This window comes from Enterobacter cloacae complex sp. IR5459, from assembly GCF_049238005.1.
In the GTDB taxonomy this organism is placed as follows: Bacteria; Pseudomonadota; Gammaproteobacteria; order Enterobacterales; family Enterobacteriaceae; genus Enterobacter; species Enterobacter hormaechei_C.
Map to the genome: position 1 here is coordinate 288358 of NZ_JBMKIG010000003.1, position 226967 is coordinate 515324.

The 226967-nt window shown below is 55.6% G+C and carries 224 protein-coding genes, 8 tRNA genes and 1 pseudogene (2 of these 233 only partly in view); 87 read left to right on the top strand and 146 right to left on the bottom strand.

Going from position 1 to position 226967, the window contains the following annotated elements:
- Window positions 1-688 carry the 3' portion of an anaerobic glycerol-3-phosphate dehydrogenase subunit GlpC gene (glpC, locus tag ACOTX4_RS07780; protein WP_032671780.1) on the top strand. 503 nt of this gene lie to the left of the window's left edge, so the window shows 688 of its 1191 coding nt (coding positions 504-1191); the start codon falls outside the window, past its left edge; its stop codon occupies window positions 686-688.
- 31 nt (window positions 689-719) lie between these two features.
- On the opposite strand, the gene ACOTX4_RS07785 is transcribed toward glpC, so the two are convergent.
- From ACOTX4_RS07785 to tctD, 4 genes are all read right to left on the bottom strand, one after another.
- Entirely contained in the window at window positions 720-1919 is a 1200-nt protein-coding gene (locus tag ACOTX4_RS07785; RefSeq protein ID WP_063937743.1) for a nicotinamide mononucleotide deamidase-related protein YfaY, read from the bottom strand.
- A 94-nt stretch (window positions 1920-2013) separates the two neighbouring features.
- Entirely contained in the window at window positions 2014-2556 is a 543-nt protein-coding gene (locus ACOTX4_RS07790) for a YfaZ family outer membrane protein (RefSeq protein ID WP_045331086.1), read from the bottom strand.
- 129 nt (window positions 2557-2685) lie between these two features.
- A complete protein-coding gene (locus tag ACOTX4_RS07795) occupies window positions 2686-4095 on the bottom strand; it encodes a sensor histidine kinase (RefSeq protein ID WP_003859438.1) in 1410 nt (469 codons plus the stop codon).
- On the bottom strand, window positions 4082-4756 hold the full coding sequence (tctD, locus tag ACOTX4_RS07800; protein ID WP_017693014.1) for a transcriptional regulator TctD: 675 nt from the start codon (window positions 4754-4756) through the stop codon (window positions 4082-4084). Before tctD ends, ACOTX4_RS07795 begins: the two co-directional genes overlap by 14 nt.
- A gap of 152 nt (window positions 4757-4908) precedes the next feature.
- Here tctD and ACOTX4_RS07805 point away from each other — a divergent pair, with 152 nt between their 5' ends.
- Genes ACOTX4_RS07805 through ACOTX4_RS07815 form a run of 3 tightly spaced genes read left to right on the top strand, consistent with a single transcriptional unit; the run spans window position 4909 to window position 7858 of the window.
- Window positions 4909-5889, top strand: coding sequence for a Bug family tripartite tricarboxylate transporter substrate binding protein (locus tag ACOTX4_RS07805; protein ID WP_023324993.1), 981 nt, complete (start codon window positions 4909-4911; stop codon window positions 5887-5889).
- Between the two features lie 11 nt (window positions 5890-5900).
- Window positions 5901-6332 (top strand): tripartite tricarboxylate transporter TctB family protein, encoded by a 432-nt coding sequence (locus tag ACOTX4_RS07810; RefSeq protein ID WP_003859443.1) that lies wholly within the window; start codon window positions 5901-5903, stop codon window positions 6330-6332.
- A gap of 11 nt (window positions 6333-6343) precedes the next feature.
- A complete protein-coding gene (locus tag ACOTX4_RS07815; RefSeq protein WP_003859445.1) occupies window positions 6344-7858 on the top strand; it encodes a tripartite tricarboxylate transporter permease in 1515 nt (504 codons plus the stop codon).
- Here the strand turns inward: ACOTX4_RS07815 and menE are convergent, their stop codons facing one another.
- The 8 genes from menE to ACOTX4_RS07855 all read right to left on the bottom strand — a co-directional run bounded on the left by menE (window position 7859) and on the right by ACOTX4_RS07855 (window position 15770).
- Window positions 7859-9220 carry an o-succinylbenzoate--CoA ligase gene (gene menE, locus ACOTX4_RS07820; RefSeq protein WP_045331083.1) on the bottom strand — a complete coding sequence of 454 codons (1362 nt, stop codon included), beginning with the start codon at window positions 9218-9220 and terminating at the stop codon, window positions 7859-7861. It abuts the gene before it with no gap.
- Window positions 9217-10182, bottom strand: coding sequence for an o-succinylbenzoate synthase (gene menC, locus ACOTX4_RS07825; RefSeq protein WP_045331081.1), 966 nt, complete (start codon window positions 10180-10182; stop codon window positions 9217-9219). The genes menE and menC overlap by 4 nt, the downstream gene beginning before the upstream one ends.
- On the bottom strand, window positions 10182-11039 hold the full coding sequence (gene menB / locus ACOTX4_RS07830) for a 1,4-dihydroxy-2-naphthoyl-CoA synthase (RefSeq protein WP_023314580.1): 858 nt from the start codon (window positions 11037-11039) through the stop codon (window positions 10182-10184). The genes menC and menB overlap by 1 nt, the downstream gene beginning before the upstream one ends.
- Window positions 11036-11812 (bottom strand): 2-succinyl-6-hydroxy-2,4-cyclohexadiene-1-carboxylate synthase, encoded by a 777-nt coding sequence (menH, locus tag ACOTX4_RS07835; protein ID WP_421635368.1) that lies wholly within the window; start codon window positions 11810-11812, stop codon window positions 11036-11038. Before menH ends, menB begins: the two co-directional genes overlap by 4 nt.
- Window positions 11809-13479, bottom strand: coding sequence for a 2-succinyl-5-enolpyruvyl-6-hydroxy-3-cyclohexene-1-carboxylic-acid synthase (gene menD / locus ACOTX4_RS07840; protein ID WP_045331077.1), 1671 nt, complete (start codon window positions 13477-13479; stop codon window positions 11809-11811). Before menD ends, menH begins: the two co-directional genes overlap by 4 nt.
- Before the next feature lie 88 nt (window positions 13480-13567).
- Complete coding sequence (menF, locus tag ACOTX4_RS07845; protein ID WP_003859458.1) at window positions 13568-14863, bottom strand: isochorismate synthase MenF; 1296 nt, start codon at window positions 14861-14863, stop codon at window positions 13568-13570.
- 86 nt (window positions 14864-14949) lie between these two features.
- Window positions 14950-15255, bottom strand: a complete 306-nt coding sequence (gene elaB / locus ACOTX4_RS07850) for a stress response protein ElaB (RefSeq protein ID WP_017693006.1) — start codon at window positions 15253-15255, stop codon at window positions 14950-14952.
- A gap of 50 nt (window positions 15256-15305) precedes the next feature.
- Complete coding sequence (locus ACOTX4_RS07855) at window positions 15306-15770, bottom strand: GNAT family N-acetyltransferase (RefSeq protein ID WP_003859462.1); 465 nt, start codon at window positions 15768-15770, stop codon at window positions 15306-15308.
- Window positions 15771-15841: 71 nt separating this feature from the next.
- Between ACOTX4_RS07855 and rnz the strand changes: the two genes are divergently transcribed.
- Together rnz and ACOTX4_RS07865 are read left to right on the top strand one after the other, a co-directional pair.
- Window positions 15842-16759 carry a ribonuclease Z gene (rnz, locus tag ACOTX4_RS07860; protein WP_063937747.1) on the top strand — a complete coding sequence of 306 codons (918 nt, stop codon included), beginning with the start codon at window positions 15842-15844 and terminating at the stop codon, window positions 16757-16759.
- A gap of 64 nt (window positions 16760-16823) precedes the next feature.
- The gene (locus ACOTX4_RS07865; RefSeq protein ID WP_003859465.1) at window positions 16824-17828 is read left to right on the top strand and encodes a chemotaxis protein; all 1005 of its coding nucleotides are present in this window, start codon (window positions 16824-16826) and stop codon (window positions 17826-17828) included.
- Between the two features lie 163 nt (window positions 17829-17991).
- Here the strand turns inward: ACOTX4_RS07865 and nuoN are convergent, their stop codons facing one another.
- From nuoN to lrhA, 14 genes are all read right to left on the bottom strand, one after another.
- On the bottom strand, window positions 17992-19449 hold the full coding sequence (gene nuoN / locus ACOTX4_RS07870) for an NADH-quinone oxidoreductase subunit NuoN (RefSeq protein ID WP_003861500.1): 1458 nt from the start codon (window positions 19447-19449) through the stop codon (window positions 17992-17994).
- 6 nt (window positions 19450-19455) lie between these two features.
- Window positions 19456-20985 carry an NADH-quinone oxidoreductase subunit M gene (gene nuoM / locus ACOTX4_RS07875; protein WP_003861498.1) on the bottom strand — a complete coding sequence of 510 codons (1530 nt, stop codon included), beginning with the start codon at window positions 20983-20985 and terminating at the stop codon, window positions 19456-19458.
- A 76-nt stretch (window positions 20986-21061) separates the two neighbouring features.
- Window positions 21062-22903 carry an NADH-quinone oxidoreductase subunit L gene (nuoL, locus tag ACOTX4_RS07880; protein ID WP_003861497.1) on the bottom strand — a complete coding sequence of 614 codons (1842 nt, stop codon included), beginning with the start codon at window positions 22901-22903 and terminating at the stop codon, window positions 21062-21064.
- Window positions 22900-23202, bottom strand: coding sequence for an NADH-quinone oxidoreductase subunit NuoK (gene nuoK, locus ACOTX4_RS07885; protein ID WP_003861496.1), 303 nt, complete (start codon window positions 23200-23202; stop codon window positions 22900-22902). Before nuoK ends, nuoL begins: the two co-directional genes overlap by 4 nt.
- On the bottom strand, window positions 23199-23753 hold the full coding sequence (gene nuoJ, locus ACOTX4_RS07890) for an NADH-quinone oxidoreductase subunit J (protein ID WP_003861493.1): 555 nt from the start codon (window positions 23751-23753) through the stop codon (window positions 23199-23201). The genes nuoK and nuoJ overlap by 4 nt, the downstream gene beginning before the upstream one ends.
- A gap of 10 nt (window positions 23754-23763) precedes the next feature.
- Window positions 23764-24306 carry an NADH-quinone oxidoreductase subunit NuoI gene (nuoI, locus tag ACOTX4_RS07895; RefSeq protein ID WP_003861491.1) on the bottom strand — a complete coding sequence of 181 codons (543 nt, stop codon included), beginning with the start codon at window positions 24304-24306 and terminating at the stop codon, window positions 23764-23766.
- A 14-nt stretch (window positions 24307-24320) separates the two neighbouring features.
- The gene (gene nuoH / locus ACOTX4_RS07900; RefSeq protein WP_003861490.1) at window positions 24321-25298 is read right to left on the bottom strand and encodes an NADH-quinone oxidoreductase subunit NuoH; all 978 of its coding nucleotides are present in this window, start codon (window positions 25296-25298) and stop codon (window positions 24321-24323) included.
- A complete protein-coding gene (gene nuoG / locus ACOTX4_RS07905) occupies window positions 25295-28018 on the bottom strand; it encodes an NADH-quinone oxidoreductase subunit NuoG (RefSeq protein WP_003861488.1) in 2724 nt (907 codons plus the stop codon). Before nuoG ends, nuoH begins: the two co-directional genes overlap by 4 nt.
- A gap of 54 nt (window positions 28019-28072) precedes the next feature.
- A complete protein-coding gene (gene nuoF / locus ACOTX4_RS07910; RefSeq protein ID WP_003861487.1) occupies window positions 28073-29410 on the bottom strand; it encodes an NADH-quinone oxidoreductase subunit NuoF in 1338 nt (445 codons plus the stop codon).
- Window positions 29407-29907 carry an NADH-quinone oxidoreductase subunit NuoE gene (gene nuoE / locus ACOTX4_RS07915; RefSeq protein ID WP_003861486.1) on the bottom strand — a complete coding sequence of 167 codons (501 nt, stop codon included), beginning with the start codon at window positions 29905-29907 and terminating at the stop codon, window positions 29407-29409. Before nuoE ends, nuoF begins: the two co-directional genes overlap by 4 nt.
- Before the next feature lie 2 nt (window positions 29908-29909).
- Window positions 29910-31712 (bottom strand): NADH-quinone oxidoreductase subunit C/D, encoded by a 1803-nt coding sequence (gene nuoC / locus ACOTX4_RS07920; RefSeq protein ID WP_003861484.1) that lies wholly within the window; start codon window positions 31710-31712, stop codon window positions 29910-29912.
- 89 nt (window positions 31713-31801) lie between these two features.
- Entirely contained in the window at window positions 31802-32476 is a 675-nt protein-coding gene (gene nuoB / locus ACOTX4_RS07925; RefSeq protein WP_003861482.1) for an NADH-quinone oxidoreductase subunit NuoB, read from the bottom strand.
- Window positions 32477-32491: 15 nt separating this feature from the next.
- Window positions 32492-32932: an NADH-quinone oxidoreductase subunit NuoA gene (gene nuoA, locus ACOTX4_RS07930; protein WP_003861475.1), complete on the bottom strand. Its 441-nt coding sequence runs from the start codon at window positions 32930-32932 to the stop codon at window positions 32492-32494.
- Window positions 32933-33563: 631 nt separating this feature from the next.
- Window positions 33564-34502, bottom strand: a complete 939-nt coding sequence (gene lrhA, locus ACOTX4_RS07935; protein ID WP_003861473.1) for a transcriptional regulator LrhA — start codon at window positions 34500-34502, stop codon at window positions 33564-33566.
- A 937-nt stretch (window positions 34503-35439) separates the two neighbouring features.
- On the opposite strand from lrhA, the gene alaA reads away from it, so the two are divergent.
- Both alaA and yfbR read left to right on the top strand, forming a co-directional pair.
- Window positions 35440-36654 (top strand): alanine transaminase AlaA, encoded by a 1215-nt coding sequence (gene alaA, locus ACOTX4_RS07940; RefSeq protein WP_003861471.1) that lies wholly within the window; start codon window positions 35440-35442, stop codon window positions 36652-36654.
- Window positions 36655-36771: 117 nt separating this feature from the next.
- Entirely contained in the window at window positions 36772-37371 is a 600-nt protein-coding gene (yfbR, locus tag ACOTX4_RS07945) for a 5'-deoxynucleotidase (protein WP_003861468.1), read from the top strand.
- Window positions 37372-37424: 53 nt separating this feature from the next.
- Here yfbR and ACOTX4_RS07950 read toward each other — a convergent pair whose 3' ends face one another.
- From ACOTX4_RS07950 to yfbV, 4 genes are all read right to left on the bottom strand, one after another.
- Complete coding sequence (locus ACOTX4_RS07950; protein WP_045331069.1) at window positions 37425-39257, bottom strand: SLC13 family permease; 1833 nt, start codon at window positions 39255-39257, stop codon at window positions 37425-37427.
- A gap of 75 nt (window positions 39258-39332) precedes the next feature.
- Window positions 39333-39992, bottom strand: a complete 660-nt coding sequence (locus ACOTX4_RS07955) for a sugar phosphatase (RefSeq protein ID WP_003861463.1) — start codon at window positions 39990-39992, stop codon at window positions 39333-39335.
- 11 nt (window positions 39993-40003) lie between these two features.
- A complete protein-coding gene (locus tag ACOTX4_RS07960) occupies window positions 40004-40498 on the bottom strand; it encodes a YfbU family protein (RefSeq protein ID WP_003861461.1) in 495 nt (164 codons plus the stop codon).
- A 92-nt stretch (window positions 40499-40590) separates the two neighbouring features.
- Window positions 40591-41046: a terminus macrodomain insulation protein YfbV gene (gene yfbV / locus ACOTX4_RS07965; RefSeq protein ID WP_003861459.1), complete on the bottom strand. Its 456-nt coding sequence runs from the start codon at window positions 41044-41046 to the stop codon at window positions 40591-40593.
- Window positions 41047-41383: 337 nt separating this feature from the next.
- On the opposite strand from yfbV, the gene ackA reads away from it, so the two are divergent.
- Together ackA and pta are read left to right on the top strand one after the other, a co-directional pair.
- Window positions 41384-42586: an acetate kinase gene (gene ackA, locus ACOTX4_RS07970; RefSeq protein ID WP_015572267.1), complete on the top strand. Its 1203-nt coding sequence runs from the start codon at window positions 41384-41386 to the stop codon at window positions 42584-42586.
- Window positions 42587-42661: 75 nt separating this feature from the next.
- Window positions 42662-44803, top strand: a complete 2142-nt coding sequence (gene pta / locus ACOTX4_RS07975; RefSeq protein WP_022651538.1) for a phosphate acetyltransferase — start codon at window positions 42662-42664, stop codon at window positions 44801-44803.
- A 107-nt stretch (window positions 44804-44910) separates the two neighbouring features.
- Here pta and ACOTX4_RS07980 read toward each other — a convergent pair whose 3' ends face one another.
- From ACOTX4_RS07980 to ACOTX4_RS08000, 5 genes are all read right to left on the bottom strand, one after another.
- On the bottom strand, window positions 44911-45864 hold the full coding sequence (locus ACOTX4_RS07980; RefSeq protein WP_003861452.1) for a transketolase family protein: 954 nt from the start codon (window positions 45862-45864) through the stop codon (window positions 44911-44913).
- Window positions 45857-46687, bottom strand: coding sequence for a transketolase (locus ACOTX4_RS07985; protein ID WP_045331066.1), 831 nt, complete (start codon window positions 46685-46687; stop codon window positions 45857-45859). The genes ACOTX4_RS07980 and ACOTX4_RS07985 overlap by 8 nt, the downstream gene beginning before the upstream one ends.
- Window positions 46684-48075 carry a PTS ascorbate transporter subunit IIC gene (locus tag ACOTX4_RS07990; protein WP_017383437.1) on the bottom strand — a complete coding sequence of 464 codons (1392 nt, stop codon included), beginning with the start codon at window positions 48073-48075 and terminating at the stop codon, window positions 46684-46686. Before ACOTX4_RS07990 ends, ACOTX4_RS07985 begins: the two co-directional genes overlap by 4 nt.
- Before the next feature lie 21 nt (window positions 48076-48096).
- A complete protein-coding gene (locus tag ACOTX4_RS07995; RefSeq protein ID WP_003861447.1) occupies window positions 48097-48369 on the bottom strand; it encodes a PTS sugar transporter subunit IIB in 273 nt (90 codons plus the stop codon).
- A gap of 79 nt (window positions 48370-48448) precedes the next feature.
- The gene (locus tag ACOTX4_RS08000) at window positions 48449-48892 is read right to left on the bottom strand and encodes a PTS sugar transporter subunit IIA (protein WP_045331061.1); all 444 of its coding nucleotides are present in this window, start codon (window positions 48890-48892) and stop codon (window positions 48449-48451) included.
- Window positions 48893-49128: 236 nt separating this feature from the next.
- Here ACOTX4_RS08000 and ACOTX4_RS08005 point away from each other — a divergent pair, with 236 nt between their 5' ends.
- The gene (locus ACOTX4_RS08005) at window positions 49129-50148 is read left to right on the top strand and encodes a LacI family DNA-binding transcriptional regulator (protein WP_003861441.1); all 1020 of its coding nucleotides are present in this window, start codon (window positions 49129-49131) and stop codon (window positions 50146-50148) included.
- A 3-nt stretch (window positions 50149-50151) separates the two neighbouring features.
- Here ACOTX4_RS08005 and yfcD read toward each other — a convergent pair whose 3' ends face one another.
- The 3 genes from yfcD to yfcF are packed head-to-tail and all read right to left on the bottom strand — an operon-like array spanning window position 50152 to window position 52026.
- Window positions 50152-50718: an NUDIX hydrolase YfcD gene (gene yfcD, locus ACOTX4_RS08010; RefSeq protein WP_006811396.1), complete on the bottom strand. Its 567-nt coding sequence runs from the start codon at window positions 50716-50718 to the stop codon at window positions 50152-50154.
- Between the two features lie 55 nt (window positions 50719-50773).
- Entirely contained in the window at window positions 50774-51325 is a 552-nt protein-coding gene (yfcE, locus tag ACOTX4_RS08015) for a phosphodiesterase (protein WP_017692997.1), read from the bottom strand.
- A 56-nt stretch (window positions 51326-51381) separates the two neighbouring features.
- Window positions 51382-52026, bottom strand: a complete 645-nt coding sequence (yfcF, locus tag ACOTX4_RS08020; protein ID WP_003861435.1) for a glutathione transferase — start codon at window positions 52024-52026, stop codon at window positions 51382-51384.
- A 140-nt stretch (window positions 52027-52166) separates the two neighbouring features.
- Between yfcF and yfcG the strand changes: the two genes are divergently transcribed.
- The 4 genes from yfcG to ACOTX4_RS08040 all read left to right on the top strand — a co-directional run bounded on the left by yfcG (window position 52167) and on the right by ACOTX4_RS08040 (window position 54692).
- On the top strand, window positions 52167-52796 hold the full coding sequence (yfcG, locus tag ACOTX4_RS08025; RefSeq protein ID WP_003861434.1) for a GSH-dependent disulfide bond oxidoreductase: 630 nt from the start codon (window positions 52167-52169) through the stop codon (window positions 52794-52796).
- Window positions 52797-52871: 75 nt separating this feature from the next.
- The gene (gene folX, locus ACOTX4_RS08030) at window positions 52872-53240 is read left to right on the top strand and encodes a dihydroneopterin triphosphate 2'-epimerase (RefSeq protein WP_003861432.1); all 369 of its coding nucleotides are present in this window, start codon (window positions 52872-52874) and stop codon (window positions 53238-53240) included.
- A gap of 13 nt (window positions 53241-53253) precedes the next feature.
- Entirely contained in the window at window positions 53254-54147 is an 894-nt protein-coding gene (locus ACOTX4_RS08035) for a TIGR01777 family oxidoreductase (RefSeq protein ID WP_003861430.1), read from the top strand.
- A gap of 44 nt (window positions 54148-54191) precedes the next feature.
- Complete coding sequence (locus ACOTX4_RS08040; protein WP_022651543.1) at window positions 54192-54692, top strand: GNAT family N-acetyltransferase; 501 nt, start codon at window positions 54192-54194, stop codon at window positions 54690-54692.
- A gap of 140 nt (window positions 54693-54832) precedes the next feature.
- On the opposite strand, the gene hisP is transcribed toward ACOTX4_RS08040, so the two are convergent.
- The 15 genes from hisP to pdxB all read right to left on the bottom strand — a co-directional run bounded on the left by hisP (window position 54833) and on the right by pdxB (window position 68926).
- Window positions 54833-55606, bottom strand: a complete 774-nt coding sequence (gene hisP / locus ACOTX4_RS08045) for a histidine ABC transporter ATP-binding protein HisP (protein ID WP_003861426.1) — start codon at window positions 55604-55606, stop codon at window positions 54833-54835.
- Between the two features lie 9 nt (window positions 55607-55615).
- The gene (locus ACOTX4_RS08050) at window positions 55616-56329 is read right to left on the bottom strand and encodes an ABC transporter permease (protein WP_003861424.1); all 714 of its coding nucleotides are present in this window, start codon (window positions 56327-56329) and stop codon (window positions 55616-55618) included.
- Window positions 56326-57012: a histidine ABC transporter permease HisQ gene (locus ACOTX4_RS08055; protein ID WP_003861422.1), complete on the bottom strand. Its 687-nt coding sequence runs from the start codon at window positions 57010-57012 to the stop codon at window positions 56326-56328. Before ACOTX4_RS08055 ends, ACOTX4_RS08050 begins: the two co-directional genes overlap by 4 nt.
- Window positions 57013-57100: 88 nt before the next feature.
- Complete coding sequence (gene hisJ / locus ACOTX4_RS08060) at window positions 57101-57883, bottom strand: histidine ABC transporter substrate-binding protein HisJ (RefSeq protein WP_045331058.1); 783 nt, start codon at window positions 57881-57883, stop codon at window positions 57101-57103.
- Window positions 57884-58109: 226 nt separating this feature from the next.
- Window positions 58110-58892, bottom strand: a complete 783-nt coding sequence (argT, locus tag ACOTX4_RS08065; protein WP_003861418.1) for a lysine/arginine/ornithine ABC transporter substrate-binding protein ArgT — start codon at window positions 58890-58892, stop codon at window positions 58110-58112.
- A gap of 290 nt (window positions 58893-59182) precedes the next feature.
- Window positions 59183-59752: a UbiX family flavin prenyltransferase gene (locus ACOTX4_RS08070; RefSeq protein WP_023314587.1), complete on the bottom strand. Its 570-nt coding sequence runs from the start codon at window positions 59750-59752 to the stop codon at window positions 59183-59185.
- Window positions 59753-59841: 89 nt separating this feature from the next.
- Window positions 59842-61359, bottom strand: coding sequence for an amidophosphoribosyltransferase (gene purF / locus ACOTX4_RS08075; protein WP_008502595.1), 1518 nt, complete (start codon window positions 61357-61359; stop codon window positions 59842-59844).
- Window positions 61360-61392: 33 nt separating this feature from the next.
- A complete protein-coding gene (gene cvpA / locus ACOTX4_RS08080) occupies window positions 61393-61881 on the bottom strand; it encodes a colicin V production protein (RefSeq protein WP_000262116.1) in 489 nt (162 codons plus the stop codon).
- 253 nt (window positions 61882-62134) lie between these two features.
- On the bottom strand, window positions 62135-62821 hold the full coding sequence (gene dedD, locus ACOTX4_RS08085) for a cell division protein DedD (RefSeq protein ID WP_003861412.1): 687 nt from the start codon (window positions 62819-62821) through the stop codon (window positions 62135-62137).
- A complete protein-coding gene (gene folC, locus ACOTX4_RS08090; RefSeq protein ID WP_017692992.1) occupies window positions 62811-64079 on the bottom strand; it encodes a bifunctional tetrahydrofolate synthase/dihydrofolate synthase in 1269 nt (422 codons plus the stop codon). Before folC ends, dedD begins: the two co-directional genes overlap by 11 nt.
- Window positions 64080-64149: 70 nt before the next feature.
- A complete protein-coding gene (accD, locus tag ACOTX4_RS08095; protein WP_003861408.1) occupies window positions 64150-65055 on the bottom strand; it encodes an acetyl-CoA carboxylase, carboxyltransferase subunit beta in 906 nt (301 codons plus the stop codon).
- 154 nt (window positions 65056-65209) lie between these two features.
- A complete protein-coding gene (locus tag ACOTX4_RS08100) occupies window positions 65210-65869 on the bottom strand; it encodes a DedA family protein (protein ID WP_003861406.1) in 660 nt (219 codons plus the stop codon).
- A 28-nt stretch (window positions 65870-65897) separates the two neighbouring features.
- Complete coding sequence (truA, locus tag ACOTX4_RS08105; protein ID WP_001286071.1) at window positions 65898-66710, bottom strand: tRNA pseudouridine(38-40) synthase TruA; 813 nt, start codon at window positions 66708-66710, stop codon at window positions 65898-65900.
- Window positions 66710-67723 (bottom strand): aspartate-semialdehyde dehydrogenase, encoded by a 1014-nt coding sequence (locus tag ACOTX4_RS08110; RefSeq protein ID WP_003861403.1) that lies wholly within the window; start codon window positions 67721-67723, stop codon window positions 66710-66712. Before ACOTX4_RS08110 ends, truA begins: the two co-directional genes overlap by 1 nt.
- Before the next feature lie 66 nt (window positions 67724-67789).
- Window positions 67790-68926: a 4-phosphoerythronate dehydrogenase PdxB gene (gene pdxB / locus ACOTX4_RS08115; RefSeq protein WP_023314591.1), complete on the bottom strand. Its 1137-nt coding sequence runs from the start codon at window positions 68924-68926 to the stop codon at window positions 67790-67792.
- A gap of 111 nt (window positions 68927-69037) precedes the next feature.
- Between pdxB and flk the strand changes: the two genes are divergently transcribed.
- Window positions 69038-70042 carry a flagella biosynthesis regulator Flk gene (gene flk / locus ACOTX4_RS08120; RefSeq protein WP_045331054.1) on the top strand — a complete coding sequence of 335 codons (1005 nt, stop codon included), beginning with the start codon at window positions 69038-69040 and terminating at the stop codon, window positions 70040-70042.
- 87 nt (window positions 70043-70129) lie between these two features.
- Here the strand turns inward: flk and ACOTX4_RS08125 are convergent, their stop codons facing one another.
- Together ACOTX4_RS08125 and fabB are read right to left on the bottom strand one after the other, a co-directional pair.
- Window positions 70130-71308 (bottom strand): MFS transporter, encoded by a 1179-nt coding sequence (locus ACOTX4_RS08125; protein WP_045331050.1) that lies wholly within the window; start codon window positions 71306-71308, stop codon window positions 70130-70132.
- A gap of 68 nt (window positions 71309-71376) precedes the next feature.
- A complete protein-coding gene (fabB, locus tag ACOTX4_RS08130; protein ID WP_003861395.1) occupies window positions 71377-72594 on the bottom strand; it encodes a beta-ketoacyl-ACP synthase I in 1218 nt (405 codons plus the stop codon).
- Between the two features lie 158 nt (window positions 72595-72752).
- Here fabB and mnmC point away from each other — a divergent pair, with 158 nt between their 5' ends.
- Window positions 72753-74750 (top strand): bifunctional tRNA (5-methylaminomethyl-2-thiouridine)(34)-methyltransferase MnmD/FAD-dependent 5-carboxymethylaminomethyl-2-thiouridine(34) oxidoreductase MnmC, encoded by a 1998-nt coding sequence (gene mnmC / locus ACOTX4_RS08135; protein WP_045331047.1) that lies wholly within the window; start codon window positions 72753-72755, stop codon window positions 74748-74750.
- Window positions 74751-74808: 58 nt separating this feature from the next.
- On the opposite strand, the gene ACOTX4_RS08140 is transcribed toward mnmC, so the two are convergent.
- Genes ACOTX4_RS08140 through prmB form a run of 6 tightly spaced genes read right to left on the bottom strand, consistent with a single transcriptional unit; the run spans window position 74809 to window position 79360 of the window.
- Window positions 74809-75087 carry a YfcL family protein gene (locus ACOTX4_RS08140; protein ID WP_003861391.1) on the bottom strand — a complete coding sequence of 93 codons (279 nt, stop codon included), beginning with the start codon at window positions 75085-75087 and terminating at the stop codon, window positions 74809-74811.
- A gap of 13 nt (window positions 75088-75100) precedes the next feature.
- Window positions 75101-75646, bottom strand: coding sequence for an elongation factor P hydroxylase (locus tag ACOTX4_RS08145; protein WP_023314593.1), 546 nt, complete (start codon window positions 75644-75646; stop codon window positions 75101-75103).
- Entirely contained in the window at window positions 75646-76455 is an 810-nt protein-coding gene (locus ACOTX4_RS08150) for a sulfite exporter TauE/SafE family protein (RefSeq protein ID WP_003861386.1), read from the bottom strand. The genes ACOTX4_RS08145 and ACOTX4_RS08150 overlap by 1 nt, the downstream gene beginning before the upstream one ends.
- The gene (gene mepA / locus ACOTX4_RS08155) at window positions 76455-77279 is read right to left on the bottom strand and encodes a penicillin-insensitive murein endopeptidase (RefSeq protein WP_023325006.1); all 825 of its coding nucleotides are present in this window, start codon (window positions 77277-77279) and stop codon (window positions 76455-76457) included. The genes ACOTX4_RS08150 and mepA overlap by 1 nt, the downstream gene beginning before the upstream one ends.
- A 2-nt stretch (window positions 77280-77281) precedes the next feature.
- Entirely contained in the window at window positions 77282-78367 is a 1086-nt protein-coding gene (aroC, locus tag ACOTX4_RS08160; RefSeq protein ID WP_023314595.1) for a chorismate synthase, read from the bottom strand.
- A 60-nt stretch (window positions 78368-78427) separates the two neighbouring features.
- Window positions 78428-79360: a 50S ribosomal protein L3 N(5)-glutamine methyltransferase gene (gene prmB / locus ACOTX4_RS08165; protein WP_045331045.1), complete on the bottom strand. Its 933-nt coding sequence runs from the start codon at window positions 79358-79360 to the stop codon at window positions 78428-78430.
- 145 nt (window positions 79361-79505) lie between these two features.
- Here prmB and smrB point away from each other — a divergent pair, with 145 nt between their 5' ends.
- Window positions 79506-80057, top strand: a complete 552-nt coding sequence (smrB, locus tag ACOTX4_RS08170) for an endonuclease SmrB (RefSeq protein WP_022651546.1) — start codon at window positions 79506-79508, stop codon at window positions 80055-80057.
- A 46-nt stretch (window positions 80058-80103) separates the two neighbouring features.
- Here the strand turns inward: smrB and sixA are convergent, their stop codons facing one another.
- The 4 genes from sixA to ACOTX4_RS08190 form a co-directional block, all read right to left on the bottom strand.
- A complete protein-coding gene (gene sixA, locus ACOTX4_RS08175) occupies window positions 80104-80589 on the bottom strand; it encodes a phosphohistidine phosphatase SixA (RefSeq protein ID WP_003861375.1) in 486 nt (161 codons plus the stop codon).
- A gap of 209 nt (window positions 80590-80798) precedes the next feature.
- Window positions 80799-82946, bottom strand: coding sequence for a fatty acid oxidation complex subunit alpha FadJ (gene fadJ, locus ACOTX4_RS08180; protein WP_032609762.1), 2148 nt, complete (start codon window positions 82944-82946; stop codon window positions 80799-80801).
- On the bottom strand, window positions 82946-84256 hold the full coding sequence (fadI, locus tag ACOTX4_RS08185; RefSeq protein ID WP_045331042.1) for an acetyl-CoA C-acyltransferase FadI: 1311 nt from the start codon (window positions 84254-84256) through the stop codon (window positions 82946-82948). The genes fadJ and fadI overlap by 1 nt, the downstream gene beginning before the upstream one ends.
- A 228-nt stretch (window positions 84257-84484) precedes the next feature.
- Complete coding sequence (locus tag ACOTX4_RS08190) at window positions 84485-84769, bottom strand: YfcZ/YiiS family protein (RefSeq protein ID WP_003861368.1); 285 nt, start codon at window positions 84767-84769, stop codon at window positions 84485-84487.
- Window positions 84770-85141: 372 nt separating this feature from the next.
- Here ACOTX4_RS08190 and fadL point away from each other — a divergent pair, with 372 nt between their 5' ends.
- Window positions 85142-86425, top strand: coding sequence for a long-chain fatty acid transporter FadL (fadL, locus tag ACOTX4_RS08195; protein WP_003861367.1), 1284 nt, complete (start codon window positions 85142-85144; stop codon window positions 86423-86425).
- Window positions 86426-86469: 44 nt separating this feature from the next.
- Here the strand turns inward: fadL and mlaA are convergent, their stop codons facing one another.
- Window positions 86470-87222, bottom strand: coding sequence for a phospholipid-binding lipoprotein MlaA (gene mlaA, locus ACOTX4_RS08200; protein ID WP_003861365.1), 753 nt, complete (start codon window positions 87220-87222; stop codon window positions 86470-86472).
- Window positions 87223-87536: 314 nt separating this feature from the next.
- Here mlaA and ACOTX4_RS08205 point away from each other — a divergent pair, with 314 nt between their 5' ends.
- Both ACOTX4_RS08205 and ACOTX4_RS08210 read left to right on the top strand, forming a co-directional pair.
- A complete protein-coding gene (locus tag ACOTX4_RS08205; protein WP_003861364.1) occupies window positions 87537-88466 on the top strand; it encodes a formate/nitrite transporter family protein in 930 nt (309 codons plus the stop codon).
- A gap of 75 nt (window positions 88467-88541) precedes the next feature.
- Window positions 88542-88613, top strand: a tRNA-Arg gene (locus ACOTX4_RS08210).
- A gap of 13 nt (window positions 88614-88626) precedes the next feature.
- On the opposite strand, the gene ACOTX4_RS08215 is transcribed toward ACOTX4_RS08210, so the two are convergent.
- Window positions 88627-90006, bottom strand: coding sequence for a diguanylate cyclase (locus ACOTX4_RS08215; RefSeq protein ID WP_003861362.1), 1380 nt, complete (start codon window positions 90004-90006; stop codon window positions 88627-88629).
- A 268-nt stretch (window positions 90007-90274) separates the two neighbouring features.
- On the opposite strand from ACOTX4_RS08215, the gene lpxP reads away from it, so the two are divergent.
- The gene (gene lpxP, locus ACOTX4_RS08220) at window positions 90275-91195 is read left to right on the top strand and encodes a kdo(2)-lipid IV(A) palmitoleoyltransferase (RefSeq protein ID WP_096888913.1); all 921 of its coding nucleotides are present in this window, start codon (window positions 90275-90277) and stop codon (window positions 91193-91195) included.
- A gap of 359 nt (window positions 91196-91554) precedes the next feature.
- Entirely contained in the window at window positions 91555-91626 is a 72-nt protein-coding gene (gene ypdK, locus ACOTX4_RS08225) for a membrane protein YpdK (RefSeq protein ID WP_099458937.1), read from the top strand.
- Between the two features lie 58 nt (window positions 91627-91684).
- On the opposite strand, the gene alaC is transcribed toward ypdK, so the two are convergent.
- Window positions 91685-92920: an alanine transaminase gene (gene alaC / locus ACOTX4_RS08230; RefSeq protein ID WP_017383460.1), complete on the bottom strand. Its 1236-nt coding sequence runs from the start codon at window positions 92918-92920 to the stop codon at window positions 91685-91687.
- Window positions 92921-93306: 386 nt separating this feature from the next.
- On the opposite strand from alaC, the gene ACOTX4_RS08235 reads away from it, so the two are divergent.
- Window positions 93307-95004: a sensor histidine kinase gene (locus ACOTX4_RS08235; protein WP_003861356.1), complete on the top strand. Its 1698-nt coding sequence runs from the start codon at window positions 93307-93309 to the stop codon at window positions 95002-95004.
- Between the two features lie 13 nt (window positions 95005-95017).
- Window positions 95018-95749 carry a LytR/AlgR family response regulator transcription factor gene (locus ACOTX4_RS08240; protein WP_003861354.1) on the top strand — a complete coding sequence of 244 codons (732 nt, stop codon included), beginning with the start codon at window positions 95018-95020 and terminating at the stop codon, window positions 95747-95749.
- Between the two features lie 35 nt (window positions 95750-95784).
- On the opposite strand, the gene glk is transcribed toward ACOTX4_RS08240, so the two are convergent.
- Complete coding sequence (glk, locus tag ACOTX4_RS08245) at window positions 95785-96750, bottom strand: glucokinase (protein WP_003861352.1); 966 nt, start codon at window positions 96748-96750, stop codon at window positions 95785-95787.
- Window positions 96751-96955: 205 nt separating this feature from the next.
- Here glk and ACOTX4_RS08250 point away from each other — a divergent pair, with 205 nt between their 5' ends.
- On the top strand, window positions 96956-98191 hold the full coding sequence (locus tag ACOTX4_RS08250) for an ion channel protein (RefSeq protein ID WP_003861350.1): 1236 nt from the start codon (window positions 96956-96958) through the stop codon (window positions 98189-98191).
- On the opposite strand, the gene ipdC is transcribed toward ACOTX4_RS08250, so the two are convergent.
- On the bottom strand, window positions 98192-99850 hold the full coding sequence (gene ipdC / locus ACOTX4_RS08255; RefSeq protein ID WP_022651551.1) for an indolepyruvate decarboxylase: 1659 nt from the start codon (window positions 99848-99850) through the stop codon (window positions 98192-98194).
- 186 nt (window positions 99851-100036) lie between these two features.
- Here ipdC and mgrA point away from each other — a divergent pair, with 186 nt between their 5' ends.
- Window positions 100037-101035 (top strand): L-glyceraldehyde 3-phosphate reductase, encoded by a 999-nt coding sequence (gene mgrA / locus ACOTX4_RS08260; RefSeq protein WP_022651552.1) that lies wholly within the window; start codon window positions 100037-100039, stop codon window positions 101033-101035.
- A 126-nt stretch (window positions 101036-101161) separates the two neighbouring features.
- A complete protein-coding gene (gene ypeC, locus ACOTX4_RS08265; RefSeq protein ID WP_003861345.1) occupies window positions 101162-101509 on the top strand; it encodes a DUF2502 domain-containing protein YpeC in 348 nt (115 codons plus the stop codon).
- A gap of 33 nt (window positions 101510-101542) precedes the next feature.
- On the opposite strand, the gene ACOTX4_RS08270 is transcribed toward ypeC, so the two are convergent.
- Window positions 101543-102781 carry an Nramp family divalent metal transporter gene (locus ACOTX4_RS08270; protein WP_003861343.1) on the bottom strand — a complete coding sequence of 413 codons (1239 nt, stop codon included), beginning with the start codon at window positions 102779-102781 and terminating at the stop codon, window positions 101543-101545.
- A gap of 345 nt (window positions 102782-103126) precedes the next feature.
- On the opposite strand from ACOTX4_RS08270, the gene nupC reads away from it, so the two are divergent.
- Window positions 103127-104314, top strand: coding sequence for a nucleoside permease NupC (nupC, locus tag ACOTX4_RS08275; RefSeq protein WP_003861341.1), 1188 nt, complete (start codon window positions 103127-103129; stop codon window positions 104312-104314).
- Window positions 104315-104359: 45 nt separating this feature from the next.
- Here the strand turns inward: nupC and ACOTX4_RS08280 are convergent, their stop codons facing one another.
- The 3 genes from ACOTX4_RS08280 to ACOTX4_RS08290 all read right to left on the bottom strand — a co-directional run bounded on the left by ACOTX4_RS08280 (window position 104360) and on the right by ACOTX4_RS08290 (window position 106953).
- A complete protein-coding gene (locus ACOTX4_RS08280) occupies window positions 104360-106549 on the bottom strand; it encodes an EAL domain-containing protein (RefSeq protein ID WP_032659683.1) in 2190 nt (729 codons plus the stop codon).
- Window positions 106550-106760: 211 nt separating this feature from the next.
- Window positions 106761-106836: transfer RNA gene (locus ACOTX4_RS08285), tRNA-Ala, on the bottom strand.
- A 41-nt stretch (window positions 106837-106877) separates the two neighbouring features.
- Window positions 106878-106953: transfer RNA gene (locus ACOTX4_RS08290), tRNA-Ala, on the bottom strand.
- Window positions 106954-107170: 217 nt separating this feature from the next.
- Between ACOTX4_RS08290 and ACOTX4_RS08295 the strand changes: the two genes are divergently transcribed.
- Together ACOTX4_RS08295 and ACOTX4_RS08300 are read left to right on the top strand one after the other, a co-directional pair.
- Entirely contained in the window at window positions 107171-107530 is a 360-nt protein-coding gene (locus tag ACOTX4_RS08295; protein WP_003861339.1) for a YfeC-like transcriptional regulator, read from the top strand.
- Between the two features lies 1 nt (window position 107531).
- Window positions 107532-107918 (top strand): YfeC-like transcriptional regulator, encoded by a 387-nt coding sequence (locus ACOTX4_RS08300; RefSeq protein WP_017383469.1) that lies wholly within the window; start codon window positions 107532-107534, stop codon window positions 107916-107918.
- 52 nt (window positions 107919-107970) lie between these two features.
- On the opposite strand, the gene gltX is transcribed toward ACOTX4_RS08300, so the two are convergent.
- Window positions 107971-109386 (bottom strand): glutamate--tRNA ligase, encoded by a 1416-nt coding sequence (gltX, locus tag ACOTX4_RS08305; protein ID WP_003861336.1) that lies wholly within the window; start codon window positions 109384-109386, stop codon window positions 107971-107973.
- A 258-nt stretch (window positions 109387-109644) separates the two neighbouring features.
- Between gltX and ACOTX4_RS08310 the strand changes: the two genes are divergently transcribed.
- From ACOTX4_RS08310 to ACOTX4_RS08335, 6 genes are all read left to right on the top strand, one after another.
- A tRNA-Val gene (locus tag ACOTX4_RS08310) sits at window positions 109645-109720 on the top strand.
- A gap of 41 nt (window positions 109721-109761) precedes the next feature.
- Window positions 109762-109837: transfer RNA gene (locus tag ACOTX4_RS08315), tRNA-Val, on the top strand.
- Between the two features lie 41 nt (window positions 109838-109878).
- A tRNA-Val gene (locus ACOTX4_RS08320) sits at window positions 109879-109954 on the top strand.
- Between the two features lie 29 nt (window positions 109955-109983).
- Window positions 109984-110059: transfer RNA gene (locus ACOTX4_RS08325), tRNA-Val, on the top strand.
- Between the two features lie 4 nt (window positions 110060-110063).
- Window positions 110064-110139, top strand: a tRNA-Lys gene (locus tag ACOTX4_RS08330).
- 137 nt (window positions 110140-110276) lie between these two features.
- Window positions 110277-110618 carry a FlxA-like family protein gene (locus ACOTX4_RS08335; RefSeq protein ID WP_003861333.1) on the top strand — a complete coding sequence of 114 codons (342 nt, stop codon included), beginning with the start codon at window positions 110277-110279 and terminating at the stop codon, window positions 110616-110618.
- Here the strand turns inward: ACOTX4_RS08335 and ACOTX4_RS08340 are convergent.
- Window positions 110609-111550: a LysR family transcriptional regulator gene (locus ACOTX4_RS08340; protein WP_003861331.1), complete on the bottom strand. Its 942-nt coding sequence runs from the start codon at window positions 111548-111550 to the stop codon at window positions 110609-110611. The genes ACOTX4_RS08335 and ACOTX4_RS08340 overlap by 10 nt on opposite strands.
- Before the next feature lie 89 nt (window positions 111551-111639).
- Here ACOTX4_RS08340 and ACOTX4_RS08345 point away from each other — a divergent pair, with 89 nt between their 5' ends.
- Window positions 111640-112635, top strand: a complete 996-nt coding sequence (locus ACOTX4_RS08345; protein ID WP_045330436.1) for a bile acid:sodium symporter family protein — start codon at window positions 111640-111642, stop codon at window positions 112633-112635.
- Here ACOTX4_RS08345 and ACOTX4_RS08350 read toward each other — a convergent pair.
- The 3 genes from ACOTX4_RS08350 to zipA all read right to left on the bottom strand — a co-directional run bounded on the left by ACOTX4_RS08350 (window position 112632) and on the right by zipA (window position 115927).
- Window positions 112632-112847 (bottom strand): DUF3820 family protein, encoded by a 216-nt coding sequence (locus ACOTX4_RS08350; protein WP_003861328.1) that lies wholly within the window; start codon window positions 112845-112847, stop codon window positions 112632-112634. The genes ACOTX4_RS08345 and ACOTX4_RS08350 overlap by 4 nt on opposite strands.
- Window position 112848: 1 nt before the next feature.
- A complete protein-coding gene (gene ligA / locus ACOTX4_RS08355) occupies window positions 112849-114864 on the bottom strand; it encodes an NAD-dependent DNA ligase LigA (RefSeq protein ID WP_045330437.1) in 2016 nt (671 codons plus the stop codon).
- A gap of 67 nt (window positions 114865-114931) precedes the next feature.
- Window positions 114932-115927 carry a cell division protein ZipA gene (zipA, locus tag ACOTX4_RS08360; RefSeq protein WP_003861325.1) on the bottom strand — a complete coding sequence of 332 codons (996 nt, stop codon included), beginning with the start codon at window positions 115925-115927 and terminating at the stop codon, window positions 114932-114934.
- Window positions 115928-116156: 229 nt separating this feature from the next.
- On the opposite strand from zipA, the gene cysZ reads away from it, so the two are divergent.
- The 5 genes from cysZ to crr all read left to right on the top strand — a co-directional run bounded on the left by cysZ (window position 116157) and on the right by crr (window position 120951).
- On the top strand, window positions 116157-116918 hold the full coding sequence (cysZ, locus tag ACOTX4_RS08365) for a sulfate transporter CysZ (protein ID WP_003861323.1): 762 nt from the start codon (window positions 116157-116159) through the stop codon (window positions 116916-116918).
- A gap of 163 nt (window positions 116919-117081) precedes the next feature.
- Complete coding sequence (gene cysK / locus ACOTX4_RS08370; RefSeq protein WP_006811453.1) at window positions 117082-118053, top strand: cysteine synthase A; 972 nt, start codon at window positions 117082-117084, stop codon at window positions 118051-118053.
- 317 nt (window positions 118054-118370) lie between these two features.
- Window positions 118371-118628, top strand: coding sequence for a phosphocarrier protein Hpr (gene ptsH / locus ACOTX4_RS08375; protein WP_000487600.1), 258 nt, complete (start codon window positions 118371-118373; stop codon window positions 118626-118628).
- 45 nt (window positions 118629-118673) lie between these two features.
- Window positions 118674-120401 (top strand): phosphoenolpyruvate-protein phosphotransferase PtsI, encoded by a 1728-nt coding sequence (ptsI, locus tag ACOTX4_RS08380; protein ID WP_023314613.1) that lies wholly within the window; start codon window positions 118674-118676, stop codon window positions 120399-120401.
- 40 nt (window positions 120402-120441) lie between these two features.
- On the top strand, window positions 120442-120951 hold the full coding sequence (crr, locus tag ACOTX4_RS08385) for a PTS glucose transporter subunit IIA (protein ID WP_003861316.1): 510 nt from the start codon (window positions 120442-120444) through the stop codon (window positions 120949-120951).
- 44 nt (window positions 120952-120995) lie between these two features.
- Here the strand turns inward: crr and pdxK are convergent, their stop codons facing one another.
- The 10 genes from pdxK to ACOTX4_RS08435 all read right to left on the bottom strand — a co-directional run bounded on the left by pdxK (window position 120996) and on the right by ACOTX4_RS08435 (window position 129290).
- A complete protein-coding gene (gene pdxK / locus ACOTX4_RS08390) occupies window positions 120996-121832 on the bottom strand; it encodes a pyridoxine/pyridoxal/pyridoxamine kinase (protein WP_003861313.1) in 837 nt (278 codons plus the stop codon).
- Between the two features lie 5 nt (window positions 121833-121837).
- On the bottom strand, window positions 121838-122749 hold the full coding sequence (gene cysM, locus ACOTX4_RS08395) for a cysteine synthase CysM (RefSeq protein WP_003861311.1): 912 nt from the start codon (window positions 122747-122749) through the stop codon (window positions 121838-121840).
- Window positions 122750-122816: 67 nt separating this feature from the next.
- Window positions 122817-123911 (bottom strand): sulfate/thiosulfate ABC transporter ATP-binding protein CysA, encoded by a 1095-nt coding sequence (cysA, locus tag ACOTX4_RS08400; protein ID WP_032659702.1) that lies wholly within the window; start codon window positions 123909-123911, stop codon window positions 122817-122819.
- Window positions 123901-124776: a sulfate/thiosulfate ABC transporter permease CysW gene (gene cysW, locus ACOTX4_RS08405; RefSeq protein WP_023325019.1), complete on the bottom strand. Its 876-nt coding sequence runs from the start codon at window positions 124774-124776 to the stop codon at window positions 123901-123903. The genes cysA and cysW overlap by 11 nt, the downstream gene beginning before the upstream one ends.
- The gene (gene cysT / locus ACOTX4_RS08410) at window positions 124776-125609 is read right to left on the bottom strand and encodes a sulfate/thiosulfate ABC transporter permease CysT (protein WP_045330438.1); all 834 of its coding nucleotides are present in this window, start codon (window positions 125607-125609) and stop codon (window positions 124776-124778) included. Before cysT ends, cysW begins: the two co-directional genes overlap by 1 nt.
- On the bottom strand, window positions 125609-126622 hold the full coding sequence (locus ACOTX4_RS08415) for a sulfate ABC transporter substrate-binding protein (protein WP_032609792.1): 1014 nt from the start codon (window positions 126620-126622) through the stop codon (window positions 125609-125611). Before ACOTX4_RS08415 ends, cysT begins: the two co-directional genes overlap by 1 nt.
- A 175-nt stretch (window positions 126623-126797) precedes the next feature.
- Window positions 126798-127697, bottom strand: coding sequence for a Dyp-type peroxidase (locus ACOTX4_RS08420; RefSeq protein WP_003861297.1), 900 nt, complete (start codon window positions 127695-127697; stop codon window positions 126798-126800).
- A gap of 92 nt (window positions 127698-127789) precedes the next feature.
- A complete protein-coding gene (locus ACOTX4_RS08425) occupies window positions 127790-128365 on the bottom strand; it encodes an RpoE-regulated lipoprotein (RefSeq protein WP_045330439.1) in 576 nt (191 codons plus the stop codon).
- A gap of 63 nt (window positions 128366-128428) precedes the next feature.
- Window positions 128429-128878, bottom strand: a complete 450-nt coding sequence (locus ACOTX4_RS08430; RefSeq protein ID WP_003861294.1) for a DUF2919 domain-containing protein — start codon at window positions 128876-128878, stop codon at window positions 128429-128431.
- The gene (locus tag ACOTX4_RS08435) at window positions 128865-129290 is read right to left on the bottom strand and encodes a GNAT family acetyltransferase (protein ID WP_003861292.1); all 426 of its coding nucleotides are present in this window, start codon (window positions 129288-129290) and stop codon (window positions 128865-128867) included. The genes ACOTX4_RS08430 and ACOTX4_RS08435 overlap by 14 nt, the downstream gene beginning before the upstream one ends.
- Window positions 129291-129502: 212 nt before the next feature.
- Here ACOTX4_RS08435 and amiA point away from each other — a divergent pair, with 212 nt between their 5' ends.
- Both amiA and hemF read left to right on the top strand, forming a co-directional pair.
- Window positions 129503-130378 (top strand): N-acetylmuramoyl-L-alanine amidase AmiA, encoded by an 876-nt coding sequence (gene amiA, locus ACOTX4_RS08440; protein WP_023325022.1) that lies wholly within the window; start codon window positions 129503-129505, stop codon window positions 130376-130378.
- Window positions 130378-131277 (top strand): oxygen-dependent coproporphyrinogen oxidase, encoded by a 900-nt coding sequence (gene hemF, locus ACOTX4_RS08445; protein WP_045330440.1) that lies wholly within the window; start codon window positions 130378-130380, stop codon window positions 131275-131277. The genes amiA and hemF overlap by 1 nt, the downstream gene beginning before the upstream one ends.
- Before the next feature lie 110 nt (window positions 131278-131387).
- On the opposite strand, the gene maeB is transcribed toward hemF, so the two are convergent.
- A complete protein-coding gene (gene maeB, locus ACOTX4_RS08450) occupies window positions 131388-133667 on the bottom strand; it encodes an NADP-dependent oxaloacetate-decarboxylating malate dehydrogenase (RefSeq protein ID WP_045330441.1) in 2280 nt (759 codons plus the stop codon).
- 286 nt (window positions 133668-133953) lie between these two features.
- Here maeB and tal point away from each other — a divergent pair, with 286 nt between their 5' ends.
- A complete protein-coding gene (gene tal, locus ACOTX4_RS08455) occupies window positions 133954-134904 on the top strand; it encodes a transaldolase (RefSeq protein WP_045330442.1) in 951 nt (316 codons plus the stop codon).
- 19 nt (window positions 134905-134923) lie between these two features.
- Window positions 134924-136912, top strand: coding sequence for a transketolase (tkt, locus tag ACOTX4_RS08460; RefSeq protein WP_045330443.1), 1989 nt, complete (start codon window positions 134924-134926; stop codon window positions 136910-136912).
- Window positions 136913-136971: 59 nt separating this feature from the next.
- On the opposite strand, the gene ACOTX4_RS08465 is transcribed toward tkt, so the two are convergent.
- The 3 genes from ACOTX4_RS08465 to aegA form a co-directional block, all read right to left on the bottom strand.
- Window positions 136972-138015 (bottom strand): DUF1176 domain-containing protein, encoded by a 1044-nt coding sequence (locus tag ACOTX4_RS08465; RefSeq protein WP_047653871.1) that lies wholly within the window; start codon window positions 138013-138015, stop codon window positions 136972-136974.
- A 106-nt stretch (window positions 138016-138121) separates the two neighbouring features.
- A complete protein-coding gene (gene nudK, locus ACOTX4_RS08470) occupies window positions 138122-138715 on the bottom strand; it encodes a GDP-mannose pyrophosphatase NudK (protein WP_003863554.1) in 594 nt (197 codons plus the stop codon).
- A 67-nt stretch (window positions 138716-138782) separates the two neighbouring features.
- The gene (gene aegA, locus ACOTX4_RS08475) at window positions 138783-140759 is read right to left on the bottom strand and encodes a formate-dependent uric acid utilization protein AegA (protein ID WP_072051093.1); all 1977 of its coding nucleotides are present in this window, start codon (window positions 140757-140759) and stop codon (window positions 138783-138785) included.
- 152 nt (window positions 140760-140911) lie between these two features.
- Here aegA and narQ point away from each other — a divergent pair, with 152 nt between their 5' ends.
- Entirely contained in the window at window positions 140912-142606 is a 1695-nt protein-coding gene (gene narQ, locus ACOTX4_RS08480) for a nitrate/nitrite two-component system sensor histidine kinase NarQ (RefSeq protein WP_063937749.1), read from the top strand.
- Between the two features lie 141 nt (window positions 142607-142747).
- Window positions 142748-145861, top strand: coding sequence for a multidrug efflux RND transporter permease AcrD (gene acrD / locus ACOTX4_RS08485; RefSeq protein WP_063937751.1), 3114 nt, complete (start codon window positions 142748-142750; stop codon window positions 145859-145861).
- A gap of 109 nt (window positions 145862-145970) precedes the next feature.
- Here the strand turns inward: acrD and ypfM are convergent, their stop codons facing one another.
- Window positions 145971-146030 carry a protein YpfM gene (gene ypfM, locus ACOTX4_RS08490; RefSeq protein WP_015572204.1) on the bottom strand — a complete coding sequence of 20 codons (60 nt, stop codon included), beginning with the start codon at window positions 146028-146030 and terminating at the stop codon, window positions 145971-145973.
- 387 nt (window positions 146031-146417) lie between these two features.
- Here ypfM and ACOTX4_RS08495 point away from each other — a divergent pair, with 387 nt between their 5' ends.
- Genes ACOTX4_RS08495 through ACOTX4_RS08505 form a run of 3 tightly spaced genes read left to right on the top strand, consistent with a single transcriptional unit; the run spans window position 146418 to window position 148127 of the window.
- On the top strand, window positions 146418-146774 hold the full coding sequence (locus ACOTX4_RS08495) for an ArsC family reductase (RefSeq protein WP_015572203.1): 357 nt from the start codon (window positions 146418-146420) through the stop codon (window positions 146772-146774).
- 3 nt (window positions 146775-146777) lie between these two features.
- On the top strand, window positions 146778-147905 hold the full coding sequence (gene dapE, locus ACOTX4_RS08500) for a succinyl-diaminopimelate desuccinylase (RefSeq protein ID WP_003863566.1): 1128 nt from the start codon (window positions 146778-146780) through the stop codon (window positions 147903-147905).
- A gap of 24 nt (window positions 147906-147929) precedes the next feature.
- Window positions 147930-148127 (top strand): YpfN family protein, encoded by a 198-nt coding sequence (locus ACOTX4_RS08505; protein WP_000383991.1) that lies wholly within the window; start codon window positions 147930-147932, stop codon window positions 148125-148127.
- Window positions 148128-148165: 38 nt separating this feature from the next.
- Here the strand turns inward: ACOTX4_RS08505 and ypfH are convergent, their stop codons facing one another.
- From ypfH to dapA, 6 genes are all read right to left on the bottom strand, one after another.
- Window positions 148166-148861 (bottom strand): esterase, encoded by a 696-nt coding sequence (gene ypfH / locus ACOTX4_RS08510; RefSeq protein ID WP_045330450.1) that lies wholly within the window; start codon window positions 148859-148861, stop codon window positions 148166-148168.
- 73 nt (window positions 148862-148934) lie between these two features.
- A complete protein-coding gene (locus ACOTX4_RS08515; protein WP_045330452.1) occupies window positions 148935-150881 on the bottom strand; it encodes a tRNA(Met) cytidine acetyltransferase TmcA in 1947 nt (648 codons plus the stop codon).
- The gene (locus ACOTX4_RS08520) at window positions 150881-151750 is read right to left on the bottom strand and encodes a neutral zinc metallopeptidase (RefSeq protein ID WP_001303362.1); all 870 of its coding nucleotides are present in this window, start codon (window positions 151748-151750) and stop codon (window positions 150881-150883) included. Before ACOTX4_RS08520 ends, ACOTX4_RS08515 begins: the two co-directional genes overlap by 1 nt.
- A 120-nt stretch (window positions 151751-151870) precedes the next feature.
- Window positions 151871-152584, bottom strand: coding sequence for a phosphoribosylaminoimidazolesuccinocarboxamide synthase (gene purC / locus ACOTX4_RS08525; RefSeq protein ID WP_003860538.1), 714 nt, complete (start codon window positions 152582-152584; stop codon window positions 151871-151873).
- A 109-nt stretch (window positions 152585-152693) separates the two neighbouring features.
- The gene (gene bamC / locus ACOTX4_RS08530) at window positions 152694-153728 is read right to left on the bottom strand and encodes an outer membrane protein assembly factor BamC (RefSeq protein ID WP_003860539.1); all 1035 of its coding nucleotides are present in this window, start codon (window positions 153726-153728) and stop codon (window positions 152694-152696) included.
- Between the two features lie 16 nt (window positions 153729-153744).
- Window positions 153745-154623 carry a 4-hydroxy-tetrahydrodipicolinate synthase gene (dapA, locus tag ACOTX4_RS08535; protein WP_003860542.1) on the bottom strand — a complete coding sequence of 293 codons (879 nt, stop codon included), beginning with the start codon at window positions 154621-154623 and terminating at the stop codon, window positions 153745-153747.
- Window positions 154624-154768: 145 nt separating this feature from the next.
- Between dapA and ACOTX4_RS08540 the strand changes: the two genes are divergently transcribed.
- Entirely contained in the window at window positions 154769-155338 is a 570-nt protein-coding gene (locus ACOTX4_RS08540) for a glycine cleavage system transcriptional repressor (RefSeq protein WP_000213743.1), read from the top strand.
- On the top strand, window positions 155338-155808 hold the full coding sequence (gene bcp / locus ACOTX4_RS08545; protein ID WP_023314630.1) for a thioredoxin-dependent thiol peroxidase: 471 nt from the start codon (window positions 155338-155340) through the stop codon (window positions 155806-155808). Before ACOTX4_RS08540 ends, bcp begins: the two co-directional genes overlap by 1 nt.
- A 140-nt stretch (window positions 155809-155948) precedes the next feature.
- On the opposite strand, the gene ACOTX4_RS08550 is transcribed toward bcp, so the two are convergent.
- Window positions 155949-157013, bottom strand: a complete 1065-nt coding sequence (locus ACOTX4_RS08550) for an AI-2E family transporter (RefSeq protein ID WP_023314631.1) — start codon at window positions 157011-157013, stop codon at window positions 155949-155951.
- Window positions 157014-157233: 220 nt separating this feature from the next.
- Between ACOTX4_RS08550 and bepA the strand changes: the two genes are divergently transcribed.
- Both bepA and arsC read left to right on the top strand, forming a co-directional pair.
- Entirely contained in the window at window positions 157234-158697 is a 1464-nt protein-coding gene (gene bepA / locus ACOTX4_RS08555) for a beta-barrel assembly-enhancing protease (RefSeq protein WP_003860547.1), read from the top strand.
- Window positions 158698-158710: 13 nt separating this feature from the next.
- Window positions 158711-159067, top strand: a complete 357-nt coding sequence (arsC, locus tag ACOTX4_RS08560) for an arsenate reductase (glutaredoxin) (protein ID WP_003860549.1) — start codon at window positions 158711-158713, stop codon at window positions 159065-159067.
- Here arsC and ACOTX4_RS08565 read toward each other — a convergent pair.
- Window positions 159064-159888: a helix-turn-helix transcriptional regulator gene (locus ACOTX4_RS08565; RefSeq protein WP_045330455.1), complete on the bottom strand. Its 825-nt coding sequence runs from the start codon at window positions 159886-159888 to the stop codon at window positions 159064-159066. The genes arsC and ACOTX4_RS08565 overlap by 4 nt on opposite strands.
- Window positions 159889-160035: 147 nt before the next feature.
- Here ACOTX4_RS08565 and celB point away from each other — a divergent pair, with 147 nt between their 5' ends.
- From celB to ACOTX4_RS08580, 3 genes are read left to right on the top strand one after another with little or no spacing between them, the layout of a single operon-like run.
- Window positions 160036-161355 carry a PTS cellobiose transporter subunit IIC gene (gene celB, locus ACOTX4_RS08570; protein ID WP_023325032.1) on the top strand — a complete coding sequence of 440 codons (1320 nt, stop codon included), beginning with the start codon at window positions 160036-160038 and terminating at the stop codon, window positions 161353-161355.
- A gap of 3 nt (window positions 161356-161358) precedes the next feature.
- A complete protein-coding gene (locus ACOTX4_RS08575; protein ID WP_040117931.1) occupies window positions 161359-162315 on the top strand; it encodes a N(4)-(beta-N-acetylglucosaminyl)-L-asparaginase in 957 nt (318 codons plus the stop codon).
- On the top strand, window positions 162315-163733 hold the full coding sequence (locus ACOTX4_RS08580; RefSeq protein ID WP_421635370.1) for a leucyl aminopeptidase family protein: 1419 nt from the start codon (window positions 162315-162317) through the stop codon (window positions 163731-163733). The genes ACOTX4_RS08575 and ACOTX4_RS08580 overlap by 1 nt, the downstream gene beginning before the upstream one ends.
- 86 nt (window positions 163734-163819) lie before the next feature.
- Here ACOTX4_RS08580 and ACOTX4_RS08585 read toward each other — a convergent pair whose 3' ends face one another.
- The 4 genes from ACOTX4_RS08585 to ACOTX4_RS08600 form a co-directional block, all read right to left on the bottom strand.
- Entirely contained in the window at window positions 163820-164521 is a 702-nt protein-coding gene (locus ACOTX4_RS08585; RefSeq protein ID WP_211482948.1) for a DnaA inactivator Hda, read from the bottom strand.
- 96 nt (window positions 164522-164617) lie between these two features.
- Window positions 164618-165907, bottom strand: a complete 1290-nt coding sequence (gene uraA / locus ACOTX4_RS08590; RefSeq protein WP_003860558.1) for a uracil permease — start codon at window positions 165905-165907, stop codon at window positions 164618-164620.
- Window positions 165908-165989: 82 nt separating this feature from the next.
- On the bottom strand, window positions 165990-166616 hold the full coding sequence (upp, locus tag ACOTX4_RS08595; RefSeq protein ID WP_003860560.1) for a uracil phosphoribosyltransferase: 627 nt from the start codon (window positions 166614-166616) through the stop codon (window positions 165990-165992).
- A 216-nt stretch (window positions 166617-166832) separates the two neighbouring features.
- Window positions 166833-168263, bottom strand: a complete 1431-nt coding sequence (locus ACOTX4_RS08600) for a 6-phospho-beta-glucosidase (RefSeq protein WP_045330463.1) — start codon at window positions 168261-168263, stop codon at window positions 166833-166835.
- A 266-nt stretch (window positions 168264-168529) separates the two neighbouring features.
- Between ACOTX4_RS08600 and purM the strand changes: the two genes are divergently transcribed.
- The 4 genes from purM (at window position 168530) to ppx (ending at window position 174036) form a co-directional block, all read left to right on the top strand.
- Window positions 168530-169567, top strand: coding sequence for a phosphoribosylformylglycinamidine cyclo-ligase (purM, locus tag ACOTX4_RS08605; protein ID WP_023300680.1), 1038 nt, complete (start codon window positions 168530-168532; stop codon window positions 169565-169567).
- Window positions 169564-170205 carry a phosphoribosylglycinamide formyltransferase gene (purN, locus tag ACOTX4_RS08610; protein WP_025758935.1) on the top strand — a complete coding sequence of 214 codons (642 nt, stop codon included), beginning with the start codon at window positions 169564-169566 and terminating at the stop codon, window positions 170203-170205. Before purM ends, purN begins: the two co-directional genes overlap by 4 nt.
- A gap of 228 nt (window positions 170206-170433) precedes the next feature.
- Window positions 170434-172494 carry a polyphosphate kinase 1 gene (gene ppk1 / locus ACOTX4_RS08615; protein ID WP_003860568.1) on the top strand — a complete coding sequence of 687 codons (2061 nt, stop codon included), beginning with the start codon at window positions 170434-170436 and terminating at the stop codon, window positions 172492-172494.
- Between the two features lie 3 nt (window positions 172495-172497).
- The gene (gene ppx, locus ACOTX4_RS08620; RefSeq protein ID WP_045330466.1) at window positions 172498-174036 is read left to right on the top strand and encodes an exopolyphosphatase; all 1539 of its coding nucleotides are present in this window, start codon (window positions 172498-172500) and stop codon (window positions 174034-174036) included.
- A gap of 4 nt (window positions 174037-174040) precedes the next feature.
- Here ppx and ACOTX4_RS08625 read toward each other — a convergent pair whose 3' ends face one another.
- Window positions 174041-176281: an EAL domain-containing protein gene (locus tag ACOTX4_RS08625; protein WP_023314636.1), complete on the bottom strand. Its 2241-nt coding sequence runs from the start codon at window positions 176279-176281 to the stop codon at window positions 174041-174043.
- Between the two features lie 368 nt (window positions 176282-176649).
- Here ACOTX4_RS08625 and ACOTX4_RS08630 point away from each other — a divergent pair, with 368 nt between their 5' ends.
- Entirely contained in the window at window positions 176650-176820 is a 171-nt protein-coding gene (locus tag ACOTX4_RS08630) for a YfgG family protein (RefSeq protein ID WP_017383512.1), read from the top strand.
- Here the strand turns inward: ACOTX4_RS08630 and ACOTX4_RS08635 are convergent.
- Complete coding sequence (locus ACOTX4_RS08635; RefSeq protein ID WP_045330470.1) at window positions 176817-177707, bottom strand: LysR family transcriptional regulator; 891 nt, start codon at window positions 177705-177707, stop codon at window positions 176817-176819. The genes ACOTX4_RS08630 and ACOTX4_RS08635 overlap by 4 nt on opposite strands.
- Window positions 177708-177804: 97 nt before the next feature.
- On the opposite strand from ACOTX4_RS08635, the gene ACOTX4_RS08640 reads away from it, so the two are divergent.
- The 3 genes from ACOTX4_RS08640 to ACOTX4_RS08650 are packed head-to-tail and all read left to right on the top strand — an operon-like array spanning window position 177805 to window position 180310.
- Window positions 177805-179034, top strand: coding sequence for an MFS transporter (locus ACOTX4_RS08640; protein WP_045330471.1), 1230 nt, complete (start codon window positions 177805-177807; stop codon window positions 179032-179034).
- 51 nt (window positions 179035-179085) lie between these two features.
- The gene (locus ACOTX4_RS08645; protein WP_045330473.1) at window positions 179086-179553 is read left to right on the top strand and encodes a DUF6130 family protein; all 468 of its coding nucleotides are present in this window, start codon (window positions 179086-179088) and stop codon (window positions 179551-179553) included.
- Window positions 179554-179563: 10 nt separating this feature from the next.
- Window positions 179564-180310: an alpha/beta fold hydrolase gene (locus tag ACOTX4_RS08650; RefSeq protein WP_023325040.1), complete on the top strand. Its 747-nt coding sequence runs from the start codon at window positions 179564-179566 to the stop codon at window positions 180308-180310.
- A gap of 129 nt (window positions 180311-180439) precedes the next feature.
- On the opposite strand, the gene ACOTX4_RS08655 is transcribed toward ACOTX4_RS08650, so the two are convergent.
- Complete coding sequence (locus tag ACOTX4_RS08655; protein WP_045330475.1) at window positions 180440-181276, bottom strand: MipA/OmpV family protein; 837 nt, start codon at window positions 181274-181276, stop codon at window positions 180440-180442.
- Window positions 181277-181479: 203 nt separating this feature from the next.
- Here ACOTX4_RS08655 and ACOTX4_RS08660 point away from each other — a divergent pair, with 203 nt between their 5' ends.
- From ACOTX4_RS08660 to ACOTX4_RS08670, 3 genes are all read left to right on the top strand, one after another.
- On the top strand, window positions 181480-182157 hold the full coding sequence (locus ACOTX4_RS08660; protein WP_022651566.1) for a response regulator: 678 nt from the start codon (window positions 181480-181482) through the stop codon (window positions 182155-182157).
- On the top strand, window positions 182157-183545 hold the full coding sequence (locus tag ACOTX4_RS08665; RefSeq protein ID WP_032609820.1) for a sensor histidine kinase: 1389 nt from the start codon (window positions 182157-182159) through the stop codon (window positions 183543-183545). The genes ACOTX4_RS08660 and ACOTX4_RS08665 overlap by 1 nt, the downstream gene beginning before the upstream one ends.
- A gap of 167 nt (window positions 183546-183712) precedes the next feature.
- Window positions 183713-184192, top strand: coding sequence for an RrF2 family transcriptional regulator (locus ACOTX4_RS08670; RefSeq protein WP_003860591.1), 480 nt, complete (start codon window positions 183713-183715; stop codon window positions 184190-184192).
- Between the two features lie 66 nt (window positions 184193-184258).
- On the opposite strand, the gene oqxB is transcribed toward ACOTX4_RS08670, so the two are convergent.
- A complete protein-coding gene (gene oqxB / locus ACOTX4_RS08675) occupies window positions 184259-187411 on the bottom strand; it encodes a multidrug efflux RND transporter permease subunit OqxB (protein WP_045330478.1) in 3153 nt (1050 codons plus the stop codon).
- A gap of 23 nt (window positions 187412-187434) precedes the next feature.
- Window positions 187435-188610, bottom strand: coding sequence for an efflux RND transporter periplasmic adaptor subunit (locus ACOTX4_RS08680; protein ID WP_003860596.1), 1176 nt, complete (start codon window positions 188608-188610; stop codon window positions 187435-187437).
- A gap of 338 nt (window positions 188611-188948) precedes the next feature.
- Between ACOTX4_RS08680 and ACOTX4_RS08685 the strand changes: the two genes are divergently transcribed.
- Entirely contained in the window at window positions 188949-189302 is a 354-nt protein-coding gene (locus tag ACOTX4_RS08685) for a helix-turn-helix domain-containing protein (RefSeq protein WP_022651570.1), read from the top strand.
- Between the two features lie 227 nt (window positions 189303-189529).
- Here the strand turns inward: ACOTX4_RS08685 and ACOTX4_RS08690 are convergent, their stop codons facing one another.
- From ACOTX4_RS08690 to ACOTX4_RS08705, 4 genes are read right to left on the bottom strand one after another with little or no spacing between them, the layout of a single operon-like run.
- Window positions 189530-190012: a DUF2514 domain-containing protein gene (locus ACOTX4_RS08690; RefSeq protein ID WP_343459286.1), complete on the bottom strand. Its 483-nt coding sequence runs from the start codon at window positions 190010-190012 to the stop codon at window positions 189530-189532.
- Window positions 190009-190638: a glycoside hydrolase family 19 protein gene (locus ACOTX4_RS08695; RefSeq protein WP_343459287.1), complete on the bottom strand. Its 630-nt coding sequence runs from the start codon at window positions 190636-190638 to the stop codon at window positions 190009-190011. Before ACOTX4_RS08695 ends, ACOTX4_RS08690 begins: the two co-directional genes overlap by 4 nt.
- Window positions 190628-190921 carry a phage holin family protein gene (locus tag ACOTX4_RS08700; RefSeq protein ID WP_024203029.1) on the bottom strand — a complete coding sequence of 98 codons (294 nt, stop codon included), beginning with the start codon at window positions 190919-190921 and terminating at the stop codon, window positions 190628-190630. Before ACOTX4_RS08700 ends, ACOTX4_RS08695 begins: the two co-directional genes overlap by 11 nt.
- Window positions 190908-191312 carry a putative holin gene (locus ACOTX4_RS08705; protein ID WP_032634965.1) on the bottom strand — a complete coding sequence of 135 codons (405 nt, stop codon included), beginning with the start codon at window positions 191310-191312 and terminating at the stop codon, window positions 190908-190910. The genes ACOTX4_RS08700 and ACOTX4_RS08705 overlap by 14 nt, the downstream gene beginning before the upstream one ends.
- Before the next feature lie 153 nt (window positions 191313-191465).
- On the opposite strand from ACOTX4_RS08705, the gene ACOTX4_RS08710 reads away from it, so the two are divergent.
- Genes ACOTX4_RS08710 through ACOTX4_RS08720 form a run of 3 tightly spaced genes read left to right on the top strand, consistent with a single transcriptional unit; the run spans window position 191466 to window position 194196 of the window.
- Complete coding sequence (locus ACOTX4_RS08710) at window positions 191466-191828, top strand: GtrA family protein (RefSeq protein ID WP_047052272.1); 363 nt, start codon at window positions 191466-191468, stop codon at window positions 191826-191828.
- The gene (locus ACOTX4_RS08715) at window positions 191825-192742 is read left to right on the top strand and encodes a glycosyltransferase family 2 protein (protein ID WP_129329156.1); all 918 of its coding nucleotides are present in this window, start codon (window positions 191825-191827) and stop codon (window positions 192740-192742) included. Before ACOTX4_RS08710 ends, ACOTX4_RS08715 begins: the two co-directional genes overlap by 4 nt.
- Window positions 192739-194196, top strand: a complete 1458-nt coding sequence (locus ACOTX4_RS08720; RefSeq protein WP_047052268.1) for a glucosyltransferase domain-containing protein — start codon at window positions 192739-192741, stop codon at window positions 194194-194196. The genes ACOTX4_RS08715 and ACOTX4_RS08720 overlap by 4 nt, the downstream gene beginning before the upstream one ends.
- A gap of 29 nt (window positions 194197-194225) precedes the next feature.
- Here the strand turns inward: ACOTX4_RS08720 and ACOTX4_RS08725 are convergent, their stop codons facing one another.
- On the bottom strand, window positions 194226-196931 hold the full coding sequence (locus ACOTX4_RS08725) for a right-handed parallel beta-helix repeat-containing protein (RefSeq protein WP_219822510.1): 2706 nt from the start codon (window positions 196929-196931) through the stop codon (window positions 194226-194228).
- Window positions 196932-197126: 195 nt separating this feature from the next.
- Here ACOTX4_RS08725 and ACOTX4_RS08730 point away from each other — a divergent pair, with 195 nt between their 5' ends.
- On the top strand, window positions 197127-197387 hold the full coding sequence (locus tag ACOTX4_RS08730; RefSeq protein ID WP_040117940.1) for a hypothetical protein: 261 nt from the start codon (window positions 197127-197129) through the stop codon (window positions 197385-197387).
- A 435-nt stretch (window positions 197388-197822) separates the two neighbouring features.
- On the opposite strand, the gene ACOTX4_RS08735 is transcribed toward ACOTX4_RS08730, so the two are convergent.
- Genes ACOTX4_RS08735 through ACOTX4_RS08810 form a run of 16 tightly spaced genes read right to left on the bottom strand, consistent with a single transcriptional unit; the run spans window position 197823 to window position 214178 of the window.
- Window positions 197823-200297, bottom strand: a complete 2475-nt coding sequence (locus ACOTX4_RS08735) for a phage protein (RefSeq protein WP_040117941.1) — start codon at window positions 200295-200297, stop codon at window positions 197823-197825.
- A 3-nt stretch (window positions 200298-200300) separates the two neighbouring features.
- On the bottom strand, window positions 200301-202103 hold the full coding sequence (locus ACOTX4_RS08740; protein WP_040117942.1) for a hypothetical protein: 1803 nt from the start codon (window positions 202101-202103) through the stop codon (window positions 200301-200303).
- Window positions 202100-204610 carry a hypothetical protein gene (locus ACOTX4_RS08745; protein WP_058663746.1) on the bottom strand — a complete coding sequence of 837 codons (2511 nt, stop codon included), beginning with the start codon at window positions 204608-204610 and terminating at the stop codon, window positions 202100-202102. The genes ACOTX4_RS08740 and ACOTX4_RS08745 overlap by 4 nt, the downstream gene beginning before the upstream one ends.
- 12 nt (window positions 204611-204622) lie before the next feature.
- Window positions 204623-205162, bottom strand: coding sequence for a hypothetical protein (locus ACOTX4_RS08750; protein ID WP_058663747.1), 540 nt, complete (start codon window positions 205160-205162; stop codon window positions 204623-204625).
- Complete coding sequence (locus ACOTX4_RS08755; protein WP_048982080.1) at window positions 205162-205626, bottom strand: hypothetical protein; 465 nt, start codon at window positions 205624-205626, stop codon at window positions 205162-205164. The genes ACOTX4_RS08750 and ACOTX4_RS08755 overlap by 1 nt, the downstream gene beginning before the upstream one ends.
- Window positions 205626-208103 carry a hypothetical protein gene (locus tag ACOTX4_RS08760; protein ID WP_343459290.1) on the bottom strand — a complete coding sequence of 826 codons (2478 nt, stop codon included), beginning with the start codon at window positions 208101-208103 and terminating at the stop codon, window positions 205626-205628. The genes ACOTX4_RS08755 and ACOTX4_RS08760 overlap by 1 nt, the downstream gene beginning before the upstream one ends.
- Window positions 208103-208708 (bottom strand): hypothetical protein, encoded by a 606-nt coding sequence (locus tag ACOTX4_RS08765; protein ID WP_040117947.1) that lies wholly within the window; start codon window positions 208706-208708, stop codon window positions 208103-208105. The genes ACOTX4_RS08760 and ACOTX4_RS08765 overlap by 1 nt, the downstream gene beginning before the upstream one ends.
- Window positions 208708-209031, bottom strand: a complete 324-nt coding sequence (gene gp10, locus ACOTX4_RS08770; protein WP_134385693.1) for a capsid staple protein — start codon at window positions 209029-209031, stop codon at window positions 208708-208710. The genes ACOTX4_RS08765 and gp10 overlap by 1 nt, the downstream gene beginning before the upstream one ends.
- Window positions 209032-209082: 51 nt before the next feature.
- Complete coding sequence (locus tag ACOTX4_RS08775; RefSeq protein ID WP_048982085.1) at window positions 209083-209457, bottom strand: hypothetical protein; 375 nt, start codon at window positions 209455-209457, stop codon at window positions 209083-209085.
- A 4-nt stretch (window positions 209458-209461) separates the two neighbouring features.
- Window positions 209462-209902, bottom strand: coding sequence for a Bbp16 family capsid cement protein (locus ACOTX4_RS08780; RefSeq protein WP_045342888.1), 441 nt, complete (start codon window positions 209900-209902; stop codon window positions 209462-209464).
- A gap of 51 nt (window positions 209903-209953) precedes the next feature.
- On the bottom strand, window positions 209954-210940 hold the full coding sequence (locus ACOTX4_RS08785) for a major capsid protein (protein ID WP_343459292.1): 987 nt from the start codon (window positions 210938-210940) through the stop codon (window positions 209954-209956).
- A 14-nt stretch (window positions 210941-210954) separates the two neighbouring features.
- The gene (locus tag ACOTX4_RS08790) at window positions 210955-211656 is read right to left on the bottom strand and encodes a peptidase (protein WP_343459293.1); all 702 of its coding nucleotides are present in this window, start codon (window positions 211654-211656) and stop codon (window positions 210955-210957) included.
- 11 nt (window positions 211657-211667) lie between these two features.
- A complete protein-coding gene (locus ACOTX4_RS08795; protein ID WP_045342883.1) occupies window positions 211668-211991 on the bottom strand; it encodes a hypothetical protein in 324 nt (107 codons plus the stop codon).
- The gene (locus ACOTX4_RS08800) at window positions 211988-212287 is read right to left on the bottom strand and encodes a hypothetical protein (protein WP_045336853.1); all 300 of its coding nucleotides are present in this window, start codon (window positions 212285-212287) and stop codon (window positions 211988-211990) included. The genes ACOTX4_RS08795 and ACOTX4_RS08800 overlap by 4 nt, the downstream gene beginning before the upstream one ends.
- On the bottom strand, window positions 212284-213957 hold the full coding sequence (locus ACOTX4_RS08805; RefSeq protein ID WP_343459295.1) for a portal protein: 1674 nt from the start codon (window positions 213955-213957) through the stop codon (window positions 212284-212286). The genes ACOTX4_RS08800 and ACOTX4_RS08805 overlap by 4 nt, the downstream gene beginning before the upstream one ends.
- 14 nt (window positions 213958-213971) lie before the next feature.
- The gene (locus ACOTX4_RS08810; protein WP_032636549.1) at window positions 213972-214178 is read right to left on the bottom strand and encodes a hypothetical protein; all 207 of its coding nucleotides are present in this window, start codon (window positions 214176-214178) and stop codon (window positions 213972-213974) included.
- A 450-nt stretch (window positions 214179-214628) separates the two neighbouring features.
- On the opposite strand from ACOTX4_RS08810, the pseudogene ACOTX4_RS08815 reads away from it, so the two are divergent.
- The 3 genes and pseudogenes from ACOTX4_RS08815 (at window position 214629) to ACOTX4_RS08825 (ending at window position 215494) form a co-directional block, all read left to right on the top strand.
- Window positions 214629-214745: pseudogene (locus tag ACOTX4_RS08815) on the top strand.
- 216 nt (window positions 214746-214961) lie between these two features.
- Window positions 214962-215147: a hypothetical protein gene (locus ACOTX4_RS08820; RefSeq protein ID WP_343459296.1), complete on the top strand. Its 186-nt coding sequence runs from the start codon at window positions 214962-214964 to the stop codon at window positions 215145-215147.
- Window positions 215148-215191: 44 nt separating this feature from the next.
- Window positions 215192-215494: a Gp49 family protein gene (locus ACOTX4_RS08825; RefSeq protein WP_349335744.1), complete on the top strand. Its 303-nt coding sequence runs from the start codon at window positions 215192-215194 to the stop codon at window positions 215492-215494.
- A gap of 66 nt (window positions 215495-215560) precedes the next feature.
- Here the strand turns inward: ACOTX4_RS08825 and ACOTX4_RS08830 are convergent, their stop codons facing one another.
- From ACOTX4_RS08830 to ACOTX4_RS08895, 14 genes are all read right to left on the bottom strand, one after another.
- On the bottom strand, window positions 215561-217036 hold the full coding sequence (locus ACOTX4_RS08830; RefSeq protein WP_343459299.1) for a terminase: 1476 nt from the start codon (window positions 217034-217036) through the stop codon (window positions 215561-215563).
- Window positions 217033-217635, bottom strand: coding sequence for a terminase small subunit (locus tag ACOTX4_RS08835; protein ID WP_343459300.1), 603 nt, complete (start codon window positions 217633-217635; stop codon window positions 217033-217035). The genes ACOTX4_RS08830 and ACOTX4_RS08835 overlap by 4 nt, the downstream gene beginning before the upstream one ends.
- A 56-nt stretch (window positions 217636-217691) precedes the next feature.
- Complete coding sequence (locus tag ACOTX4_RS08840; RefSeq protein WP_343459301.1) at window positions 217692-218021, bottom strand: hypothetical protein; 330 nt, start codon at window positions 218019-218021, stop codon at window positions 217692-217694.
- A gap of 77 nt (window positions 218022-218098) precedes the next feature.
- Complete coding sequence (locus ACOTX4_RS08845; RefSeq protein ID WP_129317683.1) at window positions 218099-218437, bottom strand: hypothetical protein; 339 nt, start codon at window positions 218435-218437, stop codon at window positions 218099-218101.
- A complete protein-coding gene (locus ACOTX4_RS08850; protein ID WP_343459302.1) occupies window positions 218430-218702 on the bottom strand; it encodes a hypothetical protein in 273 nt (90 codons plus the stop codon). Before ACOTX4_RS08850 ends, ACOTX4_RS08845 begins: the two co-directional genes overlap by 8 nt.
- A 79-nt stretch (window positions 218703-218781) precedes the next feature.
- Window positions 218782-219417, bottom strand: coding sequence for a Lar family restriction alleviation protein (locus ACOTX4_RS08855; RefSeq protein WP_332971568.1), 636 nt, complete (start codon window positions 219415-219417; stop codon window positions 218782-218784).
- Window positions 219414-219995, bottom strand: coding sequence for an ead/Ea22-like family protein (locus ACOTX4_RS08860; protein ID WP_343459303.1), 582 nt, complete (start codon window positions 219993-219995; stop codon window positions 219414-219416). The genes ACOTX4_RS08855 and ACOTX4_RS08860 overlap by 4 nt, the downstream gene beginning before the upstream one ends.
- Window positions 219992-220504, bottom strand: a complete 513-nt coding sequence (locus ACOTX4_RS08865) for a hypothetical protein (protein ID WP_343459304.1) — start codon at window positions 220502-220504, stop codon at window positions 219992-219994. Before ACOTX4_RS08865 ends, ACOTX4_RS08860 begins: the two co-directional genes overlap by 4 nt.
- A gap of 56 nt (window positions 220505-220560) precedes the next feature.
- Window positions 220561-221025: a crossover junction endodeoxyribonuclease RuvC gene (locus tag ACOTX4_RS08870; RefSeq protein WP_129329174.1), complete on the bottom strand. Its 465-nt coding sequence runs from the start codon at window positions 221023-221025 to the stop codon at window positions 220561-220563.
- Window positions 221026-221145: 120 nt separating this feature from the next.
- Window positions 221146-221535: a DnaT-like ssDNA-binding domain-containing protein gene (locus tag ACOTX4_RS08875; RefSeq protein WP_237765792.1), complete on the bottom strand. Its 390-nt coding sequence runs from the start codon at window positions 221533-221535 to the stop codon at window positions 221146-221148.
- Window positions 221536-221591: 56 nt separating this feature from the next.
- Complete coding sequence (locus tag ACOTX4_RS08880) at window positions 221592-221738, bottom strand: hypothetical protein (RefSeq protein WP_227788524.1); 147 nt, start codon at window positions 221736-221738, stop codon at window positions 221592-221594.
- 304 nt (window positions 221739-222042) lie between these two features.
- Window positions 222043-222231 carry a hypothetical protein gene (locus tag ACOTX4_RS08885; RefSeq protein ID WP_063132197.1) on the bottom strand — a complete coding sequence of 63 codons (189 nt, stop codon included), beginning with the start codon at window positions 222229-222231 and terminating at the stop codon, window positions 222043-222045.
- Entirely contained in the window at window positions 222228-222431 is a 204-nt protein-coding gene (locus ACOTX4_RS08890; protein WP_063132206.1) for a hypothetical protein, read from the bottom strand. The genes ACOTX4_RS08885 and ACOTX4_RS08890 overlap by 4 nt, the downstream gene beginning before the upstream one ends.
- A 147-nt stretch (window positions 222432-222578) precedes the next feature.
- Complete coding sequence (locus ACOTX4_RS08895) at window positions 222579-222809, bottom strand: hypothetical protein (RefSeq protein ID WP_032634928.1); 231 nt, start codon at window positions 222807-222809, stop codon at window positions 222579-222581.
- Window positions 222810-222963: 154 nt separating this feature from the next.
- Here ACOTX4_RS08895 and ACOTX4_RS08900 point away from each other — a divergent pair, with 154 nt between their 5' ends.
- The 9 genes from ACOTX4_RS08900 to ACOTX4_RS08940 all read left to right on the top strand — a co-directional run.
- On the top strand, window positions 222964-223554 hold the full coding sequence (locus ACOTX4_RS08900; RefSeq protein ID WP_063132198.1) for a helix-turn-helix transcriptional regulator: 591 nt from the start codon (window positions 222964-222966) through the stop codon (window positions 223552-223554).
- A gap of 151 nt (window positions 223555-223705) precedes the next feature.
- Complete coding sequence (locus ACOTX4_RS08905; RefSeq protein ID WP_162843058.1) at window positions 223706-223855, top strand: hypothetical protein; 150 nt, start codon at window positions 223706-223708, stop codon at window positions 223853-223855.
- The gene (locus tag ACOTX4_RS08910) at window positions 223852-224151 is read left to right on the top strand and encodes a hypothetical protein (RefSeq protein WP_129329175.1); all 300 of its coding nucleotides are present in this window, start codon (window positions 223852-223854) and stop codon (window positions 224149-224151) included. The genes ACOTX4_RS08905 and ACOTX4_RS08910 overlap by 4 nt, the downstream gene beginning before the upstream one ends.
- Window positions 224148-225047, top strand: a complete 900-nt coding sequence (locus ACOTX4_RS08915) for a YqaJ viral recombinase family protein (RefSeq protein ID WP_129329176.1) — start codon at window positions 224148-224150, stop codon at window positions 225045-225047. Before ACOTX4_RS08910 ends, ACOTX4_RS08915 begins: the two co-directional genes overlap by 4 nt.
- Before the next feature lie 9 nt (window positions 225048-225056).
- Window positions 225057-226079 (top strand): recombination protein RecT, encoded by a 1023-nt coding sequence (gene recT / locus ACOTX4_RS08920; protein ID WP_129329177.1) that lies wholly within the window; start codon window positions 225057-225059, stop codon window positions 226077-226079.
- A gap of 48 nt (window positions 226080-226127) precedes the next feature.
- Window positions 226128-226376 carry a helix-turn-helix transcriptional regulator gene (locus tag ACOTX4_RS08925; protein ID WP_032634922.1) on the top strand — a complete coding sequence of 83 codons (249 nt, stop codon included), beginning with the start codon at window positions 226128-226130 and terminating at the stop codon, window positions 226374-226376.
- A gap of 108 nt (window positions 226377-226484) precedes the next feature.
- Window positions 226485-226784 carry a PerC family transcriptional regulator gene (locus tag ACOTX4_RS08930; protein ID WP_040117969.1) on the top strand — a complete coding sequence of 100 codons (300 nt, stop codon included), beginning with the start codon at window positions 226485-226487 and terminating at the stop codon, window positions 226782-226784.
- Window positions 226777-226935, top strand: a complete 159-nt coding sequence (locus tag ACOTX4_RS08935; protein ID WP_088567100.1) for a DUF1317 family protein — start codon at window positions 226777-226779, stop codon at window positions 226933-226935. Before ACOTX4_RS08930 ends, ACOTX4_RS08935 begins: the two co-directional genes overlap by 8 nt.
- On the top strand, window positions 226932-226967 hold the 5' portion of the coding sequence (locus ACOTX4_RS08940; protein WP_088567101.1) for an MT-A70 family methyltransferase. It continues 612 nt past the right edge of the window; only the first 36 of its 648 coding nucleotides appear in the window; its start codon is at window positions 226932-226934; its stop codon lies beyond the right edge, outside the window. Before ACOTX4_RS08935 ends, ACOTX4_RS08940 begins: the two co-directional genes overlap by 4 nt.

Below are 226967 nucleotides of genomic sequence, written 5' to 3' on the forward strand. Positions count from 1 at the left end.
CTGCTACGTGAACTACAACCATCCGCAGCTGGGAAAAGACCTGCTGAAAGTGCTGAACGCCATGGGGACGGGCGTTCAGCTGCTGAGCAAAGAAAAGTGCTGCGGCGTTCCGCTGATTGCCAACGGTTTCATCGACAAAGCGCGCAAGCAGGCGAGCAGCAACGTCACCTCTTTACGTGAGGCGATCGTCGACAAAGGGATACCGGTACTGGCGACGTCGTCAACCTGTACCTTCACGCTGCGCGATGAATATCCGCATCTGCTGGATGTGGATAACACCGGCCTGCGCGAGCACATTGAGCTGGCGACCCGTTTTCTCTGGCGCAAACTGGACAGCGGGCAGACGTTACCGCTGGGCAAATTGCCGCTGAAGGTGGTATATCACACGCCATGTCATATGGAGAAGATGGGCTGGTCGATCTATACGCTTGAGCTGCTGCGGCTGATCCCGGGGCTGGAGCTGACGGTGCTGGACTCACGCTGCTGCGGCATCGCTGGCACCTACGGATTCAAGCGTGAAAACTACCCAACGTCACAGGCCATTGGCGCGCCGCTGTTCCGGCAGATTGAAGAGAGCGGCGCAGATATCGTGGTGACGGACTGTGAAACCTGCAAGTGGCAGATCGAGATGTCCACCAGCAAACGCTGTGAACATCCCATTACCTTGCTGGCAAAAGCGCTGGCGTAACCGTTGCCGGGGACACTGCCCCGGCACACTCTCACTCTACGAACAGCGATTCCACGACGTTGATCCAGCCGTGCTCACTGGGGACCTCTTTCCCGTTCAGCCAGCGGCGCAGCATGTTCAGCGCCATCATCGCGCACACCTCCTGACGTACGGCCAGGCTGTGGCGGGTAATGCTCATCCTGACGCGCAGGGCGTGCGTTCCTTCCGGCGTTGCCAGGGCAAAGTTGAGGTGCTCCTCATCCAGCCCGCCCACAAACAGCGCCAGTCCGGCGAAATGCTTCACTCTGCGCTCGGATGCCCAGCGCGCCGTCTGCGCCAGCGTCTCCTGCTGGAACGGCACCACTTCACTGGCCAGCAGCGGCGCATCCGCCCGGGTAAGCTGAAGCGCCAGAAGCCCACCGGTAAACTGCTCGCTTAACGTCACGCTCAGCTGGCGGGACTGCAAATGCGCTGCGATCTGCGCCGGCAGCCCTTCCGTGCCTTCGAAAATCAGGCTTTCCCCGGCGACGCGCCGCACTTCCGGCCACAGTGCCAGCATAGCGGCTTTCTCTGACGCCGGTCCGGTCAGCTTCAGTTCAATAATCGGCATGGAGGAGCGATAGCCCATCGACACGCCGGGAGGCAGTTGCAGGTGATCGAGGCTCTGAGCCAGATCGCTTTCCGAGCGACCAAAGGTGGTCAGACGCAGGCACAGCGGCGGTTCAGGCAGCGTAAAGCGCGCGCGCAGGCGCGGCAGGATCTGCTGCTCGACCATCACTTTAAATTCCGACGGCACGCCCGGAGTGAAGAACATCAGGCAGCGGTTCAACTGAACGGCAAACCCGCAGGCGGTGCCGACCGGGTTATCAATCAGTTCCGCGCTGGCGGGAATTTCAGCCTGCTTGCGGTTGCTGGGGGCCATCACGCGGCCACGCCCGGAGAAAAAGCGCTCCATCTGCGCCAGCCACGCCTCGTGCAGGACCAGGCCTTCGCCTTTGGCCGTGGCGGCGGCCAGCGCGCTGAGATCGTCGCTGGTGGGTCCCAGCCCGCCGTTCACAATCAGCACGTCGCAGCGTTCGCTGCGCTCGCGCAGAACGTTGACCAGCGACTCAAGGTTGTCACCTACGGTGTTGCGGCGCGTTAACGGTAATCCTTGCTCAAAGAAGAGATCGGCGAGCCAGGCGGCATTGGTATCAATGATTTGCCCATGAAGCACTTCGTCGCCAGTGGATAACATTTCCACGTTTATCATTGTGTTCTCCCATTTCAATGGTCAAAACACTATAGCGCAATCAAAGACCGGGGGAAGAGAGAAACTGGCGCGACTGAACGCCGCGCCGAGAGGATTAGAAACCGGCGCTAACGCCAACGTACGGGCCGTCTGCCAGGGCGTTGTCGCGGTTGCCGTCTTTACCGGCCAGGTTCAGATAGCGATAACCCGCTTCGATGGTGATTGGACGCACGATGGTCCAGCGCGCGCCGGCGTTAGCTTCCTGATAGCTGTCGATGCCGCTGGAGAGGGAATCAGGAGAGTAGTAGTACTCACCGAACAGGCCAAAGCTGTCGCCAATTTTCCACTGCAAGCCGCCGCCCACTGCCGCCGCGTAGCCTTCGTCGCCGTCGTTCGGGTTGGTGTAAATGCCTTTACCCCCGACGGTCGCCAGGAAGGGACCCAACGGCACGTTGAAGCCGAGGCCCAGGCTTGCCGCATCGCCGTCGTCGTCGTTATGCGTCCAGCCGCCGGTCATTGCCAGGCCTGCGCTGTCCGTGCCAAGACCGAAGCCCAGATGGGTATAATCTTGTCCCGCCGAGCCGTTGAAGGAAATTGCGTTTGCCGCTGCTGAAACAAACATCAGGCCGCTTAAGCCCATTAATGCCACTTTTTTCATTGTCGTGATCCCGCACAATTTATTCAGAGATGTCCAAAAACCGCGAGATTTTAACCTGCCTGCCTGTGTGATCAATGGACTCCACGTGCGGCAGGCAATTAGTTTGTAACGATTTGATAATATCGGCATTTATATCAGCATCAGAAAGCGCATTTTCACGCTCAGCCCACCCAGATTTTCACTGGGCATCAGCTGAAGATGGCTGCGGTGCAGGCGGGCAATATCGTTAGCCAGCGCCAGGCCAATGCCGGACCCGGCGGCATCACCCACGTTTTCCAGACGATGAAACGGCAGCATGGCCTGGGAGATCTGGTCTTCAGCAATACCCGGTCCGCTGTCCTCCACGCTCAGCTCAACGGCATCGTTAGCCGTGCGCAGGTACACCGTCACGATGCCCTGCTCCGGCGTGTATTTGATCGCGTTCTCCAGCAGGTTGGCGCAGAGTTCACCCAGCAGCACGTCATCACCCTCAATCATTACCGGCTGCTGTACGCCGTCATAACCGAGATCGATACCCTTGCTGCGCGCCTGCGCCAGCCGGGAAAAGCAGCAGTTTTGCACCACCTGCACCAGATCGACAGGGGCAAACTGTCGCTCCCCCTGCTCTTTTCGCTTCACCGCTGAAAGCTGCAACAGCCTTTCTGTCAGCACGATGGTGTTATCCAGCGTGACGTTCATCGCCCGTAAGCTCTCCTGCCACAGGGCCGGATCGTTACGCGTCAGGGCAACCGATACCTGGGTTTTCAGCACCGCCAGCGGCGTTTTGAGCTGGTGTGAGGCGTCAGCATTAAAGCGCGCCTGTCGCGAAAGCACGCCGCGTAACCTGTCGATATAGCGGTTAAATGCCACAATCAGCAGCCGCGTTTCCGACCAGGGCAGCAGCTCCGGCAGCGGAGCCAGCAGCCCGGGCTCACGGCGCACCATCAGCGAAGAGAGCTGCCGCATCGGGCGCAGCACGCGACGCAGCAGCCACGCGGTCAGGACCAGCGTCAGCAGCACCAGCAGCCCCTGCGACACGAGCGAGGAAAACAGCAGCTGAGTGGCCAGATAGCGCCGCGACTGCAACGTTTCGGCGACGTAGATTTCCGCCATGCCGAACACACTGTCCTCGTTAACCGGCTGGAGCAGCTTCGCCACGCGGATCGCCTGCCCGCGATACTCGGTATGATAAAACCACGCCAGCGCCGGATAGTGGGAGGTGCGCGACGTGGAGGGGGGCATATTCGGCAGATCGTCATAGCCGGAGATCGTCCGCCCGTCAGGGTCCACGACCTTGTAGTAGAGGCGATCGTTCATGTTCAGCTCGAAGCTGTCGAGCACGACCCACGGCACGTTCACCTGGAGCTTGCCGTTGTGCACCACCAGCCGCTCTGACACCGTGCGCGCCGAGGATAACAGCGTGCGGTCATAGGCCTGCGTCGCCGCCTGTAGCGCGCTAACGTAGCTGTTAAAGGCTGACAGCCCCCATAACAGCAGCAGCGGCAAACCCAGAAAAAGCAAAAGTTGCAGGTAAAGCGACTGCGGCTTAACCCACTTCATCGCCGCACTCCAGCACGTAGCCCAGCCCCCGGAGGGTGGTGATCCGCACGCCGCTGCCGGTCAGCTTCTTACGCAGGCGGTGAATATAGAGATCGATGCTCTCGGGGCTGACGTCGTCGTTCAGGCTGAACACCTGGTCGAAAAGCTGTTGCCGGGAGACGGGACGGGTCCGACGGTGCATCAGCACCTTCAGCAAAGAGAGTTCGCGCGGCGTGAGGGAAAGGGGTTCATCGCGCAGCAGAAAAAAGCCTTCATCATCGTACTCCAGCTCTCCCAGCCGCTGGCGCTCCTGGGTTCGCCCTTCACTGCGGCGCAGCAGCGCACGCAGGCGGGCATCAAGCTCCTCCAGCTCGAACGGTTTCGGCAGGTAGTCATCCGCCCCGGCATTCAGCCCCTTAACCCTGTCTGCCACGTTGCTGCGGGCGGTAAGAAACAGCACGGGCAACGTCTGCCCGCGCTTTCTCAGCCGATGCACCACCTCCAGCCCGTCGAAACCGGGCATGCCGATATCAAGGATCGCGACGGCATAGTTTTCTCCCTGCAAAAGATGATCGGCCGCCCGTCCATCGTTGACGCAATCCACGGCAAATCCGTTTTGTACCAGCGCTTTTTCCAGCCAGTGAGCCAGCTCACGATTATCTTCCGCCAGTAAGAGACGCATATCACATCCTGTAAAGTTGGTGTCGCAGTGAAAGGGAAATGAAAGGTTATTGTTTTAACAATCACGCAACGGAACCGCTACAAGGTGGTTCACATAATCAGAAAAAAGACACCCGTACCCGTACTCCCGGTTCTCCGGCGTGAGGATAAACGATGAAAAAACAATTACTTTCTACCCTTGCTGCAAGCGTATTGCTGTTGAGTGCCTCTGTCGTCCAGGCGCAGGACGCGCCATCCCGTACCGAATGTATCGCCCCGGCCAAACCCGGCGGCGGCTTCGACCTGACCTGTAAGCTGATTCAGGTCAGCCTGCTGGAGACGAAGGCCATTGAGAAACCGATGCGCGTTACCTACATGCCCGGCGGCGTGGGCGCGGTAGCCTATAACGCCATCGTCGCCCAGCGCCCTGCCGAAGCGGGCACAGTGGTGGCCTTCTCCGGCGGTTCGCTGCTGAATCTGTCACAGGGGAAATTTGGCCGTTATGACGTGGACGACGTGCGCTGGCTCGCCACCGTAGGCACCGATTACGGCATGATCGCCGTGCGCGCGGACTCTCCGTGGAAATCCCTGAAAGATCTGCTGACCGCCATGGAAAAAGATCCGAACAGCGTGGTCATTGGCGCAGGCGCCTCTATCGGCAGCCAGGACTGGATGAAAGCCGCGCTGCTGGCGCAGCAGGCCAAAGTGGATCCGCACAAGATGCGTTACGTGGCCTTTGAAGGCGGCGGCGAGCCGGTGACGGCGCTGATGGGCAATCACGTCCAGGCGGTATCGGGCGATCTCAGCGAAATGGTGCCCTACCTGAGCGGGGATAAGATCCGTGTGCTGGCGGTCTTCTCAGAAAACCGTCTGCCGGGCCAGCTGGCAGACGTCCCAACCGCCAAAGAGCAGGGTTATAACCTGGTCTGGCCGATCATCCGCGGCTTCTTCGTCGGGCCAAAAGTGACCGACGCCGAATACCAGTGGTGGGTGGATACCTTCGCAAAACTTCAGCAAACCGAGGAGTTCAAAAAACAGCGCGATCTGCGCGGGCTGTTTGAGTTCAACCTGAACGGCAAGCAGCTGGACGAGTATGTCAAAAAACAGGTGAATGACTACCGCGTACAGGCGAAAGCCTTTGGCCTGGCGAAATAACCGGAGGCGCTATGAGCGATCGCATTTTTGCCGGGATATGGCTGCTGCTCTGCATTGGCGGCATGTTCGTCGCCTGGCAGATCCACAGCGAATACAGCTATGAACCCGTGGGGCCACGCCCCTTTCCCGTCGGCATTGTCGGCCTGATGCTGCTCTGCTCGGTAGCGCTGCTGCTGCGCCATCCGGATACCGTGGAGTGGCCGCCACGCCGAACGCTGCAACGTCTGCTGGTAATGGTGATTGTCCTGCTGATGTACGCGTGGGGCTTTGAATGGCTCGGCTTCCCGATTGCCACCGCCCTGCTGACGATGGTGATTGGCATACTATTTAACGCCTCGCTGCCTGCGGCGGGGATCTCCGGGGTCGTACTGGGCATTTTACTCTGGTACGCCTTCGACCGCCTGCTGGACGTGACCCTGCCGCTTGGCGCATGGTTTAACTAACGGAGCACGCTATGGATACCTGGATCTATCTCTCTCAGGGGTTCGCGGTAGCAATGACCCCGGAAAACCTGGTGATCGCCCTGATCGGCTGTTTCGTCGGGACCATCGTCGGCCTGCTGCCGGGCCTTGGACCTATCAACGGCGTGGCGATTTTACTGCCGCTGGCCTTTGCGCTGCACCTGCCTGCGGAATCGGCGCTGATCCTGCTGGCGACGGTTTATATCGGCTGCGAATACGGGGGGCGTATTTCCTCGATTCTGCTTAACGTGCCCGGCGATGCCGCCGCCATTATGACCGCGCTGGATGGCTATCCAATGGCGCAGCAGGGACGCGGCGGCGTGGCGCTCTCTATTTCCGCCGTCAGCTCGTTCTTTGGCTCCCTGATCGCCATTGGCGGCATCATCCTCTTCGCCCCGGCGCTGGCCCAGTGGTCGCTGGCGTTTGGTCCGGCCGAGTATTTTGCCCTGATGGTGTTCGCCATCGCCTGTCTCGGCAGCATGATGGCGCAGAATCCGCTGAAGTCGTTTTTGTCTGCGTTGATTGGCCTCAGTCTGGCCACCGTCGGCGTGGATGCCAACACCGGGGTTTATCGTTTTACCTTCGACAGCGTTCATCTCTCCGACGGCGTGCAGTTTATCGTCGTGGTGATTGGTTTGTTCTCTGTCTCAGAAATCTTACTGATGCTGGAACATACCAGCAGCGGGCAGACGCTGGTGCGTAAAACCGGACGTATGCTCTTTAATGCCAAAGAGGGGGCGCAGTGTGTGGGTGCCACCCTGCGTTCGTCGGTGATCGGTTTCTTCGTCGGCATTCTGCCCGGCGCGGGGGCGACTATCGCCAGCGCCATCACCTACATGACCGAGAAAAAGCTGAGCGGTAACAGCGACAGCTTCGGCAAAGGCGATATCCGCGGCGTGGCTGCGCCGGAGGCGGCGAATAACGCCTCGGCCTGCGGCTCGTTTATCCCGATGCTGACCCTCGGCGTGCCGGGCTCCGGCACCACGGCGGTAATGATGGGCGCGCTGACGCTCTATAACATCACCCCGGGTCCGGCGATGTTTACCGAGCAGCCCGATATCGTCTGGGGTTTGATTGCCGCCCTGCTGATCGCCAACGTGATGCTGCTGGTAATGAACATCCCGCTGATCGGCCTGTTCACCCGCATGCTGACCATTCCCCTGTGGTTCCTGGTCCCGGCCATCGCCGCCGTCTCTGCGGTTGGGGTGTACGCGGTGCACAGCACCACCTTCGACCTGGTGTTGATGGTGCTGCTCGGCGTGCTGGGCTACATTCTGCGCAAGATGCACTTCCCGATGTCGCCGCTGATTTTAGGGTTTGTGCTGGGGGAAATGCTGGAGCAGAACCTGCGCCGCGCCCTCTCCATCAGCAACGGCAACATGGGGATCCTGTGGGAGAGCAGCGTAACGAAGATCCTGCTGGCAATGGCGATTATGGTGATTGTCGTGCCGCCGGTGCTGCGCTGGATCCGCCGACGCCAGCACAAACCGCAGCCGGATATCGGCTGATTAGCCCCTCAACAGGGCATTGACCCACTGCTTTAACGCCTGGCGGGAGATTTTAATCCCGCCATTTTTCAGTTCTGACGGCAGCGCCAGCCAGTGTACCGGCTGCTCAAAGCGCGCCAGCCTGCCCTGAACCCACTCCGGCAGCAGCGTGATATCCGTGCCCGGCTCGCATTCCACTACCGCCACCGGACGTTGCCCGTACTCAGCATCATCCAGCGGAACGACAAACGCCTGGCTTACCTGCGGATGCGTGGCGATAACGCGCTCCAGCGCTTCCGGCTGGATCCCTTCTCCGCCGCTGAAAAAGAGATTGTCCATTCGGCCCAGAATGGTCAGGCGTCCGTCATGCCACTCGCCGCGATCGCGGGTGGCGAACCAGCCCTGCGCATTGACCAGCGGCAATAATGCGCCGTCTCGCCAGTAGCCCGCCGCCATGCTTTCCGCCCGGATCCAGACTTCACCGTTTACCACCTGAACGTCTCTGCCCGGCAGCGCGCTGCCCACGTCCGGCGCGCCGTCGGCCTCTTTGGCGCAGACGGTGGAGGCGAACTCGGTCAGACCGTAGCCGCAGAATGTACGGATCCCCTGCTCGCGCGCCTGTTCGGTCAGCGCAATGGGGATTTCCGCCCCGCCGAGCAGCACGGCTTTCAGCGCGACGGGATGGTGTGAATTAAGCAGTCGCCACAGCTGCGTTGGCACCAGCGAGGCGTGGGTACAGCCCTGTAGCGCCTGCTCAAGCGGCTGTTTTTCGCGTACGGTGAGACGGCCTCCGCCCTGTAACCAGCGCCACAAAATCCCCTGACCGGAGACGTGAAACAGCGGCAGAGAGAGCAGCCAGTCGTCGCTTTCGCCGTAAGGCATCAGCGCCAGCACCCCTTTTGCGCTGGCAAGGTGGGCGGCACAGGTGTGCACCGCCGCTTTTGGCAAACCGGTGGAGCCGGAGGTGAGCGTCATTGAGGCCAGTCGTTCTGCCCGCCACGTCACGCCCCCCTGCCCCTCGCCCTCTCTTAATGCCAGCGCGGGCAGACCGTCATACTCACCGTTAAGCACCAGCGCAAAACGCAGGGTCATCTGCGGCAGGAGGACGTCCAGCAGCGGACGGGGAAGCTGAGGGTTCACCGGCAAAATGCGGGCGCCGCACTGAAGCAGCGCCAGCCAGGCCAGCAGGGTCTGCGGGTGGTTGTGGGCGAGCAGCATGACGCCGTCACCGTCAGCAACGCCCTGAGACTGAAAACCGGCTGCCAGACGATCGATACGCTCGCCCATCTGAGTCCAACTGAGCGTTACATCGTCTAAACGCAGCGCGGGTTTATCGGCACGCCGGGTGCGCCAGTGCCGCCACGGCCAGTCGGTAAAACTCATCGCAATGGCTCCAGCGCCCCGACGTCGAGGCACGGCAAGGTGCTGCCAGGCCACTGGCGAATCAGCTGGGCCTGCATCAGGTTTAGCGTATCGAGACCGGGAACGGTGTCCGGCGTTAACCATGCAGCGATGCGCGCCAGCTGCGTCAGGCCGAGGCTGGATTCGATGGATGAACTGATCACCGCCGTCAGCCCTGCGGCATGGGCCGCCGCAACCTGCTCGCGCACCTTGTCGAGGCTGCCGGTCAGCGTTGGCTTAATCACCACGGCCCTGACGCCCGGCTCGGCGGCAAACGCGAAATCGGCTTCGCGCAGGCTCTCATCCCAGGCGATGGCGATGCCGGTTTCCCGGGCGAAGGCGCGAGAGTCGTCGCGCGTTTTGCACGGCTCTTCGAGAAACGCGATGCGGCTGCGGTACGCCGGGTTGACGTACTTCGCAAACTGCTGCGCCCCGAGCGGTGTCCAGGCGCGGTTGGCGTCCAGGCGCAGGTGCAGATCGGGAATGGCTTCCAGTAACAGATTAACCACCATCCCGTCGCGCACCGCTTCGTACAGGCCGACCTTTATTTTCGCCACCTTCTCGCCAGGCATCGCGGAAAGGAGCGCGAAAAGTTCATCCGGATCGCCAGTACAGAGCGGCGCGGCGCGATAGTTCGCCGCCTCCGGCAAACTGCCGTCCAGCTCTGCCAGCGCGCAGCTGATGCCGAACGCGACGGAAGGAACGTCCGGCAGCGCCGGATCTTCTCCCTCGCGCCAGGCGTGCGTCCAGGCCATCAGCGCGGCCTGCGCCTCGTCGAGCGTTTCCAGGCTAAAGCCCGGAAGTGGGGCTATCTCGCCCCACCCTTCCCGCTCGCCCTGCCGGAGATGCATGAAAAAGCCGTCACGGGTTTTTAACCGCCGTTCACGCAGCACCACGCCCGCGTCCATCGGTATCTGCCAGCGGTAAACCTGCGCGCGACGCATTACGGGTTCCGTTTGTATTTGCTGAAGTCCGGCTGGCGTTTTTCGTTGAACGCGTTGCGCCCTTCCTGACCCTCTTCGGTCATATAGAACAGCATGGTGGCGTTACCTGCCAGCTCCTGAAGGCCCGCCTGACCGTCACAGTCGGCGTTGAGGGCCGCTTTCAGGCAGCGCAGCGCCATTGGGCTGTTTTGCAGCATTTCGCGACACCAGCGCACGGTCTCTTTTTCCAGATCGGCGATCGGCACCACGGTGTTAACCAGCCCCATATCCAGCGCTTCCTGGGCGTTGTACTGACGGCACAGGAACCAGATTTCGCGGGCTTTTTTCTGGCCGACAATGCGCGCCATATAGGACGCGCCCCAGCCGCCGTCGAAAGAGCCGACTTTCGGGCCAGTCTGACCGAAAATGGCATTTTCCGCCGCGATCGTCAGGTCACACATCATGTGCAGCACGTGACCGCCGCCGATGGAATACCCTGCCACCATCGCGACCACCGGTTTTGGACAGGTGCGGATCTGGCGCTGGAAATCCAGCACGTTCAGGTGGTGCGTGCCCGCATCATCCTGGTATCCGCCGTAGTCACCGCGGACTTTCTGATCGCCGCCGGAGCAGAAGGCTTTCTCCCCTTCCCCGGTGAGGATGATGACGCCGACAGTGTCGTCATAGCGGGCATCCGCCAGCGCCTGGATCATCTCTTTTACGGTCAACGGACGAAACGCGTTGCGCACCTGTGGACGGTTGATGGTGATTTTGGCGATACCATCGGCGGATTTGTGGTAACGAATGTCGGTGTAGCCTTCGGAGCAGTCCTGCCATTCAACCGGCGCGTAAAGCATGTGTTCATCAGGATAGATCATAGCGTGTCCTTTGTTCGATAACGCAGTATCTGAGCCAGACTCGCGGCAACAGCTTCCGGGTTGTCCCGGTGGGCGTTGTGTCCGGCGTGAGGGATAGCATGACGCGTGGCGTTAAGTTCAGGGGCGATAGCTGCAAACTTCCCGTCACGTTCGCCATAGAGATAGTCAAAAGAAAAATCACGCGCGGTGAGCGCGGGACGTAAATCAGGCTGAACGGCAAGCGAGGTGGCTTCCAGCATCTCTGCCAGCCTCGGGCCGTTGTTCCGGCTGCGCAGCGCGATCAGCGCCCTGCGCTGATCATCCGTAAGTGAGGCAAAGACCGGCTGTTGATACCAGTCGGCAAAGACGGCCTCCAGCGGCTCACTGCGTAAACGTGATGCCCAGCGGCGGTCAGAGGTCAGCCGCGCCTGGCGCGCATCGGGGTCTTGCAGGCCCGGGTGTCCACCTTCCACAATAACCCCGTCTAACCCCGCTGGATGCTGGCAGGCATGGAACATCGCAATGCGGCCGCCGAGGGAGTACCCTATCAGCCAGTACTTTAGTATGTTGTAACTAAAAAGGGTGTGCGTGAGCAAATCGCTCACCTCTGCAAACCCCGTCACGTCCGTATCCGCTGAACCACCGTGCCCGGGCAGGTCAAGGTAGAGCCGGGGGTAGTCATGCAGCGACGCCCCGACAGCCTGCCACTCGCGACAGTCGCCGGAAAAACCGTGCAGGAAAACCAGCCAGGGGTAGCCTGGATTTCCTGGCTGGGTGACGCCTGCGAGGATCACAGGTGACTCACCTGCGCCAACAGATGTTGCAGCTTCTGCGCGCCGTCAGCATCGTTTACCACCAGCTCAATGAGCGTCGCGCCAGGCTGCCGCCAGGCGGTGTTCAGTGCCGTCTCCAGCGCGTCCCAGTTTTCCGGGCAATGGTATTTAAGGCTGAACATGGCGGCGGCGTGTTCGAACTGCACGTTTTGCGGCATCAGATAGAAGCGCTCACGCTCGCTTTGCGGCGTCGGCAGCAACGAGAAAATCTGCCCGCCGTTATTGTTCACAATAATCAGCACGAACGGGGCCGACGCCTGACGCAGGAGCGCCAGCGCGTTGAGATCGTAGAGGGCTGAGAGATCCCCCACAATCGCCAGCGTGGATTTCGCGCTGGCCCTCTGTACGCCAGCGGCGGTGGAGATCAGGCCGTCAATGCCGCTCGCGCCCCGGTTGCTGTACACCGGATAACCCGCCGGCAGCTGCGAAAAGGCGTCAATCAGGCGCACCACCAGGCTGTTACCGACAAAAAGTTGTCCCTGCTCGGGAAGATATTTGCGGATACGGTGCGCCAGCCCGGCTTCACTGAACGCCTCGCACTGCGCTTTGGTGAGTTCCCACGCCTGACGTGACAGCGCCGGGATCTCCACCGCCCAGGGTTTGCGTTTTTCCGCCGGATGCAATTCCAGCCAGCTGTTAATATCGCTCACCAGGCGGCGGCCACGATGGTGCGCCGGGTCAAGGCGTCCTTCGAGCGGGTCCACCAGCCAGTACTCTTCAGGCGTACAGGTGGCCTGCCACTGGAGCAGACGCTTCCCCGTCAGGCTCGATCCCAGCTGGACGACAATCTGCGCCTGCGCCAGCTCGGTGACCGCTTTCGCGTTCCCCAGCCAGAGGTCGGCGCAGGGCAGCGGCTGGCCCGTCTGGGAAAGCACGTCACCAATCAGCGGCCAGCCAAGCGTTTGTGCCCACTCCGCCGCAAGCTTACCTTCCGCCGCACTCATCCGCCCGGCTATCACCACGCCGCGCTTCTGACGCCAGAAGAACCAGTCGCGCTGTTTAGCGCTTTCCAGATGCGTCTGCTCGCGCAGCCAGGGTTTTTCGCTCTCCCACCAGTCTCCCAGCTGCTGTTGCCAGACGAGGCCAGTATCGTTCATTTCACCGTACAGCGGCTCGGCAAACGGGCAGTTAATGTGTAGCCCGCCGCTGCGCAGTGCGTTCATGGCGTGGTCGAGGGTTGAGACCAGCCAGCTGGCGGGAATGTCCTGGGTGGGGCGCGGCAACGAGACCGTCTGTGAAGGATGCGAGGCAAAAATGCCAGGCTGACGAATCGCCTGGTTAGCGCCGCAGTCGATAAGTTCCGGGGGACGGTCGGCGGTGAGTAAAATCAGCTTTTCGCCGGTTAATCCCGCTTCTATCAGCGCCGGATAGAGGTTCGCCACCGCCGTGCCGGAGGTGACGATCACCGCCACGGGCGCTTTACTGACTTTCGCCAGCCCGAGCGCCAGATGGCCCAGACCACGCTCATCAAAATGGGTGTGGTGAATAAAAGCCCGGTTTTCCGCGGCAGCAAGGGTGAGCGGCGTGGAGCGAGAGCCCGGGGCAATACACACATGCCTGACACCATGACGGGTCAGGGCTTCAAGGATCACCGCCGCCCAGCGTCGGTTAAAAGAACTTACTGACATGAGATTGTCCAGTATCAAGAATGCGACACAGTATAAATAATAGAAAAAGTCAGAATTTTGATATGAATCGGGATTGCACGAATCAGTATTAATCCCTTAGGAGAAGGGAACGCAGCCCGGCGGCCTTGTTTTCGATCTCCTGCCACTCCTGCTCAGGATCGGAGCCGCTGACGATGCCCGCCCCCGCATAAAGACGCAGCGCAGCGTTGTGAACGCGGGCGGAGCGTAATGCCACACAGAATTCGCTCTGATCGCGCGATAAATAGCCCGCCGAACCGGCGTACCACTCCCGGTCAAACGGCTCGACTTTCGCAATAAATTCTCGGGCCGCCTGTCGCGGCAGCCCGGCCACCGCCGCCGTCGGTTGCAAAATATGCAGACACTGTTCGTCGTCAGGCTGTTTAAGTTCGGTCCAGATACAGCGGCGTAAATGCTGCACCTTGCGCAGACGCAGCACCTGCGCAGGCAGGATCTCCAGCGTCCGGGTATGGTGCTGAAGACGCTGGCAGATATCTTCCACCACCAGCATATTTTCCCGCTGATTTTTATCGTCGTTCATCAGCCAGTCGCCCAGACGCTGGGCCTGCTTATCGTCAGAATGGCTGGCGACGGTGCCTGCCAGCGCTTCAGTGCGCAGCAGCGTGCCGCGTCGCCGCCACAGGCGCTCGGGCGTCGAGCCGAGGAAGGCATTGCTGGCGTCAAAGACCATACAAAAATGATAGCAGTTGAGGTTTAGGGCGCGGCTGGCAGCCATCAGCGCGATGGCGTTCACGGGCTGCTGGCACTGAACGTCTGTAGCACGTGCGAGCACCACTTTCTCAAAATCGCCGCGAGCAAGGGTATCCGTCGCCTGACGAATCAACGCCAGCCAGTCCGGTTTTTCCGGATGATGGGTTTCCTGCACAATCTGCACGGACAACGGGCGGATCGGCGCGGCGTCGCGCAGGTTATCGACAAAATTCAGCGCCTCACGGGCATCTTCCCGCAGCGACGTTTCGCTCCACAGTTGCAGACGCAGCGTGGCGACCCCGCCAGACCGTCGCCAGAGAAGGCGCGGTAAAAACAGCTTGCCCTGCGCCGGGTTGAAGGCGTTCAGGCCGCAGATACGGGTGTCATTGGCTACGTCATGGGCGTGCAAAAACCGCGAGGCCGAAGCCAGAGAATCAAACTGGGCGAGGCTTCCGAGCGCGGCAAGTTCTTCATCGCCGCTGCGCTGTTGCCAGTAAAACTGAGGATAGCATCGCTGCACACCCAGCCAGGCCAGCGGATCGAAGGCGTCGTTTAACGGGAAAGAGACATCGAAATGGCGTAAACCGGGTATAGCAGGCAATGCTTGCGCAAGCTGAGTGCGCAGGCTTTGCAGCGCGAGGAAAATCGAGTGCACGCGAACCTCTCCCTGTTAAAGCCTTATATTATACGGGGTACTGACGATAAATAGCAGTACCCACGTGTAAGGAGTGGTTTACCGGCTTAACGACGGGCTAACAGCAGACCCAGCACCAGCCCTACGGCCGCACCGACCCCAATGCCCTGCCACGGTTTTTCATGCACATAATCGTCGGCACGATAAACCGCCTGTTTGGCGCGGTAGTAGTAATTGTCGGAGGCGTTACTGACGCGGTTTTTCACGTCATGCAGCGCCTGCTCGGCGCGGGCTTTGAGCTCAATGTACTTCTGATCGGCAGGATCGCCTGAAGAGCGCAGCACTTCTTCCAGCGTTTCGCTTAGCAGCGTCAGGTCGTCGTCGACTCGGGTATCCCAGGATTGAAATGACATTTTTTTCTCCATGTTAGTACACCAGTCCGGTAACTATAGACAACGTCTTGCTATTGCGCCTGTTTCGCTTCGAGCGCCATGCCGATGTGTGGGATGCCATCTTCGTCGTAAATGTCCGTGACCGGGGTAAAACCAAAATGGCCATAGAATGATTGCAAATGCGCCTGCGCGCCCAGGTATAACGCCTTGTCCGGCCACTGTTTCTGGCATGCGTCCAGCGTTTTTTCCATCAGCTGATAGCCCAGCTTTTCACCGCGCGCGCGGCCACTGATAATGACGCGCCCAATGACGACAGGGTCAAATTCCTCTTCGCTTTTCAGAATCCTCGCATACGCCACCAGCTCGTTATCGCGCCAGCCGAGGATGTGCCGGTTCTCGCCGACCAGGTCATCGCCGTCGATATCCTGATACGGGCAGGTTTGTTCAACCACGAAGACTTCACAGCGCAGTTTGAGCAGGGCGTAGAGTGACTGCACGGTCAGTTCGCTGTGGTGTAGATCTTGCCACTGGATCATGTGTTTCTCCTTCCTGGGGTTCATCACGTTATACTAAACCCCTTCCCATTCGGCAAAGGGCTGATTGCGTTATGGAACTGATTTTTCTGGGTACGTCCGCCGGGGTGCCAACCCGCTCACGAAACGTGACGGCGATTCTGCTGGATCTTAAGCATCCTACCCGCGGTGGGCTGTGGCTGTTTGACTGCGGCGAGGGTACGCAGCATCAGCTGCTGCATACCTCATACCACCCGGGGAAAGTGGATAAAATATTTATCACCCATCTACACGGCGACCATCTGTTTGGCCTGCCGGGCCTGCTGTGTAGCCGTTCGATGGCCGGTAACGCTAACCCGCTGACCATTTATGGCCCCGCGGGTATTCAGGAATTCGTTGAAACCACGCTGCGCCTGAGCGGCTCGTGGACCGATTATCCGCTGGAGGTGTTACAGATCGGCGAGGGTCTGGTGTTCGATGACGGAGATTACCTGGTGCGCGCTTACCCGCTTAACCATCCGGTGGAATGCTACGGCTATCGCGTTGAGGAGCATGACAAGCCCGGGGCGCTGAACGCCGCCGCGTTGCAGGCCGATGGAGTGAAACCTGGCCCGCTGTTCCAGCGTCTGAAGCACGGCGAGACCGTCACGCTGGAAGACGGGCGCGTCATCAACGGTCAGGATTACCTCGCGCCGCCTCAGCCAGGCAAAAAACTGGCTATTTTTGGGGATACCGCCCCCTGCCCTTCGGCGCTCAGGCTTGCCGGGGGTGTGGATGTGATGGTGCATGAGGCGACGCTGGAAGCGGCGATGGAAGAAAAAGCCAACAGCCGGGGGCACAGCTCAACGCGTCAGGCGGCGCAGCTGGCGCGTGAGGCTGGCGTCCGAAAACTGATTGTTACTCACGTCAGCTCACGCTATGACGTCCGCGGCGCTGAAAGCCTGCTGGCAGAGTGCCGGGAAGTATTTCCGGCATGCGAGCTGGCGGAAGATTTTGCTCAGGTCAGCGTTTAGTCCTTCATTTTTCCCTCAGCGTGCCGATAACGATTAAAAGGCCAGCATTTCTCTTGAGGGTAGAATGGATAATTTCCAGAAAGATATTGATGACAGGGCGAACCTGACCCTGTCCAACCGTTTTGAACTGTTGCTGTTCCGTCTTGGCACCTCTCTGAACGAAAATAAATCCGAGCTGTTCGGCATCAACGTGTTCAAATTGCGCGAAATTGTGCCGATGCCGACCTTCACCAAACCGGCGGGAATGAAGTCTCCGCTGATGGGGATGGTGAACATTCGCGACCAGGTGATCCCGGTGATCGATCTGGCCGCCGTCGCCGGCTGCAAGCCAGCCACCGGGCTGAACATCCTGCTGATCACCGAATATGCCCGCAGCGTGCAGGCGTTTGCTGTGGAATCGGTGGAAAACATCATGCGTCTGGACTGGAAGCAGGTGCATGCTGCGGAAACTGCCGTCAGCGGTCGCTACATTACCAGCATTGCCTGCCTGGACGAGAAGACGGATACCAACGATCTGGCGATGGTGCTGGACGTGGAGCAGATCCTGTACGACATCACCCCGGCGAACCACGATCTGCACGCCACCCATCTGGAAACCACCAAATTCAACATCAAGCCTGGCTCTGTCGCGATTGTTGCAGAAGATTCGAAAGTGGCGCGCTCAATGCTGGAGAAGGGATTGCAGGCGATGGAGATCCCGGCCCAGCTGCATATCACCGGCAAAGACGCGTGGGAGAAAATCACTCAGTTGGCCGCGCAGGCTCAGGCTGAGGGCGTCCCCGTTACCGATAAGATTGCCCTGGTATTGACCGACCTCGAAATGCCGGAGATGGACGGCTTTACGCTGACGCGCAAAATCAAAACCGACCCGGTACTGAAAGATATTCCGGTGGTGATCCACTCGTCTCTTTCCGGCAACGCGAACGAAGATCATATTCGCAAAGTGAAGGCGGACGGCTATGTGGCGAAGTTTGAGCTAAATGAGCTATCGTCGGTGATTGAAGAGGTGCTGGACCGCTCGATGAAGAAGATTGAAGGGCCGCTTATAAGCAGGAAGCAGTTAGCTTAGTCGGGTGACGCTTCGCTTACCCGACCTACAAGACCCGTATGCCCTGCAAGCGTAGCGCCCTGGGCATGTTTTACTCTGTGCGGGCTGGTGCCCTCACCCCGGCCCTCTCCCACGGGGAGAGGGAGAAAACAATAAAAAACCCGCCGAGGCGGGTTTTTTGTTTTTACATCAGCGGCATCGCTCGCTGCACGATATCAATCAGCGGCTGCGGATAGATACCGAAGATCAGCACCAGCAGCGCGGAGATTAGCACCACGATACCGCCGGCGCTGTACTGCCAGTTGGACGGCGCATCGCGGTTGAGCTGCTGAGGCGCGCTCAGGTACAGGCTCACCGCTACGCGCAGGTAGTAGTAGAGACCAATCGCGGAGCCGATAACGACACCCGCCGTCAGCCACCACAGACCCGCCTGCACACCGACGGCCAGCACGTAGAACTTACCGATAAAGCCCAGCGTCATCGGGATACCCGCCAGAGAGAGCATCATCACGGTCATTACCGCAGACAGAATCGGACGGTGCCAGAACAGTCCACGGTAGGAGAACAGGGAATCTGCATCCGGGCCACGGTACGGGCTGGACATCAGGCTCACCACGCCGAACGCGCCGAGGCTGCTGAACAGGTAACCGGCCAGATACACACCCACGGTTTCCATCGACATCTCACCGCTTTGCAGCGCAATCAGCGCCACCAGCAGGTAACCCAGATGGGAGATAGAGGAGTAGCCCAGCAGACGCTTGATGTTGGTCTGGCTCAGCGCCATCAGGTTACCGAAGATGATAGAAACGAACGCGATAATGCCCAGCACCACGCGAACCGCTTCGCTATCACCCACCGGGGCGTACAGGAACAGACGCATAACCACGCCGAAGATAGCGATTTTACTCGCCGTCGCCAGGAAGGTAGAGACCGGTGCAGGCGCACCCTGGTAGACGTCTGGCGTCCACAGGTGGAACGGAACCAGAGAGAGTTTAAAGCCAAGGCCAACAATCATCATGCCCAGACCCGCCAGCAGCAGCGGCTCATGCATCATGCCGTCGCCGAGGCTCTTACCGATGGCCAGGAAGGAGAGGTTACCCGTCTGTGCATACAGCAGCGCGATACCGAACAGCAGGAACGACGACGCGGCAGCAGACAGAATGGTGTACTTGATAGCCGCTTCCAGAGAGCGCTTCTGACGGAAGGCGTAACCAATCAGGCCGAACAGCGGCAGTGAGATCAACTCAATACCAAGGAACAGCGCGGCCATGTGGTTCGCGTTCGCCAGCAGAATGCCGCCCAGTGCAGCAATCAGTACCAGCAGGTAAAACTCTTCTTTGTTGTCGTTGTACCCTTCGAGCCACGGGTACGCAAAGGTACAGGTTGCCAGGCTCGCCAGCAGCACCAGACCGGTGTAGAGCATGGCGTAGCCGTCAACGCGCATCAGCGGCGTGACGTCCATCGCTCCCGCCTGGCCAACAAACCAGAGGGAGACTAACGCAGCGTTCAGACCCAGAACGGACAGGGTCGCATTCAGGAAGTGATTGCGTCGCCACGCAATGGAGAGCATCACAACCACCACCGTCAATCCGACGATCAGCAGCGGTAGCAGCGCGATCAGTTGTTGTGGAGTTATTGTCATGGCGAATTACGGCCTTGTAGTAGAAGCAGAATTAACAAACCACTGCTGGATGTTACCCATCGCGGAGTGCGAGGTATCCAGAATCGGCTGCGGATAGAAGCCCAACAGCACCAGCAGTACGACCAGCAGCAGGATGATGAACAGCTCTCGCAGCGACATCCCCGGCAATTCTTGTGCAGCAATTTCACTCTTCGCTTTACCGAAGTAAGCGCGGTGCAGCATCGCCAGCGAGTACACGGAGGCAAACACCAGACCAAAGGTGGAGATGACGGTGATCGTCGGTACCACGTTGAAGCTGCCGAACAGGATCATAAACTCGCCGACGAAGTTACCGGTACCCGGCATACCCAGAGTCGCCACCGCAAAGAACATGGAGAGCGCCGGCAGCCATTTCATTTTGCCCCACAGACCGCCCATCATACGCATGTCGCGGGTATGCAGACGTTCGTACAGCTGACCACACAGGATGAAGAGACCGGCAGCGGACAGGCCGTGCGCAATCATCTGGATCACCGCGCCCTGGTACGCCAGCTGGCTGCCGGTGTAGATGGCAATCAGCACGAAGCCCATGTGGGAAACGGAGGTGTAAGCAATCAGACGTTTGATGTCGTACTGCGTGAAGGCCATCCATGCACCGTAGAAGATACCGATCACGCCCAGCCACATGGCAATCGGCGCGAACTCTGCGGAGGCGTTCGGGAACAGCGGCAGGGAGAAACGCAGCAGACCGTAAGCCGCGGTTTTCAGCAAGATGCCCGCCAGGTCAACGGAACCTGCCGTTGGCGCCTGAGAGTGCGCGTCTGGCAGCCAGCCATGCAGCGGAACCACCGGCATTTTCACCGCGAAGGCGATAAAGAAGCCCAGCATCAGCAGGTATTCCACGCCGTGGGACATCGGGGTCTTCAGCAGGTCTTCGTAGTTGAAGGTCCAGACACCGGTCGCGTTGTAATGCACAAACACCAGCGCCAGGATGGCAATCAACATCACCAGACCACTCGCCTGGGTGTAGATGAAGAACTTGGTGGCCGCCGTGATACGCGTTTTACCGTCGGACGCCTTATGGCCCCACAGCGCGATCAGGAAGTACATCGGCACCAGCATCATCTCCCAGAAGAAGAAGAACAGGAACATGTCGATGGCCAGGAACACGCCGATCACGCCGCCCAGGATCCACATCAGGTTCAGGTGGAAGAAGCCCTGGTATTTTTCGATTTCTCGCCAGGAGCAAAGTACCGCCAGAACGCCGAGCAGACCGGTCAGCACCACCATCAGCAGCGACAGACCGTCAATCGCGAGGTGGATCGTGATACCGAAACGTGGGATCCACGGCAGAATGAACTCAGACTGCCACTGCGGAAGGCCCGCAGACTGGGTCAGTGAGTAGCCACCCTGCAACCACAGTTGCAGGCCAAGCGCGAGCGTCAATCCCATGGTGATCAGCGCGATCCAGCGCGGCATCTTCACGCCAAAGCGTTCGGTCTGCCAGCACAGGAAGCCGCCGATGAAGGGAATTAATATTAGCCAGGGTAGTAACATGGCGATTTACATTCCTTTTTAAGGCCCCCAGCAGGGGCCTGATTTTCAACGAATTCGAATAAAATTCACTTTACGATCAACGCAACACCATCAGCAGCGCCAGCACGACAACCGCACCGATGCTCATGGACGCCACATACCAGCGCAGATAACCGTTCTCGCTAAACAGCAGGCCTTTACCTGCAAAGCGAGAGAGGATCGCCGGGATATTCATCAGGCTGTTCAGTGGATCGCGCTTCAGCAGCCACGCAATGCCCAGGAACGGCTTCACGAAGATCATGTCGTACAGCCAGTCGAAGCCCCACGCGTTGTACCACCAGGTGCCCAGCAGACGGCCCGGCGCGCTGTTGGCAACGGCAGTTACCAGCGTGCGTTTGCCCAGCCACAGCCATGCGGCAATCAGGATGCCCGCTATAGCCACTACGCCGGAGGTGATTTCAAGCGTCAGAACGCGACCGTGCTCAAGCTCGGTTGTTGCCGGCAGTACACCCTGCAACGGTGGCACAATCATCGCGCCAACGAAGGTGGACAGGACCAGCAGCACAATCAGCGGCAGGTGGTGGGTAATCCCCTTCCCTGCGTGAGCGTGAATTTGTTCTTTACCGTGGAAGACGATGAAAATCATACGGAAGGTGTACAGGGAGGTCATGAACGCACCGACCAGACCCGCAACCATCAGATTGATATGACCATTCGCCATGGCGCCCGCAAGGATTTCGTCCTTACTGAAGAAGCCCGCGGTAATCAGCGGCAGTGCCGCCAGCGCCGCGCCGCCCACCAGGAAGCAGACATAGACCAGCGGGATGGACTTACGCAGTCCGCCCATTTTGAAGATGTTCTGCTCGTGGTGGCAGGCCAGGATCACCGAACCGGATGAGAGGAACAGCAGCGCTTTAAAGAACGCGTGCGTCATCAGGTGGAAAATGGCCGCATCCCACGCCTGAACGCCCAGCGCCAGGAACATGTAACCAATCTGGCTCATGGTGGAGTACGCGAGAACGCGTTTGATGTCGGTCTGCACCAGCGCGGCAAAGCCTGCCAGCACCAGCGTAACCGCACCGACAATACCCACCAGATGCAGAATTTCCGGGGTCATCAGGAACAGGCCATGGGTACGCGCAATCAGGTAGACACCGGCGGTAACCATGGTCGCGGCGTGGATCAGCGCGGAGACAGGGGTTGGACCCGCCATCGCGTCGGCCAGCCATGTCTGCAACGGCAGCTGCGCGGATTTACCCACGGCGCCACCCAGCAGCATCAGCGTTGCCCACCACAGCATGTTGTTGCCTGCTTCGAAGTGCGCCGGCGCCAGTTCCACCATTTCGCGGAAGTTCAGCGTGCCCAGTTCGTTGTAGAGAATGAACAGCGCGAAAGCGAGGAAGACGTCACCCACGCGGGTCACGACGAACGCTTTCATGGCCGCTGCGCCATTCTTCGGATCGGTGTAGTAGAAACCGATCAGCAGGTAAGAGCACAGACCCACGCCTTCCCAGCCCAGATACATCAGCAGCAGGTTATCGGCCAGCACCAGAACCACCATGCTGGCGATAAACAGGTTGGTGTAGGCGAAGAAGCGGGAGTATCCCTCTTCACCGCGCATGTACCAGGAGGCGAACATGTGGATCAGGAAGCCGACGCCGGTGACCACGGAGAGCATGGTCAGAGACAGACCATCCAGCACCAGGTTGAAACCGATGTTGAAGTTACCGACCGACATCCAGTTCCACAGCGGTACGCTGTAGGCCTGACGTCCATTGTTAAAGAAGTCGATACCCGCATACGCTGTGACCAGCGCAGCCAGGCCGATAGAGCCAATGCCCACGGTGGCAGACAGATTCTCAGACCAGCGGCCGCGAGAAAACGCCAGCAGCACGAAGCCAATCAGCGGAAAAATAATGGTTAAGGCAAGCATGTTCATCCACGCAACTCACTTACTGAATCGATGTTCAGGTTCTGGCGGCGACGATGGAGCTGTAGCAACAGCGCCAGGCCAATACTCGCTTCAGCAGCCGCGAGGCTGATGGCGAGAATGTACATCACCTGACCATCGGTCTGGCCCCAGTAGCTGCCGGCGACCACAAAGGCCAGCGCGGAAGCGTTGATCATGATTTCCAGACCGATCAGCATAAACAGCAGATTGCGGCGGATAACCAGACCGGTTAAGCCCAGAACGAATAAAATCGCAGCGAGGATCAGTCCATGTGTTAAGGGGATCATGCGCGTTCCTCCGTTTTTCTTTTCGCGCGGTCGTCAGTGCGGTTGCTCAGCACCTCGCCGACACGCTCTTCGCGGCCAACGTGGAAGGCCACAACCAGACCCGCCAGCAGCAGCATCGAGGCCAGCTCAACCGCCAGAACGTACGGACCAAACAGGGTGATACCCACGGCTTTCGCGCTGATTGGCGTCCCGTCGATACCCTGGTCGTTGACGCCCAGAATGGCGTAAACAATCACCGCCAGCATGATGGCCGACAGAATCGCCGGGCCAATCCACACCTGCGGTTTTAACCACTGACGTTCCTGCTCAATTTCAGAGCCGCCCAGGTTGAGCATCATCACCACGAACACGAACAGCACCATGATGGCCCCGGCGTAGACGATGATTTCCAGCGCACCGGCGAAGTGCGCGCCCAGCGCAAAGAACACCCCGGAAATAGCCAGCAGCGAGATGATTAAATACAGCAGCGCATGCACCGGATTGGTGTGCGTGATCACTCGCAGCGTAGCCAGGATGGCGATAAGGCCACAGATATAAAAAGCGAATTCCATTGCCCTCTCCTTACGGTAACAGGCTCTTGACGTCGATAGGCTTAGCTTCGTTCTCTGCTTCGCCTTTATCTTTGCCGTCGATTGCCATACCCGCCATCCGGTAGAAGTTATATTCCGGGTATTTGCCCGGACCGGAAATCAGCAGATCCTCTTTCTCGTACACCAGATCCTGACGCTTGTACTCACCCAGCTCAAAGTCTGGAGTCAGCTGAATCGCCGTGGTTGGGCACGCTTCTTCACACAGACCGCAGAAAATGCAGCGTGAGAAGTTGATGCGGAAGAACTCAGGATACCAGCGGCCGTCTACCGTCTCTGCTTTTTGCAGAGAGATACAGCCCACCGGACACGCTACCGCACACAGGTTACAGGCAACGCAACGCTCGGAACCGTCCGGGTCGCGCGTCAGCACGATACGTCCACGGTAGCGCGGCGGCAGATATACCGGCTCTTCCGGGTACATCCGGGTTTCGCGTTTGGCAAACGCATGCAGGCCGATCATCCAGATACTGCGTACCTGGGTGCCGAAACCTACCAATAATTCTTTTAAGGTCATGATCTCAAAGCCCCTTATGGCTGCTGCCAGAGAATGACAGCCGCCGTTACCAACAAGTTGACGAGCGTCAGCGGCAGGCACACTTTCCAGCCGAAGGACATTACCTGGTCATAACGCGGACGCGGTAACGCTGCGCGAATCAAAATGAACATCATCATGAAGAACGCGGTTTTCAGCGCGAACCAGATGAACGGCGGTAAGAACGGGCCATGCCAGCCACCGAAGAACAGCGTTACCATCAACGCCGAAATGGTGACGATACCGATGTACTCGCCCACGAAGAACAGACCGAACTTCATACCGGAATATTCAATGTGGTAACCGTCGGCCAGTTCCTGTTCGGCTTCTGGCTGGTCAAACGGGTGACGGTGACACACCGCCACGCCCGCGATGGCAAAGGTAATAAACCCAAAGAACTGCGGGATAACGTTCCAGATGTCGGCCTGGTTGTTGACGATGTCGGTCATGTTAAATGAACCGGCCTGCGCCACCACGCCCATCAGGGAGAGACCCAGGAACACTTCGTAGCTCAGCGTCTGCGCGGAAGCACGCATCGCACCCAGCAGCGAGTATTTGTTGTTACTGGACCAGCCTGCGAACAGCACTGCGTAGACCGCGAGGCCTGCCATCATCAGGAAGAACAGAATGCCGATGTTCAGGTCAGCGACCACCCAGGTCGGGCTGACCGGAACGATAGCAAACGCCAGCAGCAGCGAGGTGAAGGCGATCATCGGCGCCAGCGTAAAGATCACGCGGTCCGAGAAGCGCGGAACCCAGTCCTCTTTAAAGAACATCTTGATCATGTCCGCCACCAGCTGGAGTGAACCACCCCAGCCCACGCGGTTCGGTCCGTAACGGTTCTGGAACAGACCGAGCAGACGACGTTCACCAAAGCTCATGAACGCGCCGCAGGTGACCACCACCAGCAGAATCACAACCGCTTTCAGAATGCTCAGCAGGATGTCGATAAGATCCGGCGTTAACCAACTCATGCTTTTGCCTCCTGAAGGTTATCAAGATGCGCACCCGCCAGGACCGGCGCGATGCCAGGCATACCCATCGGCAGACCCACCTGCCCTGCTGAGAGGCGTTCAGAAATAATCAGCGGCAGGCTGATTGTCTGGCCGTCGTAGCTAAAGGCAATGTTCGCACCCGCGTTAACGCCAAGCTTCGCGGCATCCGCCGGGTTGAGCTTGATGTACGGCTGCGGCATACGCTGCTGGAATACCGGAGAACGCTGGGACATTTCGTCGCTACCGAACAGATGGTAGTACGGTGCAATGCGCCAGTGACCTTCCTGCGCCTGGAAGCTCGCCGGAACGGTGGTGAAGAAGTCCAGACCGGTTTCGGAGGCTTCAATCAGACGCACGCCTGGATCGCCGTGGCGCAGGTGACCGCCCACTTCAGCCTGGAATTTGTTCCATGCCTGCGGGGAGTTCCAGCCCGGTGCCCATGCAAACGGGATTTGCGAACGCGGCGCAGACGGCTGGTTGTTCCCTTCCATCGAGAAGGCGAACATGGTGTCTTTATCCTGCGGCTGACGCGGTTCGTGCACGCTGATGTTGGCGCGCATCGCGGTACGACCGCTGTAGCGGTGCGGCTCACGCGCCAGTTTCTGGCCGCGAATGCGGAAGCTTGCGTCCGGCGCGGCATCTTTAATACCCGCCAGCTGAGGCAGTTTCTCAACAACCGCGTCGATAACGTGGTCGAGCTGCGTCCAGTCCACTTCACGGCTCTGCACGGTGCTGTGCAGAGAGTGCAGCCAGCGCCAGCTTTCCAGCATCACGGTGTTGCTGTCGTAGTAGGCCGGGTCATAAACCTGGAAGAAACGCTGTGCGCGGCCTTCGTTGTTGATCACCGTCCCGTCACTTTCTGCGAAGCTTGCCGCAGAGAGTACGAGATGCGCTTTGTCCATGATCGCGGTGCGCTGATGGTCGATAACCATCACCAGCGGCGCTCTGGAGAGCGCGGCGTCAACGCGAGCGGCGGAAGCGTGGCGATGCAGGTCATTTTCCAGCACCACAACGGCGTCAGCGGCACCGGATTCCAGTTCGCTTAACGCGTCTTCCAGCGAGCCGCCGCCAATCATACCCAGACCGATGCTGTTCACCGCACGGGCAATCATGGTCACACCAACGTCAGCGCCGCGGCCCTTCAGGGCTTTGGCAACGTTAGCTGCGGCCTGAATGATTTCAGCGCTACCGGCGTTGGTACCGGAAATAATCAGCGGTTTCTTCGCCCCCGCCAGCGCCTGAACAATCACGTCGACCTTGTTTTGCAGGTCGCGATCCAGTTCAACGGCCGGCGAGTTGCTGTCCAGCGCGTGGGCAATGGCAAATCCGAGGCGCGCCTGATCTTCAACCGGCGCGCAGTAGGTCCACGCTGCGATATCGTCCAGACGGGTGTTGTCGACGTTAGTCACAAACAGAGGATGCTTCGCGCGCTGACCGATGTTGAGGATGGCCGCAATCTGCCAGTCAGCCACTTTCTGCGCCGCTGCCATTTCACGTGCTTTGCCTTTCACCGCCTGACGAACCGCCAGGGCCGCGCGTGCGCCAGTCTGCGTCAGATCTTCACCCAGCACCAGAACCGCATCATAAGATTCGATTTCGCGCAGCGCAGGCGTGTGAATGCCGCCTTCACGTAGCACTTTCAGCACCAGCTGGAGACGTTCCTGCTCGCCCTGGGCGATACCGGTGTAGAAGTTTTCCGCCCCAACCAGCTCGCGCAGCGCGAAGTTGCTTTCGATGCTGGCGCGCGGGGAGCCAATGCCGATCACTTTCTTCGACTGACGCAGAATATCTGCCGCGCCCTGCATCGCCTGCTCAGCGTTGAGGGTAATGACGTCATCGCCACGGCGCTGAACCGGCTGACGCGGACGGTCTTTCAGGTTCACATAGCCATAGCCGAAACGACCGCGGTCGCAGAGGAAGTAGTGGTTAACGGTACCGTTGTAACGGTTTTCGATACGACGCAGTTCGCCGTAACGTTCACCCGGGCTGGTGTTACAGCCAAGGGAGCACTGCTGGCAGATGCTTGGCGCAAACTGCATGTCCCATTTACGGTTGTAACGTTCAGAGTGGGTTTTATCCGTGAATACGCCGGTCGGACAGATTTCTACCAGGTTACCGGAGAATTCACTTTCAAGCGTACCGTCTTCCGGACGACCGAAGTAGACGTTGTCATGCGCGCCATACACGCCCAGATCCTGACCGTCTGCATAATCTTTGTAGTAACGCACGCAGCGGTAGCAGGCGATGCAGCGGTTCATTTCGTGAGAGATGAACGGCCCCAGATCCTGGTTACGGTGGGTACGCTTGGTAAAGCGATAGCGACGGAAGCTGTGACCGGTCATGACGGTCATATCCTGAAGGTGGCAGTTACCGCCCTCCTCACACACCGGACAGTCGTGCGGGTGGTTGGTCATCAACCACTCCACCACGCTTTCACGGAACTGTTTGGCTTCTTCGTCATCAATCGAAATAAAGGTGCCTTCGGCGGCTGGCGTCATACAGGACATCACCAGGCGACCACGCGTGTCTTCCGCGTTTTGATATTGCTTCACCGCACACTGGCGGCAAGCACCGACGCTGCCCAGCGCCGGATGCCAGCAAAAGTACGGAATATCGAGGCCAAGAGACAGACAAGCTTCCAGCAGGTTGTCCGCCCCGTTGACTTCGTATTCTTTGCCGTCTACATGAATCGTAGCCATTAGCATGCTTCCAGTTGGCTCGGCCGAAACCGAGCGTTAATCAAAATTCTGTTTTTACCAGCGCGCTTTCAGCAGGTTCGGCTGAATACCATTGATCGAATGGGTATTGCTGAACGGCTGCTTGATGCCTGCTTCGAATTCGTCACGGAAATATTTAATCGCGCTTTGCAGCGGCTCGACGGCGCCCGGTGCGTGGGCACAGAAGGTTTTACCCGGTCCTAAGAATCGACACAGTTGCTCAAGTGTCTCGATATCGCCAGGCTGGCCTTCGCCACGTTCGATAGCACGCAGGATCTTCACGCTCCACGGCAGACCATCACGGCACGGTGTGCACCAGCCGCAGGACTCGCGGGCGAAGAACTCTTCCAGGTTACGCACCAGGGATACCATGCCGATCTCGTGGTCGACGGCCATCGCCAGCGCGGTACCCAGACGGCTACCTGCTTTACCAATGCTTTCGAACTCCATTGGCAGGTCAAGGTGGGCTTCGGTCAGGAAGTCCGTCCCTGCCCCACCCGGCTGCCAGGCTTTGAATTTCAGGCCATCGCGCATGCCGCCGGCGTAGTCTTCAAGAATTTCGCGTGCGGTGGTGCCGAACGGCAGCTCCCAGACGCCAGGGTTCTTCACGCGACCGGAGAAGCCCATCAGCTTGGTACCAGCATCTTTGCTTGAGGAGATGCCCTGATACCACTCCACGCCGTTCGCAAGGATCGCCGGGACGTTACACAGGGTTTCGACGTTGTTGACGCAGGTCGGTTTACCCCACACGCCGGAGCTTGCCGGGAACGGTGGCTTGGAGCGCGGGTTCGCGCGGCGGCCTTCCAGGGAGTTAATCAGCGCGGTTTCTTCACCGCAGATATAACGCCCGGCACCGGTGTGCACGAACAGCTCGAAGTCAAACCCGGTGCCCAGGATGTTTTTACCCAGCAGTCCCGCTTCGGTGGCTTCGGCAATCGCGCGACGCAGGTTTTCCGCCGCTTCGATGTATTCGCCGCGCAGGAAGATGTAGCCACGGTACGCTTTCAGCGCGAACGCGGAGATCAGCATGCCTTCCACCAGCAGGTGCGGCAGCTGTTCCATCAGCAGACGGTCTTTATAGGTACCCGGCTCCATTTCATCGGCGTTACACAGCAGGTAACGGATGTTCATGGATTCATCTTTCGGCATCAGGCTCCACTTCAGACCGGTGGAGAAGCCCGCACCACCGCGGCCTTTCAGGCCAGACTCTTTCACCGCGTTAACGATGTCGTCCGGCGCCATGCCGCCAAGGGCTTTACGCGCACCGGCATAGCCGTTTTTGCTCTGATATTCGTCGAGCCATACCGGCTGTTTGTCATCACGCAGACGCCAGGTCAGCGGATGCGTCTCAGCAGTACGAATTACAGTTTTCATTTGTACTGCTCCAGCAGGTCAGGAATCGCTTCCGGCGTCAGATGGCTGTGAGTGTCCTCATCAATCATCATGGTCGGCCCCTTGTCGCAGTTACCCAGGCAGCAGGTTGGCAGCAGAGTAAAACGTCCGTCGAAGGTGGTCTGGCCCGGCTTAATATTGAGTTTCTTCTCAATCGCAGCCTGAATGCCCTGATAACCGGTGATGTGGCAGACCACGCTGTCACAGTAGCGGATCACATGGCGGCCTACCGGCTGACGGAAGATCTGGCTGTAGAACGTGGCTACGCCTTCTACGTCACTTGCAGGAATGCCCAGCACTTCTGCGATCGCATAGATCGCCCCATCCGGCACCCAACCACGCTGTTTCTGTACGATTTTCAGCGCTTCAATGGACGCCGCACGCGGGTCTTCGTAGTGGTGCATCTCGTGCTCAATGGCGGCACGCTCTGCTTCACTCAGCTCAAAAGCCTCGGTTTGTGGTTGTTGATTCTCGTGCATAATTAGCGGTCCACATCTGACATAACAAAATCGATACTACCCAGATACACAATCAGGTCGGAGACCAGACTGCCGCGAATGGCGGCCGGGATCTGCTGCAAGTGCGCGAAGCTTGGCGTACGCACGCGGGTGCGGTAGCTCATGGTGCTGCCGTCGCTGGTGAGGTAGTAGCTGTTGATACCCTTGGTCGCTTCAATCATCTGGAAGGATTCCTGTGCCGGCATGACCGGGCCCCAGGAAACTTGCAGGAAGTGGGTGATCAGGGTCTCGATATGTTGCAGCGTGCGCTCTTTCGGTGGCGGCGTCGTCAGCGGGTGATCCGCCTTGAACGGGCCTTCCGGCATGTTGTTGAGGCACTGCTCAAGGATGCGCAGGCTCTGGCGCAGCTCTTCCACTTTCAACATCACGCGGGTGTAGCAGTCGGAAACACCGCCGCCAACCGGGACTTCAAAGTCGAAGTTCTCGTAACCAGAGTAAGGACGCGCTTTACGCACGTCGAAATCAATCCCGGTCGCACGCAGGCCAGCACCGGTAGTCCCCCACTCCAGCGCTTCTTTCGCGCCGTAGGCAGCAACGCCCTGGGAACGGCCTTTCAGGATGGAGTTACGCAGCGCGGCTTTCTCGTAAGACGCCAGACGTTTCGGCATCCAGTCGAGGAATTCACGCAGCAGACGGTCCCAACCGCGCGGCAGATCGTGCGCCACACCACCGATACGGAACCAGGCTGGGTGCATACGGAAACCGGTAATCGCTTCCACCAGATCGTAGATTTTCTGACGGTCGGTAAAGGCGAAGAAGACCGGCGTCATCGCGCCGACGTCCTGAATGAACGTGGAGATGTACAGCAGGTGGCTGTTAATACGGAACAGTTCAGACAGCATGACGCGAATCACGTTAACGCGATCCGGGACGGTGATGCCTGCCAGTTTCTCAACGGCCAGCACGTATGGCATTTCGTTCACGCAGCCGCCGAGGTATTCGATACGGTCGGTATACGGAATGTAGCTGTGCCAGGACTGACGTTCGCCCATCTTCTCGGCACCACGATGGTGGTAGCCGATGTCAGGGACGCAGTCGACAATCTCTTCGCCGTCAAGCTGAAGGATGATACGGAACGCACCGTGCGCAGAGGGGTGGTTTGGACCGAGGTTGAGGAACATGAAGTCCTCGTTTTCGGTGCCGCGCTTCATGCCCCAGTCTTCCGGCTTGAAGGTCAGCGCTTCCATCTCCAGATCCTGCTTGGCTTTGGTTAGCTCAAACGGGTCGAATTCGGTGGCGCGTGCCGGGTAGTCTTTACGCAGCGGGTGTCCGGTCCAGGTCTGCGGCATCATGATGCGCGTCAGATGCGGGTGGCCGTCGAAGGTCATGCCGAACATTTCCCAGGTTTCACGCTCGTACCAGTTGGCGTTCGGGAAAAGTTTGGTGATCGTCGGCAGATGCATGTCGTTTTCAGACAATGCCACCTTGAGCATGATATCCGTGTTGCGGTCTATTGAGATCAGGTGGTAGAAAACGGAAAAATCCGCGGCAGGGAGACCCTGGCGGTGCGTTCTCAGACGTTCGTCCATGCCGTGTAAGTCAAACAGCATGACGTAAGGTTTTGGCAATTTCTTGAGGAAATCGACAACTTCCAGTAATTGCTCACGCTTCACCCAAACAACGGGTACCCCGGTGCGGGTGGCCTGAACAGTAAAGGCATCCGGCCCAAAACGGTTGCGCAGTTCGCCAATGACCGGGTCATCGAGATGATCCCGAGTCTGCCAGGCGGCTTCTTGCGCGGTTAAGTCGGTCATATTGTTCACCATTGCAAATGGTCCGTGGTGACTGTTAAGCCTGGCTTCGCGCTATTTGAGTAGTGATATGCGAAGGTGTTCTCCAGGCCCACAGGCGCAAATTAAATTTCGTCAGGCGTACGCAGGTTGGTGACGGCAATACGTTCACCACGTTTACGCTCGCGCTCAGACTGCATGTTCGCGCGATAGACACCCTGATCGCCAACAACCCATGAAAGCGGGCGGCGTTCTTTACCGATGGACTCCTGCAGCAGCATCAGCGCCTGCATATAGGCCTCTGGACGCGGCGGGCAACCCGGGATGTACACATCCACCGGAATGAACTTATCAACGCCCTGCACAACGGAATAAATGTCGTACATACCGCCGGAGTTTGCACATGCGCCCATGGAGATAACCCATTTTGGCTCCAGCATCTGGTCATAAAGACGCTGAATAACCGGTGCCATCTTGGTAAAGCAGGTCCCTGCCACCACCATCAGGTCAGCCTGACGCGGAGAAGCACGCAGTACCTCGGCCCCAAAACGCGCAACGTCATGCACCGCAGTGAATGACGTCACCATTTCAACGTAGCAGCAAGAAAGGCCAAAGTTGTATGGCCAGATGGAGTTCTTACGACCCCAGTTGACCATGTCGTGCATGGCATGTTCGAGCTTGCCCATGTACACGCTTTTGTTGACTTCTTGCTCCAGGGGGTCGGTTACGATCTCCTGTTTTTGCAGGGGGTAACGGTCATTCTCACCGTTAGGATCTATGCGGGTGAGCGTATAATCCATCTTATTGCCTCGCTGTTACTGCTGACGATTAGAGATACTGTTTTCCGGGTTGATGTGTTCACGGCGTGAACGCACAGGTGTCCAGTCCAGCGCGCCAATACGCACCAGATAAACCAGACCGGCCAGTAACACTAAAATGAAAATTGCGGCCTCGACAAAGCCCACCCAACCACTTTCGCGAATGGAGGTAGACCACGCGAAGAGGTAAAGCGCTTCCACGTCAAAAATGACGAAGAACATGGCTACCAGGTAAAACTTGGCAGACAGGCGTAAGCGAGCGGTACCTACTGAATCAATACCTGATTCGAAAGGTGTGTTTTTGTGCCTTGCGCGGGCGCGACCGCCCAGGAACCAGCCGCCGACTAACATCAGGCAGCACAGGCCAATGGCTACAATAAGAAAGATTGCGAATGCCCAGTGATGAGCGATGACTTCTGTGGATGTTGACATACTCATTGCTTACTCATCAAAAGTGATACCGACGACACTGCTCTTGCTGGCAGATGGGCATCACATCGATTCATGGGGAGGAACAAAATAACCTTACACTAACTGTCAGAAATGAGACATAGACAGCAAAATGATGGGGTTTTTTACTCCTTTCTATAACCTTTTGTCAACTTTAACAAAGGTTTCTTCACATTAAATTACAACGTGCGATTCTCATTAACATTTGGTGCCCTTTAACCCTGGTGGGTACATGACTTTCCGTCAAATGCATCTTGTTGAATCGTGTCCGTTTTGGAAGTAAAAAAAATAACCCTCCTATTTTGACAGGATTTGCCAACGATTCCTCCCCCCAAATGGGAGTATTTTCTTGATCTGAGACACGCTTTTGTTAATTCAATCAAAAAAACAGCAACATATTTCCTGTTTTTTTAACATCGGTGGGGTATGAGGTAAGTTAGAACAGGTCTTGTTTACATCTTAATCAAAAGCATTTTCTGCATTGATAAATAAGCGGTATTTGCTTTATCCCTGCTCCGCCCGCGGTTATGAATAGCAAAAAAAACCACTCGCAGGAAAAAATCATGCGAGTGGCTCTTTTTTGCACTTACATTTTGTTACGAGAATTTTGAGGGAATGATCACTCAAAATCCCCTTCCACAATCAGGGAGTCATCCCCTCCTTCGGGAGTAACAGCCGCGTACTGCCATGGATTGTGGTAGTTTTCCATTGCCTCGAATACCACTTTTGCCAGCTCGTTGTTGCTGGCGGCGTTATGGCACAGCAGGTACTCCGTATCCGGCAACGACGGGAGTCCCTCGGATTGACCCAGCACACGCAGATCGGGGCTCATCATTTCCACCGGACGGGCCGTTACGCCAAGCCCAGCCTTCACCGCCGCTCGCACTGCGGGCAAGGTTGACGCCACGTACGCCAGGCGCCATGGAATACTGGCTTCGTTGAGCGCTGCCAGCACCATATCGCGGAACGGACTGGGATCATCCAGCAGGACCAGGGGTATCGGCTCACCTTTCTGCAATACATACTCCGCGGCACAGTACCAGTGCGTTGGAGAAGTACGCAGCGTCAGGCTGTCAAACTGGCCAGGTCGATGCGTGGTGACCACCAGGTCAACCTCGTTTTCTGTCAGCATCTCAACCATGAAGGCATTGCGTTTAACGCTAACGTCCAGGGCAAGCTTCGGATAAACCGAGCTAATTCGGTTGAGAAGGAAGGGTAAAATGGTATCTGCTGATTCATCTGACGCCCCTAATGTTAACACTCCCTGAAGGTTGCTAAACATTAATGACATACAGGCTTCATCATTAAAGCGCAGTATCTTTCTGGCATAACCCAGAAGCTGAATACCATGTTCTGTTAAAAGCTTATTACGCCCATGACGCGCAAAAAGCTCTTTACCAACCAGTTGTTCCAGCCGCTGCATTTGCTGACTCACGGCGGACTGGGTACGGCAAACGGCGGCAGCAGCTGCTGCAAAAGTGTTGAGATCGGCGACCGCAACAAACGTTCTCAGCAGATCGAGGTCGAGATTCATTATCGGACGATTTGCATTTATCATATCTTTTCACTTTCAGGTTGCTCGTGCGGAGCTGCCCGGGTTGAAGCTGTGTGTAACAGTTAAGCAATTCCTTCTGAAGAGTTTCCCTCGCATCCCGGCCCGGCAGACTGCCTGACAGATAGTTATTGTACTGCGGTATATCACCAGTCAGAAATCACGTTTCATGACGTTATTTTTATTCTCTTGCGTCCAGGATATTTCTTTGTTTGCAGGTCGATGTAAATACCATAAAGAGTAAGACATGTTTTCTGCCATCTATATCGCAGCGTTGCCAGCGTAGCAAGATGTGACTTACCCAATCAGCCAGAGATAACTTTAACAATAACAATCGATTAATACAGAAAAGCAGAAGCCGATATACGTAACAGGCCTATCGCTATGCTGCATTCCCGAAACACATCTTAACCCAAATCCACTATATTTATAAGTCTTATTGCAATATTAAGGAGTTACCGCCAATGATAAGCAACTACACTCTTTTTATTAAAATTAACGAAAGTTGCATTTTCGTCGTTAATAATAAATAAAGTTTAATTTAGATTCAGGCCATTCATTAATAACCCTTAACATTAATTTCACATGAGTAACTTTTAGCCTGGCTTTGCTAATATGGCAATCGGTATCTCAGCATTCAGGTTTTACGAATGATCACTCAGGGGGACTAATGCATCAGCCCGAATCGTCTTTTTATTTACACCAGAATAAAATTCATAGTTACATGCAATTTTTAGCATAAAAAACCCATTAATAACCTTTATTACGATAAATTCAGGCACAAAATCACTCCCTCGTTAGAGTAAGCGATCACAGCGACATTCCCCGGTGGAACGAAATCTTCTTCTGTGCGCCCTTCAAAACGAAGCGCGGTGGGAGTACATTGTTCCGTGCACACTTCCACGGCAGGAAGTTGCAATAATAGCGAAAAGGTTAAAGGTTCATGTCCCCTATCGAAAAATCCAGCAAGCTCGACAACGTCTGTTACGACATCCGTGGCCCGGTACTCAAAGAGGCAAAACGCCTTGAAGAGGAAGGCAATAAGGTTCTGAAACTCAACATCGGCAACCCCGCGCCATTTGGTTTTGAAGCGCCGGATGAGATCCTGGTGGATGTGATCCGTAACCTGCCCACTGCACAAGGCTACTGCGATTCAAAAGGGCTTTACTCCGCCCGTAAAGCCATCATGCAGCACTATCAGGCTCGCGGTATGCGCGACGTCACCGTTGAAGATATCTACATTGGCAACGGTGTCTCGGAACTGATCGTTCAGGCGATGCAGGCGCTCCTGAACAGCGGCGATGAAATGCTGGTTCCTGCCCCAGATTATCCGCTGTGGACGGCTGCGGTGTCCCTGTCCAGCGGTAAAGCGGTGCACTACCTGTGCGACGAATCCTCTGACTGGTTCCCGGATCTGGATGATATTCGCGCCAAAATTACCCCGCGCACCCGGGGTATCGTGATCATTAACCCGAATAACCCGACGGGCGCGGTCTATTCAAAAGAGCTGCTGATGGAGATCGTCGAGATCGCCCGCCAGCATAACCTGATCATCTTTGCCGACGAGATTTACGACAAGATCCTGTACGACGCGGCGCAGCACCACTCTATCGCCGCGCTGGCACCCGATCTGCTAACGGTCACCTTTAACGGACTGTCTAAAACTTACCGCGTTGCCGGTTTCCGTCAGGGCTGGATGGTACTGAACGGTCCGAAAAAACATGCGAAAGGCTACATTGAAGGGCTGGAGATGCTGGCATCCATGCGTCTGTGCGCCAACGTACCGGCGCAACATGCGATCCAGACAGCACTCGGCGGCTATCAAAGCATCAGCGAGTTTATCGTTCCAGGCGGCCGCCTGTATGAACAGCGCAACCGTGCATGGGAATTGATTAATGATATTCCGGGCGTCTCCTGCGTGAAGCCTAACGGCGCGCTGTACATGTTCCCGAAAATCGACGCGAAGCGCTTTAATATTCACGACGACCAGAAAATGGTGCTTGACTTCCTGTTGCAGGAAAAAGTGCTGCTGGTTCAGGGTACGGCGTTTAACTGGCCGTGGCCGGATCACGTGCGTATCGTCACCCTGCCGCGCGAAGACGATCTCGAAATGGCCATCAGCCGCTTCGGGCGCTTCCTCTCCGGGTACCATCAGTAGCGCTGACTATCCGCCGGGTAGCGCTGCGCTTACCCGGCCTGCAACATCCGCAAATTTGCATCTTCCCTCCCCTCCCCGCACAATGAAGTCTGTCGCAGTGAAGACATAAGGTAACCTATGAGTCAGAGTCATTTCTTTGCCCACCTCTCCCGCCTGAAACTCATCAACCGCTGGCCGCTGATGCGCAACGTGCGCACTGAAAATGTGTCTGAGCACAGTTTACAGGTTGCCATGGTCGCGCACGCGCTGGCCGCGATTAAAAACCGCAAATTCAACGGGCAGGTGAATGCCGAACGTATCGCCCTGCTGGCGATGTACCACGATGCATCGGAAGTGCTGACCGGCGATCTGCCTACGCCGGTGAAATATTTCAACTCGCAGATTGCCCAGGAATATAAAGCTATTGAGAAGATTGCCCAGCAGAAGCTGATCGACATGGTGCCTGAAGAGCTGCGCGATATCTTCGGGCCGCTCATCGACGAGCATCAGTATACGGAAGAGGAGAAATCCCTGGTTAAGCAGGCCGATGCGCTGTGCGCCTACCTGAAGTGTCTGGAAGAGCTGTCCGCCGGGAATAACGAATTTTTACTGGCAAAAACGCGTCTGGAAAAAACGCTGGAATCTCGTCGCAGCGAAGAGATGGACTACTTTATGCGCGTGTTTGTGCCGAGCTTCCATTTGTCACTGGATGAGATTAGCCAGGATTCGCCGCTGTAGTTTTTTGCCGGGTGGCGGCTCCGCCTTACCCGGCCTACGTTTCTGCACTCACGCTAAAACGGGAATAACACCGGAATTAACACCACGCATACCAGCATTACCAGCACGGTGAACGGCACACCCAGCTTCACGAAATCACTGAACCTATAATTCCCGGGCCCCAGCACCAGCGTATTGACCGGGGAAGAGACCGGCGTCATAAATGCCGCGGACGCCGCCATCGCAACCATCATCGCAAACGGATACGGCGAAATGCCCATCGATTTTGCCATCGCCAGCGCAATGGGCGCCATCAGCACCGCCGTTGCGGTATTGGAGATGAACAAACCAATGGTGGCGCACATGACGAACAGGCAAACCATCATCAGGTACGGACCATATCCCCCGCCCGCGTCCATTAAGCCTTTTACGATCAAATCCACCCCGCCGGTTTTCTGTAGCGCCAGGGCGAAGGGCATCATCCCGACGATGAGAATGATGCTCGGCCAGTGAATCGCTTTGTAAGCGCTTTCGGCGTCGATACAGCGGAATTTGCCCATTAACAGACAGGCGATTATTGCCGCCACCGGGTTAGGGATCTCGTCCGTCAGCATCAGGGCAACCATCAATACCAGGCAAAAAATTGCATGGGGCGCCTGGCTGTGCGCCGGTGATGCATCGCTCTCTTCAATCGGCATATTTAGCACCACAAAATCGCGGCCTTTCTGCCCGAGCTGGCTAATCAGTTTCCAGTTGCCGACCACGAGGAAGATATCCCCCAGCAGGATCGGCTCATCCACCACCGCCCCTTCAAGGGCTACGCCATCGCGCTTCAGGCCTACCACGTTGAGGCCATAGCGGGTACGAAAGCCGATTTCACGCACGGTTTTGCCCAATAACTCCGATTCCGGGATCAGCGACACCTCGGCCATTCCCACATCCAGCGCCTGGTCAGAGAAATACTCGCCGCGCAGGACCATCGGCTCCAGCAGCTGCTCACTACAAAACTCCCGCAGATCCACGTCTGCGGTGGACATATCAATCAGCAGGACGTCACGCGCGCGAAACTCTGACACCCCGTTCACGTTAACGATCACCCGACGAAAACGACGCCAGCGCTCAACCCCGATGACGTTCGCGCCATAGCGTTCGCGTAGCTTAAGGTCATCCAGCCTCTGCCCCACCATAGGCGACCCCGGGCGGATAGCCAGACGTCGGGCACGCCCGGTCAGACGATACTCTTTAATCAGATCGCGGAAAGAGCGCCGCTTCCAGCCCTCTTTGGCTTTATCCTGCTTCTCCCCTTTCAGCGCAAAACGGGTCAATAGCATATAGATAATGCCCATCACCAGTACCACCAGCCCGATCGGCGTAACGCTGAAAAAGCTAAACCCCTCAAGCCCCTCACGGATCAGTTCGCTGTTCACGACGAGGTTCGGCGGCGTCGCGACCAGCGTCATCATGCCGCTGATGAGCCCGGCGAAGCTCAACGGCATCATCAGCCGCGAAGGGGAGATCTGCATCCTCATGCAGACGCTCAGCACGACCGGAATAAAGATGGCCACGACGCCCGTAGAGCTCATAAACGCGCCCAGCCCGGCGACCGTCAGCATCAGGTAAATCAGCATTTTGGTTTCGCTGCTGCCCGCCACTTTCACCAGCCACGACCCCATCATCGTCGCCACGCCGGTGCGTACCAGCCCGTCGCCAATAATAAACAGAGCGGCAATCAAAATAACGTTGGGATCGCTAAACCCGGAAAAGGCTTCCGGCAGGGAAAGGGTACCGCTCAGAACGAACGCGACAATCACAAACAGGGCGACGGCATCCATGCGCACCTTGCCCGTGGCAAAAAGAATGATGGCGATTAACAGCAGGCTCAGGACCCAAATCAGTTCACCGTTCACAACATGTCCTTGTCAGTGGAGGAGAAGCAATTCTGCCATAAAAAAGCCCCGGTAATGCGGGGCTATATCATGGGATTACATTTTTAGCGAGACGGTTACAACTCCGTCTGACGCCTTCGAGACGTCGATGGCGGTCAGGGTGTTAAGCACGAAATCCGCCTCCTCCAGCCGGGGGGAACCCGCCGGGACGTTAACGGCAATGACGTGGCTGCCGGCGTTCAGCCCGGCCAGCACGCCTGCCGCCGCGTCTTCCACCACCACGCACTCTGCTGGCGCAAGGCCGAGCAGTTCAGCGCCGAGCAGGAACGCATCCGGTTCAGGCTTGCCGCGCTTCACGCGCTCAGCGGTAATGAAGACGTCCGGCGTCGGCAAACCTGCCGCCTTATGGCGTGCATGCGCGACGGGAACCGAGCCGGAGGTGACGATAGCCCACGGGATCTGCGCTTCATTCAGGTGCTCAAGCAGTTCGCGCGCACCGGGCAGCGCGGTGATACCCTCGGTATCGGTAGCTTCAATCTGCTCAAGATAGCGGAACTCCGCCTGAATCTCTTCCTCAGAACGTCCCGCAAGGAAGTGCCGCAATGAGGTAATGGCCTGTTTGCCATGGATGAAATTTAGTACGTCCTGATGGTCAATGCCGTGCCGGTCGGCCCAGTGGCACCACGAGCGCTCCACCACCGGCAGCGAATCCACCAGCGTACCGTCCAGATCAAACAGAAAACCTTTACACTGCACACGCACCTCCGTCAGGCATTAATGATTTGTTGAATTTCGTTGCTGCTTAAATGGTACTGGCGCGGACAGGCGTGCCACGCGCTCAGCATACGTTGATACTTATCCCACATCGGGGTCTGGGCGTTGAAGCCGTGCGTACCCGCATCAAAATGGGTGTAGCGCCCTTCGGTATTCACCATAAAGCGTACATAGCTCAGATAGCGCGCTTCCGTCGCAGCATCAAAGCCCAGGAACGTCACGCGGCGCTCGTCAATGGTCTGCTGGTCCTTCAGATTGGTCCAGGACACATGCAGCGCATGGTACATCTCCATGATGTCGATAACGATACGGCAGGTTTCCTCTTTCAGTTCGCCAAATTCGCGATCCAGTTCGCGCATCTGCAAGCCAAAACCACGTTCAACAATGGTTTGCAGGCGGCTGTAGCGCGCAGCGTTATCGGGATCAAGCATAGTCATCATCTTGTACTGGTTAGACAAAATCAGACGTTGAGCATGGGTCATTTCCATCTTTCGACTCCTGTAGCGCATTGCACTGTAAAAAAAAGACACGGTAACTGATTGTTACTGTGCCTTCTTTTGGTCGTCGTTTCGATGATCAATCACAAGTCATCGAGGAATGTTTTATCAAGCTGTTTAAACGCACGCTTGAGGGTATCCGCCAGCGCCTGATAGTCCGGCTTACCTTCAACCGGTGCCAGCGCCTGGCCAGCCTCTTCCAGTTTTCCACGCACTTCATAAAACCAGTGTAAAATAGAAGGCGGAAGTGGCGTGACGGAACGTTTACCTAACCACCATAGCCCCTGCATCGGCAGGCTTAACGCAAAGAGCGCCGTCGCGACGGCAGGGCCAAGCTGTCCACCTAACGCTATCTGCCAGCACAGGGTAAAAACGGCAATCGGGGGCATAAAGCGAATCGCATAGCGCGTGGCGCGAATAGTGCGATTTTCAATAAACATGGGCGCGAGGCGCTTTTCCATCGGCCATGTCTTTGCGTAATGCTGTCCCCGACGAAACAGACTAAAAAAGTTCACGGACGGGATTTCGGGTGTCGACATGGCTGTACCTCAACTTCACATATAAAAATTAAAATTTTCGTGCAAAACCACAACAGGCTATGACAACGTTCAAAATATTTTGTCATCGCTACCCCGTATCGGGTATCCTGTGCCAGCCTGATAGGGCCGTAGACGATAAGCGTTAACTCGTCAAATTATCGCATATTATGCCATTGTCTGAAAAATGTTCAAAATGGCTTAAAATCATAGGTATTTCTTTCATCCTGCCAGAATGTTCGTTTGGCATGATGTTAATCATAAATGTCTGGGTCAGCATGCGTTACGCTTTTAGACTCACTGACGTTTTTTTAGCCACGTATCAATAATAGGTACTTCCATGTCGAGTAAGTTAGTACTGGTTCTGAACTGCGGTAGCTCCTCACTGAAATTCGCCATCATCGATGCGCTCAACGGTGACGAGTACCTCTCTGGTTTGGCCGAATGTTTCCATCTGCCTGAAGCACGTATCAAGTGGAAGATGGACGGCAGCAAACAAGAAGCGGCTTTAGGTGCAGGCGCCGCTCACAGTGAAGCGCTGAACTTTATCGTTAACACTATTCTGGCACAAAAACCAGAACTGTCTGCTCAGCTGACCGCAATTGGTCACCGTATCGTCCACGGCGGCGAAAAATACACCAGTTCCGTGGTAATCGACGACTCCGTGATTCAGGGCATCAAAGACTCTGCGTCTTTCGCACCGCTGCATAACCCGGCTCACCTAATCGGTATCGCTGAAGCACTGAAATCCTTCCCGAGTCTGAAAGACAAAAACGTGGCCGTGTTTGATACTGCGTTCCATCAGACCATGCCGGAAGAGTCTTACCTCTATGCCCTGCCATACAGCCTGTACAAAGAGCACGGCGTCCGTCGTTACGGCGCTCACGGTACCAGCCACTTCTATGTGACTCAGGAAGCCGCAAAAGTGCTGAACAAGCCGGTTGAAGAAGTCAACATTATCACCTGCCACCTGGGCAACGGTGGTTCTGTTTCCGCTATCCGCAACGGTAAGTGTGTTGACACCTCTATGGGTCTGACCCCGCTGGAAGGTCTGGTGATGGGTACCCGTTCCGGTGATATCGACCCGGCGATCATCTTCCACCTGCACGACACCCTGGGCATGAGCGTTGACGACATCAACAAAATGCTGACCAAAGAGTCTGGCCTGCTGGGCCTGACCGAGGTCACCAGCGACTGCCGTTACGTTGAAGACAACTACGCAGAAAAAGCTGACGCTAAACGTGCAATGGACGTTTATTGCCACCGCCTGGCGAAGTACATCGGTTCTTACACCGCGCTGATGGAAGGCCGTCTGGATGCTGTTATCTTCACCGGTGGTATCGGTGAGAACGCGGCAATGGTACGTGAACTGTCCCTGGGCAAACTGGGCGTTCTGGGCTTCGAAGTTGATCATGAGCGTAACCTGGCTGCCCGCTTCGGCAAGTCTGGCTTCATCAACAAAGAAGGCACCCGCCCTGCTATCGTTATTCCAACTAACGAAGAGCTGGTCATCGCGCAAGACGCACACCGCCTGACTGCCTGATTCCACACCGCCAGCAATGCTGGCGGTGCTGTTTTGTAACCCGCCCAACGCGGCGGTAACGAAAGAGGATAAACCGTGTCCCGTACTATTATGCTGATCCCTACCGGAACCAGCGTCGGCCTGACCAGCGTCAGCCTCGGCGTGATCCGCGCTATGGAACGCAAAGGCGTTCGTCTGAGCGTCTTTAAGCCTATCGCCCAGCCACGTGCCGGTGGCGATGCGCCAGACCAGACCACCACCATCGTTCGCAAGAACTCCAATCTGCCAGCGGCTGAACCGCTGAAGATGAGCCACGTTGAATCTCTGCTCTCCAGCAACCAGAAAGACGTGCTGATGGAAGAGATCATTGCCAACTACCACGCAAACGCACAGGACGCGGAAGTGGTGCTGGTTGAAGGCCTGGTCCCGACCCGTAAACACCAGTTTGCCCAGTCTCTGAACTTTGAAATCGCGAAAACCCTGAACGCAGAGATCGTTTTTGTGATGTCTCAGGGCACGGATACCCCAGAGCAGCTGAAAGAGCGTATCGAACTGACGCGCAGCAGCTTCGGCGGTGCGAAAAACACCAGCATCACCGGCGTGATTGTTAACAAGCTGAACGCGCCAGTAGATGAGCAGGGCCGTACGCGTCCTGACCTGTCCGAAATTTTTGACGACTCCTCCAAAGCGAAAGTCATCAAAGTTGACCCGGCTAAGTTGCAGGATTCCAGCCCGCTGCCTGTTCTGGGTGCGGTGCCATGGAGCTTCGATCTGATTGCCACCCGTGCAATCGATATGGCGCGTCACCTGAACGCCACCGTGATCAACGAAGGCGATATCAACACCCGCCGCGTGAAGTCCGTAACCTTCTGCGCACGTAGCATTCCACACATGCTGGAACACTTCCGCGCAGGTTCACTGCTGGTGACCTCCGCTGACCGTCCAGACGTGCTGGTTGCAGCGTGCCTGGCTGCAATGAACGGCGTGGAAATCGGTGCAATTCTGCTGACCGGCGGCTATGAAATGGACGCGCGTATCAGCAAGCTGTGCGAACGTGCGTTCGCCACTGGCCTGCCAGTCTTCATGGTGAACACCAACACCTGGCAGACCTCCCTGAGCCTGCAAAGCTTCAACCTCGAAGTGCCGGTTGATGACCACGAGCGTATCGAGAAAGTTCAGGAATACGTTGCGGGCTACATCAATGCGGACTGGATCGAATCCCTGACGGCGACCTCCGAGCGCAGCCGTCGTCTGTCTCCTCCAGCCTTCCGTTACCAGCTGACCGAGCTGGCGCGTAAAGCGGGCAAACGCGTGGTTCTGCCAGAAGGCGACGAACCACGTACCGTTAAAGCGGCAGCCATCTGTGCAGAACGCGGTATCGCGACCTGTGTGCTGCTGGGTAACCCGGATGAGATCAACCGCGTTGCGGCGTCTCAGGGCGTTGAGCTGGGCGCTGGCATTGAGATCGTTGACCCGGAAGTGGTTCGCGAAAGCTACGTTGCTCGCCTGGTTGAACTGCGTAAGAACAAGGGCATGACCGAAGCCGTTGCGCGCGAGCAGCTGGAAGACAACGTCGTGCTGGGTACGCTGATGCTGGAGCAGGACGAAGTTGACGGTCTGGTTTCCGGTGCGGTTCACACCACCGCGAACACCATCCGTCCACCGTTGCAGTTGATCAAAACCGCACCGGGCAGCTCTCTGGTCTCCTCCGTGTTCTTCATGCTGCTGCCTGAACAGGTTTATGTTTACGGCGACTGCGCGATCAACCCGGATCCAACCGCAGAGCAGCTGGCAGAAATCGCTATCCAGTCTGCGGACTCCGCGATTGCCTTCGGTATCGAACCGCGCGTCGCGATGCTCTCCTACTCCACCGGTACCTCTGGTGCAGGTAGTGACGTAGAGAAAGTCCGTGAAGCGACCCGCATTGCGCAGGAAAAACGTCCGGATCTGATGATCGACGGCCCGCTCCAGTACGATGCCGCGGTAATGGCTGACGTGGCGAAATCCAAAGCGCCGAACTCGCCGGTTGCAGGTCGCGCTACCGTGTTCATCTTCCCGGATCTGAACACCGGTAACACCACCTATAAAGCGGTACAGCGTTCAGCAGACCTGATCTCCATCGGGCCAATGCTGCAAGGCATGCGCAAACCTGTGAACGACCTGTCCCGTGGTGCGCTGGTAGACGATATCGTCTACACCATCGCGCTGACGGCGATCCAGTCTTCGCAGCAGCAGTAATGTTTTGCCGGATGGCGCTTCGCTTATCCGGCCTACAGGACCGTAGGCCCGGTAAGCGCCAGCGCCACCGGGCAACAAAAAGGCGACCACACGGTCGCCTTTTTTTATTACAACAGCTCCCGCGCCGCCGACACAATGTCATGTGCCGTCAGGCCATACTCCTTTTGCAAGAAGTCCTGCGTGCCCACCTGACCATATCGTTCCTTCACCCCCACCCGACGCAGGGGCACCGGACAGGTTTCCACCAGCACTTCCGCCACCGCCGACCCCAGCCCGTTGTGAATGCTGTGGTTTTCGCAGGTCACAATACGCCCGGTTTTCTCGGCATAGTTTTTCACCAGCATCCGATCGATAGGCTTCAGGGTAAACATGTCGATGACCGCTGCGCTTACCCCCTCCTGCTCCAGCTGGCGCGCCGCCTCCAGCGCTTCCGCCACCATAATGCCGTTAGCAATCAAGGTAATATCGGTTCCCTCGCGCAGCACGTTGCCCTTGCCGATGGTGAAGGTTGACCCCGGGGCATACACGCTCGGGGCCTGTTTACGGATGGTCCTCACCCAGTAGAAGCCTTCCAGGTCGATAAGCTGACGCAGCACATCTTCGAACATCACCGCATCGGTCACCTCCAGCACCACTGAATGCGCCAGACCGCGCACGATGCCCATGTCCTCGAACGACATATGCGTCCCGCCGTTGTGGCAGGCCGTCACGCCCGCATCCGAGGCAATCACCTTCACGTTATTGCGCTGGTAGTCCAGGGACATAAACAGCTGGTCGAAGCAGCGACGGCTGGCAAAGGCGGTAAAGGTATGGACGAACGGCTTACGTCCGGTGAGCGACAGCCCGGCGGCCGTCCCAATCACGTTAGCCTCCATAATGCCGCAGTTGATGACGTGCTGTGGATAATCACGCGCTACGCCGTCCATCGCCATCGAACTCATCAGATCCGCTTCGAGCGCAATAATCTCGCTCCCGGCCTCAATCTGTTTTGCCACAAAACCCGCGTAGACCTTACGCATCTCAACGGCATCTTTCTGTCCTGTCGGTGCAACCTTAATCATGTGAAGCCTCCAGTTGGCGAATCGTCTCGTTGAGCGCCGCTTTGCTCTCCTCAGTTAATCGCAGGTGATGCGAGTTGCTGAGCTGTTCCAGGTATGGCACCCCCTGCCCTTTGATGCTGTCGAGGATCACCACCCGCGGACGCGCATCGGCCGCAGCGATCGGCGCGGTCACCTCCAGCAGCGCCGGAATGTCATCCCCTTTCACCGTTACCACGTCAAAACCAAAGGCGCGGAATTTGCCTTCCAGGTCGAAGGCGCTGATGATTTCGTCCAGCTCGCCGTCGAGCTGCTGTTTGTTCCAGTCCACGAATACCGTCAGGTTGTTCAGTCGATGGTGAGCAATAAACTGGAAGGCTTCCCAGCACTGTCCTTCGTTCAGCTCCCCGTCACCGACGATGCAGAACACCCGGTTTGGCCTTCCTGCCAGCTTGTGCGACAGCGCCATGCCGCCAGCGATGGAGATCCCCTGCCCCAGTGATCCGGTGGTGGCATCCACGCCGCGTGTTTTCAGGCGATCCGGGTGACTTGGCAGACGCGTCCCGTTCTGGTTCAGCGTGCTCAGCTCTTCAATCGGGAAGTAGCCCTTAATCGCCAGCGTGCTGTACAGCGCCGGGCCCGCATGGCCTTTCGACAGCACAAAGTAATCGCGCTCTGGCCAGTCCGGATCGGCCGGGTCAATTTTCATCACCGCGCCGTACAGCACCGCCAGCGTTTCAACGACTGACATGCTGCCGCCGTAGTGCCCAAAACCCAGCTGCGTAAGGGATTTCAGCGTCTCAAGGCGGATCTGACGCGCCAGTTCGGTTATTTCATTCTCATTCATGATTTGGCTCCGGGGTTTTCCTGCGCGTTACCGCTGGCAGGTTTGTTTTTAGCGAAGACGTTGTAGGCCACCAGCAGCGCGAACAACACAACAACCAGTCCGGTGATGGCAAGCGGCGACAGGAAGCGCGCCAGGTTGCCCAGCACAATCCCGACCGCACCAAAATCAGCGTCCGAGAAGGTCGTATTCGCAAAGCCAATTGCGCCCAGAACAGGCAGCAGCAGGACCGGGAGGAAGGTGATCAGCAGGCCATTAGCAAAGGCGCCAATCATTGCCCCGCGGCGTCCACCAGTGGCGTTACCAAACACGCCCGCCGTTGCACCGGTGAAGAAATGCGGCACGACGCCCGGCAGGATCAGCACCCAGCTAAACTGACCGCAGATGAACAAGCCCACAATCCCGCCGAGGAAACTAAACAGGAAGCCAATCAGCACCGCGTTTGGCGCATACGGGTAGACTACCGGGCAGTCCAGCGCAGGCCGCGCATTGGGCACCAGTTTTTCCGAGAAGCCAGTAAAGGCCGGGACGATTTCCGCCAGAATCAGGCGCACGCCCTGCAAGATGATGAACACGCCTGCCGCGAAGGTGATGGCCATAATGATGGCGTACACCAGGTAGTTCTGGCCGCCGCTGAAGGTGGCCTCCACGTACTCACGTCCGGCGCTCACCGCCATGATCAGGTAGATAATCATCATGGTCAGGGAGATGGAGATTGAACTGTCACGCAGGAAGCTAAGGTTCTTCGGCAGGTTCATCTCTTCGGTGGAGCGCGAACCTTTACCGACCTTGCTGCCAATCCAGCCGGACAGCACGTAGCCCAGCGTGCCGAAATGACCGAAGGCGATCTCATCGTTGCCGGTAATACGCTTCATATAACGCTGCGCAATCGCCGGGAAGAAGGCCATAATCAGGCCGAGGATCAACGAGCCGGTAAAGACCAGCCCGACCCCCTCGAAGCCTGCAACCGTCAGGATCACGCCAATCATGCATGCCATGTAGAAGGTGTGATGCCCGGTGAGGAAGATGTATTTCAGGCGGGTAAAGCGCGCAACAATAATATTCGCCACCATCCCGAAGGCCATAATGAGCGCGGTGGAAGCGCCATATTTTTCCAGGGCAATCGACACAATAGCTTCATTGTTGGGAATAATGCCCTGAATATTAAAGGCGTGCTCAAACATACCGCCGAGCGGATTTAATGAGCCCACCAGCACGGTTGCGCCGCCGCCCAGTACAATAAAGCCGAGAATGGTTTTAATTGTGCCTTTTACCACATCCGAAAAGGCTTTTTTCTGCGCCACAAGACCAATCAGGGCAATTAAACCGACCAGCACTGAAGGGACTTTTAAAATATCAACAACGAAGTTCAGCGTTTCAAGGATAAACATATCCACCTCGCCTTATCAGGATTATTGTCTTTCGAACCAGGCGCGCAGCTGCGCTTCGAGTTCGTTAATATCGATGATATTGTTGATCACCACCAGCTGGCTTTCCGGCACGCTGGCGCTTGCGGCAATGTCTTTCGCCATTACAAACAGGTCCGCCGCGCCCGGCGTAGCCGAGGAGAGATCGGAGTGTTCAACCTCGGCCTCAATTTCCAGTTTTTTGAGCACCTTTTTAATATTCATTTCGACCATAAAACTGCTGCCCAGGCCGGAGCCGCAAATAGCCATGATTTTCATTGTTATCCCCTTTTTTGAGTAGAGTACGCCCCATCACGCTGATGCGTAATGTTGAGATGAATCGGATTAAATAATTAAATCAGAAGCGATCGATGATGGTTTTTATCTCCTCCAGCGTATTCGCCCGATGTAATTCAGCCATATCTTCGTCGCTGGAAAATAATTCCGCTAAGGCTGAGATCATTTCGATATGGCTATGCTTGTCCGGCGCCGCCAGCATCACAATCACATCGACGGGGTCAAACTCACCGGCACCAAAAGAGACACCCTGTTTCAGTTTTAATAATGACAGGCCAAGTCCTTTCGCCCCTTCTTCCGGTCGCGCATGGGGCATTGCCAGCCCTGGAGCCAGCACATAGTAGGGACCTAACGTGTGATGCTTCTCGATGATAGCCGTGACATATTCCGGCACAATGACCTGCAAATCCAGCAGCGGTTTCGCGCACAGTTCCAGCGCCTGGGGCCAGCTTTCAACGCTATCCTGTAGGATGATGGTTGTATCATATATCCACTTTTTGAGCATTTTTCACTCCCGCTAAAGACAAGACATGGGCAAACTCTATTCAACCCATCAATTAATGACTGCGATCGCGATCACAAAGATAGCGCTACCAACAACTAACATGCAGAACTGTGATAGCGCTATCAAATTACTATCATGGTGCGAAATCACAGCAAAAAAAGGGATTTAAGGCGTATACTGCCTGTCACGTAAAATGAAGGATGAAACTGAATCGCGTCCTGTCAGCAGGAAGATGTATGTCTTTAACCCGAAAACGGCGCAGTACCGGAAAAGTAACGCTCGCGGATGTCGCGCAGCTTGCCGGCGTCGGCACGATGACTGTTTCCCGTGCCCTCCGCACGCCCGAACAGGTTTCCGATAAACTGCGTGAAAAAATTGAAGCCGCGGTGCAGGAGCTGGGATACATGCCCAATCTTGCCGCCAGCGCACTGGCATCGGCATCGTCATGGACGATTGCGATGGTTGTACCCAATCTTTCCGAAGCTGGCTGTTCCGAGATGTTCGCCGGGCTACAGCAGGTGCTCCAGCCAGCCGGATATCAGATCATGCTGGCGGAATCTCAGCATCGTCTTGAACAGGAAGAGAAACTGCTTGAAACGCTGTTGGCCTCGAACATCGCCGCGGCGATACTGCTCAGCGTCGAGCACTCTGATACCGTGCGACACTGGCTAAAAAATGCCTCTATCCCGGTGATGGAAATGGGTGCAATGCGTGCCGATCCGATTGATATGAATATCGGGATTGATAACGTCGCCGCCATGTATGAACTTACCGAGATGGTGATTCAGCGCGGCTACCAGAATATCGGCCTGCTGTGCGCTAACCAGGAACAGTGGATTTTTCAGCAGCATTTGCAGGGCTGGTACAAGGCGATGCTGCGCCACCACCTGGCGCCGAACAGAGTGATTAATGCCGCCATGCCGCCGAACTTCTCCACCGGCGCGGCACAATTGCCAGAGTTCCTGCTGGCGTGGCCGGAGCTGGATGCGCTGGTGTGCGTGTCAGATGAACTGGCCTGCGGCGCGCTGTATGAATGCCAGCGTCGGCGCATCAAGGTGCCGGACGATTTAGCGGTCGTAGGTTTTGGCGACAGCGACGTCAGTCGCGTCTGTCAGCCGCCGCTGACGACGATGGCAGTACCGCATCGCAAGATTGGGATTGAAGCCGGGAAAGCGTTACTGGAACGTCTTAATGACGGAGACTGGCGCGACCATAAACCCATCGCGTCCAGCCTGTGTCTGCGGGAAAGCTGTTAAGGCTTACTCAGCCTCTTCCTCTTTTTCCGCCTTATTTTCCGGTTTAGCGGATTCGTTTTTGGCGTTGCGGGTCATCCACAGCGCCAGTGCTTTAAGGGAATCCGGTGTGAATTCGTCGCAACGCGCGGTGATCTCTTCCGGCGTCATCCAGCATACTTCGCTCACTTCCTCTTCCTGCAAGGCGAAAGGCCCATGGGAAACGCAGCTAAACAGGCCGCCCCAGACGCGACAATGCTCATCTTCGAAATAAAACTGGCCGTGCTCGGCAAACGGCACGCCAGCGATACCTAACTCTTCTTCCGCTTCACGACGCGCGGAATCCAGCAGCACTTCATCGGCCTGCACGACGCCACCCGCTGTGGCATCCAGCATACCAGGAAGAAAATCTTTGGTGTCGGTGCGACGCTGGACCAGAATCTTGCCCATGCCGTCATGAACAACGATGTACGTCGCGCGGTGACGCAGACGCTCCGCACGCATTTGTTCGCGGCTGGCCTGCGCGATCACTTCATTTTCTTCGCTGACAATGTCAACCCATTCAGTACTTGCCAAATGATTCTGCTCCACCATCGGGAAACCTTCTCGTCTAAGCGCTCTTTCGGCGCGTTTGCAGTTGTGGTGTAACTTACGGATTAATCGCTATCTGCGCAATAACTTGCTGATCATTAAGTGCGATAACGCTTAATGTCCCGTCTTCATACATGCCGTAGCTTGCCGGGTTGCCGCCTTTAGGAATGCTGACAGACCCGGGGTTAAAGTGATAAAACGCCCCGCGCTTTTCCGCCACCGGAATATGAGTATGACCATAAACCAGGACATCGCCAGCGGCGAGTGACGGCAGGTTATCCGGGCCGAACAGGTGCCCGTGGGTCAGGAACAAACGGCTGTTTTCCATCAACACCTGTTGCCAGGGCGCGGTAATGGGAAAATGCAGCAGCATCTGGTCAACTTCACTGTCACAGTTGCCGCGAACGGCTATAATGCGCGAGGCAAAATGATTAAGTTTTTCCGCCACCTGCGCGGGAGCATAGCCTTCCGGCAACGCATTGCGTGGGCCGTGGTTTAGCACATCGCCCAGGATCACCAGCCACTGCGCCCCGCTTTGGGCGAACAGAGAAAGCACGCGTTCGGTCGCGGGCAGCGATCCATGAATATCCGACGCAAACATCAGTTTCATCAGTTACTCCTCGGGAATACAGACTGCCCCTATCATACCTCAAGCGTCCCGTCTTATCAGCCCGCGCGCTTAGCAGAGAGTGCCAGATAGCGCTGTACCGACGCGCGTTGCCACTGGAATGTGGCGTAATCCACCAGCAGTTGTGGGACGTCATCCCCGTTGAGGATCAGGCGATTGAGCATCAGCGCCAGATCGGTGTCGGCAATACACCACTCGCCAAACAGGTTGGGGTTACCCTGCGCCAGCAGCGATGACGCAGTTTCAATCAGCTTCCGGGCGCTGGATAAGCCTTCCTCACTGAGGGCGGGCTTTTTGACGCCAGCGAACACCACGTCCGTGGAGCGTTCTGTGCGAATCGGCACCAGGTCGCTACGCAGCCACGCCTGGATCTGGCGGGCGCGGGCGCGCTTTTGCAGATCGTGAGGATAGATGCGTTCCCACTCAGGCGGGGCAAATCGGTCCTCAAGGTACTCGTCAATCGCCGAAGATTCACTCAACTCAAAACCGTCGATCTCCAGCACAGGGACTCGGCGAGTGAGCGCGTAGCCCTGCCACTGAGGCTTCAGGTGTTCGCCGCTGTCCAGGTCAACGGTTTTCAGAGTAAAAGTAAGCCCCTTTTCTGCCAGCGCCACATAAACGCTCATGACATAAGGAGAAAAAAAGTTCGCATCGGACCACAACGTTATTACAGGCTGGCTCATAACATCCTCTTCGGCTGATCGGTCTTCACTCAACATATAATCTCTTTGCCTCGCTGTCACTTGATGAAAACTCACGATTTACAACAAGCACCTATACTGATTTTTCATGGCAACACTATTCGCACTGACAGGAGTTGAGAATGATAGATCTCTATTATGCCCCCACCCCTAATGGCCATAAGATCACACTCTTTCTTGAAGAAGCCGAAGTGGACTACCGGATCATTCGCGTGGATATCAGTAAAGGCGACCAGTTCCGCCCCGTTTTTCTGGCCATCTCGCCCAACAATAAAATTCCGGCCATCATTGATAACCTGCCCTCTGACGGCGGCAAACCGTTAAGCCTGTTTGAGTCCGGAGAGATTTTGCTCTATCTGGCAGAGAAAACCGGCAAGCTCCTGAGCGGTGAGTTGCGCGAGCGTCATCACACGCTGCAATGGTTATTCTGGCAGTCGAGCGGCCTCGGGCCGATGCTGGGGCAGAATCACCACTTTACGGCCTATGCGCCGCAGACGATCCCTTACGCCATTGAGCGATATCAGGTCGAAACCCAGCGCCTGTACGGGGTACTGAACCGTCGGCTGGAAAAATCACCGTGGCTGGGAGGTGAGCATTACAGCATCGCAGATATCGCCTGCTGGCCGTGGATCAATACCCATGAACGCCACCGGATCGACCTGGCCACTTATCCGGCGGTGAACAACTGGTTTGAGCGCATCCGGACCCGCCCGGCCACCGAACGCGCCATGCAAAAAATCCATCAGATTTGATCCTGCGCCCCGTTGGGTGCAGGTGTTCTCCTCATGTATGATGAGGTGAAAATACTGACACGGAGAAGACCTGCAATGTCCCAGCATGACGCTATTATTCGTATAAAAAACTTACGCTTACGCACGTTCATTGGTATCAAAGAGGAGGAGATCGCGAATCGCCAGGATATCGTGGTGAATGTGGTGATCCACTACCCGGCAGACAAGGCGCGCGCCAGCGAAGACATCAATGACGCGTTGAACTATCGCACGATCACCAAAAGCATCATCCAGTACGTAGAGAACAACCGTTTTGCGCTACTGGAAAAATTAACTCAGGATGTGCTCGACATCGCACGCGAACACCACTGGGTCACTTATGCTGAAGTGGAGATCGATAAACTTCACGCACTGCGCTACGCCGACTCCGTCTCCATGACGTTAAGCTGGCAGCGCCAGGCGTAAACCTGGAGGTTGTATGAAGATCCTGCTCACCGGCGGTACGGGCCTGATTGGTCGCCATCTCATTCCACGTTTGCAGGCGTTGCATCACGACATTACCGTGGTCACGCGCAGCCCGGAGAAAGCGCGCCAGGTGCTGGGCACCGGCGTTGAGATCTGGAAAGGCCTTGCGGAAAGGCAGGATCTGAACGGCTTTGACGCCGTCATCAACCTTGCAGGCGAACCAATCGCCGATAAACGCTGGACCGAAGAGCAAAAACAGCGTTTATGCAGCAGTCGCTGGAATATGACCGAAAGGCTGGTTGAGCTGATTCGCAACAGCGAGACGCCGCCCTCGGTGCTGATTTCAGGCTCTGCTACAGGCTACTATGGCGATCTTGGTGAAGTGGTGGTGACCGAAGAAGAGCCGCCGCACAACGAGTTTACCCATAAACTCTGCGCCCAATGGGAGCGTATCGCCTGCGGGGCGCAGAGCGATAACACCCGCGTCTGCCTGCTGCGCACCGGCGTGGTGCTTGCTCCGAAAGGCGGTATTCTCGGTAAAATGTTGCCGCCGTTTAAAATGGGGCTTGGCGGGCCCATCGGAAACGGTCGTCAGTATCTGGCGTGGATCCATATCGACGATATGGTCAACGGTATTCTCTGGCTGCTGGATAACGACCTGCGTGGGCCGTTTAACATGGTCTCTCCGTATCCGGTACGTAATGAGCAATTTGCTCATGCCCTGGGTCATGCCCTGCATCGCCCGGCGGTGCTGCGCGTGCCTGCGACGGCGATTCGTCTGCTGATGGGTGAGTCTTCGGTGCTGGTACTGGGCGGGCAGCGCGCGCTGCCAAAACGGCTGGAAGCGGCCGGGTTTACGTTCCGCTGGTATGACCTGGAAGAGGCGCTGGGGGATGTGGTGCAGTGAATATGTTAGAGTTATACGCCATGTCTGGATGATATGGCGTAACTATGGCAACCATCACCACAACCCGGCTTAACCTCACCCCTTTCGAACCTTCTGACTGGGCATTCTTCCGCTCTCTGCGCGAAGACCCCGCCATCATGCGCTATATGGCCGCTATTACACCGGAAAAAGAGACGCGCCGCGTATTTGCCGCACGCCTGATGGCGGAGCATGTCTTTGTAATCCGTCTGCATAACGACGTTAAGCCGCTCGGGGATATCGGCCTGCAAATCAGTGCGGCGAACCGTGAAGAGGCGGATATTGGCTACACGGTTGTGCCTGCCGCGCAGGGAAAAGGCATTGCCAGCGAAGCGCTGCGCGCGGTGTGTGAGTATGCATTTAACCAGACGGGCGTGAAGGCGATAAACGCGTACGTGCTGGCGGATAACGTCGGGTCGGTGCGGGTCCTTGAGAAAGCGGGTTTTGTGCGCACGCAGGTGCTGGAGAAGGCGTACGAGATTAACGGCGTACGGTATGACGACTGGGTGTATCGGCTCGAGTGTTGAATGCCGGGCGGCACTGCGTTTGCCCGGCCTACGGTTTTTGTAGGCCCGGTAAGCGAAGCGCCACCGGGCAATTGGGCGGCTCTGCGGCCTGATGCCCTCACCCCGGCCCTCTCCCACAGGGAGAGGGAGAAAGGCCAAACCTACTTCAACGAGCCTTTCAGGAACTGCTGCAAACGCGGGCTTTGCGGGTTCGCCAGCACCTCGTCCGGATGACCCTGCTCTTCAATCTTGCCCTGATGCAGGAAGATAACGTGGTTAGAAACGTTACGGGCGAAGCCCATCTCGTGCGTCACCACCACCATTGTTTTGCCCTCTTCCGCCAGCTTCTGCATGATGCGCAGCACTTCGCCAACGAGTTCAGGATCCAGCGCGGAAGTCGGTTCGTCAAACAGCAACACTTCCGGCTCCATCGCCAGCGCACGGGCGATAGAAACACGCTGCTGCTGCCCCCCTGACAGGTGCACCGGATATTTGATCTGCTGCCGCTCGTCGATCCCCACTTTCGCGAGGTATTTGACCGCACGCTCGCGGGCTTCCTGCTTGCTTAAGCCGAGCACCTGAACCGGCGCTTCCATCACGTTCTCCAGCACCGTCATGTGGCTCCAGAGATTGAAGTGCTGGAACACCATTGTCAGACGCGTACGCAGCAGGCGCAGCTGATTTTTATCCGCCACTTTAAGCTGGCCGTCTTTATCACGGACCATGTTGATGTTCTGTCCGCTCACCACAATCGACCCTTCGCTCGGCTTTTCGAGGAAGTTGATGCAGCGCAGGAAGGTACTTTTACCCGAACCTGATGAGCCGATAATACTGATCACGTCGCCCGCGTTAGCCTCCAGCGACACCCCTTTCAGCACTTCATGTTCGCCGTAGCGCTTGTGCAAATCAATTACGTTTAATTTGTTCTCAGCCATCATAAATTCTCAGTGCGTCGACGGTTTTATATGCTGCAACCAGCGTTTTTCAGCCTTACGGAACAGGCTGATCAGGACGTAAGAAATGATCAAATAGAGCACTGCTGCAATGCCAAACGCCGTAAACGGCTGGTAGGTGGCAGAGTTAATATCGCGGGCAATCTTTAACAGATCCGGTACCGTGGCGGTAAACGCCAGTGCCGTCGAATGCAGCATTAAAATCACTTCGTTGCTGTACGCCGGCAGCGCAATACGCAGCGCCGAAGGCAGAATAATACAGCGGTAGAGCTTCACGGACGAGAAGCCGTACGCGCGCGCCGCCTCGATCTCACCGTGCGGCACAGAACGGATGGCCCCGGCAAAGATCTCGGTGGTATAGGCGCAGGTATTGAGGGTCAGCGCCAGCACCGTACAGTTCAGACCGCTGCGGAAGAACGCATTCAGCATTTCAGTGCCTTTTACGATCTCAAGCGTGTACATCCCGGAATAGAACACCAGCAGCTGTACGTACAGCGGCGTACCGCGAAACACGTAGGTGAACAGCCAGATAGGGAACTGAATAAATTTATTGTTCGACACGCGGCCAATGGCAAGAAACACCGCCAGAATGCCGCCCATTACCACCGAGGAGATCAGCAGCCACAGCGTGATCGCCACGCCAGTAAAGCGGTAGCCATCCGTCCAAAGCAGGGATTTCCAGTACTCCTGAATAATCTCAATCACAGGTCAGCCCTCTTCACACCCACGGAGTAGCGACGTTCAAGCAGAAGCAGCACACCATTGGAGACGGTCGTAAAGACCAGATAGATTAGGCCGCAAACCACCGCAAAATAGAACGGTTCCCAGGTGCTTTTACCTGCCAGCTGCGTGGCCTTCACCACATCTTCCAGACCCAGCAGGGAGACCAGCGCCGTTGCCTTGAGAATAACCTGCCAGTTGTTCCCGATGCCCGGCAGCGCGTAGCGCATCATGGCCGGGAACATGATCCGGCGAAACGTTTGTGAGGAGGTAAAACCGTAGGCGGTCGCCGCTTCAATATGCCCTTTCGGCACGGCCATGTAAGCGCCGCGGAAAGTCTCAGTGAAATAGGCACCGTAGATAAAACCAAGGGTAATAATACCGGCCACCATCGGGTCGATATCGATCTGCTCCATGCCGATGGCATCCGTTACGCCGTTAAGTGCGATTTGCAGGCCGTAAAAGATCAGCAGCATCAGCACCAGGTCAGGCACGCCGCGAATCAGCGTGGTATAGCCTTCAAATATCAGCGCCAGCGGTCTGTTGGCGGATAATTTTGCCCCCGCGCCCGCCAGGCCTATCAGCACCGCCAGCACCACGGAGCTGATAGCCAGCTCAAGGGTGACAAGCGCGCCCTGTAAAATAACGCCAGAAAATCCGTACAGCATACCGCGTGCCCTGTCGTCTCGTGAGTGGTGGAACCGTGTCTTTTCCCCTCCCGGAACGGGAGGGGCCGCACGTTATCAGACGGGGCGATTAGCCGCCGTAAACATTAAAATCGAAGTACTTTTTCGCCAGCTTGTCATAGGTGCCGTCCGCGCGCATCTCGGCGAACGCTTTGTTCAGGGCTTGACGCAGTTCGTTGTCTTCTTTACGCAGGCCCATACCGGTGCCAACGCCAAAGAGTTTTTCGTCCTTAATGGACGGACCGCCGAACTTGTAATCTTTACCCACAGGCTGTTTCAGGAAACCTTCGCTTGCCGCCACTTCATCCTGGAATGCTGCATCAATGCGGCCTGCCGTCAGGTCTGCGTAGATGTTTTCCTGACCCTGGTAAGAGACAATTTCAATCCCCTTTGGCGCCCAGTGCTCGTTGCCGTAGGTTTCCTGCGTAGTACCCTGCAACACGCCCACGCGTTTGCCTTTCAGAGATTCAAGGGTTGGCTGAATGTCAGAGGATTTCGCCACCACCAGACGTGAGTCCGCCGCGTAGAGTTTGTCCGTGAAGGCAATCTCCTGCTGACGTTTTTCAGTGATGGACAGGGAGGACATGATCACGTCAATTTTCTTCGCTTTCAGGGACGGGATCAGCGCATCCAGCGGGTTTTCAACGTAGGTACATTGCACTTTAATGCGTTTGCACAGCTCGTTAGCCAGATCGATGTCAAAACCGACCAGTTCTCCCTTCGCATTCTTCGATTCGAAAGGTGCATAGGTTGGGTCAGTTCCAATACGAATTTTCTGCGGAATTGCTGCGAATGCCGCGGTGGCGCTGGAAAAAGCCAGTACCAGAGAAAGTGACAACACCAGTTTTTTCATATCTGTCCTCAACAAACTGTCTTAATACGAGATTTTTACGACGACGGGGTGTTGTTAATGTGCCATTAATCCCCTCATTCAGGCAAAGATTAATGCCTTTGTACGGGAATTTTTGCATTATAAATGCTTAACTATGCACACAGCGATCCAGCATGGTGCATGCGTTGCACCATACTGGAACACAACCCCACAGAGATGCACCACTTCAGTGCATCTCATTCAGGCATTAATCACCGTAGACGTTGAAATCGAAGTATTTCTTCGCCAGTTTGTCGTAGGTACCGTCTTTACGCAGCTCATTAAACGCTTTGTCGAAGGCGGCTTTCAGCTCGGTATCATCCTTACGCAGGCCAATACCGGTACCGTCGCCAAAGTATTTTTTGTCTTTTACCGACGGGCCGGCAAAGGCGTACTCTTTACCCGCAGGCTGTTTCAGGAAGCCTTCGCTCGCGGCGACTTCATCCTGAAACGCGGCATCCAGACGGCCTGCCGCCAGGTCAGAGTAGATCAGATCCTGGTTCTGGTAAGCCACCACATCGACGCCCTTCTCGCGCCAGTTTGCATTGGCGAAACCTTCCTGGGTCGAGCCCTGAAGCACGCCAACATGTTTGCCTTTCAGCGAGTCGATGGTCGGCTGGATTGGCGAGCCTTTCGCGGCAATCAGACGTGAGTCGGCAGCGTAGAGCTTCTCAGAGAAGGCAATCTCCTGCTGACGTTTTTCCGTGATGGAGAGAGAAGAGATAATGGCATCAATTTTCTTGGCTTTCAGCGACGGGATCAGCGCGTCAAAGTCACTGCCCACCCATGTGCATTTCACTTCCATGCGTTTGCACATCTCATTTCCCAGATCGATATCAAACCCCACGAAGTCGCCTTTCGCATCCTTGGAGGAGAATGGCGCGTAGGTTGCGTCTGTACCGATACGAACTGTCTGTGGAAGCGCTGCATAGCTACTTGCTGCCGCACTCAAGCCCACGAGCAAAGACAGAGCCAGAACCGTCTTCTTCATACATTTACCCTCAAGAACCGTGATTTTATTATGGTTTATGTTGTGTGTTGTGTTGCAGGCTGCTCTTGCAGGTCTTATGCCACATTGTCGTCGGGATAAAACTACGACGTTAAATATGTTAATAAAACGTTGCGATACTGCCTTAATGGTGAAAGATAGCAGGTCTGCCGAACGAACCGGAAAGAGAAAAAAGGAAAAAGCGAATTAAATGTCGAGGATATGATCGCGGTTGCAGTTTTGCCCTGAAACAGGGCAAATTGTCTTTTCATGCACCTTGTTTGTGCACAGCTTCACGCCCCCTGCCAGCGGGTAAAGAGATCTTCCGGCAGGTCGATATCGAACTGATCCAGCACGCGGTTAACGGTCTGGTTGATGACATCATCCAGCGTTTGCGGACGATGATAGAACGCGGGGACCGGCGGCATAATCACGGCCCCCAGTTCGGCTGCCTGCGTCATTAAACGCAGATGTCCCAGGTGCAGCGGCGTTTCCCGCACGCAGAGCACCAGAGGACGACGCTCTTTCAGCACCACATCCGCTGCACGCGTCACCAGCGTGTCGGTATAGCTGTTTACAATGCCGGAAAGGGTTTTAATCGAACAGGGCAAAATAACCATGCCGGCCGTTTTAAACGAGCCCGAAGAGATGCTGGCGGCGATATCGCGGGCATCGTGGACAACGTCAGACAGGGCCTGAACGTCGCGCAGAGAGAGATCGGTTTCAAGAGAGAGGGTCTGACGCGCCGCCTGGCTCATCACCAGATGGGTTTCTACGCCTGCAACGTCACGCAGCACCTGTAACAGCCGGACGCCATAAATCGCGCCGCTGGCACCGCTGATCCCTACAATGAGTCGTTTCATGATTTTCGCCCTTGCTGATTTCAGGGCAGACTGTGCAGGATTTTACGGGGAGTTGCAAGTGAGGGCGAGCGCCCTCACCTGCATACGCATCAACCTTCGTTGTGCATCTCTAAGCTTTCGAGATCGTTTTGCAGCTGGACGGCTTTCGCATCGTCGTTACGCAGAGAATCCAGATAGTCGAGATACTGCTGGTCAACGTCTTTCGTCACGTAGATCCCATTGAATACCGAGCATTCGAACTGCTGAATATCCGGGTTCTCAGCGCGCACCGCGTCGATCAGATCGTTCAGATCCTGGAAAATCAGACCGTCGGCACCGATGATCTGCCGGATTTCGTCTACTTCACGACCGTGAGCAATCAGCTCGTTAGCGGTTGGCATATCAATGCCATACACGTTCGGGAAGCGAATTTCCGGCGCTGCGGAGGCAAGATACACTTTCTTCGCCCCGGCCTCACGCGCCATCTCGATGATCTGCTCAGACGTCGTGCCGCGCACAATAGAGTCGTCCACCAGCAGCACGTTCTTGTCGCGGAACTCGGCGCGGTTAGCGTTCAGCTTACGACGTACTGACTTACGACGCAGCTGCTGGCCCGGCATGATAAAGGTGCGGCCCACGTAGCGGTTTTTCACGAAGCCCTGACGGTACGGCTTGTCCAGAATACGGGCAATCTCCAGCGCGATATCACAGGAGGTTTCAGGGATTGGGATGACGACGTCGATGTCGAGATCGTCCCACTCGCGGGCAATCTTCTCGCCCAGCTTCGTCCCCATATTGACGCGCGCGCTGTAAACGGAAATCTTGTCGATGAACGAGTCCGGACGCGCGAAGTAAACGTATTCGAACAGGCACGGGTTGCTCACCGGATTGTCGGCGCACTGACGGGTAAACAGCTGGCCCTTCTCAGTGATGTAGACCGCTTCGCCTGGCGCGACATCACGCAGGAATTCGAAGCCCAGAGTATCCAGCGCCACGCTTTCGGAGGCAACCATGTACTCGGAACGGCCATCGCCGAGATCACGTTTGCCGAGCACCAGCGGGCGAATGCCGTTTGGATCGCGGAAGGCTACCATGCCATGACCGATGATCATCGCCACGCAAGCATACGCGCCACGGATCTGGCGATTAGTCGCGGCAACGGCAGCAAAAATGTTGTCTGCTTCCAGCGGATAATGGCGGAAGTTATCCAGCTCGCTGGCAAAGATATTGAGCAGGATTTCAGAATCAGAGGTGGTGTTAATGTGGCGACGTTTCTCTTCAAACAGCTTTTTACGCAGCTCGTGGGCATTGGTCAGATTGCCATTGTGGGCAAGCGTGATGCCATACGGGGAGTTAACGTAAAAAGGCTGAGCCTCAGAGGCGCTGGAACTGCCAGCAGTAGGATAACGAACGTGACCGATCCCCATATTACCTTGCAGACGCTGCATATGGCGGGCTTCAAATACATCGTTTACCAGGCCGTTCGCCTTGCGTAAACGGAAGCAGTTGTTTGCATCAATGGTGATGATACCCGCAGCATCCTGCCCACGGTGCTGAAGCACCGTTAACGCGTCATAAATCGACTGGTTTACCGGCATGAAACCGGCGATACCGACAATACCGCACATTCGTCTTTTCCTCGTTAAGCCACATCTCAGGGTTTATGCCCTGGGCAAGAAACTCGACGAGCTTTGCAGATAGTCAAAGAACCATCTGATGATGAAGCTGAACTCCGGAATGAGCTGCGATTTTTGCCAGTCTTCACTTTTGGAGAACCCGGTAAAGGTATCCAGGAAGAACAGGATCGCGGCCACAATGAGCACGCCTCGCAACGCGCCGAAACAGATGCCGAGCACCCTGTCCGTTCCTGACAGACCGGTTTTCTCGACCAGCTGACCTATCACGTAATTGACGATAGCGCCGACAATCAGCGTCGCGATAAACAGCACCGCGATGGCGATTCCGTTTCGGACCAGTTCATCTTCAAAGCCCGTGAACCAGACAGACAGGTAAGTGTAGTAATGACTGGCAACAAAGAAAGCACAACCCCAGGTTACCAGCGATAACGCTTCACGAACAAAGCCACGGATCAGGCTAACCAGACAGGAAAAACCAATCACCGCAATGATGGCGTAATCAATCCAGACCATATGTGTCCCACGATTTAACGCCCTGTCATCCAGTTCGGGGCGAATTCTAACAGAAAAAGAAAACGTTTGCGTAGGGATTTCCTTCCCACGCGTAAATAAAAAAGGCGCTGAAAAAATGCTCAACGCCCCGCACCGTTGACGTTTCTGTGAACGTCTGCCTCCCCCTCACCTCGGCCCTCTCCCTCAAGGGAGAGGGAGTAAACCGACCCCTCGCCCCTTTAGGGGGAGGGCCAGGGTGAGGGGATAATTTCTATCAGTTGGCGCTGTAGTTCATCACCACACCGCTCAGGCCGGAGATTTGCTTCAGCTCGCCAAGCGAACCTTTGAGCTTATCTTTCGACGCATCCGGCCCCACGAGGATACGCGTAATTTTACCCTGTACCGGCGTGGTGGGTGAAGTATAAACACGGTATCCCGCGCCGCGCAGTTTACTCACGATCTCATTGACCTTATCTGCATTTTTCAACGCACCGAGCTGAACGACATAGGCTTTGCCGGTAGGGGCCGCGTCCTGTTTTGCCTGCGGTGGCGTTTCTGAAGCGGCTGCCAGTTGCTCGGCCGCTTTATCCCGCTGCGGTTTCGGCTGCGGCTTCTCCACCGGTTTCGGCTTCTCAACAGGCTTAGGCTGTTCTACCGGCACCGGATCAATCTCGATGTTATTGTTCGTCGCCAGGCGCGAGGGATCGAGCGACGGCGCGGCTGCATCACCTGCGCGCACCTCTTCCGCTGCGCCTTCTGGCGGCTGGGCAGGCAGCGCCTGCGTTGCCGCTGGCAACATATCGGGCTCGTCGCGATCGCCCGGTTTGGGTACCAGCGGAATGGCCGCAAATTCATCCTGGTAATGCTTTTTCTGCCCGTCGAGCAATCCCGGGAGAATAATCACCCCGAGCGCGACCAGCACAATGGTTCCTGTTAAACGGTTCTGAAACTTACTCGCCACCGGTTCTCCCCGCGTCCATCACTTCCATGACATGTGCCACCGTGTGGAATGACCCACACACCAGCACGGTATCTTCTGGTTTAGCCTCCGCCATCGCGGCACGCCAGGCCGAAACCACACTGCTGTAGATTTCGCCTTTGCCGAGATGTTCCATCAACTGCTCAGCAGTCGCGCCGCGCGGCCCTTCCAGAGGAGCACAATACCAGCTATCGACCACACTCTCCATGCAGGCCAGCGTGCCGCCGATATCTTTATCATGAAGCATACCGATAACCGCCAGCACGCGCCCGGTTTTTGGTAACGATTTGAGACGTCCTGCGAGGTACGCCGCCGCATGCGGGTTATGTGCAACATCCAGAATCAGACGCGGTGACTCACTCACAATCTGAAAACGTCCCGGTAACAGTGCGTTCTGAATGCCATCGCGGATTGCCTGCTCGCTTACCGCTAATCCGCTGGCGCGCAGTGCCGCCAGCGCGGTCGCCGCGTTAGGCTGTGGCACCTGCGGCAGGGGCAGACTCTCCAGCACGCCCTGCGCATCGCTGAAGCGCCAGCCGTTGTCCTGCACCTCATACTGCCAGTCCACGCCGCGACGCAGCAGACGAGCGCCCTTCTCTTTCGCTACCTCAGCGATGGTATGTGGCATGTCCGGTTCGCCTACCACGGCAGGCTTATTGGCCCGGAAAATACCGGCCTTCTCACGGCCAATGCTCTCGCGGTCCGGGCCCAGCCAGTCGGTGTGATCCAGCGCGATGCTGGTGACGACGGCGACATCCGCATCCACCATATTGGTGGCATCCAGACGCCCGCCCAGCCCCACTTCCAGGATCACCACGTCCAGCTGCGCCTGCTTAAACAGCCACAGCGCCGACAGGGTGCCGTATTCGAAATAGGTTAATGAGGTTTCGCCGCGCGCCGCTTCGATAGCGGCAAACGACGCCGTATGGGCCGATTCCGCCAGCTCGGTGTTTTGCACCCGCACGCGCTCGGTATAGCGCACCAGATGCGGCGAGCTGTAAACGCCAACTTTGTACCCCGCCGCCATCAGGACAGATTCCAGCGTGCGGCAGGTGGTGCCTTTACCGTTAGTGCCGGCGACGGTAAACACGAAAGGCGCGGGTTTCAGCACGTCAAGACGCGCGGCAACCTGGCTTACGCGCTCAAGGCCCATGTCGATAGTTTTACTGTGCAGGTTTTCCAGATAAGAAAGCCACGCGGCCAGGGGCGACGTGGCTTGAGGAATGCTTTTATTTTCCATGATGCCCGGTTGTCATTAACGGTTTAGAAAGCAAAAGGGCAGCGCCATTCGGCCCTGCCCTTTTCAGTTATCAGGCCTCGGGTTCCTGATCCGGTACCACCACGCCTTCGCGCGGCTCGTCCGGGTTCGGCGCCGGCAGATTCATCAGCTTCGCCAGAATGCTGGCCAGTTTCAGGCGCATTTCCGGACGGCGGACGATCATATCGATAGCGCCTTTCTCAATGAGGAACTCACTGCGCTGGAAGCCCGGCGGCAGTTTCTCACGTACGGTCTGCTCGATAACGCGAGGACCGGCAAAGCCGATCAGCGCTTTTGGCTCCGCGATGTTCAGGTCGCCCAGCATGGCGAAGCTTGCAGAAACGCCGCCCATGGTTGGGTCGGTCAGTACCGAAATGTACGGCAGACCGCGCTCCTGCATTTTCGCCAGCGCCGCAGAGGTTTTCGCCATCTGCATCAGGGACATCAGCGCTTCCTGCATACGTGCGCCACCGGAGGCGGAGAAGCAGATCAGCGGGCAGTTGTCTTCCAGCGCCTGCTCAACGGCACGCACGAAACGCGCGCCGACCACGGAGCCCATTGAGCCGCCCATAAAGGAGAACTCAAACGCGGCGGCAACCACCGGCATTTCATGCAGGGTGCCTTTCATGACGATTAGCGCGTCTTTCTCGCCGGTCTCTTTCTGCGCAGAGGCCAGACGATCTTTGTATTTTTTGGAGTCGCGGAACTTGAGCACATCTTTTGGCTCCAGTTCGCTGCCCAGTTCTACCAGAGAACCTTCGTCCAGCAGGCTATGCAGGCGGTTGCGCGCCGACATACGCATATGGTGGTCACACTTCGGACACACCTCAAGATTGCGTTCCAGCTCTGCGCGATACAGAACCTGGCCGCAGCTATCACACTTCGTCCATACCCCTTCAGGAATGCTCGCTTTACGCGTTGGGGTAATGTTGCTTTTAATTCGTTCAATCCAGCTCATTGATAACCTTTCTGCCTGAACCTGGTCGTATGCCAGTTTTGCTGTAAGAGGCGAATAATGCCATTTTTGCCTCCAACAGACCATGAATGTTGCACATTAAAACATAACAGCCCGAAACTTTGGATAAAAAAGTGGTCGAACCGCCAGCGTGCATTTACTTCGCTTGCTTTGCCGCCGCGCGTTTGTGACGGATAATTTCGATGACGCCAGGCAGTACGGAAAGCACAATAATCGCTACAATCAGTAACTTAAGGTTTTCCTGAACCACCGGCAGATCGCCAAACAGGTAGCCTGCATAGGTGAACAGCAGCACCCACAGCAGCGCGCCCACCACGTTGTACATGGCAAAATGACGATAGGACATGTGACCCATTCCCGCCACAAACGGTGCAAATGTACGCACAATAGGCACAAAACGGGCAAGGATAATGGTCTTACCGCCATGGCGCTCATAGAACGCATGGGTCTTATCTAAATAACTGCGGCGGAAAATCTTCGAGTCCGGATTACTGAACAACCGCTCGCCAAACACCCGCCCGATGGTGTAGTTGACCGCATCACCAACAATCGCGGCGATGATCATCAGGACGACCATCAGATGGACATTCAGGTCATTCGTTGGCAGTGCGGATAACGCGCCCGCCACGAACAGCAGTGAATCTCCAGGCAGGAACGGCGTAACCACAAGGCCGGTTTCACAGAACAGAATGAGGAACAGAATGGCGTAAACCCAGACGCCGTACTGCGCGACCAGCTCCGCCAGGTGAACATCAATATGCAGGATGAAATCAATCAGAAAACGTATTACGTCCATATTGTCTAAGCCCTAATTGCACCTTTGTTTAGTCCGCTAAAAACAGCGGGCCCATTGGCGGTTTTGGCAGGTCGAACCGGTCCGGATAATCCACCGAAACCAGATACAGCCCTTCCGCTTTCGCCGTTGCTGCCGCAAGCGTTCTGTCCTTCGCTGCAAGCAGTTCTGCAATCCAGCTCTCCGGCTGGTGTCCGGCGCCCACTTCCATCAGGCTGCCCACAATATTCCGCACCATATGATGTACAAAGGCATTGGCTTTGATATCCACCACCACATACGCGCCATACCGACTGACGTTAATGTGCATGACGTTACGCCACGGCGTACGGGACTGACACTGCACCGCACGAAACGACGTAAAATCATTCTCTCCAATCAGACACTGCGCCGCACGCTGCATACGTTCTGCATCCAGCGGTTCATAAAAATGCGTCACGCCCTGGCTTAACACCGCCGGGCGCAGGCGCTGGTTATAGATGACATAACGGTAGCGCCGCGCCGTCGCGCTGAAACGCGCGTGAAAATCATCCGGCACAGCTTTCACCCAACGCACGGCAATGTCACCAGGCAAATTCGCATTTACACCCAGCGTCCAGGCCGCGTCTTTGCGCACGGCGGTGGTGTCAAAATGCACCACCTGCCCCGTGCCGTGAACGCCGGCATCGGTGCGGCCCGCGCAGAAGACGCTTATCGGTTCATTCGCTACCTGAGAGAGCGCTTTCTCCAGCTTCTCCTGGACGCTGCGCACCTCATTCTGCCGCTGCCAGCCATAGTATTTACTGCCATCGTATTCAATGCCGAGGGCAATTCTGTGGACCGGCTTTTGTTCCACATCTGACATCAGTACAGATACTCCTGCACCAGTTTTTCCGCGATTTTGACCGCCATCAGCGCGCCGCCGAAACGCACGTTGTCGGCAACAGACCAGAACTGCACCTGCTCAGGCATACCGTAATCGTTACGCACACAGCCCACAGAGAGATGCGCGCTGCCGGTGGCGTCGCCCACCTGCGTCGGGAATTCGCTCTCTTCGGACAGGACAATGTCCTCTCCGCGGCCAAACGCGTCGCGGGCTTCTTCAGCCGCCAGCGGACGCAGGGCTTCAAACCCGACCATCTGCGCGTGGCCGTAAAAGACCGGAGACTGCACGACATTCGCGGAGATCATCAGCCCGTCATCCTGCAAAATTTTGCGTGCTTCATCGACGATACGACGCTCTTCCCGCACCGAACCTTCACGATCCGGCAGTAGCGGCAGCATGTTGAACGCCAGCTGGCGGCCAAAGAAATCATCTTCGTCGATCGGGATACCGTTCAGCAGCTTCGCGCTCTGCCCTGCCAGTGCGTCTACGGCTTTTTTGCCGTTAGCGGAGGCTGACAGCAGGCTGGTCACGGAAATACGCGACAGGCCACCGTCGTCGATCAGCGGCTTCAGCGCGGTCAGCAGCTGGCTGGTGAGGCTGTTCGGTACTGCAATGATGTTGCGGTTGCGGTAGTCAGCCAGCACAAACGGGTTGACGTCCGGCACCACCAGCGGCACATCCGGCTCCAGGGAGAACAGGCCGCTCAGGTCGATCACCAGACAGCCTGAATTTGTCGCTTCTTCAATGTAAGACGCCGTGGCTTGCGCACCTGCGGCAAAAAACGCCAGCTGAGCCTGCGTCCAGTCAAACGCGGCGGCGTCCTGCACCATCAAGGATTTCCCGCCGAAACGCAGCTGTTCTCCTGCGCTGTCGGTACGCGCCAGTGCGTAAATCTCACCCACCGGGAACTGACGCTCAGCAAGGGTTTCAAGCAGGGCTTCGCCCACGGCGCCAGTGGCACCCAAAATGGCAATGTTCCAGCCTTCAGACATGGTGGTTTACTCCAGAAATAAAAAGCGTCCCTGCCGGAACATCCGACAGGGAGCATTAAGAAGACATTAACGTGCCGGGTGGTGAACGGCGTTAAATCCCAGTTTATGCAGCAGCCCCGCCGCTGACGCGTCATCGCACATGACATACAGGGAAGACCACTCGCGGCGCTCAAGGTAATTTTTGCGTAGCTTGTCAAACTCACCCGGAATACCCGCCACTTTACGCAGCAGCGCGTCATCGCGGCGCACATCATACACCAAATGCACCAGTCTTTTCAGCGTTGCCTCATCCAGCAGGCCATGAAGGGTAATGCGGCCAAATTCCGGGGCGGGCAGCAGCGTATCCAGCGCCACCTGCTGCGGATGGCCGATAAAGGCGCTGTAAGCCTCAAACACCTGGGTTGTGCCACGCGCTTTGCCTTCAAGGGTATAACCCGCGATATGTGCGGTACCCACGTCTACCTTATCCAGCAATGCGACGTTGAGATCAGGCTCTGGCTCCCAGACGTCCAGCACGACGCTAAGCTCTTGTCCTTCGTCGAGACATGCCAGCAGCGCCGCGTTATCCACCACCGGTCCCCGGCAGGCATTTATCAGAATAGTGCCAGCCTTCAGACGGCGGATCAGCTTTTCGTCGGCCAGGTGCAGGGTCTTATACGGCCCCTCTTTAAAGAGCGGCGTATGGAAGGTGATGACGTCGCACTCGTCGACCAGCTCATCCAGTGTGCGGAAGTCGCCTTCATCACCGTTATCCTTACGCGGCGGATCGCACAGCAGGGTGCGGATTCCCCAGGCTTCCAGACGCTTTTGCAGACGTCCGCCCACGTTGCCCACCCCCACAATCCCGACGGTGCGGTCTTTCAGCGTAAAACCATCGCGCTCGGCCAGCATCAATAGCGAGGAGAAAACATATTCCACGACGGCAATGGCGTTACAGCCTGGCGCCGCGGAAAAACCAATCCCCGCTTGCTTAAGCCACTGGTCATCCACATGATCGGTCCCGGCCGTTGCCGTCCCGACAAATTTAACCCCTTTGCCGGTGAGCAGCGCCTCATTTACTTTAGTCACCGAGCGCACCATCAGGGCGTCTGCATCGTCCAGTTCGCTGACCGGAATCGGGCGACCAGGGACAGCCTTAACCTCACCCAGGCGGCTGAACAGCTCACGGGCGTAAGGCATATTTTCATCAACGAGGATTTTCACGTCTGAGTACCTGTTTGAGAGGAAGTAAACCTACCAAGTGTGCCATAATCTCGCCGCCGGGCATATATCTCCGCCCGGTTACGCAGAGTTTGACTTTAAGGATTTTTGACGATGCAGCCCATTTCAGGTACGCCTCCGCGCCCTCCGGGTGAAGGCCCCGTAACGCCCAACACGCCAGGCGAACAACCGCTCTCCACGCAGCAACGCACCGTACTGGAGCGTCTGATCACGCGTCTTATTGCGTTGACCTCACAGCAAAACGCAGAGGTGTGGGCCGGCGTGAAGCACGATTTGGGCGTCAGAAACGATGCGCAGCTACAGTCGCGCCATTTCCCTGCCGCCGAACAAAACCTGAACCAGCGTCTTACCAGCGCACAGCAGCAACATACCACCCGCCAGATTATCTCGCAGCTGACCGAGCTGTTGGGCCAGGGGAATAATCGTCAGGCGGTGAGTGATTTTATCCGTCAACAGTACGGTCATACCGCCCTGAGCCAGCTTTCGCCGGAACAGCTGAAAACCGTGTTGACCCTGCTGCAAAGCAATCAGCTTTCTATCCCGCAGCCGCAACAGCGCCCGTCTACAGAACGGCCATTGCAGCCTGCGGAGCATAATACGCTCAAGCAGATGGTCACTAAGCTGGCTGCCGCAACCGGCGAACCAACAAAGCTTATCTGGCAATCCATGCTGGAACTTTCCGGTGTGAAAGCGGGCGAGATGATCCCGGCAAAACAGTTTACCCATCTGGTCACCTGGCTCCAGGCGCGTCAGACGCTCAGCACCCAGAGCGCCCCGACCCTGCACAGCGTACAGGCGGCGCTGAAACAACCGCTGGAACCGCACGAGTTCGATACGATCCGGGATTACGCTCAGCAGAGCTGGCAGGCTACGCCGCAAACGGTGCTGACCACCGCCCAGGTGCAGGATGTGCTCAATCAGATCTTCGTTCGCCGCGCCGAGCGGGAAGGCGGCGTGCCGGAGGTAAGAAACATTCAGCCGATCTACAGCCCGCTGTTTGCCCCCGTAGTTGATACGTTCAAAACGCTTTCTGCCCGTCCGGGATTGATGTTGATCGCGTTGGTGATTGCGCTGGCGATTTTCTGGCTGGTTGCGTGAGGATTTGCCCGGTGGCGCTTCGCTTACCGGGTCTTCAACGGCTCGAACAGTAGGCCGGGTAAGGCGAAGCCGCCACCCGGCAACATACTACCGCTTGCGAAACGCCACCAGCGTCACCACGATCCCCACCACCGCTGACACCGCACCGGCGAGAAATACGGAAGGATAGCCAAACGACGTTGCAAGCAGCCCCGCCAGCGGCCCGGTGATGCCGTATGAGATATCCTGAAACGCCGCATAGCCGCCCAGCGCCGTGCCGCGCACCTGTGGAGCCACGCGCTTCACCACTTCAACGCCCAGCGCCGGGAAGATCAGCGAGCAGCCGCAGCCGGTTAACGCCGCACCCAGCAGCGCAACGGATGCGGACGGCGCCTGCCAGAGCAGTACCAGCCCCACGGTCTCAATGACAAGTGACGCCACGGCCACCTTCACGCCGCCAAAGCGATCCGGCATCCAGCCAAACAGCACGCGCATCAATACAAACGCGCCGCCAAAGGCCGTCAGCGTAAAGCCCGCCATCGCCCAGCCGCGGCTCATGAAATAGAGGGAGACAAAGGTACCAATAACCGCGAAGCCCACCCCCTGAAGCGCCAGCCCGAGCCCCGGCTGCCAGATTTGCCCCACCACGCTCCACAGCGAAGGACGCTCGCCTTTATGGGCGGGCACCTTACGCACCGAACCGTTAAACGCCCACGCCAGCAGCGGCAATACTATGGTGGTGCCTGCAAGCGCCGCAAAACCAAACTGGCTGTGGATCAGCAGCCCCAGCGGCGCGCCTGCCGCCAGTGCGCCGTAAATCGCCATCCCGTTCCAGGACATCACTTTTCCGGAACGCGCAGGTCCCACCAGCCCCATTCCCCAGGTCAGGGTGCCGGTCAGCAGCTGGCTTTCGCCAAAGCCGAGGATCAGGCGCCCTACCACCAGCAGCGCGAATTTATACGCTGCATCTATTGGCAACAGCGCCGCCAGCAGCCAGGCTCCCCCCGCCAGCCCGCAGGCAAACATGCCCTGCAACGCCGAGCGTTTTGCGCCGTGCTGATCCGCCAGGCGACCGGCGTAGCCCCGGGTTAATACCGTCGCTAAAAACTGAATGCCCACCGCAATGCCGACCATGGTGTTGCCATAGCCCAGCTCCTGGTGAACGAACAAGGGGATCACCGGCAGCGGCAGGCCAACGGTCATATAGGTCAGAAACACCGCAAAGGCGATGCGGAAAAGGGAGAGGTTCCCGGAAGGAGCGCTCTTCTCAGGGGTAACAGCCTTCATGCATAACTCCGTGTTCAGGCATAAAAAAAGGGAGCCGCGCGGCTCCCTTCTACTATACCTTCAAACGCTTACGCTTTCAGCTTACGCATCACCAGCGTGGCGTTAGTGCCGCCGAAACCGAAGCTGTTGGACATAACGGTCGTCAGCTCACGTTCGGTGGTTTCAGTCACGATGTTCAGGCCAGCCGCCTGCTCGTCCATCTCTTCGATGTTGATGCTTGGCGCGATAAAGCCGTTTTCCAGCATCAGCAGAGAGTAGATCGCTTCCTGCACGCCCGCCGCACCCAGAGAGTGACCGGTCATGGCTTTGGTTGCAGAGATAGCCGGGCTGTTGTCGCCGAACACTTCACGGATCGCACCCAGCTCTTTCACGTCGCCTACCGGCGTTGAGGTGCCGTGGGAGTTCAGGTAGTCGATTGGAGTATCAACACCGTGCATCGCCATCTTCATGCAGCGCACCGCGCCTTCACCGGATGGAGCAACCATGTCAGCGCCGTCAGACGTTGCGCCGTAGCCCACGATCTCAGCATAGATGTGCGCGCCACGCGCCAGCGCGTGTTCCAGCTCTTCAACCACAACCATACCGCCGCCGCCAGCGATAACAAAACCGTCGCGGTGTGCATCATAAGTACGGGACGCTTTGTCTGGCGTTTCGTTGTATTTAGTGGACAGTGCGCCCATCGCGTCGAACTCACAGGCCATTTCCCAGCCCAGCTCTTCGCCACCGCCAGCAAATACGATGTCCTGTTTGCCCAGTTGGATCTGCTCAACCGCATTACCGATACAGTGTGCGGAGGTCGCACATGCGGAGCTGATGGAGTAGTTCACACCGTGGATTTTGAACGGCGTTGCCAGGCACGCGGAAACCGCTGAACCCATGGCTTTGGTCACAACATATGGACCGACCGCTTTCAGGCCGCGCGGGCTGCGCATGGCGTCAGCACCGAACACCTGAGCTTTAGAAGAACCGCCGGAACCTGCAATCAGGCCCACGCGTGGGTTGTTCTGGTAAACGTCTTCGCTCAGACCAGAATCCTTGATCGCTTCCTGCATGGAAAGATAGGCGTAGATAGAGGCATCGTTCATGAAACGAACCACTTTACGGTCAATTAAACCGGTGGTGTCCAGTTTAACGTTACCCCATACGTGGCTACGCATTCCAGAATCTTTAAACTCTTCAGAGAAAGTGATCCCGGAGCGTCCTTCACGCAGAGATGCCAGGACTTCCTGCTGGTTATTACCGATGCTGGAAACGATGCCCAGGCCAGTAATCACTGCACGTTTCATTCAATACCTCTGTAAGTCGCACTATAAAAAGTTTCGAGTCGCACAATAGCGTACACTTGTACGCCGAACAAGTCCGATCAGCCATTTTCTGTGGAAATTTGCACCGATGGGCTCACATCGCTAAGATCGTGCCACTGCCTGTCGGACGAGTAACTTACGTGAAACAAAACGCCATACAACCTGCCAACCTCGAATTCAACGCTGAGGGTACACCTGTTTCCCGAGATTTTGATGACGTCTACTTTTCTAATGATAACGGACTGGAAGAGACGCGCTATGTTTTCCTCGACGGAAATCATCTCGGCACCCGCTTCCCTGAGCATCCGCGCAGTCTGTTCGTCGTGGCGGAGAGCGGTTTCGGCACCGGGCTGAATTTTCTGACCCTCTGGCAGGCATTCGATTGTTTTCGCGCTGCATACCCCGAGGCTACCTTACAAAGATTACATTTCATCAGTTTCGAAAAATTTCCGCTTACCGCGCACGATCTGCGGCTTGCCCATCAGAGCTGGCCGGAGCTTGCCCACTGGGCGGAACAGCTTCAGACCCAGTGGCCACCGGCTATCGGCGGCTGTCATCGTCTGATTCTGGATGACGGACGCGTCACCCTCGACCTGTGGCTGGGCGATATTAACGACCTGACCGATAAGCTTGATGACTCAATGAATCAGAAAGTGGACGCCTGGTTCCTGGACGGTTTTGCGCCCGCTAAAAACCCGGACATGTGGAGCCCGCACCTGTTTAGCGCCATGGCACGTCTGGCGCGCCCGGGCGCGACGCTTGCTACCTTCACCTCCGCGGGCTTTGTCCGTCGTGGGTTGCAGGAGGCGGGGTTTACCATGCGGAAAACCAAAGGCTTTGGCCGCAAACGCGACATGCTGGTCGGGGTGATGGAACAGGATCTGGCGATCCCGGCGCAGGCCCCCTGGTTTGCCCGCCGCGCCAGCACCTCGCGTGAGGTCGCTATTGTGGGCGGGGGTATTGCCAGCGCTCTGCTCTCGCTGGCGCTGCTGCACCGTGGCTGGCAGGTGACGCTCTACTGCGCTGACGAGGGGCCGGCGACGGGCGCATCAGGCAACCGTCAGGGCGCGCTTTATCCCTTATTAAGTGCACACGATCCGGCACTGTTCCAGTTCTTCCCGGCGGCGTTTACGTTTGCTCGCCGCCTTTACGACAGCCTGCCGGTTGCGTTCGACCACGACTGGTGCGGCGTGACGCAGCTCGGCTGGGACGAGAAGAGCCAGCAGAAAATCACCCAAATGCTGTCGCTGGGGCTGCCGGAGGACATCGCCCATGCAGTGACGGCACAGCAGGTTACAGAGACCACTGGCGTCGACACCGGCTGCGGGGGTATTCAGTATCCACTCGGCGGCTGGCTGTGTCCGGCTGAACTGACTTCTGCGGCGATAGCCCTCGGGCAGTCGCGTGGGTTGACAGTGCATTATGCCCATAAGGTTCAATCGCTAAGCCGCACTGCGCACTGGGAACTGCGTTTCGCTGACGGTAAAGAGGCCCAGCATGCCAGCGTTGTGCTGGCCAACGGACATCACATCACTCAGTTTACCCAGACAGCGTCATTGCCGGTTTATCCAGTCGGCGGCCAGGTGAGCCATATCCCGACCGCGCCCCAACTGAGCAAACTGCGTCAGGTGCTGTGTTACGACGGCTACCTGACGCCGCAAAATCCCTCCAACGGCCATCACTGCATCGGCGCCAGCTACCATCGCGGTGAAACAGATATGCAGTACAGCGAAGCGGATCAGCAGCAAAACCGCCAGCGCCTGGTCGACAGTTTTCCGGATGCGTCGTGGGCGAAAGAGGTTGATGTCAGTGAGGGTCAGGCGCGCTGCGGCGTACGCTGCGCGACCCGCGATCACCTGCCGATGGCGGGAAACGTGCCGGACTATGACGCCACGCTTGAAGTCTATCAGGATCTTGCAGACAGCAAAGAAACGGCGGTAAGTGCGCCCGTTCACCCCGAGCTGTTTATGCTGGGTGGCTTAGGCTCGCGGGGATTGTGCTCCGCGCCGCTGCTGGCTGAAGCGTTAGCCGCGCAAATGAGCGACGAGCCGGTTCCGCTGGACAGGGTTACGCTCGCGGGGCTGAATCCAAACCGACTGTGGGTGCGGAAATTGCTGAAGGGGAAAATGGTCAAGTAGGGTGCGGTCTGGTGCCCTCACCCCGGCCCTCTCCCTGTGGGAGAGGGCGGTGATACACTTACTTCGCTTTCGCCTGCTGGAACAAATTATCCCACATGCCCAGCACTAAAGACTGGTCGCGCGGAGAGAGTTCCCCGGCCTGAATAGCGTTTTCCAGGCTGCGAGTGACTTCCGCGTGAACGGCGTCGGCAGAGTGATCGTCCCCGGCTTCCAGCGCGGCTACCGCCAGCGTCAGGTGACCACGCAGATAACCGCTGGCGAACAGCTCATCATCACTGGCGTGTTCCACCATGTCATCAATTAACGCCAGAATGCGTGATTCAAATTCTGCGATCATCTTCTTTCCTCTGTTAAAGATCTTCCGGCCACGGGAAGCGTTCCGCCGTGATCTCCGGCGTGTGGTAATAATTCTGTAAAGCCTCGATCAGGCGTGCCGGACGTGCCGGGATGCCTTTCTCAAGATATTCCATCACCTGCGCATGAACGCGGCGCTGGAAGACGATACGGTCTGGCTCGAAGTCGCCTTCGAGGTTGTCACAGCTCACGTTGAACGGGAAACCCGCCGCCACGCAGAACAGCCATTCCAGCGCCTGGGGTTTCACCTCCACATCTTCAAACTGCCCCTGGGTGGCGGCGTCGCGCCCGTCCGGGCAGTACCAGTAACCAAAGTCCACCAGCTCGCGACGCGCTTTCCCGGCGATACACCAGTGCGAAATTTCGTGCAAACCGCTGGCGTAAAAGCCGTGGGCAAAGATGATGCGGTTATACGGAACCTCGTCATCAGCTGGAAGATAGATCGGTTCGTCGTCGCCTTTAATCAGACGGGTATTAAAATCATCAGCAAAACAGCTATCGAAGATCTCAATCAGCTGTTCGTAGTTATGCGTACTGTTCATTAGTTCATCCCCAACCAGGTGAGGATCTCCTGTCCATGGCTGTCATAAAGAAGTTTGGCGCTCATCACCGCCGAGACGACAACAATCATCGGGCGGATCAGCTTTTGCCCTTTGCTTAATACCAGACGCGAGCCTGCGCGCGCGCCCAAAAACTGCCCTGCCATCATCACAAACCCGGTTGCCCAGATAACCTTGCCGCCAATGATAAACAGCAGCAGACCGCCAACGTTGGAGGTCGCGTTGAGGACTTTGGCGTGGGCGGTGGATTTGGCGAGGTTGAACCCGGCCAGCGTCACGAATGCCAGCGCGTAAAACGAGCCTGCCCCCGGGCCAAAGAAGCCATCGTAAAAACCGACGCAGCCACCGGCGATCAGCGCAAACGGCAGGCCGTGAAGGCGACGCTGTCGATCTTCTTCCCCGAGCTTTGGCATGAGTAAGAAATAGAGGCCGATACAGATAACCAGCAGCGGCAGGATCTGGCGCAGAATGTCGGACTGTACGTGCTGGACCAGCAGCGCGCCCGCCGTTGAGCCAATAAACGTCATCAGGATATTGAGCTTCTGATCGGCGAGATTCACAACTTTACGCCGAATGAAATAGAGCGACGAGGAGAGCGAACCGCCGCATGCCTGGAGTTTGTTGGTGGCAAGCGCCTGGGCAGGGCTCATGCCTGCCGCCAGCAACGCCGGAACGGTGAGCAACCCGCCGCCGCCCGCCAGGGCATCGATAAATCCGGCTAACATTGCAACAAAAAAGAGCACCGCCAGCAGCAGCGGTGACACCATGAACAGGTCGACGAAATTATCCATTAAAGCACATGCTCATCCAGTAGCGCCTGGCAGGAAGGCGGCAACGGAGGCGGTGTCTTCTTCTCAGGCTTAGAGGTTCCAGGCTTGGCTGGTTCAAACCAGCTTTGCAGTTCGTAACCACAACCATCGCCAGGCGGTGGCAGCGGCTGATCTTCACATTCCAGGCTGTTCGCCGGGCAGCGCAGGCGAACATGCATATGGGCACGATGCTGGAACCACGGGCGCACTTTACGCAACCAGTCGCGATCCGTTCCCGCATCCAGGCAAAGCTGCTGCTTGATGGCCGGATTAACAAAGATCCGCGTGACGTCGTTATCCTTTGCCGCCAGCTTAATCATGCTGGAAATTTCCGGCGACCATCGCGAGGCGACGACACGTTTACCGTCGGCCGAGACCAGATCCAGCGCCTGCGGTTTCAGCAGTTGCGCTGAGCTCCAGCGCGTTTTCGGCAATTGCAGGAAGATATCCACATCCAGTCCGGTCTGGTGGCTGGCGTGACCGCCGTTAAAGCGGCCACCGGCAGGCATCCCCATATCGCCAATCAGCATCGTGCCCAGCCCCAGATTATGCACCTGGTTGCCAAGACGCTGAATAAAAAGCACCAGGTCAGGATGGCCGAAATAACGGCGCTGGTCGGTGCGCATCACCTGATAGGTATCCGATTGCAGCGGAAGTTCCTGCGCGCCGACGATACACCCGTTGGAGAAAGCGCCAATGGACTGCGCGCTCCCCGCTACCGGATGGGTGATTTTCTGCCACGGCGTAGCGGCCAGGCTTGCTCCACTGACCAGCAGCGCCAGCAGAGCGATTGCGGTTTTTTTCATAGTTACCAGCGTGGAATGGTGGTCGTCACATCCGCATTCTGCGCGCGCTGGCGCAGGAAGTGATCCATCAGCACGATCGCCAGCATCGCTTCTGCGATCGGTACCGCGCGGATCCCCACGCACGGATCGTGACGCCCTTTGGTGATCATCTCAACTTCATCGCCAGCGCGGTTAATCGTGTGGCCCGGCACGGTAATGCTGGACGTGGGCTTCAGCGCGATATTGGCAATAATTTGCTGCCCGCTGCTGATGCCGCCCAGAATGCCGCCCGCATGGTTGCTCTGGAAACCCGCCTTCGTGATTTCGTCGCGGTTCTGGCTGCCGCGAAGCTTAACCACGTCAAAACCGTCGCCGATTTCAACGCCTTTCACCGCGTTGATGCTCATCAGCGCGTGGGCGATGTCGGCGTCAAGGCGGTCAAATACCGGCTCGCCCCAGCCAGCCGGCACGCCATCGGCCACCACGGTGACTTTCGCACCAATGGAATCGCCCTCTTTTTTCAGGCCACGCATCAGCTCATCCAGCGCGTCCAGCTTGTCGGCATCGGCGCAGAAGAACGGGTTAAGTTCTACCTGCTCCCAGTCTTTGATAGCCAGCGGAATGTCGCCCATCTGGGTCAGACAGCCGCGGATAACGATGCCGAATTTCTGCTGGAGATATTTTTTGGCAATCGCCCCTGCCGCCACGCGCATCGCGGTTTCACGTGCGGAAGAACGTCCGCCGCCGCGATAGTCGCGAAAGCCATATTTTTGTTCGTAGGTGTAATCAGCGTGGCCCGGACGGAAGACGTCTTTAATCGCGCCGTAGTCCTGAGAACGCTGATCGGTGTTTTCAATCAGCAGACCAATGCTGGTCCCGGTGGTACGGCCTTCAAATACGCCGGAGAGAATTTTGACCTGGTCCGGCTCGCGACGCTGCGTGGTGTAGCGAGAGGTACCCGGACGCCGACGGTCAAGGTCATGCTGTAAATCGGCTTCGGTCAGTTCGATGCCTGGCGGGACGCCATCAACGATACAACCCAGTGCCAGACCGTGCGACTCGCCAAAGGTGGTCACACGGAATACCTGTCCAATACTGTTTCCTGCCATCACGGCTCCGATGTTGTTGTTTGTGTTTGAGCGTTGTGAAACGGGCCGAAGCCCGCTGGATTAATCTTTGTAAATGCTGAAGTATTCGCGTGCATCAAGCAGCTGCGCCTTGGTCAGCATGAAGACGCCGTCACCGCCGTTGTCGAACTCAAGCCAGGTGAACGGCACATCCGGGTACTGCTCTATCAGATGTACCATGCTGTTGCCCACTTCACAAATCAGAATGCCGTCGTCGGTCAGATAATCCGGCGCGCACGCCAGGATGCGGCGGGTCAGCTTCAGCCCGTCAGAGCCGGACGCCAGACCCAGCTCCGGCTCGTGACGGTACTCGTTCGGCAGGTCGGACATGTCTTCTGCATCCACGTACGGCGGATTAGTGACGATCAGGTCGTATTGCAGCGTCGGCAGGTCGCGGAACAGGTCAGAGCGGATAGGCGTGACGTGATGAATCAGCCCGTGCTCTTCAATGTTGTGTTCGGTGACGGCCAGCGCGTCGGTGGAGATATCGACGGCGTCCACTTCCGCTTCCGGGAAGGCGTACGCGCAGGCAATGGCGATGCAGCCGCTGCCGGTGCACATATCAAGAATGTGCTGCGGCTGATGGTTAATCAGGCCGTCAAAGTGGTTGTTGATCAGCTCGCCAATCGGCGAGCGCGGCACCAGCACGCGTTCATCAACATAGAACTCATGGCCGCAGAACCAGGCTTTGTTGGTCAGGTAAGCCACCGGAATGCGCTCGTTCACGCGACGGATCACGCGCTCAACGATGCGGTGTTTTTCGCTGGAGGTCAGGCGCGCGGTGCGCATGTCTTCCGGAATATCCAGTGGCAGATAGAGAGACGGCAGCACCAGCTGAACGGCCTCATCCCACGGGTTATCCGTACCGTGGCCGTACCAGATATTGGCGGCGCTGAAGCGGCTAACCGACCAGCGCAACATGTCCTGTATGGTATGCAGCTCGTTTACTGCTTCATCGACAAAAATTTTATCCACTCTTTCCTCCAGGGCATGCTCGCATAATTTTCGGCGGCTAGTTTGCCATGAAGACGGCGATAAATCAGCAATGACGCGTGTCGCTTGAGGTTAAAAAATGCGTTTAGTCGGGTACACTATCGGAAATACGAGATGAGAATGACGAATGAAAAAGAAAACATCGCTCAGCGAGGAGGATCAGGCTCTCTTCCGCCAGCTGATGACCGGGACGCGTCAAATCACGCACGACACCATTGTCCATCGCCCGCAGCGTAAAAAAGTCAGCGAGGTTCCGGTCAAACGTCTGCTCCAGGAGCAGGCCGATAACAGCCACTATTTTTCAGATGAGTTTCAGCCGCTGCTCAATACTCAGGGTGCGGTGAAATACGTGCGCGAAGACGTCAGCCATTTTGAACTGAAAAAATTACGCCGGGGAGATTACTCGCCGGAGCTGTTCCTCGATCTGCATGGGTTGACCCAGATGCAGGCGAAACAGGAGCTGGGGGCGTTGATCGCGGCATGTCGTCGCGAGCATGTTTTTTGCACCTGCGTAATGCACGGCCACGGCAAACATATTCTTAAGCAACAGACACCGCTGTGGCTGGCTCAGCACCCGCACGTGATGGCGTTTCATCAGGCACCCAAAGAGTACGGCGGAGATGCCGCATTGCTGGTATTGATTGAAGTGGAGGAGTGGCAGCCGCCAGAGTTGCCCTGACAGGATGGCGGGAGGCACGCTGCACCCCGCCATATCGCACGTCACGTCAGATGGCTTTTGCCATCTTCAGGTTGCACGGACTCATTTGCCAGTTAAAGACCCCTTTGCCGGTTTCGTCGAGGGTGACGTTGGCAATGGCGGACGTAGTGAACATCGGTGGCGTTTCGCCCGGGCACAGCTCAGATACCAGATAGCCGACCAGCGGCAGGTGGGAAATGACCAGTGCGGAAGCGACACCTTCATTGCACAGCGCCTGAAGGTAAGCACTGACAAGGCCAACATCGCCACACGGCGTGAGTTCAGGGAGCACATCCACACTGGATGGCAGGTTCATACACTCCCCTACCACATCCAGCGTCTGTTCTGCCCGCAGGAACGGACTCACCAGAACGCGTTCAATGTCCACTTTTTGACCTTTAAGCCATGTTGCCATCTGACGGGATTCGTCGCAGCCACAGACGGTTAAAGGACGTACTGAGTCACTGGCGGCATCGAGTGCCGCGTCGCCGTGACGCATGATAAAAACTTGCATATTGCACCGCTTTTGTTAACCAGAATCACCGGCGTTAACTACCCGCGATTAATGCTCTGAGGTAGAAAACCCGATGGCCGGGCATTGTGCCTGATCCATTCGGTGAATGAAACGCTGTTTTTTACCTCAATGGCGTAAGTATAGTCAATCTCTGTTTACAATTTCGCCAGAACAGGTTCCATCACCTCAGGATTTACCCTTCTTTGACTTCAGTTTACGCAATCAGTTTCCCTTACGGGCCAGAATGTCTGACCCCGTTCCGCCATCTGCAATAATTCGTCACAAGGTGTAAACCGTGGACCATATTGCGAGGCCAGACGTTGCAGAATCGCAACCACTTCACCCGCCCCGAGGGTATCCATATACCGGAACGGACCGCCAAGGAATGGCGGAAAACCGATACCAAACACGGCGCCGATGTCGCCGTCGCGTGCGCTCTTGATCACCTGCTCACCAAAGCAGCGCGCCGCTTCATTGAGCATCATCATTACGCAGCGCTCAGCACACTGAACCGCCGACAATTTTGCCTGACCCGTGACAGGAATAAGCGCATAAACCGAAGGGTCGACCTGTTTCTTGCTTTTACGCCCTTTCGCGGCGTAAAGATAGAAACCGCGTTCATTTTTTCTGCCTTTGCGATCGTCCTTCAAAATTGCAGAAACAAAGTTTGCAGGCGGCGCAAAACGATCGCCATAAGCCGCTTCCAGCACAGGGATAATTTTAGTCCCCGTATCAATTCCTACCTCATCCAAAAGTTGGATTGGGCCGACGGGGAAACCAAACTTCACCAGAGCGTCATCGACGTGCTCAATTTTCTCCCCTTCCGTCAGCAACCGCATCGCTTCGTTAATGTACGGCGCCAGAATGCGGTTGACGTAGAAGCCGGCTTTGTCCGCGACCACAATCGGGGTTTTGCCCTGTTTTTTCGCCAGTTTCACCACGGTGGCAATAGTTTGCGGGCTGGTTGTGGCATGCGGGATAACCTCCACCAGCGGCATTTTTTCGACAGGGCTGAAATAGTGCAGCCCTATTACCTTCTCCGGGCGCACGGCTTTCGCCGCGATGTCGCCGATCGGCAAAGACGAGGTGTTTGACGCGAAAATGGTGTGCGGCGCGCAGTGCTGTTCAACGTCCGCCACCATCTGCTGCTTAAGGGCCAGATCTTCGAACACGGCTTCAATCACCAGATCGCGGTGTGCAAACCCACTGTAGTCGGTGGCGCCAGTGATCATCGCGAGGGTTTTATCGCGCTCACTGGCCTTGATATGGCGGCGTTTCACTTTGCGATCAAGGTTCTGCCAGCTGTACTGCAACGCGTGGTTGATACCCTTAGGGTTGATATCTTTGATACGTACGGGCAATTTGCCTTTGCTGGCGGTGACAAATGCGATGCCGCCGCCCATCAGCCCACCACCCAGAACGCCAATGGCGCGCAGCGGAGCCGGTTCAGCTTCACTGCCCGGATCTTTTTTAACCTCCGTGCTGGCAAAGAAAATGCCGCGCAGCGCCTGCGACTGCGGCGTCATCGCCAGCTCGCCAAAGGCTTTCGCTTCCGCAGCATAACCGCTGCTGCTACCCTGCGATAAACCGGTTTCAATCACCTTCAGAATGCGCGTCGCTGCCGGATAGTTCCCTTTGGTTTTTTGCTCGGTTTTTTTACCCACCATATTGAACAGCAGCGTGCGCCCCAGCGGCCCGGCGAGGATACGCTCGCGCACCGGCAGAGGGCGTTTCGCCTGACGACCTTTCAGCGCCCGCTCAACGGCGGCCTCAAGCAAGATGGCGTGCGGAACGACCTCATCAACCAGACCCGCCTTTAACGCCTGACGGGCGCGCAGCTGTTTACCGGTTAAAATCATCTCCAGCGCCGTACTGACGCCCACCAGACGCGGCAGGCGCTGCGTGCCACCTGAACCGGGCAGCAATCCAAGCTGTACCTCCGGCAGTCCGAGTACCGTTTTCGCATCGTCGGTACAAATGCGGCTGTGACAGGCCAGCGCCAGCTCAAGCCCACCGCCCAGGCAGGCCCCGTGGATCGCAGCGACAACGGGTATCGACAGCGCATGGATCTCCGCCATTACCTGCTGCCCCTGACGCGCCAGGTCTTCTGCTTCCTGAGCGCTTTTCGCCCGGGCAATCATGTTGATATCGGCCCCGGCAATAAAGTTATCCGGCTTTGCCGAGATAAATACCAGGCCACGTATCGCTTTGTTTTCGCGGATCTGTCTGAGCATCGCACGCACCTGAACGCCGAACTCGGCCTTCAGGGTGTTCATCTTTTCGTCGGGTACATCAATGGTGATAACAGCCACGTTATCAAGGCGAACAGCCAGGTTAAATGCAGATGTCGTTTCCATTATTCAGCCTCCAGAACCATTGCTGCACCCAGGCCGCCCGCCGCACAGGCGGTAACGAGACCAAAACCGCCGCCGCGGCGACGCAGCTCGTGCAAAGTCTGGGTTATCATTCTCGCGCCGGTCGCCGCAAATGGATGGCCGTAGGCGATGGATCCGCCAAGCACGTTAAACTTACTCTGATCCACTTCGCCGGTCGCGTGGGCGCGGCCCAGTACATCGCGCGCGAAGCGCTCGCTTGCCAGCAGCTGAATGTTTGCCAGGGTTTGTGCGGCAAAGGCTTCGTGCATATCGATCAGGGTTAAGTCAGCCAGCGTCAACCCCGCACGCTCCAGCGCCAGGGGCGTGGACCAGGCCGGACCGAGCAGCATGTCCTGCCAGACATCAATGGCGGTAAAGGCGTAGCTACGCAAATAACCCAGCGGTGTGATGCCAAGCTCTTTCGCCCGGGATTCCGTCATCAGGATCACGGCGGCGGCACCGTCCGTCAGTGGCGTACTGTTGGCCGCCGTAACGGTGCCATGTTTACGATCAAACGCCGGGCGCAGTTTTGCGTAATCCTCCAGCGCCGAGGTGCCACGGATATTGTTATCTTCCACCAGCGGTTCGCGGAAAGGCGGGATGTAAGCCGTCATCACCTCGTCGGCAAGTTTGCCTTCCGACCAGGCCTTCGCAGCGAGCTGATGCGAGCGATGCGCCAGTGCATCCTGCTGTTCGCGGGTAATACCGTAGGTTTTTGCCATCTGCTCGGCAGTGTCGCCCATACGCAGGCCGGTGGAATATTCAGCAACGGCAGGTGGCACGGGCATGAGGTCGCGCAGGCGTAAACGCGAGAAGAGTTTAAGCTTTGCACCGGTAGTGCGAGCTTTGTTAGCATCCACGAGGATGCGGGCCAGCTGTTTGCTGACGCCGATGGGCAGCACGGAGGAGGAATCCGCGCCGCCGGCGATCCCCGCGCGAATGGTCCCCGCCATCAGGCTTTCCGCCACGTTCGCCACCGCCTGGAAACTGGTGGCGCAGGCGCGGCTGACGCTGTAGGCGTCGGTATGAACATTCATGCCGGTACCCAGCACGATTTCACGCGCGATATTGGGTGCTTCCGGCATCTGCACCACCTGGCCGAAAACCAGTTGCTCAATAACCTCTGGCGGGATCTCGCTGCGAGCCAGCATCTCCCCCACCACCATTTTTCCCAGATCGACAGCCGGTATACCGTGAAACGCGGTTGCCTGACGCGCAAACGGCGTACGTAACCCGCTGATAATGGCAATGCGGTCACCGTGTCGGGTGATAAGCGGTAATGCCTGACTCATAACACTCCCCTGTAAAAAAATTTTGCGCGCACATTAAGTGGTCTGACCTGATAATAGTCTTAACTATTTTTTTACATTGAGCCAATCGGGGAAACGAAAAATTGCGAGCTAAGGCACAGAGAAGAAAAAGAAAATGCCCCTGCATAGCAGAGGCATTTGTGAGATTTGTTGCCGGGTTGCGGCGTTGCCTTACCCGGCCTACACGATCATAGGCCCGTGCAAAAAGTATTAACGCAGGCCTAACTGGAAGATCAGCGTTTCTGCTTCGCAGGCGAACACAAAGTCGATATCCAGCTGCACGCCGCCTTCTACTTCCGTGAAGGTGGATTTGATTTCACACGGATCGGATTCGACTTCACGCGCGCGCTGGCTCAGCGCGGCCAGCGTCTCTTCCGCTTCAGCACGGTTAGGGAATACGCGGCTGTAAGAGGCGGTGCAATCGGTGTTGTCCATAATGGTGCCAACATCCATACAGCAGCAAACCGGGGTTTCATCAGCACTGCATTTACTCATAGCTCAATTTCCTCTGTATTCGCGCAGGGCGCGAGATAAACACGATGCGTCTATTTTACGCCCCCGGACGAGCCCCCTCCAGCCGTTAATGGCGCAAAATCGGATAAGTGAGCAATATCACACTAAAAAATGATCTAAAACAAAATTCCCCTTTTCAGAGGAATCGCACTGGTCACAATTTTGCCAACCAGATCTCGTTTCAAGAAACATATCTGAAAATATTAATAAACAAACTTGCAACATCCCAGCTGGTCAGACCTATACTCTCGCCACTGGTCTGATTTGTAAGTCATACCTCAGACCCTACACTTCGCGCTCCTGTTACGGTATGTAACAATTATTGAATAAAAATAACTCAATGAGGTTATGGTCATGAGCCAGAAAACCCTGTTCAAACAAACTGCTTTAGCAGTTGCAGTGGCAATCGTCTCAACGTCCGCCTGGTCAGCGGGCTTCCAGTTAAACGAATTTTCTTCCTCTGGCCTTGGCCGTGCGTATTCCGGGGAAGGTGCGATTGCCGATGACGCAGGCAACGCGAGCCGTAACCCGGCGCTGATCATGATGTTTGATCGCCCTACCTTCTCTGCCGGTGCGGTTTACATCGATCCTGATGTCAATATTTCTGGCAAATCTCAATTCACCGGCGCAGATCTGAAGGCGGATAACATTGCGCCGACCGCGTGGGTGCCTAACCTGCACTTTGTTGCGCCAATCAATGAACAGTTTGGTTGGGGTGCCTCTGTCACCTCTAACTATGGCCTGGCAACGGAGTTCAATAACAACTATCCGGCCGGGGAATACGGCGGTAAAACCGACCTGACGACCCTGAACCTTAACCTGAGCGGCGCATATCGTCTGAACGATAACTGGAGCTTTGGTCTGGGCTTTGATGCTGTCTACGCTGATGCAAAAATCGAGCGTTATTCCGGGGAGCAAACTGCTGCGCTGCCGAAAAACAGCAATAAAATTGCCAGCCTGAAAGGCGATGAATGGGGCTACGGCTGGAACGCCGGTATCCTGTATGAACTGGATAAAAACAACCGCTGGGGTCTGACCTACCGCTCAGAAGTGAAGATTGACTTCGATGGCGATTACAAAAGCGGCATCCTGAGCCCAGTCAACGGTATGGTACCGGGCGCAGGCACCACCATTCCATGGGGTACCTCGAATCAAACCGTACCGGGTTCACTGTCACTGCATCTGCCAGAAATGTGGGAAGTGTCAGGTTATAACCGCGTTGCGCCGCAGTGGGCTATTCACTATAGCCTCGCGTATACCAGCTGGAGCCAGTTCCAGGAGCTGAAAGCCACCGGCAGCAACGGCCAGACGCTGTTCTATAAAGACGAAAGCTTCCACGATGCTTACCGTATCGCACTTGGTACGACCTATTATATGGATGACAACTGGACGTTCCGTACTGGCGTGGCATTTGATGACAGCCCGGTACCGGCAGATAAGCGTTCTATCTCCATTCCGGATCAGGACCGTTTCTGGGTGAGTGCGGGGGCAACCTACGCGTTCAACGAGAATGCCTCTATCGACGCGGGCGTGTCGTACATGCATGGACAGAAAGTGACCTTCCAGGAAGGCCCTTACGAGTTTACCTCTGAAGGTAAAGCCTGGCTGTTTGGTACCAACTTCAACTACGCGTTCTAATCCCAACACGATTAAAAAAGGTGAGCATTGCTCACCTTTTTTATTTATTCCGAATCGATATCTTTTAATTCGTTCTCGATGGCTTTCGCGTTCGGATTATCTTCCGGCTTCAGCTTACCGCCGTTGGCAATAAAGTCATGGTTCTGGAAGTAGGCCTCGCGGACCATGATGTACGGATCGGAAGACTGACGCAGCAGACCGTCAGAGTCCAGCAGTTGCGCACGTGTTTCAATTCCTTCCACGGTCCATTTACCAATCGACAGCGGCCAGGTGAGCCATGACAGCACCGGATACAACGTATCCACCATGTCGCCGCCATCATCACGCACGGTAAAGCTGCCGTAGAATGGCAGGTGCACATACGGCCCATAACCTACGCCATAATGCCCCAGCGTGCTGCCGAAACGGTGCGGCTGTTCACGCTGTAATTTCGGGTTCGCCATGCCCGCGACATCAATTAAGCCGCCCATACCCAGCAGGGAGTTCAGGAAGAAGCGGGTGAAATGCACCATCCCCTGATACGGGTCGCCCTGGAGGAAGTAGTTGACCATAACCGCTGGCTCTTCCAGGTTACTGGTAAAGTTGCTCAGCCCGTTACGCGCCGGCTGCGGAACGTAGTCACGCCATGCCACGGCAACCGGACGAACCAGATACGGATCCAGCACATTATAGTTAAAGCTGTACATTGAACGGTTAAATCCTTCGAGAGGATCGGAGCGTCCCGTTTGCTCGCCAGAGCTGGCGCAGCCCACAAGCATTGTTACGCCCAGCGCAAGCGCCGACAGCCGAAGCTTCATAAATTTCTCCCTGTTCAATATGGCTATCGTTGAATGCCATCTGTGACGGAGCCGGTGATGCTCCGCCTGAAACGTGCAAGTGATTGTAACAGCACGCTTACCGATGTCTACGAGGACAATGACGACCCGCTCGCGTCATCACGCTAATTTCAGCATAGCCTGTCTTTCAGAATTCGTTTCGCTGGCAATTTTATATTGGCTTTGAAAGAGATGTCTCACCTTTATTGCCATTTACAGCAATTTAAGAGCATCCCCACGGGCAAGGCGCTAAAAGCCGCTACGCTTAAATGAGCAATTACCCCGAAGGAGCTGTTATGAAAGACATTAACGAAGAAAAAATTGGCGAGAACAATGAAGAACTTGAGATTGAAAGTGAGGAGAAAGACCGGGGAGAAGAGATAGAAGTCGATGAAGATCGCCTGCCGTCACGCGCCATGGCTATTCATGAGCATATTCGCCAGGACGGGGAAAAAGAGATGGAGCGCGACGCGATGGCCCTGCTGTGGTCAGCCATTGCAGCCGGTCTGTCAATGGGCGCCTCTTTGCTCGCCAAAGGGATATTTCACGTTCAGCTGGAAGGCGTACCGGGCGGGTTTTTGCTGGAAAATTTAGGCTACACGTTCGGCTTTATTATCGTCATTATGGCGAGACAGCAGCTTTTTACGGAGAATACCGTCACTGCCGTACTGCCCGTCATGCAAAATCCGACCCTCGGTAATTTCGGTTTACTGATGCGCCTGTGGAGCGTAGTGCTGCTGGGGAACCTCATCGGTACGGGTATAGCCGCCTGGGCGTTCGAGTATATGCCAATATTTGATGAACCGACCCGCGACGCATTTGTGAAAATTGGCATGGATGTGATGAAAAACACGCCGGTTGAAATGTTCTCTAATGCCATAATTTCCGGCTGGATCATCGCCACTATGGTGTGGATGTTCCCCTCAGCGGGCAGCGCGAAAATCGTGGTGATTATCCTGATGACCTGGCTTATCGCACTCGCCGATACCACGCACATTGTTGTCGGAACCGTTGAAATCCTTTATCTGGTATTTAACGGCACACTCCACTGGAGCGACTTTTTCTGGCCGTTCGCCCTGCCAACCCTCGCAGGCAACATTTGTGGCGGGACCTTTATCTTTGCGCTGTTGAGCCATGCGCAAATCCGTAACGACATGTCCAACAAGCGTAAGGCCGAGCTTAAGGCTCAGGAAAAAAAGGATAAAACTGCCGAAAAATCGGCGTGAACGGTGACTCTTTGACCAGTCAGGCGGCAATGCGCTTAACGAAAAGTGTAAATAACGCTATACTCTTGCCGCTTCGTCCCCTTAGTTAAATGGATATAACGAGCCCCTCCTAAGGGCTAGTTGCAGGTTCGATTCCTGCAGGGGACACTTCTGTATTTCCTTACGCCCCCTTCCAAAGCTCCACGCAGTTTCGGCCACGCCGTTTCGCGCCGTATAAAGCTTCATCCGCCGCCTGAATCAATCGCTCGTAATCGGGATGCCCGTTGAACATCGCCACGCCTATCGAGAGGGAGAGCGGGATAATATCGCCGGTTGGGGAGTTAACCTTGATTTTTTCCACCCGCCTGCGGATACGCTCGGCGATTCGCAGCGCGTCCACCTCTGAGATTTCCGTTAGCACAATCAGAAATTCATCGCCGCCGTAGCGAAAAACGTAATCACAGGTTCGCACGTTGTCGTAGAACGCGCCGGAGACTTTTCGCAGGATCTCGTCCCCGGTATTGTGCCCCCAGGTATCGTTGATTTGTTTAAATTTGTCGACGTCAATCAGCAGCGTCGAGAGCTTTGTTCCCGCCCGGGTGGCGTGCAGGATTTCGCGTTTGAAGATGGTTGGCAGGAAACGGCGATTCAACAGGCGGGTCAGGACATCAACCCCCACCTCGTGTCGCGACACTTCGTCAAACAGTTCGCGCAAAAGCGTGATGATTTGCGAGAGCGTATTACGCATTCGCTGCAAGAATTTATCCCGCTGCGCTTTATCACTCAGACCCTGCCCTGAAAGACGGACCTCGTTAAAAAGGTCATCGAATTCCTGAATCAGACGAGAGATATGACCGGCCTCAGCGATCCCGCTGAAATAGTGCCGACCTTTATGGCTAAACCACAGTCCAAATTCAGACTGCCCCAGCGGCAGACTGTTGCCGATACTGGAATTAAGCGTGATCTTATACAGAAGCACCATTTCCCATGACAGCAGCGCCGCGGTCTGTCTCTCCTTCTCCTCTTCTGCGTTCTCCATTAAGGAAAAGATGCGGTAATTTTCGTCCTCTTTCGCCGCATTGTTCTCGCTAAATACATAGGCCCGCGACATCACTTCCATGGCCAGATCGATACTGTTAATCGCGTAGTGATAAATATGCAGCTTCACCTCAGGCGAATGGGCGCTGGTAGTAATGACAGGTAACAGCAGCTTTTTCAGAACACGGAAGCCCATTTCAACTAAATCAACCGAAATACCAATACGGGCATGAACATCCGCAGCGCGCTGCTGCGCCCGCATCTGCTCTTCAACCTGCTCCACACGGCATGAGAGCACATCAATAAGCCAGCGACGAAGCGCCTCCTGAAGCTGCCTCTCCACCTGTTCGGTGGTCAGGAATTCAGCTGCCGACGGATCTGCCAGCACAACACGATAGAATTCAGCGACCAGGGGCGTTGCGTTGTCTCTGGCAAGCTCAGTCGCAAGCCGATGCACATCGGGATCGGTTTCATTAATTAGCTTCACCCACTCTTCTTTCACCGTTTGCAGGTAGGTTTCCATGGTCTGCACCTTCAGGAGGCATGCGGGAACGCAGATTTAACAATAGCAAAATCAAACCACTCCGCAATTGCCGCTTTTTTAAACAAAAACGAGTGATAGCTCATAATGTATAACGGTGCTACATTATGCCGCCCACCCAAGTCAGCAATGGCCAGGCAACGTCGTAAAGAACGGTAAAGCCTGCAACCATGACCTCGTCCTACGGTCTTAATGGCACGTGGTATCGCGAAGTCTGCGCTACCTTCACAGGCTTTTCATAGGTTCCACTATTTTGTCTCAATCCAAATTTCAGCGGGCGTTTCTGCACCCGCGCTACTGGTTTACGTGGTTTGGCCTTGGCGTACTTTGGCTGCTGGTTCAACTTCCTTATCCCGTGATCCGTTTCCTGGGTTCGAAGCTCGGCAGCGCATCGCGTCACTTCCTTAAGCGTCGTGAGTCCATTGCCCGAAAAAATCTCGAACTTTGCTTTCCGTATTACAATGCGCAGCAGCGCGAAACGCTGATTGCGGAAAACTTTAAATCTATCGGTATGGCGCTGCTTGAAACCGGTATGGCCTGGTTCTGGCCAGACGAGCGTGTCCGTAAATGGTTTGACGTGGAAGGTCTGGATAACCTGAAACGTGCCCAGATGCAAAACCGCGGCGTGATGGTTGTGGGTGTGCATTTTATGTCGCTTGAGCTGGGTGGCCGCGTTATGGGCCTTTGTCAGCCGATGATGGCAACCTATCGCCCGCATAACAGCGCGCTGATGGAATGGGTACAAACGCGGGGCCGCATGCGTTCAAATAAGGCGATGATCAGCCGTAACAATTTGCGCGGTATGGTTGGCGCCCTGAAAAAAGGTGAAGCAGTCTGGTTTGCCCCGGATCAGGACTACGGTCCTAAAGGCAGCAGCTTTGCCCCTTTCTTTGCGGTTAAAGATGTCGCTACGACGAACGGTACCTTTGTGATTTCACGTCTCTCAGGCGCCGCGATGTTGACGGTGACCATGGTCAGAAAAGCGGATAAGTCAGGCTATCGTCTGCATATCTCCCCAGAGATGGCGAACTATCCTGAAGATGAGAGTGAAGCCGCGACCTTTATCAATAAGGTGATTGAGTTTGAGATTATGCGTGCGCCTGAGCAGTATCTGTGGATGCACCGCCGCTTTAAAACCCGTCCCCTTGGCGAAGCCTCACTCTATATCTGACCCCTTTCGAAGGTTAGTTTCGCTAAGAAACTAACCTTTTCAAACACCTGTAATCACAGTGCGTAACGGCTTTTTTCGACCGTCGCTCAACAGGCATTTATTGCGTACCGAAATCAAACTGTCGCCGTTCCACGACACTCGTAAGTGTAGGAAATTATTTAAAAAAATGCCTCTTGTCACTCCTGAAATTTAGGCGTACATTAGCGCCGTCTGGCGACAGGAAAGCACAGAATTCAGAGCTGAAGTTAGCGACGTAACGGGATAATTCCGATTTCCCCTTTCGCATGATTTCAACTCTCTATACTCAGTTGGACTCTGTTTTTTTAATGCGTACCGGAAGATACGCGGAGCGATGAAACGTGAAATATTTCTTTATGGGCATTTCGGTTATTGTTTTAGTTTGGGCCGGAACGTTTGCTCTGATGATCTAGTTAAGAAAATGCAGTCAAAAAAACAGGCGCCGTTGGCGCCTGTTTTTTTTGGTTTCCGTTACGACTCGGGTTGTTCCGCAACGCTCTTCGCTGCAAGCAGGCCATCCGCACGGAACATGCTTTTAATGCCCCGCACTGCCTGACGGATACGGTCGCTGTTTTCAATCAGCGCGAAACGCACATGCGTGTCACCGTAGTCACCAAAGCCAATGCCTGGAGAGACGCAAACCTTCGCATCCTGAAGCAGTTTTTTGGCAAATTCCAGAGAACCCATCGCCGCATACGGCTCGGGGATTTTCGCCCAGACGTACATGGAGGCTTTAGGCATTTCCACCATCCAGCCTGCTTCATGAAGCCCTTTTACCAGCACATCTCGGCGGCGTTTGTACTGAGCGGCAATATCGAGCACGCACTGCTGATCCCCTTCCAGCGCCGCGATGGCCGCAACCTGTAACGGCGTAAAGGTGCCATAGTCATGGTAGCTTTTAATACGCGCCAGGGCACTCACCAGCGTTTTGTTTCCCACCATAAAACCAATTCGCCAGCCCGCCATGTTGTAGCTTTTCGACAGGGTGAAAAACTCAACCGCCACATCACGGGCACCCGGTACCTGCATAATTGACGGCGCTTTCCAGCCATCATAAACGATATCGGCGTAGGCGAGATCGTGTACCACCAGCACGTCGTAACGCTTAGCCAGCGCGACCACTTTCTCGAAGAATTCGAGTTCAACGCATTGTGCCGTTGGGTTTGACGGGAAACCGAGGATCATCATTTTCGGCTTCGGATAGCTTTCACGAATCGCCCGTTCCAGCTCGTTAAAGAAGTCGACGCCTTCCACCAGCGGGACAGAACGCACCTGCGCCCCGGCAATCACCGCCCCATAGATGTGAATCGGGTAGCTCGGATTCGGCACCAGTACGGTATCGCCGTGATCCAGCGTCGCCAGCATCAGGTGGGCCAGCCCCTCTTTGGAGCCAATGGTCACAATCGCTTCACTTTCAGGATCGATATCGACCTGATAACGATCCTGATACCAGCGGGAGATCGCCCGACGTAAGCGTGGAATGCCGCGTGAGGTGGAATACCCATGGGTATCGGGACGCTGGGCAACCGTGCAGAGTTTCTCAACAATGTGCGGCGGCGTTGGGCCGTCAGGGTTACCCATACTGAAATCGATAATGTCTTCGCCGCGCCGACGCGCAGCCATTTTCAGTTCAGCAGTGATATTGAAAACATAAGGGGGGAGACGATCGATACGCGTAAAACGGCGTTCAGGACTGAATTCAGCCATAAATTCCTCAGAGTCACGTTAGCGCCCGGACCGTCCGAGCGACGCTGCCACCCGTGTGGCGTGCTTAGAAAATAACCCGAAGAAAAAGACGCTGTCGAGAGGATAACGGCAAAACAATATTTTGCGCTAAAACGGGAATGCGATTGCAGTGAAAAGCGGAACTCTTATCGCGAACAGGCAGTTTTAAGCGCTACAATTTAACACAATATTTTCAGTATCGTTACCTGACGTTTCTCCCCAAACGGAAAAGCGCCGGCTTTCAGTCAAAAGCCAGCAATCCCCTTTGAGAATTATGGTTTTTCCCCATTTGATAAATCTGATGGATAGCTGGTCATCAGGCCCTATGTTTTCTATCATAGATTTTTCCCGTTTTCCCAGGCCTGACCGTGCACGAAATCTTCAATATGCTCCTCGCGGTGTTCGACCGCGCGGCATTAATGCTGATCTGTCTCTTTTTCCTTATCCGCATCCGCTTGTTCCGCGAACTGTTGCATAAATCTGCCCATTCGCCAAAAGAGCTGCTGGCCGTCACGTTTATCTTTTCGATGTTTGCCCTGTTCAGCACCTGGTCCGGGGTGCCGGTAGAAGGCTCGCTGGTGAACGTGCGCATCATCGCCGTCATGTCGGGCGGGATCCTCTTTGGTCCCTGGGTCGGGATTATCACAGGCATTATCGCTGGCACCCATCGATACCTGATTGATATTGGCGGCGTGACGGCAGTTCCCTGCTTTATCACCAGCATTATTGCCGGGCTGCTCTCGGGCTGGATTAACCGCAAAATCCCGAAAAAGCAGCACTGGCGTGCGGGGATTATCGCGGGGATGGTCTGCGAAACGCTGACCATGATCCTGGTCATCGTCTGGGCGCCAACCGTTGCGCTGGGGCTGGATATCGTCTCGAAGATCGGTATTCCGATGATCCTCGGGAGCGTCTGTATCGGTTTTATCGTGCTGCTGGTGCAAAGCGTGGAAGGTGAAAAAGAGGCCAGCGCCGCGCGTCAGGCCAAGCTGGCGCTGGATATCGCCAACAAGACGCTGCCGCTTTTCCGGCACGTTAACGCCGAATCTTTACGTCAGGTTTGCGATATCATCCGCCGTGATATTCATGCCGATGCGGTCGCTATCACCAATATTGATCACGTGCTGGCTTACGTTGGCGTCGGTGAGCACAATTATCGCGACAGCGACGACACCATCAGCCCAACCACCAGACAGGCGATTAACTACGGAAAAATCATCATTAAAAACAATGACGAAGCCCACCGGACGCCAGAGATCCACTCAATGCTGGTGATCCCGCTGTGGGAAAAAGGCGTGGTCACGGGGACGCTGAAAATTTACTACTGTCATGCGCACCAAATCACCTCCTCGCTCCAGGAGATGGCGATTGGCCTGTCGCAGATCATCTCCACTCAACTAGAGGTTTCGCGTGCAGAGCAGCTGCGCGAGATGGCAAATAAGGCAGAGCTGCGCGCCCTGCAAAGCAAGATCAATCCCCATTTTCTGTTTAACGCGCTGAACGCTATCTCCTCTTCCATCCGTCTGAATCCGGACACCGCGCGGCAGCTGATATTTAATCTGTCGCGCTATCTTCGCTACAACATTGAGCTAAAAGACGACGAGCAGATCGACATCAAAAAAGAGCTGTATCAAATCAAGGATTACATCGCGATCGAGCAGGCTCGCTTTGGCGATAAGCTGACGGTCATTTACGATATTGATGAAGAGGTCAACTGCGTGATCCCAAGCCTGCTGATCCAGCCTCTGGTGGAAAACGCCATTGTTCACGGTATTCAGCCGTGTAAAGGCAAAGGCGTGGTAACAATTAGCGTAACGGAAAGCGGTAACCGCGTGCGTATCGCCGTGCGCGATACCGGGCACGGCATCGATCCGAAAGTTATCGAACGCGTCAAATCAAACGAAATGCCGGGCAACAAGATCGGACTGCTGAATGTGCATCACCGGGTCAAACTGCTGTACGGTGACGGGCTGCATATTCACCGCCTTGAGCCGGGCACCGAAATTGCCTTTTATGTTCCGAATGAGCGAACGCCCGTGAATGCCCCCATATCCTTGTTGCCGTAGGCCGGAGTAACAGATGAAAGTCATCATCGTAGAAGATGAATTTCTGGCTCAACAGGAGTTGAGCTGGCTTATCAAAACCCACAGCCAGATGGAGATTGTTGGCTGTTTTGAGGATGGTCTGGACGTGCTGAAATTTTTACAGCATAACCGGGTCGACGCGATATTCCTCGATATTAATATTCCGTCGCTGGACGGCGTCCTGCTGGCGCAAAATATCAATCAGTTCGCCCACAAGCCGTTTATTGTGTTTGTCACCGCGTGGAAAGAGCATGCCGTGGAGGCCTTCGAGCTTGAGGCGTTTGACTATATTCTAAAGCCGTACCAGGAGTCGCGTATTATCAGCATGCTGCATAAGCTGGAAGCCGCGTGGCAGCAGCAGTCCTTACCCGCCAGTGCCAGCCCGGCAGCGCGGGAAAACGACACGATTAATCTGGTGAAGGACGAACGGATCATCGTCACGCCTGTCGACGATATTTACTATGCCGAAGCGCATGAAAAAATGACATTTGTCTATACGCGGCGTGAATCCTACGTCATGGCGATGAACATCACCGAATTCTGCAATAAACTCCCGGCCGCCCACTTCTTCCGCTGCCACCGCTCGTTCTGCGTCAACCTGAACAAGATCCGCGAAATCGAACCCTGGTTTAACAACACCTATATATTGCGGCTGAAGGATCTGGATTTTCAGGTGCCGGTAAGCCGCAGCAGAGTGAAAGAGTTCCGCCAGCTCATGCACCTGTAGCACGTTCCCTCTCCCGCAGGAGAGGGAAATGAGCGTCAGAGGATCTGACCAAGAACCTGACGCAGATGCGCGCCGGATCCCAGTAAGCCTGGGTTGTCGTGGACAATCAGGTAAACAGGAATGTCCTGGACATAGCTCCTGAAGCGGCCTTTGTCTTCGAAGCCGCCACGGAAGCCGGAGGCGGTAAAGAAATCGAGGAAGCGCGGCACGATCCCGCCCGCAATATAGACCCCGCCAAAGGTGCCAAGGTTCAGCGCCAGGTTGCCGCCAAAACGCCCCATGATGACGCAGAACAGCGACAAAGCACGGCGGCAGTCAATACAGCTGTCGGCCAGCGCGCGTTCGGTCACATCTTTCGGTTGCAGATTTTCCGGCAGACGACCGTCTGATTTGACAATCGCCCGATACAGGTTCACCAGACCCGGACCAGAAAGCACCCGCTCGGCCGACACGTGACCAATCTCGGCGCGTAGCTCCTCAAGAATAATGCCCTCTTCTTCGCTGTTCGGCGCAAAATCCACGTGACCGCCCTCGCCCGGCAGGCTGACCCAGCGTTTGTCGACGTGGACCAGGTGCGCCACCCCCAGACCGGTTCCCGCGCCGTAAACGGCAATCGGTTTGCCTTCAACCGGGGCCGTACCGCCGAACTGAATCAGATGCTCTGGTTTAAGCATTGGGATAGCCATGGAAACCGCAGTGAAGTCGTTGATAATTTCAAGGTGCGAGAAGCCGAGGTTTTTCCGCATTTCGGCAATTGAGAAGGCCCACGTGTGGTTGGTCATCGCCACCCAGTCGCCGGTGATCGGACAGGCGATGGCGATACAACCGTCTTCAACGCTCACTTTATGCTCTTCCAGATAGACGCGAACCACCGCTTCCAGGCTTGGGTAATCCAGCCCTGAATAGGTTTTCGCCTGAGAAATTTCACCGCTGTTCACATCGCACAGGGCAAGGCGCGCGTTGGTGCCGCCTACATCACCTACCAAAGCATACTTTGTCATTCTTCTACTGCTCCGCTAAAGTCAGAATAAATCTTTGGGACACTGTAAATTCAAGGCGTGATAACAACAACGACCAGAAGGTGACTGCCCATGGATTATCGATCTTCGTCACATAATAACTTTACCGTTTCAGCACCTTTTGCACTATTGCCACAATGCTGATTGTGCAAAGTAACGTTAAGCCGTTTTGTACAAGGAAATCATCATGCTCCATCCGCGAGCCAGAACCATGCTGTTATTGGCTGTCCCGGCGCTGATTATTGGCGTGGCGTCGAGCCTGGTGCTCATCGTCGTCATGAAAGTGGCGGCGGTGCTGCAAACGATTTTATGGACCGCGCTTCCGGTAAAACTCGGCATCAGCATTGACTCGCCGGGCTGGATCATGGTGATGCTGACCCTGACCGGGATTGCCGTAGGGCTGGTGATCCGCTATAGCCCGGGCCATGCCGGGCCGGACCCGGCACTGGAACCCTTGATTGGCGCGCCTGTCTCCCCCTCGGCTCTGCCGGGGCTTATCATCGCGCTGATAATCGGTCTTGCGGGCGGCGTAAGCCTCGGGCCTGAACATCCCATTATGGCGGTGAATATCGCGCTGGCGGTCTTTCTGGGGGCGCGTCTTTTCCCGCGCGTTGGCGCGCTGGACTGGACGATCCTGGCCTCCGCTGGCACCATCGGGGCGCTGTTTGGCACTCCGGTCGCGGCTGCGCTCATTTTTTCGCAAACGCTCAGCAGTGATCATGAGGTGCCGCTTTGGGATAAACTCTTCGCGCCGCTAATGGCCGCCGCTGCGGGAGCCCTCACCACCAGCCTGTTTTTCCATCCCCATTTTTCACTCTCCATTCCCCACTACGGCCAGATGCAACTCACCGATATTTTCAGCGGCGCCGTCGTCGTCGCGATCGCCATTGCGTTGGGGATGGTCGCGGTGTGGTGTCTTCCTCGCCTGCATCGCCTGATGCACAGGCTGAAGCATCCGGTGCTGATTCTGGGCATGGGGGGTTTTATTCTGGGCGTTTTAGGCGCTATCGGCGGGACGGTTACGCTGTTTAAGGGTCTGGACGAGATGCAGCAGCTGGCCTTCAGCCAGGTCTTCAGCGTCTCAGATTATCTGCTGTTCGCGCTGGTGAAACTGGCGGCGCTGGTGGTCGCGGCGGCCTGTGGTTTCCGGGGAGGTCGTATCTTCCCGGCGGTATTTGTTGGCGTCGCGCTGGGGCTGATGCTGCATGAGCACGTTGACGCTGTCCCTGCGGCGATTACCGTCTCCTGCTCCATTCTGGGGCTGGTACTGGTGGTCACGCGCGATGCGTGGCTGAGCCTGTTTATGGCGGCCGTTGTCGTGCCGGATACCACGCTTCTGCCGCTGCTCTGTATCGTGATGTTGCCCGCCTGGCTCCTGCTGGCGGGCAAACCGATGCTGATGGCATGGCGAAACGACAGGTAATCAGGCGTTATTGCGCGCCTCCAGCGCTTTGGTCAGCGCGCTCAGCAGCGGCGGAATATCGGCTTTCGGCAGCATGACCTCGATCAGCGAAAGCCGCTCATGGTGTGCCACTTTATCCAGCACCTCCGCCAGCGCTTCCGCTTCGCTGACGCGCCAGCACTCTGCCTGAGGCGCCAGGCTCAGCGCCTGCGGTATCTGCGTCCAGTTCCAGAGGGCAATATCGTTATAGCGCTGCTCCGGCCCGTGGATGGCCCTTTCCACCGTGTATCCTTCGTTGTTAAGCACCAGAATAATCGGGCGCTGCTTGTCGCGCAGCATGGATCCCAGCTCCTGAATGGTCAACTGCGCGGCGCCGTCGCCCGTCAGGACAATCACGCGTCGATTCGGACACGCCGTTTGCGCGCCAAACGCCGCCGCCAGCGTGTAGCCAATCGATCCCCACAGCGGCTGGACGATAAAGTTCACGTCCGCCGGTAAACGCAGATCGATAGCGCCGAAAGCAGACGTCCCCTGGTCAGCCAGAATAATGTCTCCGGGGCGAATAAACGTTTGCAGGGTACGCCAGAAGCTCTCCTGAGTCAGCGCCCCTTCAATAGTCGGGAACGAAAAGCCGCTGTGATCCGATGGCGCTCGCGTATCACGAACATAGGTTTTACACAGCGCTGTCAGCGTTTCAATGGCCTCCCTCATCGGGATACCCGTAAACCAGACGTCGCCGACGCGGGACGCGTGAGGCTGAACCTCTATCGTCTGGTCTGGCGTAAGCTGGTGGGTAAATCCGGCAGTGAGCGTATCGGTAAAGCGCGTGCCAATGCACAGCACCGTATCAGCACCCTCGATGGCCTCTTTGACCGGCGCGGCGCTCGCCGATCCGCTGTAGGTGCCGTAAAAACCGCTCTGTCGTTCGTCAAAAATTCCCTTGCCCATCAGCATGGTGGCGTGTGCCATCGGCACCTCTTTCACCCACGTCTGAAGGGCCGCGCGCAGACCGTGGCGGAGTACCAGGAAGTCCGCTAACAGCGCGGTGCGTTTGCTCGTAGACAAGCGCTTTTCGGCAGCCTCACGGAACGCCTGCAAGCAGGCTGAATCGGCCGGTGCGGGGTTAACAGTGAGAGCGCTTACAGGAGGTGTAGCGGCTTTTTTCGCCACATCGGCGGGCAGCATCAGATAGCCCGGACGGCGCTCCCGCAGCATGGTGGTCAGGACTCTGTCAATTTCATAGCAGGCGTTTTGTTCCGTAAGCACCGCCTGCGCAACGGTGATGGGTTCGCTCATATGATAGAAGTGGCGGAACTCGCCGTCGCCCAACGTATGGTGCAGTAACTCTCCTCGCTGCTGCGCCGCCATACCCGGGGCCCCTACAATATGGAGGACGGGAACATGTTCGGCAAAGCTGCCCGCCACACCGTTCATGGCGCTTAACTCCCCAACGCCGAATGTCGTCAGGAGTGCGGCAAAGCCCTTACAGCGGGCATAGCCGTCTGCGGCGTAAGACGCGTTCAGTTCGTTGGCACAGCCCACCCAGCAGATGTCCGGGCTGTCTATCACGTGATCGAGAAATTGCAGGTTATAGTCGCCCGGCACGCCAAACAGATGATCGGCACCACAATCTGTTAGTCGGTCCAGCAGGTAATCGGCGACGCAATAGGGGGTACGCATATTATAAGTGTCCTTCTGACGTTGACCTCACTCTGAGTATTAAATAAGCGTGAAGCGTGTCCAGAATTGACGACAATCAGGGGCTGGAAAGAATGCTTTACGAAAAAAGCTGCGCTATGCTCATTTTCTTAAGATTAGTGTAAACGTATACACGGATGTTTCTTTCCAGCGCCAGAGGTCTCACAAATGGGTTATCAGCCTGACAAAAATCGTTATCAGACAATGCAATATCGCCGCTGTGGGCAAAGCGGTCTTAAGCTTCCCGCCATCTCGTTGGGGCTGTGGCATAATTTTGGCGACGCGACGTTGCTCGAAAACAGCCGTCAACTTTTACAGCGTGCTTTCAATTTGGGTATTACGCATTTTGACCTTGCCAATAATTACGGCCCGCCTCCTGGTTCGGCCGAACGTAATTTTGGGCGCATTTTGCAGGAGGATTTCCTGCCCTGGCGCGATGAGCTGATCATCTCCACTAAAGCGGGCTACACCATGTGGGACGGGCCTTACGGTGACTGGGGCTCGCGTAAATATCTGATCGCAAGCCTGGACCAGAGCCTCAAGCGTATGGGGCTGGAGTATGTCGATATCTTCTATCACCACCGCCCGGATCCACACACGCCGCTACGTGAAACCATGAAAGCGCTTGACCATGTGGTGCGTCAGGGCAAAGCGCTGTACATCGGTCTGTCCAACTACCCGGCAGAAATGGCACGGCAGGCGATTGAAATAATGGAGGATCTGGGCACGCCATGTTTGATCCACCAGCCGAAGTACTCCATGTTTGAACGTGCGCCTGAAGAGGGGTTGCTGGACGTGTTGCAGCAAAAAGGGGTGGGATGTATCCCCTTCTCTCCCCTGGCGGGCGGACAGTTGACCGATCGCTATCTGAACGGCATCCCAGCGGATTCTCGCGCAGCAAGCGGCAGTAAGTTCCTTAATCCGGAACAGATCACCGACAAAAAGCTGGAAAAGGTACGTAAGCTGAATGCGCTGGCGGAAAAACGGGGGCAAAAGCTGTCGCAAATGGCACTGGCCTGGATCCTGCGCCACGATGCGGTGACATCCGTGCTCATCGGCGCAAGCAAGACCGGACAAATTGATGATGCAGCAGGCGTGCTTGAAAATTGTCGGTTCACGGCAGAAGAGCTCAAGACGATAGATACGATCCTGTCCAGTTCAGATTAAAAACACTTTTAGCAAAAAGTGCTCTCGTTCATGATTTAGGAGTTGAGGCGATGAAACGAATGTTTACCAACTCGTAAAATTGCGTTAACAGGTCGCACAGCGGCCCCGATCGTGAAGGAGAAGAGTATGTTCAGGTCACTGATTCTTGCAGCGGTATTACTGGCTTCGGCCCCGCTGGTCGCCAATGCGGGCGAAATCACCCTGTTGCCATCGATTAAATTACAAATTGGCGATCGTGATGACTACGGCAGATACTGGGACGGTGGCTACTGGCGCGACCGTGACTACTGGCATCGCCATTATGAATGGCGTCAAAACCGCTGGTGGAAACACGATAACGGCTATCACCGTGGCTGGGATAAGCGTAAGGCTTACGAACGCGGCTACCGCGAAGGCTGGAAAGATCGTGACGACCGCCGTGGCGGCTGGGGTCACGGAAAAGGCAGAGGCCACGGTCACGGCCATCACCATTAACAACAAAAAGGAGCCTTCCGGCTCCTTTTTCTTTTACAGGCCTGCGGCTGTGCCTATCAGCAACCACAAGTTTAACGCCACCACCACGACCACAATGGCCCACCCGGCGCGTTTCACCCACGTCGAATTCACCAGATCGCCCATCAGTGATTTGTTGCTGGTGAAGATCAGCAGCGGCACCAGCGCCAGCGCAATCCCGAAACTCAGCAGCACCTGACTCATCACCAGAATGCGGGTCGGATCCAGCCCCATCAGGATCACAACAAAGGAAGGCAGCATCGTGACCGAGCGGCGAACCCACAGCGGAATATGGAAACGTACGAACCCCTGCATCACCACCTGCCCGGCCAGTGTCCCCACAACCGTAGATGAAAGGCCCGCAGCAACCAAGCTTAAACCAAAAATGGTGGCAGCGGCATGACTCAGCAACGGCTCCAGCGTCAGGTAAGCCTGGTCAAGATCGGCAACCCCGGTATGCCCGTTAAAGTGGAACGCGGCGGCGGCGGTGGCCATCATCGCCAGATTCACAAATCCGGCAATGGTCATCGCGATAGCCACATCCCATTTCGAGGCGGAGTAGCGCTCTTTACTCGTCCCGCCATGCAGATTCTGGGTTAATGAAGAGTGTAGATAAATGACGTGCGGCATAATTGTCGCCCCCAGCACCCCGGCAGCCAGAAAAACGGCTTCAGAAGTAGGTAACGACGGGATCACCATCCCTTTCGTCAGCTGCGCCAGATTCGGCTGGGAGAAAATCAGCTCAACAATATAGGCGGCAGCGACGAACAGCAGCAGGCCGCCGATGACTTTCTCCAGCGGTTTTTGCCCCCGCCGCTGGAGCATCAGAATCAGGAAAGTGGCGATCCCGGTCAGCACGGCCCCCTGAAGCAGAGAGACGCCCAGAATAAGCTTAAAGCCGATCGCCGCCCCGATAAACTCGGCGAGATCGGTGGCCATGGCGATAATTTCCGCCTGAACCCAGTAAAACCAAACTGCCGGACGTGGATAATGATCGCGGATTTGCTCCGCCAGGTTTTTTCCGGTAGCAATACCCAGCTTCGCGGAGAGCATCTGAATCAGCATCGCCATCAGATTGGCCCAGACCACAACCCACAGCAGTTTATAGCCGAAACTGGCCCCGGCCTGAATGTTGGTCGCAAAATTACCCGGATCGATGTAGCCAATCGCGGCAATGAATGCCGGTCCCATTAATGCGAGCCGCAGCTTGCGTGCCGCTCTGCCGCTGCTACTCTCTACGCGACTATTCGTCATTTCTGCCTCTGGAAATATAGCCTTTGCTATGTTTTATGCTATCAAAATGAGAATGATTATCAAGTTCATTTGAAATGGTTAACATGATTTCTCTGATAGCCAGGAACGATAGACAGGCAGGTGGAGCAAGGTCACAGAATGTGAAAATGCGCAGACATTTGTGAAGCGTAGCACACAAACTTAACTTTTCACTCATTTACCTAACATAACAAAAATGTATTGTTGATCACTATTTTTGAGACTCGTCACAGGATGTAACTATAGTGTGGGCTTGATCTCGTTTTCTTTGTGCTTGTTACATAGAATGTGCACGGAAATTAAACCTGCCTCATATTTGGAGCAAATATGGACCGCGTCCTTCATTTTGTCCTGGCACTTGTTGTCGTTACTGCACTTGCATTGCTGGTCAGCACAGACCGCAAAAAAATTCGTATTCGCTATGTTGTCCAGCTGCTGGTCATTGAAGTTTTACTTGCGTGGTTCTTCCTGAACTCCAACGTAGGCCTCGGCTTCGTGAAAGGCTTCTCCGAAATGTTCGAAAAACTGCTCGGATTTGCCAACGAAGGGACAAACTTCGTCTTTGGCAGCATGAACGATCAGGGTCTGGCCTTCTTCTTCCTGAAGGTACTCTGCCCTATCGTCTTCATCTCTGCCCTGATCGGTATCCTTCAGCACATCCGCGTTCTGCCGGTGGTTATCCGTGCGATCGGCTTCCTGTTATCGAAAGTTAACGGCATGGGTAAACTGGAATCCTTTAACGCAGTCAGCTCACTGATCCTCGGTCAGTCTGAGAACTTCATTGCGTATAAAGATATCCTCGGCAAGATGTCCCGTAACCGCATGTACACCATGGCGGCGACAGCAATGTCTACCGTTTCCATGTCTATCGTGGGCGCGTATATGACTATGCTGGAACCTAAATACGTGGTTGCGGCCCTGGTTCTGAATATGTTCAGCACCTTTATCGTTCTTTCGCTGATTAACCCGTACCGCGTGGATGCCAGCGAAGAGAACATTCAGATGTCTAACCTGCACGAGGGACAGAGCTTCTTCGAAATGCTGGGTGAATACATTCTGGCGGGTTTCAAGGTTGCAATTATCGTTGCCGCGATGCTGATTGGCTTTATCGCGCTGATCGCTGCGCTGAACGCCCTGTTTGCGGCCGTACTCGGTATCTCCTTCCAGGGCATTCTGGGCTATATCTTCTACCCGGTTGCCTGGGTGATGGGTGTACCGGCTCACGAAGCGTTGCAGGTGGGCAGCATCATGGCAACGAAACTGGTATCCAACGAATTCGTGGCGATGATGGATCTCCAGAAGATTGCCAGCACACTCTCCCCACGTGCGGAAGGGATCCTGTCCGTCTTCCTGGTCTCCTTCGCGAACTTCTCTTCCATCGGTATCATCGCTGGCGCGATTAAAGGCCTGAACGAAGAGCAGGGTAACGTGGTTTCTCGCTTTGGCCTGAAGCTGGTTTACGGTTCAACGCTGGTGAGCGTCCTGTCTGCCTCTATTGCAGCACTGGTTCTGTAATTCATACCGCGTAATAAAAACCGGGAGTCCTCGCTCCCGGTTTTTTTATGCTTCCAGCGCCGCCAGAGGCTGGGGTTTACCAATCAAATAGCCCTGCAAATAATCTACGCCAAATCGCAACAACATCTCGCGTTGTTCAGCCGTTTCCACATATTCAGCCACCACACACAGCGATTTCGTTTTTGCCATGTTGCAAATGGACTGCACGATCATCGCATCCATGCTGTCGGTGCAGATATCTTTCACGAAGCAACCATCGATCTTAATGATATCGGCCTCCAGCCGCTTCAGGCGCTCAAAGTTGGCATAGCCGGTACCAAAGTCGTCTATGGCAATGCGGAAGCCGTAATCACGCAGCTGCTGGATATTTTTGATGCTGCTTCCCGAGTCTGAGAAAGCCTGTTCCTCGGTGATCTCAATGATGATATTTTGCGGCGCGATAGCGTAGCGTTCAAAAAGCGCGATGATCTCAGCCGCAATCTCATTTTGCATCAGCGTCAGCGGCATCAGATTAACGGAGAAGCGCGTTCCTGCACGTCCGGACGGATGGCTGCGCATCCACATCAGCAATTTTTCCAACACGTTCAGGTCAAACCGGTGACTCAGGTTGAACTGAGCAATCAGCGGAATAAAGCGGTCAGGGGTGATGATCTCGCCATCGCTTTCCAGCCTGGAGAGGATTTCAAAGTACCCTTCCCCGCGCGCGTTGTGAATTGGCTGGGCGTAAAGGTGAAGACCGCCGATATCAAGGGCGCGTTTTATGCGGGCCAGCATTAGCACCCTGTCCGTCGTCTGACCAGAGACATCATCCAGACTGTTGGTTAACGCCAGAACGTTATGCCCGCCACAGGATTGCTCGGACAGCCAGCTCAGCTGACCCAGCGTGTGGTGCAGGCTTTCCCCATCCGGTACTTCGCCCCAGGAGGCGCCAAACTCAATGTCGAGCTCAGTCTTGTTCCAGACAATCTTACGGCTGTTCAGATGATCAACCATATATTGCAGACGTTCAGCCGTGCCCGGCCCCAACAAGACCACCACCAGCTCACTGCCTGGCAACTGAAAGAGCTTCTCGTCTTTTTGCAATAACGGTTGCAGCGACGCGGTGATCATCTTTTTACAGTGTACACGCATGAGGATGCCGTAATGACGGCTCAGAAATTCCAGATTATCCAGGCGCAGGCAGCAGATTTTGGCTTCGGGATGGTGCTGTAAAAACACTTCCAGCGCACGAATGTTAGGCAGACCGGTGAGCGGATCGGTAAGCGCCCTCTCCTGCCACCCCTGTTTCAGCCATTCACTTTTCTGATAGATCCGCGACATGTAAAGCAGGCAGATGGCGAAAGAGATCAGTACCGACAAGATAAAGGAGAGCGAGTGGCCCGATTCAACGCCATTAAGAAAATTATAATTGTAGGTCAACAGCATGAGCGCCGAGGCCGCCCAGAGTAAAGAGATGAGCGCATAGCTCAGACGACCAATCCCCAGGGTAAAAAGAATAAAAACGATTGGCATCAAATAACCAGCAATAAACTGTGACTCGAAAGGCGCGCACAAAATAGCGATCATCGAGACCAACAGCATCAGCCACACAACGATAAATAACACTTTTTTGTGACAAAAGAGGGGCTTCACGCTTCGCCGCCAGAATGTTCGGGCATACCGGGGATTAATTATCATTCTTAACGGGTAGTAGAACATCATGGTGAAAATCAGGGCGGCACAAATCAGGCTTTGAATATCGATAACGTTATAAATTGCAGAGCCTTCGCCGAAATAGGAGGAGATTGTCACCGGAAAATCAAATAAATATCCCGCCAGATACATCGATAATTTGATGCCTACAGGAACCACAAATCCGAGCCAGAAAATACGTATACCGATGTACTTATTCGGGATGCTGTGTCGCCAGCGTTTGCCCAGCATCAGACGGATGACGCCACAGGCAGCGAAGACGGCAAACGTCTGACAAATTAATAACACGGAAGATTGTAGTAATGCTAAATCAAAGTAATAAATGTTAGTAACACTAAATCCAATCAGTAAAGGAATGATTGCCCGACGTCCAAATAACAATACGATGGCGAGCATGGCGCTTAAGGGCAACCACGCTAAATAAACATCATTTTCGTTGACGATAGCGCGCGGGGAGATATAACGGGAAAAGGGGATCGTAATCAGGCTTAACGCCAGGACAATCATAAATATTTTTACATTATTGTAAATTTTTCTATTCATTAATCCGTGTGATCTATTTAACCATCGTCTTATTGACCGGATGGATAATAGGTTTATTAATTGCACGAATCAAGTTCAGGTCTATTTATAGACTTGTTTATTGATTTGGATTGAGGTGATGTATAGAAAACGACATTGCTGGCAACAAAAAGAGTCTAAACATTTTACAAGATATAAAAAAACCCCCGTCTTGCGACGAGGGTTTAAATTTTGGTGGAGCTAAGCGGGATCGAACCGCTGACCTCTTGCATGCCATGCAAGCGCTCTCCCAGCTGAGCTATAGCCCCACATGTTACTTTACCTACCGCACTCTGTTGGGTTCAGAGTTTGGTGGAGCTAAGCGGGATCGAACCGCTGACCTCCTGCATGCCATGCAGGCGCTCTCCCAGCTGAGCTATAGCCCCGTCGTAAAGCTGTCATGTTGACGGGCGGCATAATATGAATTCCGCCGCAGAGTGTCAACGGCAAATTCAACCTCCGCCTTTCAACCGCCGAAAAATCATGCAAATGAATCACTTTGCGAGCCTGCTCGCAGCCAGGAGTTAAGCTTGTCACGTTTTCACGTAAAACGGTGCTATAAAATGAACCACTAATTAACCCCACAGATATTCAGGAAATTGTATGATCAAGGAACGAATGACGCCAGAAGAGTTAGCCCTGCTGACTGGCTATAGCCGACAGACCATCAATAAATGGGTACGCAAAGAGGGTTGGATTACATCGCCAAAGCCAGGCGTTCAGGGTGGCAAGGCGCGTCTGGTACACGTCAATGAAAAAGTGCGCGACTTTATTCGCAGCGCGCGCAGGGCAACAGAGACGCCGGAACTGCCAGATACGTACCACGAGGGCTCGCTTCATGCCCTGCTCCTGACGCTGGCGAATGAAATGACGCCGGAAGAGCAAAAGCAGATGACATCGCTGTTACTGCGGGAAGGGATTACCGGCTTGTTACAACGTTTAGGGATTCGCGACCAACGCTGATATGAAAAGATTACGCAGCAAAATGACCACGGAAGAGCTGGCGGACAGTCTGGGCGTAGCCCGACAAACCGTTAATCGCTGGATACGACAGAAGGGATGGAAAACGGAGGGTATCAACGGTGTAAAAGGCGGAAGAGCGAGGGTGATATGTATTGATGCGCACGTTAAGGAGCACATCATTAGCCTTCCTGCCATTCGTAACCGTCGGGCTGTTTACCATGTGGCGGAAAGCCCTTCCCACTACGGCGTGGCAACCTCATCCAGCCTGCTTCCACAAATTATCGACTCGCTGGAAAACATGACGACTGTCGAACAGGAACGTTTGCACAAGTTGCTCGCTCGTGAAGGGTTGCAGGGTTTTCTCACGCGTCTTGGTATTGCTGAATAACAGGCATAAAAAAACGGCAGGTTACCCTGCCGTTTTTTGTATTACACGAGCATTACTGCTGGCTTTCGCGCTCAGCAATAAAGTCCAGCGCTTTGTTGATACGCGCAACGCTACGTGATTTGCCGATGGCATGAACGGTCACGTCCAGCGCCGGAGACTGGCCTGCCCCCGTCACCGCAACGCGCAGCGGCATACCGACTTTACCCATGCCAATTTCCAGCTCATCAGCGGTAGCCTGAATCGCGTGGTGAACATTTTCCGCAGTCCATTCGGTAATGGCTTCGAGTTTGTCACGCACCACTTCCAGCGGCTGACGCGCAACCGGACGCAGGTGTTTCTTGGCCGCGTCGGCGTCGAACGCGTCAAACTCTTCATAGAAGTAACGGCAGCTTTCAGCAATTTCTTTCAGCGTTTTGCAACGCTCGCCAAGCAGCTTCACCAGATCCGCCAGTTCAGGGCCCGTACGGGTATCGATGTTTGCCTGTTCAATGTGCCATTGCAGATAAGTCGCTACATATTCTGGCTGCATGGTATTGATGTAGTGATGGTTCAGCCACAGCAGTTTGTCAGTGTTGAACGCGCTGGCTGATTTGCTCACCGAGTTCAGAGAGAACAGCTCGATCATCTCTTCGCGGCTGAAGATCTCCTGGTCACCATGAGCCCAGCCCAGACGCACCAGGTAGTTCAGCAGCGCTTCCGGCAGATAGCCGTCATCACGGTACTGCATCACACTCACCGCGCCATGACGTTTGGACAGCTTTTTACCGTCGTCACCGTTGATCATTGATACGTGCGCATATACCGGTACAGGCGCGTTCAACGCTTTCAGAATGTTGATCTGACGCGGGGTGTTATTGATATGGTCTTCACCACGGATCACGTGAGTGATTTCCATATCCCAGTCGTCCACAACTACGCAGAAGTTATAGGTTGGCGATCCGTCAGTACGACGAATGATGAGGTCATCCAGCTCCTGGTTGCTGAATTCGATCGGGCCACGGATCTGGTCATCAAAGATAACAGAGCCATCCTGCGGGTTAGCAAAACGCACTACGCAAGGCTCATCAGCAGCATGCTCGCTGTGGTCATGGCGGCAGCGACCGTCATAACGCGGTTTTTCGCCTTTTGCCATTTGCTCTTCGCGCAGCGCATCCAGACGCTCCCTGGAGCAGTAACACTTATAGGCCGTGCCTGCCACCAGCATCTCGTCAATTACGGCGTTATAGCGGTCAAAACGTTTGGTCTGGAAGTATGGGCCTTCGTCCCACGCCAGATTCAGCCAGTTCATCCCATCCATAATGGCTTCAATTGCTTCCGGCGTTGAGCGCTCCAGATCGGTGTCTTCAATACGCAGCACAAACTCACCGTTGTTGTGACGTGCGAAAAGCCAGGAGTAGAGAGCGGTACGTGCACCACCGACATGCAGATAGCCTGTCGGGCTCGGCGCGAAGCGAGTTTTGATTTTCATGAAATGGCCTTACGTTATAAAGATGCCGGTAATCGGCAAATTCCGGGAAGAAAACAATGGGCAATATTCTATCACTGTGGGCCGATTCCTCAATGTCGATCACTTTATCCGGTTCGAGATTGCTGTTTTTGTTTATAAATCATGCGCCACAGTCCGTTTTGCGATCGTTTTGACTAATTTTACGACGAACGAATAAAAACTTTAGAAAATGCGTTGACTCATTTTCAACTCTCCCTATAATGCGACTCCACACAGCGGGGGTGATTAGCTCAGTTGGTAGAGCATCTCCTTTACACGGAGGGGGTCGGCGGTTCGAGCCCGTCATCACCCACCATCTACTTCGGTAGACTCGCAGTGTAGATAAGAATTGAGATTGGGCGATTAGCTCAGTTGGTAGAGCATCTCCTTTACACGGAGGGGGTCGGCGGTTCGAGCCCGTCATCACCCACCATCTACTTCGGTAGACTCGCAGTGTAGATAAGAATTGAGATTGGGCGATTAGCTCAGTTGGTAGAGCATCTCCTTTACACGGAGGGGGTCGGCGGTTCGAGCCCGTCATCGCCCACCATTCTCACCTTATCGCAGCAGTTCCGAAATGGGCGATTAGCTCAGTTGGTAGAGCATCTCCTTTACACGGAGGGGGTCGGCGGTTCGAGCCCGTCATCGCCCACCATTTCGGGTCGTTAGCTCAGTTGGTAGAGCAGTTGACTTTTAATCAATTGGTCGCAGGTTCGAATCCTGCACGACCCACCAATGTAAAAAAGCGCCCTAAAGGCGCTTTTTTGCTATCTGCGACATAGCACATCCCCATTGCAGCCAGACCGCTTGTTTTACTCAAGCTCACGCCTTCTTTGCCGATACCTCTATTTTATGGCGAAAAGGATCTCAATATGACAACTCTTAAGCCCGTTTCTCTGTCGGCGATGGAAATCGGCAGCGTAGATAACAGCTCCGGCGGAAACGACATTGCTTCTCAAATCACCCGTCTGACCAAACAGATAACGAAAGTCACTCAGCAGCTCAAAGAAGTGGCCATGGGTGATGCCACAGCAGAAGAAAAGCAAAAGCAGCAAGAATTACTCGAATCTCAGCTGGCTATGTTGCAGGCACAGCTGGCGCAATTGCAGCGTCAGCAGGCCGAAGAGGCGATGCCAAAGCAGGAAAAAGGTGAGGCAGTCGCGGAAGGCATCAATAAGCCCTCCGCAGAACATCAGATTAATATCTACGTCTGATTATTGGTTTCGTTAAAAAGTGGATCGCGTGTGCGGGCCTCCATCAAACGTTCGGCCTGCATACGCACCACATCCCAGCAGGCATGCGCCGCGCCGGAAAGAGACCTGTTTTTACGGCGTACCAGCATCAGCTGGCGTTCGACACAGGGTACGAAACGCTTCACCGTTAAACGACTCCCCTGCGGCAGTGGCAGCGCCAGCGCCGGCAGAACGCTGATGCCAATCCCCGCTTCGACCATGGGGAACAGCGTGGCAGGATGCCCGATCTCCTGCACAATGGTTGCCTTAACACCCTGCGCGGTCAGTGCGGCATCTATCAGCGGGCGGCTGCCTGATGCATAATCCTGTAACACCAGGTTTGCCCCCTGCAAGGCCTGCCAGGCCACCTGCGGCAGCGATGCCAGAGGATCATCATCGCGGCAGAGCAATAAAAAGGGCTCCGAGAGTACCACTTCACATTCCAGGTCGCTTACCGCTCCGGGATCAATAACGATGCCAAAATCCACATCCCCCTGACGGATACTCTCAAGTACCCACTGCTGCGGCCTGTCATGCAAAACAAAATCAATATCCGGATAGCGGTGATTACTTTCAGCGATGCACTGGGGAATAAGATGCGCTGAAATCGTCTGGCTCGCCGCCACTCTCACGGTGCCGGAAAGCTGTTGGCCGAGCCGGCCGACATCCCTGAGCGTACTGTTCAGTTCATCCAGCAGCCTCTCCAGACGCATTGCCAGCTGCTGTCCCGCTTCGGTGAGCACCACTTCTCGCGTCGTGCGGTCGAGCAGCTTCACGCCCGTTTGTGTTTCAAGCTCCTTAACGCTATGGCTCACCGCCGACTGGCTGAGGCCAATGATCTCCCCTGCCCGGCTAAAGCTGCGGGCCTGCGCGACGGTGACGAAAACGCGAAGCTGACGTAACGAATAATTCATCTTTTTAATTCATGAATGGATGCAATAAATCAATTTTATTTCTCAAAGGGAAGGAAGCACAATAGCGGCATCTGTTTTCAGGAGTGATTATGAAACTTTTTCGTATCCTTGATCCGTTTACACTGACCCTGATTGGTGTCGTCTTGGTGGCCTCGTTCTTCCCGGCGCGGGGCAGTTTCGTTCCGGTTATTGAAGGACTGACCACGGCAGCCATTGCCCTGCTGTTCTTTATGCATGGCGCCAAACTCTCCCGGGAAGCCATTATTGCAGGCGGTAGCCACTGGCGACTGCATCTGTGGGTAATGTGCAGCACTTTTATCCTCTTCCCGGTTCTGGGCGTGCTGTTCGCCTGGTGGGCGCCGGTGAATGTCGATCCGGCGCTGTATACCGGTTTCCTTTATCTGTGCATTTTGCCGGCCACCGTGCAGTCTGCAATTGCCTTTACCTCGCTGGCGGGCGGTAACGTCGCGGCGGCGGTTTGTTCTGCTTCCGCTTCCAGCCTGCTCGGGATCTTTGTTTCACCGCTGCTGGTCGGTCTGCTGATGAACATGCACGGGGCGGAAGGCAATCTGGAGCAGGTGGGTAAAATTTGTCTGCAACTGCTGCTGCCGTTTGTGCTCGGACACTTATCCCGTCCCTGGATTGGGGAGTTTGTGGCGAAACATAAAAAATGGATCGGGAAAACGGACCAAAGCTCAATTTTGCTGGTGGTTTACACGGCCTTCAGCGAAGCCGTGGTGAACGGCATCTGGCACAGGGTGGGCGCTGGATCGCTGCTGTTTATTGTGGTGGTAAGCATCGTTCTGCTGGCCATTGTCATCGCGGTTAACGTCTTTGTGGCCCGCAAATGCGGCTTCAATAAGGCCGATGAAATCACCATTGTATTTTGCGGATCGAAAAAGAGCCTGGCCAACGGGATCCCAATGGCCAATATTCTTTTCCCGACGTCCGTCATTGGGATGATGGTGTTGCCGCTGATGATTTTCCATCAGATCCAGCTGATGGTGTGTGCGGTACTGGCGCGGCGTTACAAGGCGCAGACGGAAAAGCTGGCGCAGGAAGAGACCCACGCCGCGAAAGTTTAAGGACGTTTCAGGGGCTGAACCAGCTGGGTCAGCCCCTCTGTTTTGATCAGTAACGTGATAGCCATCAGCTCGCCCAGACGCCCGGCGGGGAACTCATCCTTACGGGCAAACCACAGCAGATACTCTTCCGGTAAATCAATCAGCCTGCGACCCTTATATTTACCGAACGGCATCTCCGTATTGGCGATCTCAACGAGCTGCTCTTTTTCCACGTCACTCTCCTAACAGGCGCATCATTTCCGCTTCGTCGATTATCTCGATGCCAAGCTCCTGCGCTTTTGCCAGCTTCGAACCGGCCGCTTCCCCGGCAATCACCAGGTCGGTTTTCTTTGACACGCTTCCCGCCACTTTTGCCCCCAGCGCCACCAGGCGCGCTTTCGCATCATCGCGCGAGAGCTGGCTCAGGCTGCCGGTCAGCACCACCGTTTTACCGGCAAACGGACTGTCGATCTCTTCGGCATTAACCACTACCGGTGCGGGCCAGTGAATGCCCTGTTCCAGTAATTTACCGATCACTTCACGGTTGCTCTCTTCAGCGAAGAAGTTGAAAACGTGGGTGGCGACCACAATACCGACATCAGGGACTTTCTGTAGCTCGTCGATGGTGGCTTTCTCCAGCGCGTCCAGCGTGCCGAAATACGCCGCCAGCCCTGCCGCCGTCGCCTCTCCGACTTCACGAATGCCGAGCGCGTAAAGGAAACGGGCAAAGGTGGTGTTTTTGGCCGCCTCGAGCGCGTTAACAATGTTCTGGGCAGATTTCGGTCCCATACGCTCAAGACCGGTCAGCTTACCTGCCGTCAGGGTAAAGAGGTCCGCAGGCGTATGGACGTACTCTTTCTCAACTAACTGGTCGATAATCTTGTCACCCATTCCGTCCACGTCCATCGCCCGGCGGGAGACGAAGTGCTTCAGGGACTCTTTACGCTGCGCGCCGCAGATTAACCCGCCCGTACAGCGCGTTACCGCTTCACCTTCCACGCGCTCAACGTCAGAACCACATACCGGGCAGTGGGCTGGAAACTCGATGGCACGGGTGTCGGCAGGACGTTCAGACTCCACAACGTTAACCACCTGTGGGATCACATCACCCGCGCGGCGAATCACCACTTTGTCACCAATTCGCAGCCCCAGACGCGCAATTTCATCGGCGTTATGCAGCGTGGCGTTACTTACCAGCACGCCAGCCACCTGCACAGGCTCCAGACGCGCCACAGGCGTAATGGCCCCCGTACGTCCGACCTGAAACTCCACGTCGCGAACGAAGGTCATCTGCTCTTGCGCCGGAAACTTAAAGGCCACCGCCCAGCGTGGCGCACGGGCCACAAATCCCAACTGTTCCTGCAACGCCAGCGAATTAACCTTGATCACCACGCCGTCAATATCAAACCCGAGCGTGGGACGATCTTCTTCAACCTTGTGATAGAACGCCAGCACCGCCTCCGGAGAGTCGCAGAGCTGCACGCGGTTGCTTACCGGTAATCCCCACTCTTTGAACTGCATTAAACGACCCAGGTGGGTATCTGGCAGGTCACCGCCTTCCAGGATCCCGACACCGTAGCAGAAGAAAGTAAGCGGTCGCTTCGCGGTGATACGCGGATCGAGCTGACGCAGCGAACCTGCCGCCGCGTTACGCGGGTTAGCAAACACTTTCCCGCCGGTACGACGCGCTTCTTCGTTGATCTTCTCGAAGCCCGCCTGCGGAAGGAACACTTCCCCGCGCACTTCCAGCCGGGCGGGAATGTTATCGCCACGCAGTTTCAGCGGGATCGCACGAATAGTGCGCACATTGGTGGTGATGTCTTCCCCGGTAGTGCCGTCGCCGCGCGTTGCGGCACGCACCATCACGCCGTTCTCATAAAGAATACTGACGGCCAGACCATCCAGCTTTAGCTCGCAGCACCAGCTCAGATTGTCGACGCTCTTCAGGCGATCCTGCACGCGCTTGTTGAAAGCCAGAAAACTCTCTTCATCAAACACGTTATCCAGCGACAGCATCGGCACTTCGTGGCGCACCTGGCTGAAAGCTCCCAGCGGTTCCGCACCGACGCGCTGCGTTGGAGAATCGGGCGTAATCAGTTCGGGGTGCTGCGCTTCCAGCTCGCGCAGTTCACGCATCAGGCGGTCATACTCCGCATCCGGCACTTCCGGTGCGTCCATAACATGATAGAGATATTCATGATGGCGAAGCGTGGTTCGCAGTTCAGTAAGTTGTTGTTCGATTGAGTCCATATCGCACCATCAATGAGAAAAACCCCCGACAGGCGGGGGTTGAGGAGGAGTTAAGTTAACGCGACGATTACGCGTTCGCTTCCTTAACTTCGCGGATGCGGTCCTGATACTCGCGCAGTTTCTGCGGCGTCATCATTCGACGCTGATCGTCGAGCACCACACCGCCCACTTCGTCGGCGATGTGCTGAGCGGACTGTAGCATCAGCTTAAAGTTTTGCAGCTCGTCACCGTAGGACGGCACCTGCATAAAGATCGTAACGCCTGGCGTGACGAAATCACCGGTCATTTCCGGGTCAAACGTGCCTGGATTGACCATATTGGCCAGGCTGAACAGCGCCGGACCGCTGCCGTCAGGACTCAGGTGGCGATGGAAAATATTCATGTCGCCGAACTTGAAGCCTGCCTGTTGGATGCTGTTAAGCAGCACATCACCGTTCAGATGGGTGCCATGATGAGCAGCCACGTTCATAATGATCACCGCTTCTTTACGCTGCGGCTTTTCAACAACCGGTTCTGGCTCTGCAACCGGCTCTGGCTCAGCGCGCGGGGCGGGCTGTGGCGCAGGCGGTTCAGGCTGCGGCTGCGGTTGTTGTACCGGCTGCGGCTGCTGAACAGGCTGTGGCTGATGCACTGGCTGTGCAGGCTGTTGGACAGGTTGCGGCTGTACAGGCTGTGGCGCAACGGGCTGCTGTTGCACAGGCTGGTGCGGCGGATGACGAACAGGTTCTTCCACTGGCGGCGGCGCTGGCTGGCGCGGCTGGGCAGAGGCATACGGTGGTTGATACTGGTGCTGCGGAGCGCGGGGGGCTTCATGCTCTCCATGCGCTGCGCCGGGCGCAGTATTGACCCGATGAACACGAACTTCACCCACGCCGTCGTCGTCAAGACCGTCGATGTCGTCTTCAACGTCATCGTCGTCACGACTGGACTTCATGCGCTTCAGTGGACGATCGCGAAACATAGAGGAACGCTCTTTACGGCTGGTCCAGAAACCATGTACCAGTAAAGCGATTATGGCGATCGCGCCAACAATGATTAATATCAGACGCAAATCCTGCATCATTATATTCTCTGTTGTTCTAACACCTTGCCACCACGGCAAACATTTACTCACTAAGAGTATTTGCCGTTTACGTCAAGTGCAAGTGTGTGCAGAGCATTCACAGCATAAAGATGAACTAAATCGTGCTTTTTGCTGGTTTTTCGAACATTTCCGAACTGGTCATTGGCCCGTAACTGGATAATATAGGCGGGCAATTCCACTGGTTGTGTAAAAAGGAGTACAGCCTGGTATGGTTTCAACATCTTCTTCTGCCCCACGCAGCGGGGTCTGGTACTTTTCTCAGGGCTGGAAACTGGTCTCCCTGCCGGGCATTCGACGCTTCGTTATTTTGCCGTTACTGATCAACATTATTCTGATGGGCGGGGCCTTCTGGTGGCTGTTCACCAGACTGGAAACGTGGATCCCTTCCCTGATGAGCTATGTGCCGGACTGGTTACAGTGGCTAGACTACCTGCTCTGGCCGATTGCGGTTATCTCCGTGCTGCTGGTTTTCGGCTATTTCTTTTCGACGATAGCAAACTGGATAGCCGCGCCGTTCAACGGTCTGCTGGCCGAACAGCTTGAAGCGCGCCTGACCGGTGCGACGCCACCTGACACGGGCGTATTGGGGCTCGTGAAAGATCTCCCCCGCATCATGAAGCGTGAATGGCAGAAGTTCGCCTGGTACCTGCCGCGGGCGATTGTGCTGCTTATCCTTTATTTTGTACCCGGGATTGGCCAGACGGTCGCGCCCGTGCTGTGGTTCCTGTTCAGCGCCTGGATGCTCGCTATCCAGTACTGTGATTATCCGTTCGATAACCACAAAGTGCCGTTTAAAGAGATGCGCACTGCCCTGCGCACTCAGAAGGTTGCCAATATGCAGTTTGGCGCGCTGACCAGCCTGTTCACCATGATCCCTTTCCTGAATTTGTTCATCATGCCCGTTGCCGTATGCGGCGCGACGGCGATGTGGGTGGACTGCTACCGCGCTAAGCACGCGTTATGGAAGTAATGCAAAAATGTGTAAAAGAGGGGTGGCTTATGCCGCCCCTTATTCCATACTGATCCCCATTATTTCCTTGCAGCATATAGATATGCGATTTCCTTACTTCCCCATACCTGTTCAACAGGTATGCTGGGTCGGTATCCCAATTTCATACAGTTAAGGACAGGCCATGAGTAAGATTTATGAAGACAACTCGCTGACTATCGGTCATACGCCCCTGGTTCGACTGAACCGTATCGGTAATGGACGCATTCTGGCGAAGGTCGAATCTCGTAACCCAAGCTTCAGCGTTAAATGCCGTATCGGTGCGAATATGATTTGGGATGCTGAAAAGCGTGGCGTGCTGAAACCTGGCGTTGAGCTGGTTGAACCCACCAGCGGCAATACGGGTATCGCTCTGGCCTATGTTGCGGCGGCGCGTGGCTATAAGCTGACGCTGACTATGCCTGAAACCATGAGCATTGAGCGTCGTAAGCTGCTGAAAGCGCTGGGTGCGAACCTGGTCCTGACCGAAGGCGCGAAAGGCATGAAGGGCGCGATTCAGAAGGCCGAAGAAATCGTCGCCAGCGATCCGGCAAAGTATCTGCTGCTCCAGCAGTTCAGCAACCCGGCCAACCCGGAAATTCATGAGAAAACCACCGGTCCGGAAATCTGGGAAGATACCGACGGTCAGGTTGATGTGTTTATCTCCGGCGTAGGCACCGGCGGTACGCTGACCGGGGTGTCTCGCTATATTAAAGGCACGAAAGGTAAAAAAGATCTGATTACCGTTGCCGTTGAGCCAACCGACTCGCCGGTTATCGCTCAGGCGCTGGCAGGCGAAGAGATCAAACCAGGTCCGCACAAAATCCAGGGTATCGGGGCTGGCTTTATTCCAGGCAACCTCGATCTGAAGCTGATCGATAAAGTGGTCGCCATCACCAATGAAGAAGCCATCTCTACGGCGCGTCGCCTGATGGACGAGGAAGGCATTCTGGCGGGTATCTCTTCCGGTGCGGCGGTTGCGGCAGCGCTCAAACTGCTGGAAGACGAAACCTTTACCAATAAGAACATTGTGGTTATCCTACCGTCTTCGGGTGAGCGTTACTTAAGCACAGCACTGTTTGCCGATCTCTTCACAGAGAAAGAACTGCAACAGTGATGCCAGCATGTTAAAAACGCGTAAAAAAGCACCTTTTCAGGTGCTTTTTTGTGGCCTGCTTCAAAGTTTTACCCCTCCTGGCATTGCTTCACCCCGTTGGGTCTGGTATTTAAAACAGCAATTATTTTGATGCGCGAAATTAATCGGTGAACGAAATAGCGCTGCTGAATCGATTTTATGATTTGGTTCAAGTCTTGCTTTCACTGCATAATGTTTAATGACGATTGAAACGTCAGCGCTAACTATACAGGCTAAAGTTAAGTCGCCAGGCTAGACTTTAGTTCCACAACACTAAACCTATAAGTTGGGGAAATACAATGTTCCAGCAAGAAGTTACCATTACCGCTCCGAACGGTCTGCACACCCGCCCTGCTGCTCAGTTTGTTAAAGAAGCGAAAGGCTTCACTTCTGAAATCACTGTGACTTCCAACGGCAAAAGCGCTAGCGCAAAAAGCCTGTTCAAGCTGCAAACTCTGGGCCTGACTCAGGGTACCGTTGTTACCATCTCCGCTGAAGGTGAAGACGAGCAGAAAGCAGTTGAGCATCTGGTTAAGCTGATGGCTGAACTCGAGTAAGTTTACCGGGTTCTTTTCAATATCAGTCACAAGTAAGGTAGGGTTATGATTTCAGGCATTTTAGCATCCCCGGGTATCGCTTTCGGCAAAGCATTGCTGCTGAAAGAAGACGAAATCGTCATTGACCGGAAAAAAATTTCTGCCGACAAGGTTGATCAGGAAGTTGAACGTTTTCTGAGCGGTCGTGCCAAGGCATCTGCGCAACTGGAAGCGATTAAAACTAAAGCTGGCGAAACTTTCGGTGAAGAAAAAGAAGCCATCTTCGAAGGGCACATTATGCTGCTCGAAGATGAGGAGCTGGAGCAGGAAATCATAGCCCTGATTAAAGATAAAGGCATGACGGCCGACGCGGCTGCGCATGAAGTTATCGAAGGTCAGGCATCTGCCCTGGAAGAGCTGGACGATGAATACCTGAAAGAGCGTGCGGCTGACGTACGTGACATCGGTAAGCGCCTGCTGCGCAATATCCTGGGTCTGGCCATCATCGATCTGAGCGCGATTCAGGACGAAGTTATCCTGGTTGCCGCTGACCTGACCCCGTCTGAAACCGCACAGCTGAACCTGAACAAGGTGCTGGGTTTCATTACTGACGCAGGTGGACGTACCTCCCACACCTCAATCATGGCGCGTTCTCTGGAGCTGCCAGCCATCGTGGGTACCGGTAGCGTTACCTCTCAGGTTAAAAACGACGACTATCTGATTCTGGATGCCGTAAACAACGTGGTTTACGTCAACCCAACTAACGATGTGATCGAGCAACTGCGCGCCGTTCAGGAGCAGGTTGCTACCGAGAAAGCGGAACTCGCTAAACTGAAAGATCTGCCAGCCATCACGCTGGACGGCCATCAGGTTGAAGTGTGCGCTAACATCGGTACCGTACGTGACGTTGACGGCGCTGAGCGCAACGGCGCGGAAGGTGTGGGTCTGTATCGTACTGAATTCCTGTTCATGGATCGCGACGCTCTGCCAACGGAAGAAGAGCAGTTTGCAGCGTACAAAGCGGTTGCGGAAGCGTGCGGCTCGCAGGCGGTTATCGTCCGTACCATGGACATCGGTGGCGACAAAGAGCTGCCGTACATGAACTTCCCGAAAGAAGAGAACCCGTTCCTGGGCTGGCGTGCCGTGCGTATCGCCATGGATCGCAAAGAGATCCTGCGTGACCAGGTTCGCGCTATTCTGCGTGCCTCCGCTTTCGGTAAACTGCGCATCATGTTCCCGATGATCATCTCTGTTGAAGAAGTGCGTGCACTGAAGAAAGAGATCGAAATCTACAAACAGGAACTGCGCGACGAAGGTAAAGCATTTGACGAATCCATTGAGATCGGCGTGATGGTGGAAACACCGGCAGCCGCGACCATTGCGCGTCATTTAGCCAAAGAAGTTGATTTCTTTAGTATCGGTACCAATGATTTAACGCAGTACACCCTGGCAGTTGACCGTGGTAATGATATGATTTCACATCTCTACCAGCCAATGTCACCGTCCGTACTGAATTTGATCAAGCAAGTTATTGATGCTTCTCATGCAGAAGGTAAATGGACTGGCATGTGTGGTGAGCTTGCAGGCGACGAACGTGCTACACTTCTGTTGCTGGGTATGGGTCTGGACGAATTCTCTATGAGCGCCATTTCCATCCCGCGCATTAAGAAGATTATCCGTAACACGAACTTCGAAGATGCGAAGGTGTTAGCAGAGCAGGCTCTTGCTCAACCGACAACGGACGAGTTAATGACGCTGGTTAACAAGTTCATTGAAGAAAAAACAATCTGCTAATCCACGAGATGCGGCCCAATTTACTGCTTAGGAGAAGATCATGGGTTTGTTCGATAAACTGAAATCTCTGGTTTCTGATGACAAGAAAGACTCCGGAACTATTGAGATTGTTGCTCCGCTCTCCGGCGAGATCGTCAACATCGAAGACGTGCCGGATGTAGTGTTTGCTGAGAAAATCGTTGGTGATGGCATTGCTATCAAACCAACTGGCAACAAAATGGTTGCTCCAGTTGACGGCACCATCGGTAAAATTTTTGAAACCAACCATGCGTTCTCTATCGAATCCGATAGCGGTATCGAACTGTTCGTTCACTTCGGTATCGACACCGTTGAACTGAAAGGCGAAGGCTTCAAACGTATCGCGGAAGAAGGCCAGCGTGTTAAAGTTGGCGACCCGGTAATTGAATTCGATCTGCCACTGCTGGAAGAAAAAGCGAAGTCTACCCTGACTCCGGTTGTTATCTCCAACATGGACGAAATCAAAGAACTGATCAAACTGTCTGGCAGCGTTACCGTGGGTGAAACCCCGGTTATCCGCATCAAGAAGTAATTCTTGCCGCACGGTAAAATGGCGCCTTCGGGCGCCATTTTTGTTTATGCAGGCAGGATAAGCTCGTCATAGCCTTTCGACTGCGTATAGATCATCACGTCAGTCACCCTGTCGCCCGCCATGCGAATGGCGTCGGCCACGGTTTTACCCCCGACGATACCGCTCACCAGCTCCGAACAGAACAGATCCCCCGTCCCTTTCAGGTCCGTCTCAACGCGCGGGTGTGCGCTTACGGTAACGCCCTCCTCGCTTACCAGCACGACGTGGATATTTTGCGGATCGTCAGCCACTGGCGCACTAGTGATAGCCACCCATTTCAGCGAGTTGGACAGCAGCCCCTGCGCGGCGGCAATGGCGCTCTCCGGCGTACGGCACGGTTTGCCGCTCAGCACTTCCAGTTCATACACGTTGGGCGTAATGCCCTGGGCCAGCGGGAGCAGATGTTCACGGTAGGCTTCAGGAATATCCGGCTTCACGTACATCCCGCTGTCGATATCCCCGATTACCGGGTCAACCAGCACCAGCAGATCGGGATGTTGCACTTTGATCGCCTTCAGCCACTGCGCCAGCAGCACGATCTGGCTGGCACTGCCCATATACCCGGTTGTCACCGCTTTTAACTCGCGTAAAATCTCACGCTCTTCCAGCGCCTTCAGGTAGCCGCTGAACCACTCGTCCGGGATCACCCCGCCGTAGAAGGTGTCGTAGTGTGGCGTATTGCTGAACAGCACCGTCGGCACGGCGGTAACGTTCAGCCGGTGGGTGCGAATATTCGGCACCGCGATGCTGTTTCCCACGCTGCCGTACACCACCTGCGACTGTACGGCGACAATATCGGTTTGCTGCGCCCGGGTGTTATCCCGGAATAAAATCATCTCCATGACGCTTAAATCCCCGCCCCCTGCGAATAACTCTCTTCACCAAAGACGCCGGTAGACAGGTAACGGTCGCCGCGATCGCAAATAATCGCTACGACCACCGCTCCCGGCGTGGACTCAGCCACCCGAATCGCGCCCGCTACGGCACCGCCAGAGCTGACGCCGCAGAAGATGCCTTCACGTACGGCCAGCTCACGCATGGTATTTTCCGCCTCGCGCTGATGAATATCCAGCACCTGGTCCACAAGCTGCGCATTAAAGATGCCCGGCATATACTCCGCCGGCCAGCGGCGGATGCCCGGAATACTGCTCCCCTCTTCCGGTTGCAGGCCGACAATCGTCACTGGCTTATCCTGTTCACGCAGAAAGCGTGACACACCGGTGATCGTGCCCGTGGTCCCCATGCTGGAGACAAAGTGGGTGATGCGCCCGGCGGTTTGCTGCCAGATTTCCGGGCCGGTGGTGGTGTAGTGCGCGTACGGGTTGTCCGGGTTATTAAACTGGTCGAGCAGCTTGCCTTCCCCGCGCTCCGCCATCGCTAACGCTAAATCTCGCGCCCCTTCCATCCCCTGCTCTTTGCTCACCAGAATCAGCTCGGCTCCATAGGCGCGCATGGCGGCACGGCGCTCCTGGCTCATGTTATCCGGCATCAGCAGCTTCATACGATAGCCTTTCAGGGCGGCTATCATCGCCAGTGCGATACCGGTGTTACCACTGGTGGCTTCGATCAGCACATCGCCGGGCTTTATCTCGCCGCGCTTTTCGGCCTGAACAATCATCGACAGCGCCGCCCGGTCTTTCACCGACCCCGCCGGGTTATTGCCTTCAAGTTTGACCCAGATTTCGCTGCCGTTGTCACACCCCATGCGCTGAAGTTTGACCAGAGGGGTGTTGCCGATGGTGTGTTCGAGTGTATTCACGATTTTTACTCAATAAAAAGCCCGGTAAGCATCACGCCACCGGGCGAAAAACATACTCAATAACCTATCAGGCTGACTCCGCCAGAGCAATATCCTCGCGCGTCTCGATGCGCTCGTTGCCGTGATAAATGCGCGCGTGTTGCAGCCCCACAAACAGGCGTTCCCCCCGGTGCGGCGGCTCGTCGTCACGCATAACCACGGTCAGCGGCTCGGTGTACCAGCCCAGGGGCTGTACCACTAATTGGGTGTAGTGACCTTTAGGGCTAGCTTCCAGCACCTGCACCGGAAGCGGTGAATCCAGGCTGGTACGGCGGCTGACGTCCACTTCCCACGGACGCAGGAATAGATCCACCGGCCCCTGATGCGCGGAGGTATACCCCAGCGGCCAGCGGTGCGCGCCAACGTGGAACTGACCGCCGCGAATGGTGCCCTGAAGGCGGTTTACTTCTCCCATAAACTCCAGCACAAAGCGGGTCGCCGGTTCACGCCAGAGCTGCTCTGGCTCGTCAACCTGCTCAATGTTGCCCTGACTCATTACCACCACGCGGTCGGCCACTTCCATCGCCTCTTCCTGATCGTGGGTCACGAAAACGCTGGTGAACTGGAGTTCCTCATGCAGCTGACGCAGCCAACGGCGCAGCTCTTTACGCACCTGCGCATCCAGCGCGCCAAACGGTTCGTCCAGTAGCAGGATTTGCGGTTCAACGGCTAACGCACGCGCCAGCGCCACGCGCTGCTTCTGCCCGCCGGAAAGCTGAGCCGGGAAGCGGTCCGCCAGATGTGCAAGCTGCACCATCTCCAGCAGTTTGGTCACTTTCGCTTTGATGGCGGCGGCATCTGGACGTTCACGACGCGGCAGCACGGTCAGGCCAAACGCAATGTTGTCGAATACCGTCATGTGGCGGAACAGCGCGTAATGCTGGAATACAAAGCCCACTTTACGGTCGCGGGCATGCAGGCGGCTCACGTCCGTACCGTGGAAGCGGATATGTCCGCTGGTCTGGTGCTCAAGCCCGGCGATAATACGCAGCAGCGTGGTTTTACCGGAGCCAGACGGCCCCAGCAGCGCCACCATTTGTCCGGAAGGGATATCCAGCGAGATATCATTCAGCACCTGGGTGCGACCAAAAGACTTCTTAATATTGGCAATCTCAATGCTCATGATTTCCCTCCTGATGCTGACGTTTTTCCTGATTCTCTAAACGCCACTGCACCACACTCTTCAAAAACAGGGTCAAAATGGCCATCAGCGTCAGCAACGCTGCGGCAGTAAAGGAACCGACAGTGTTGTAGTCCTGTTCCAGTAATTCAATCTGTAACGGCAGCGACAGGGTTTCGCCGCGAATCGAGCCGGATACTACCGACACCGCGCCAAACTCACCGATCGCACGGGCGTTGGTCAGCACCACGCCGTAAAGCAGTGCCCAGCGGATATTCGGCAGCGTGACGCGGCGGAACATCTGCCAGCCGGAAGCGCCGAGCAGCACCGCGGCTTCATCTTCATGGCTGCCCTGGCTGAGCATCACTGGCACCAGCTCGCGCACCACGAACGGACAGGTGACAAAGACGGTCACCAGCACCATCCCCGGCCAGGCGAACATGATTTGCAGGTCGTGTTCATCCAGCCAGCCGCCCAGCGGGCCATTGGAGCCGTAGAAGAGCAGATAAACCAGACCCGCCACCACAGGAGACACCGCAAACGGGATATCCAGCAGGGTCAGCAGCAGCTGACGCCCCGGGAAGTTAAAGCGCGTTACCAGCCAGGCCAGCAATACGCCAAACAAAAGATTCACCGGGACAGTGATCAGGGCAATCATCACCGTCAGCCAGATGGCGTGGAGCATGTCCGGATCGGCCAGATTTTGCAGCGCGGGCATAATCCCTTTGCTGAAGGCCTGTACGAAGATGTACACCATCGGCACGACGAGAATGAATGCGGAGACCAGCACGCCGGTACCAATCAGAAACCATTTGCCCCAGTTGATGCGGGGCGCGTCATAGCGCTTCAATTGCGTAACTTCCGCCATCAGTGACCTACCACACGTCGACCAAAGCGACTTTGCAGAGTGTTAATCGAAAACAGTAGCAGCAGCGACGCGGCAAGGATCACCGAGGCAATCGCGCTCGCGGCCGGATAATCAAACTCCTGCAAACGGACAAAAATCATCAGCGAGGTCACTTCGGTTTTCCACGCGATGTTCCCGGCGATAAAAATGACCGCGCCAAATTCACCGAGGCTGCGGGTAAAGGAGAGCGCCACCCCCGCCAGCAAGGCCGGAGAAAGTTCCGGCAGAACAACCTTACGGAAACTCTGCCAGCGCGTGGCGCCCAGGGTTTCCGCGGCCTCTTCGTATTCGGGTCCTAACTCTTCCAGCACCGGCTGCACGGTACGCACCACAAACGGGATGCTGGTAAAGGCCATCGCCACCGCGATACCGAGCCAGGTATAGGTCACTTTGATATCAAACTTCGCCAGCCACTCACCGTAAAAGCCGTTCACGGAAAACAGCGACGCCAGCGTCAAACCGGCCACTGCCGTCGGCAGGGCAAAGGGCAGATCCATCAACGCGTCGAGCAGCGTGCGGCCCGGGAAGCGATAGCGGGTTAAGATCCACGCCATCAGCAGGCCAAACACGCCGTTAAAAATCGAGGCCACGAACGCAGACAGCAGCGTGACCTTATAGGCCGCCACCACCTGAGGATTGGTGACCACTTCCCAGTACTGGGACCAGCTCATCTCAGAGAGCTGCATCACCAGAGCGCTGAGCGGTAACAATAAAATCAGACAGACGAACAGCAGGCTGGTCCCGAGGCTTAAGGTAAAACCCGGCAGCACACGTCTTGTTGATCCTGCAAACATTACTTACGCCCCGCCGCCAGCAATTTGTCTAACTCACCGCCGCTGGCAAAATGCGTTTTCATCACCTCAGGCCAGGCGCCGAAATGATCTTCCACGCGGAACAGCTCGGTCTGCGGGAATTTGTCTTTCAGCTTGCTCATCACGTCCGGGTTGTTGACACGGTAGTAGTAGTCGGTGATAACGGTCTGCGCCTGCGGGCTGTACAGATAGTTCAGGTAGGCTTTCGCCGCCTTTTCTGTGCCGTTAGCCTTAACGTTTTTATCCACCCACGCCACCGGGAACTCGGCCAGAATGTTGGTTTTCGGGATAACCACTTCGAAGCCCTGCGCTTCGTACTGTTTACGAATATTGTTCACCTCGGATTCAAAGCTGATCAGAACGTCGCCCAGCCCGCGTTCGGCGAAGGTAGTGGTTGCGCCACGACCGCCGGTATCAAACACCTCGACGTTTTTCAGGAACTGGGTCATAAACTGTTCGGTTTTCGCTTTATCGTTACCGTCAGCTTTGTCCGCCGCGCCCCACGCCGCCAGATAGGTATAACGCGCGTTGCCGGAAGTTTTCGGATTCGGGAAAATCAGCTTGACGTCTGAACGCACCAGGTCGTTCCAGTCGTGGATGTTCTTCGGGTTGCCCTTGCGCACCAGGAAGCCCATGGTGGAGTAAAATGGCGAACTGTTGTTCGGCAGGCGGCTTTGCCAGTTCGCCGGGATCAGTTTGCCTTTGTCGTGCAGGATCTGCACGTCCGTGACCTGGTTGTAGGTCACCACGTCCGCTTTCAGCCCCTGCAAAATGGCCAGCGCCTGCTTGGATGAGCCAGCGTGCGACTGTTTGATGGTCAGCTTGTCGCCGTTGTTCTCTTTCGCCCACTGCTGTTCAAATGCGGGATTAAGGGCGGCAAACAGCTCGCGCGAAACATCATAAGAACTGTTCAGCAACTCGGTTGCCTGCGCCTGCGCCACCAGCAGTAAACCTGCCAGTGCCAGCGATCCTTTTTTCAGTACAGTAACGGCCATTGCGCACCCTTATAAATGTGATGACTATCTTATAGTCATAATATTTATAACGGAGTCTAAAGGAGTAACGGTTTTATATACCGTTTAGTGATTTAGAAGCAGAAAAGGGAATAAGAGTGCGAGAGAAATTGCCGGGTGGCGCTAACGCTTACCCGGCCTACGAATGGAGAGCGATTTACAGCGCCAGCAGGCGCTCAACGGACGGCGCAAAGTAGTAGCCGCCAGTCACCGGACGGGTGAAGCGCAGCATGGCGTCACGCTTTCCGTCGGTATCGCCAAACATGCTCAGCAGCTGCTGTTCGATGTTGTAGAGCCGCGCGCAGTAAGCGCAGAAGTACAGGCCGTGCGTACCGCTCGCGGTGCCGTACGGCAGGCTCTGGCGAACAATCTTCAGCCCCTTACCGTCTTCTTTAAGGTCAACGCGGGACAGGTGGGACGTGACCGGACGCGCATCGCCGTCAATCTCTTCATTGGCGTCTTTGGTGCGGCCAATCATCATCTCCTGGTCATGCACGCTCATGCGGTTGAGCTGCCTGAGGTTATGCTCCCAGCGCTGGACGAACACGTAGCTGCCGCCCGCGTCCACGCCATCCTTGATTACAGCCACCTCGCGACGCGTCTCTTCCCCGGCCGGGTTTTCGGTGCCGTCGACGAAGCCGCTCAAATCGCGCTCTTCCACCCAGCGGAAACCGTGGATCTCTTCCTGCACGTCGATGCTGTCACCAAAGGCCTCAATCGCTGCCTGAGCGATGGAGAAGTTCACGTCATGGCGCAGGGAGAGGATATGGATCAGGACGTCATACTGGGTGGCGGGCGCAAGACCTTTGCCATAAGGAATAAAATCTTTCAGCTCTTCTGCGCCTTCGCCGCCGCTCAGCTGACGCCAGACGGTATTGCCAAAGGCAACCACCGCGCCCAGATGGGCTTCGGGGAATTTGGCCTGGAAGGTGGCCAGTTTATCAACGAAAACTTTGCTGGCCGCGCGCAGGGCATCCACATCCCCTTTGACGTTGGCTTCAATCCAAATCGCCGCGCGGCAATGTTCTGGCAAAATGCCACTCTGAACCTGAGACATCGCTCCTCCTGAAAAAAAGATGCCACGACTGCGTGGCATTGATGGCGGCTATTATACCTGGATTTCAGCGAGGCGGCTTGCTCAGGCGCAAATTACTGCTTCCAGATAATTTTGCTCACTTTCCACTTTTTCAGGGTGTCGTCAGACGGCATTAACCCTTCCGGACCGTTCCAGGTGCCGCTGAATACATAGCTAATGTGCTGGCTGCCGTCGGCCTTACACTCGACCGCCACGCTCTCCTCCGACGGCACACTGGCGCAGTGGCCAAACGCTTTCTGGTAGAGCTCGCCAAACGGCGTACCTATCTTCACGCCACCTGAGGTCGGGATCTCTTCATCCATCACCGCAATGCGGTTGACCGTACCTTTATCGCCGTTGATGACCATTGCCACCTTGTCATCTTTCAACGCTTCGAAATAGCGCACGATGTTGCCGTTCTCGGTTTTCATGCCGCTGCGCAGGCGATAATCACTGCCGATGGCATCCTGAATGGCATCCTGATCCAGCGCCGTCGAGGCGGTAATTTTGCCCACGCCCTGCTCGGTCACTTCCGTTGAGGATCCAAACCAGTTCCACGGATAGGCCGCAGACCAGTTGATGGATGAGAGCGTGGAACAGCCGGTTAACGCCAGCGGGAGAGCGCATAAAAGTAAACGCAGCGATTTCATTGAGACGTCCTTACGTAGTAAATCAACGCTTGTTGGAGTGCAGTATCGGCAAAAAGTGCCGTTTTAATCTGACTCTTGCGTAAAACAGGCGCGTAAACGGGGATTCGTGACCAGCCACAGCAGCGCGACAATATCCGCCACCACCAGCGCAATCCCGATACCCGAAAGCGGCTCGCCGTACAGCCAGAGCACGGGCTGCCAGACCAGGAGCACAACCTGCGCCAGAATCAATAGCCAGCGAAGTGCGCGCCAGAAGCGCGGGAGGAACTGCCGCCGTCCGCTGCACAGGAACGCCAGCACCGCCGGTACACCGGGCAGTAACCCCAGCCAGAACGCATCGTGATCGGGATAAAAGAGATTCAGTAGCGTATCGCCCTGCCCGCGCGACGCGCCAGCCATCACGAACAGCACCCAGGTGCGGGCCTGCAACAGCAGAACGCACCAGAACAAAAAAGGCAGACGCAGACGACCGTGAACATCATAGTCGCCAGGGTGGAACTCAGTACTCTTCATCTTCGATCAGGCGCTTACCCAGCGTCAGTACATCCGCATGCTCGTAGCCCAGGCGTTCATACATGCCCAGCACCACGTCGTTATCTTCCCGCACCATGATCTGGATTTTCGGACAGCCGCGGGCGATCAGCTTCTTTTCCAGACGGTTAAGCAGCGCGTTGGCGATGCCGCGCGCGCGGTATTCCGGGTGCACGCCCAGATAGTAGGCCGAGCCGCGGTGGCCGTCGTACCCGCCCATCACCGTCCCGACTACTTCGCCGTTGACCTCAGCGACCAGAAACAGACTGACGTCGTGATTCACCTTCCGTTCGATGTCCATCTCCGGATCGTTCCACGGACGCAGCAGATCGCAGCGCTCCCAAAGGGTGATCACCTCTTCGAAATCTTCCTGGCGAAAAACGCGTATCTCCATGGTATTAACCGCCTTTTCGGGTTTAAAAACAGTGATTATGGCGTGAACAGGGCATTTAGCCAATAACCGGGGAAAAACTCGCCAAAATTTGGCATAATGTCACTTTGTCACGTATTGAAATGAAAAGTAAAACAATTCTCAATAAGGAATGTCGTCACGCAAAACGCGATACGATATAACACCAGGACCCCAATTTTTACAATTCAGGCCGCATGAGCACATTCAAACCATTAAAAGCACTCACATCGCGTCGTCAGGTTCTCAAAGCGGGGCTGGCGGCCTTAACGTTAACGGGCATCGCAAAGCAGGCTCAGGCAAAAGACGAGAGCACGCTTAAAACCAGTAACGGACACAGCAAACCGAAAACCAAAAAAGCCGGCGCAAAGCGTCTGGTCATGCTCGATCCAGGCCACGGCGGGATCGACACCGGCGCCATTGGCCGAAACGGTTCGAAAGAAAAACACGTCGTGCTGGCAATTGCAAAAAATGTGCGCGCAATTTTACGCAGCAACGGTATTGACGCCCGCCTGACGCGCACGGGCGACACGTTTATCCCGCTGTACGATCGCGTGGAGATTGCCCACAAGCATGGCGCAGACCTGTTTATGTCCATTCACGCGGATGGCTTCACAAACCCTTCCGCCGCAGGCGCCTCGGTGTTCGCTCTCTCCAACCGTGGCGCCAGTAGCGCCATGGCGAAATACCTCTCCGATCGTGAAAACCGGGCGGATGAAGTGGCCGGGAAAAAAGCTACCGACAAAGACCATCTGTTACAGCAGGTTCTGTTTGATCTCGTGCAGACCGATACCATCAAAAACAGCCTGACGCTCGGCTCGCATATCCTTAAACGGATTAAGCCCGTGCACCGTCTGCACAGCAAAAGCACCGAGCAGGCCGCGTTTGTGGTGCTGAAGTCCCCGTCCATACCGTCCGTGCTGGTGGAAACCTCGTTCATTACCAACCCGGAAGAAGAGCGTTTACTCGGCACCACGGCGTTTCGTCAGAAGATCGCGAACGCCATTGCCTCCGGGGTCATCAGTTATTTCAACTGGTTCGATAATCAAAAAGCGCACTCCAGGAAACGTTGATGAAACCGAATGCACAGCTGGTCAAAACTTTCCTGATGCAGCTACAGGACGCGATTTGCCAGAAACTGGCCGCCGCAGACGGCGGTGAATTCCAGGAAGACACCTGGCAGCGCGAAGCGGGCGGCGGCGGGCGCAGCCGCGTGCTGCGTAACGGCGGTATTTTTGAACAGGCCGGGGTCAACTTCTCCCACGTCCACGGTGATGCAATGCCAGCGTCCGCCACGGCGCATCGGCCTGAACTGGCGGGCCGCAGCTTCGAGGCGATGGGCGTCTCGCTGGTGGTGCATCCGCATAACCCGTTTGTGCCAACCAGCCACGCCAACGTGCGCTTTTTCATCGCGGAAAAACCGGGGGCCGATCCGGTCTGGTGGTTTGGCGGCGGTTTCGACTTAACGCCTTACTATGGCTTCGAAGAGGATGCCGTGCACTGGCACACCACCGCGCGCGACCTCTGCCTGCCGTTTGGCGAAGACGTTTACCCGAAATACAAAAAGTGGTGCGATGACTATTTCTATCTGAAGCACCGCGACGAGCAGCGCGGCATCGGCGGGCTGTTCTTTGACGATCTCAACACCCCGGATTTTGATACCGCGTTCAGCTTTATGCGCGCGGTGGGTGAAGGCTTTACCAACGCCTATCTGCCGATTGTCGAACGCCGCAAAGACACCGACTACGGCGTGCGCGAGCGTGAGTTCCAGCTTTACCGCCGCGGGCGCTACGTGGAGTTTAACCTGGTATGGGATCGCGGGACGCTGTTTGGCCTGCAAACCGGTGGGCGCACGGAGTCCATTCTGATGTCGATGCCGCCGCTGGTGCGCTGGGAATACAGCTACGCGCCAAAAGAAGGCAGCCCGGAGGCTGCCTTGAGTGAGTTTATTCGGGTTCGGGACTGGGTGTAACCCTTACCCCTCACCCCGGCCCTCTCCCCAAAGGGGCGAGGGTGAAAAGACGGCTCGGAGCTGTCCCCTCTCCCCTCAGGGGAGAGGGTTAGGGTGAGGGGTGGGGTTAATTACAGCGGCTGCGTCTGTGCCTCAACCACCGCCAGCGCCACCATGTTGACGATACGACGCACGGAGGCAATCGGCGTTAACACATGCACCGGTTTTGACACCCCCATCAGCACTGGCCCTACGGTCACCCCTTCAGAACTCGACACACGCAGCAGGTTATAGCTGATACGCGCCGCTTCTACGTTCGGCATAATCAGCACGTTCGCCGAGCCTTTCAGCGGGCTGTCCGGCATACGTTCATTACGGATGCTCTCCACCAGCGCGGCGTCGCCGTGCATCTCGCCGTCGATCATCAGCTCCGGCGCACGCTCGCGCACCAGGTCCAGCGTCTGGCGCATTTTGCACGCCGCCGCGGATTTGGATGACCCGAAGTTAGAGTGCGACAGCAGCGCCACTTTCGGCTCGATACCAAAGCGGCGCACGGTTTCCGCCGCCATCACGGTGATTTCCGCCAGTTCCTCCGGGGAAGGATCGTCGTTGACGTAGGTATCGGCGATAAAGGTGTTACCGCTTGGCAGCAGCAGCGCGTTCATTGCGCCGGCAGTATGGACGCCCTCGCGATAGCCGAAGATCTCCTGCACCACGCTGAAATGCTCATGGTACTCGCCGATGGTGCCGCAGATCAGCGCATCCGCCTCACCGCGATGAACCATGATCGCGCCGATCACCGTGGTATTGCTGATCACCGCCCGCTGCGCCTGCTCCTGGGTGATCCCGCGACGCTTCATGATCGAATAGTATTCGTTCCAGTACTCTTTGAAGCGCGGATCGGATTCGTTATTGACGATCTCAAAGTCGACGCCCGGCTTAATTTGCAGACCCAGCTTCTGAATACGCATCTCGATCACGCTCGGACGACCAATCAGGATCGGTTTCGCCAGCCCTAAGGTGATCAGCTCCTGCGTGGCATGCAGCACGCGCGCCTCTTCCCCTTCCGCCAGCACCACGCGCTTCGCGTCAGCGCGCGCCTGGGAGAAGATCGGCTTCATAAACAGGTTGGTTTTGTAAACGAACTCGGTGAGTTTATCGACGTAGGCATCGAAATCTTCAATCGGCCGCGTCGCCACGCCGGAGTCCATCGCCGCTTTAGCCACCGCTGGCGCGATCTTCACGATCAGACGCGGGTCAAATGGTTTAGGGATAATGTAGTCGGGGCCGAAGCTCAGATCCTGATCGCCGTAGGCGGAGGCCACCACTTCGCTCTGCTCGGCGTGCGCCAGCTCTGCGATAGCATGAACGGCGGCGAGCTTCATCTCTTCGTTGATTGCCGTAGCGCCGACGTCCAGCGCACCGCGGAAGATGAACGGGAAGCAGAGCACGTTGTTCACCTGGTTCGGGTAGTCCGAACGTCCGGTACAGATGATCGCGTCTTCACGCACCGCCTTCGCCAGCGGCGGCAGAATTTCCGGCTCCGGGTTCGCCAGGGCCAGGATCATTGGCGCGCGCGCCATCTTCTGCACCATCTCCTGGGTCAGTACTTTCGGGCCTGAACAGCCGAGGAAAATGTCGGCACCTTCAATGACGTCTTCTAGCGTGCGCTTGCCGTCGTCTTCCACCGCATAGGCCGCCTTGGTTTCCGCCATGTTTGGCTCGCGGTCTTTGTAGATCACGCCCTTGGAGTCGCAGACCACAATATTGTGCTTCTGCATGCCCAGCGCCACCAGCAGGTTCATACAGGCGATGGCCGCGGCGCCTGCGCCGGAGACCACCATGCGCACGTCGGAGAGATTTTTCTCTACCACGCGCAGGCCGTTCAGAATGGCGGCGGTACTGATAATCGCCGTGCCGTGCTGGTCGTCATGGAACACGGGAATGTTCATACGCTCGCGCAGCTTCTGCTCGATATAGAAACATTCCGGCGCTTTGATGTCTTCCAGGTTGATGCCGCCGAAGGTCGGCTCCAGCGCCGCCACCACGTTGATGAATTTATCCGGGTCCAGTTCGTCCACTTCGATATCGAAGACGTCGATACCGGCAAATTTCTTAAACAGAACGCCCTTCCCTTCCATCACCGGCTTACCGGCCAGCGCACCGATGTTCCCTAACCCCAGCACCGCCGTACCGTTAGAGATAACGGCCACCAGGTTGCCGCGCGCGGTGTATTTGTACGCTGCCAGCGGATCTTTTTCGATTTCCAGGCACGGAGCAGCCACGCCCGGCGAGTAGGCCAGCGCCAGATCGCGCTGGGTCGCCAGCGGTTTGGTCGGGGATACCTGGATTTTACCCGGAACAGGATACTCGTGAAAATCGAGAGCGCTTTGTTTTAACTGATCATCCATCTTGTTATTCCTTTCACGTTTCGGTCAAAAAGGGTGATGTCGACGTTCCTATGCACACCCTGGTGTGCCGCATAGTATCGCCGCAGGCAGGCTCCTAAACTTTGAAGGCTGCCAAACTCTCACCATTGCAGAATAAAAATTGTTATCAATTTATAACAGCCATGTTACCCGTCTCAGAAAGCAATGCCTCCCCCGTCTGCTATGCTTTTTTGTTAAGTCCATCATGATTTTCTCAGAAGTGTGAACTAACGCACTCGACTAACTCTTTTATTTCCAAGGAGTAATTATGAACCAGCTAGACGGCATCAAACAATTTACCACCGTGGTTGCAGACAGCGGCGACATCGAGTCGATTCGTCACTACCAGCCGGAAGACGCGACCACCAATCCCTCTCTGCTGCTCAAGGCGGCCGGTCTTGCGCACTTTAGTCATCTGATTGATGACGCCCTTGCCTATGGCAAACAGCGCGGGAAAACGCAGGAGCAGCAGGTCGCCGAGGCCAGCGACAAGCTGGCGGTCAATATCGGTGCGGAAATTCTTAAAAGCATACCGGGACGCGTCTCCACCGAAGTGGACGCCCGCCTCTCGTTTGACCAGGAAAAGAGCATCAACAAGGCTCGCCGCCTGGTGGAACTCTACCAGGAGCAGGGGATCGATAAATCACGCATCCTGATCAAGCTTGCCTCTACCTGGGAAGGCATCCGCGCGGCGGAAGTGCTGGAGAAAGAGGGGATCCACTGCAACCTGACGCTGCTGTTTTCCTTCGCCCAGGCGCGTGCCTGCGCCGAAGCGGGCGTGTACCTGATTTCACCGTTTGTCGGACGTATCTACGACTGGTATCAGGCGAAACAGCCAATGGATCCGTACGTGGTGGAAGAAGATCCTGGCGTAAAATCGGTGCGTAATATCTACGATTATTACAAGCAGCACCGCTACGAAACCATCGTGATGGGGGCCAGCTTCCGCCGCACCGAGCAGATCCTGGCGCTCGCGGGCTGTGACCGTCTGACCATCTCTCCTGACCTGCTGAAAAAGCTTCAGGAGAGTGAAGAGACGGTGATCCGCAAGCTGGTACCGACCTCTACCGTTCTGCCCAAACCGAAACCCATGACCGAAGCGGAATTCCGCTGGGAGCACAATCAGGATCCAATGGCCGTGGAAAAACTAGCGGATGGCATCCGCCAGTTCGCCGTCGACCAGCGCAAACTCGAAGATCTTCTCGCCGCCAAACTTTAACCTTGCCACGGAGTGAACTATGTCCCGTAAAGAGCTCGCCAACGCCATTCGCGCCCTCAGCATGGATGCCGTACAAAAAGCCAATTCCGGCCACCCTGGCGCCCCCATGGGTATGGCTGATATTGCCGAAGTGCTGTGGAACGACTTCCTCAAGCACAACCCGACCGATCCGACCTGGTACGATCGCGACCGTTTTATTCTCTCCAACGGTCACGCATCGATGCTGCTCTACAGCCTGCTGCACCTCTCCGGCTACGATCTGCCGCTTGAGGAGTTAAAAAACTTCCGCCAGCTGCACTCCAAAACGCCGGGCCACCCGGAGATCGGCTATACGCCGGGTGTTGAAACCACTACCGGCCCGCTGGGCCAGGGGCTGGCGAATGCCGTCGGCCTGGCGATTGCAGAGCGTACGCTGGCCGCGCAGTTCAACCAGCCCGACCACGAGATTGTCGATCACTACACCTATGTCTTTATGGGTGATGGCTGCCTGATGGAGGGGATCTCCCACGAGGTCTGCTCGCTGGCGGGCACCCTGGGCCTGGGCAAGCTGATTGGCTTCTACGATCACAACGGTATCTCCATTGACGGGGAAACCGAGGGCTGGTTTACCGACGACACGGCGAAACGCTTTGAAGCCTATCACTGGCACGTGGTGCACGAGATCGACGGTCACGATCCTGAGGCGGTGAAAAAAGCGATTCAGGAAGCGCAGAGCGTGAAGGACAAACCGTCCCTGATCATCTGCCGCACCACCATCGGCTTCGGCTCGCCGAACAAAGCGGGCAAAGAAGAGGCGCACGGCGCGGCGCTGGGTGAAGAGGAAGTGGCGCTGACCCGCCAGAAACTGGGCTGGAAACACCCGGCCTTTGAGATCCCAAAAGAGATCTACAAGGCCTGGGATGCTCGCGAAACAGGTGAAAAAGCGCAGCAGGCCTGGAACGAGAAGTTTGCCGCTTACAAAAAAGCGTATCCGGAGCTGGCGGCTGAGTTTACCCGCCGCATGAGCGGCGGCCTGCCGGAAGACTGGGAAGAGAAAACCCAGGCGATGATTGAAAACCTGCAATCCAACCCGGCGAAAATTGCCACCCGTAAGGCATCACAAAACACCCTGAACGCAATTGGCCCAATCCTGCCCGAACTGCTGGGCGGATCGGCGGATCTGGCGCCAAGTAACCTTACCATCTGGTCCGGCTCTAAATCCCTGAAGGAGGACATTGCCGGGAACTACATCCACTACGGCGTGCGCGAGTTCGGGATGACCGCCATTGCCAACGGCATCGCCCACCATGGCGGCTTCGTGCCGTACACCGCTACCTTCCTGATGTTTGTCGAATATGCCCGTAACGCGGCGCGTATGGCGGCTCTGATGAAGGCGCGGCAAATCATGGTGTACACCCACGACTCCATCGGACTGGGTGAAGATGGGCCGACGCACCAGGCGGTAGAGCAGCTGGCGAGCCTGCGCCTGACGCCAAACTTCAGTACCTGGCGTCCGTGCGATCAGGTTGAAGCGGCAGTGGGCTGGAAGCTGGCCGTAGAGCGTCATAACGGACCCACGGCGCTGATCCTGTCGCGCCAGAACCTGGCGCAGATCGAGCGCACGCCGGAGCAGGTGAAAAATATCGCCCGCGGCGGGTACATCCTGAAAGACAGCGGCGGCAAGCCAGACGTGATCCTGATTGCCACCGGTTCAGAGGTGGAAATCACGGTAAAAGCGGCGGAGAAACTGACCGCCGAGGGTCACGCGGTGCGCGTGGTTTCCCTGCCTTCAACGGATATCTTTGATGCCCAGGATGAGGCGTACCGCGAATCGGTGCTGCCTTCAAACGTCGCGGCGCGCGTGGCGGTTGAAGCTGGCATTGCCGACTACTGGTACAAATATGTGGGTCTGAAAGGGGCGATTGTCGGCATGAAGGGTTACGGTGAATCCGCCCCGGCCGATAAGCTGTTTCCGTACTTCGGCTTTACCGTTGAGAACGTAGTGGAGAAGGCGCTGAGCGTGCTGTAGTGCGATCTGCGTTGCCGGGTGGCGGCTGCGCCTGACCCGGCCTACAAATCGGCAAAACCCTACCTTGTGATCCACAGCGTGGGCCAGGCATCTGGCCCATTCCAGTTATCACAGCTTGGCTCTTCCGCGTAGCGTACCAGACGGAAGCGCTGGCCGTTAAAACGCCAGCGGGTCTGGATCCCACAGTCGCCAATCCCGCGTCCCAGCGCCAGCGTGGTCAGCTCGCGCGTTTTTTCATCGAAGCTGGCATTCATCAGCTCCATGTCGCTACTCTGGCTGGAAGGGGTAAACGGCAGACGCAATCTCACGCTCCTGGCCGCAAACGGTTTTTTACGCGACACCAGCCACGCCAGGTCGACGGTGTTGTACGCCCCCGCCTCACAGCTGATGATCATCAGCGCTTTGTCATCGGTCAGCGCGGTCACGCGCACCTCACGCCGGTTCGGATCGAGAGAGCACTGGCTGTGGTTCATGCGCCAGTTACCGTAATCCAGCAGATCGTTCAATTCGTTATGCGTCAGCGGCGTTGGCGTGGGGTTCACCACCGCCACCTTTTTTAATGCCGGCGCAGGCGGCACGCTCAGCGGTGGACTATCCCCTTTTTTAATCCATGCCGTTTCACTTCCGACGCGTTTTTGCTGGGCATCGATAAACAGCAGCGCCGCTTTCAGCCCGGCCAGAGAGATTGTCTGCTTCCCCCCGCGCAGAGTCAGCGCCTGACCTTCCTGAATGGTTTTCAGAAACGTGGTGATGGTGCCCGTATCGTCTGTTTTAAGATGCCAGGGGGTTAACTGCCAGTGTTGCGACGTGAGTTTAAGCGGCACATTGTCGAGCAGCAGGCGCGGGGCGATGTCAGGCTCTTTCACCGGAGGCGCCGAAAGCCCACCGAGATCAATGCGCAGGCTGGCGTCCGTTTTTGCCCCCGCACTGCGGCTCAGCGACATGACCAGACCGCGATGCTCGCCAGTGTTGCGCGCTACGCAGAAGTTCTGGTTATTGCAGGTCACCTGCCAGTCTGAAAAAGACTGCTGCGCAGGCGCAGCCCACACCCGAGGCGCGGGAAGCACGCAAATGAAGAAGAGAAGAAAAACGCAGTAGCGCATGAACGGCACAGCCCCGCAAACGAATAGGTCAATCTGGGGCGTATCTTCGTGCCCTGGGCGGGCTGGCTCAATCGGATTTATCGGATAGATTTATCTGAAATACAACTTATCGCGCTTCCGCCGCGGCATTCATCAGCCCGCTGGTTTGCAGATATTGCAACAGGATCACCGCTTTACCGTCGCGGATCTCGCCGCGTTTCACCATGTCGACAGCCTTAGCGAAAGGCATTTCCAGCACTTCAATGTCTTCGTCGTCCACGCCACCGCCCCGGTGCGTGCGCTGGGCATCGGTATATTCCGCAATGAAGAAGTGGATCAGCTCGGTGACCCCGCCAGGGGACATAAACAGCTCAAAGACTTTCTGCACCGTCCCCACCTCAAAACCCGTCTCTTCAATGGCTTCTTTGCGGATACACACTTCCGGCTCATCGTCGTCCAGCAGACCTGCACAGGTTTCAATCAGACGTCCGTCCGCGTTGCCATTGACCCATGTCGCGATGCGAAACTGGCGGATCAGCACTACGCTTTGCTTTTCACGGTTATACAGCAGAATGGTTGCACCATTGCCCCGGTCGTAGACTTCGCGTTTATGGCGAATGACGTCCCCGTTCTTACGGGTGAGATCGTAAGTGATGTTACGCAGGACAAAGTAATTTTCAGAAAGGATTTTGTCTTTAATAACGCTAATGTTCAGAGACATACGGGCTCCACGGCAAAATGAGTCTGTTTATACTACGCTGTGAAGCCCGCTTTGTCGCCCGTCTGCGTTAATGCATGTTGCGCGGCGGCACGCCAAGCCAGTCCATGATCCCCAGCGCGGCATGGCGCCCTTCCGCCATCGCGGTGACCACCAGATCTGCACCGCGTACCGCATCACCGCCAGCAAAAATCTGCGGATTCGAGGTCTGGTAGCGATAACGGCTCTCCACGGAGGCCCTGATGCGCCCCCAGTCGTCGGTATCGACGCCCTGCGCCTGAAGCCACGGCATGGCGTGCGGATTAAACCCAAACGCCATGATCACCGCATCCGCTGGCATGACAAACTCACTGCCCGCCACCGGGACAGGACGACGCCGCCCCTGCGCATCCGGCTCGCCCAGACGGGTGCGCAGCATCCGGATACCGTTGACCTTCCCGTCGGTATCCAGCGTGAGCTCAACCGGCTGGACATTAAATTCAAAGGCCGCGCCCTCTTCTTTCGCGTTTTTAACCTCTTTCTTTGAGCCCGGCATGTTGGCCTCGTCCCGCCGATAGGCGCAGGTGACTTTCGCCGCGCCATGTCGCAGCGCGGTGCGTACGCAGTCCATCGCCGTATCGCCCCCGCCCAGCACCACCACGTTTAACCCCTGCGTGTCGATAAACGGCTCGTCTGCGGCAGGGTCAAGGCCCATCACGTTCCGCGTGTTCGCCACTAAAAACGGCAGCGCGTCGTACACGCCCGGCGCGTCTTCGTGAGGGATACCCGCTTTCATGGAACGATAGGTCCCTACGCCGATGAACAGGGCATCGTAGTCGTTTTGCAGTTGGGCCATCGATACGTCTTTTCCCACCTCGCAGTTCAGCTCGAAGCGGATGCCCATCGCGCTGAATATCTCTCTGCGCCGCGCTAACAGGGATTTATCCAGCTTGAAGGCCGGAATACCAAAGGTCAGCAATCCGCCGATTTCCGGATGGCGATCGTAGACCGTCACACCGACGCCGCTGCGCACCAGTACGTCGGCGCAGGCCAGCCCTGCCGGACCGGCACCGATGATGGCGACGCGCTTACCGACCGGTTTAACGTGGCTGACGTCCGGCGTCCAGCCCATCGCCAGCGCCCGATCCGAGATATACCGTTCGATATTCCCGATGGTTACCGCCCCTGACGCATCCCGCAGGGTGCAGGCGCCTTCACATAATCGATCCTGTGGACAGACGCGGCCGGTAATTTCCGGTAAACAGTTAGTCTGGTGAGAAAGCTCAGCCGCACCGATGATATCCCCCGCCCTGATCCGCTCAATCCACTGTGGAATATGGTTATGCAGCGGGCAGGTCCACTCGCAAATGCTGTGGTCGCCACATTTCAGGCACCGGGATGCTTCGCGCTGCGCCTGTTCCGGGCGAAACGGCAGGTAGATCTCGTTAAAATGACCTGCGCGCGCGTCGGGGCTGAGCTTTTCCGGCTCACCGCGCGCCGGGGTGTTTTGCATCTGTTGCCGTTTGGTTTGCGGAGGGACTGACTGAACCGCCTCGCTGTGCCACGGCAGCGCGTCCAGCCTTGCGCTGCGCTGTCGGCGCTGCTTAACCAGCTTATCCAGCACGGCTGGGGTGGCAAGCGTAAGCACCTCTGCCGGGCAGTTTTCAACGCAGGCCGGGCCTTGCGGCCTTTCCAGGCAGAGGTCGCATTTGTGCGCCGAGGCCTTTACGCTGTCGTTTTCCAGCGGGGCGATCAGCATGTCCATCGTGCCAAACGGACAGGCCACCACGCAGGCTTTACAGCCAATGCATTTTTGTTGATTGACCTGTACGCTGTCGCTGTGTTGCGTGATGGCTCCGTTCGGGCAGCTTTGCGCGCAGGGCGCGTTTTCACAGTGGTGGCAGGTCACGGGGCTTTTTCGCAAGCCTGAGGTAAGGACCGTAATGCGGGGATGAAAATGGCGCTCGCTCAGCGCGTGCTGCTCCCCGTTGTGCGCCATCACACAGGCAACTTCGCAGGTGCGACAACCGATACACTGTTGAGCGTTGGCCATAATAAAACGATTCATAACAACACCTGTTTTTGGTTCAATAACCTTATTCTTTCTATTGTTATCGTATTTACCCACAGCGGCATGGCGACGCAATGTTCAAATGCCCTGGAAGGCGAACTATTTCCAGTGAACCTGTGGCAGATCAATTTAATTCAGGAAGCCGATGAGTGACCGTTAAACGCCCCGTATCGGGAAGCCTGGCTCGGGCTTTCTTTTCGATGATTGTCTTGTCCGTTCTGATCAGCGCCATTGCGCTGGTTACGCTCGCCAGCAGCCAGCGCGACGCCGAGGCGATTAACATTGCCGGTTCGCTGCGTATGCAGAGCTACCGCCTGGGCTACGAGTTGCAGCGCGCCAGCCCGTCGCTGGCGGAGCACCGTGCGTTCTGGCAGAAAACGCTGAGCGCGCCTGCGTTGCAGAAGCTAAACCGCTGGTATGTGCCTGAGGACGTCAAACAGCGTTACCAGCAGTTGCACCTTGGCTGGCAGGAGATGGACACGCGTATCGCCAGCGGCGATACCGGGTGGTATCAGAGCCACATTGAGGATTTTGTGGGCCGGATAGATGCCTTTGTGCTGGCGCTACAGCACTACACCGAACATAAAATTCAGCTGGTGATTTTCATGTCGCTGACGGGCGGCCTGGGCATCCTGCTGCTGGCGGTGGTGACCCTGCGGCGCATCCGCCGTCAGGTTGTGCTGCCGCTGAATAATCTGGTGGCGGCGAGCGAACGTATCGAACAGGGGCAGTTCGATACCCCCGCACCGGATATTATGCTTCCCAACGAGCTGGGCCAGCTTTCCCGCGCCTTCAACCATATGTCGGCGGAATTACACACCCTGTACCGTTCCCTGGAGCACTCCGTTGCTGAAAAAACCCGCCACCTGAATGAAGCGCATCAGCAGCTCGAAATGCTGTTCAAATGCTCACAGGCGTTGAATACCGGGCAGATAGACAGCCACTGCTTCCGGCATATTTTGCAGATTGTGCATGACTATACGCAGATGAATTACCTGCAATTGCGCACCAGTGACGACTGGCAGCTTTACGAAGGACAGGAGACCCCAGGCGAGAAAATGCACAATTTACCGGTGTTAATGCAGGACACCCTGTACGGCGAACTGCGCTGGCAAAGCGCGACCGGGGATGTTCCGCTGCCGCTCATGGAAAGCGTGGCGACGATGCTGGGCCGGGGGCTCTATTTCAATCAGGCGCAGAAACATTATCAGCAGTTGCTGCTGATGGAAGAGCGCGCCACCATCGCGCGCGAGTTGCATGATTCGCTGGCGCAGGTGCTCTCCTATTTGCGTATTCAGCTTACGCTGCTGAAGCATGCCGTGCCGGGCGACAATGCCCCGGCGCAGGCCATCATTACGGACTTCTCCCGCGAGCTGAATAACGCCTGGCATCAGCTACGCGAGCTGCTCACCACCTTCCGCCTGACGCTCAATCACGCCAATCTTCCTGCCGCGCTACAGGAGTCTCTTGACGGGTTGCAAAGCCAGACCAGCGCGAAGTTGGTGCTCGACTGCCGTCTCTCATCGCTGGCGCTGGACGCGCAAAAACAGGTGCACCTCTTACAGATTGTGCGTGAGGCAGTGCTGAATGCGATTAAACATGCCGACGCGAGCGAGATTGTGGTCAGCTGCGTCACCACCGCGGACGGCACTCACACAGTCACGATCCGCGACAACGGTATTGGTATCGGCGACGCCAGTGAACCGCCGGGGCATTACGGGCTGAATATCATGCGCGAACGCGCGGGACGGCTCGGCGGGACATTACACTTTTCTCAGCCGCCACAGGGTGGGACACAGGTCAGCGTAACGTTCCGGACGCCTGCGGCGCAGGCTGAAAAATAGCGGGAAAGAAGGCGCGCTGAAAAAAGCGCATGATAATTTACATTATCTCCTTTATTTCTCCACGTTTGACCTGGGCCTTACCGCTAAAGTTAGGCGGGCAATAAACAATAATGACGTGCAGCAAAACGAGGTCACACTTTAATGGCGAATTTTTTCATCGATCGCCCCATTTTTGCCTGGGTGCTTGCAATCCTGTTGTGTCTGACGGGTGTCCTGGCGATTACCTCCCTTCCTGTTGAGCAATACCCCGACCTCGCGCCCCCCAACGTGCGTATCACGGCGAACTATCCTGGCGCCTCGGCACAGACGCTGGAAAATACCGTCACGCAGGTTATCGAGCAGAACATGACGGGTCTTGATAACCTGATGTACATGTCCTCGCAGAGCAGTGCCACGGGCCAGGCGACGGTAACCCTGAGCTTTACGGCGGGCACGGATCCGGATGAAGCGGTGCAGCAGGTGCAAAACCAGCTGCAATCGGCCCTGCGTAAACTGCCTCAGGCGGTGCAGAACCAGGGGGTGACCGTGCGTAAAACCGGTGACACCAATATTTTGACCATCGCGTTTGTTTCAACCGATGGCTCGATGGATAAGCAGGACATCGCGGACTACGTCGCCAGTAATATTCAGGACCCGCTCAGCCGTATCAACGGCGTGGGTGATATCGACGCCTACGGCTCGCAGTACTCCATGCGTATCTGGCTGGATCCCAACAAGCTGAACAGCGTGCAGATGACCGCTAAAGATGTTACCGACGCTATCGAATCGCAGAACGCCCAGATTGCCGTGGGGCAGCTCGGCGGTACGCCGTCCGTGGATAACCAGGCGCTTAACGCCACCATCAACTCCCAGTCGCTGCTCCAGACACCTGACCAGTTCCGCAATATTACTCTGCGCGTGAATCAGGACGGTTCGGAAGTGCGTCTGGGGGATGTCGCCACCGTGGAAATGGGGGCGGAAAAATATGACTACCTGAGTCGCTTTAACGGCAATGCCGCGTCCGGACTGGGGGTAAAACTGGCCTCCGGCGCCAACGAAATGGCGACCGCGCAGCGGGTGTTAGAGCGTCTGGATGAACTGTCGCATTACTTCCCGCACGGACTGGAGTACAAAGTCGCCTACGAAACCACCTCATTCGTAAAAGCCTCCATCGAAGATGTGGTGAAAACCCTGCTCGAAGCTATCGCGCTGGTGTTCCTCGTGATGTACCTGTTCCTGCAAAACTTCCGCGCCACGCTGATCCCCACCATTGCGGTGCCGGTGGTGCTGCTGGGAACCTTTGCGGTGCTGTATGCCTTCGGTTACAGCATCAACACCCTGACCATGTTCGCCATGGTGCTGACCATCGGCCTGCTGGTGGATGATGCCATCGTGGTGGTGGAAAACGTCGAGCGCATTATGAGCGAGGAAGGGCTTTCGCCCCGCGAGGCCACGCGCAAATCGATGGGACAAATTCAGGGCGCGCTGGTCGGTATCGCCATGGTGCTGTCGGCGGTATTTATCCCGATGGCATTTTTTGGCGGCACCACGGGCGCGATTTATCGCCAGTTCTCGATCACCATCGTCTCTGCAATGGTGCTCTCCGTACTCGTGGCAATGATCCTTACCCCTGCCCTGTGCGCGACGCTGCTCAAACCGCTGCATAAGGGCGAACACCACGGTCAAAAAGGCTTCTTCGGCTGGTTTAACCGCATGTTTAACCGCAATGCGGCGCGCTATGAAGCGGGCGTGGGTAAAGTACTGCACCGCAGTGTGCGCTGGATGGTGGTTTATGTCCTGCTGCTCGGCGGCATGGTGTTCCTGTTCCTGCGGCTGCCAACCTCGTTCCTGCCGCTGGAAGATCGCGGCATGTTTATTACCTCCGTACAGTTACCGAGCGGCTCGACCCAGCAGCAGACCCTGAAAGTGGTGCAGAAGGTTGAGAACTACTTCCATACTCAGGAGAAAGATAACGTGGTCTCCGTCTTCTCCACCGTCGGCTCTGGCCCCGGCGGTAACGGGCAGAACGTGGCGCGTATGTTTGTGCGCCTGAAAGACTGGGACCAGCGCGACAGCGATACCGGCTCCTCCTTTGCCATCATTGAGCGTGCAACCAAAGCGTTCAACAAAATCAAGGAAGCGCGCGTTTTCGCCAGCAGCCCGCCCGCCATCAGCGGCCTGGGCAGCTCAGCCGGGTTTGATATGGAGCTTCAGGATCACGCGGGTGCCGGGCATGACGCGTTGATGGCTGCTCGCGATAAACTGCTCGAGCTGGCCGGGAAAGATCCGCAGCTTACCCGCGTTCGTCATAACGGTCTGGATGACAGCCCTCAGCTACAGGTGGATATTGACCAGCGTAAAGCGCAGGCGCTGGGCGTCTCCATCGACGACATTAACGACACCCTGCAAACGGCATGGGGCTCAAGCTACGTAAATGACTTTATGGATCGCGGCCGCGTGAAGAAGGTCTACGTTCAGTCTGCCGCCAAATACCGCATGCTGCCGGACGATATCAACCGCTGGTATGTGCGCAATAACACCGGCGGCATGGTGCCGTTCTCGGCGTTTGCGACGTCACGCTGGGAGACCGGTTCGCCGCGTCTGGAGCGTTACAACGGCTATTCGGCGCTGGAGATTGTCGGTGAAGCCGCGCCGGGCGTCAGTACCGGTACCGCAATGGACATTATGGAAAAACTGGTTCAGCAGTTACCGACTGGCTTTGGCCTGGAGTGGACGGCGATGTCCTACCAGGAACGGCTTTCCGGCGCTCAGGCGCCTGCCCTGTATGCTCTTTCGCTGCTGGTGGTATTCCTTTGCCTGGCGGCGCTGTATGAAAGCTGGTCAGTGCCGTTCTCGGTGATGCTGGTGGTGCCTCTCGGGGTCATCGGCGCGCTGCTGGCAACCTGGATGCGCGGCCTGGAAAATGATGTCTATTTCCAGGTCGGACTCCTCACCGTGATCGGATTGTCGGCAAAAAACGCCATTCTGATCGTCGAATTTGCCAATGAGATGAATGCCAAAGGTCACGAACTGATGGCCGCCACGCTGCACGCCTGTCGTCAGCGCCTGCGTCCGATCCTGATGACCTCTCTGGCGTTTGTATTTGGCGTCCTGCCGATGGCCACCAGCTCCGGCGCAGGCTCCAGCAGCCAGCACGCAGTGGGTACGGGCGTTATGGGGGGAATGATATCCGCGACGATACTGGCTATCTATTTCGTACCGCTGTTCTTTGTGCTGATACGTCGTCGTTTCCCGCTGAAGGATAAGCCGGAATAACCCGTTGAAATAAAAAAGGCGGCTTTACAGGCCGCCTTTTTATTGTGTGATTCTTTCACACTATGGTTATTTTAGTTAATTAAGTGCTCTTGCATTTCTTACCGGAAATTCATTTACGAAGCATGCCTTCGATAAAATCTTTCCAGTTCCCCAGTTCACGTTCAATCATAACAACCTCTCTTATTATTATGCGCATTCTACGAAAACGTATCATCATTGTGAAGCCACTTTAACCGATTGCTGTGATTGAGCCCCGCTGTACTGGTAGGTTTAGGATCACTATGAGCGTTGCCGGGTAAATTTTATGTGACCTACAGCAATATTTTGAAATAGTCGGAAAAATGACAGCATTTTTAATTTCCCCCTGAGTTTATTGGCAATTTAAACAGGGTGGACAACTATGCTTAAAAGATGAAAGACTATTCAGCTTACAGCTGTTCGTTGAATTATGGAGAATTGTAAATCCCGAAAAATTCCGAATGTGTTATATTCCACTTAAGGATATATCTTCGAAAATATTGAACATTAAATCCACAAAAGAACAAAAGGATTCACTATGGTTGTGATGTACGGCATTAAGAATTGCGACACGATTAAAAAAGCCCGCCGCTGGCTGGAAGCACACAACATCGACTATCGCTTCCACGATTACCGTGCCGACGGGCTTGACCCCGCGTTTCTCCATTCCGCCATCAACGAACTGGGATGGGAAGCGCTGCTGAATACCCGCGGGACCACCTGGCGAAAACTGGATGAATCTCTCCGGGCCACGATCAACGACGCCGACAGCGCAGCCAAATTGATGCTTGAAATGCCGGCAATCATCAAACGCCCATTGCTCTGCAAGCCAGGTCAGCCTATGCTGCTGGGTTTCAGTGAAACCCTTTATTCAGATTTATTCGTTGAGGTGTAGTCTATGTCATGCCCGGTCATTGAGCTGACTCAGCAGCTTATTCGCCGTCCTTCCCTTAGCCCGGACGACGCAGGTTGTCAGGCATTAATGATTGAGCGCCTGCGTGCCATCGGTTTTACCGTGGAGCACATGGATTTTGGCGATACGCAGAACTTCTGGGCATGGCGCGGTCAGGGGGAGACGCTGGCGTTTGCCGGACATACTGACGTAGTTCCCGCGGGCGACGCAGACCGCTGGATCAACCCGCCTTTTGAGCCGACCATTCGCGACGGCATGCTTTTCGGACGCGGCGCTGCGGACATGAAAGGTTCCCTGGCTGCGATGGTCGTGGCGGCAGAGCGTTTCGTCGCCCAGCATCCGAACCATAAAAACCGTCTTGCGTTTTTGATTACCTCCGACGAAGAAGCCAGCGCCCACAACGGCACCGTGAAGGTCGTTGAGGCGCTGATGGCGCGCAATGAACGTCTGGACTACTGTCTGGTGGGCGAACCGTCCAGCACCGAAGTGGTGGGCGATGTGGTGAAAAATGGCCGCCGTGGATCCCTGACCTGCAATTTGACTATTCATGGCGTGCAGGGCCACGTTGCCTATCCGCACCTGGCGGATAACCCGGTACACCGCGCCGCGCCGATGCTGAACGAACTGGTGAGCATTGAATGGGATAAAGGCAATGAATTTTTCCCGCCAACCAGCATGCAGATAGCCAACATCAAGGCTGGCACCGGCAGCAACAACGTCATTCCCGGCGATCTCTTCGTCCAGTTTAACTTCCGCTTCAGCACCGAACTGACTGACGAGATGATCAAAGCGCGAGTGATTGCGCTGCTCGAAAAATATCAGCTGCGCTATACCCTCGACTGGTGGCTGTCTGGCCAGCCGTTCCTGACGCAGCGCGGTAAACTGGTGGATGCGGTAGTGAACGCCATTGCGCACTATAATGAAATTAAGCCACAACTGCTGACAACGGGCGGCACGTCTGACGGACGCTTTATCGCCCGCATGGGCGCACAGGTTGTCGAACTGGGTCCGGTTAACGCGACGATTCACAAAATCAATGAATGCGTGAACGCTGCCGATTTACAACTGCTGGCCCGCATGTATCAACGTATTATGGAGCAACTCGTCGCCTGACGGGTGCTTAAAGAGGATTAGCGAATGGACTGGCTTTCAAAGTACTGGTGGATTCTGGTGTTGGTATTTCTGGTAGGCGTGCTGCTTAACGTGATTAAAGATCTCAAGCGCGTTGACCACAAAAAGTTCCTTGCCAACAAACCGGATCTTCCGCCGCACCGTGATTTTAACGACAAGTGGGACGATGAAGACGACTGGCCGAAGAAGGACCAGAAGAAGTAATCGCTCTGTTTCCCCTCTCCCTAAGGAGAGGGGACACCTCACATAAACTCGACGATATCATCGTCATTCGGCTTAGCGCCGCTGAGCGCTTCATCAAAGTAGTGCTTCGGTACGGTATAACGCAGATGATCGAGCGCGAACTGCATGCTGCGATCGTCAATGGCATGCCCCAGATCGTCTACGATATCCAGCGTCACATCTCCGCCCTCGCGCATCAGCGTCTCCTGGGCGGCTACTGCATGCGAAAGCTCAATTACCCGGTCTTCACCCCCATGAATGAGATGGATCGTGGTCTGCGTGGTCGCGCTTTGCGGTAACGTCGCAAAACGCCCGTTAAAGGCAATCACGCGGGACACCAGTCCGGGCTGCGCTTTTACGCTTTCCAGCGACATGATTGAACCCTGAGAGAAGCCAATCAGCGCCGTTGCGTCGGCGCCTACGCCGCTCTGCTGCTGCCAGTAACGCACGGTATCGATAAAGGCTGGCATAACGGCATCAATACGCGCCTGACGATTCTCCTCCGTCACGCCCTCGACGGAAAACCACTGCCGACCGTCCGGACCGCACGGCTCCACGCCGCCGATGCTGACGATCAGCGCGTGTGGGAAAACGGGTGCAAACCAGCTGCCAATCTGTCCCATATTGACGGCATTGTCGCCCACGCCATGAAACAGAAGCAGGAGCTGTTTAGCAGGCGTATCCGGGCTTTGCACAACAAAATGGTCATGTTTCATGGCGATCTCCTTAATTGATAAGCAGGATTTTACGCCTCTGCGGGGTAATGACCATGCCACTTTACTGAAGAAGTCATTGAAAAAATTGCCATTGCAAAATGTCGGCTTTCAGCTGCTGGCTACGGGAGTAATCAAGCCTTTCAAGCGCGCGTGCGGTTTCCTCGCGTAGCTTCGCCAGCAACGCTTTGCGCCCGAAATCGTGCGTATTCCCTTCCATTTTCCCGCGCAGCGCCGGGAGTGGGATGTCCACGGCTAACACCAATCGCGTTAGCGCCGCAACCGAGGTTGAAAACGCCCGGTGAGCAAAGGCAAACCCCGCCAGCTCCAGCCAGTCATCACTATTAAGGGTAGCTTCCCATGCATCCGTCACCGGGATCTTTTCGCCATTCCAGGCCGACAGGACGCGCATATCACGACATAAACGCTGATGCGCCTGTTCGCAGAGCTGATGCCCCGCCTCGCTCAGCGGCAGCAACGCCATCGCCGTATAGCACCCGCTGCTGGCTTCCCGGTGGCTGCCCATCCGCACCAGCACAAACCCGCACTGCCGCCAGAAACGCCACAGCTCGTCGGTATAGCCAAAGCTGACCGAGAGATAATCTTCTCCGCTGGCACTGCGGATCAGCCGCTGGCCGATGCCTTCCCGCTGGCGATGGGGATGAACCGCAATGCGGCTGACGCGTCGGCCTTTCAGCGTCGCCGCGAGCGGCGAACCGCCGTGCGCCGCCAGCGACTGCGCCACCAGATTTCCACGCGGCCGACGAAACCCCGCCCATACTGCGCGGCTAAGTTCAGGGGGTAATCCCCCCTCCTCCACCAGCCAGAGCGCGCCCGCGATCTCCGCGCCCGCCTGAGCAACAGCAAAGTGCTGGCCGGGGGCGTCCATCATCCGGCGTAAATCGAGGGGGGACGTTCGGTAGTGCGCGGCACACAGCAGTTCATACACGCCTGCCCCGCGCGCCGGATCGTTCTCCCATATCCCGGGCTCCAGCGACGTTAAACGTACCTCCCCTGCCGGTTTGCGATCAATAAGCGCATCGTCGAACAGCAGCGCGTTCGCCACTATCCGCTCAAGGGGGCATCCGGCAGCCCAGCGAACTGGCGTGGATAAGGTATAGCGCCGCAGCCCGCTGAACCGGGCGCAGAACTTCAGCAGGAATCCCCTGCCCGTGCCTTCATAACCCTGCACCGTGGTGGTCAGCAACACGCGGGGAAAGCGCGACACCAGCTTCTCCAGCAGCGGGCCGGGGATAGCGGCTGCCTCATCGACAATCAGCCAGTCAGCTTCTGTGGTGGAGGCCAGCAGCGCATCCGGGGCCATAAAGTGAAAATGTTCCCCGGCGAAACGCGCGATGACATCCGTCGCCCCTTTTGCCGGTGCCGTCACTACTGCACTCCCCTGAATGCCGCTCAGCAACATGCCCGCCAGGGCGGACTTTCCGCGTCCGCGCGGCGCCGTCACGGCGGCCACGCCCGCAGGCATGGTCAGAAGAGCGTCGAGGATTTCAGCCTGCTCGCGCTGCGGTTCACCGCTGGCGGGCTGCCAGGCGGGTAAATCTGGCGCAACGGGAAGGCACAGAGGACGATGTTGATGCCAGACGATGGCATCTGAATCGGCGGCAAGCATCCGGCAAAAGTGGTGAACAAAGTGCGGGGTGGCGATCGGCTCTGCGCTGTCGCTCCAGCGCAGAGAATCCCTGTCGGGCCTGTCAGCCCAGACGGAGAACGGCGGCACCAGCAGCACCAGAAGGCTTCCGGCGCGCAGGGTCCCGCTGAGGGCGGCGAAGGCCGAGACGTCAAATCCGCGACGCGCGTCAAAAACGGCATGCAGGTATTCACGTCCCAGCAGGCCGCTGATGGCCTTAGAGGGGTTTTCCTCCAGCCACAGCCAGTCTCCTGGTAACGTATCGCGCAGATGGGTCACCTGGCTCAACGTCCACGCTTCATCGCCGCTGAGCACCACCAGCCGGCGTTGCCCGGTACGCTGAAGCTGGTTAACCAGCTGTTCAAACCCCAACATCACATAGCTTTGCCGAAGGTATTACACTGCGACGGGTTGCCGCTGTCGAAGCCACGCTTAAACCAGCTGTAGCGCTGCTCTGAGGTGCCATGGGTAAAGCTGTCCGGCACAACGCGCCCCTGGCTCTGCTGCTGCAAGCGATCGTCACCAATCGCCTGTGCGGCATTCAGGGCCTCTTCCAGATCGCCTGTTTCCAGCACGCCCTGCTGCTGCATGCTGTGTCCCCAGACGCCAGCGAAGCAGTCGGCCTGAAGCTCCATGCGTACGGACAGACGATTCACCTCCGCCTGAGACGCATTCTGCTGCATCTGACGCACTTTAGGCTCAATGCCGAGGAGCTTCTGCACATGGTGGCCGACTTCATGCGCGATCACGTAGCCCTGGGCAAAATCGCCGTCGGCGCCCAGCTTGCTTTTCATGTCGTCATAGAAGGAGAGATCGATATAGACGGTGCTGTCCGCCGGGCAGTAGAACGGCCCCATAACGGACTGCCCGGTGCCGCAGCCGGTGCGGGTTGCGCCCCGGTACATCACCAGTTTTGGCGGCTGATAAGTCCGCCCCATTTTCTCGAACTGCTGACCCCAGGTATCTTCGGTCGTCGCGAGAATAACGGAAGTAAATTTCGCCGCTTCATCTTCATTCGGGCTGATGGAGCGCTGAGAATACTGCTGCTGTTGCCCGGTTTCACCGGTCATCAAACCGGTCAGGTCGACACCGTAGTAGCCCGCCACCAGCACGACGACCAGCAGAATAATGCCGCCCTTGCCGCTGGGTAACCGGAAACCTGGCCCGCCCATAGACGGACCACCGCCACCACTGCTGCGTCTGTCTTCTACGTTGTCACTTTCACGACGCCCTTGCCAGCGCATAAACACCTCGAACTATTCCATTTATAATAGCTATGATCGTAGGCGGTTAATGAAAGGATTACCATAGTAAACAAGGATAAGACGCCAAAGGATGCCCACATCCTTTGGCAAATGCGCAGTTTAGTCGAGCTTAACGCCTAAACGGTGAGCAACCGCTTCGTACGCTTCGACCACGCCACCCAGACTCTGGCGGAAACGGTCTTTGTCCATTTTATCCAGCGTCTCTTTGTCCCACAGGCGGCTGCCGTCCGGAGAGAATTCGTCGCCCAGCACCACTTCGCCTTTGTACAGACCGAACTCCAGCTTGAAGTCGACCAGGATCAGGCCCGCGTCATCAAACAGCTTTTTCAGCACGTCGTTGGCTTTGTAGGTCAGTTCCTGCATGCGCGCCAGGTTCTCTTTGCTTACCCAGCCGAAGGTTTCACAGTAGGATTCGTTGACCATCGGGTCATGCATGGCGTCGTTTTTCAGGAACAGATCGAACAGCGGTGGATTCAGTTCGATACCTTCTTCAATGCCCAGACGCTTCACCAGGGAGCCTGCGGCACGGTTACGGATCACGCACTCAACCGGCACCATATCCAGTTTTTTTACCAGACATTCCGTATCGGACAACAACGCTTCCATCTGAGTCGGGATACCGGCTTCGGCCAGTTTGGTCATAATGAAGTGGTTGAACTTGTTATTCACCATGCCCTTACGATCGAACTTCTCAATGCGTGCGCCGTCTCCTGCTGACGTATCATTGCGGAATTCGAGCACCAACAGATCCGGGTTTTCCGTGCTGTATACGGTTTTCGCTTTGCCACGATACAACTCAGCTTGCTTCTGCATCTTCATTACTCCTGGTGTGATGATTTGTATTCAAAACTGGCCATATTATGCCACGCACACGTTTGCGTAGCACGAAAATAAAAAGGGCTGGATTAACCAGCCCTCACTATTATTTGCTGAATGCGGCCTGGAAGGCAGCGACCAGCGCATCGTTCTGCGCCTGGGTCAGCGTGTGTCCTTTCGGATCGATAAATTGCAGGCTGCTGCGGTTATCGAGGTCGCCGACCTGGATTTTGTAGTCACCGGAAGGCAGCTGTGGATCGCTTGCCCCCAACTCCTGCCAGGCGCTATCAGACAGCGGCTTATAGGTCGCTGTGATACTGCCCGTTGAACGGGTGCTGTCAGTCACCTTCATGCCCACTTTTTCAAGCGTTGCTGGCAGACGCTGCCAGGTCTGGTTAAACGGCGCACGCACCACCAGCATCGGCAGACCGGTATCGTCTGCACCGCTCTGCACGTCAAAGGTTGAGCCGTTACGGTTCTGCGCGGCGTTTGCGGCATCGGTAGCGTTCTTATCCAGACCCGCTGCAATCACGTTCAGCATTTCAGTGCTGTAGCGCTGCATGGCGGACGGATCGGCAACCGGTTTACCTGCCTGCTCAAGATTCAACAGCTTAACGGTAACCGCCTGCTGATAACCCTGCGGCTTAACGGAGACTTGATAACGACCACGGTACTGCTGGTCTTCATCGAGACGGTTCCACTCAATCCAGTCGGTGGTTAAAGCTTGGCTGGCGTCGTCGCGTTTATCAATCGTATAGTTTTTCGACTGAATGACGCTTACAACCTGCGGCCACAGCGTTGTACCGCGTGCGCTTTCCACCAGCAGAGAAGCTGTATCACCGGTGAACTGCGTGCGCGCGCCGCTCACGAGCGCCAGAGGCTGAGCTGGCGGACGAATATCGAGCGCTTTACCCACCAGGCCGCTGCCGTTGGTAACCGGAATATTATAATCACCGTTCTGGATCGGCAGGATCATGCCGGCAGGCGCGTGAAGTTCAGCAAGCGGCGGCGCATCCAGATAGGATTCATCACCGCTCACCTGGCGCTTGTAGCGCGAGTCTGAACTACAGGCAGCGAGGAGCATAACAAGCGAAACACCCGCAACCTTCGCCAGGCGCGACTTCTGTACTGAATAAGCCATCAAATCTCCCTAAACTTTACAGCAAACCGGCATGCTTCAGCGCGCCAGCGACAATTTCACGACCGTGGTCGGTAATCGGTGTCATTGGCAGACGCAGCGTGTCGGTTGCTACAAGCCCCAACTCCTTACATGCCCATTTCACTGGGATCGGATTGGGTTCGACAAATAATTTATTGTGCAACGGCATCAGACGCTGATTAATCACGCGAGCTTCATCAAAGTGACCGGCTGCGGCCAGTTTGCACATGTCAGCCATATCGCGCGCCGCCACGTTCGCCGTCACGGAAATCACGCCGTTACCACCGAGCTGCATAAAGTCCAGCGCGGTCGCATCATCACCGCTCAACAGGATAAAGTCGTCTGAAACCAGCTCTTTGATCTGATGAACGCGGCTTAAGTTCCCTGTCGCCTCTTTAATCCCGATAATATTTTTTACTTTCGAGAGACGGCCAACGGTTTCCGGCAGCATATCGCAACCGGTACGGGACGGAACATTATACAGAATTTGTGGCAAGTCAGTATGTTCAGCGATGGCTTTGAAATGCTGGAACAAACCTTCCTGAGTAGGACGGTTGTAATAAGGGGTCACCGTCAGACAGCCGACAATGCCGCTGTCGTTAAAACGTTGGGTCAGACTGATAGCTTCTGCGGTTGCGTTTGCGCCCGTCCCCGCGATGACCGGAATACGCCCGTCCGCCAGTTCCAGGGTCAGCATCACAACGTCGCCGTGCTCTTCGTGGCTCAGCGTAGCGGATTCACCGGTAGTCCCTACCGAAACGATCGCCGAGGTTCCATTGGCGACATGGTAATCAATGAGCTTCTTCATGCTTGACCGGCAGACATTACCTTTTTCATCCATCGGTGTAACAAGCGCGACAATACTTCCCGTGAACATGAGCCATCCTCTGTGCGAACAAGAGCCTCAATGTTACGTTTGGAACTGTAATAAAAGCAAGCGACCTGAGGCTCTCAGGCGGTTGTATGCATGTTTTTTTTATGCTTTCCTTAGGAAGACTTAACCACGCAAAGGAAGAACAGGTTTGACAACCTCATCACAACATTACCTGGTTATCACTGCGCTGGGTGCTGACAGGCCGGGTATCGTGAATACCATCACTCGCCACGTGAGCAGCTGCGGCTGCAACATCGAAGACAGCCGGCTGGCTATGCTTGGCGAAGAGTTCACATTCATCATGCTGCTTTCCGGAACATGGAATGCCATTACCCTCATCGAATCTACCCTGCCGCTGAAAGGCGCAGAGCTGGATTTACTGATTGTGATGAAGCGCACCACCGCGCGCCCGCGTCCGGCTCTGCCTGCCACGGTCTGGGTACAGGTTGAAGTGCCTGATTCACCTCATCTGATTGAACGTTTTACGGCGCTGTTTGACAGCCATCAGATGAACATTGCCGAACTGGTTTCCCGCACGCAGCCGGGCGATGAAAACGCAATCCCGACGCTGTTTATTCAAATTACCGCACACAGCCCTGCCTCGCAGGATGCGTCAAATATCGAGCAAGCGTTCAAAGCCCTCTGTACAGAATTACACGCGCAAGGCAGTATAAGCGTCGTCGATTATTCGCAGCACGAACAGGATGGAGTTGAGTAATGAACCCACTGAAAGCCGGTGATATCGCACCGAAATTTAGCTTACCGGATCAAGACGGCGAGCAAGTAAATTTGACCGACTTCCAGGGACAGCGTGTTCTGGTCTATTTCTACCCGAAAGCCATGACCCCGGGCTGTACCGTACAGGCCTGCGGTCTACGCGACAACATGGATGAGTTGAAAAAGGTCGGTGTGGAAGTGCTGGGCATCAGCACCGATAAGCCAGAGAAGCTGTCACGTTTTGCGGAAAAAGAGCTGCTGAACTTCACGCTGCTTTCCGATGAAGACCACCAGGTTTGCGAGCAGTTTGGCGTCTGGGGTGAGAAGTCCTTTATGGGCAAAACGTACGACGGTATTCACCGTATCAGCTTCCTGATTGGCGCTGACGGTAAAGTTGAGCACGTGTTTGATGATTTCAAAACCAGCAACCACCACGACGTGGTGTTGAAGTGGCTGAAAGAGAACGCGTGATAATTTTAGTGCCGGGTGGCGCTGCGCTTACCCGGCCTACAAGGTAAATGCAAAACGGTAGCGCATGCTACCGTTTTTAGTGTTTGCCCCCCTCTCCCCGTGGGAGAGGGTTGGGGTGAGGTCATCAGCCCGCACTAAATCTACTTATCTTCCACCGCCGGCACATCCGGCCACGCGTGGACCACGGCTTTAATCAGCGTCGCCAGCGGAATGGCGAAGAATACCCCCCAGAATCCCCACAGCCCGCCGAAAATCACCACTGACAGGATAATCACCAGCGGATGCAGGTTAACGGCTTCTGAGAACAACACCGGTACCAGCAGATTTCCGTCCAGTCCCTGAATAATCAGGTATACGGCGAAACAGCTCCAGAACTCCGTACCCAGACCAAACTGGAACAGCGCCACCCCCACAACCGGAATGGTCACCACAAACGCGCCGATATACGGGATCAGAACCGAGAATCCGACCAGCACCGCCAGCAGCAACGAGTAGTTCAGCCCGAAGATCACGAAGCCAATCCAGGTCGCCACGCCCACCACAATCATCTCCAGCACTTTGCCGCGAATGTAGTTGGTGATCTGCTGGTTCATCTCCTGCCAGACCTGACCGGCGAGACCGCGATTGCGCGGCAGCACGCGGCGCACCGCGTTCAGCATCTGCTCTTTATCTTTGACCAGGAAAAACACCATTAGCGGCACGAGAACAAGGTAAACCGCCAGCGTCAGCAACCCCACCAGCGAGGCCAGAGAGTATTTCACCACCGAATCACCCATGGTCATGATGCGGGCGCGCATGTTTTCGGCCATCGCATCGATGATCCCGGCGTCCATCAGCGCAGGATAGCGGCGCGGCAGCGTGGCGGCAAAATCAGACAGTTTATTCAGCATGCCGGGCATATCACGGATCAGGTAGATCCCCTGTTGCCAGGCGATGGGCATCACCACGAAGGACATCAGCAGCAGAATGCCGACAAACAGCACCAGGACAATGCTGGTCGCCCAGCGGCGGGAACAGCCGATATGTTCCAGACGCGCGGTGGGCCACTCCAGCAGATACGCCAGTACAATCGCCACCAGTAGCGGTGCCAGCAGGCCACTAAAGAAGAACAGGATACCGAATCCGGCAACCAGAATGACCAGCAAAGCAATGGCTTCCGGGTCGCTAAACCGACGCCGATACCACTGCATTAACATTTCGAGCATACAACCCTTCCCTGAATCGAATGGCGGGAGTGAGACCGTGAATTGTATCTAACTGTCACAAAAAAGACTTTCCTTTTTGTTTCACTGTCAGGTTTCGCAAAACCCTGATGAATGGGATTTTCTTCATCTCTTAACACGGCTACACTCGCAGAGCAGCGGAGATGAACGTTATGCGGGTTCATCGGTCAAATTAGCACATCCAAAATACAGGACAGTGGTTATGTTCAGGCAGTTGAGAAAAACACTGGTTGCGACACTGATTGCCGCCGTGACGGTGGGTCAGGTGTTGCCCGCTTTCGCTGACTCGTCCGATTCATTGCCGGACATGGGCACCACGGCAGGAAGCACGCTCTCCATCGGGCAGGAGATGCAGATGGGTGATTATTACGTACGCCAGCTGCGCGGCAGTGCTCCGCTGATTAACGACCCTTTGCTGGTGCAGTACATCAACGGTCTGGGGATGCGGCTGGTGGCGCACGCCGACTCGGTAAAAACGCCCTTCCATTTCTATTTAATCAATAACGACGAAATCAACGCCTTCGCCTTCTTTGGCGGGAACGTGGTGCTGCATTCGGCGCTGTTCCGTTATTCCGATAACGAAAGCCAGCTGGCGTCCGTCATGGCGCACGAAATTTCGCACGTTACCCAGCGCCATCTGGCGCGTGCGATGGAAGATCAGAAGCGTAACGCCCCCCTGACCTGGGTGGGCGCGCTGGGTTCCATTTTGCTGGCGATGGCCAGCCCGCAGGCCGGGATGGCGGCGCTTACCGGGACGCTGGCGGGGACGCGTCAGGGGATGATCAGCTTTACCCAGCAGAACGAGCAGGAAGCAGACCGCATCGGCATTCAGGTTTTACAGCGTTCCGGCTTTGACCCGCAGGCCATGCCGAGCTTCCTGGAAAAACTGCTCGACCAGGCACGCTACTCGTCGCGCCCGCCTGAAATTCTGTTGACCCACCCGCTGCCGGAAAGCCGACTCTCGGATGCCCGTAACCGTGCCAACCAGATGCGTCCGGTCGTGGTGCAGTCTTCGCAGGATTTCTACATGGCCAAAGTGAGAACGCTTGGCATGTACAACTCCGGACGTAATCAGCTCACCAGCGATCTGCTGGACGCGCTGGCGAAAGGCAACGTGCGCGAGAAGAACGCGGCGCAGTATGGTCAGGCGCTCCAGGCGATGGAGGCCAGCAAGTACGATGAAGCGCGTAAAGCGCTACAGCCGCTGCTGGCGTCGGCGCCTGACAATCCGTGGTATCTTGACCTCGCCACCGATATCGATCTGGGGCAGAAAAAAGCGACCGATGCGATTAATCGTCTGAAAGGGGCGAAAGACATTCGCAACAATCCGGTATTGCAGCTTAACCTGGCGAACGCCTACTTACAGGGCGGCCAGCCCGGCGAGGCGGTGACCATTCTGAACCGCTACACCTTTAACAATAAAGATGACCAGAACGGCTGGGAACTGCTCGCCCAGGCCCAGGGGCAACTGGGTAACCGCGATCAGGAGCTGGCCGCGCGTGCGGAAGGCCTGGCGCTGGCGGGTCGCCTCGATCAGGCCATTTCCCTGTTGAGCAGCGCCAGCTCACAGGTGAAGCTTGGCAGCCTGCAACAGGCCCGCTACGATGCGCGAATCGACCAGCTGCGCGGCCTGCAACAACGCTTTAAGCCGTACGAGAAGATGTAATAAAGGAGAAGTCATGACAGACGCGGTAAAAATTTACCATAACCCTCGCTGCTCCAAGAGCCGCGAGACGCTGAATCTGCTGAAGTCTAACGGCATCGATCCGGAAGTGGTGTTGTATCTGGAGACGCCGCCGGATGCGCAGACGATCCGCCAGCTGCTGAAGATGCTTAACATGGGCAGCGCACGCGACCTGATGCGTCAGAAAGAAGATCTGTATAAGTCGCTCAATCTGAACGATACCAGTCTCACTGAAGATCGGCTGATTCAGGCGATGGTCGACAATCCTAAGCTGATTGAGCGCCCGATTGTGGTGGCGAACGGCAAGGCGCGTATCGGCCGTCCGCCGGAAGACGTACTCGGGATCGTCTAATCGTTATGCCGCAGCGCTTCCAGAAACGCCTGCGGCGTACGCTCTCCCAGCTTTTTCTGCGCTTTTCCCCGGTTGTAAAACTCACACAGTTGGATCAACAGCGCTCCCGCCGGTTCACTGTTCACCCGCGGAATGATCTCACGTAACGGCACGGTGACCTGAAGGGCGAGATAATACTGTGAATGCACTTTTACGGTGACGTTATGCTCCGGCAAGTTCACTGCCAGCCCAAAAGTCTCAACAGATTGAATATCAGCCGGACAGGCAGCCAGCACCTCGTTCGTCCAGCGGGTCAGCAACTGCGGCGAGACACCGGCATAAAGCCGGGCGTAGCACCAGCCGCTAACGGGTTCACGCGCCCAGAGCAGGTGTTGCTCCCCACCGTCGTCCATATGCAGCGATAGCGGCTGATGATGCAGAAGTAGCTTCTGCGGCATGATACCGGCCTTCAGCGCCTTTTTGCCCTGCAACGACGCCCCCTTTTGTCTTACCGAAGCCGGTTTGAGGTAGCGGTTCAGGGTCGCGCGGGAAACGGCGATCCCGAGTCCGTCATTCACCAGCAGCAGCAGTTCATCCAGCGGTGCACCGGTGATATCACGCAGAGCATTTATCAGTGCTGCCTGCTCTTGTCTCAACGCTTTATGTATCACTTTTGGCGTGGTGTGGTTATCCGAAACCTGGTCGCGGTTGCGCCAGCGCCTGACGGTGGTGACCGAGATACCCAACTCAACGGCAAGCTCTCTGTCGCTTTTATCTGACTGCTGAAGATAACGACGGATACGCGGTGTGGTGGTGGCGTTGGCATGCAGTTTGATTTCCATCGCGTCTCTCTCCGCAACTAATCTTATGAGATTTATATCAGAGCAGCGAATGCTTTGTGACCGATTTCACCTTTCGCTCGCCGCGCTTCACTGATAATCCACAGACATAACATAAACAACACCTCTCAATCTTGTACGGAGTTCACAATGAACAATGTTCTGGGATTTCTTGAAGCAAAACTGATGCCGCTGGCGGCGAAAACGGCCCAGCAGCGTCATCTTGGGGCCATTCGTGGGGCCTACGTTTCATTCATGCCGTTTATCATCGTCGGCTCCATCCTGCTGGTGATCTCCTCCTTCCCGAATCAGGCCTATCAGCAGTTTATGTCTCAGGCCTTTGGTGAGAGCTGGAGTGCGATTATAGAGATCCCGTTTAACGCGGTGTTCTCAACCATGTCGCTGTTTATCAGCTTCCTGGTGGCCTACCGCCTGGCTGAGCATTATGGCGAGGACCGCATCTCCTGCGGCATCCTGGCGCTGGTCGCGTTTCTGATCCTGACGCCCTTTATCAAAGTGGCGGAAAACGGCGGCATTACCGTGATGCCGGTGGAGTGGATTGGCAGCAAAGGGCTGTTCGTGGCGATGATCGGTTCCCTGCTGTGGACGGAACTGTTCTGCTGGCTGAAGCGCAAAAAGCTGGTCATCAAAATGCCGGACGGCGTGCCTCCTGCGGTGCAGGAGTCGTTCGCGGCCCTGATCCCGGCCCTGCTGGTGATGATTCTGGTGCTGCTTATCCGCATCATCTTTGAAAACACCCACTACCACACCATCCACCAGTTTATTTATGAAGTGGTTGCCACCCCGGTGCGCCACTACGGCACCTCTTATTTCGGGGCGCTGATGACCGTATTCAGCATCACCATTCTGTGGTCAGTGGGCATTAACTCAGGTTCGATGATCAACGGGATTATTCGTCCGCTGTGGATGGAGAACCAGACCGACAACATCGCCGCGATTCAGGCGGGAACGACGCCGCCGCACATCATCACCGAACAGTTTTTTGACATGATCTGGATGGGCGGCGCGGGCGCCACGCTGTCGCTGGTGATTGCGATGCTGATTTTCGCCCGCAGCAAAAACATGCGCGAAGTGGCGCGCCTCGGTGCGGGTGCCTCGGTGTTTAACATCAACGAACCGATTCTCTTTGGCCTGCCGGTGATCATGAACCCAATCATGCTCATCCCGTTCAATCTGGTGCCGCTGGTGCTGGTCACCGTGCAGTATGCGGCGATGAAAATTGGTGCGGTCGCCGTCACCACCGGGGTGTTTATCCCCTGGACGCTGCCGCCGGTTATTAGCGGCTTTATCGTCACCGGGCACCTGAGCGGCAGCGTGATGCAGCTGATCAACCTGCTGATTGGCGCCATGCTGTACCTGCCTTTCATGCGTATCCTGGATAAACAGTACCGCGCGGCGGAAATAGCCAGCGTTACGCAAACCGACACCACCCTTGCAAAACAGGAGTAAAGCATGTGGGGAATTATCGCAACCTGGCGAATGGCGCTTGAAGGGGTAACGGAATCCGCGTCTGCCCTGGCTGCGGGCAAACCGGTCGCTCCGGCGGTAGTGGATGCCGTCGCCGCCGTCGAGGACTTTCCGTTTTATAAATCCGTCGGCTACGGCGGGCTGCCCACCGAAAACGGCGAGGTAGAGCTGGACGCGGCCTATATGGACGGCGACACGCTGGCGTTCGGCGCCGTGGGGAATCTGGTGGATATCGCCAACCCAGTGCGCGTGGCGCACGCGCTCAGCCGCCAGCGCTATAACAGCCTGCTGGTCGGCCAGGGCGCGCGCGAATGGGCGCTGAGTCAGGGCTTTGCCGATAAAACCATGCTCACGGATCGCGCCATGCAACACTACCGTAAGCGCTGCCGCGAAACGCTGGATAAGGGGTTAAGCCCCTACGACGGACATGACACCGTCGGCATCATCGGCCTCGATAAACAGGGCTCGATGAGCGTCGCCACTTCCACCAGCGGCCTGTTTATGAAAAAACGCGGTCGCCTCGGTGACTCACCCATCATCGGCTCCGGCTTTTACTGCGACAGCGAAACCGGCGCGGCCACCGCCACGGGCGTCGGTGAAGATCTGATGAAGGGCTGTACCAGCTACGAAATCGTTCGCCGGATGGCGCAAGGCATGACGCCGCAGCAGGCAGCGGATTCGGTCGTGTTCGAACTGGAAGACAAACTGATGTCGCGCTTCGGTCGCGCGGGCGATCTCTCCGTGGTGTGCATGAACAGCAAAGGAGAATTTGGCGCCGCGACCAACATCAAAACCTTCTCGTTCGTGGTGGCGACGGCTCGCCAGCCCCTCACCGTTTTCCGTACTGAACGCCTGCGGGAGAAAACGCACTATCACGCGGTAGATGAGGAGTGGATGCAGGCCTATGCCGCGCGGATCCGCGCACCGATTGAGGAGTTATGATGATCACGTACCAGTTTATCAACGCGCTTTCAGACGCGAAGCCGCAGAGCCATTTGATTGCGCGCGCTGACAGTTCCCTGTTACCGGATAGCGCTCTTATCGCTGAAATGCGCCAGCAGAGCACCGTCGCGGACGCGCGCTTTGGCTGCGCGCCGTTTGCCCGCATCACTCTGTTGCCGGATGCGCTCTGGCATGACGCCCTGACCGAAGGGTTGATCACGGCCCTGCGACCGCTGCTTACCGCCCCCGCCAGCGCCGAACTCGTGCTGGACGTGACGGATATCGACGATGTGGTGCTGGCGCAGGTACTGCGTTTTCTCTTTAATCAGGCGCACATGCTCAGTGACCTGAAGCTGAAGAAGACGGACGAAGCGCTGCGCCTTACCTGCATCACTGCCCTCTGCCTGCCGGAACAGCAGGCGAAGCTGGAGACGACCTTCCGCCAGCAGCAGGCCATTGCGCTCGGCATGGTTGCGGCACGACGTCTGGCGGATATGCCATCCGACCGCTGTACGCCGCAGTTTGTGGTGGAAGAGGCGCAAAAACTGTGTGCCGCCAGCCCTGCCCTGCGCTGCGAGGTGTTGGATGAAAAGCAAATTGTTGAGCAGGGGCTGGGGCTACTGCACGCCGTTGGCAAAGGGGCGACCTGCCCGCCGCGCCTGCTGGCTATTCACTATAACGGCGTGTCTGATGGCCCGGTGCGCTGCTACGTGGGAAAAGGCATTACCTTTGACACCGGCGGCCTGTGGCTGAAGGAAGGCGCGGGCATGTACACCATGAAATATGACATGTGCGGCGCGGCTAACGTGCTCGGGCTGATGCTGACCGTTGCGGAGCTGAAATTACCCGTGCGCATCATGGGCGTGCTGGCGCTGGCGGAAAACGCCATCGGCCCCGACGCCATGCAGCCCGGCACGGTGGCGATGGCCTGCAACGGCATTACGGTGGAAATCAACAATACTGATGCCGAGGGCCGGCTGGTGCTGGCAGACGCTTTCGCCTGGGCGAGTCAGCGCCATCCGCAGGCGCACTATATCATTGATATGGCGACCTTAACCGGAGCGGTGGTGAAAGCGCTGGGGTATGAGCTGAGCGGGCTGATGACCCAGGATGAGCCGTTGCGTCAGGCACTGACGCTCGCGGGCAAACGGAGCGGCGACGAGGTGTGGTCCCTGCCGCTGGATGCGAGGCTGAGAAAGCAAACCGACAGCGCGATTGCCGATCTGTGCAACACGCCGACCAACAATGCGGCGATCAGCGCCTCGGCGGCGTGGCTGCTACACCATTTCTGCCCGCCGACTATTCCGTGGGCGCATCTGGATATCAGCGGGACGGCGCTGTGGCGAGAAAACGGACGGAGCGTGGCGTCGGGAAGACCGATTCCGCTGCTGGTGGAGCACTTGTTGGGGGATCTTTAGCCGGGTGGCGGCTGCGCCTTACCCGGCCTGCAAGGTATGACGGGTTTTCGTAGGCCCGGTAAGCGCAGCGCCACCGGGCAAAAAACTCAAAGCTTAAGAATATCTTTCACAAACGGAATGGTCAGCTTGCGCTGGGCGGTGATGGAGGCGCGATCGAGCTGATCGAGCGTATCAAAGAGCGTGCGCATCTCCCGATCCAGACGCTTGAGCAGGAAGCGCCCTACGTCTTCCGGCAGTTCAAATCCGCGCAGTCTGGCGCGCAACTGAAGTGCCTGGAGTTTGTCTTCATCCGACAGCGGTTGCAGCTTGTAGATTTGCCCCCAGTCCAGACGAGACGCCAGATCCGGCAGCCCCAGATTGAGCTGGCGCGGCGGACGATCGCCGGTGATCAGCAGCCGGGTTTTGCCCGACTCCAGAATGCGGTTGTAGAGGTTAAAGATCGCCATTTCCCACGGTTCGTCCCCCGCCACGCATTCGATATTATCGATGCAGACCAGGGAGAGATGTTCCATGCCCTCCAGCACCTCAGGCACAAACCAGGTGCGTTTATCCAGCGGCACGTAGCCTACCGCGTCACCGCGCGCAGAAAGCTCCGCACAGGCGGCATGCAGCAGGTGGCTGCGTCCCGCGCCTTCGCGTGACCAGATATAGATGTATCCGCTGTGTTCCTGGCGCAGCACGTTTTGCAGTGCAGCCAGTAAAGAGGGGTTATCACCCGGCCAGAAACTCGCGAAAGTTTCATCGTCAGGGAGATAAAGTGGCAGAGAGAGCTGTGCCGGTCCGTTCAGAAATACCTCAACCAGAGATCTTACATAAAATCGGAATGGAGTTTAACACGGAACCTGCAAGGAGAGAACCGGGCGATCCTTCGCCCGGCATGACGATCAATGTGGCGCTTTTTCGCTGTCGTCCGCGTCCAGCACCACCTCTTCCGGGCGGATCACCGAGATCAGCTTGAAAATCAGGCTCAGGCCGACGCCGACGATGGTCGCCAGCGCCATACCCTTCAGCTCTGCCGCGCCGATGTGCACCTTCGCGCCGCTCACGCCGATAATCAGGATAACGGAGGTCAGGATCAGGTTCTGCGCCTTGCTGTAATCCACTTTGGATTCAATCAGCACGCGAATACCGGAGGCACCGATCACCCCGTACAGCAGCAGAGAAACGCCGCCCATCACCGGCACCGGGATAATCTGGATCGCTGCCGCCAGTTTACCAACGCAGGAGAGCAGAATGGCGATGATCGCCGCGCCGCCGATAACCCAGGTGCTGTAGACGCGGGTGATCGCCATTACGCCGATATTCTCACCGTAAGTCGTGTTTGGCGTGGAGCCGAAGAAACCAGAGATGATGGTGGAGAAACCGTTGGCAAACATGGAGCGATGCAGGCCCGGGTCGCGGATCAGGTCGCGCTTCACGATGTTCGCCGTCACCACCAGGTGGCCGACGTGCTCAGCAATCACCACCAGCGCGGCAGGCAGAATGGTGAAAATGGCGAACCATTCAAAGCGCGGGGTGTAGAAGGTTGGCAGCGCGAACCAGTGCGCCTCGGCAATCGGGGTGGTATCCACAACGCCCATCACGAAGGAGAGCGCGTAACCCGCCAGCACGCCGATCAGGATTGGGATAATCGCCATAAAGCCGCGGAAGAGGACGGAACCGAATACCGTCACGCCCAGCGTCACCAGCGAAATAATAATGGTTTTAGAATCCGGTGACTGACCGTCCGCAGGCAGCAGCCCAGCCATGTTCGCCGCCACGCCCGCCAGCTCCAGGCCGATGACGGCAACGATGGCCCCCATTGCCGCAGGCGGGAACATCACGTCCAGCCAGCCGGTACCGGCTTTCTTCACGATGAAGGAGACCAGGCAGAACAGCACGCCGCACATGATGAAGCCGCCCAGCGCGACCTCATAACCCAGCGGCAGCAACAGCAGTACCGGGGAGATAAACGCGAAGCTCGACCCGAGATAGGCCGGGATTTTGCCTTTACAGATGAAGAGGTAAAGCAGCGTACCGATGCCGTTAAACAGCAGCACGGTAGCCGGGTTAATGTGAAACAGGATTGGCACCAGCACGGTTGCGCCAAACATGGCGAACAGGTGCTGCAAACTAAGCGGGATTGTCTGTAAAAGCGGCGGTCTTTCACTCACCCCGATAGCACGGCGCGTCATAGTGTTTTCCTCTGAGTGTCATTGTTGGTTTTTATTCAAAAAAAAGCCGACTATCAAAGTCGGCTTCTTTATCGTTATTCGATTATTTAGTACCAAAAATCTTATCGCCGGCATCGCCGAGCCCCGGGATGATGTACCCGTGCTCGTTCAGTCCCTGGTCGACAGACGCGGTATAGAGTTCAACGTCCGGGTGCGCTTTTTCCAGCGCCGCGATACCTTCCGGCGCCGCAACCAGCACCAGCACTTTGATGCTGCTGCATCCCGCTTTTTTCAGCAGGTCGATGGTGGCGATCATCGAACCGCCGGTCGCCAGCATCGGGTCAACCACCAGCGCCATACGCTCGTCGATGTTAGAGACCAGCTTCTGGAAGTACGGGACCGGCTCAAGCGTCTCTTCGTTACGGTAGATACCCACCACGCTGATACGCGCGCTTGGGACGTGCTCCAGCACGCCTTCCATCATGCCCAGACCCGCACGCAGGATTGGCACCACGGTAATTTTTTTACCTTTGATCTGCTCAACCTGTACCGGACCGTTCCAGCCTTCGATGGTCACTTTTTCCGTTTCCAGATCAGAGGTCGCTTCGTAGGTCAGCAGGCTACCCACTTCAGAAGCCAGTTCGCGAAAACGCTTCGTGCTGATGTCATGCTCACGCATCAGGCCCAACTTGTGTTTAACGAGTGGGTGTTTCACTTCCACAATCTTCATTCTCTTTCTCCTCTGAGGTGGCATCCGCAAAAAAATCGCGGGATTATACCGCTTTTTTCGGATTGCGCCATACCCATCTTGCTTGACGTATATCAATCAAAAACAAAAAAGCCGGAGGCTGGGCTCCGGCTTGGGTGCGGGATTCTGCCGGGTGGCGCTAACGCTTACCCGGCCTGGACATCCCGTAGGCCCGGTAAGCGCAGCGCCACCGGGCAATTATAGCTGCTCTCCGTTGCTGGCAATCACCTGCTTATACCAGTCGAACGATTTCTTCTTGCTGCGGTTCAGCGTGCCGTGACCTTCGTTATCTTTATCGACAAAGATAAAGCCGTAGCGTTTTTTCATCTCGCCTGTGCCGGCAGAGACCAGGTCGATACAGCCCCACGGCGTGTAGCCCATCAGATCCACGCCGTCTTCCACCACCGCTTTTTTCATCTCGCGGATATGGGCGGAAAGGTAGTCAATGCGGTACTGGTCGTTCACCGTGCCGTCGCTCTCCTGCACGTCGATCGCGCCAAAGCCGTTTTCCACAATAAACAGCGGCAGCTGATAGTGATCCCAGAACCAGTTCAGGGAGTAGCGCAGCCCGACAGGATCGATCTGCCAGCCCCAGTCCGATTTTTGCACGTACGGGTTAGAAACCAGGCTCTTGCTCTCGTCGTAATCCAGCGTCGGATTATCCGCCGTCGCTTTGGTAGCGAAAGACATGTAGTAGCTGAACCCGATGTAATCCACGCAGCCCTGCGTCAGCGCCACTTTATCTTCTTCGGTAATATCCAGCGCGAAGCCGCGACGTTCAAAGTAGTTGAGCAGATGCTGCGGATACTTGCCGCGCACGTGAACGTCGGTGAACCAGTAGCGGCGATGCATGGCGTTCATCGCCATCATCATGTCGTCCGGGGCACAGGTCAGCGGATAGATGGGGCACATGGCAATCATGCAGCCGATTTGCAGCGACGGGTTGATCTCGCGCCCCGCCTTCACCGCCAGGGCACTGGCCACCAGCTCATAGTGCGCCGCCTGGAACATCACCGGCTCGCGATCTTCTCCCGGCGCATATTTCAGCCCGGAGTTGGTAAACGGCGCAAAGTCTTCGTGGAAGTTGGCCTGGTTATTGATCTCGTTAAAGGTCATCCAGTACTTCACTTTATGCTGGTAGCGCTCAAAAACGACCTTCGCGAAGCGAACAAAGAAGTCGATCAGCTTACGGTTGCGCCAGCCGCCGTATTCCGTCACCAGGTGGAAAGGCATCTCGAAGTGGGAAAGCGTGATCACCGGCTCGATGCCGTGCTTCAGGCACTCGTCGAACAGATCGTCATAGAATTGGAGTCCCGCTTCGTTCGGCTCCAGCTCGTCGCCTTTCGGGAAGATACGCGTCCAGGCGATGGAGGTGCGAAAGCATTTGAACCCCATTTCGGCAAAGAGTTTGATGTCTTCTTTATAGCGGTGATAGAAGTCGATGGCTTCGTGGTTTGGGTAATTTTTCCCCTCCATCACGCCGTTGGTGATTTCACGCGGTACCCCATGGGCGCCTGCCGTCATGACATCAGCAACGCTCACGCCCTTGCCGCCCTCTTTCCAGCCGCCTTCAAGCTGGTGCGCCGCAACGGCCCCACCCCACAGAAAACCTGCTTTAAATCCTGACATTCGCTATCCCTCATTCTGCGTTATTTTCTGCAAAAACAGTTACAGAAACCGGTTTCAGTTTGATGATGTGCAAAGGGGATTGCCGTTGCAAGCAGATCGCCGAAACCGGTTTCATTTTTGTGAACAGAGTCAAGTTTGTTGCCCTGGACAGGCCGCACAGAAAAAAAGATCCCCACGCCGAGAATAGGCTCGCAAACGTTTGCCTGGACTGTTAGAATTGCGCCGATTTTTCTTACTAGCTATGCAATCGCGTGGGGATTTAAGCCGTGACCAACAAAACTTCTCTCAGCTACAAAGATGCCGGTGTTGATATTGACGCAGGTAATGCGCTGGTTGACCGAATCAAAGGTGTGGTGAAAAAAACCCGCCGCCCGGAAGTGATGGGTGGCCTGGGTGGATTCGGCGCGCTGTGCGCGCTGCCGCAAAAATATCGTGAACCTGTGCTGGTCTCGGGTACGGATGGTGTCGGTACAAAACTGCGCCTGGCGATGGATCTTAAGCGTCACGATACGATTGGTATCGATCTGGTGGCGATGTGCGTCAACGACCTGGTGGTACAGGGCGCTGAGCCGCTGTTCTTCCTCGATTACTACGCGACCGGCAAGCTGGACGTGGATACCGCAGCCAGCGTCATTAACGGTATCGCCGAAGGCTGCCTGCAATCCGGTTGTGCGCTGGTCGGCGGTGAAACCGCTGAAATGCCTGGCATGTATCACGGTGAAGATTATGACGTCGCAGGCTTCTGCGTCGGCGTGGTAGAAAAATCAGAAATTATCGACGGCAGCAAAGTGGCTGACGGCGATGTGCTGGTTGCGCTGGCCTCCAGCGGTCCGCACTCCAACGGCTACTCTCTGGTGCGTAAGATCCTCGAAGTGAGCGGTTGCGACCCGCTGACCACCGAGCTGGACGGCAAACCGCTGGCCGATCACCTGCTGGCCCCGACCCGCATCTACGTGAAAAACGTGCTGGAGCTGATTGAGAACGTTGACGTGCACGCCATCGCTCACCTTACCGGCGGCGGCTTCTGGGAAAACATTCCGCGCGTGCTGCCGGATAATACCCAGGCGGTGATCGACGCCTCCTCATGGCAGTGGCCGTCCGTCTTCAACTGGCTGCAAACCGCAGGCAACGTGAGCGAGCATGAAATGTACCGCACCTTTAACTGCGGCGTGGGCATGGTTATCGCCCTGCCCGCCAGCGAAGCGGATAAAGCGGTTAAACTGCTGACAGAAAAAGGTGAAAACGCGTGGAAAATCGGTACGATTAAAGCTTCCGATTCCGAACAGCGTGTGGTCATTGAATGAAAAACATCGTGGTGCTCATTTCCGGCAACGGAAGCAATTTGCAGGCAATCATAGACGCCTGCAAACAGAAGAAAATCAATGGCACCATTCGGGCAGTATTCAGCAACAAGGCCGATGCATTCGGCCTTGAGCGCGCGCGGGAAGCGAACATTCCTGCGCACGCGCTGGAAGCCAGCCAGTTCGCCGGGCGTGAAGCCTTTGACCGTGAGCTGGTGCAGGAGATTGACGCCTACGCGCCTGACGTGGTGGTGCTGGCAGGCTATATGCGTATCCTGAGCCCGGCTTTTGTTGCACACTACGCCGGACGACTGCTCAATATCCACCCTTCCCTGCTACCAAAATACCCCGGTCTGCACACCCATCGTCAGGTGCTGGAGAACGGCGATGAGGAGCATGGTACCTCCGTGCATTTCGTCACCGACGAGCTGGACGGCGGTCCGGTCATTTTGCAGGCAAAAGTACCGGTCTTTGACGGCGACAACGAAGACGACGTGACCGAACGTGTGCAGACGCAGGAACACGCCATTTATCCGCTGGTGGTAAGCTGGTTTGTCGATGGACGTCTGGAGATGCGCGACGGCGCAGCCTGGCTGGACGGAGTGAAGTTGCCCCCGCAGGGTTATGCTGCCGAAGAGTAGTCTGTTTGAATTGCCCGGCGGCGCTTCGCTTGCACGGGCCTACGGTCCCGTAGGTCGTGGTAAGCGCAGCGCCACCCGACATTCCCTCCCCCAACCCTCTAAATTCCCCAATAAAAAAATAACTGTCATACTTTTCTGGCACTGTTGGACATATCGTGGAAATGCTCGCCATAATAAGGACGAGACGGATTTACCACGTCCTGTGATTGAACTGGAGTGTGAGCTGTAATGGGTCAGGAAAAGTTATACATCGAGAAAGAGCTAAGCTGGTTAGCATTCAACGAACGTGTACTTCAGGAAGCGGCCGATAAAACCAACCCGCTGATTGAACGTATGCGTTTTTTAGGCATCTATTCCAACAATCTGGATGAGTTCTACAAGGTTCGCTTCGCCGAACTGAAACGCCGAATCATCATCAGCGAAGAACAGGGCTTAAACTCCCACTCGCGACATCTGCTTGGAAAAATCCAGTCTCGCGTCATGAAAGCCGATCAGGAATTTGATGGCCTCTATAACGAGCTGCTGCTGGAAATGGCACGCAACCAAATCTTCCTGATCAACGAACGCCAGCTCTCCGCGAATCAGCAAAACTGGCTGCGCCACTATTTTAAACATTATCTGCGCCAGCATATCACCCCGATTCTGATCAACCGTGAAACCGATCTGGTGCAGTTCCTGAAAGATGACTACACCTATCTGGCGGTAGAAATCATTCGTGGTGAGACCATTAACTACGCGCTGCTGGAAATACCGTCTGATAAAGTCCCACGCTTTGTAAACCTGCCGCCGGAAACCCCGCGCCGACGTAAGCCGATGATCCTGCTGGATAACATCCTGCGCTACTGCCTGGACGATATCTTCAAAGGCTTCTTCGATTACGACGCGCTCAACGCCTACTCGATGAAGATGACCCGTGACGCCGAGTACGATCTGGTGCATGAGATGGAGGCCAGCCTGATGGAGCTGATGTCTTCCAGCCTCAAGCAGCGCCTGACGGCAGAGCCGGTGCGGTTTGTCTATCAGCGTGATATGCCGGACGCAATGGTGGAGATGCTGCGCGATAAGCTGACCATCTCCCGCTACGACTCCATTATTCCCGGCGGGCGTTACCACAACTTTAAAGATTTCATTGGCTTCCCGAACGTCGGCAAAGCCAATCTGGTGAACAAACCGCTGCCGCGCCTGCGCCATATCTGGTTCGATAAGTTCCGCAACGGGTTCGACGCCATCCGCGAACGGGATGTACTGCTCTACTATCCGTATCATACCTTTGAGCACGTGCTGGAATTGCTGCGTCAGGCCTCATTCGATCCGAACGTGCTGGCGATTAAAATCAATATTTATCGCGTGGCGAAAGATTCCCGCATCATCGATGCGATGATCCACGCGGCGCACAACGGCAAGAAAGTGACCGTGGTAGTTGAGCTCCAGGCTCGCTTCGACGAAGAGGCCAACATCCACTGGGCGCGCCGACTGACGGAAGCGGGCGTGCACGTCATCTTCTCCGCGCCGGGGCTGAAAATTCACGCCAAGCTGTTCCTGATCTCCCGTAAAGAGGGTGACGAGGTGGTGCGCTACGCCCATATCGGTACCGGGAACTTTAACGAGAAAACCGCGAGAATCTACACCGACTATTCGCTGCTGACTGCCGATGCCCGCATCACCAACGAAGTGCGTCGGGTGTTCAACTTCATTGAGAACCCGTACCGCCCGGTGAGCTTCGATTATCTGCTGGTGTCACCGCAGAACTCACGGCGCCTGCTGTACGATATGATCGACAAAGAGATTGCCAATGCGCAGAACGGCTTGTCGTCCGGCATTACGCTGAAGCTCAACAATCTGGTGGACAAAGGCCTGGTGGACCGCCTGTACGCGGCCTCCAGTTCTGGCGTTCCGGTAAATCTGCTCATTCGCGGCATGTGCTCGCTCATTCCGGAACTGGAAGGCATTAGCGATAACATCCGCGTGATCAGCATTGTGGATCGCTATCTTGAACACGATCGCGTCTATATTTTCGATAACGCCGGTGATAAGCGCGTATACCTCTCGTCCGCCGACTGGATGACGCGTAACATTGATTACCGTATTGAAGTGGCGGCACCGCTGCTGGATCCTCGCCTGAAGCAGCGTATCCTGGACATTATCGAGATCCTGTTCAGCGATACGGTGAAAGCACGTTATATCGACAAAGAACTCAGTAATCGCTATGTACCGCGCGGCAATCGCCGTAAAGTGCGCTCGCAGCTGGCGATTTACGATTACATTAAATCACTTGAGCAACCCGATTAACCTATGCCAATAAACGATAATACCCCACGCCCGCAGGAGTTCGCTGCGGTCGATCTTGGCTCAAACAGTTTCCATATGGTCATCGCCCGCGAGGTGGATGGCGCGATGCAGATCATCGGTCGTCTGAAGCAGCGTGTGCATCTGGCCGATGGTCTCGACGCGCGTAACATGCTGAGCGAAGAGGCTATGGAGCGCGGGCTGAACTGCCTGTCGCTGTTCGCAGAACGTCTGCAAGGCTTTTCACCGTCCAGCGTCTGCATCGTTGGAACACATACGCTACGCCAGGCGCTGAACGCGCCGGAATTTCTTAAGCGCGCGGAAAAGGTTATCCCCTACCCGATTGAGATCATCTCCGGTAACGAAGAAGCGCGCCTGATTTTTATGGGCGTGGAGCATACGCAGCCGGAAAAAGGCCGCAAGCTGGTGATTGATATCGGCGGTGGCTCCACGGAACTGGTGATTGGCGAAGACTTCGAGCCGCGTCTGGTGGAAAGCCGCCGTATGGGCTGCGTCAGCTTCGCGCAGATGTATTTCCCGCGCGGCGTCATCACCCGCGAAAACTTCCAGCGCGCGCGCATGGCCGCCGTTCAGAAACTGGAAAATCTGGCCTGGCAATACCGTATTCAGGGCTGGAACGTGGCGCTGGGCGCATCAGGGTCGATTAAAGCGGCCCATGAAGTGCTGCTGGCGATGGGTGAAAAAGACGGGTTTATTACGCCTGAGCGCCTGGTGAAACTCACCGAAGAGGTGCTTAAGCATAAGAGCTTCGACGCCCTGAGTTTGCCGGGTCTGTCCGACGAACGTAAAGCCGTGTTCGTACCGGGGCTGGCGATCCTCTGCGGCGTGTTTGACGCGCTGGCGATCAAAGAGCTGCGCCTCTCTGACGGCGCCCTGCGTGAAGGCGTGCTGTATGAGATGGAAGGACGTTTCCGTCATCAGGATATTCGCAGCCGTACCGCGCAGAGCCTGGCCAACCAGTACAACATCGACCGTGAACAGGCGAAGCGTGTTCTCGAAACCACGGTGCAGATGTACGAGCAGTGGGAGGAGCAAAATCCTAAGCTGGCGCATCCGCAGCTGGCCGCACTGTTAAAATGGGCCGCCATGCTGCACGAGGTGGGGCTGAACATTAACCACAGCGGAATGCATCGCCATTCAGCCTATATTCTGCAAAACAGCGATCTGCCTGGCTTCAACCAGGAGCAGCAAACCATGATGGCGACGCTGGTCCGCTATCACCGCAAAGCCATCAAGCTCGACGATCTGCCGCGCTTTACGTTGTTTAAGAAAAAGCAGTTCCTGCCGCTCATTCAGCTGTTGCGCCTGGGCGTATTGCTCAATAATCAGCGACAGGCGACCACCACGCCGCCGACGCTGAAGCTAAAAACGGATGACTATCACTGGACGCTGAGCTTCCCGCACGACTGGTTCAGCCAGAACGCGCTGGTACTGCTGGATCTGGAAAAAGAGCAGCAGTACTGGGAAGCGGTCACCGGCTGGCTGTTGAAGATTGAAGAAGAGAGTTCTGAGGCGGCAGCGTAACGGCTCAGGCGCTCTCCTGAGAAGGCTCCGTGTCGAGCAACGTATCAAGCTCAGCCGGCAACCCAATCAAATAACCCTGCACATAATCGATACCTAGCGCGTGCACCGCGCTACGTATCTCTTCTGTTTCCACATATTCCGCCACCACCAGCATTTTCTTCATCCGGGCCAGATGGCAAATAGAAGCCACAATCTGGTAATCCAGGCTGTTGCTGACAATATTGCGAATAAAACCGCCGTCGATTTTGAGGATGTCGGCGTCCACGCTTTTTAACCGCGCATAGCTGGCGTAGCCGGTGCCAAAATCATCAATGGCGATCCGGATGCCCATTTTTTGTAATTTCCTGAGGGTAGACGCCGCCAGATCCGCATGACCAAAGGCGCTGCTTTCGGTCACTTCAAAGATCAACTGCCATGCTTCAACGGCGTATTTAGCTAACAGGCGGCTCACTTCAAGCGGGAACTGCGCCCGGTAGACGGTAGAAGGTGCGAGGTTGATCGCAAAGCGCTGGCCCGGCAACCGCTGGCGGTGCTGTGCCAGGAAACTCAACGTACGCTCCAGTACCCATAAATCGACACGCGACGATAAACCAAACTCCTGTGCTATGGGCAGGAACTGTTCGGGAAAGATCAGCGCCCCATTATCATCACGCATTCGCAGCAGCACCTCGTGATAACAATCGCCGCGCAGCCCGCGAACGGGTTGAACCAGCAGGGTAAAAGCGTCCTGCTCCAGCGCGGCCTGTAAACGGCTCATCATCGCGACCTTATCTTTCAGGCTACGCTGCAAGTGAACAGCCCCGCGCTGCTGAAGATTTTCCGGGTGGTTGGTAGAAAGGGAGAGATCGGCCACGATGCCCAGCTCCCCCAGCACCAGATAGAGGTGATTGACGGGTGAGCGCACATAGCAATAGCTTATGCCGACCTGAGGCTGTACCGGCATACCATCCCAGACAAAAACGAACTGCTTGATATGCTCGTCCAGCGTCTCAATGCGCTGTTGATGCGACTCCGCATCCAGACGCACCGCCATGTCATACCCGGTGAGGTGATAGACTCGCTCATTGGGCTGAAGAGTGCCGTTTATCCATTGCGCCAGCTGCTGTTTATACTGGATCCGCAGCATCACGCCGTAATTGCGTCCCAGTACCTCCAGCTCGGGCACGCGCAGTAAACAGAGCGCTGACCACGGATGACTGGCCAGCTCGCGCGACAGCGCCCGCAGGTTGGGCATATGCACCACCGGATCGAGAAAAGCCTGACTGCGGGAGCGAATATTGATGGCGCGCTGGCGTGTCGCCAGCATCGACATGTACGTCACAACGAAGGAAAAGACCAGATAGCTGGATGAGGTGATCGCCAGCTGAATGCCATACCCCTCTTGCACCGGAATGTAGTGATAAAAAAAGTGAATCGACACCAGCAGGACCGGCGTCCAGATGAGTGACATCAGCTTGTAGCCAAAGCGCATCGCCCCCCAGAGCATCACGGGCATCAGCAGGGACAAGGTGTAGTTGGTACTGAAAATGGAACTGTTTGCATTCATGGGCAGCAGCAGCATGACCAGCAACCCGCCCAGGGCTAAAAACCACACCACAAACTCAACGGCCGTCACCTTTTTGTCTATTTGCGCGCGGAGCTGGGACATCAGTCCCTTGATATAGCGCGGATGCCGTATCAGGCGGATCAGCAGGTAGCTTAGCGGCACGCCCGTCAGCCCGCTCACCAGTAGCCCCTGATAGTTAATAAGTGTCCGAATATTGAGGGGATTTAGTCCCGCGAGGCTCTGGCGGCTCTCATAAATGCCGAGATAAACCGCAAACTGAAACAGCACCAGAAAAAGCGTTGCCGGACAAAATACCTGCCAGAAAATACGCTGCCCCATCAGGCGTATGTCACCGTAAGCGGTCATATTACGCCGGGGCGCAAATACGCGATAACCGCCCCAGCTGAGCACCAGAGGAACGATAAAATGCAGAATGCCAGCCACGGTTTCAAATAACCCAACGGAGGGGTAATAACGTAAAAATAGCGATACCACCACCCCGGGGAGGGCTTCCAGGCCAAAGAACAACATCAGCGCCAGCAGAAAAGAGAGCGGGAGATAATAGAGCGCAACGATACCGTCGCCCAGCTGCGTTAAGGTATTAGCCACACTTAGTACCGGGAGTAACACGACGGGTAAAATAAGAGGAAGTGCCCACCAGCGGTCTTTATTTTGCTTCAGGATGTGGTGAATATTCATAGATGCTCGTTTACAACCCTTGCGCTCCAGAGGGTAAAGGAAGACAGGCATCCAACCTGACGTACACGTTGCCCGGAAAATTCCTGGCAAGCACAGTGGAGGAGGGATTTTAAATATCAACGACGGGATGCGGTTGACCTAAATCAAATTAATTTATCTGAATAAACCTTTCTTACGTTTTTTTTGAATATTTTTCCTGTAATTATCAATGCGATAAATAAAAGCGTTGTTTTTAATAACATAAATTAATGTAAGCATTGACGGTATTTTACATTTCGCCGAATTGACCCAGACTTGCGGCTGTGCCTTAATAGCCGTATCGCCCAAAAGGGTATACTCAGGAAAAGAAAGTGAGTCAGGCTACGCGTATGCGAAAACGACATCGATTTAACACCCGGATGACCCGCATCATACTGCTCATCAGTTTCCTGTTTTTCTTTGGCCGCTTTGTTTATTCCTCCATTGGCGCCTGGTATCACCATCAGGACAAAATTCAGTCGCAGCAATCAGGCCTCGTTGTGGATTCGCCCGAGCGCTAACGTCCATGTTCACGCTGTAACAGCCGAATAATTACCGTCATCCCTTTGCTGAGGATCTTATCCTGACGCATCACTATCGCCAGTTGCCGGCGCAGAACGGGCGTTAACGATTGAACGCGTAATCCCTCCCGGTCGTCGGCATGCTCCACCGCCATTCGCGGCACAATACTGTAGCCCAGCCCTGCACGTGCCATGCGTTTGATGGCCTCAATACTGCCAAGCTGCATAACCGGTGAGACGGCTAGTCCGCGGGCTTCAAACCAGCCGTCAATCAACGTTCGCGTACCGCTGCCCGACTCAAACGCAATGAGCGGCTGAGCGTATAAAGAGTCTGGCGTAAACTGCTCCCCTTCTTCCGGCTGAACCTGCGCGCCAATCCAGACAAACTCTTCCTCCATCGCGTGCATAATCGCCAACGTACGACCGCTCGCCGGTAGCGTGACCAGCCCCATATCCAGCCGATTCTCCTCAATCGCCCTGACGATATCTGGCGTATTTCCCGTCGTCACTCCGATCCGTAACAGGGGATACTCCTCACGAAGCTGCTGCAACAGCGCTGGAAGCAGATGAATACAGGCCGTCGCGCCCGTGCCAAGCGTGATGGTGCCGCTCACTTCCTGATTGAATGCGCTAACCGAACGAATTGTCTCCTCAACCGCCAGTTCAAGACGTTCACCGTGCACCCGTAGCGCCTCACCGGCAGCAGTGGCTTTGATTCCACGCCCCGTACGTTCGATCAGCCGCGTCTGAAGAAACTGCTCCAGCTGGCGTATTTGCAGGCTGACGGCGGGCTGGGAAATACCCATTACATCTGCTGCCGCAGAAAAGCTGCCGCGTTGAACGACCAGACGAAAAGTGGCGAGGTGTCCCAGATTGAGCGTCGTCATGCAAAGTTTCTCTTATAGGGTGAATAAGGATACGGCTCTGCCAGCACAATACCGCGCCCTGTATGCTCGGGACAACTGCCTAACGGAATGAAAAATAATGGAAACACCTGCACTCCCTCGCCGTCTTGCGCTCACTGCGGGATGTAATCAACTCATTAACTGGGGGATCTCCTTTTACATGCCGGGAACCTTTGCTCATGCCATTACAGCAGACCGAAGCTGGTCGTCCCCCGAAATCTATCTCGGCCTGACGCTGGCCATGCTGGTTATGGCTATTGTCTCGCCGTTTGTCGCTCCTCTGCTGGCGCGTTTTGGTGGACAAAGGGTGGTAATGAGCGGGACCTTGCTGATCGCCGTAAGCTGTCTGTCAATGGCCTTTACGCCCACACTTTCAGGCTGGTATGGCGCCTGGTTGCTGACCGGCATCGGGATGCGCCTGTCGCTGTATGATGCGCTTTTCTCCGCTCTTGTGAACCTATACGGACCGCAGGCACGCAGGACAATCTCTCGTGTCACCCTGGCGGGCGGGCTGGCGTCCGCTGTCTTTTGGCCGCTGGGAGACGCCTTACTGAACGTGATGGGTTGGCAGGATGCGCTGAAGATCTACGCCCTGTTCGGTCTGCTCAGTGCCCTGCTTCTTCGGCGCTTCCCGCGCCAGCGCTTTACGGTCAAGCCCAAAGCATGTACGCAGGTTTCCCCTCATGACAGGCGTAACGGCTGGCTTTATGCAACCTTCATTGCTCTCATCACCTTCGTCTCTAACGGCACCTCTACCCACCTTCCCGAATTTATCGCCAGCTTCGGCCTGCCGGTAGCCGTCGGCATGCTGTGGGGAATGGGGCAGACCGGTGCACGCCTTATGGAGGTGCTGGCAGGGGCGCGCCTCACTCCGCTAAAACTGACGCTTTTCACTGCGCTCGCCATGCCGCTTTGTTTTCTCATCGGACTGAGCAGCGACATGCTGGCCTGGTGTGCCGCCGGATTTGTGTTCGGCTTTGGTGCCATTAACGGGCTGGTGACTATCGTCAAAGCGACGCTACCCCTGGAACTGTTTAGTACAGAGCGCTATGCCAGCCGCACGGGGCTGCTGCTTATTCCAGGCCAACTGATGGCAGCCGCCTCTCCGTTTGCGTATGCGTGGCTGAATAAGTCGCTGGGTATAACAGGCGGAATGTGGGTTTCCGCAGGACTGACGCTGGTCATTGCGGGGTTCGCAGTGGCGCTCGTGCGCAGCCCAGGCAAACAAACTGTATCGCACTGTATCCCGAGCGCTACGCTGACAAACCGGTACAAAACGCCCGCAGAAGCAAACATCCCCGATACATAAAAATGGTCTTCTGTATCCCTCGCCATAATAAACTGATGAGGAGAGACACAGATGATTCGTCGATATTTCCTGCTTCCTGTATTTGCGCTGACGTCCTTTGCTGGCGCACTGGCCGCACCGTTAGATGGCCTGAGCGCCGCTGATGTTAATGGCCCGGCCGCCGTAGCGCCGCAGGAAAAACCCCAGCCGTCAGCAAAACTGATCGTCGACCCACCGCTGGCGGGACCGCTGAGTAAAGGTGCGGTCTTTATTCAGTACCGCGTCGAAAACCTGCGCATTGAACCTGTATTTGGACCCGACGCGCTGAAAGTCACTCCGCGTATCGGCCATATTCACGTTGTGGTGGATGACGCGCCCTGGCACTGGGCTGATACCAGCGGCGAGCCGGTGATCCTGGTCGGGCTGCCCGCCGGGAAACACAAAGTAACCATCATCGTTGCTGACCCGACGCATAAGCCCATCGACCATAAAACCGTTGAGTTCACCGTGCCGCCACACGCCGCGGTTCATCACTTTTAAGGAGCCTGTTATGAAAGCATTGTCTGTATTAACAGCGGCGCTGCTGGCGGTTTCCACCAGCGCGCTGGCAGAGACGAAAGCCAGCGTGGTGCTGGTGCACGGGGCGTTTGCCGACGGCAGCAGCTGGAATAAGGTGATTACCCGGCTGCAAAAACACCATACCGAGGTCATTGCGGTACAACTTCCGCTCACGTCTCTGAAAGATGATGTCGCCGCCACGCAGCGTGCTATCGCCCGGGCTCATGGCGACGTTGTGCTGGTCGGGCACTCCTGGGGCGGGTCGGTAATCAGCGAAGCGGGCAATAATGCGCGGGTGAAGTCTCTGGTTTACGTTGCCGCTTTTGCGCCGGATTCCGGCCAGTCGACCGCAGATCTGGCAGACAGTTATCCTGCTCCGCCAGGGAGCGCCAGCCTCGCTAAAACGTCAGAGGGGTATTTATATCTGCCGACAAAAGCGGTCAGCGAGAATTTTGCCCCTGACGTGAAGGACGTTGAGCGCAGCGTGATTGCCGCGACGCAAAGCCCTATTAAGGCCGATGCGTTTGGGGAGAAAGTCGCGCATGCCGCCTGGCATGACAAACCGAGCTGGTATGTGATCAGCAAAAATGACCGGATGATCAATCCTGAGCTTGAGCGCGCAATGGCGAAGAAAATCAACGCCAACACCACGGAGGTAGCGGCAAGCCATGTATCGATGGTCAGCCAGCCGGACGTCGTTACCCGTACGATAGAACAGGCGTTATCGGGTCAACAGTGATAAAAAAGCCCGCATGATGAACGGTCCGACTTCGGGCCACGCCATCCTGCGGGCTTTATGCACTTCTGGCTCCTGCAACGGGGTTATGTGCGGTTTTGTCACAAACGCGCCTTCCCCCTCTCTTAACCATCAGAAGCTGTACGTCACCTTCAAACTTCCCACAGGAGACGTTTTTCGCTGAACAATTGGGCTATCGCCTGCATCTCCCGTCAGTTGCGTAACGCCAGCTGCGGCAAGCAGGCTCCAGCGGGAGGTGAGCTTATGAGTCCAGTCCAGGTTCAGCGAATACGCATATAGTCCCGATCCGGCATCGTGTCGGGCAAAACCCGTTGCGGCCGACTGGGCGGCATTCACCCCGTAATAGGTTTGCACGTACTTACTGGATCCCCAGCTACCGGTCAGCGCCAGCGTTAACGCATTTTTCGGAGATGTATAGAACGGGCTGGCAATGCCGAAATGCACAGCCTCACCATTGTCTCTCTCAGAAACCGGAACCTCTGCCTGCAACTGCACGGTCAGCCAGTCAGTCACCCTGTACCCCAGCCCTGGCACAACGATAGCTGAGCCTTTAATGTCACCCATTCCCCGCAGGTCGTCGCTGCCGGAGGCGATCGAATCGCTGCTTACGTCGCGATCCTTACGTCCAGCGCGATAGCTCAGCGCTGCGTTGTAGTCCAGGTTACCAAAGCTGTTGCCGTAGCCGATCCCCCGCGTGGTGCTGACAAAAAAACCATTTGCCATCGCGTAATCAACCACCTGAGCCGCAGAGACCCGGCTCTTGTCCGAACCGGAATAGCGTGGCGCAACATCCACGCCGCCTCCCAGGGTTAACACGTTGCCCTGGCGCTGATCTGCCGCCAGGGCCGTGGTAGCCAGTAACGCCAGGACGGCCCCCGGCAAGATGCTTTTCATGCTGCGACCGATGCGTGAACGGGGGAAACTATGACGCAGTGTGATGTTTCTCATTAAAGAAGCCCTTTGGATTCAGATAATTGCGATACAAGCGGTGTTAAACGCCAGAGCGCTCATTCTGAATACTCACCTTAAGGTTCTTATGAGCCGTAAATGAAGAAATGCTGAAGCAAGTGAAGGTTCTGTAAACCCTGAAGAATTCCTGATACCGTTTTTTCTTCAGTTGTTCTTCATGCACTGTTGATACAGTTACCAATGTGAAAATTCTACTAATTGAAGACGACCTGGATCTCGGCAATGGCGTACGTATCGCCCTTGCAGATCAAGGATTTGATGTCATATGGGTACGCCGCAAAGAGGATGCGCTGCATCAGCTTGGGATCTGCGTGCCGGAACTTATTTTGCTAGACCTGGGGCTGCCCGATGGCGATGGCATGAGCCTGATGACGCGCCTGCGTCAACAGCTTAAGGGCGTCCCCGTCATCATCCTGACGGCGCGAGGCACGCTACAGGACCGCCTGTGCGGTCTGGATGCAGGCGCAGACGATTATCTGGTCAAACCTTTTGTTCTCGCCGAACTGCTGGCGCGCGTGAGAGCCCTTGCGCGGCGCAGTTACGGTTTTGAAAATGAGGCAATAGAAATTCGCGGTTTGTCGCTTCATATTCCGACGCGTCGCGTAACGGTGAGCGCACGCCACGTTGAGCTGACGGCAAGCGAATATGCGCTGCTTGAAACGTTAATGCTGCGCGCCGATCGCGTGCTTACGCGACGGTATCTGGAAGAAAGGTTATTTGGCACGAAAGAAAACCTCAGCAACGCACTTGATGTGCATATGGGTAACCTGCGGCGAAAAATTGGCGATGGCTTTGTGCGAACGGTGAGAGGCGTTGGGTATGTCATTGATACCGTACCCGTTCAGAAGGCGGCAGGTTGATGCGTAATTTTTGGCACCACCTCAGGCTTCCCACACTGGTCAGGCGAATGCTGGTCGCCCAGATGCTGCTGCTTACGTTGCTCTGGTGTCTCTTTTTAACCTTCATTTTGCTGGAAGACCTGCGTAGTCCTCCCATACTGACGGGCAATGAGACTTACGAAACCGTTTTTTCCCTGGTAGAGAGCATGGACGATCGCCCGCAGGCGCGTAATGCCGTGCTGGCAGCGTTCAGCAAGGCGCTGCGGGAGGGCTATGGCGGCGGTGAAGACCCGGAGCTGTCCATCAACCTCATTGTTCGCAAGAATAACGAGATTATTTTTTCTTCGGATGGTGCGCCAACGGGGGTAAAAAATAGCCGTCTGGGGGTCATGCAGCATGTCCAGAGTGAGGACCATACATGGACAAGCCGTACCCTCAAATCCGCGCACTCCGACGTGGAGGTCACCCTTTTTACCCCTGCCGGTAGCTGGAATTTCTTTATCTATCTGAACTCGCGCGGCTACTACGTCATGCCGCTGATGATATGCATCCCTTTTCTTCTGTTCCCCGCGTGGCTGTCCATCCGCATCGCGATGCGCCCCTGGAACAAGGTGGTAGATGAAATTTCATTGCGCACGCCGGACGATCTCTCGCCTTTAAAAGCCGTCCCCAGACACAGAGAGCTTCGCCAGACGGTCGACGCGATTAATGACTTTCTGGCCAGGGTGCGGGAAAGCGCCGAAAGGGAAAAAATGTTTATTGCCGATGCCGCTCACGAACTGCGTACGCCTCTGGCCGCGATGCGGATCAACGTCGAGGCATTGCAGTCCTGGGTCATCAGCGAAAGCCAGCAGGAACTGCTTGCGGGCATTGTTCGCAGCAATAGCCGTGCTGCGCGTCTCGTCAATCAGCTTCTGCTGATGATGCACAGCGAAGCACACATCAGCACGGTGATGTCGCCTGTGCCGCTGACAACGCTTATTCAGGAGCGAATGGCTGCCCTGGAACCGCTGGCGTCCGGACGCAGAATTGAGTTTGAATTCTTCGCCGACGATGAAATCCATGTCGCAGGCATTCGGGAACGTCTGGTGTCGCTGATCGACAATTTAATTGAGAATGCCGTGAAGTACAGCCCTGAGGGTGGACGCATTGAGGTACAACTGCAATCGCGTGATAAGTGCGCTCAGCTGCGCGTCTCAGACGCGGGCCCCGGTATCCCGATTGAACTGCGGGAGCGCGTGTTCGACAGATTTTTCCGCGATCCTAATCAGACCCAAAGCGGGAGTGGACTGGGGCTTGCCATCGTCAAAGCCGTTACGCAGCAACACAACGGCAGGGTCAATCTGAGTACGTCAGCCGAAGGTGGTCTTATGGTGACCGTTGATTTCCCGAATCCGGCGTTCGCATGAACGTAAACCCGGCGCTACACGTCCTGACATGTGTCAGCGCAGCGTTACTTCACGTATGCCGCAGATTGCTTCAATAAAATTACCGTATTTGTTATATTGTTACTTACTGATTATTCACCTCTGCGGTGCCAAAAAGAACAAGATTCACCGCAACCCAGGACAGAAAAATGTTAGATTACCGCTTCCCGACAGCTTTGCAGATGGTTCTCAGCGTAGCGATGGCGGAGCAATCGGGTGAACGTTCGACGAGTGCAATCCTGGCTTACGGCCTGGAAGCGAATCCGAGCTTTATCCGCAAATTAATGGTTCCTCTCGCCCGCGACGGCATTATCGTCTCCACGCTTGGCCGCAACGGCTCTATTCATCTTGGCCGCCCGGCTGAAGAGATCACCCTGCGTGATATCTACCTTTCCGTCACTGAAGATAAAAAGCTGTGGGCGTCCCGTCCTGACGTCCCGGCCCGCTGCGTGGTCAGCGCCAACGCCTGCTGGTACTTCAAATCAATCGCTGATGAAGCGGAGCAGGCTTCGTTAGCGGTTTTAGCGCGCCATACCGTCGCCAGCGCGCTGGAAGAGGTGAAAAAAGCCGATACCAGCGGGTGCGATCCGGTGCCGGAACTCTGTACGCAGCATAAAAAAGCGCCTTAATCCTGACAGACTGCGAAAAAAAAGCCGCCTTCATTGTGAAGGCGGCTTTTTGCTATCTGCTACGTCCTACGCAGGCAACACCTCTCTTTCCGCTTTGCCGCGCGTCACGAACTTACGCAGCGTCACGTAAAATACCGGCGTCAGGAACAGACCAAACAGCGTCACGCCCAGCATCCCGGAAAAGACGGTGATCCCGGTGACGCCGCGCACTTCTGCCCCTGCCCCGTGACCAAGGATCAGTGGAATAGTCCCGGCAATAAAGGCGATAGAAGTCATTACAATCGGGCGTAAACGCAGGCGGCACGCCTCCAGCGCAGCCTCCATGATGCCTTTGCCCTGAATTTCCAGTTCGCGGGCAAACTCAACGATAAGAATCGCGTTTTTACAGGCCAGCCCCATCAGCACAACCAGCCCTACCTGCACAAAGACGTTGTTATCGCCCCCGGTCAGCCAGACGCCGAACAGCGCGGAGAGCATCGTCATCGGCACGATGAGGATCACCGCCAGCGGCAGCGTCCAGCTTTCATACAGCGCCGCCAGCACCAGGAACGCCAGCAGCACTGCGACCGGGAAGACGATCAGCGCCGTGTTGCCCTGGGTGGCCTGCTGGAAGCTCAGGTCCGTCCATTCAATATTCATCCCGTTCGGCAGGATCTGCTTAGACATAGCGTCCAGCTGCGTCATCGCCTGCGCGGAAGAGAGCACGCGCGGGTCGGCATCACCAATCAGATCCGCCGCCGGGTAGCCGTTGTAGCGGATCACCGGGTCCGGACCGTAGGTGGTCGTGATGTTCACCATACTGCCAATCGGCACCATTTCGCCCTGGCTGTTGCGGGTACGCAGATTCGCAATATCTTCCACGCTGTCGCGGAACTGCCCGTCAGCCTGCGCCATCACGCGCCAGGTGCGACCGAACTGGTTGAAATCATTGACGTACGAAGAGCCCAGATAGGTTTGCAGCGTCCCGAAGAGATCGGTCAGCGACACGCCCTGCGCTTTCGCCTTATCGCGGTCAACCTGGACGTCCAACTGCGGCACGTTAGCCTGGTAGGTTGAGATGGGGAAATGCATCCCCGGCGTCTGCATAATCGCCCCGGACATGGTGTTCACCGCGTTTTGCAGCGCGCCATAGCCCAGACCAGCGCGATCCTGTATGTACAGCGAATAGCCCGACCCCTGACCCAGCCCTAAAATCGGCGGCGGCAGAATCGAGAAGCCAAAGCCCTGCTGGATTTGCGCGATTTTCGCGTTGATCTCCGCGTTAATTTCCGCCGCGGAATGTTTACGCTGGTCGAACGGCTTCAGGCCAAAAAAGACCGTCCCGGTGTTCGGCGTATTGGTGAACTGGAGCGCATTTAGGCCAGGAAACGCGACCGCATAATCCACGCCTTCGGTATTCATCCCGATTTCGCTCATTTTGCGGATCACCGCATCGGTACGCGCCAGCGACGAGCCTTCCGGCATTTTCACGCCGCCAATCAGGTACAGCTTGTCCTGCGTGGGAATAAACCCGCCGGGCACCGCTTTAAACATGACGCCTGCGGCACAGAGCAGCAGCAGGTAAACCACGAATACCGCACCGCGCCGTCCCAGCGTTTTGCCCACCAGCCCCTGATAGCCGTTTGAACTGCGGAGGAAAAAGCGGTTAAACGGACGGAAAATCCAGCCGAACAGACGATCGATAAGCCGGGTCGGGAAATCTTTCGGGGCGCCATGCGGCTTCAACAGCAGCGCGGCCAGCGCTGGCGAGAGCGTCAGCGAGTTGATGGCGGAGATCACCGTGGAAATGGCTATCGTTACCGCAAACTGTTTGTAAAACTGACCGGTCACGCCGGAGAGGAACGCCATCGGAACGAATACCGCACAGAGCACCAGCGCAATGGCAATAATCGGCCCGGACACCTCACGCATCGCCTGATGCGCTGCCGCAAGTGGGGCGAGCCCCTCTTCGATATTTCGTTCGACGTTTTCCACCACCACGATGGCATCGTCCACTACGATACCAATCGCCAGCACCAGCCCGAACAGACTCAGGGTATTCAGCGAAAAGCCCAGCAGGTAGAGAATACTGAAGGTACCCACTACCGATACCGGCACCGCAATCAGCGGGATAATCGACGCGCGCCATGTTTGCAGGAACAGGATCACCACCAGCACGACCAGTACCACCGCTTCCAGCAGCGTTTGCACCACCGCACGGATTGAATCACGCACGAAGACCGTCGGATCGTAAGGTGCCGCCCACTTCATGTCTGCCGGGAAGCGCGTGGACAGTTCGTCCATTTTCGCGCGCACCGCGTTAGACAGATCGATGGCGTTCGCCCCCGGCGACTGGAAGATACCAATCCCGACCGCGTCTTTATTGTTCAGCTGGGAACGCAGGGCATAGCTCCCGGAGCCCATTTCAATCCGCGCCACGTCGCGCAGGCGGACGACCGTACCATCCTGCGTTGTTTTCAGGACAATATTGCCAAACTCTTCTTCGGTATGCAGGCGGCCCTGGGCGTTAATGGAGATCAGGAAGTCGCTCTCTTTCGGCAGCGGCTCGGCACCAAGCTGACCGGCGGAGACCTGTACGTTTTGCTCCTGCATCGCCGTGACCACGTCCGAGGCGGTCAGCCCGCGCGCCGCCACTTTATTAGGGTCCAGCCAGACGCGCATCGCGTACTCACCGGAGCCGAAAATCTGGATCTGGCCGACGCCGGGCAGGCGCGCCAGCTCGTCCTTCACCTTCAGCGTGGCGTAGTTACGCATATACAGTGAATCGTACTTACCACCAGGCGAAAACAGATGCACCACCAGCGTCAGCGTTGGCGACTGTTTCTGAGTCGTGATGCCCAAACGCCGCACGTCTTCCGGCAGACGCGCCTCGGCCTGCGCGACGCGGTTTTGCACCTGAACCTGCGCCTGATCCGGATCGGTGCCCGGGCGGAAGGTGACGGTAGTCACCAGCACGCCGTCAGAGCCCGCGACGGATTTCATGTACATCATATTTTCAACGCCGTTAATCGCCTCTTCCAGCGGTGTTGCCACGGTCTCAGCAATCACTTTCGGGTTGGCGCCCGGATACTCGGCGCGCACCTGCACGCTTGGCGGCACGACGTCAGGGTATTCGCTCACCGGCAGCAGCGGGATGGCGATTAATCCTGTGATAAAAATCAGAATCGACAGTACGGCGGCAAAAATCGGCCTGTCGATGAAAAAACGGGAAAAGTCCATGGATTGGATTCTCAGGTAAGGGATCAGTTGAGGGCGGCGCTGGCGGTCATGGCAACGGTTTTTGCATTAACCGGCATACCCGGCATAAACACTTTTTGTAAACCATCGACGATGACTTTATCCCCGGGATTCAGCCCCTGCTGTACGATACGTAAACCGTCGGCCAGACGCCCGGGCGTGATGTCGCGGCGCTGCGCTTTTCCGTCTTTATCCACGATATAGACGTATTTACGATCCTGATCGGTTAGCACCGCCTTATCGTCAACAAGCGTGGCTTTAAATTCCGCACTGCCCGGCAGGCGTACGCGGGCAAACAGTCCCGGCGTGAACTGACGCTGTGAGTTATCCAGCAGCGCGCGCATGCGGATGGTCCCCGTACCCTGCGTAAGCTGGTTATCCAGGAAATCCACTTTGCCCTGATGGGGATAGCCCTCTTCGCCCGTCAGGCCAATCTCCACCGGCAGCGCCGTGTGATTGCTTGACGCCCCCTGCCCGCTGCGGGCCAGTTTCTGATAGTGAAGGTAGGTTGACTCGTCCACGTCGAAGTAGACATAAACCGTCTTCTGCGAGACCAGGGTGGTGAGCACGCTGGCGCTGTCGCCCGCCGTCACCAGGTTACCGCTGGTGATCAGCGCCCGGCTGGCGCGACCGTCGATAGGCGCGGTCACTTTGGTGAAGTCAAGGTTAAGTTGCGCAGCGTCAACCGCCGCCTGCGCGGCGCGAATGTCGGCCTGCGCCTGAACGGCAGCCGAGCGACGCTGCTCCCACTCTTCCCGTGAGACCAGATGGGTATTGATCAACTTATCGGTACGGTTGGCTTCACTTTGCGCGAGGCTGGCCTGCGTTTTGGCTCTTGCCAGGTTCGCCTGCGCCTGTTCCAGCGCGGCGCGATAGGTTCGGTCATCGATGGTGAACAGCACCTCGCCCTTCTTCACTTCCTGGCCGTCGGTGTAATTCACTTTCTCAATGTAGCCGGACACGCGCGGACGCAGCTGAACGCTTTCCACCGCTTCAATGCGACCGTTAAAGCTGTCCCACTGGCTAATGGATTTCACCACCACGTCAGCAGCGCTGACAACGGGCGCTTGCGGCGCGGCATTTTGCGCGACGCTGTCATCGCACCCGACGAGAAGCACGGAGAGTAAAACCACCCCCATCGCGCTCAGATGAAAGTTACCCCAGGTTTTTTGCAGGCTCATTATTTTTATTCCGGTTATTGTAGCCGCCGGGCAAGACGCAGCGGGAGACGCCGCGCCACTTCCTTTGTCCGGTAGCTGGCTTAAGGCCATTTGTGTCGTTCATCGCCACAAAACTGTAACAGTTGCGAATACACTATTCGCGGCGATTGTAGGAAGGCGCTTAACTAAGTGCAAGAATAATTGTTGCACTTTATGTGCTATTTGCGGCAAAGGTAAATCACGTGTTTTGAGCAGGGATTTAAATGCAACAATAAAACTTGCAATTAATGTAAAAACGGGTCACCTTTAAGTGCAACAAACAAAGATGCTTTTTAATGCGTGGCGTAGGGGGAAGCAAGATGAACACGGGTGCATTCATTCACGATTTACTCGACTGGATCGACAACAACCTCGATAGCCGTCTGGACATTGAAACCGTCTCCAGGCGAGCCGGCTATTCGAAATGGCACCTCCAGCGACTTTTCAAAGAACATACCGGCTCCCCTCTCGCCGAATATATTCGCGCGCAAAAGCTGCAAAAATCGGTTGAGCGCTTAGCCCACAGCGATGAACCGATTCTGAACGTGGCGATCGCGCTGGGCTTTGACTCTCAGCAGTCCTTCAATCGCAGCTTTAAGCGTCAGTATGGTCAGGCGCCAGGGGCATGGCGACGCAGTATCGGCTGCCGTGGATCCCGGCAGATGAGCCAGTAGCTCACGTCCCGTTCGGATATCAGCTACAAAAGAAAAACCCTCTGTAAACAGAGGGTTTTATCAGTCTTACCTGTTTATAACTTCGCAGGAAAGGTTATGGGCTTACTCCCACTCAATTATTTACGGCATGCATAACTAATTGACTGACAATAAGTTTCTTGAGACTTATTTTCACCGTACCGTTTTATATACCGTCACCGGAAATCAGTACCATGAAAAATGCCATGTCACCGTGTCAGTGAATCGTACTGCTTTTCACAGACTCGTCCGGCTTCGGCGGCCCGGTCAGCGTACTCTGCCAGTTGTCGGTTTCGCTCGAGAGATTTGCTGAGCACGTCGGCAAGCAAAACTCCGGTGTCTGCGGCTGACGTCCCAGCGCCGACAGTGGCGTTATACTGCCTGAGCTGCTCACGGATGGCAACGAGCTGTTGCTGCAACCGGCCAGCGCGAGCGGAAGCATCAAGAGCATCATTGCGCGCCTGGTCAATCCTCTGCTGCGCTTCTCGTTCATTGGTCGCTTTCTCCTGTTCTTTCAACGAACGCAATTTTGCGTCGACCTGTTTCTGATCTGCCTGTGCCTGCGCATACCCGGCGGAGTACTGCCGGTCACCGTGAGCATTCCAGGCGACCCTGCAACCGATCACCAGAGCAGCAAGCATCAACACGATAAGCAACTGTTTCCAGTACGCTTTAACGAATGCCCAGATCATACCGCCAGCACCTTACTGGCGGTGATGTACCGTGCGCGCCGGTCGTCGATACCGTTCTGGCCGCCATTGATGATCTGCGTGACGCGCACCAGGTCTCCGGTGTACTTCATACAGCCTTTGGTTGCGAAGAACCACGCCGCGCTGCGGGCCGCATACTCGTCCTGTGCCAGCAGTTCGGGCTGACTAACCAGCTCAATTTTGAGCCCGTTGCCACAGTCTCGATAGTTGTTCAGGCCGGTGATCTGGATAAGCCCGCGCCCGCGGTAAAACCAGCCGTCGGTAGGCCCGTTATTCCCCATGCGCTTGCTGTACACCAGATTGGCGATCGCACGCTGTCTTTCGAGCGGTAACGATGGCTCACCAGCACGGCGGCCCAGCGCGTTGGCCTGGCCCTGCGTGAGTCGCCCGCTCCGGACGAATCCAGCCAGCCCGGTTACGCTGTAGTTGAAGTTCTCCTGCAGCCGGGTGAAGCCACCAGACTCATGCCCCACCTGCGCGATAAACATAGCCTGATGCAGCGGTTGCTCAATGCAAAACTCTTTCATGGCCGCGGTGATATGCGGGAACCAGCGCGCGGCCAGTTGCTCGTTAATGCCGGCAGCGCGGCGAAATTGATTAATGTCCATGCTGGGACCTCGTTATCTTGAAAATTTGCACCACGTTCCCTTTTGTCTTGATGAGCGCAGCCAGGAACACAGCTTTGATGATGACTTCTGACCAGTCGGCGCTGACGTAGTACCCGTAGAACGTCCGGATGGGTACGCTGGCAGCCACGACGATCAGCAGGTAGGCGAGCCATCCTCCCCACCAGCGATGGCGTGACCCGTCACGGCGGAATAGCAGGACTCGGATTGCAATGCCGCCGCAGATGGCGGCGTTCAGGATGAGAAGCAGTTCAGGACTGGTCATCGTCTTTTCTCCCCGGGATCAGGTCGCGCGGATTTTCAGAACGGTGATACAGCCAGATGCCAATGCGAACAGCGACGATTGCTGACACGAACGCCCCGGCAGAAAACACGATTCCCTTCTCGAAAGAGTCCTGTGTAATCGTGGGGATCATGCTGGCAATACCGATAAGAATGGATGCTGTCGCTTTGTAGAATAGAAGGCCGCAGAAGAAGCTGAGGAACGCCAGAAGTAACCGCCGCTTTATGGGATACTCCACCGCTGAGGTAACAAAAATTACCGCACCAGCGAGCGCCCCTAAAGCCACCTCCGGCGGCACACCCGCGACCACAGACATTAGCGCGCTCAGGCTAAGCCCCTGATTCAGCGATTCCGTGGTTAACGAGTGCGACATAGCGACCACCGTTTAATGTGCATAAAGAACCCCCTTAGTTGGTGAGTTCATCATACACAATAAACCATATGTGGTTTAAAAAACCTCAGACAACTCTTAACGAAATTACCCAAAAGGTGATAAAGTAAGGTTTTATATTTTTCGGGCGTAAAAGTGCTTAAGTTATTCGCAAAGTACACATCGATTGGCGTCATTAACACGCTCATTCACTGGGTTGTGTTCGCTATTTGCATTTATGCATTTCACACAGGGCAGGCACTTGGTAACTTCGCTGGGTTCGTCGTGGCAGTGTCATTCAGCTTCTTTGCAAATGCCAGATTCACGTTCAAGTCTTCCACCACAACCATGCGCTACATGCTTTACGTTGGATTTATGGGCTCGCTGAGCGCTGCTGTTGGTTGGGCTGCTGATAGGTCCGGAATGGCTCCGATCGTGACCCTTATTCTTTTCTCCGCCATCAGCCTGGTGTGCGGTTTTATCTATTCAAAGTTCATTGTCTTTAGGGATGCGAAATGAAAATTTCTCTGGTCGTTCCCGTCTTCAACGAAGAAGACGCAATACCGATTTTTTATAAAACGGTTCGGGAATTTGAAGGGCTTCAGCAGCATGAGGTCGAGATAGTATTCATAAATGACGGCAGCAAAGACGCGACAGAATCAATTATAAACGCGCTTGCTGTTTCAGATCCGCTTGTGGTGCCGCTGTCGTTCACTCGCAACTTTGGAAAAGAGCCAGCTCTATTCGCCGGGCTTGATCGTGCCACCGGAGAAGCGATTATCCCGATTGACGTCGACCTTCAAGACCCCATCGAAGTTATTCCTCACCTGATTGAGAAGTGGCAGGCTGGCGCTGATATGGTTCTGGCTAAACGCTCTGATCGCTCTACAGATGGACGACTGAAGCGCATGACCGCTGAGTGGTTCTATAAGCTGCACAACAAAATCAGCAATCCAAAGATCGAAGAAAATGTTGGAGATTTCCGCTTGATGTCTCGCGAAGTCGTAGAGAACATTAAGCTCATGCCAGAACGCAATTTGTTCATGAAGGGTGTTCTTAGCTGGGTCGGTGGACGTACTGATGTTGTCGAATATGCTCGCGCAGAACGGGTTGCTGGCAGCACGAAATTTAATGGATGGAAACTGTGGAACCTTGCCCTGGAGGGGATTACCAGCTTCTCTACTTTCCCGCTTCGCATGTGGACATACATCGGCCTGTTCGTTGCCGGTGCTGCGTTTTTGTATGGCGCATGGATGATTTTGGATACCATCATTTTTGGTAATGCTGTTCGCGGATATCCTTCCCTGCTTGTTTCAATACTTTTTTTGGGAGGAATTCAGTTGATAGGAATTGGAGTCCTTGGCGAGTATATCGGAAGGATTTACGTGGAAGTGAAGAATAGACCTCGTTACGTGCTGAAGGGAAGAAAATGATAAGAAATCTTAAAAATGATAAGTCTATATTTTTAATATCGCTGGCTCTATCATTTGTATATATATTGCCATTTATCATTAATAACAACTATGTTGTAGATGATTGGCTTAGGACTGATACCGGAGTTACTGCTTGGGAGGGTAACGGGAGGCCTCTTTCCTCTGTCATAATGGCTGCGATTAGCATGTTTGGCGGAGGTTTAAATTTCTTTGGGGATGGTGTTTTATATGATGTTTTCCCGCTTACCATTATATTATGCGCTTTTGTGATGATCTTTTGCGGGTATCTTATCTCTGCTGAACTAAGCCTTAAATCCCCAATTGCTAAAGCAGCATGCATGTTATTACCACTGACTTCAACTTTATTCATTGGTAATATTTATTTCAGGTTTGACTCTTTAATAATGTCATTGTCCTGTCTCGGGGCTATTTTACAGGCAAGGATGAGCGCAGAGAGAAGTATTGTCTGCTGGATTAGTTCGGTGGCGATTGGGTTTATTTCAATATCAATATACCAGGCATCTATACCATTCGTTTTATCTTATCTTGCATTAATGTGCTTTATGAGGTGCTGCAATGAAAATAAAAATGATGTTATTAACTTAATCTTAAAGGTATTTTCATCTCTTTTCTTTTCGTTCTTGCTTTATAAAGTAATGATGCTGGTGTTCTTTGATGGAGATTCCTATACATCCGGATACACGGACACTCACTCTGAGTTAATCCCACTTTCAGTTGATGGATTAAAGACATTTGTAAATAACTTCTCATTGTTTATAAATATGCTTTATAAGGTTACTGCATTTGCCCCTGGTATTATTTTGTTAACATTGATAATTGTTATGTTGGTAATTTCATCAATAGAAAGAAATAAAACAACTGCATTTTCAGTGCTTGTATTTGTAGCAATAATAGTTCTCGGATTTGCTCCTTATCTGGTTTTGAAAAGCCCTATAGTAGAGCCTAGAGTGATGATAGCCGCTGGATTATCATTTTGTGCACTATTAAAGGGTGCAGAAATGATGAGTAAATTAGGTGCTTTGTCAAAATCATTGATTGTGGTAATTATTACATTCAATTTTAGCCAAGCATATGGAGTATCGAATGCTTTCAAAATCTATCAGCGTATAGACAGAGTGGTCGCTCAGAATATTGCCTACAACCTAATTGAATGTGGTTATAAAACAGGTGATAAGATAGTAATTTCTGGCTTCCCTTCTTATCCAGATTCTGTCAAGAGAATATACGATGCTATTCCGGTATCGCAATATCTTGTAGGCTCTGCCTTTGCAAATTACAGGTTCAAGTATAGCCTTATGAAACAGTATGGCATATCATCACCTATACCAAAAGATGAAAGGTTTAAAGGAGATGGAGAGATTATAAAAAACAATAGCCTTATTAAATTGATTAAATACAAAGATGGATACAGAATATATATAAATAGAATGTAAAATAACGCCCCTTGGAGGGGCGTTATTTTTTATAGCACTGAGTCATATTGAACCAGAGGTTTAAGACTGATGGTTACATCTGTTTGATTTGTTACCGCTGGAATAACAACACCAGACGATCCGACCGCAATGTTAGCGATAACACCTGTCGTAGATGACCTCACAACATCTGTCGATGTGCCAGTAGTGCCTGTGTTAGCTAGTTGTACCTGCCTTGCTCCAAATGCATCTCCAGATCCTGCAATGGTTGCCTGCCAAACCCCTCTAAATAAGCTGGCTGGAATTGAAGTTGACGCCGATCCTGCTGGAATAGAGATTCTTGTATTGTCGTAGAAAATTATGTCTGAGGCTGACATTGTGCTACGAGAACCAATGCTTAATGCCTGGTTTCCAGAAAATGATATATATGTCCTTCCATCCAAAACAAACGATGATAGCAACCCTGCCTGGTTTAATGTGTTTAAATCCACAATATTTCCATGAGCGATGATTGATTTGGGAATTCCAGAAATTTTATATCCAATTACACGATAGTTAAGCGACAGGTTGTTCAGTTGCTTAACGCTGTTTCCCACCAAACGTATGCGCTGACCTCTGTAAACTTTGTTAGTCCCCGCTCCAGCATTCACAGCTATGCCCTCAGTCGTATTGTTGACTGTGTTGCACTTCATGACAACACTATTGTGGCTGATATCAATATCCTGGAAAACGGCGTAGTTGTCGTCACCAGCACCTGTGCTTATTGCTACCCCATCGTATGCACGGAGTTCACAGTAGTTATTGTGTATCTTGACAAAAGGGTCTGGGTATGTGGCTTGCGTGGCTTCGCCACCACCACCAACATCAATGCATCGTGTATACTTAGCACCGATCAGTAGGCCTGTAGTTTCACTGGCAGGTACATCACGGGAACGGACATAGTTATCAGCGACAATCAGGTTATATGGTTCATAGTTGGGTGCCCAACCTGGTCCACACTTAGCGTAGATACCTACAACCCCATGCTCAAGGCAATGGTTGTTTGCGATGATAGCCTGGCCTCCACCATGGAAGTCAATACACTTGCGGCGGCAGTTACGAATCATATTCTCAGTAATTGTTACATTACGGATTCTTCGGTTTCGACCATGTGTGATACCGTAGCCTGGGTCGTAACTTGCGTTCAGTACATCATCCCCATCAGGGTGACCGATGTCTTCGATGTTATTCGCCATGTAGTTCAGGCGATATCCAGAGAGGACGTAGATGCCTGCACTGTAGCACTTGCGAATACGTGTATTAATAACCATCACGCCATCAGGTACATCTGCATCTGTGGTGTAATCACTTGCACCATAGGCTGCTGCTGTGTTACGGATGCCAATACCTACCGCACCAAAGTTAAACCCAGAGATGTCACAGTCATTGATAAGAATACCACGGCATGCACGTTGAACCTTCACACCGCAAGCCCAGCTACCGATGTTGCCGCCAAGGAACTTGCCCCACGTGTTCTGCCAACCTGAAGCTTGGCTGCCGTCTGCATTGTATTTAGGGAATTGACCTGTAACACCAGCGTATGCTCCGCCAGTATATGCGCTGGTATCAAGGGCATTATTTGGTGCAAGAACTAGAGCAGAATCGTACCCGAATCTGGCTTCTCCTTTCTCTGCATACCCAGTTGTGGTATCAATTGCAGGGAAGATTCCCGGACCCTTGATAGTTAAATCAACAGTAACATGCTCACAGGCTATGAGGCTTAACGCATCAAGGCCATGCGTCTTAACCAGCAATGTTCCATTGTGAATTTTGATACCCTTCTTTCCAACCAATGCAAGGCATGGGCTATAGTTATAAGTACCGTCAGAAAAGTCGGCTTCATTTGGATATTGAATAGCTAGGGCATAATTCTTACTTATTAGAAATGTGCCACCAGCAAGATCAAGATCACCATCAGTTTCGTCTATAAATTTTTGAAGTGCTAATGTGTCATCATCTTCACCATTGCCTATTGCTTCAAAATCGAAAGGACTTTTACGCTCATTAAGTTTATCTTCTACAGTGCGATCGCCGTAACCAATCTTTGATGAGCCTGTTGGCTTCGCCAGCTCAATAAGAACGTCTGATGCTGATCCTGATGGTGGAAGAACAGGGAATGGATTGCCTGCACTATCAAAGGCGACAATTTTATTAGCCCTTGCAGCTGCATCTGGCAATGTAGGTATTGCCTCAGGAACGCGTAACGTGCGATTTAGATTGTTGTTTGCCAGCGTATCAACATAGTTTTTGGTGGCCGCATCTTGCGGGTCTCTCGGATCGCGTAAATTTCGAATGTAGTTGTTCAGTGCGTCGTACCAGTTCGCGATGCTCGATGGCTTGCGAAGAGCCAGGCGGAACAAACTGTATGCCTGCTGGATCAGCATAGTCAGCTTGTCAAAGGCATCTTCATGCACCTCAGCGAAGAACTTGCCCTGGTTGCGCAGGTCGGTTTCCTGCGTCGGCTCCAGTTCTCTGGCAATGGAAATCTTCCAGCCATTTGTCAACGGAGTGGTGAGAACCACATTACCGCCGCTGTATCCTCCTGCGTTCGTAACCGTATAGTCAGTATCCAGAACCAGGACTGTGATGTTTTCGTTGAGATCTACAACTGATACAGCAAGATCTGTTTTTTTGAATATGCGGAACGTGTACGGGAAGGATGTCGTAACGCCGTTCCCCGTGTAATCGTTATGGTCAACTACGGTTGATACCGTCATGGCCTGTCTCCAGTTAAGCAGCGCCCGGCGCGCGTGCATCATCAGGACAGTTTATTACCTAGCAAACCTTATATGAATTGAATGAATAACAATCAGGAAAGTTATTACCTTTTAGGTAAATGGCAATTCGTGCTGGATAGTATTTCGAACATTTGCTACTGTACATATATACAGTGAATGCATGGAGATTATCAGATGCAACGTCAGTATCATCACCCGCTGGAAAAAGGATTTGCCGAACGAATACACACGCCGGGAGGCGTCCGCTCCCTTGTTGAAGATTCACACCTGATGACGTTGCTGCGCCAGTTGGGTGAGGATGGCTTTAATGTTGATGGCCCGATGGCAGAGCTGACTGCCCTGGTTAACTATGTCACCAGCTCGCAGATGTCCATGAAGGATCTGCAAATGCATCTTGATTACTGTGCAGAACAATTACGAAAACAAACCAGATAGAATTTACTTTTGGGGTATAAAATGTATTTGCCACGATCTGTGGCCTACACATGGATATGCTCATAATGAAAAAAATCTTTGCAGTTTTATTAGTTCTCTTGTCACTTGGTGCAGCAACACAGGCATACGCCGGAAATTGCCAGCATTCTGATGATACTGCTTCAGATGGATCCCGCTGCGGTGGTCGTTCTGCCGACTCAAGGCCTGGCGGTAAGTAATGAATTAAAGCCCGCTAAGCGGGCTTTTTTGAATTACTTATAAATCACAACAACCTGCCTATTAATACAATACTGAATACTATCAATCCAAACCAACAAGCCACACGCAGTTGCGGTTCTAAATCAAAACCTTTTTTATCAAACATATATGAGTAGACTAGAAAAGCAGCGCATATCAATACTATAAAGATGATCTGATACATTATCTTGCCCAGTATTATTGTGGCGTAACGTCCTGAGGACGCCACCAGTAAGTCTGGTTGAAGTTCTTCTTCGATCTCTGCTCTACCTTACGGAGATAGCCAGGAGAGAAGTATTCCTGCATCTGGTTAAATATCATATGGTCAAGCGCCGCTTTTGCATACCAGAGATTAGCACCGGGTATCAGCCCTTTGCCCAACTTAACAAGATCGCCTCCTGTCTGCTCCGGCTTACCCTCTACAGCATTGAGCGGGATCCCCTGCCCCAGCTTAACCACATCATCTACCAGCCCGGCCACCGGCCCGAGCATTGAAGCCAGTGCCCCACCGCCGTAACGGGTATGGTCTGACAGCAGAAAATCACCATAAAGGCCAAGGCCGCCACCTTTCAGCAGAGCGCCAAGCCAGAATTTACCAGCATCTTTACCGGTCATGTCGCGAGCATTACGTCCGGATGCCAGATCGTTAAGTTGCTGAGAAAGCGCACCAAGAATCGTGGTGCTGGCGAGGAATGTAGCGATGTAAGCGGCGCGTCCGCCTGCGGACGGCATACCCATTGCGCGTGTCCAGTGGCGCATTACCACTGAGATCGGAAAGGACTTAAACAGGAAAACGCTTCGCGTAAGTTCACCCTTCCACGTTCCGCGTTGCAGGCCACCACCGGTAAGAACCTGTTCTCGCGCGCCGGGAGTAATGACAGCCATATCAACTTCTTCAGATACCGCGCCAAGCAGCCGACGCATTGCCTCAAACCTGACGCGTTCCGGCGGTCCAATATGCTGTAATGCAGCGTCGGGGATGCGCATGATACTTTCTGGCGTGAGCATGGTTGTATTACCATTTCCCCAGTCTTCCTGTTGCGCAAGCTTCCACACACTGAAGTCCTGATCAGTAATGCCCTTACTTTTTAGGATGCGGAAATCATTGTCATCAAGGCTACGCAGATCTGGAGTCCGGCTTACCACTTCTCCCAGGCTACCCATCATCGTAACGCCATAGGCTCGCTTATGCGCATCAGTCCACGCAGTCAGGCCACTGGCGCGCATCACCGCCGTCGCTGCCCAGCGTGATATAGACGGTCCCATGTTGTCCATCGCCCAGCGGTTAACACTGCCGAGAAGTGATTCCATTGCCAGGCCAGCCCGGCGCGCCCGTGCCAGTTCCGTTCTGTTCGCCGGGTTCATCGCTTCAATTTGGTTCATAAACAGCTTGTTCATCGGTAGATTCGCTACCTTTGCCGAAAGGTACATTGTCCCGAGATCAGAGAATGACGCGAGCAGCGCAGAACCAAGACGGCTGGCGACCATCCAGTTACGCATATTGTCAGACCACCGGGCAATATGCGGATTAGCTATGGGCTGTGTTTTACCAGAGATGAAGTTATAAAGATTCTCTGTGCTGTTGGCGAGGCGCTTTACCCTGCCGGTGCGCTGTGGATTGGCAGTGGCCTGTTCTGCGGTAACCTCGTCGAGAATAGAGCGGAATACGTGATCAGGGTTTGGTCCGTAGGTTTCCACCAAGGCTATGTCTTTGCTGATGCTTTCCAGATGCCCTACCATGACCTCCCACAGTGAGCGATCTCCATAGTCACGCTGATACTCCATGTAAGAATCGGCGTCTTTGAAATGGATCTGACGGGAGGCATTGCCCCGGTTTGCTCTGGCACCGGAAAGACGCATGCCGCTGTCGCTGAGTTTATTCAGCCCGCCGGTGGCAATCGTGTTGTAAGCCTCGCCGAGGAAGGTTGTCAACTCGGCATCACTCATCAGTTGACCGTCTTCACGGATGTAATATTTACGGTCGAGCTTTCCGATAACATCGCTGACCCATTTATCACGCGATACTCTCCCGACCTTATCCATAGAGTGATGTTGCGGAACGCCCCAGTTTTCCAGGTAGCCTATATCACCACCAGCATCATTGAAACGACGGCGCAAAAGTTCGGTTACATCCGCCCAGGCTTTCGCCCCTTTTTTCGCCCTTACGTTCCCGGTATCCTGTCCACGCATTTCATAAACCAGATCGCGCACGCTGGCTTCATCTTCAAAGAGGTGAAAAAAACGCGGATCCACGGCCTCAAATGCTTCCTGTATCTGGCTTAATGCATAGTCACGGGTAGCTTTGCCGCGTGATTCCACGGAAAGAAAATTAGATTTGCCGTCGGCGTGAAATGCAATTGTGCGGTTAAGCGCTTCAAGCTTTCCGTCTGTTCCCTGATAATTATTAATGAACGTATCAAGGCGCTGTCGGGCCGCGATGGTCAAGGCGACACGACGTTTTTTCAAAGAAGCTTCATTCTTCAGTTCATCAGCTGCGAGTTGCCCGGCGCGGCGCAGGCGTTCTGCGTCAGTCAGCACTCGCCAGGATGCGGGATCATTACGCGCCAGTTGGCGCATGTTCCGGTAAATTCTATCCTCGATGTTCTGAATTTCCTGTTGTGTCAGGCGACGGCTGGCGGCCTGCTGAACTGCATTAATACATTCCTGGCGCATAATTTATCCTCTTAAAAAACATGCAACAGCCACGTCAAACAGGCTTGAATCCTGAATAGCCTGCTCATTTTCGCGGGCTGCTTCGTCGAGAACCTCGCGCGCACTGCGTGACTGAGGATTACCTTCATCGTCAAGCACGGTGATCATCATGTCCGGTGAAGAACTCAGAGACTCTTCAGCGGCCACAACATCAATATCCTGCTGCCCTTCTGTGGGTCTTGACGTAGTGGAATGTTCAACATCGCGTAACGCGGCATTCAGATCTAATGGCGCGGCTTCATCAGCGGTGCGCACTTCTGCGGTACGGTAGAAAGAAAGCGCCTGCGCATTCAGATCGGACTCAGCCTGCTGGCGGCGGGCGAGCTCTGCACGGGCTTCGAAGAATTTACCGCCAGGCTCATGCGGGGCCAGGGCATTACGCGAAAAATCCAGACGCCCCTGCGCCTCGGTAATGCTCTGATCAAGATCCCGCAGTCTGGCCTGCTTATCGGCGCGTGCCTGTGCCAGCGCCTTTCCGCTTCCTTTTGGTTCTTCCGAGAGAATCTGGTTACGCTGTTCTGTGAGGTTATCAACAATACGCTGACTGTTGGCTATTTCAGACTGATAAACCTGACGATCACTGCGGGGTAGAATCTGTGCGGCCTGTTCTTCCAGCACTCTGGTCTCCACGGCGCGCGCCGCTGAACCTTCATCTGCCTGATAAAGTACTTCATCAATCGACTGCGCAATGAGACTGCGGCGACCAGGTACATCACTGAACGCGGCAGGCTCGACAATGCTGGCTACATCAACAGATCGACCAGCGCTTACATCGCGCATTGCCTGCTGTACCGCCTGCGCATGAGCATCACGGGACAGGACATTGATCGGAACGCCGGGAGCAATATCAAATTCGGCATGATGAGCGGCATTTGCTGCCAGCGCTGCATCGACATCCGCAGGCATAAAATCGGGTGGTCGGACATTTTCGCCTCGTGAGTTTACGAACCTGCCAAGGCCACCGAACGCCAGGCCCAGTACAGCATCGATCGCCAGCGCCTGCTTATCGAATACATCGTACTGCGCCGCCATGTCTTCATAGCCATTGTCACGCAGTATTGACGCTGTGCTTCCGCGCATTGCCATGCCGAAAGCAACGTTAGTCCCAGCGGCGTATGCGATATCAGGCGCGGCACGCGCTACTGTTCCAGCGACATTGCCTACAGCCGATCTGGATAACTGAGCACCAACACCTTCCGCCAGCGCTCCACCGGCACGAAGACCGATACTCATTGGTATTACTGTCCCCGCTCCCGCTGTAAGGCCGTGCACCAGCGCAACGTCCTGCGCAGTGCTGTAATCGACACCCTCGCCGCGCAGACGCTCAAACTCTGAAAAACCTTGCAGGCTGGTTACTGTAGCGGCAGCACCGACAGGACCAGCGGCCAGGATACTCACAACCGCCTGCGATCCCATATCGAAAAGACCATAAAGAACCTGCCCGGCGGTGCCGGTGGTCGCCGCGTCAGGCGTCAACCGCTTAACCTGCTGCTCTGCAAGTTTTCGCTGTTCAGCAATGTATGAAGCTGAAGTGTCATTGATCGAGGTGTTTTCGTTAACAAACTGCGCGATCGGAGAAACGACTTTATCCAGACCGGCCCACAGCAACTGGTCAGGTTTCGCCACCAGGCCGGAGTACAGCCCAGACGCCGCCGCGCCGACCGAGTTATCGAAGAACCCGACATCACTGTTAAAGCCAGCAGGGTTTGACGCTGCCTCGTCAAGCTGCTGGTTCTGGTTTACCTGGTTAAGACCGAAGTAACTCATTGCGGGATATCTCCTGAGAAGCGCTGGCGCTGCTGTGTGAGATCGATAACGACAGGCGTACCGTCATCCTTCAGCAGATAACCGGTGCCGAGTTTTACCAGGTACTGGCTGTCACCATAGCTTTGCAGACCGTACTGGCCTGGCGGTGCTTTAATTCCTGCGCCAGTAACCTGTGCTTTCCATGCCTGATCAACCTGCTTATCGAATTGCTCTGATGACATGCCCCACGGCAACAGTACATTGCCCATTCCGTTATAATCGTGCACGCCGCCAGTAGCTACGTTAACAGCCTGTTTCCAGGTGTCACTGTCAATTTCACCGGACACCACGCCCTTCTTCGCCATTACCCCGGCGTAATAGTCCTTTGCTATCTCATAGGCCATTGATGCACCCTGCGCGTCACCGGCAAATGCGTCCTTCACCATGTCAGAGAACTCGAGGCGCAGATCGGTATCCTTCGGCATCGGTATACCTTTCGCATCATCAGATCCTTTGCGCGCTGCTGCGCCTGAGAGAATGGTTTGCGCTGCTGTTTCTGGTGATACTGACACGTCAGGATTGAACCAGTTTCTCTCGGCCACCACGCCCCCTGGTTTATCCATCAGAATTCCGGCAACCGCTGCCGATGGCGCATTGGCGCTGATCTGCTGGAGTGCTGACATATACACCTGCCCACCGCCGGTACTCTGACGGATAGTGTCCAGATACGCAGACTGCTGGGAAACCGGCGCATCACGGAAGAAAGTACCAATCTGATTCGCTTCTTCTTTGGAAAAGAACGTCAGCGGCGTACCGTATGCTTTTGCCAGATCTGCGGCCTGCGCCGCGCGCAGCGCAATACTCTGGCCGAAGTTATTCTGGTTCGACATATCAATAGGCTTCGTCTGCCCGGCAGCCAGAGAGAACTGCACGGGGTCAGCCTGCCGCTGTTTGATTACCTGATTTGCAGCGGTAACCACATTGTCATAAAGCGCGGCGCGTGACGCGTAGCCTTCGCCAGTTTCACCGGTGTCTGGTTTCAGGCTCTCTACCGCAGCCTGAATGCTGCTCGTCGGCATGTTGCGGAACGAGCCAATGTACTGCCCGGCGATCTGCGTGTTCCTGAACTCGGTGTACCGGAGATTACCTTCCCGCACCCCATAGGCCGCCAGGAAGTCGGTCTGCGTTGGTGCATCAGGGAAATCAACACCGCGCATGTATGCCGCGCTGGCATCGCGAACCCGACTGTCGATACTGGTGCGATACTCCGCCTGCTGCTGCTTGCGAATTTGGTCAGCCTGACGGAGGAAGGTTGCCTGCGCTTCAGGAGATGCAGCGTCGAATGCAGCATTGCCGGTATATCGCTTGGTGCTGGTCGGAAGTTGTGACAGGCCAATAGCTGCACTGACACCGGTGGCGAGCTGCTGGTCGCTGTATGGCTGGCTACCGTTCTCATGCTGGATGATTGCAGCACACAGGGCCTTCAGCGTGTCAGGGTTTGATGCGTCAAGCTGCTGATCCGCAGTTACGCCTAGCTGAGCACATACTGCCTGAATGTAAGCATCGGTGTTGTTATTGTCAGACGGCGGTGCCCAGCGGTTGATGATGTCACTGACGGTATCGATACCCTGGCGCTGATAAGACAGCAGGTTGCGGCCCAGCGCGCGAATGCCATGCTCCGGAGTTTCGAATTTAGCAAATCGACCATCATCACCGGTCTGTCCAACCCATGGATTTGTTTTGCTGTATTCGAGGTTTCCGGGGTTGTTATTACGAATCCCGCGAGCGCTATCGCCTGAACCGCCTTCAGATACCGCACGACGTGATCCAACAGCCGTGTCGCTCAGCTCGCCATTGCTCTGGATGAACTCGATAGAGTTGTTAGCAGACCACTGAGAAAGAGCCGTATCAGCAACCTTCTCTTTGAATTCTGTCTTTTTCGCCTGAATCTGCTCGGCGCTCCAGCCATGCGCGGCGCCATACGCTTCGATCTGCTGAAAAGTCTGCTGGTTGTACAGCACGTAGTTGGCGTTATCGCCGTACGCAGATGCTGCCAGTTTCCCGTTGTTCTCCAGCGTCGCCTGGAACTGTCCTTCTTCATAGGCGTTAAGTTGGCTGATCTCGTGGCGCCCGGCCTGCGTCGTGAACTGGATACGCTGCTGCTGCACCTGCTGCATGAAACCAGCGCGGGCCCCTTCAGGCAGGGTCATGGCGATCTGCTCTGCCTGAGAATCAAACTGCTGAGTGTACTCCTGCCCCTTGCCGAGCGCGTTTTTCCCCTGAAGATTCAGCAGACCGGTATCGGGGTTCGTCAGCAGATCACTCGATACCTGACTCAGTTGCAGCGATGCATCCTGCGCCTGGGCGACATCTGCCCGCTGCTTGGCCTGCGCGAACATGTCGATCGCCTTTGGCGCGACCTGAGAAATGACGTCGCCGACATTCGGCTGTTCGAACGCCTGAAATCCTGGAGACTGGAATCCGCGGCTTTCAACCTGGCGCCCGCTGACTGTTGGTACTGTTGGCATTTCGATATCTCCTTATCGACCGGTTGGCGTGCCGACGGCTGCGCTGATAGGTGCGGCCTTCTGGGAGAATGGCGACCACGTACCGCCAGCCATTTTATAAGCTCCGTAAGCCTGTAGCGGCGTTGTGAGCAGCGTTGTCATCGCCCCCATATTCCCCTGCTTACGCGCGGATACCGCCTGGGCGTCATAGTTGGCGGACTGCACCTGATAACCGTAAGCCTCGCGTTGGGCGTTGTTAACGGTCGTCAGAGCATCCAGCGTGCCGAACTGAGCGGTATCTCCGAAGATATCCAGAGCATTACCGGTTGAGAGGTCTGCCCCGGTGGCCCCCATGGTTGCAGCCTGGGAGCCGGCTGCCTGGCGATTACGGCGGCGCACTTCCTCTGCTTGGGCATTGCCACGGTTAATCGAGTCCTGCGCCTGAGCTTCTGCCACATCCGCATTCTGCTCAGCAACAGCGGCAGAATATTTTCCTGTCTCATACTGGTTGTAAGCTGACAATGCGCCTGCCGCGAGCGTCGCACCGGCTAAAATTGTGGTGGGTTCGCACATTATTTTTTCTCCATGTGGAAGCGATGAAACAGAAGACCGTGAGCGCCGTACGGCTGCGGTTCTTCAATGGTGAATCCCAGCCAGTGCAGCCAGATACGCGCTGTGTGGTTGCGGGCATCTACATAGTTTTCAAGATACGGGTAAACAGCCAGCATTGCATTGACCACTTTCCCGCAGCGTCGCAGGAAAGTGCGCTGGTATTTCTCCAGCGCATCGGTGCCCACCAGCCACGGGATACCGTTACCACCGATCATTGATGCCGGGGCCACACCGAAGATGGTCACCACCTCACCGTTAATCAGCCCGGCACAGGCAAAGGTTGACGTGCGCAGACCGGTTTCCAGAACGCGGCGCGGGCTCCATCCGTTTGTCGCCATAAACTCATCAATGTCAGCCTGGCGGACATGCGGCAGCATGGCTTCGATATGCGCTGCGGTGGCCGGTACGATCTGAGCTTTAATCATCAGAACCCCCCGACCGTCATGCGCGGCAGGACCGCCAGAACAGAAAGCGGCAGTGGGTCGAGCTGGCGCACCTTAACGCGTCCGTTCTTATCCCAGTTGCTGTCGAGCTTCACTTCCACCTTCCCGGTAGCGTCATCAACCGGATCGTCATAAAACTCGAATTCCCGCTGCGGATACTCGTACCATTCTCCGCCCGGCGTCGTTGCCCAGATGCCTCGGCTGGCGTTGACCACCATCGTGACAGTGGGAATCACCTGCTTTTTATCCAGCAGCGTTTCCTGCCCGTTAATGTTGATGTCCAGCGTTTCGAATTCAGCCGTGATCGGCAGACCGATATGCACCACTGCGCCCGGTGATTCCAGCGTGACAGCGCCACCAGTTACGGTTTTCTGGGGCTCAACGCTGGCGTCTGAGAGGATGCTGACTGTCTGGCCTTCGAGGTGTGACAGACCGCTGAAAGTCTGGCGGGCCATCTGCCAGTTAGTTGTGGCCATAGTGCGCAGTACCGCGGGAACGTTACGGTTGAATCGCACAACCACGGCGGTATTACTCGTTACGGAGAGAATGTCACCACGCAATTCTTTCGCCACCACCTCGCCGGTATCGGGATCCGTCTCTGAGTACGGGAACTGAATCTGAGCGCCAACGTCAGTGCCCACGAAATAGGCCCCGCCGCTTATCGTCACCGGGTAGTCAACCTGATAACTCCAGTCACCACTGCCGCCGCTGATGGTCATAGTACGTGTTGAGGTATTGCGGACGTCATAACTCAGACCGCAATCGACAAAGAACGCGTCCTCTTCATTGGTAAACAGACGGCTGGCCAGGCGCTCTATGTACCGTTTCGTCTGGCCATTGATGGTGCGGTTAACCACGAAGTAAACAGCGTCCTCGCTGCCTTCGCTGATGGAGCAGGTGCTTTCGTACTTTCCGGTGCTGGATTGCGGTGCCCAGGCGAATACCTGCTGGTCGCGCAGATAGGTCAGCACCAGCAGCTTGCCGTCATCTCGGATGCAGAACGCGCTGCTGTACGGCACGATGCAGAATGACCAGTCGACAATGCTGCGCTTCTGGAACAGGTGGTTTGCCAGTATGGTCAAGTCAGTGCCCTGGTACCCGTCAACGTCGAAAGAGTAGGCCAGATCACGTACCACGCTCCCCTTCTCCTGGATGAATAGCGCGATATTAGCCACAGCGATCGGCGGCACATTGCTGGAGCCGTTGTTACCCTGCGAACTGAACGAAAACGCCGACGGCGTGAGGACCTTATTCTGGTCTCCGGATATCGTATATTCCCCGCCGGATGTCAGCGCGACCAGGTTGCCGACGTCGATAAGATGGCGGATCTCATTCACCTGTCGCCCGGCGTAGGTGTAAATGATGCGATCGTCATCCTGAATAGGGTTGCTCTTTCCGAAGTCTTTATAGTCACCGGTACGGCTCGCCCATATCGTTTGTGGGTACGCGGTAGACGCGGCGAAATACAGGCGCTGCTGATAGTAAACAACCGTGCTCGGGTAGCCGTTGACGCTGTTCCATGCGTACCGTGCCCACTTGTAACTGCCATTCGCCGATCCGACAACCTGGGACGGGATATAGCTCACCACCGTAGCAGTGGCTGTCAGGCCGTCGCTGGCTACGGCTGTAATGCGCGCAATGCCGAAACCGCTGTGCAGGTATTCCCACTGGATTCCGGTATCACTATCCCCGGTTCCGCCCCATCCATCCCAGGACATGCCTTCCGTGTGAGAAGGCCGCAGGGTCCCGGTCTTGCCGGAAGTATTGGCACGGTAGTAGTTGCTGTCGGCGCGGCGCACATCGTTGATAGCGGTGGTCTTGCTGGTCTCCCATACGGGAACGGAATCAACCGCCGGCTGTTCGAGATAAAACAGCTTACCGACTTGCTCAGCGCCAAAGATGGCAGAACTGGCCGTCAGCGTAATGGTCCCGGTACTGGCGCTTGCGTATACCTTCACTGACTCGTCAACGTTGATATCTTCGAACGGTCCGTTTTTTGTGGTGACATCGACGATCTGCCAGTTGTCGTGCGCGTAACGGCGCAGCTCCTTCGGCGGGTAGGCCGGGTGAACCAGGGTAAGCACATCGGCGCTCTGCGTGAATTTAATGCGGAACAGGTCGGCCTCTGCATACGGCATAGCCAGTTCGTAGATCACATTGCTGCTGTTCAGTACATACGCACCGTCTTTGATAACGCGCATGTAGTTGTGCCCGAACTCCAGCGCATAAGTCTGGACGGTCGAGAACTGGAAAGGAATAAGACGGCATTTGCGGGTCGGGTATTTGGCTTCGCCGACGAAGCGCGTTCCCGGGCGATTCTCCACCCCGCCATACTGACGGACGATAAAGTTGTCGCACTTACGCAGCGCAACCTGATACTTCGACATATCGATGCGCCCGTACAACGATGGGCCAATCTCGCCACCGGCAAAGCTCGGCTGGATCCAACTGAATGCCATTATGACAACCTCGCTGCGGTGAACTCATCGACTGGCGGCTGCGGCTCCTGCGATTCGTTCTGGCTGTGAGAGCCAGCGCTCAGGATGACGCTGCGGTACATAGTCAGTGCGTTGTTACCGAGATCTGCGCTGCCGGTCAGCGGCATATTGATGGCGGCGGCCAGACGCCAGGACAGCGCTTCCATGAAGATTGCATCGAACATGTTCACGTCGGTGACGCGCGCGATGTACTTCAGCCATGCCTGAGGCTGATCGGTGTAGATCAGCTTTCCGGTGCCGTCGGTATCAGCCCCAACCTCATAGTTGATGCGCATGGCCGCCGTCGGATTACGGATACCGGGCACCATAATTTCGGTGATACGCAGGCAGTCAGTCGGATACTGGTAGGAATAAGCCCAGTCCGGCGGCGGATTGTTGGTATCGGCCAGCGCCAGGCGTTTGGTGGCAAAGTTCCAGTCGAAGTCCGCCAGCGCAGCATCGCGGCAGGAATCGAAATGCAGGGAGCACTGCCCGGCTTCTTTGCTGGCCTCGGTCAGGCTGTTAATGCTGCGGCTGTTCCCGATATTGCTCAGCGCGCGGTTGCAGATCTCGATAACGGAGGCCATTAATCATCCTCCCCGCCGTAGAGAGTCTGGGCGGCAGTTTTTGGCTTCTCACCAGACACAGAAGAGATCGCCATGTCGGTGATTTGCAGGCTGGCATCGTGACGGACACCTTCACCATCTTCGCGAGTCGACATGCTTTTGATGATAGCTTTGGCGGAGATCATCACCTCAGTACCGACAGGCTGCGGCGTTGCGCCGAGTTTCTTCAGTGTTTCATTGTCAAGATTGATACATAGACCCCACGGATAATCGTCACGGGTTTTTGTTTCACCAGATTCATCCTGGTAGCTGTCGGTGCCGGTTTTGAGGTTTACCAGTTCCATAACGGACTCCTGCAATAAAGGGGCCGAAGCCCCTTGTTTTATTAGCGAGGCTCAGACGCCCAGTTTTTGCCGTTCTTCAGCAATACGTTCTTTGATCGTTTCAACGTTCATGTTGCCAGGTTTTTTGTTGAAAAGTTCTTCGTACTGCTGGCGTAGCGCGGCTTCATCTTCACTGAAGGTATTGGCATCTTTACCGCCGGTATCTTCCTGGCCATCATCTTCATCCTGTGGTTCAGGCTGAGAGTCAACCGGCACGATTCCGCGCTTCTGGTCTGCCTTTTTCTTTGCCGCCTTCGCCGCTGCGTTGATCGGCTCCAGCGCAGATCCTGGCTCGCCGTCATATTCAATTTCTGAACCTTCAGGCCAGAGGTTGTTATGAATATGGGATAAGCGCAGGACGCGGTATTTTGCTTTTTCCATTGCCATCACCTTAGCCAGTCACTTTGGAACGGATCGGGTAATAAGGAGTGTTGTTGTCAACATCCAGATTAATGCCCGAGGTGAACGCGCCAGCAGTCAGCGGACCTGTGCCAACAGAATAGTTGACGCGCAGATAGCGCTGGACGCCCGCCGGAACTTTGGTAGAGAACAGGCGTTTGCCAACTGTCAGGGCAGACAGCGCCAGAGCACCGCTGTCGTAGATAGTGGTCCAGGTGGAGTTGTCCGGGCTAGTCTGCAACTGAACGTTGAGGGTCGCGGCACCACCAGCGGTTGCCGTGGTGTCAACGGTTGCCCAGAACTCCAGCGGATAACCAACGCCGATATCGCGTCGGGTGCCGTCGATAGGGCCGAGGTCAATCACGTCCGTAGAAGCAGCGGAAGCTGTAACCGCCTGCTTCTCGGAGAACATCAACAGTTTGTCGAGGATCATTTTCTTTCTCCATTTATGGGCCGGTTAAGGCCCATCAGTTAATGACAGGCGTTAAACAACGCGCGCTTCTGTTTCCAGAATCGCATCGGTTTCACGGATTGGAACTCCACGGAGTGCAGTCCACCATTCCCCTTCAGTCTCTTTTACGCTGATTGCAAGGGATGATTTCTCAAGAGATTGAAGATCAAGGGCTTCGTTAACGCTGCGGTTCATATAGAAGACCGGCTTGCCCATACCACGGTTCGGGATGCGATGCAGAGCGCGAATCATCAATTTTGCGATGTTCGCTGCCGCCGCAGGATCTGACAGATTGCTCACATCGATATTTGCGACGCGAACGACGTAACGCCAGTCACGCAAAGTCAGGCCGTTATCCCACTTATAGTGGGTACGGTAGCCCTGGTATTTTCCGCCATCTGGATCAATCAGCGTTTGCTCGCCGAGGTCCTGATGCTGAAGCCCTGCTTTTTGGCCTTTAGGGAACGTACCGTGCACAGTATTTTCACCCCAGACCACCAGCCAGATAGAGGTGTTGTCTGTTCCAGTGCCGCCACCATCGATGATGTTCTGTGCATTTCCAGCAGATAGGCTTGAGTAACGGGATGACAGGCCCATGAACTGCTGAGGGTTAACGCTGGTATCGCCATAGAACAGGGTCTGAGCCATCTGCTGGTTCATCGCTTCGATGAATGCACGGTCTTCAGACAGGCGGAATTCAGCAGTGTTACCGTTCAAATCAGCGAGGGATTTATCAACTTCAGAGTAGGTTTCAAGCATCCCACAGGAGTCTGTTACCTGCACAGTAGTCGACTTGCTCTGCTTAACACCGTAGTTAAGCAGACGCCACGTTGCGGTAGGCAAACCCGTACGTACAGTAGTACGGTGCCCAGTTGGCAGGTTGCCTTCGACAAAAGGCATGTCCTGAAGGATCGGGTTAGTCTGGGAAAGCAATTCGATAATCTTATCTACTTTCCCGTTTGGGTCAATGCGCTTACCCCAGTCAGCCAGCGTCAGCGCAGTTAAGCCTTTAACAGCCATGGTTATATCCTCTCTTATTTGCCATAGAGCACTTCGGCCGCACTACGCTGGCCTTGATTACTGCCATCGACCATGCCGTCTTCCGACATGGCTTTACCGATTTTCACGAACGTTTTAACCAGGTCTGGATGGTTACCAAGCCCGGTAGCGTTCAAATATTCTTTCAGTTCCGGCGTGCCGAACTGGTCCAGTGCACGCTGCGCTGCGCTGAGGTTTGCGGTCAGTTTGTCGCCGCCGATCTCCTTGTCTGCCTTCACGGTCTCTGCCCAGCCTTCGGTCTGCTTCTGCCAGGCTTCTGCCTGACGCTGCTGCACACCGGCCAGAATTTTGGGATATGCGTCCACCAGCTTCTGCGCCTGCTCGTTGGTCAGGTTCAGATCACGGGCAACGGGTTCGAAGTCCTTCAGCGCGTCGGCATCCAGCTCTACGCCTTCACCAGCGGTAAATTCGTATTTCTCCGGCGCACCTTCCTGCTTCTGCTCTTCGTCTTCCGACTTATCCGCTGGCTTATCACCATCAGCGGGCTTGTCGTCCTGAGGTTTGTCACCTTCAGTGCCCGGCTGCGGCTTATCGCCTTCTGGTTTTGCCGGGTCAGCAGCAGGTGCAGGAGCATCGGCATCAGGTGCGGCTTGCTCAGACGATGCCGGCGCAGCGCCACCATCAGCAGGCTGCTCATTGCAAAGACGGCGATGCAGCAGACGATCAAATAAGTTCATTGGTTATCTCCTTAAACCGGGATCGTTTTGGCTTTGAGTTGCGCCAGAACAGCGGAAAGAGTGGTGCGCAGCGCAGTGGTATCTGTCAGCAGCGCGTTGTATTTGGCGACCAGATCGTTGTGGTCAGTAACAAGACCGGCAACGTCTGATGCGGAAGAGTTGGTGTCAGCGGTAGCTGTCATTGCTGCCGGAGCTGCAATGGCTGCCCCCAATTTCACGCCGCCGTAATCTGTAGCTGTCGGGGCGCCAATTGTTGCCGGGGCAGGATCAGGAACCTCTACCACCTGATTTGCGCCATCAAAGCGCACGACGCGCTGGGTTTGTACCTGTGTCATACATTGTCCTCACCGGCCTCTGCGGCCATCTTCAGATACTGATCAGGGCAGTGCGCCATGACGCGCTGAAACAGAACCAGCGCCAGGTTGCGCTGCCCTTCGTTGAATGCGGTTAAATGCGAATCACCGGCGAAGCACGGCGCGAATACCTTCCCTTTCTCCAGCAGTGACCAGATAACGCGGCGGCCCTGCTCGCTGCCCATGACGAACTGGATGTCTTCGATATCGCGCTGAGCGAGGATCTGCTGTTCAGCTTCCAGCTCGGATTTGCGTTCTTCGTCGTCGATATACGTCATTGCTGCGCCGCTCCCACTGCATTAGTGATTGCTGTCAGTGCGCTTGGATCTGCGGTTTGCGTGTCGCTGAGCGTCTTCGCGCCCTGCGCTACGGCCTGACCCATTGCCAGCGCCTGAGCTGCCTGCTGCTGTTTGGCGCGGTCTTCTCGAATCTGCTGCACCTGCTCCTGCGGAACGATGACTGTTGGCGATACGCCGGACATTTCAGAGAACGCGTCGATAGCCTGATCCGCGTCGAGCTTGTCGAGCGCTTCCGTTTTACCGACTGAAGCCAGTTGTGCGATGAAGCCAACGGTTTGCGACAGGCTGGTGAGGCCGATAGATTTCTGCGCCTGCGCCATAACGGAGATGTACTCGATGCGCAGCGGCATTCCCTGCATAACGTCAGGCGGTGGCGGCAGCATATTCTTGCGCGCCATGATGGAGAACACGCGATCGATAAGCGGATTTAGCGCTTCGTCGTTCAGGCGTTCCAGCACCGGGCCGAGCATCAGCAGCTTCTCTTCCTTCATCTCGATCACTGCTTCCACTGGCATTGAGCGGGTGTTGATGTTTTGCAGCATCATGAAGAGGTCGACAAAGTAGGCGCTGTTGATGGTCTGGCGGGTGTCCTGGATGTCAGCCAGCAGGTCGGCGGTATTCGGGTTTACCAAGTACGCAGGTTTGAAACCGTCCTGGCCGCTCAGAACGTCGAGATACGTCACGTCGCCTGGCAGCAGAGAAACGCGCTGATTCTTCAGTGAAGTTGGCGCAACCATCGGCGGGTTTGTAGCTTTGTCGATGAGCTGAGCTTTACGTTTCTGCTCAACCTGAAGCGCTTTGACCTGCCCGAGCGCCAGCATGCCAGGGCAGGAGGACGCATAAACGTCTTCGCCGTTAACTTCCCAGCGCGGAGCCAGAATCGGGAATTCATCAAAACCGGATTCACGCAGCAATTTGTCGGAGTCGCCGCCTGTCTCGAAATAGACAGAGCGATACGGCTTGTTCTTGCTGTCCATCTTCCCGCTGTCGCGGTTGATGTTTGGCGTGATGCAGTGGTTTACCTCGATCCAGTTTTCATACGATCCGCTTTCCCACTGGCTCTTCACGGACGCGCTGACGTTGTCTAGGCCGAATTCCTGCACCAGCTGGCGCACGGTCATGGAGAATTGGCGGAAAGATGTATCGACGCTGCCACGCGGGCTGTTAGCCAGGTAGTAGCTGCCAATCGGGAAAGGCATTGTGCGGATCACGTCCTGTTCATCTTCGAGTACAGCCATGGCGGCAGTACCGAAAGTACCCAGACTGGCGTACATGACGGGCAGAGACTGATACAGATTCGACTTGTTGAACACTTCGTTCATGCGGCGCTGCACGACTTCCAGCCAGACCTTCACCGGGCCGTAATCCATCATGTCAGGGTCAGGCGTTGCCAGCTTGAACCACGGGCGCGCAGGGCTGGTGATGCCGGACATCATGCCGCTGGCGAGAATGCGCTGAGCGAGTGAACCGGTAGGGTCAACAATTTTGGTGTTGCGGCGATCGTCACGGTTAACGTCAGACGTCAGGAAGCGGGAACCGCGCGGATTGATAAAGTCGCTCAGGTCGCGCCAGTGCGGCTCGAACGATGTGCGCTCATTCTTCAGCTGTGCGAGTTGCTTCAGCAGCCGCTCTTTTTCGGTTTCCACCATCTCTTCGCGCTCCGTTACTGACCGAGCAGCGTTTTACCGCTGGTATTTGCGGCGGAAGTGTCGCCCTGGGCGCCGGTGAGCATGGTCGAGTTACGACCGGCGGCAGCACGGCGGCGGCGCTCTTCGTCATCGCGCGCACTGACCACAGCGGCGTCCTGCTCCTGAGGTGCGGCCTGAACTTCTGGTGCCGCTGGCACTGATGGCTTGCTGCCGATACACATAGCGATAACCTCACACACGATTAAATTATTACCAATTTAACCATATACGGATTATTTTACGTAGTGTATTGACATAATGGGCTGCAATTATTACCCTTCAGGTAACACATCATGAAAGCGCACTTCGATATCAATTCATTGAGGTCTTGTCGCTAAATCAAAATTGGGGAGTGCGCTTCCAGGTGTGAGCAGTACGGCATATGGCACATGTGTCGTAGCGGTCCGGCGGGGTTCCTTGGTGTTCCTTATCCCCGAGCGGGTTCCCGGAATGTGCAAGTCAGTGTTATCGGTATGCACGACATGACGACTCACCATCGTGGCGATACGGTGTGACACCTCGGAAGAGACGAGGCCATAACAGGTAAGAGCATTTACTGGAAGTATTGGTTGTGGAAATGGCGTAATTCCATACACAACTCAGATGGTTCAATTCCATCAAGTGCTCTTTCCGTTGTGGTTAGCTCAGGAATTGGTTAGAGCTCCATCCATGCTTGCCATTGCTGCATGGGCGGGTAATGGGTTCCGAAAGGATCGCCGCGCCGGTTCGAATCCGGCACCACAACCCCATCACGCCTTAGGACCGTGATACGGCAGTACCAGGCAATGCGTGTAGCTTTGGCGGTGGCAGTTGCTCCCACATCTGACCTCCGCCCTTTTTACAGCAGAGCGCCATTCCGATGACGTTGCGCTGTAAACCCTGCATCACCCGCCAAGGAAGGCACTCCGTAGTCCATTGCTTCCAGTTCGCCCGGTTCGTCCGGGCATTTTTTTAAGGTGAAAATCATGCGTCAGACAGCCGTTAATGTTCAGAAACAATCTCCTGCCGAAGAGATCCGCCGTGAGAATCTCTACCACACGAAATTGCAGTGCCTGGCTGAGGTTCTTGGTAAACAGTCATTCATTGACAAAAATTCAGCCAACAATGCAGCAGAAGCGATCAACGCCGCATTTGATAAGATTACTTTTTGAGGTAAGCAACCATGGTATCAACCGCATCCCCAGCACCATCCTGCATGGCTATCGAGCAGGAAATTCAGGCCAAAGGCTTAACCGCGCCGCGCGTTACGCGAGACGACATGATCGCAAACATTGCTCACACTGAAATCGTTAAGCACGTTTCTGTTACCGGGCAGGTTCTTCGCTGGGCGATCATTACGACAAAGAATGGTTTCGCGGTAACCGGAAAGCCGTCATGTGCAGTCTCATCTGAAAACGACAATGAGGCGATCGGAAAACAGATTGCTCTGACGAACGCAGAGAACGAACTGTGGCCGTTAATGGGTTACGCTTTGAAAGAAAAGTTGAGCCAACAGTGAAAGACGAATTCGACGGTTTTTAACGCCGTGACATGTCACAACCAGCCCTCCGATGCGCGGGCTTTGTTATTTCCACGGGTCATACTCTGTGACAGCCTTACCCTGCTGGCTCTCCTGCCCAGGAATTCGCAGGCGCTTCGTAACCGGGAAAGCAAACGTCAGCAGCAGCGCGTCACCCTTACCAGGCGAGCGGCCCAGGCGCTCTTTGATATCTTCCTTCGGCTCAATGACGATCTTACCGTCCACCCTGACTTTGTACTCTGCCGCCGACAGGTCATCAGCCGTCTCCTGGTCGTCCAGCGCGCCGCCGAGCTTCAGCCACGTTTTGCAGCTGTTGAACATCTCGCCGCGTTTGTTGAGCATCTGTGGGTCGGTAGAACCGCCGCCGAACGGGATTAACTGCCACGTCCGGCCCCAGCCATCACCGATGGACTTCAGCCCGGTACCGTAACCGAAGTCGATAAACACCGCGTCAGCCTGGTACTGGTCCTCAAAGTCTGCGATGCGCTTCGCCATAATCAGATCGTCGGTGGTCTTGTTGCCGGTCCATAGCACTTTGCTGTGTAGGCCCTGGCGCAGGTATATCACCGCGTCATCCACGCCGGAATATGCCGGGTCGACGCCGATAATCACCGGAGCGTGCGCCACCTGCCCGGCGGTAACCACGCGCTTCATCGCCTCGTCGGTGAGTCCTGTTGGGATAAACTGGAGTTCTGACGCGTCAGGGAAGATCCCCCGCACACGGACCTTCACGAAGTCGCTGTCCTCGCCATAGTCATCCACCCATTTCTGGAGCTGCTGCTTATTCGTGCCTTCGACGGTACGGCTGTCAATCTGCGCACACTTCCAGCGGTGTTTGTACTTTCGGAAACATTCGCGGAAACGCCCGGTGTTGCGCGTCGGGTTCCCGAACGCAACCCAGATGATTTCCGTGTCTTCGTCCGTCAGCGCGCCCTCGGCCACTTCCCACACCAGATCGGCAATGTTGGACGCTTCATCGAATACCACGATGATGCGCTTGCGCTCGTTGTGCAGGCCAGCGAACGCCTCTGTGTTGTGCTCAGACCACGGAATAGCGTCAGCGCGCCAGCGTTTATCGTGGCCTGGGTCATTGCTGTACATCGCCGTGGCGGTGCAGGTGAACCACTCTTTCGTGATAGCCAGGTTGGACCATTTGATGATTTCCGGCCAGGTCTTGGTGCGCAGCTGGTTGTCTGTGTTGGCGGTCACCACCACCTTGCAGTCCTCGCAGGTATCCATTCCCCATTTAATCAGCATCGAAATGAATGCAGATTTCCCCACGCCATGACCTGATGCGCGGGCGATCATGATAGGCTGGTAACGAGTGGTTGGGTTCTGAAGGTGATCCCGTATCTCGCGGAATCCCTCCGCTTGCCACTTACGCGGCCCGGATGCATGCTCCAGCTCTGTGCCTTCCTCGCCCCACGGGAACGCATACAGCGCATAACCCAGCGGGTCATACGTGAAAGAGGCGATATCCTCGACGAGCTGCTCTTCCGGCGACATGGCTGCGGCTGTCATTCTTCACCACCAGCCTGCTCTTTGACGCGGCGGCGCGCTGCGGCCATGCGGTCGGCGATAGTGACGGTGCCGGAAACCTCCAGGCGCTCTTTGAACGCGTTGACGTCGACATGCTTGCCGATAAGCTCGAGGTTCTTCACCTTGTCCGGCCATTTTATTTTTTGCAGCGTGGACTCGATATCGTCTTCGTCATCCTTGCCGGCCATCCGAATCCGGTTGATATCCATCGCGCTGAGCGAGGTGCGCCATACCTTAGGCCACTGACTAATCGGCTTCAGTCCGCCTTCATCGTCGAGAATGTCGATTACATCCATCTGGTCGATTTCCACCAGGCGCATGAGGACGTAATCAGCGCTGACGCGGTTTCGCTTGTTGCGCTCCTCCATCAATTCGGCGATTCGTTTCTGGATCCTTTCGTCGCGCATCATGTTGCTGGCTTTGACGGCGGCCGTATTAGGCGAAAATCCTGCGTTAATCGCTGCCTGAGTCTGGTTTTCTGGTGTCTTAATGTATGACTGGCAGTAAGCCTCCATCATCGCTGTAAGAGGCTTATATTGCGTTGATTTGCGTTTGTGGATTTTTGGTGTTGCGGGCATCATTACCACCTGAGTAATTTTATTACCATGCAGGTAATACTATCACGCCCGCGAAGATGTTACATGACTGGTATCGGATCGTCTTCCTGGCTGCCGGCACGGTTGAGGAAATGTGTAACCACTCCCAGCACAATCGTGTCATCCAGCGCTTCACCTTCAATGGACTCCCCCTCCGTAACGATAAGCACCCGCCCCTGCACAATGGCGAACTCCGTGCGGCCGCAATAGGAAATCAGCACGGTATCACCCGGATGTGGTTTATTTGCGACGTTGATGATTGCGTAACCAGCCGACGTCTCAACGGTGCGGCAGTTGCCGTCGTAGCCGCACATGCTGGTGATGGTAAGGCGGGATTCTGCGTAATCTTTTGCCGGAGATGGAAAGCCCATAATGGAACCTCACATAAAAATACTGTACATTTAAACAGTATAGTCATGCGAGGATTTAGTCAATACGCCGTGACCTGTCACACCGCAAGTTTCGTTTCATGCCAGCCCTGCGTTACCCAGCAAGCCGAATCACCGGCGCACGGGCAGGACTTCACCGGCAGGCTGTCGCCACATTTGCCGCACTGGTTGGCGCTGATGGCTTTGATACGGCCGCGCACCCGCGCATCATCCTGGCGGATAAGCAGTGCGATGTACTCGCTCAGTTCGTATGGCTCACGGCCCGGGCGACGCTCCGCGCAGTTCCGCGCCAGCATCTCCATTTCCTGCTCATCGAGCACCAACTCCAGTTTGCGCTCACCAGCTTCCGCCTGGCGGGCGCGCTGCGCCGCTTTGCGTTCTGCTGCTGTCTTAGCCATTGCCTTCCTCCTTTTTCGCCAACTTCAGCATCGCGTCGCCATAATGTTCGATCCCCATCGCAAACGCGCCCTTCACGTTAATTCCCTGGATGATATCCGCCGGCACCACCACCGGCATCGGCACGCGGATGACCAGCCTGCGTAGTTCGGCTATTTCGTCGGCCTGCTCCATGACTCTGGCGTACAGGTCCGATGCTTCACCTTTCCACCATGCCACGTCGGATTTAAGGCGGCGCAGGCGCCGCTGTTTAAGTTTGCTCACCATATGCCATACCCGGTCATGGATATGAGCTGGCAGATAGCGAACATCACCGCCGTGATAACAACCACTTTGACTGGAGGCATCACTTCACCTCCTGCTGCGGTGCTGCTGCGAGTACACTGCGCCATACATCGACGTTATGCAGGTCATCAAGAATCGCATCTGTCATTGCGTTGGTCATTGCTCCGGTCAAATCAATCGGAACCAGTTTCCAGCCATCCGGAATCACCTGAGAGTTGCCATCGGAACCCTGAAGCATGGCGGTGCGGAGGTTCCATACATTACGCAACCGATCTCTTGCGTCTACGTCTGTGTGATATGCGGTGTCGGTCGAGATTCCACAAACGTTGCAAGATATCCAGTTGAGGTTATCGTCGTCATAATCAAACTCAGCACGCCCTCCGCAGCATGGGCATGGAAGAAGTCCATTTTCATCAGGCACAGATACCGGCGCTGACGGGGCAGCGCGGTACAGAAGCACGTCACCCATTTCTGTTCTGGATGCTGGCCATACGTCAGCATCAGAGCCAGATTTGAGATAATCAAGATTGGACTGGTCGATGACGCACACAGCCTCCGCTTCGAGCGATGCCAGCGCAATCTTCATCGCAGCAAGCGCCATTAACGCATCTTCGTTTACTGCGCCGGGCACAGAATCGCGCTCTTCTTCAAGCTCCGCGATTGTCTTCAGTAGCCATTCTTTGGTAAGTGTGCTCATGATGCCTCTCCTTTACCGGCTGCGGCGGCTAGCAACTTCTCCGCCTGCTGAATGTCAGTGCTTCCTGCAATCATCACTTCCGGTGAGTCACAGTCACCGCCAAGGTCAAGAATGCGCTCATGCCCAGTGCGCAGGCAGGATTTGTAACCGGATACTGTCTGCTTGAGCGAATCAGTCAGCTCGGCGATGAGCTTATCTTTGGCTTCCAGCTCATCCAGCAGCGCCAGAACTCGCGCTGCCGTGAACGTTTTGCAGAACTCGTGTACTGGCTTCCATTCTGGCTTGGCTGGATCGACAACATCACCGAATTCGCCAACCGCATACCATGAAGGGGCTAATTTTGCTGCTACAGCAAGATTGCGCAGCGCCTGTTTGTCGATGTTGCTCATTGGGCGGCCTCCTTCAGCATCGGTTTTCACCGGCCCGATGATGTCAGCAGAGAAGACATAAACCTCTTTGCCTTCATCGTTGGTGAGCCAGTATTCAGCGTCAGGCGCAACATTCAGCGTCAGGATGCCATCTCTACGCGTGCGTACCTTCTGCCCGTGCTTCCACCATTCAGGGAATCCGTTGCTCATGACTGCACTCCCTTGCGAAGCTGGGCGGCGATGTCTTCGAGTACGCCATCAGCGAACGAGCGATCGAAATCACCTTCTGGAGCATCAGCCATAAACTCTGTGGAGGTAAGGATCATCCTCGCAATGTCAGCTGCGTTCTTAGCCGTGTCATCGATAAACCCAGCATCCCATGCAGCCAGCATCCGGTTAGCAACAAAGTACGCGCCTTCTTTGTGAGCCTGTGCCCGCACTTCAGCCAGGAAAGCGTCGGTAGCTGGGCTTTTAACGTCGACTAGCATTCGAACACTTTCAACATTCTCCGAATCGGTTGATTGCTGCCATCCTATAGCTGCGTCAATCGCTGACTTCAGCCCCGCATTCTCCGCAGCCAGCGCATTACTACGAGCCAGTTGCACATCCAGCTGCGTAGCCAGGTCGCTAATCAGCTGCGATACAGCACCGCCTGATGATTTAAGTTGTGCGGCCTTGTCATGACCGCGCTTTACCAGATCACTCACTTTGCATTCCATCTTTACCCCCGCTTACCCGTATAAGTTATTGATTACGTTGATATCAAAAAGGATCGTTATTTAATGCCGATCCCGAACCTTGCGATTAACAGCGCATCCGCGATGGCCTGACCTTTCGCTTTGGCATCCAGCGCCCTCAGTTCCGGGTAAAGCTGAATCGCCCTGCTGCGCGCTGCGTCCTTGTCGCTTCCGATAAGCCCGGCTGACTTCTTCCAGGCCTGAGGTGTTACCAGCGTGTACGGAATGTTGAGCCCCTGGAGGATCCCCTCCGCTACACCAGCTGCATGCCCGAACGTGAACATGCTCGCCGTTCCCTGTCCTGGCATGGCTCCGACCTGCTCAAGGTACGCATGAGTGATTCCGTACTGCCGAACCCATGCAGCTACCGCTGCACCGTTCACCCTGGACTTTGTGCCGACCTTGATGGTTGGCATTGCCAGATGGTCGATGTAGCCGCCCTGCTCAGTTACGAGAACCAGCGCCCCGCTGCATCCCGGGTCAATCCCTAAAACTGCTGTCATGATTTACCTCTCAGGTAATTTAAATCCACATTAGAATTAAAATCAATAGCTATGCGCATATTTTGTTACCTGCAAGGTAATTATGCTGGCGTAAAAAAATGCGCTGCCGCGCTGGTGCTGCTATGAGGGCTGATATCCCCTGAATCCCTGCGGTATGGCTTTGTCCGGCTCCGGAACGTCATTGATATCCCTTCGATGCTGCTGGGCGACTAGCCTTGCCCTGGACTGCTGCACGCTTCTCGCCAGCTTCTGCTGCCACTGGTCGTGGTGGAATGCCTTCCCCTCCGCTTTCCAGTACGTGATGAATTCTGCCAGCTCGAACGGCGTGATGTCCGTCTTCAGGGTTATGCCCCACAGCGCAGCGCGCTGGATGAACTGAGGATCTGGCTTCCAGTTGTCGCGCATCTGGAATTTTCCAAACTCCCCCATTCCACCCGGAGCAACATAGCCATTCAGCATCGCGTTGTTCGCATCCGGATCTGGTTCACCGCCACCAGCAGAGTTATCCACAGGTGAATTTTGCTCGCCCCCTGTGTGGGGTTTATCTTTTATATCTTCTCTTCTCTTTATCTCTTCTTTATCTGTCGTGACATTTCGTGACTTGTCGTGACATTGCCGTGACTCATTGCTTTCTTGTTGTCGCATCCGCTGCCTTTCACGCTGCTCTCTTTTTCTCTGAGTTGCTGATTTTGCTCCTGTTTCATCATTGCCACGGTCCTCCTTTTTAGGCTGTCTCCGCTCCCACCCTGTAAGGTATGTTCCATCCAAAACACGGCCCTGCATGGCGTTAATAACAGCGTCTATGTCACACTCAGTCACGTCAAAATGTGACGCTAAGTCCTCGTTCGTGACATCAGCGTGACCTCGCGTGACATTTTGTGACCCGCTAACAAGAAGGTGGACATAAACGGCCTGAACGAGAGCTATCGGTTGACCGGATATTCTCGCTATGGTTCTCCACTTCGGGTCATTAGGCATATCATGCCAAAGACGTAGCCATTGATTAGCCATATGAACCTACTCTTTCTCGAGATCAGTGATTCCACAAAGGCGCAACCCAGCGAAGCAACCAGTATCAACCATGTCGCAGTACATTGTCTGATCTGAAATGTTCAGCCGGTGCCACATAATGAGCATCGCCTTTTCTTCTTCTGACTCTGCTTCAATGCATAATTGAGCACTGGAACCGGAGAAAAAAATCTTCATGCTGCCTCCCGCGCCTTTCTGGCTGCCTTTAATTTATCTGAACGCAACTGCTGCTGGCGTCGCGCCCGCTCGTTGTTGCACTTAACGCATTCACCACTGAGGGTGTAGCGCTCGCTGTCATGCCCGTGAATGCACTTCTTGCCGGTGTAGAATCTGGTGAGGCCCATTTCGAGAGCTTCACGCTGAGTTAATCGCTTCATTTGCACCTCTCTTTGAAATTTATCTTTGGTAATTTTGTGCGATGGCCGAAAAAAGATCAACCATATTCGGATCATTATTACCCGAGAGGAATGAATAGATATGAAAAGACCGCCAGAAGGCGGCCTGATGGGGGTTTGAAGGGGGTTCTATTCGTAGAAGAAGATAGCCAGTTCCGGCTTAGTTCTGACCCATCCGCGTTGTTTGCATGCCTTAAACAGTCCATTCATCAATGTCTTACCGGGCATTTTCCGGCGGCCTGTCAGATGCGTCTGGATGTAGTGGCTGGTCGTCCCGGCCTCGTCAGCAAAGGCATTTCGCTCATCAGGAGTGAGTTGCAACCAGTGTTTTTTGAAGTCGAATTTTTCGTTCTCGCTCATAGCTATTGCCTGATATTAATTTCAGATAACAAATATTCACCCAGAAGGTAATAAAAATCAAGGTTTGTTACCTGTTAGGTGCATTTACCTGTGAGGTAAATTCGCTTTTAATTGAACCACTAACTAATTCATATATGAGGCGATTCACCAGAGCATGAAAAGTATTCAGGATATCCGCAGGCAGAATATTAACGATATCATCGACCGTGACTTCAACGGGGTGCAGACTCGTCTGGCGGAAAAACTGGGAACTCAGGCAAACCTGGTGAACCGCTGGGCCCGCGGGCAGAAGGTGGTCGGCGACACGGTGGCGCGCAAGATTGAGAAGGCAGCAAACAAGCCGTCGAACTGGCTGGACGTCGACCACTCCTTATCTGCTGTTGCCATCCCCCAGGAAGAGATCACCCCTTCCGATATCGGCCAGCTGGCGGCGCATAACCTTGAAGCGTGGATGCAGAACAACCGCGACCTGTCATCTCAGGGCAAGGTGTCGAAAGCGTCCGGCGTTGCCCAGGCTACAATCCAGCGCATGCTGAACAATGAGGTTAGCGTTTCTATTTCCACCCTGGAGGCTATCGCCAGCGCGTTCGGGCGCCGGGGCTATGAACTGCTCATCCATCCCCGCGACCCGGCGACCATCCATTACGACCGGGCCCGCTACGCATTGTTACCTGAGAGCGAGAAAAGCAAGATCGAAAGCTACGTCGATTTCGTGATTGTTCAGAACGGTAAAACGCAAGAGTAACATCATATATTTCAGACACTAAGCCGCCATTGTGCGGCTTTTTTATTGCCCCTAAGATTACCTAATGGGTAATTTTTTATAATCATACCTATTGACTTCAAACCACATAAGGATAATTATTACCTCAACGGTAACACTGAGGTAACGAATTATGCAGTGGAAAATCATCAACGGTTGGTACTGCGTTACGGCGTGCGGGCTGATGAGCACAAAGTGCCGCACTCTGCATGAGGCCATCAACTGGGCATTTGTCACCAAGATGGCAGTAAAAACTGAAATGGATATGGGGGTGAGCAAGTGAACATCCAGCAGATTAACAACCTGAAAAAAATCATGACCAGTATCGACAGCGACTACCAGCTGAGTCAGTTGCACTACGAGCGCCAGGTAGAGCTGATCGACGCCATCAAGTTCCACCAGCTGCAAAAACCTTTCTATGAGCTGGAGCGCAAAGGCGTGCGGACCGAGATTCTGGAAGAGCTGATGATGAGCACGGAATTCGAAGAGGCGCTCGCAGCGTACCAGGCCGCGATGACGAGCATCATCGCGAAGTGGGATCTGGCTGACCAGCTGGACTCGGCGAGGACTGCGGCATGATGCAGAACGTCGGCAGCATGGACCGGACCAAATACCTCGGCGGCAGTGATGTCGCCGGCATTCTCGGAATTAGCCCGTGGCGCACTCCGCTTGAGGTGTATCTGGATAAGGTTCAGCCACGCATCAAGCCAGTAGATCCTTCAAAGCAGAAAGTTTTCACGCGTGGCCAGCGTATGGAGCCATACGTAATTGACCTGCTTTCTGAAGAGGCAGGGCTGGAAATTATTCATCGCGGCAACCGGTATATCCACCGAGATTACGGCTTTATCGCAGCTGAAATTGATGCAGAAGCAGCTACCGGCGAGAACATCGAGATCAAAACGGTTAGCCCATTCAAAGCTAAGGAATGGGGAGAAGTTCAGACAGATGCGATCCCTGTGCATTACACGGCGCAGGCCATGCATGGGCTGATGGTAACAGGGAAACAGGTATGCGTATTCGGCGTCCTGATCGGCGGTGATGATTTCCGTATTTATCGCGTTGAGCGAGATGAGGAAACCATTCAAGCCATCCTGGAGAAAGAAGTTTCCTTCTGGGATCGGGTGATAAACCTGAACCCACCGGAGGCGACAACAGTCAGCGATATTTCTCTGATGTTTGAGAAGGATTCCGGCTCAAGCATTGAGGCAGACGGTAAAGCCCTGGCGCTCTTCAACGACCTCCGCGACATGAAATCACGTTGCAAGTCACTGGAAGAAGAAATCGCCGTATCGGAGGAGAAGCTGAAGCTGTACATGCAGGAGCACTCAATCCTGACGCTGGACGGGAAACCGATTTGCACATGGAAATCTCAGGTAAGTAACCGGTTCGATCAGAAATTATTCCAGGTTGAGCACCCTGACCTGTACGAAAAATTCAAAACAGCAACGACATCACGCGTTTTCAGAATGAAGTAAGGAGAAAAAATGTCTACCAACGCACTTAAGGCAGCAGCAACCGGCAACCAGGTTGCACAGCATAACGATAAACCTACCACGCTGGCCGGGTTGCTCGCGGATCCAAAAATTAAGGCTCAGATGGCACTGGCTCTTCCAAAGCACATGACAGCTGACCGCCTGGCGCGCATCGCCACTACCGAGATCCGCAAGGTCCCAAAACTGGCAGCATGCGACCAGGCCAGTTTCCTCGGTGCAATTATGCAATGCGCTCAGCTCGGACTGGAGCCGGGCGGCGCACTGGGCCACGCGTACCTTATTCCGTTCGACAAGCGCCAGAAAATTAATGGCCGCTGGGAAACGGTATCGACAGAAGCTCAGCTGATCATCGGCTATCGCGGGATGATTGACCTTGCCCGCCGCTCCGGGCAGATCCTGAGCATCTCAGCGCGCACCGTCCATGCAAACGACAAATTCAGCTACTCATACGGTCTGGAAGAAACGCTCGAGCACTCACCTTGCGAAACCGGTGACCGCGGCGAACTGACCCATGTATACGCAGTGGCCCGCCTGAAAGATGGCGGCGTCCAGTTCGAAGTTATGAGCCGGGCAGACGTTGAAAAAGTACGGGCCCTGAGCAAAGCCGGCAGCAGTGGCCCATGGGTTGACCACTTCGACGAAATGGCGAAAAAGACGGTGATCCGCCGCCTGTTCAAATACCTGCCTGTCTCTATCGAATTGCAAAAAGCTGTGGTGATGGATGAACGAGCTGAAGCTGGCCTGAGTCAGGATAACGCGGCAGTTATCACCGGTGAGTATTCCGTTGTTGATGATGAGCAACAGAGCCTGACGGTGGTTTCTGACTCTGATCGCGAAGAGGCTCGGGAATACGTCAGCGCAATTCTGAACAGCCTAGATTCATCCGCAGCAGATTCCAAGGCGATGTTTAAGCGTGCCGAAGATGAGATCACCGCCATGGCTGAAAAGCTCGGTGAAGAATACCACCAGGGATTCATGACGACGCTTAACGATATGCGTCCTGAATTCGAATAACACCACCGTGGCGCCACGGCGCCACACCTGCAACCAAGAGAGGTATTTATGAAAGGTGCATTTGGTAAGAAGGAACTCCTGGCGGTGGTGCCACTGTCATGGAGCACGATTGACCGCCTGGAACAGGCTGGCGAATTCCCGTCCCGTTTCTGGATCACCGATCGCCGCTGTGCGTGGGACCAGAGCGAAGTTGAAGCCTGGCTGGATAAACGTAAGGCGGCAAGCCCGGCGACGTTCACCGGAAAAAAGCCGCCAGTTGACCGCCGCGTGTATCGCCCGGTGAGTGCGGCAGCATGACGGCGCTGAAAAAGCATATCGGCAGATGGTCAGATGTGTACCTGTATCTGGCCGTGGTCGCCTACCTGATGTGGCTGGCGGCGGTAATCAGTTGAGAGGATCCTGGGTATGAGAAAATTAACCCGCCTTGAAAAATATCACATGAATAAAGCATCGCAGCGCGGAACTGAAAAAGTTGTGGCAGTAACCCCGGAAGCAATGGAGATCGAAAGCCGGGCCATCGAGCGCGAGCGCCGCGGTCATTATCGCATCGCGGCCCGCCTCTGGCTCCAGTGCCTGGATGCGGCTGTTGGTGAAGTTGAGCGCGCCCGTATCGCGGTGCGCCGCCAGCAGTGTATCACAAAAGGTAACCGCACCCCGCACCTGGACTATAGCGGGATAGGATGTCGCGGGGTGGTTTATGACTAACCCGCACGACAATATCCGAGTCGGCAGTATCACGCTGGTTTATTCATCTCTGCGCCGCGGGTGGCTGGCACCCGGCGGCCAGGTTATCAGAAACCCATTGAAGGCTCAGCGCCTGGCTGAGCTGATAAACAGCAAGAAGGTGGCAGCATGACTGGAAAATACACTCTTATCTACGCTGACCCG

Bases quoted from the DNA above. Each gene is read 5' to 3' on its own strand.
- ACOTX4_RS07795 (WP_003859438.1), bottom strand. From the start codon at position 4,095: ATGAAGTGGGTTAAGCCGCAGTCGCTTTACCTGCAACTTTTGCTTTTT.
- yfbV (WP_003861459.1), bottom strand. From the start codon at position 41,046: ATGTCGACACCCGAAATCCCGTCCGTGAACTTTTTTAGTCTGTTTCGT.
- alaC (WP_017383460.1), bottom strand. From the start codon at position 92,920: ATGGCTGAATTCAGTCCTGAACGCCGTTTTACGCGTATCGATCGTCTC.
- ACOTX4_RS08565 (WP_045330455.1), bottom strand. From the start codon at position 159,888: ATGGAAATCAAACTGCATGCCAACGCCACCACCACACCGCGTATCCGT.
- nuoF (WP_003861487.1), bottom strand. From the start codon at position 29,410: ATGAAAACTGTAATTCGTACTGCTGAGACGCATCCGCTGACCTGGCGT.
- folC (WP_017692992.1), bottom strand. From the start codon at position 64,079: ATGGAAAATAAAAGCATTCCTCAAGCCACGTCGCCCCTGGCCGCGTGG.
- ACOTX4_RS08890 (WP_063132206.1), bottom strand. From the start codon at position 222,431: ATGAAGCGATTAACTCAGCGTGAAGCTCTCGAAATGGGCCTCACCAGA.
- ACOTX4_RS08685 (WP_022651570.1), top strand. From the start codon at position 188,949: ATGAACACGGGTGCATTCATTCACGATTTACTCGACTGGATCGACAAC.
- cysA (WP_032659702.1), bottom strand. From the start codon at position 123,911: ATGAGCATTGAGATTGCCAATATTAAGAAGTCTTTTGGTCGCACCCAG.
- ACOTX4_RS08860 (WP_343459303.1), bottom strand. From the start codon at position 219,995: ATGAGCAACGGATTCCCTGAATGGTGGAAGCACGGGCAGAAGGTACGC.
- ypfH (WP_045330450.1), bottom strand. From the start codon at position 148,861: ATGAAACATGACCATTTTGTTGTGCAAAGCCCGGATACGCCTGCTAAA.
- ACOTX4_RS08300 (WP_017383469.1), top strand. From the start codon at position 107,532: ATGAAAAGATTACGCAGCAAAATGACCACGGAAGAGCTGGCGGACAGT.
- elaB (WP_017693006.1), bottom strand. From the start codon at position 15,255: ATGTCATTTCAATCCTGGGATACCCGAGTCGACGACGACCTGACGCTG.
- pdxK (WP_003861313.1), bottom strand. From the start codon at position 121,832: ATGGAGATGATTTTATTCCGGGATAACACCCGGGCGCAGCAAACCGAT.
- ACOTX4_RS08335 (WP_003861333.1), top strand. From the start codon at position 110,277: ATGACAACTCTTAAGCCCGTTTCTCTGTCGGCGATGGAAATCGGCAGC.
- ACOTX4_RS08760 (WP_343459290.1), bottom strand. From the start codon at position 208,103: ATGGCATTCAGTTGGATCCAGCCGAGCTTTGCCGGTGGCGAGATTGGC.
- ACOTX4_RS07960 (WP_003861461.1), bottom strand. From the start codon at position 40,498: ATGGAAATGACCCATGCTCAACGTCTGATTTTGTCTAACCAGTACAAG.
- ypeC (WP_003861345.1), top strand. From the start codon at position 101,162: ATGTTCAGGTCACTGATTCTTGCAGCGGTATTACTGGCTTCGGCCCCG.
- purN (WP_025758935.1), top strand. From the start codon at position 169,564: ATGAAAAACATCGTGGTGCTCATTTCCGGCAACGGAAGCAATTTGCAG.
- yfcD (WP_006811396.1), bottom strand. From the start codon at position 50,718: ATGGTGGAGCAGAATCATTTGGCAAGTACTGAATGGGTTGACATTGTC.
- ACOTX4_RS08930 (WP_040117969.1), top strand. From the start codon at position 226,485: ATGAGAAAATTAACCCGCCTTGAAAAATATCACATGAATAAAGCATCG.
- ACOTX4_RS08270 (WP_003861343.1), bottom strand. From the start codon at position 102,781: ATGACGAATAGTCGCGTAGAGAGTAGCAGCGGCAGAGCGGCACGCAAG.
- nuoN (WP_003861500.1), bottom strand. From the start codon at position 19,449: ATGACAATAACTCCACAACAACTGATCGCGCTGCTACCGCTGCTGATC.
- celB (WP_023325032.1), top strand. From the start codon at position 160,036: ATGAACAATGTTCTGGGATTTCTTGAAGCAAAACTGATGCCGCTGGCG.
- crr (WP_003861316.1), top strand. From the start codon at position 120,442: ATGGGTTTGTTCGATAAACTGAAATCTCTGGTTTCTGATGACAAGAAA.
- fadI (WP_045331042.1), bottom strand. From the start codon at position 84,256: ATGAGTCAGGCATTACCGCTTATCACCCGACACGGTGACCGCATTGCC.
- truA (WP_001286071.1), bottom strand. From the start codon at position 66,710: ATGTCAGATGTGGAACAAAAGCCGGTCCACAGAATTGCCCTCGGCATT.
- ACOTX4_RS08640 (WP_045330471.1), top strand. From the start codon at position 177,805: ATGGAAACACCTGCACTCCCTCGCCGTCTTGCGCTCACTGCGGGATGT.
- nuoJ (WP_003861493.1), bottom strand. From the start codon at position 23,753: ATGGAATTCGCTTTTTATATCTGTGGCCTTATCGCCATCCTGGCTACG.
- ACOTX4_RS08655 (WP_045330475.1), bottom strand. From the start codon at position 181,276: ATGAGAAACATCACACTGCGTCATAGTTTCCCCCGTTCACGCATCGGT.
- hemF (WP_045330440.1), top strand. From the start codon at position 130,378: ATGAAACCGAATGCACAGCTGGTCAAAACTTTCCTGATGCAGCTACAG.
- ACOTX4_RS08145 (WP_023314593.1), bottom strand. From the start codon at position 75,646: ATGAACAGTACGCATAACTACGAACAGCTGATTGAGATCTTCGATAGC.
- hisP (WP_003861426.1), bottom strand. From the start codon at position 55,606: ATGGCTGAGAACAAATTAAACGTAATTGATTTGCACAAGCGCTACGGC.
- ACOTX4_RS07855 (WP_003859462.1), bottom strand. From the start codon at position 15,770: ATGATCCAGTGGCAAGATCTACACCACAGCGAACTGACCGTGCAGTCA.
- fabB (WP_003861395.1), bottom strand. From the start codon at position 72,594: ATGAAACGTGCAGTGATTACTGGCCTGGGCATCGTTTCCAGCATCGGT.
- ppx (WP_045330466.1), top strand. From the start codon at position 172,498: ATGCCAATAAACGATAATACCCCACGCCCGCAGGAGTTCGCTGCGGTC.
- ACOTX4_RS07815 (WP_003859445.1), top strand. From the start codon at position 6,344: ATGGATACCTGGATCTATCTCTCTCAGGGGTTCGCGGTAGCAATGACC.
- ACOTX4_RS08790 (WP_343459293.1), bottom strand. From the start codon at position 211,656: ATGAACTTATTTGATCGTCTGCTGCATCGCCGTCTTTGCAATGAGCAG.
- mlaA (WP_003861365.1), bottom strand. From the start codon at position 87,222: ATGAAGCTTCGGCTGTCGGCGCTTGCGCTGGGCGTAACAATGCTTGTG.
- hisJ (WP_045331058.1), bottom strand. From the start codon at position 57,883: ATGAAAAAACTGGTGTTGTCACTTTCTCTGGTACTGGCTTTTTCCAGC.
- ACOTX4_RS08345 (WP_045330436.1), top strand. From the start codon at position 111,640: ATGAAACTTTTTCGTATCCTTGATCCGTTTACACTGACCCTGATTGGT.
- ACOTX4_RS08340 (WP_003861331.1), bottom strand. From the start codon at position 111,550: ATGAATTATTCGTTACGTCAGCTTCGCGTTTTCGTCACCGTCGCGCAG.
- cysT (WP_045330438.1), bottom strand. From the start codon at position 125,609: ATGTTTGCAGGATCAACAAGACGTGTGCTGCCGGGTTTTACCTTAAGC.
- ACOTX4_RS08740 (WP_040117942.1), bottom strand. From the start codon at position 202,103: ATGAGTTACTTCGGTCTTAACCAGGTAAACCAGAACCAGCAGCTTGAC.
- ACOTX4_RS08925 (WP_032634922.1), top strand. From the start codon at position 226,128: ATGAAAGGTGCATTTGGTAAGAAGGAACTCCTGGCGGTGGTGCCACTG.
- dapE (WP_003863566.1), top strand. From the start codon at position 146,778: ATGTCATGCCCGGTCATTGAGCTGACTCAGCAGCTTATTCGCCGTCCT.
- amiA (WP_023325022.1), top strand. From the start codon at position 129,503: ATGAGCACATTCAAACCATTAAAAGCACTCACATCGCGTCGTCAGGTT.
- rnz (WP_063937747.1), top strand. From the start codon at position 15,842: ATGGAACTGATTTTTCTGGGTACGTCCGCCGGGGTGCCAACCCGCTCA.
- nuoB (WP_003861482.1), bottom strand. From the start codon at position 32,476: ATGGATTATACGCTCACCCGCATAGATCCTAACGGTGAGAATGACCGT.
- yfbR (WP_003861468.1), top strand. From the start codon at position 36,772: ATGAGTCAGAGTCATTTCTTTGCCCACCTCTCCCGCCTGAAACTCATC.
- zipA (WP_003861325.1), bottom strand. From the start codon at position 115,927: ATGATGCAGGATTTGCGTCTGATATTAATCATTGTTGGCGCGATCGCC.
- ACOTX4_RS08140 (WP_003861391.1), bottom strand. From the start codon at position 75,087: ATGATCGCAGAATTTGAATCACGCATTCTGGCGTTAATTGATGACATG.
- fadL (WP_003861367.1), top strand. From the start codon at position 85,142: ATGAGCCAGAAAACCCTGTTCAAACAAACTGCTTTAGCAGTTGCAGTG.
- ACOTX4_RS08680 (WP_003860596.1), bottom strand. From the start codon at position 188,610: ATGAGCCTGCAAAAAACCTGGGGTAACTTTCATCTGAGCGCGATGGGG.
- ACOTX4_RS08725 (WP_219822510.1), bottom strand. From the start codon at position 196,931: ATGACGGTATCAACCGTAGTTGACCATAACGATTACACGGGGAACGGC.
- ACOTX4_RS08830 (WP_343459299.1), bottom strand. From the start codon at position 217,036: ATGACAGCCGCAGCCATGTCGCCGGAAGAGCAGCTCGTCGAGGATATC.
- nuoM (WP_003861498.1), bottom strand. From the start codon at position 20,985: ATGTTACTACCCTGGCTAATATTAATTCCCTTCATCGGCGGCTTCCTG.
- ACOTX4_RS08780 (WP_045342888.1), bottom strand. From the start codon at position 209,902: ATGATCCTCGACAAACTGTTGATGTTCTCCGAGAAGCAGGCGGTTACA.
- mgrA (WP_022651552.1), top strand. From the start codon at position 100,037: ATGGGTTATCAGCCTGACAAAAATCGTTATCAGACAATGCAATATCGC.
- menD (WP_045331077.1), bottom strand. From the start codon at position 13,479: ATGTCAGTAAGTTCTTTTAACCGACGCTGGGCGGCGGTGATCCTTGAA.
- ACOTX4_RS08650 (WP_023325040.1), top strand. From the start codon at position 179,564: ATGAAAGCATTGTCTGTATTAACAGCGGCGCTGCTGGCGGTTTCCACC.
- purC (WP_003860538.1), bottom strand. From the start codon at position 152,584: ATGCAGAAGCAAGCTGAGTTGTATCGTGGCAAAGCGAAAACCGTATAC.
- ACOTX4_RS08895 (WP_032634928.1), bottom strand. From the start codon at position 222,809: ATGAGCGAGAACGAAAAATTCGACTTCAAAAAACACTGGTTGCAACTC.
- ACOTX4_RS08520 (WP_001303362.1), bottom strand. From the start codon at position 151,750: ATGCGCTGGCAAGGGCGTCGTGAAAGTGACAACGTAGAAGACAGACGC.
- ACOTX4_RS08625 (WP_023314636.1), bottom strand. From the start codon at position 176,281: ATGAATATTCACCACATCCTGAAGCAAAATAAAGACCGCTGGTGGGCA.
- uraA (WP_003860558.1), bottom strand. From the start codon at position 165,907: ATGACGCGCCGTGCTATCGGGGTGAGTGAAAGACCGCCGCTTTTACAG.
- cvpA (WP_000262116.1), bottom strand. From the start codon at position 61,881: ATGGTCTGGATTGATTACGCCATCATTGCGGTGATTGGTTTTTCCTGT.
- ACOTX4_RS08885 (WP_063132197.1), bottom strand. From the start codon at position 222,231: ATGAAGATTTTTTTCTCCGGTTCCAGTGCTCAATTATGCATTGAAGCA.
- ACOTX4_RS08690 (WP_343459286.1), bottom strand. From the start codon at position 190,012: ATGATCTGGGCATTCGTTAAAGCGTACTGGAAACAGTTGCTTATCGTG.
- ACOTX4_RS07990 (WP_017383437.1), bottom strand. From the start codon at position 48,075: ATGTTTATCCTTGAAACGCTGAACTTCGTTGTTGATATTTTAAAAGTC.
- nuoA (WP_003861475.1), bottom strand. From the start codon at position 32,932: ATGAGTATGTCAACATCCACAGAAGTCATCGCTCATCACTGGGCATTC.
- bcp (WP_023314630.1), top strand. From the start codon at position 155,338: ATGAACCCACTGAAAGCCGGTGATATCGCACCGAAATTTAGCTTACCG.
- ACOTX4_RS07790 (WP_045331086.1), bottom strand. From the start codon at position 2,556: ATGAAAAAAGTGGCATTAATGGGCTTAAGCGGCCTGATGTTTGTTTCA.
- ACOTX4_RS08420 (WP_003861297.1), bottom strand. From the start codon at position 127,697: ATGTCTCAGGTTCAGAGTGGCATTTTGCCAGAACATTGCCGCGCGGCG.
- nuoH (WP_003861490.1), bottom strand. From the start codon at position 25,298: ATGAGTTGGTTAACGCCGGATCTTATCGACATCCTGCTGAGCATTCTG.
- ppk1 (WP_003860568.1), top strand. From the start codon at position 170,434: ATGGGTCAGGAAAAGTTATACATCGAGAAAGAGCTAAGCTGGTTAGCA.
- ACOTX4_RS08515 (WP_045330452.1), bottom strand. From the start codon at position 150,881: ATGTTGGGGTTTGAACAGCTGGTTAACCAGCTTCAGCGTACCGGGCAA.
- ACOTX4_RS08855 (WP_332971568.1), bottom strand. From the start codon at position 219,417: ATGAGCACACTTACCAAAGAATGGCTACTGAAGACAATCGCGGAGCTT.
- nuoK (WP_003861496.1), bottom strand. From the start codon at position 23,202: ATGATCCCCTTAACACATGGACTGATCCTCGCTGCGATTTTATTCGTT.
- ACOTX4_RS08865 (WP_343459304.1), bottom strand. From the start codon at position 220,504: ATGGAATGCAAAGTGAGTGATCTGGTAAAGCGCGGTCATGACAAGGCC.
- dapA (WP_003860542.1), bottom strand. From the start codon at position 154,623: ATGTTCACGGGAAGTATTGTCGCGCTTGTTACACCGATGGATGAAAAA.
- aegA (WP_072051093.1), bottom strand. From the start codon at position 140,759: ATGAATCGTTTTATTATGGCCAACGCTCAACAGTGTATCGGTTGTCGC.
- ACOTX4_RS08190 (WP_003861368.1), bottom strand. From the start codon at position 84,769: ATGAGTAAATGCAGTGCTGATGAAACCCCGGTTTGCTGCTGTATGGAT.
- ACOTX4_RS08000 (WP_045331061.1), bottom strand. From the start codon at position 48,892: ATGCTCAAAAAGTGGATATATGATACAACCATCATCCTACAGGATAGC.
- ACOTX4_RS08465 (WP_047653871.1), bottom strand. From the start codon at position 138,015: ATGCGCTACTGCGTTTTTCTTCTCTTCTTCATTTGCGTGCTTCCCGCG.
- ACOTX4_RS08785 (WP_343459292.1), bottom strand. From the start codon at position 210,940: ATGGCTGTTAAAGGCTTAACTGCGCTGACGCTGGCTGACTGGGGTAAG.
- menE (WP_045331083.1), bottom strand. From the start codon at position 9,220: ATGAGTTTTACCGACTGGCCGTGGCGGCACTGGCGCACCCGGCGTGCC.
- yfcF (WP_003861435.1), bottom strand. From the start codon at position 52,026: ATGAGCCAGCCTGTAATAACGTTGTGGTCCGATGCGAACTTTTTTTCT.
- nuoC (WP_003861484.1), bottom strand. From the start codon at position 31,712: ATGGTGAACAATATGACCGACTTAACCGCGCAAGAAGCCGCCTGGCAG.
- nuoL (WP_003861497.1), bottom strand. From the start codon at position 22,903: ATGAACATGCTTGCCTTAACCATTATTTTTCCGCTGATTGGCTTCGTG.
- ptsH (WP_000487600.1), top strand. From the start codon at position 118,371: ATGTTCCAGCAAGAAGTTACCATTACCGCTCCGAACGGTCTGCACACC.
- ACOTX4_RS08040 (WP_022651543.1), top strand. From the start codon at position 54,192: ATGGCAACCATCACCACAACCCGGCTTAACCTCACCCCTTTCGAACCT.
- ACOTX4_RS08495 (WP_015572203.1), top strand. From the start codon at position 146,418: ATGGTTGTGATGTACGGCATTAAGAATTGCGACACGATTAAAAAAGCC.
- gp10 (WP_134385693.1), bottom strand. From the start codon at position 209,031: ATGGAACTGGTAAACCTCAAAACCGGCACCGACAGCTACCAGGATGAA.
- yfcG (WP_003861434.1), top strand. From the start codon at position 52,167: ATGATAGATCTCTATTATGCCCCCACCCCTAATGGCCATAAGATCACA.
- bepA (WP_003860547.1), top strand. From the start codon at position 157,234: ATGTTCAGGCAGTTGAGAAAAACACTGGTTGCGACACTGATTGCCGCC.
- ACOTX4_RS08635 (WP_045330470.1), bottom strand. From the start codon at position 177,707: ATGACGACGCTCAATCTGGGACACCTCGCCACTTTTCGTCTGGTCGTT.
- ACOTX4_RS08100 (WP_003861406.1), bottom strand. From the start codon at position 65,869: ATGGACGTAATACGTTTTCTGATTGATTTCATCCTGCATATTGATGTT.
- ACOTX4_RS07985 (WP_045331066.1), bottom strand. From the start codon at position 46,687: ATGAATGAGAATGAAATAACCGAACTGGCGCGTCAGATCCGCCTTGAG.
- ACOTX4_RS08580 (WP_421635370.1), top strand. From the start codon at position 162,315: ATGATCACGTACCAGTTTATCAACGCGCTTTCAGACGCGAAGCCGCAG.
- ACOTX4_RS08055 (WP_003861422.1), bottom strand. From the start codon at position 57,012: ATGCTGTACGGATTTTCTGGCGTTATTTTACAGGGCGCGCTTGTCACC.
- ACOTX4_RS08845 (WP_129317683.1), bottom strand. From the start codon at position 218,437: ATGGCTAAGACAGCAGCAGAACGCAAAGCGGCGCAGCGCGCCCGCCAG.
- ACOTX4_RS08280 (WP_032659683.1), bottom strand. From the start codon at position 106,549: ATGAATAGAAAAATTTACAATAATGTAAAAATATTTATGATTGTCCTG.
- ACOTX4_RS08550 (WP_023314631.1), bottom strand. From the start codon at position 157,013: ATGCTCGAAATGTTAATGCAGTGGTATCGGCGTCGGTTTAGCGACCCG.
- tkt (WP_045330443.1), top strand. From the start codon at position 134,924: ATGTCCCGTAAAGAGCTCGCCAACGCCATTCGCGCCCTCAGCATGGAT.
- ACOTX4_RS08735 (WP_040117941.1), bottom strand. From the start codon at position 200,297: ATGCGCCAGGAATGTATTAATGCAGTTCAGCAGGCCGCCAGCCGTCGC.
- argT (WP_003861418.1), bottom strand. From the start codon at position 58,892: ATGAAGAAGACGGTTCTGGCTCTGTCTTTGCTCGTGGGCTTGAGTGCG.
- recT (WP_129329177.1), top strand. From the start codon at position 225,057: ATGTCTACCAACGCACTTAAGGCAGCAGCAACCGGCAACCAGGTTGCA.
- ACOTX4_RS08750 (WP_058663747.1), bottom strand. From the start codon at position 205,162: ATGTGCGAACCCACCACAATTTTAGCCGGTGCGACGCTCGCGGCAGGC.
- ACOTX4_RS08505 (WP_000383991.1), top strand. From the start codon at position 147,930: ATGGACTGGCTTTCAAAGTACTGGTGGATTCTGGTGTTGGTATTTCTG.
- cysZ (WP_003861323.1), top strand. From the start codon at position 116,157: ATGGTTTCAACATCTTCTTCTGCCCCACGCAGCGGGGTCTGGTACTTT.
- ACOTX4_RS07810 (WP_003859443.1), top strand. From the start codon at position 5,901: ATGAGCGATCGCATTTTTGCCGGGATATGGCTGCTGCTCTGCATTGGC.
- cysW (WP_023325019.1), bottom strand. From the start codon at position 124,776: ATGGCGGAAGTTACGCAATTGAAGCGCTATGACGCGCCCCGCATCAAC.
- ACOTX4_RS07995 (WP_003861447.1), bottom strand. From the start codon at position 48,369: ATGAAAATCATGGCTATTTGCGGCTCCGGCCTGGGCAGCAGTTTTATG.
- ACOTX4_RS08730 (WP_040117940.1), top strand. From the start codon at position 197,127: ATGCAACGTCAGTATCATCACCCGCTGGAAAAAGGATTTGCCGAACGA.
- glk (WP_003861352.1), bottom strand. From the start codon at position 96,750: ATGACAAAGTATGCTTTGGTAGGTGATGTAGGCGGCACCAACGCGCGC.
- tal (WP_045330442.1), top strand. From the start codon at position 133,954: ATGAACCAGCTAGACGGCATCAAACAATTTACCACCGTGGTTGCAGAC.
- ACOTX4_RS08110 (WP_003861403.1), bottom strand. From the start codon at position 67,723: ATGTCTGAAGGCTGGAACATTGCCATTTTGGGTGCCACTGGCGCCGTG.
- ACOTX4_RS08630 (WP_017383512.1), top strand. From the start codon at position 176,650: ATGCGAAAACGACATCGATTTAACACCCGGATGACCCGCATCATACTG.
- accD (WP_003861408.1), bottom strand. From the start codon at position 65,055: ATGAGCTGGATTGAACGAATTAAAAGCAACATTACCCCAACGCGTAAA.
- folX (WP_003861432.1), top strand. From the start codon at position 52,872: ATGTCCCAGCATGACGCTATTATTCGTATAAAAAACTTACGCTTACGC.
- menB (WP_023314580.1), bottom strand. From the start codon at position 11,039: ATGATCTATCCTGATGAACACATGCTTTACGCGCCGGTTGAATGGCAG.
- gltX (WP_003861336.1), bottom strand. From the start codon at position 109,386: ATGAAAATCAAAACTCGCTTCGCGCCGAGCCCGACAGGCTATCTGCAT.
- ACOTX4_RS08765 (WP_040117947.1), bottom strand. From the start codon at position 208,708: ATGGCCTCCGTTATCGAGATCTGCAACCGCGCGCTGAGCAATATCGGG.
- ACOTX4_RS08775 (WP_048982085.1), bottom strand. From the start codon at position 209,457: ATGGCAATGGAAAAAGCAAAATACCGCGTCCTGCGCTTATCCCATATT.
- ACOTX4_RS08705 (WP_032634965.1), bottom strand. From the start codon at position 191,312: ATGTCGCACTCGTTAACCACGGAATCGCTGAATCAGGGGCTTAGCCTG.
- ACOTX4_RS08150 (WP_003861386.1), bottom strand. From the start codon at position 76,455: ATGGATAATTTCGTCGACCTGTTCATGGTGTCACCGCTGCTGCTGGCG.
- nuoG (WP_003861488.1), bottom strand. From the start codon at position 28,018: ATGGCTACGATTCATGTAGACGGCAAAGAATACGAAGTCAACGGGGCG.
- ACOTX4_RS08755 (WP_048982080.1), bottom strand. From the start codon at position 205,626: ATGATTAAAGCTCAGATCGTACCGGCCACCGCAGCGCATATCGAAGCC.
- tctD (WP_017693014.1), bottom strand. From the start codon at position 4,756: ATGCGTCTCTTACTGGCGGAAGATAATCGTGAGCTGGCTCACTGGCTG.
- fadJ (WP_032609762.1), bottom strand. From the start codon at position 82,946: ATGGAAACGACATCTGCATTTAACCTGGCTGTTCGCCTTGATAACGTG.
- ACOTX4_RS07865 (WP_003859465.1), top strand. From the start codon at position 16,824: ATGGATAATTTCCAGAAAGATATTGATGACAGGGCGAACCTGACCCTG.
- cysK (WP_006811453.1), top strand. From the start codon at position 117,082: ATGAGTAAGATTTATGAAGACAACTCGCTGACTATCGGTCATACGCCC.
- purF (WP_008502595.1), bottom strand. From the start codon at position 61,359: ATGTGCGGTATTGTCGGTATCGCCGGTTTCATGCCGGTAAACCAGTCG.
- ACOTX4_RS08205 (WP_003861364.1), top strand. From the start codon at position 87,537: ATGAAAGACATTAACGAAGAAAAAATTGGCGAGAACAATGAAGAACTT.
- sixA (WP_003861375.1), bottom strand. From the start codon at position 80,589: ATGCAAGTTTTTATCATGCGTCACGGCGACGCGGCACTCGATGCCGCC.
- ACOTX4_RS08435 (WP_003861292.1), bottom strand. From the start codon at position 129,290: ATGGAGATACGCGTTTTTCGCCAGGAAGATTTCGAAGAGGTGATCACC.
- ACOTX4_RS08820 (WP_343459296.1), top strand. From the start codon at position 214,962: ATGCGTCAGACAGCCGTTAATGTTCAGAAACAATCTCCTGCCGAAGAG.
- mepA (WP_023325006.1), bottom strand. From the start codon at position 77,279: ATGAAAAAAACCGCAATCGCTCTGCTGGCGCTGCTGGTCAGTGGAGCA.
- ACOTX4_RS08805 (WP_343459295.1), bottom strand. From the start codon at position 213,957: ATGGTGGAAACCGAAAAAGAGCGGCTGCTGAAGCAACTCGCACAGCTG.
- ACOTX4_RS08295 (WP_003861339.1), top strand. From the start codon at position 107,171: ATGATCAAGGAACGAATGACGCCAGAAGAGTTAGCCCTGCTGACTGGC.
- ACOTX4_RS08415 (WP_032609792.1), bottom strand. From the start codon at position 126,622: ATGGCCGTTACTGTACTGAAAAAAGGATCGCTGGCACTGGCAGGTTTA.
- ACOTX4_RS08645 (WP_045330473.1), top strand. From the start codon at position 179,086: ATGATTCGTCGATATTTCCTGCTTCCTGTATTTGCGCTGACGTCCTTT.
- oqxB (WP_045330478.1), bottom strand. From the start codon at position 187,411: ATGGACTTTTCCCGTTTTTTCATCGACAGGCCGATTTTTGCCGCCGTA.
- ACOTX4_RS08670 (WP_003860591.1), top strand. From the start codon at position 183,713: ATGTTAGATTACCGCTTCCCGACAGCTTTGCAGATGGTTCTCAGCGTA.
- ACOTX4_RS08035 (WP_003861430.1), top strand. From the start codon at position 53,254: ATGAAGATCCTGCTCACCGGCGGTACGGGCCTGATTGGTCGCCATCTC.
- ACOTX4_RS08745 (WP_058663746.1), bottom strand. From the start codon at position 204,610: ATGCCAACAGTACCAACAGTCAGCGGGCGCCAGGTTGAAAGCCGCGGA.
- ligA (WP_045330437.1), bottom strand. From the start codon at position 114,864: ATGGACTCAATCGAACAACAACTTACTGAACTGCGAACCACGCTTCGC.
- ACOTX4_RS08070 (WP_023314587.1), bottom strand. From the start codon at position 59,752: ATGAAACGACTCATTGTAGGGATCAGCGGTGCCAGCGGCGCGATTTAT.
- ipdC (WP_022651551.1), bottom strand. From the start codon at position 99,850: ATGCGTACCCCCTATTGCGTCGCCGATTACCTGCTGGACCGACTAACA.
- aroC (WP_023314595.1), bottom strand. From the start codon at position 78,367: ATGGCAGGAAACAGTATTGGACAGGTATTCCGTGTGACCACCTTTGGC.
- ACOTX4_RS08665 (WP_032609820.1), top strand. From the start codon at position 182,157: ATGCGTAATTTTTGGCACCACCTCAGGCTTCCCACACTGGTCAGGCGA.
- ACOTX4_RS08825 (WP_349335744.1), top strand. From the start codon at position 215,192: ATGGCTATCGAGCAGGAAATTCAGGCCAAAGGCTTAACCGCGCCGCGC.
- ACOTX4_RS07980 (WP_003861452.1), bottom strand. From the start codon at position 45,864: ATGATTAAGGTTGCACCGACAGGACAGAAAGATGCCGTTGAGATGCGT.
- ACOTX4_RS08810 (WP_032636549.1), bottom strand. From the start codon at position 214,178: ATGTGTATCGGCAGCAAGCCATCAGTGCCAGCGGCACCAGAAGTTCAG.
- ptsI (WP_023314613.1), top strand. From the start codon at position 118,674: ATGATTTCAGGCATTTTAGCATCCCCGGGTATCGCTTTCGGCAAAGCA.
- yfcE (WP_017692997.1), bottom strand. From the start codon at position 51,325: ATGAAACTGATGTTTGCGTCGGATATTCATGGATCGCTGCCCGCGACC.
- ACOTX4_RS08835 (WP_343459300.1), bottom strand. From the start codon at position 217,635: ATGATGCCCGCAACACCAAAAATCCACAAACGCAAATCAACGCAATAT.
- ACOTX4_RS08125 (WP_045331050.1), bottom strand. From the start codon at position 71,308: ATGAAGGCTGTTACCCCTGAGAAGAGCGCTCCTTCCGGGAACCTCTCC.
- ackA (WP_015572267.1), top strand. From the start codon at position 41,384: ATGTCGAGTAAGTTAGTACTGGTTCTGAACTGCGGTAGCTCCTCACTG.
- ACOTX4_RS08430 (WP_003861294.1), bottom strand. From the start codon at position 128,878: ATGAAGAGTACTGAGTTCCACCCTGGCGACTATGATGTTCACGGTCGT.
- ACOTX4_RS07805 (WP_023324993.1), top strand. From the start codon at position 4,909: ATGAAAAAACAATTACTTTCTACCCTTGCTGCAAGCGTATTGCTGTTG.
- ACOTX4_RS08795 (WP_045342883.1), bottom strand. From the start codon at position 211,991: ATGACACAGGTACAAACCCAGCGCGTCGTGCGCTTTGATGGCGCAAAT.
- ACOTX4_RS08915 (WP_129329176.1), top strand. From the start codon at position 224,148: ATGATGCAGAACGTCGGCAGCATGGACCGGACCAAATACCTCGGCGGC.
- acrD (WP_063937751.1), top strand. From the start codon at position 142,748: ATGGCGAATTTTTTCATCGATCGCCCCATTTTTGCCTGGGTGCTTGCA.
- nudK (WP_003863554.1), bottom strand. From the start codon at position 138,715: ATGTCTCTGAACATTAGCGTTATTAAAGACAAAATCCTTTCTGAAAAT.
- lrhA (WP_003861473.1), bottom strand. From the start codon at position 34,502: ATGATAAATGCAAATCGTCCGATAATGAATCTCGACCTCGATCTGCTG.
- ACOTX4_RS08695 (WP_343459287.1), bottom strand. From the start codon at position 190,638: ATGGACATTAATCAATTTCGCCGCGCTGCCGGCATTAACGAGCAACTG.
- ACOTX4_RS08005 (WP_003861441.1), top strand. From the start codon at position 49,129: ATGTCTTTAACCCGAAAACGGCGCAGTACCGGAAAAGTAACGCTCGCG.
- ACOTX4_RS08215 (WP_003861362.1), bottom strand. From the start codon at position 90,006: ATGGAAACCTACCTGCAAACGGTGAAAGAAGAGTGGGTGAAGCTAATT.
- bamC (WP_003860539.1), bottom strand. From the start codon at position 153,728: ATGGCTTATTCAGTACAGAAGTCGCGCCTGGCGAAGGTTGCGGGTGTT.
- ACOTX4_RS08800 (WP_045336853.1), bottom strand. From the start codon at position 212,287: ATGACGTATATCGACGACGAAGAACGCAAATCCGAGCTGGAAGCTGAA.
- menC (WP_045331081.1), bottom strand. From the start codon at position 10,182: ATGCGTCGCGCGCAGGTTTACCGCTGGCAGATACCGATGGACGCGGGC.
- maeB (WP_045330441.1), bottom strand. From the start codon at position 133,667: ATGGATGATCAGTTAAAACAAAGCGCTCTCGATTTTCACGAGTATCCT.
- ACOTX4_RS08850 (WP_343459302.1), bottom strand. From the start codon at position 218,702: ATGGTGAGCAAACTTAAACAGCGGCGCCTGCGCCGCCTTAAATCCGAC.
- ACOTX4_RS07785 (WP_063937743.1), bottom strand. From the start codon at position 1,919: ATGATAAACGTGGAAATGTTATCCACTGGCGACGAAGTGCTTCATGGG.
- ACOTX4_RS08720 (WP_047052268.1), top strand. From the start codon at position 192,739: ATGATAAGAAATCTTAAAAATGATAAGTCTATATTTTTAATATCGCTG.
- ACOTX4_RS08900 (WP_063132198.1), top strand. From the start codon at position 222,964: ATGAAAAGTATTCAGGATATCCGCAGGCAGAATATTAACGATATCATC.
- ACOTX4_RS08240 (WP_003861354.1), top strand. From the start codon at position 95,018: ATGAAAGTCATCATCGTAGAAGATGAATTTCTGGCTCAACAGGAGTTG.
- arsC (WP_003860549.1), top strand. From the start codon at position 158,711: ATGACAGACGCGGTAAAAATTTACCATAACCCTCGCTGCTCCAAGAGC.
- smrB (WP_022651546.1), top strand. From the start codon at position 79,506: ATGAAAAAGAAAACATCGCTCAGCGAGGAGGATCAGGCTCTCTTCCGC.
- ACOTX4_RS08700 (WP_024203029.1), bottom strand. From the start codon at position 190,921: ATGACCAGTCCTGAACTGCTTCTCATCCTGAACGCCGCCATCTGCGGC.
- ACOTX4_RS08840 (WP_343459301.1), bottom strand. From the start codon at position 218,021: ATGGGCTTTCCATCTCCGGCAAAAGATTACGCAGAATCCCGCCTTACC.
- nuoE (WP_003861486.1), bottom strand. From the start codon at position 29,907: ATGCACGAGAATCAACAACCACAAACCGAGGCTTTTGAGCTGAGTGAA.
- ACOTX4_RS08425 (WP_045330439.1), bottom strand. From the start codon at position 128,365: ATGAAATCGCTGCGTTTACTTTTATGCGCTCTCCCGCTGGCGTTAACC.
- ACOTX4_RS08600 (WP_045330463.1), bottom strand. From the start codon at position 168,263: ATGTCAGGATTTAAAGCAGGTTTTCTGTGGGGTGGGGCCGTTGCGGCG.
- ACOTX4_RS08250 (WP_003861350.1), top strand. From the start codon at position 96,956: ATGCTCCATCCGCGAGCCAGAACCATGCTGTTATTGGCTGTCCCGGCG.
- ACOTX4_RS08575 (WP_040117931.1), top strand. From the start codon at position 161,359: ATGTGGGGAATTATCGCAACCTGGCGAATGGCGCTTGAAGGGGTAACG.
- alaA (WP_003861471.1), top strand. From the start codon at position 35,440: ATGTCCCCTATCGAAAAATCCAGCAAGCTCGACAACGTCTGTTACGAC.
- nuoI (WP_003861491.1), bottom strand. From the start codon at position 24,306: ATGACCTTAAAAGAATTATTGGTAGGTTTCGGCACCCAGGTACGCAGT.
- nupC (WP_003861341.1), top strand. From the start codon at position 103,127: ATGGACCGCGTCCTTCATTTTGTCCTGGCACTTGTTGTCGTTACTGCA.
- ACOTX4_RS08905 (WP_162843058.1), top strand. From the start codon at position 223,706: ATGCAGTGGAAAATCATCAACGGTTGGTACTGCGTTACGGCGTGCGGG.
- upp (WP_003860560.1), bottom strand. From the start codon at position 166,616: ATGAAGATTGTGGAAGTGAAACACCCACTCGTTAAACACAAGTTGGGC.
- flk (WP_045331054.1), top strand. From the start codon at position 69,038: ATGCAGCCCATTTCAGGTACGCCTCCGCGCCCTCCGGGTGAAGGCCCC.
- ACOTX4_RS08715 (WP_129329156.1), top strand. From the start codon at position 191,825: ATGAAAATTTCTCTGGTCGTTCCCGTCTTCAACGAAGAAGACGCAATA.
- ACOTX4_RS08935 (WP_088567100.1), top strand. From the start codon at position 226,777: ATGACTAACCCGCACGACAATATCCGAGTCGGCAGTATCACGCTGGTT.
- ACOTX4_RS08870 (WP_129329174.1), bottom strand. From the start codon at position 221,025: ATGACAGCAGTTTTAGGGATTGACCCGGGATGCAGCGGGGCGCTGGTT.